The sequence below is a fragment of the Azonexus hydrophilus DSM 23864 genome (assembly GCF_000429605.1).
Lineage (GTDB): Bacteria > Pseudomonadota > Gammaproteobacteria > Burkholderiales > Rhodocyclaceae > Azonexus > Azonexus hydrophilus.
This window is the reverse complement of sequence record NZ_KE386925.1, coordinates 392190-622875: the sequence shown is the minus strand read 5'-3', so window position 1 is coordinate 622875 and position 230686 is coordinate 392190. Positions and strand designations below refer to the sequence as shown.

The window sequence follows — 230686 nt, the reverse complement described above, 5'->3', positions numbered from 1 at the left end:
GTCGTCGCCAGTTCGCCACCGGCGGGGAGGACCTGGCCGCTTACCTGCGCTGGGTCGAGCGCCATCCCGAAGAACTGGAGTTGCTGGCCCGCGACATCCTGATCTCGGTGACCGCATTCTTTCGTGACCGCGAGGCTTTTGCCGCCTTGCGGCGGGTGGTTGGCGACATCGTGGCGCGCAAGGCGCCGGGCAGCGAAATCCGGGTCTGGGTCGCCGGTTGCGCGACCGGCGAGGAGGCCTACTCGATTGCCATGCTGTTTGCCGACGCGCTCGGCGACAAGCTGGAGCAGTACCGGGTCCAGATTTTCGCCACCGACGTCGATGACGAGGCGCTCAACGTCGCCCGCCGCGGCGTTTATGCCGCCGCCTCGATGAGCGAAGTCGGGCCGGACCAGCTCGACCGCTATTTCAAGCAGATCGGCAATACCTACGAAGCCGGCAAGGTATTGCGCGACATGATCGTGTTTGCCCGTCACAACCTGGTCAGCGACCCGCCTTTCATGCGTCTCGACTTGGTCAGTTGCCGCAACGTGCTGATTTATTTCGATGCGCCGCTGCAGAGCAAGGTGCTGAAGATTTTCCACTTCGGGCTGGCCGCCGACGCTTATCTTTTCCTTGGGCGTTCGGAAAGCATTGCCCAGGCCGAACAGCATTTTTCGACCATCGATCGCCGCGAGCGCCTGTTCCGCAAGCAGGGCGATTCGATGCCGATCATCCCGACTTCCTCAAGCCTGCCGGTCAGTTCGTTGCGGACGACCGTGCAGCGGCGCGACCGGCGGCTGGAATTGCTGCTCTCCGGGCTGGTGTCGCATTTCGGCCTGACCGTGGCCATCTGTGACCGGGAAGGGAATGTCCTGCACACTGCGGGCGAAGTTGAAAAGCTCATGCACTTCCCGGTCGGCGCGTCGCGCCTGTTACTGGGCGATGTCGTGGTCCCCGATCTGCGCGGCGAGGTGTTGACGCTGCTGCGTCGCTGCCAGCAGCAGAACTCGACCCAGAAGGGCCGGCGGCGGCGTCTGGGCCGCGACTACCTGCGCATCATCGTCGAGCCGGTATCCGACGGTTCGGGCGAATTGCTGCTGGTCATCTTTGCCCCGGAAGCGGTCAAGGAAGTCGCGGTCGAGGAAGTTCAACCCAGCACCACGCAGCAGCTTGAAGACGAACTGCTGACCACGCGCGAGCATCTGCAGGCGCTGGTCGAGGAAATGGCGACCGCCAACGAGGAAATGCAGGCCCTCAACGAGGAGTCGCAGGCCGCCAACGAGGAATTGCAGGCGACCAACGAGGAACTCGAGGCCGCCAACGAGGAAATGCAGGCGACCAATGAGGAACTGGTCAGCCTGAACGAAGAACTCAACGTCAAGACCATCGAACTGTCGCGCTTGTCGGAGGATTACGCCCACCTCTACGATGCGCTGGAATATCCGGTCCTGGTCTTCGATCGTTCGTTGCAGTTGAGCCGTTTCAACGCGCCGGCGGCGCGGCGCTTCGATCTCCGGTCGACGGCGCTGCGCCAGCATCTTTCGCGCCTGCGCCTGCCGGAAGCGTTGGGCGAGATGGAAACCTGGCTGGGGCGGGCGCTGGCCCACGGCGACCGCGAGCAGATCCTGGTCCAGGTGGACAAGCGCGACCTGCGGGTACTGATTTCCCCAGGGCTCGGGAAAACCGGGAGCATCAGTTCCCTGGTGGTCAGCTTCATCGATGTGACCGACATTGTCCGCACCCAGGAAGCCCTGTCCCAGTCCGAGGAGCGGCTCAATGCGCTGATGGAGAACACCACGGTGATCTTCGCCATGCGCGATGTGTCCGGTAACTACATTTACGCCAACCGCCGTTTCATCGAATTCTTCGGCCTCGAAGATCAGGACGTACTCGGCAAGAACGATTTTTCGCTGTTCGATCACCAACTGGCAGTCAATCTGTGGGATAGCACGGTGTCCTCGCTGCGCAGCCGGATGGCGGTGACCGTCGAGTACGAGATCAACGATGTCCGCGGCGTTCGTTACCTGCGCGCCGTGCACCAGAGTCTTTACGACCCGTCGGGCAATCCCGTGGCCCTGATTTTCGAAGCCGAAGATGTTTCGGTCAGCAAGCTGGCCGAACAGCAGTTGCGGATCACCGCTCGGGTTTTCGACCAGGCGGGCGAAGCCATCGTCGTGACCGACCCGCAGGGTGTGATCCAGACGACCAACAAGGCGTTCGCGGCAATTACCGGTTATTGCATCGAGGAATCGGTGGGCAAGCAGGTCGGACGTTTATTGAAGTCGGACCGGCACAGTGCCGATTTTTATGCGGCCATGTGGGGTGCCTTGCGCGACAAGGGTTTCTGGCAGGGCGAAATCTGGAATCGCCGGAAAAGCGGCGAGGTCTTCCCCGGGTGGCTGACGATCAACCGGGTCGATGACGCCGATGGACGGGTCGAGCATTTCGTCTCGGTCTTTTCCGACATCACCGACATCAAGAATGCCCAGCGCAAGGCCGAGTATCTGGCTGCCCACGACGTGCTCACGGGGCTGCCCAACCGCACCCTGTTCCAGGACCGCCTGCGTCACGCCCTGGCCCAGGCCCGGCGGAAGCAGGAACGGCTGGCGCTGATGTTCATCGACCTCGACAACTTCAAGGACATCAACGACACCCTAGGTCACGACATCGGCGACGAACTACTGAGGCAGGCGGCAAACCGCCTGCAGCAGGTGATGCGCGATGTCGATACGGTGGCCCGGCTGGGTGGTGACGAATTCACGGCGGTGCTCTCCGATTGCGACGCCGAGGGTGCGGGCCGGATTTCGCGACGTATCGTCGATGAGCTGGCGGCGTCGTTCGATATCCAGGGGCGCCAGCTGTTTGTCTCGGCCAGCGTCGGCGTCGCCTTCTTCCCGGAGGACGGGCAGGACAGCAATGCACTGGTCAAGGCGGCCGATACCGCGATGTACCGGGCCAAGGAACTGGGGCGCAACCGGGTCGAGTTTTTTGTTCCCGACCTGCATGTGCGCCTGCTCAAGCGGGCAACGATGGAAAGCGCGATGCGCGCAGCGCTCGACATGGGCCGGTTGCGTCTGGTCTATCAACCCAAGTTTGCGTTACATGCTGGGCGCCCCTTGATCGGAGCCGAAGCCCTGTTGCGCTGGCGCGATCCCGAACTGGGTGATGTGTCACCCGCCGAGTTCATTCCAGTGTGCGAAGCCTGCGGATTGATCAAGGACGTCACTCGGACGGTCCAGAAACTCCTGCTGAGCCAGATCGCGACCTGGTTGAAGCTGGGGCTGAAGGTACCGCCGATTGCTTTCAACTGCTCACCGCGCAATGTGCGCGAGGCCGACATGGCAGAATCTCTGGTGCTTGCCTTGCAGGATAGCGGTGTTCCGGCCAGACTGGTGCAGGTCGAAATCACCGAAGGCGCTCTGCTCGAGAACAGCGAGGCCGTGATTGGCAACCTGAATCATCTGCACCAGAATGGCATCGCCATCAGTGTCGATGATTTCGGCACCGGCTATTCCTCGCTGACCTATCTCAAGCGCCTGCCGCTGGCCGAACTGAAGGTGGACAAGAGTTTCGTCGATGGCTTGGGCTGCGACACGGACGACGAGGCGATTGCCCGCGCGGTACTCGGACTGGCTCAGGCGCTGGGCCTGCGTTCGGTGGCCGAAGGGGTGGAAAACGAAAGACAGATGCAGTGGCTGAGCAGTCACGGCTGCGAGGTGGTGCAGGGCTACCATTTGTCGCGGCCACTGGAACCGGTAGCATTTGAAGACTTGTTGGCGAGGGTTGAAGGTGGATAGACGTTTCATCGACGAATGCGAAAAGGAAGAATTGCATCTTTCCGGGGCCATACAGCCGCATGGTGCCCTGTTGGTGATTGACGAGCACAACCGGATCAGTCATTTCTCGACCAACGCCAAGCAATTGCTGGCCGACGATTTCGTCGTCACGATTGACGCGGCGATGCCGGTGCCGCTGGCGGAAATGGCCGGCGAACTCGGTGAACGGGCAGGCAGCCGCCTGCAGTACGAGGCCGCCCTGAATGGCCGCGATGGCCGGCTTGACGTGGTGCTGACCCGCAACGCCCAGGGCCGGATCATCGTTGAATTGATTCCCTGTTGCGAGGACCCGGTTTTCCCGAGCATCGCGACCCAGGGTGTGGTGCCGCCGGCCAGCCACGATGAAGTCGAGGCGCAGCGTCAGGCGCTGATCGAGAAGGTCTGCATCCATACCGGCTTCCAGCGGGTCATGTACTACCGCTTCCTCGAGGACGGGGACGGCGAGGTGCTGGCCGAAGTACGCCAGGAAGGCGCGGAGGGTACTTATCTGGGTTTGCGTTTCCCGGCCAGCGACATCCCGCAGATTGCCCGCGTGCTCTACCAGCAGAATCCCTGGCGACTGATCCCGGATACGCTGGCGACACCCGTGCCCCTGCTCGGGCGCGACGATATCCCGCCCGATCTGAGTTATTCGGACCTGCGCAGCGTTTCGCCGGTACATGCCGTTTATCTGTCCAACATGGGGGTCGGTGCGTCGCTGTCGTTTCCGATTGTCGTCGGCGGGCAATTGTGGGGTTTGGTCGCCTGCCATAACGCGATGCCGTGCCAGGTCGGGCTGGGCAGACTCAGTCAGGCGTCGCAGGAAGTGCGCTCGCATACGCTGGGTCTGGCGGCCTACTTTGCCCAGCGCCGCATGCAGTTGCTCGACGGTCTGGTGCGCCGCTTTGGTGAAGCCCGGGAAATCGTTCATGAAGCCGGCGATATCGTTGCTGCCTGGCCGCGCCTCGGAACCTGGCTGGCGGCGGAGTTCGGTGCCGATGGCGTGCAACTGTGCCTGAACGAAGGGCATGTGGCCTGGGGGGAAGGATTCGAGTCCGACACCTTGTCGCATATCGACGACTGGTTCGTCGGTCAGCAGATCGATCCGGTCTGGCTGGCCGAATCCCTGTCGCGCCAGTTGCCGGATTGTCCGTTGTCGCGCGTGGCCGGTGTGCTCGCGGTCAAGGCGAAAACGGCGGACGGCCTGATGTTGCGGGTCTACCTGACGCGGCACGAGCACATCCACGATGTGGCCTGGGGCGGCAATCCCGACAAACCCGTGGAGCGCCATGACGGGGTGTACGGCATTGCGCCGCGGCGTTCCTTCGAGAAATGGGTGGAGAAGCGCCTCGGGCGCAGTCGTCCCTGGGATAACGAAGCCCGGCTGCTCGGTCTCAAACTGCGTGAACTGCTGATGCAGCTGGGCCGCCGTGACTGATCCGCTGAGCCGCCTGCGGGCGAGGACGTCGGTCCTGCACCGTCAATTGGAGCGCTGTGCCGCTTTCAGCCGCCTGACCCGGGACGATGTCTCGCCTGCCGATGTGACGAAGGCGCTGAGTATCTTCCATGCCTTTTACCACGGTCTGGAAGATGAACTCATGCGGCGTCTGGCGGCGACGCCTTTCGCCCATTTCTACCGGCCGCGACGCGCCTTGCTGGCTGTCGATCTGGCCACGTTGGGGGCGCCGCTTCCGGTCGCTGCCGAAGTCTGCTTGCCGGCGTCTGCGGCCGGGCTGCTCGGCGTGGTTTATGCCGTCGAGGGGTCGGCGCTGGGCGGCCAGGTGCTGGGTCGCCATCTGTGCCGTTGCCTGGGTGAGGACTTTGCCGGCTCGCTGGCCTATTTCAATGCTTTTGCCGGTGGGACGCACTGGCAACTGCTCCTGCGTGTGCTCACCAACAAGCTGCACGAGGAAAATGCCGTGGATGCCGTCGGCGATGGTGCCGCCCTGGTTTTTTCCTCGTTGATCAGGCTGGCCACCGAGACCGGGCCAGCCTGACCTAGACGCGCGACTTCAGGATGCTGCGCGCCAGCCGCCGCCCAGTGCCTTGAACAGATCGACGGCCGCATTCAGGCGGGCCTGACGCGTGGCGATGGCGGCCAGTTGCGCCTCGTTGGCACTGCGCTGGGCGTCGAGCACTTCCAGGTAGCCGGAATAGCCGGCGTCGTAACGCAGGCGGGCCAGGTCGAGGGCTTTGCGGGCGTTGTCGGCGCGATTCTCCTGCGCGCTTTCGGCGGTGCCCAGTTCGTTCAGGCTGGCCAGGGCGTCGCGGACTTCCTTGTACGCCGTCTCCAGTGTCTTCTGCCAGGCGATCAGCGACTGCTGGTTGAGCGCCTTGGCCTGGTCGACGCGGGCGCCGGTCTTGCCGAAATCGAAGATCGGCATCAGTAGCGACAGCCCGGCAGACCAGGTGCCGGCGCCGCTGGAGAACAGATCGGACAGTGTCTTGCTCTCGCTGCCGAGCACGCCGGTCAGCGAGAACTTCGGGTAGTAGGCGGCCTTGGCGACACCGATGTTGGCGTTGGCGGCGATCAGTTGCTGTTCGGCCTGGCGGACATCGGGGCGGGCCTCGATCAGATCGGCCGGCAGACCAGCCGGCGGTTGCGGCGGCAGCGGGATGGCCGACAAGGGGCCAGCAGCGACTTCCAGGTCGGGCTTGCCGGTCAGTAGCGCCAGCTGGTGAGCGAGCAATGCCCGGCTGCGCCGCAGTTCGGCCTGCTGGGCCTGCAGTGCGGCCAGGGCGCCGTCGGCCTGGTACTGGTCGAGCGGCGACACCAGGCCGGCATCGACCCGGGTCTTCACCAGTTTCGCGCTTTCCTCGCGGCTGCTCAGCGATTCGGCGGTGATCGCCAGCTGGGCATCGAGGGCGCGCAGGTTGAGATAGTTGGCGGCGACCAGACCGGCCACCGACAGGCGGATGCTGTCGCGACCGTACTGGCTGGCGAGCAGGCTGGCGCGGGCGGCCTCGTTGCTGCGGCGGACGCGGCCCCAGACATCGAGTTCGTAGGACAGGCTGAGCCCGGCGCTGCGCGCGCGCAGGACTTCCGGCGAATTGACCGACCAGGTGGCGGTCTTCTCGCTCAGGTGCGTATTGCTGCCGGCGGCCTGGGCGTCGACGTTGGGGAACAGGCTGGCGCCGGCCTCGCGGGCAGCGGCGTCGGCCTGCTCGACGCGGGCGACGGCGCTGCGCAGGTCGGCGTTCTGGCGTAGTGCCAGGTCAACCAGTTCGTTCAGCGTCGTATCGTTGAACAGCGTCCACCACTGCTGGACGATGGCCGGGTTGTCGGTTTTCGTCTCGGCGACGGCGGTCGGCGCTTCCTTGAAGGCTGCCGGCAGCCAGTTGGCAGGGCGCAGGTAGTCCGGGCCGACGGCACAGCCGGAGAGCAGCACGGCCAGGGCCAGCGGGGTCAGGCGAAACAGGGGGCGGCGCATCATGCTTGCTCCTCTTCGACGTCGAGATGCGTCGGGTCGATCTGCTTGCCGCGCTCCAGCCAGAGGAAGAACAGCGGCACGAAAATGGTGGCAATGAAGGTGGCGGCAATCATCCCGCCGAAGACGCCGGTACCCATCGACTGGCGGGCGGCAGCGCCAGCGCCGGTGGCCTTGACCAGCGGCACCACGCCGAGCACGAAGGCCAGCGAGGTCATGATGATCGGCCGCAGGCGCAGGCGGGCGGCAGCCAGGGCGGCATCCTTGACGCTCAGGCCTTCGGCGTATTTCTGGGCGGCGAACTCGACGATCAGGATGGCGTTCTTCGAGGCCAGGCCGATCAGCACGACCATGCCGATCTGGAAGTAGATGTCGTTGGGCATGCCGCGCAACCAGATCGCCGTCAGTGCGCCCATCAGCGCGAACGGGACGGCCATGACCACGGCCAGCGGCAGCGACCACTTCTCGTACTGGGCGGCGAGGATCAGGAAGACCATGATGATGGCGAAGGCGAAAGCCTGGATCGACGAACCGGAGGTCTGCTTTTCCTGGTAGGCCTGGCCGGTCCAGGCGATGCCGTAGCCGTCGGGCAGGGTCGCTGCGGCGACTTCCTCGACGATGCGGATGGCGTCGCCCGAGCTGATGCCGGGTTTCGAATCGCCCATCACCTTGGCGGCGACGAAGCCGTTGAAGCGCTCGACCTGTTCCGGGCCGACGACGTTCTTCACGGTGCTGATCGCCGACAGCGGAATCATCTTGCCGCTGGCTGTGCTCTTCACGTAGACCTTGCCGATGTCGTCCGGCTTCATCCGGTAATTGGCTTCGGCCTGCAACTGCACGCGATAGACGCGGCCGGCCTTGTTGAAGTCATTGACGTAGAGCGCACCCATGGTGCTCTGTAGTGTCGAGTACACATCGGCCAGCGGAATGCCCAGCGCCAGCGCCTTGGGTTCGTCGACCTCGATGAATAGTTGCGGCACGGTCGGGCGGAAGAAGGTCGAGATACGGGTGAATTCCGGGTGTTTCTGCAGGTCGGCCATGAAGTTCTGGACGACTTCGTTGAGTTTCATGGCGTCGCCGTCGACGCGGTTCTGCACATAGACCTCGAAACCACCGGCAGTACCCAGCCCCATGATCGGCGGCGGGTTGAACACCAGGCCCATGCCGTCGGCCTGCATCATGCCGATGCCCATGAACTTGCCGGCCAGGTCCTGTGCCTTGCCTTCCCGCTCTGACCAGTCCTTGAGCGGAATGAACATGGTGCCGGCGTTGGGCTTGTTGCCGCCGCCGATCAGGTCGAAGCCGGAGACGACAAAGGTGTGCTTGACCGCCTCGTCGTGGGAGATCATCTCACGCATGTTCTCGCCGGTCGCCTGGGTGCGCTTGAGCGTCGCGCCGTCGGGCAGGATCAGCGCCGAGATCAGGTAGCCCTGATCTTCCGAGGGCACGAAACTGCCGGGAATGACGCGGAAGAACAGGGTGCTGATGCCGATCACGGCGACGAAGATGAGGGCGCCGACGATGCCGTGCTTCAGGGTGAAGCCGACGGTGCGCACATAGTTGTCGGTGAGCCGGTCGAACATGCGATTGAAGCCGGCGAAGAAGCGGTTCGGGCTGTGCTGGGCCTTGAGCAGCAGGGCGCACAGGGCCGGCGTCAGGGTCAGTGCGACGACGCCGGAAAGGAAGACGGCGACCGCCACGGTGACGGCGAACTGCTTGTAGAGCTGGCCGGCGATGCCGCCGAGGAAGGCGACCGGCACGAACACCGCACACAGTACCAGGACGATGGCCACCAGCGCGCCCTGCACCTGGTGCATGGCCTTGATCGCCGCCTGTTTGGGCGGCAGTTTCTCCTCGCTCATCAGGCGCTCGACGTTCTCCAGCACGACGATCGCGTCATCGACGACGATACCGATGGCGAGCACCATGGCGAACAGCGTCAGGGTGTTGATCGAGAAACCGAACAGCCACAGCCCGGCGAAAGTGCCGATCAGCGAGATCGGCACCGCCACCATCGGGATCAAGGTCGCACGCCAGCTCTGCAGGAAGAGATAGACGACGGCGATGACCAGCAGTGCTGCTTCGATCAGCGTCCAGACGACTTCGTTGATCGATGCCGAGACGAAGCGCGTGGTGTCGAACGGGATGATGTAACCCATGCCTTCGGGGAACTTGGTCTTCAGTTCCTCCATCTTGACCCGGACGCGCTTGGCAACGTCCAGCGCGTTGGCGCCGGTCTGCAGGAAGACGCCCATGGCGATGGTCGGCTGGCCGTCGAGGGTGACCTGCTGGTCGTAGCTGTAGGCGCCGAGCTCGATGCGGGCGACGTCCTTGAGGCGCAGCAGGCCGCCGGGGCCGCTGGCGCGGATGACGATGTTGCCGAATTCCTCTTCGCTGAGCAGGCGGCCCTTGGCGGTCACCGTGTACACCAGCATCTGGTCGTCCGGCGCCGGTTCCTGGCCGATCTTGCCGGCGGCGTTCTGGGCGTTCTGGGCGCGGATGGCGCTGGCGATTTCCGCCGTCGTCACGCCGAGCTGGGCCATGCGGTCGGGCTTGAGCCAGACGCGCATCGAGTAGTCCTGGGCGCCGAAGATGGTCACGTCGCCGACGCCGGGAACCCGCTTGAGTTCGTCGACGATGTTCAGGCTGGCGTAGTTCGACAGGAACAGGGTGTTGTACTTGCCGGCTTCGGAGTCGAGCGCGATCACCTTGAGGATGTCGTTCGAGCGCTTCTGCACGATCACGCCGTTGCGCCGGACTTCCTCGGGCAGGCGGGCTTCGGCGGCCTTGACCCGGTTGTTGACGTTGACCGCCGCGGTATCGACGTCGGTGCCGACGTCGAAGGTGGCGGTGATGGCGACGCTGCCGTTGGCCGACGCCGAGGAAGTGAAGTAGGCGAGGTTCTCGACCCCGTTCAACTGTTCCTCGATCGGTGCGGCGACGGTGCGGGCCAGGGTTTCGGCCGAGGCGCCGGGATAGGTGGCGGTGATCATCACTGTCGGCGGGGCGATCTGCGGGTACTGGGCAATCGGCAGTACCTGCGCGGCGACCAGGCCGGCAATGACGATGATGATCGAGATGACCGACGCGAAGATCGGTCGGTTGATGAAGAATTTAGACATGTTTGCCCCTTACTCGGCCTTGGCCGTTGCGGCAGGTGCGGCGCCGGCCGGCTTGCCCGGGGCGGCCGGCGGATGCGGCGCGACCGGGGCGCCGGGGCGCAGTTTCATGAGGTTGTCGACGATGACCTTGTCGCCCGGCTGCAGTCCGCCGAGCACCACCCAGTCCTTGCCGTACCATTCACCGGTCTTGATCGGGCGCGGGGCGACCTTGTTCTCGGCGTCGGCGGTCATCACCAGGTTACCCTGTTCGCTCTGGATCACCGCCGTCTGCGGGACCAGGAAAACGCCGTCGCGTTCGCCGGTGAGCAGGCGTACACGGACGAACTGGCCGGGCAGCAGTTGCTGTTCCGGGTTGGCAAATTCGGCGCGCAACGCCTGGGTGCCGAGGGTCGTGTCGAGATTGGCGGCAACGAAGTTGAGTTTGCCCGGCTGACCATAAACCTGACCGTTGGCCAGGATCAGCTCGACGCCGCGCACGTCTTCGTCGCGGACCCGGCCGGCCGGCAGTTTGGCCAGATCGCTCTCGCCCAGCGAGAAGCTGACCCACATCGGGTTGGTCTGGTAGATCGAGGTCAGCAGGCTGTCGCTGCCGGTATTCACCAGATTGCCCTCGGAACGCACGGCGCGCCCGCTGGTGCCGGCGACCGGCGCGGTCACGGTGGTCCACGACAGGTTGAGTTCGGCCTGGCGCAGCGCGGCCTGGGCCATCGCATCGGCCGAGACGGCGTCGTCGTAATCCTTCTGGCTGATTGCCCGGGCTTCGGCCAGGCCTTTCAGGCGTTGTTTCTCGCGCGCCGTCTGGTCGGCGCGGGCGCGGGCTTCGGCCAGGGCGATCTCGAACGGTGCCCGGTCAATCTGGAACAGCGGCTGGCCGGCCTTGACCACCTCGCCTTCTTGATAAAGGCGGCGGATCAGGATGCCGCCGACGCGGGCGCGGACTTCGGTCTCGCGCGCGCCTTCGGTCTGTGCCATGACCTCGATCGAGGTCGGTACGGTACGCGGCTGCATTTCCAGGACGGTGACCGGCATCGGCCCCATCTGCGGGCCGGCAGCCCCTTGTTGATCGGAACAGGCGGCGAGGCCGAGGGTACAGATGGCCAAGGCAAGCAAGGTGGGCTTCAGCGTTTTCATGAGTTGGGGCTCCGGGAAATTTTTGCGTTATTATATACAGACACGAATGTATGTAAAACATTTCGTTTTATCGGGTAGGCGATTTACCATGGCGTCCGCCCGGGGAAAGCAGCAGGCAACAGGAGAAGGAAATGGTCAGGAAAACCAAGGAAGAAGCCGAGCGGACGCGTCAGGAGATCATCGATGCTGCCCGACGCGTATTTCACGCGTGTGGCGTCAGTCGTTCCTCGCTTGACCGCATCGCCCGTGAGGCCGGTGTCACCCGCGGTGCGGTTTACTGGCACTTCAAGGACAAGGCCGAGCTGTTTTTTGCAATGCGCGACGCCATGTTCGCGCCGATGATCGGCAGTACCGATGCCATCCTTTACGATCCTGCGCTACACAATCCGCTGGATGCCATCGAGGGTTCGATCCGCCAGTTTTTCCGGGTGCTGGTGGAGAATGCCGAGTTTCGCGAGGTTTTCGAGATCATGATCTCGCGCTGTGAATATGTCGATGAATTCGCCAGCATCGAACAGGAAGTCGGTCGGCCGGCGCAGGAATTCCTCGACAAGATCCTGCGCATGTACCGGCTGGCGGCCGAGAAGGGTTATCTTCGGGCCGGACTTGATCCGGATGTGGTTGCCCGCGATACCTGGGCCTTCACCAGCGGCCTGCTCCACCTGTTGCTCGGCTGCCGCCGGGGAAGTGGCATGGAATTCGAGATTGCCGGCATGGTCGCCGCACACATGGCCCTGCGTCGCAATCCGGGCTAAGCCGTTGGTGGGGTCCCTTCCGGGTTTTTGCTGGTGGCAGTTGTCTTGGTGATCTGATACCTTAGCTCCACAGCGGAGGGGTATCTTTGGACAAGGCACAGGTTTTCTCGGCAATAGCTGCGCAGATCAGCGAGCACGGTGTGGTCTTCCCGACCAGCGTCCGGCTGGCGTTGCGCATCCGCGACATGCTGGCCGATCCCGATTGTCACATCGACGCCGTCGCCAAACTGGTGCAGGCCGAGCCGGTGTTGTCGGCGCGCATCGTCGCACTGGCCAATTCGGTGGCCTACAACCCCTATGGGCGGGAAATCGACGATCTGCGCTCGGCCATTGCCAGGATCGGGCTGGCCACGGTGCGCACCCTGGCAATGGCAGTCGTCGCGCGGCAGATGGCCGGGAACTCGATACCTGCGGACGCCAGCGCACTGGCGGAGAAACTGTGGGCGCACAGTGCCCATGTGGCGGCGCTGGCGCGGGTGCTGGCCCGCCGGGTTACCCGGCTCGATCCGGAGGCGGCGATGTTCGCCGGTATCGTCCATGAAGTCGCGGGGTTTTACCTGCTTTCGCGCAGCCAGGATTACCCCGGTGTCCTCGGCGACGATTTTGCCGAATGGATCGAAAGCGGCGAGCGCACGATCGGCGAGCCGCTGCTGCGGGTGCTGAATGTTCCGGAGAACATCAGGGCGGCGGTCGACACCTATTGGGAGGGTTATCTGGGGATGCCGCCGGCGACCCTTGGCGACACGCTGCTGCTGGCCGAGGAATTGTGTCCGGTCCCGTCGCCGCTGCATGTCCGGGTCGATGGTGGTTCACCATCCCGCGGGAGTGCCGAAATCGAGTTGCTGATCGGCGAGGAATTGCTCACCGAAATTCTCGAAGAGTCCCGGCGGGAGGTTGATTCACTCTCCGATGCCTTGCGTTTTTGAGAGCTTTCCGGCAAAGCTGAAATTGTTATGAATAACCTGCTGGATATTGCGGTTTTTGTGGTTTGTAATAATTAATTTTGCTTGTACTATAAGTTCGTCGTTCTCCGGGCGGCATCAAGAACAGCCCAGCAACCCCAATAAGAGTCTGCACGCAATGAAAACAATATTCCTAGTCGATGATTCAGCCACCATCCTGCTCAGCATTTCGAACATTCTCGGCAAGGCGGGTTACGCCACCGAGAAGGCCGGAAGCGGTGAAGAGGCGTTGAAGAAATTCCAGGCCGGCGTCAAGGTCGACCTGCTGATCACCGATCTGAACATGCCCGGCATCAACGGGATCGAGTTGATCAAGGAAGTGCGCAAGCTGCCGGCTTACAAGTTCATTCCCATCCTGTTCCTGACCACCGAGTCGCAACAGTCGCGCAAGCTGGAGGCCAAGGCGGCCGGTGCGTCGGGCTGGATCGTCAAGCCCGCGACCGCGGACGAACTGCTGAATACCATCAAGCTGGTCCTGCGCTGAGGTCATTGACATGCCGATCGATAACCTGAAACGTCGGGGCTTGATCGTTGCGCTCCTGGTGGCGGCAGTTGCCTTCGTCGTGGTCTACCTGCTCAACGAATGGTTTCACGAGATCTTGCTGCCCGGCCTGGGATTCAGCAATCCGCTGGGCGATGCCGTTGGTTCTGTCTTCCTGGTGCTGGCGGCTTACCTGGCGCAACGCCTGGTCTCCCTGGCGGTGTACCGCGATGCGATGCTGGGGATGACGACGCAGCAGGAGGAAATCGTCGGCAAGATCAGCAATGTCGAGACGGTCAGCGAGGAGGTCGCCCGGGAGTTGGCCGGCGTGCGCAATTTCAACGAAGTGTTGCGCAGGCAGCTGGACGGGATTGTTGCCGCCACCGAAAAAGCCGCTTACGACATTACGGAACGCCTGCAGGCCATCGATTCGGTAGTGACCACCCTGGATAATTTTGTCGCGGAAACGGCCAGGACATCGAGCGAACTGGCGAACAGCTCGGAGGAGGATATCCAGGGCAATCGTGCGCTGATCGAAAAAATGGATTCCTACATCCGCAAGCGGATCGAGGAAGCGCAACTCGATCAGCAGCGCATCGAGCAGATCGTGCACGAGGCCCAAGGCCTGGGTACGCTGGTCCGGCTGGTCAAGGATATTTCCAGCCAGACCAATCTGCTGGCGCTCAACGCGGCCATCGAAGCCGCTCGGGCCGGCGAAGCCGGGCGGGGTTTTGCCGTGGTTGCCGACGAGGTACGCAAGCTGTCGACCGAGACCGATGTCGCGGTCAACAAGATCAACGAGGGGATCAACGGGGTTGCCAGCTCGATCCGCACCCAGTTCCAGGACAAGCTTGCGCATTCCAGCGTGGAAGGCGAGCGTGCGGCTTTGACCGAGTTTGCCGCCCAGCTCGGCAGTCTGGGCGAGGGTTACCAGACCCTGCTCGATCATGACCTCAACGTGTTGCGTACGGTCCGCGAAGCCAGCGGCGAACTGGCCCGGATGTTCATGGATGTGCTGGCCTGCGTCCAGTTCCAGGACATCACCCGCCAGCAGATCGAAATCGTCTCCAATGCCTTGCGCAAGCTCGACGAGCATGCCGACACCCTGGCCCGGCGCATTCGCGACGCCGAAGGCGAAACCTTCGAATATGTGCCGCTGGCCGAGCACCTCGACGACTTGTACGGCAAGTACGTCATGGATGCACAGCGGATCAGTCATCAGGAAGCCTTGCACCAGTCACCCAGCGTGAATGCCAAGGCATCCGGCGGGTCGGCAAAGATCGAACTGTTCTGACGGAGGTTGTATGGGGAGCAATAACCGCCTGGTCATTGTCGAGGACATGACCATCTACAACGCGCTCGACCAGAAGAACCAGCTGGTGGCTGCCTTGGATGCCGCCGACGGCCTGGAGCTGGATCTTTCCCAGGTTGCCGAAATCGATTCGGCCGGATTGCAGTTGCTGATCCTGGCCAAGCGCGAAGCGGCGCGACTGGACAAGCAGATGTCCATCGTCGCGCACAGCCCGGTGGTGCGCCAGACACTCGATTTCTGCAATCTCGCCGCTTTTTTCGGTGATCCGGTCGTCATTACCGCACATGAGCAGCATTAAGGAGCAGATTCGTGGATGAACTGACCAGCGTATTCATTCAGGAAGGTCGGGAGCAGTTGCAGGCCATGGAAAGCGGGCTGCTTGAACTGGAACAGCAACCCGACAACCAGGACAACATCAACGGCATCTTCCGGGCCGCGCATACCGTCAAGGGCGCTTCGGGGGTCATCGAGTGCCACTTCATCGAAGGCTTCATGCACAAGGTGGAGAACGTGCTCGACCGCCTGCGTAACAGCGATATCCAGGTTTCCAGCGACCTGACCGGTTTGCTGCTGCGCTGTTGCGACCATCTCGGGCGCCTGATGGATGTGCTTGAGTCAGGGGCGGCGGAACCCGAGGCCGAGATCAAGGCTGCCGGCGACGCCCTGCTCGAGGAACTGGTTGCCTACACGACACCGGCTGCACCGGTTTCCGGCGGCAGCGTGGTCGAGGCGCAGGCCGATGTCGAGGCTTCCGGCGGCGGCGTGGTCAATACCGACAGCTGGCACATTTCCGTACGCTTTGGCCCGCACATGATGCGTGGCGGTATGGACCCCCTGTCCTTCATCCGCTTCCTGGCTTCGCTGGGCGAGATCATCGCGCTCGAAACCATTCCCGATGCCATGCCCGAAGCTGCCGAGATGGACCCGGAGTCGTGCTACCTGGGCTTCGAGATCCGCTTGCAGACCCGCGCTTCCAAGGCCGAGATCGAGCAGGTCTTCGATTTCTGCCGCGATGACTGCGAATTGCGCATCCTGCCGCCGAACAGCAAGTTGTCCGAGTACCTGAAGCTGATCAAGGAACTGCCCGAAGACGACATGCGTCTGGGCGAGATGCTGCTGCGTTGCGGCGCCTTGACCCAGGCCGAACTCGATGAGGCGCTCAGTTCCCAGCAGCGCGGCCGCCTGCCCGATCCGGCGGGGGACAGCGAGGCCGAGGCACTGCCGATCGGCGAAATCCTGGTGGACCAGAAAGTGGTGCAGAAGGAAGTGGTCGAGGCGGCGGTCAGCAAGCAGACCCAGGTTTCCGAGAAAAAGGCGGTCGAAGCCCGCCTGATCCGGGTGCAGGCGGACAAGCTCGATCAGTTGATCGATCTGGTCGGCGAACTGGTGATTGCCGGTGCGTCGGCCAATTTGCTGGCGCAGCGCAGCGGCCAGAGCGAGCTGGTCGAATCGACATCGATCCTGTCGCGCCTGGTCGAGAACATTCGCGATTCGGCGCTGCAGTTGCGCATGGTCCAGATCGGCGAGACCTTCAACCGCTTCAACCGCGTCGTCCGCGACGCCTCGCGCGAACTGGGCAAGGAAATCGATCTGGTCATCACCGGCGCCGAAACCGAGCTCGACAAGTCGGTCGTCGAGAAGATCGGCGATCCGTTGATGCACCTGGTGCGCAATTCCATGGACCATGGGATCGAGAAACCGGATGTGCGCGAGGCCCGGGGCAAATCGCGCCACGGTCGTCTTGAACTCAACGCCTATCACGATTCGGGCAGCATCGTGATCGAGGTGGTCGACGACGGCGGTGGCCTGCCACGCGAAAAAATCCTGCAGAAAGCCATCGACAAGGGCCTGGTCCAACCAACCCAGCAACTGAGCGATCAGGAAATCATCAACCTGATCTGGGAGCCGGGATTCTCGACCGCCGAGCAGGTGACCAACATTTCCGGCCGCGGTGTCGGCATGGATGTGGTGCGCCGCAATATCCAGAGCCTGCGCGGCAGTTGCGAAGTGAGTTCGACCGAAGGCGTCGGGACGACCTTCACCATCCGCCTGCCGCTGACGCTGGCAATCATCGACGGCTTCCTGGTCGGCGTCGGCAAGTCCGCCTACGTCATTCCGCTGGACATGGTCATCGAGTGTATCGAACTCACGGACATGTCGGCGGATCGCGATTTCCTCAACCTGCGCGGCGAGGTTCTGCCCTTCGTCCGTCTGCGCGACATGTTCGAGATCGGCGGCGACCGGCCGGCGCGCGAGAACATCGTTGTCGTCCAGTTTGCCGGCCAGAAGGCGGGGATCGTCGTCGATCAGTTGATGGGCGAATTCCAGACCGTGATCAAGCCCTTGTCCACCATCTTCCGCCATCTGCGCGGTATTGGTGGATCCACTATCCTGGGAACTGGGGAAGTTGCCCTGATCCTCGATGTCCAGGCGCTGGTCCAGCGCAACGTGCGTCAGGAAGAGCGTGACATGAATGCCAATAATGCCTTGCCCCGCTCGACAGCGGCCAATTAACCCCTTCAGTTTTCGTCAGGTTCGATTCAGGAGTTCTTCATGTTGAACAATCTTAAAATCGGTGTCCGGCTCGGGATCGGCTTCACGGTCACCCTGGTCTTGTTGATTGCCATTGCGGTGATTGGCTACAGCCGTCTCGTTGCGCTCGAGATGCAGGTCCAGGATCTGGTTCAGGATAAATATCCGAAAACGGTTCAGGCCAACGACGTCATTGATGCTCTCAACGTGGTGGCACGGGTGGTCCGCAATGCTGCGCTGGCCGCTTCCAAGGAGGAGGCCGCCCGTGAGCTAGACCGGATTCCCGAGCAAAGCAGGATCATCACGGAGCGACTCGAACAACTGAACAAGACGGCAACCAGCGAGACGGATCGGGAAATCCTGAAGACCGTCGCTACGGTTCGTGCCGCCTATGTGGGTGAATTACAGAAACTCTCGGGCTTCCTGCGTGCAGGGCAGCGTGACGAAGGTGTCGCGGTCCTGACCAGCACCATGCGCAAGGCGCAGGCGGACTACATCGGCGCCCTGCAGGAGCTGATCAAATACCAGTCGAACATGGTCGAACAGACTGGTCGCGAGGCAACCGCACTGGCACAGAGTGGCGAAAACCTGATGCTGACGCTGGCGGTCATCGCCGCCTTGCTGACCGCGATCTTCGGTTTCGTCATCACGCGCAGCATCACCCGTCCGGTCGGCGAAGCGGTGGTGATCGCCGACAAGATCGCCGCCGGCGACCTGTCGATGAAGATCGATGCCAGCGCCAAGGATGAGGTCGGCCAGGTACTGCGTTCGCTGGACAAGGCGGTGACCGCCGTGCGCAACATGAGCGCTGAAGCCGGCCGTCTGGCCCAGGCGGCTGTCGATGGCAAGCTGGCAACGCGCGCCGACGCCAGCCAGTACCAGGGCGAGTACCAGCGAATCGTGGTCGGGGTGAACAACACGCTCGATGCGGTGATCGGCCCGCTCAACGTGGCGGCCAAGTATGTCGACGATATTTCCCGCGGTGCGATTCCGGCCAAGATCACCGACAGCTACAACGGTGACTTCAATGTCATCAAGAACAACCTGAATACCTGTATCGACGCCATCAATGCCCTGGTGGCCGATGCGGCGATGCTGTCGCAGGCCGCTGTTGAAGGCAAGCTGTCGACGCGTGCCGATGCCAGCCGGCATCAAGGTGATTTCCAGCGCGTGGTCAAGGGCGTGAACGACACCCTGGATTCGGTCATCGGGCCGCTCAACGTCGCGGCGCATTATGTGGACCGTATCTCCAAGGGCGACATCCCGGATTGCATCACCGATTCGTACAACGGTGATTTCAATACCATCAAGAACAACCTGAATACCTGTATCGAGGCGGTCAACAAGCTGGTCGCCGACGCCAACATGCTGTCGGCGGCAGCCGTCGCCGGCAAGCTGGAAACACGTGCCGACGCCAGCCAGCACGAGGGCGATTTCCGAAAGATCGTTCAGGGCGTCAACGACACGCTGGACGCCGTGGTTTCGCCGATCCAGGATGTGCAGCGCGTGATGGCAGCGATGGAGCAGGGTGACATGACGCAGACGATCACCAAGCCTTATCAGGGTGACTTCGCCACGCTGAAGGACGCGCTCAATAACACCATTGCCCGTCTGTCCGAAACCATCGGCCAGATCATCACCGCGGCCGATGCCTTGTCCAACGCCTCGGGTCAGGTCTCGGCCACCGCCCAGTCCTTGTCCCAGTCGTCGTCGGAGCAGGCTGCGTCGGTCGAGGAAACGACGGCCAGCCTGGAACAGATGACGGCTTCGGTGTCCCAGAATACCGAAAACGCCAAGGTCACCGACAACATGGCGACCAAGTCGGCCAAGGAAGCGGTCGAGGGCGGCGACGCGGTTGGCAAGACGGTCGATGCGATGAAGTCGATTGCCGACAAGATCGGCATCATCGACGACATCGCCTACCAGACCAACCTGCTGGCGCTGAACGCAGCGATCGAGGCGGCGCGTGCCGGCGAGCACGGCAAGGGCTTTGCCGTGGTGGCGGCGGAAGTGCGCAAGCTGGCCGAGCGTTCACAGGTTGCGGCACAGGAAATCGGCGAACTGGCCGGTTCCAGCGTCAAGATGGCCGAGCGGGCGGGCAGCCTGTTGCAGGAAATGGTGCCGAGCATCCAGAAGACGTCGGATCTGGTCCAGGAAATTGCCTCGGCCTCGCAGGAGCAGTCCAGCGGTGTCGCCCAGATCAACAACGCCATGGGACAACTGAACAAGGCGACCCAGCAGAATGCTTCGGCGTCTGAGGAACTGGCGGCAACCGCTGAGGAACTGGGCGGTCAGGCCGGCCAGTTGCAGCAGTTGATGGGCTTCTTTACCGTCGAACAGGGCACGGTCGGTTTCTCCCGCAAATCCGCTTACAGCGCACCGGTTGCTCGCAGCGTCAGCGCCCCGCGCAGTGCGCCGACGCGCACGGTGACGGCGGTTCTGGACGAGTCCGATTTCGAGAAATTTTGATTTAGGGGGCCATCATGGGACAAGTTGTCCAGAGCGCTGGAAAATCCGGAAAATCGGTGGCCGAACTGGCCGCCGACAGCGCACCGCAGCAGTACCTGACCTTCACGCTGGGCGGCGAGATGTTTGCCGTCGCCATCCTCAACGTCAAGGAAATCATCGAATACGGCACGGTCACCGAAATTCCGATGATGCCGGGCTTCATCCGCGGGGTGATCAACCTGCGCGGCGCGGTGGTGCCGGTCATCGATCTGTCCTGCCGGTTTGGCGGGAAATCGTCGCAGGTGGCGCGGCGGACCTGCATCGTCATCGTCGAGCTTGAACAGGACGATCAGAAACACGATATCGGCGTGATGGTCGATGCCGTTTCGGAAGTGCTGGAAATTCCGCGTTCCGATATCGAGCCGCCGCCGAGCTTCGGCGCCAAGATCCGTACCGATTTCATTTCCGGGATGGGCAAGGTCGGCGGCAAGTTCGTCATCATCCTCGACGTGGCCCGCGTGCTCTCGGTCGAGGAAATTGCCATGCTGACCCAGATCGGCGAAAGCAGCGCCAGCGAAGCGGCCTGAGTCAAAGAGGGAGGGCATCATGCTGAATAACATGAAGGTGGGCTCGCGCCTGGTCATCCTGCTGACCATCATTCTTGGTTTCCTGTTCGTGATTTCCTTTGCCGCCTTGCGTGGCCTCGAGACATCGCGGCAGGACCTGCAGGTTACCAACGAGGAAAAACTCAAGCCGACCCGGCTAGCCGGCCGTTTGCAGCGCATGGTCGCCGATACCCGAATCCAGAGTCTGCTGACCTTGCAGCACGATCCAAAGTCCGAGTTCGTCAAGCTGCACGATCATCCGACTACCATGCACATCGAAACGATAGGCAAGGCGCGGGCGCAGTTGATCGAGACCTTGGCGGAAATCAAGCAACACAACATGGGTGAGGAGGAGCGCCAACTGCTGGCGAATGTCGAGTCGGCCGCCAATGTCTACCTGACGGAAGCCCTTGATCCGACGGTCCGCCTGTTGCAGGCAGGTGACTTCTATCAGGCCAATGTGCTGCTGCTGCAGCAAATGAACCCCAAGGCAGCACAGTTTCAGGAAACCATTGCCAAGCTCAATAATTTTTACAATGACAGCGCCAGAACACTCTACGAGCAGGCTTCGGCGCAGGGGGAGCGGGCACGCTCTCTGACCTTGACCCTCAGTGCGGCAGCCATCCTGCTGGCCATTGTGCTGGGCTGGCTGATCATCCGCAGCATTACCCGGCCGCTTGGCGAGGTGGTGCAGGCTGCGCACAAGATGGCGGTTGGTGACCTCAACTTCAAGCTGGTCAGCGAGGACAGGAACGAGGTTGCCGAGGTGGTCCGTGCCGTGGCATCGGTACAGCGTGCCGTGCAGGAAATGGTGCAGGATACGCGGCGCCTGGGCGAAGCGGCGGTTGCCGGAGAACTGTCGGTGCGGGCCGATGCGGAAAAGCATCAGGGGGATTACCGGGCCATCGTCGCAGGCATCAATCACACGCTGGATGCCGTGATCGGGCCGCTGAACGTGGCCGCAAGTTACGTGGACCGTATCTCGAAGGGGGATATCCCGCCGGCAATTACGGACAGCTACAACGGCGATTTCAATGCCATCAAGAACAATCTGAATACCTGCATCGCGGCCGTCAACCGGCTGGTTGCCGATGCGCGGACGCTTTCCGTCGCCGCTGTCGAAGGGCGGCTGTCCACCCGGGCCGATGCCACCCGTCATCAGGGGGATTTCCGCAAGATCGTCGAGGGTGTCAATGACACCCTGGATGCGGTGATCGGCCCCCTGAATGTGGCCGCCAACTACGTCGACCGCATTTCCAAGGGCGATATCCCGGCCAGGATCACCGACAGCTACAACGGCGATTTCAACAACATCAAGAACAACCTGAACACCTGCATCGAGGCGGTCAACAAACTGATCGCCGATGCCAACATGCTCTCGGCGGCGGCCGTCGCCGGCAAGCTTGAGACGCGCGCCGATGCCGGTCAGCACCAGGGCGATTTCCGTCGTATCGTCGAAGGAGTCAATGCCACGCTGGACGCGGTGGTGACGCCGATTCAGGATGTCCAGCGCGTGCTGGCCGCGATGGAAAAGGGCGACATGACCCAGAGCATCAGCGCGTCCTACAACGGCGATTTCGACGTGCTCAAGCAGGCGCTCAACAACACGATTGCCCGCCTGTCGGAAACGGTGGCCCAGATCATCACTGCTGCCGACGCCCTGTCGAATGCCGCCGGCCAGGTTTCGGCAACAGCGCAGTCGCTGTCGCAATCCTCTTCCGAGCAGGCCGCTTCGGTCGAGGAAACCACGGCCTCGCTGGAGCAGATGACGGCATCGGTCGAACAGAACACCGAAAACGCCAAGGTCACCGACAACATGGCGACCAAGTCGGCTAGTGAAGCGGTCGAGGGTGGCGACGCGGTCGGCAAGACGGTCGAGGCGATGAAGTCGATTGCCGACAAGATCGGCATCATCGACGACATCGCCTACCAGACCAACCTGCTGGCGCTGAACGCAGCCATCGAGGCGGCGCGCGCCGGCGAGCATGGCAAGGGTTTTGCCGTGGTGGCGGCGGAAGTGCGCAAGCTGGCCGAACGTAGCCAGGTGGCGGCGCAGGAAATCGGTCAGTTGGCCGGTTCCAGCGTCAAGATGGCCGAGCGGGCGGGCAACCTGCTGCAGGAAATGGTGCCGAGCATCCAGAAGACGTCGGATCTGGTCCAGGAAATCGCTTCGTCCTCGCAAGAGCAGTCGGTCGGCGTCGCCCAGATCAACAACGCCATGGGGCAGCTGAACAAGGCGACGCAACAGAATGCTTCGGCGTCCGAGGAACTGGCGGCAACCGCCGAGGAGCTGGGCGGCCAGGCCGGCCAGTTGCAGGAATTGATGAGTTTCTTCTCGGTGCAGCCGGGACGTTCGCCATCGCCTGCCAGAAACCCGGCAGCGACTGTGTCCAGACGCCCTGTCGCGGCGACGGCGAGTGCGCGGCGCGCGGTCGCGGTGCTCGACGAGGCCGATTTCGAAAAGTTCTGAACCTGGGTACCGGCGACGGTACCCGAAACAAACATAAAAATAACGCGGAGAGACAACATGGCCTTTCAGATCAGCCGATTGCATTCATTGAAGACCCAGCTGTTCACGGTCTTCTGGGCATTGACCGCGGCGCTGCTGTACTACGCCATTTCGGCCATCCTCAGCGACTGGCAGCAGTTGAAGTCGCTCGACGATGTGGCCGATGCGCAGAAGATCGCCATCACCAGTGGCAGCCTGGCCCACGAACTGCAGAAGGAGCGCGGGTTGTCGGCTGGTTTCCTGTCCTCGCGCGGCGAGCGTTTCCGCGATACCTTGACCAGTCAGCGCCAGTTGAGCGATCAGGTGTTCAAGGAATTCGAGACCCTGCAGGCTGAAATCGACGTCGCCCGCCTGGGCGACAGTGTCCGCGGCAAGCTCGACGCCAGCCTGAAGGCCATGCAACAACTTGCCGAGACGCGGCGGGCGATCGACGGTCTGCAGATGCAGCCGCCGGCCTCGTTTGCCTATTACTCGAACACCATCGATCAGTTGCTCGACATGGTCACCGAGAGTGGCAAGATCAGCGACCAGGACATCACCAGCAAGGCGCTGACCGCGCTCGATCTGTTCCTGCGCGCCAAGGAAAATGCCGGTCGCGAGCGGGCCACGGTCAATGGCATCCTCACTGCCAACGCGCCGGTTGCCTTGCCCCAGTTCCGGACCCTGGCCAGCGTGGTGGCGGCGCAGGGCGCCTACGTCAAGCAATTCCTCTCGGTGGCCGACCCAGCTCGTGTCGATGAGCTTTCCGGACTGCTGGGCGGGCCAGTAAACGGCGAGGTCGAGCAGATCCGTCAGCGGGTTTTCGACAAGGTCAACGAAGGCGGTTTCGAGGTCGAGCCAGCCCACTGGTTCAAGGTGATCAGCGACAAGATCGACGCCATGAAGGTGATCGAGGACCATCTGGTTGGCGATCTGAGCGCCAAGGTCGAAGCTTTGCGCGCGGCGGCACGCTGGTCGCTGACCATGGGGATCGCGGTGGTCCTGGTCGGCGTACTGTTCAACATCCTCTTCCTCTGGGTGATGATCCGTCTGGTGCGCGGCCTGGGCTCGGCGCAAGGCAGCGTCAGCCGTCTGGCGGCCGGCGATTTCTCGCGTCAGGTCGAGGTCGACCGCAAGGACGAACTGGGTGCCGTCCAGGCTTCGCTGGCGGAAATCCAGCAGGTGCTGATCAGCATGGACCACGACGCCCAGGCCCTGGTCGCCGCCGCCCTGCAGGGCGATCTGTCGGTGCGCGCCGATGCCTCGCGGCATCCGGGTGAGTACGCCAGCATCATCGCCGGCATCAACCAGACCCTGGATGCGGTCATCGGGCCGCTCAACGTCGCCGCCAACTATGTCGACCGGATTGCCAAGGGCGATATTCCGCCGCCGATCACCGACGCCTATCACGGCGATTTCAATGTCATCAAGAACAACCTGAACACCTGCGTCGAGGCGGTCAACAAGCTGGTCGCCGATGCTGCCATGCTGAGTACGGCAGCGATCGAGGGCAAGCTGTCGACGCGCGCCGACGCCAGCCGTCATGCCGGGGATTTCAAGCGCATCGTCGACGGTGTGAACCGCACGCTCGACGCTGTGATCGGGCCGCTCAACGTCGCTGCCAGCTACGTGGACCGGATTGCCCGTGGCGACATTCCGCCGCGCATCACCGATACCTACAACGGCGATTTCAATACGCTGAAGAACAACCTGAACACTTGTATCGCTGCGGTCAACAAACTGGTCGAGGATGCCAACATGCTGTCGGCCGCTGCGGTCGCTGGCAAGCTGGCGACGCGCGCCGACGCCGACCTGCACCAGGGCGACTTCCGCAGGATTGTCGAAGGCGTCAATGCCACCCTCGATGCCGTCGTGACGCCGATCCAGGATGTCCAGCGGGTGCTGGCGGCGATGGAGCGGGGCGACATGAGCCCGCGCATCACCGAGGCCTACCAGGGCGATTTCGCTACCCTGCAGACGGCCCTGAACAACACGCTGAACAAGCTTTCCGACACCATTGCCCAGATCATCGTCGCCGCTGACGCCTTGTCCAATGCCGCCGGCCAGGTCTCGGCAACGGCCCAGTCGCTGAGCCAGGCTTCGTCCGAGCAGGCGGCTTCGGTCGAGGAAACCACGGCCTCGCTGGAGCAGATGACCGCATCGGTCACCCAGAACACTGACAATGCCAAGGTCACCGACGGCATTGCCACGCGCGCGGCGACCGAGGCTGGCGACGGTGGCGAGGCGGTCAACCGGACCGTCGAGGCGATGAAGTCGATTGCCGGCAAGATCGGCATCATCGACGACATCGCCTACCAGACCAACCTGCTGGCGCTGAATGCGGCGATTGAGGCGGCCCGCGCCGGCGAGCACGGCAAGGGCTTTGCCGTGGTCGCGGCGGAAGTGCGCAAGCTGGCCGAACGCAGCCAGGTGGCGGCGCAGGAAATTGGTCAATTGGCCGGTTCGTCGGTCAAGATGGCGGAAAGCGCCGGCCAGTTGCTCGAAGCCATGGTGCCGAACATCCAGAAGACCTCGGATCTGGTCCAGGAGATTGCCTCGGCCAGCCAGGAGCAATCGTCGGGCGTGGCCCAGATCAACCAGGCCATGGGCCAGTTGAACAAGGCGACCCAGCAGAATGCTTCGGCCTCGGAAGAACTGGCCGCCACGGCCGAGGAACTGGGCGGGCAGGCCGGGCAACTGCAGGAATTGATGGACTTCTTCACCGTCGAGCAAGGGCGCGGGCAAGGACGTCGATGACCGATTACAGCAGTCTGAGCACCCGGGATATCGAACGTCTGTCGCGCAGCATCCGGCCCGGCGAGTGGGCGGTCGAGCGCGAGCGGCCGATTTCCACGCTGCTCGGCTCCTGTGTGGCGGTCTGCCTGTTTGATCCGGTACTGCCGATTGCCGGGATGAATCACTTCATGCTGCCGCAGATGAAGCGCGGCGCGCACGCCGACGAAGATGTACTGCTGGCTGGCGACGCCTGCATGGAAGCCCTGCTCAACGGCATGCTGCAGCGCGGTGCGGCCAAGCACCGCATGCAGGCCAAGGCCTTCGGCGGCGGTGCGGTGATCGACACCACGGTTCAGGGGGCGCCGGCGGTGGGCAAGCGCAACGCCGATTTTGCCCATGAATGGCTGGACCGCGAAGGCATTCCGCTGGTGGCTTCCGACTTCCTCGGTCCGTGGTCGCGCAAGATCCTGCTGGTTCCGGCTACCGGCGACGCTTACTGCAAGCGGGTCACGTCCAGCCTGGTCAGCCAGGAATCCCTGCGTCGCGAGGAACAGGCCTACGCCGAATCCCTGCTCAACAAGCCGGCGCAGCCTGCCGGCAAGAAAATCGAGTTGTTCTGATGAGCGAATCCGCAATCACCGATCAGGAATTCGGGCTGTTCCAGCGCCTGATCTACAAGCTTGCCGGCATCAGCCTGTCCGACGCCAAGAAGGTGCTGCTCGTCGGTCGTCTGCAGAAACGCCTGCGCTACTATCAACTGGATAACTTCAGCCAGTATTACCGCATGCTCGCTACCGGCGAACATCCGGAAGAACTGCAGACCATGGTCGATCTGCTGACCACCAACGAAACCTATTTCTTCCGCGAACCCAAACATTTCGACTTCCTGCGCGAAGAAATCCTCGCCAACCGGCGCAGCCCGTCGACCTTCCGGGTTTGGAGCGCAGCCAGTTCGACCGGCGAGGAGGCCTACACCCTGGCCATGCTGCTGGCCGAGAACCTGAAGGATGCGCCCTGGGAGATCGTCGGCTCGGACATCAGCACGCAGGTGCTGGAGAAGGCTCGGCGCGGGCATTATCCGATCGAGCGTAACGAGGGCATTCCGCCGGCTCTGCTCGGCAAGTACTGCCTCAAGGGGGTGCGCAGCCAGGCCGGCACCTTCCTGATCTCGCCGACCCTGCGCAGCCGCTGCACTTTTCACCACATCAACCTGACCCAGGAAATCACCGCCGACATCGGCCGTTTCGACGTGATCTTCCTGCGCAACGTGATGATCTATTTCGACATGGAAACCAAGCGCAAGGTGGTGGGCAATCTTCTGCCGCGCCTGCAGCCGGGTGGGTATTTCATCATTGGTCATTCGGAAACGCTGAACGGCATTTCCTGCGGACTGACCCAGGTTCGTCCGACCATTTACCAAAAAGACTGACGGACATGGCAGGAAACATCAAGGTAATGATCGTCGACGACTCGGCGCTGGTGCGCCAGGTCATTTCCCAGGCACTTTCGCGGGAGCCGGGCATCGAGGTGGTTGCCACCGCGTCCGACCCGGTGTTTGCCGTGGACAAGCTGCGGGCCTGCTGGCCGGATGTGCTGATCGTCGATATCGAGATGCCGCGCATGGATGGCATCTCCTTCCTGCGCAAGATCATGACCGAGCGGCCGACGCCGGTGATCATCTGCTCGTCGCTGGCCGAAAGCGGCGCCCAGGCGACTTTCGACGCCATGGCGGCCGGCGCGGTGACCATCATCACCAAGCCCAAGGCCGGTCTCAAGGCTTTTCTCGAAGATTCATCCAACGACATCGTCCAGGCGGTGCGTACCGCCGCCAAGGCCAACCTGCGCGCGCTGCCGCGCAGCGGTACGGCGGCACCGCTGAATCGCCCGAAACTGACCGCCGACGCCGTCCTGGCTTCCGGCACGCCGACCGCCATGGCGCGCACCACCGACCAGTTGATCGCCATCGGCACCTCGACCGGCGGCACCCAGGCCCTGGAGGCCATCCTGACACGCCTGCCGGCGACCTGCCTGGGCATCGTCATCGTCCAGCACATGCCCGAGAAATTCACCGCCATGTTCGCCGAACGCCTGAACAGCATCTGCGAGATCGAAGTGCGCGAAGCGCGCGACGGCGACCGGGTCATGCCCGGTCGGGCGCTGATCGCCCCCGGCGGCCGGCACATGATGCTCAAGCGTAGCGGTGCGCAATACCTGGTCGAGGTGGTCGACGGGCCACTGGTCAATCGCCACAAGCCGTCGGTCGATGTGCTGTTCCGTTCGGTCGCCAAATTTGCCGGTGCCAACGCGCTGGGCATCATCCTGACCGGCATGGGCGACGACGGTGCCCGCGGACTCAAGGAAATGCACGATGCCGGCGCCCACACCATCGCCCAGGACGAAGCCAGTTGCGTGGTCTTCGGCATGCCCCGCGAGGCCATCAAGCTGGGCGCGGCCGATCAGGTGATGCCGCTGGACAGCGTCCCGGAAGCGATGATGGGCTACACCCGGGCCAACCGCTAGGCGCCCTGGCGTTTCTGCCACATGCTCCAGCTGAACACCAGCAGGCCTAGCCAGATCAGCGCGAAACTGAGCAGTTTTCCGGTCTGCAGCGGTTCGCCGAAAATGTAGATGGCGGTCAGGAACTGCATGGTCGGGTTGATGTACATCAGCATGCCGACGGTGGCCAGGTTCAGGCGTTGGGTGGCGGCGGCGAAGGCGATCAGCGGCAGGGCGGTGAGGATGCCGGCGCCGATCAGCCAGAGCGTGGTCGAGGGCGTATCCAGGACGAACACCGTATGCCCGCTGTTGGCCTGCCAGATCGCGTAGGCGAAACACAGCGGCAGCATGACCAGGGTTTCCAGCCACAGGCCGGGCAGGGCATCGACCGGCACCTGCTTGCGCACCAGGCCGTAAGTGCCGAAGGTGCCGGCCAGGAACAGCGATACCCAGGGCAGACCGCCGAGGGTGACGATTTCATTGACCAGACCGGCGACGGCCAGGCCGATGGCCAGCCATTCCTTGCCGTTGAGCCGTTCCTTGAGCACCAGCAGGCCGAGCAGCACGTTGACGATGGGCGTCAGGAAATAACCCAGGCTCGACTCGACCACTTGCTGGTTGCCGACCGCCCACAGGAAAACCAGCCAGTTGCTGCCGACCAGCAGTGCCGCCAGGCTGAGCATGGCGATCTGGCGCGGCTTGCCGAAAATCTGCCGGACCTTGTGCCATTGGCGGCTGAGCATCAGCAGCAGGGCGACGAAGACGCAGGCCCACAAGGCGCGGTTGGCGAGGATGTCCATCGGCGCGACATGATTGAGCTGATGGAAGTACAGCGGGAAAAATCCCCAGATACCATAGGCGAGCAGGCCGAAGCCGACGCCGGCCAGTGCGTTCTTCTGCATGGTCAGGCTTTGCCGCGCAGGACGTCGAGGGCGGCCGAGCGATAGTCGCGGCGATACAGCACGACACACACCAGCAGGGCAGCGAGCGCCAGGATCAGCGGATGGAACAGCCAGCCGGCAGCGGCCAGGCCGAAATAATAGGCCCGGATGCCGCGGTTGAAATCGTCGCCGGCCAGGTTGTTGGCACCGGCGACCTGCCGGGCGTAGGCGTCGATGGCCGGGTCGCCGGTCGCCCCGGTTGGCGCGGCGCCGACGAGGATGGACAGCAGGTTGAACTGGCGCAGCGACCAGGTGAACTTGAAGTAGGCGAAGACGAAACTGCCGAGTACCAGGATCAGCTTGATCTCCAGCAATTCGCGGCTGCCCGGCCCGGCGAAGGGCAGGTCGGCCGCCACGCCGAGCAGCGTGTCGGCGGCGCCGAGGGCGGCGAACAGGCCGGCGATGATGTAAATGGTGGTGTTGGCGTAGAACGAGACGCTGGTCATCAGGTTGCCGATCAGCGTCGAGTCGGTCACCCGGACATCGCGTTCGAGCATGCGGTAAGCCCATTCCAGCCGGTAGCGCTGGCTGGTCCGGATCAGCCCGCCGGCACCGCGCACGCTGTGTTCCGAAAACCAGGCGTAGCCGGCCCAACTGGCAAAAAACACGGTCAGTGCCAGCCAGTCGATGGCGGAGAGATGGGGAAATGCATGCATGGCGGAAGTTTGCCACAAGCTCGTCATCGGCAGGCTTAGGGATTTTCCCCGGCCATGCTTGGCGCGAGGCAATTTAGCACAACAATGTGTCAAAATTATGTCAAATAACAAAAATATTGATATTTGCATTGTTTTGATTTAATGTATTTGACGATTATGTAACTTATGAGGTGTCGCCTTGGTCATCGTCAGCCCCCGTTTCAACCCGCCGGAGTTTGTGCCGGAAGTGCTTGATTCCCTGTTGCAGGGGAGTCCGGTGGCGACATTCGTGATCGACGGGCAACATCGCGTCACCCACTGGAATCGCGCCTGCGAACTGGTGACCGGTATTCCGGCAGCTGAAATCATCGGTAGCAGCGATCACTGGCGTGGCTTTTACGCGGCGCCGCGCCCCATACTCGCTGATTACATCGTTGCCGGCGAGATCGAGCAGGCCATGCGCAACTACGAGGCCGGGCACTGCAAGGCTTCCGAGGTGGTTGTCGGGGCTTACGAAGCCGAGGGTTTCTTTCCTTCGCTCGGAGAACGGGGCTGCTGGCTGTACTTCACCGCCGCTCCCGTGCTCGGCCCGGGGGGGGAAGTCATCGGCGCCATCGAGACCCTGCAGAACATCACTGCCCGCAAGCTTGCCGAACAGGCCTTGCTCGACCAGAACAGCGCACTGGAAGCCGCCGTCGCCGAAAGAACCCGGGCGCTTGAGCAGAACAATGCCGAACTGCGCGCGCTGCTGCAGGAGCGTTGCGAACTGCAGGAGCAGGTCGGATCGGCCAGCAGCACGGCGTTTTCGGCAATGAGCAGCATGGGCGAGATGGGCGTGCTGTTGCAGGCACTGCAGCGCTTCAACAGTTGCCAGCAGGCTGGAGAACTGGCGCAACTGGTGCTCGATACGCTGGTTTCATATGAGCTCGTCGGCGCAGTGGAACTGCGCCTGCCCGGGCAGGCGGTTCGGATGTTTCCCGATTCAGGTGGCCTCGAAGCCGCCACCTTCGCCAACTTGCGCGACATGGGGCGGATCGTCGGCTTCCATAGCCGGATGATTGTCAATTACCCCTGTCTCTCTATCCTGGTCAGCAACATGCCGCGGGACGACGAACGGGCAGGGCGGATCCGGGATAATTTGGCCATCCTGGCCGAGGCGGCCGATGCCCGGGTGCGGGCACTGGATGCGGAACTGCGTCGGCAACAGGGAGAGGCGGCGATCAGTGGCAGTCTGGCGGGGATCAACAAGCTGCTCGCGGCCATCGAAGGGCGGCAGAAACAGTCGATGGCCGAAACCCGGATGGCTATCCATCGCCTGGGGGAAACGCTGGAAAAACGTTTTGTCCATCTCGGCCTGACCGAGCAACAGGAGCGTTATCTGCTGGAAACCGTGCGCGATGGACTGGATGGCCTGATCGATGCCCAGGACGGGCAACTCGACATTCAGTCAGAACTATCCGCCATCATCCATCGTCTGACCGACGCGGTCTGACCTGGGGATCAGCGGGGTTTGCCGCGCAAGGCGCGGACCTCGAAGCGGCTGCTGTCGATCAGGGTGCCGCGTGCATCGTGCAGGCTCAGGCGGTGCCTGCCCGGTTGCGGAAGCCAGCGGTCGCTGGTACCGGCGGGCAGCGGCTGGTCGTTGATCCGCCACTGGCCGCCCTTGGGCATGGGGCCGGAGAGGCGCAGCGGGATGCGTTGGCGGGCGGGCGGAATGTCCGGGTCGAGGGCGATCACCGTGCCGTCGGCCGGATAGACGATGCGGGTCAACGCCTGGCCGGCGGCGGCGCGGACGACCGGCTGTTCAGTACCCTGGATGAACCACTCGCGGCGGGGCGGTTCGAGCGCCGGTTCGAAGCGGATGGTCAGCCCGACGACGCCGGCGGGGGCTGTCGGCGGCGGGGTATGCGCAGCGCGCTGCAGGCGGTCCATGACTTCGCGCCACACCGGCGCCGCGCCGGAAATGCCGGAAACGTCGTGCATCGGACTGCCCGAGGCATTGCCGACCCAGACGCCGACGGTGTAGCGCGGCGAGAAGCCGACGCACCAGTTGTCGCGCATGTCCTTGCTGGTACCGGTCTTGACCGCCGCCCAATAGGGCGTTGCCAGCCAGGATTCGAGGCCGAAGGTGCCAGCGCGGGCGGCGCGGTCGGCGAGGATGTCGCCGACCAGAAAAGCCGCCGCCGGGGTGCCGACGGTGTGTGGCTTGCCGTCGAAAACCCCCTCGCAACCGCCCTGGCGGCAGGGCGCCGTTGCCGGCTCGCGGGCCGGCAGGGCGCGCAGCGGCGTCCATTTGCCGGCGTTGGCCAGGGTTCGGTAGGCGTTGCTCAGCATCAGCAGCGAGACGTCGGCCGAGCCGAGCGCTAGGCTGTAGCCGTACCATTCGCCGTCTTCCTTCAGACTGGCGAAACCGAGCCCGCGCAGGCGCTGATGAAAGGCGTCGGCGCCGACGCGGACCAGCGTCTGCACCGCCGGCACGTTCAGCGAACCGGCCAGCGCCGGCCGGGCCGACACCCAGCCACGGTAGCCGGGATCGTAGTTCTGCGGTGTGTACAGGCCGTTGCCGGTGTCCAGGCTCAGCGGTGCATCGTCGATCAGCGAAGCCGGCGTCAGCAGGCGGCGTTCGAAAGCCTGGGCGTAGAGAAAGGGCTTCAGCGTCGATCCGGCCTGACGCAGCGCTGTCGCGCCATCGACTTCGGCGGCGCCGGACAGGTCGCCACTGGAGCCGACCCAGGCGAGGATCTCGCCGCTGGCGTTGTCGATGACGATGACCGCGCCGTCCTCGGCGTTCTGGCGGCTGAGCGCCGACAGGTGGCGGCGCAGGCTGTCGACGGCAAAGGCCTGCAAATCGGCGTCGAGGCTGCTGCGCCGGTCGCGGCCGGGTTCGGCGAGTAGTTTGCGGGCGAGGTGCGGCGCCAGTTGCGGCGCTTCCGGGCGTAAATCGCGCAGGTTGTGGTTGAGCGCCTGGAAGGTGAAGGCTTCCAGGCCACGGCATTCGTCGGCGCGCTGCAGTTCGGTGAGCAGCGCGCAGGCGCGCCGGGCGACGGTATCCGGCGTGGCGTTGGGTGCGCGCAGCAGGACGGCGGCAATGGCCGATTCGCGGTCGTCGAGGCCGTGCGGCCATTTGCCGAACAAGGCCCGGCTCATCGCCGCGACGCCCTGTAGTTCGCCGCGAAAACTGACCAGGTTGAGGTAAGCCTCGACGATGCGGCCCTTACTCCAGCTCTGCTCCAGACGCAGGGCGGCGGCTGACTGGCCGATCTTGGCGAGAAAGCTGCGCTGGCCGCGTCTTTGCCCGTCTTCTTCGATCAGCCCGGCCAGCTGCATGGTCAATGTGCTGGCGCCACGGGTGCGGCTGCCGCGCAGGTTGCTCCAGGCGGCGCTGCCGGCGGCCAGCCAGTCGACGCCGCCGTGTTCCATGAAGCGCTTGTCTTCGGCGGCGATCACCGCGCGCAGCAGGGCCGGCGAGATGTCGGCGAGCGGCGTCCACGCCAGTCGGCGCACCTGCATGTCGACGCGCAGGCTGTGCAGCGGTCGGCCGTCGCGCGCGAGCAGCGTCGCTTCCGAGGGTCGGTAGGCGGCACGGACTTCGTCGAACGACGGTAGCGCGACTGCCGGCAGCGGCGCCAGCAGCGTGCAGATCAGCAGGAGGGTGCGGCGGATCAGCGGGTCCAGAGTTTTTTCCAGCCGTCGTGGCCGAGGCGCTGCATGGTCTCGATGTTGCGCTCGTAGATCGATTCGGCGTCGGGGAAAGCCGCCACCGCGCGGTCGATGCTGCTTTCACGGAGCAGGTGCAGTGTCGGATAGGGCGAGCGGTTGGTGAAATTGGCGATGTCGTCGGGGTCGCTGCCGGCGAATTCGTATTGCGGGTGCAGGCTGGCGATCTGGAACACGCCTTCGTAGTCGAGATTGCGCAGCAGCGCGTCGGCTTCGGCGAGGAAGAAGTGGTAGTCGAGAAAATCGCTCATCGCCAGCGGGTGGATCAGCAGCGTGGTGTCGAGCTCGGCTGCCGGCGTCGTCGCGAGCAGGGCGAATTCGTGTTCCAGTTCGGCGAGCAATTGGTCGGCATTGCTGGCTGCACTCAGCGCGTAGCGCACCTGTTTCTTGACGACCACGCTTTTGGCGAACGGACAGAGGTTGAGGCCGATGACGGCACGTTCGAGCCAGGTGCGGGTGGCGTCGAGGATCGCTTCGCCATCGCTGGCGGTATAGGGGTGCAGCAGGTCAGACATGCGGATTGGTTTCGTGAGGGTGTCGGACATTCTAGCGCCGGGGGCCAACAATGTCGCACATCCGACAGGCGCCATGCCGGCCAATGCCCGCCAGCCGGCGTTTGCCAGCGCTCATGGTGCTGGCATCGCTTTTGCGTCATCTGCTCATCTTCTGCCAGGCCATCGACCATGAACGCTATTGACCGCATTCCCTTCCAGTGCATTTCCGCCACACAGGCGGCCGAACTGCTCCGCCAGGAAGCCAGTCTGGCCCTGTTCGACGTGCGCGATCTGGTCAGTTACCGCCAGGGCCATATCGAGGGCGCTGCCCAGCTTTCGGAAGAACGTGTGCTGGCCTGGGTCAAGCGCTTGCCGAAAGAGCAGCCGGTGCTGATCTACTGCTATCACGGCAACGCCAGCCAGACTTATGCGCAGATGTTCAGCGACTTCCGTTTTCAGCGCGTATTCAGCGTCGACGGCGGTTATGAGAAGCTGGTGGCGGCGCTGGCATGAGCAAGAAGTTCTACATGACGCCCGGTTCATGTTCGACCGGCATCCACATCCTGCTTGAAGAATGCGGCCTGGTGTTCGAGGCCTGGTTCATCAATCTGCTGGCCGGCGACCAGTACAAGAAGGATTACCAGGCGATCAATCCCAAGGGCACGATTCCGGCGCTGGTGCTCGACGATGGCACGGCGCTGACCGAGTTTTCTGCAATTGCCTGGTGGCTGGCGCGCAGCTATTCGAAGCGCAAGCTGTTGCCGACCGACATTGCTGGTGAGGTGCGCGTGCTCGGCTGGCTCAACTACATCGTGCATACGCTGCACACCCAGGGTTTTGCCCGCATCTTCACCACCGAGCGCTTCGCGCCGAGTACGAGCGATCACGAATCGGTAAAGGCGCAGGGCCGGCAGATCATCGACCAGGGCTTCGCCCTGATCAACGGCGAACTCGCCGGTCGCGACTGGTTCGCCGACAATTTCGGCATCGCCGACGCAGCGCTGTTCTACGTCGAGTTCTGGGCGGTGCGCAGCGATATCCCCTTGCCCGAACATTGCGCTGCCCATTACCAGCGCATGCTGACGCGGCCAGCGGTACGCCAGGTGCTGGCCGAGGAGGGTTACGCTTCGGCGCTGCGTTGAGTGTCTGGCCTGGGCGCCCGGATTCCGCTACATTGCGCAGCGATCCATCGTTCAGGAAAAACCGTGTTTCATCTCGCCGAAAGCAGCAAGTCCTTCCAGGAAGTCGTTTTCGAACTCGAACCCGCGCTGCAGCGCCTGGGTTTGAGCGTGCTTGCCCGCCACGATCTCGGCGAAGCGCTGGCGCGCCGGGCGCGCGGCGAGGCCCGCGGTTTCGACGAGGATTACCTGCTGCTCGACATCGTCGGCTGGCGTGCGGTCGAGGAACTGCTCGCCGCCGATCTGCGCGCCGGGCTGGCCTTGCCCTGGTGCTTTGCCGTATACACCGAGGACGGGGCGACCCGCCTCGGCTTCCAGCCGCTGTCGCCGCCGAGCGGCGACGCCCGGCTGGCGCGCTGGGTGGCCGAGGTCGAGGACAAGCTGACGCAACTCATCGACGAGTTGCGCTGATCACTCGCCGACCTGCAGGCGGGCGTTCGGCAATTCGCCGAAGACATCCGGCGCGTACATCGCCTCGACCCGCGTCGGCGGCATGGCGAAGTCGCCGGCATTGTTCAGGCGCACGGTGTAGGCGATCTGCGTGCGGCCGCGCGGCAGCATTTCGTAATAGGCGCGCCAGGCGCCGAAGCTGCGTTCGATGAAGCTCGGCCAGCGGCCTTCGCGGGCGTCGCTTTCGCCGCGCGTGGCGATGGCCGAGTCGCGCCCGTCGCCGTCGCCGAGGATGCGCGCGCCGGCCGGCACCGGGTCGCTGATTGCCACCCAGCTCATGTCGTGATCGGCGTCGATGCTCAGCGTTACCCGCCACAGGTCACCGCGGCTGAACTTGCCCGGTGTCTTCTGCTGCAACGGCGTCAGTTGCCGCTGGATGCGGTAACCGGCCTGGCGCGGCGGGCCGTCGGGGATCGCTGCCAGCACCTGGACGTTGGCCCAGGGCTTGCCGCTGCCGGCGTGGCTGAGCGCCAGTGCGTCGTCCTTGCCGGGCTTGGCCGGCCAGGGTAGCGCCAGCGGCTTGTCGTCGGCGCTCTTCCAGTCGAATTCGGCACTGGCCGGGGCCAGCGTCGCCTTGGTGACGCCGCCGACTGCCTCGCGCTCGAACTTCTGCGCGAAGCTGTCGAGGGTGACCCGCGCCCAGGCGTTGGCCGTGGTCGTCAGCCAGCGGCCGCGTTGCTGGCGTTCGAGCGCGCCTTGCAGCAGGCGCGGCAGGTCGGCCTGCCAGTCAGCGTCATCGAGCATCGCCTCGATCAGGCGGAAGGCGTTGGCGTCGGCGCTGGCCATCATCCACCAGCCGTAGTCGGCGCGCTCGTTGGCGAAGACCAGCCGGCTGCCGGCGTAGCCGAGGCGGTTGCGCAGTTCCTGGCGGGCGGCGGCGTACTTCGCTTCACGCTGCGGCAGGTCGGGTAGCGCCTTGAGCACCAGCGTCCAGTCGATCAGCGCCGCCGTTGGCAGCAGCTGCGGGTCGATGTCGAGCGCCGCTGCCGCGCGCTGCGGCTTCTCGCCCTGGCGGACCAGTGCCTGTAAAGCATTGAGCCGGCGGTGCAGGCGCACGTCGCCGGCAAAGCCGGGCGCCCATTCGTCGCGCTTTAGGCGGCCGTCGACGAAGGCGTTCAGGCCCTGCAGCATGCGCCGGCGGCTGTCTTCCGGCAGCGGGAAGCCGGCCAGCGTGACCACGTCGAGCAGGTAGGCGGTCAGCGTCGGGCTGCCGGCCAGGCCGGGGAAGTAGGCAGCCAGGCCGTTGTCGTCGAGGTAGCCGGGCAGGGTGTCGGCGATCTGCTGCCAGCGCGCCGGGTCGTGCAGGCCGACGGCGACCGAGGTCTTCTGTTCCAGGCAGGCATAGGGGTAATCGGCGAAGAAGCGCAGCAGGCCGGGCGGCGGCGTCGCCAGCTTGGGCGACAGCGCGACCTCTATGCCGCCCTTGCCGGGCAGGGCGCCGGTCGGCAGGGTCACCGCCAAGCGGATGTCGCCGTCGACGCGCTGGAAGCTGGCGTGCTGGACGGTGACCGGTACCGCCGGCGCCACCTGCTGGGTGATGCGCAGCGTGTCGGCCGCCTTGCCGCCGTCTTCGCGCGCGGTGAATTCCCAGGTTTCCGCCGTAATGCCTTCGCCGGCCTGCATCGGCCAGCGCAGTTCGCCGGCGCTTTCCGGTGCCAGCGTCAGTTTCTGCGCCGCCAGCGTTTTTGCCCCGTTTTTGCCGTCGACCGTGAGATTCATCGCCCGGGCGGTGCCGTTGCGCAGCGTCAGCATTGCCGTGTAGCGGTCGCCTTCGCGGACCAGCGGCGGCAGGCCGGAGATGATCTGGAGGTCCTGCCTGCTGCGGATGCTGGCGCTGCCGGTGCCGAACAGCGCGCTGCCGGCGCTGGCGACAGCGACCAGCTTGAACTCGCTGAGTGCATCGTTGAGCGGCACGCGCAGCGTCGCCCGGCCGTTGGCGTCGAGCGCCACTTTCGGCTGCCACAGCAGCAGCGTGTCGAACAGCTCGCGGGCCGGCGCTTTGCCGCCACCGCCGCCGGGCGGCAGCGCCTTCTTGCCGAAGTGGCGCTTGCCGATGACCATGCCTTGCGCGGTTGCCGTTTCGACCGCGTAGCCGCGCGTCGGCAGCATCGCTTCGAGCAGCTGCCAGCTGTCGTTCGGGCGCAGTTCGAGCAGCGCCTGGTCGACGGCAGCGAAAGCGACCTCGCTGCCGGTCGGCAGCGGCTTGCCGTCGGGCGTGCTGACGCGAATGTTCACGGTCGCCTGCTGACGCGGCTGGTAGTCGGTCTGGTCGCTGCTGATCTCGACCTTGAGCTGGAAGGCTTCGGTACCGACGGCGATTTCGGCGAGGCCGATGCGGTACGAAGGTTTGGCCAGATCGACCATGGCTGTCGGCTGCTCCGGGTTCCACCAGGCGCGGAACCAGGCCAGCGGCTCGCGCCAGCCCCACTGGAACAGGCTATACCACTTCACCGGTTCGACCCGTCCGCGCACGACCAGCACCGAAACGAAAGCGTTCGGCCCCCATTCGCCGCGCACCGGCACTTCCACCGTCGGTTTGAAGCGCGACAGCGGCTGGACGAAAGTTTCGAGGATGCCGCCGGCTTCGACCGAGATCAGCGCGGTGGCTTCGCGGAACGGCGTGCGCACCTGGAAGCGGGCGGTTTCGCCAGCCGCCCAGGCCTTCTTCTCGGGAATCACGTCGATGCGGTCCTGATTGCCGGCAGAAAACCACAGGTCGCCACCGCCGGAAACCCAGTAGCTGGTGCCGGCGCGGGCGACGTTGTTCTTGACGTCGCGGGTCTCGGCGAGCAGGTAGATGGCACCCGGATCGGCAATCGACAGCTCGCACAGCAGCAGGCCGCGACTGTCGGTCTGGCCGGCGCAGACTTCGCCGAGGTCGCGGTATTCCTGAGTGTTTTCGTAGGCGTAGAAGCCGCCGACGATGCGTCGCCGGTGGCTGCTGTCGATGCGGCGCTTGGCGGTGACCTTGACCGTCTGGCCGGCGACCGGCTTGCCGGCGGTGTCGAGGACCACGGCCTGGAGTCGGTTGCTGCCGCCGCCGCTGGCCCAGTCGGCGATCTTGACGCCGATTTCCAGCGCCGACGGGCGCAGGTCCACGACGCCGCGGATGGTCTGGGTCTCGCCGTTCGGGTCGGCAAAACTCATCTCGGCGTAGAGTTCGGCCGGGCCGCCGGGCTTGGCCGGCAAAGGCACTTCGAGACGGCCGGCGCCGGCGGCGTCGAGTTTGAGCTGCTGCTTGTCGAGGACCAGGCTTTCTTCGTTGACGCCGGCATCGATGGCAAATGCGGCCAGCGCCTCGTCGTCGAAACCGACGTTGAAGCGGTAGTCGCCGTAGCGCGCGTGGTGCACCCAGCGCGGGCGCAGCGTGGCCGAAACTTCGACCTCGGCGTGCTTCGCCGCGCCGCCGTTGAGGAAGGACAGGCCGAGCGCCAGCGGCACCTTGCTGACCGCGATCTGGCGCGCCGGCACGCCCTGGACGCTGCCGGTGAACACCGGCAGGCGGAAGTCAGCGACGCGGAACTCGCTGCTGTAGATCTCGCCGTCGGCACCGCCCTGGAGGACGATCTGCCAGGTGCCGAGCTTGGCCGATTCCGGGACTTTCCAGGCGTTGACCGCGCTCGCCTGGGCGTCCCAGCTGAGCGGCTGGGTGAATTCGGTGCCGCTCTCGCTATGGCGCAGGACCAGCTTGTTCGGCAACTTGTCCGCGGCCGGCAGCGAGAAACCCCGGCTGTCGCGGCTGCGCGCCAGGTGCTTGACCGACAGCGTCTGGCCGGGGCGGAACAGGCTGCGGTCGAGGATGCCGTGGATGCGCAGCGGGCTGTTGTCGCCCCAGCTGTAGACGCCGAAGCGCCACGGCTCGATGCCTTCGTTCCAGTCCGAACGGACGAAGCTGAAATCGCCGCCGCTGCGGGCGCTGGCGAACAGGAAACGGTCGCCGTCGCAGTACGGATTGTCGAGCGCCTGGTCGATCTTCGCCCGGCCGAGCGCGTCGGTCTTGCCCTGCCACAACTGCTTGCCGGCGCAGGTCGACACGCGGACCTCGGCGTCGGCCACCGGCTTGCCGGTGTCGAGCGCGGTGACCCAGACCAGCGCGTTGTCCTGGCCGACCTTGAGATGCACGGCGAGGTTGGTGACCAGCGCCGCGCTGCGCACGTACATCGGCTTGGGCGTCGACAGCAGGGCGTTGCCGAGCAAGCGGCTCTCGATTTCGACGATGTGGTAGCCGGGTTTGCCGAGCGGAATGCCGATCACCTCGAACTCGGCGCTGCCGCCGGGTTTGGGTAGCTCCTGCCGGGTGACGCCGGGGCGCTGGGCGAGGAAAGAGAGTTCGCGGGCGTAGTAGGGGTCGTAGCGCTCTTCGGTCTTGCCGTCGACCACCACCTTGTATTTGTTGCTCTGTTGTTCGAACTTTGCCAGCGCGCGCATGGCGGCGATCACGTCGGCGTCCTCGGTCAGCCGCTGGTCGCTGAAACGGTGGCTGCCGGGTAGGGCCAGGCCGGCGGTCTTGAGGCTGGCTTCGACGTTGCGCAGCGTCACCGGTAACAGCCCGCCTTCCTTCAGTTCAACGATGCCGAAATCGCCGGGGAACTTGGCCAGCGGCGGCAGCGCGCCGCTACGCACGGTCAGCGGGAACTTGTCGGCGTTGGCGAGCGGTCGGCCGGCCTCGTCCTTCACGCCGGCCGGCAGTTCGAGCTTGAATTCCGTGTTTTGCGGCAAGGGGCCGGGGAAGGCGATGCTGTCGAATACCGCTTGCGGATTCTCGCGGTCCAGCGGCTGCGGGCGGCGTGGCCCCTCGGCGGAGGTCAGGCGGATTTTGTCGAAATACTTCACGTCGACCGGCGCGCTGAAGTTGAGCCGGATCGCCGACAGCGGCGAGCATGGCGCGCCGGCCTTTTCGCGTTCGCACGACAGGCTGGCGGTGAATGGCTCGCGCACTGAGTAGACGAAACTCTGTTCCTTGTCGGCCGGGGTGCCGTTGGCCGCCCTGATGCCTTTGCCCCAGACCACTTTCATCTTGCGCCCGGCCGGCAGCGTTTCGCTGCAGCTGACGACGATGGCGTGGTCCGGCATGTTGGCTTGTCCCAGTACCGCCTGGCGGATGGCGGGGGGCACCGGCCGGGCCGGGATGCGCTGGCCGACGCCATCGGCTTCGCACCACAGTCGGTCGTTGAACGAGGCCGGGTCAAGCGGGCCGCCACCGTCGATGACGAAGGCCTGGTCTTCCTCGATCAGCGCGCCGGCACTCGGCCGGATGCGCCAGGGGCGGGGTGCGGCACCGGTGAATTCGAAGCGGCGCTTGCCGCTCAGGGTTTCGCCCTGCAGGGTGCTCAAGCCGTCGCGCAGCGTGAACACACAACGCTCGCCAGCTTGCAGCGGGCGTTGCGGGCGCCAGGTCCAGGTCCGTTCGCTGCTCCAGCGGCCATCGCCGGAAATTCCGGCGCAATCGATGGCGAACGGCGCGGTGGCGGTGTCGTCACCCAGTTTGACCATGGGCTGGCTGAATTGCGCCGAGACCTGGGCAACATGGCCGACCTGGCCCTGCGGCTGGAATTGGCGAACATCGGCAGCGTGGCTGGCTGATATGAACAGGAGCAGGGCGAGTAGCGAAAGTGGGTGGCGCATGTCAGGAGAAGTGTGCGGGAATGCTCAGGGTGAATCGACTGCCCTGGCCGGGGGTGCTATCGACGGTCAGGCTACCGCCCATGGCCTCGGCCAGGCGGCGGCTGATGCTCAGGCCGAGGCCGGTGCCGCCGAACTCGCGGGTGTGCGAGCCGTCGGCCTGGGTGAAGGCTTCGAAAATCTGTTGCTGCTTGTCGGCAGCGATGCCGATGCCGGTGTCGCAGACCCGGATCCTCAATTGGCCGTCGCTGACTGCCGCATCGACGGTGATTTCGCCGGCGCGGGTGAATTTGACGGCGTTGCTCAGCAGGTTGGTGAGGATCTGGCGCAGCCGCAGCGGGTCGCCAAACAAGCCTTCCGGTAGCGGAGCATGCGGCAATACGTGCAGGTGCACACCCTTGGCTTCGGCAGCCGGGGCGAATAGTGCGCTCAAGTCGCGGATCAGGTTGTTCAGGTCAAGCGGCAGGTGTTCGAGTTGCAGGTTGTGCGCTTCGATTTTCGAGTAGTCGAGAATCTGGTTGAGGATGTCCAGTAGCGAAACTGCCGAATCCCGCACGATGCCCAGTTGGCGGCGTTGCCGTTCATCGAGCGGGGAGCGCAGCAGGACTTCGGTCATGCCGAGTACGCCGTTCATCGGGGTGCGCAGTTCGTGGCTGATCGTCGCCAGGAAGGTGGTTTTCGCCAGCGAGGCGGCTTCCGCGCGTTCCTTGGCGAGCAGTAGCTGGCTTTCGTATTCCTTGCGCTCGGTGATGTCTACGGTGACGCCGACGTAGTGCTTGAGCTGGCCATGGTCATCAAGGACGGCGTTGATATTGACGATGCCGTGGAAGAGCGTGCCATCCTTGCGCTTGTTGATGATTTCGCCATCCCAGTGACCCACGGACTGAATGCTTTCCCACATGCGCCGGTAGAACGCCTTATCGTGGCGGCCGGAAGCGAGCAGGCGCGGGTTGCGGCCCAGCACCTCGCTGGCGCGGTAACCGGTGATGCGCTCGAAAGCCGGGTTGACGGCGATGATGTCGCCCTGCGGCGTGGTCAGGAAAACGCCGTTGTTGGTCGCGGCAAAAACGCTGGCGGCCAGCTTGCGTTGGCTGGACAGTTCGCGTTCACGTTCTTCCAGGCGGCGCTGGCGCAGCCAGACCAGGAAGGCCGCACCACTCAATGCGAACAGGATGGGCAGAACCACCAGCGAGATACGCCGGGCCTCGCTGCGCCAGCGTTCGAGGATGGTGTTCTGCGACAGATGCACGGCGACCAGCGTCGGGAAGCGGCTGGAGGCCCGGTAAGCACTGAGTACCGGATTGCCGTCGGGCAAGGTTTGCCGGAGCGAACCGCTTTCCTGGCGAGCCAGCCATTCCGTCACCTGGCCGGCAGCGCCGGCATGGCCGGGCAGATCCTGCGGGTTTGATGAAAGCAGCAGCAGGCCGTCGTGACGCAGGATCTGGGCATGGCCTTCTTCGCTGGGCAGTAACTGGCTGAAATACAGGGTGAAATACTCAGGGTTCAGTGCGGCGACGATCCAGTGGCGTTGCTTGCCGTTGTCGATCCGGCGCAGGACCGGCACGAAAGCCGGGCCATTGTTGCGGAGCTTGCCGGCCAGCGGCGTTTCCGCGATGCCATCGGCAAGGTCGCGTCCCTGCCGCAGGCTGCCGATATGCATGATCAGCGAGTCGTCGCTGATCATCGGAAAGAAGCCGCGCAGGGCCACCTTGCCGCCGACATTACCGGGGCTGGTACTGGCCAGTATCTGACCTTGCTCGTTGATCAGTGACAATGAGCGCAGATGGGGCGTCTTGCGCAGCGCATCGTTCATCTGTTCGCTGAAGCGCGTGCTGACGCTGTCGGTACTCTGCCCGGGCGCCAGACCGACAGCGGCCAGTTCGATCATCTCGAAGGTCTGGGTGAGGTGTTTCTCGAAATTCCGGGCATGGGTGACGGCAGCCTCGATGCCGTTGTCGAGCGCAGCCGTGCGCAGTCGCCACAGTGTGAAGGCGTAGGCGCCCAGCCAGCCGGCGATGAGCAGGCTGAGAACGACAAACAGTGCGCTGCGGCGATGAATCGACATGCTTGCGCTCCGGCGGGTCAGCGAACGACGATGGGCTCCAGTCGGTGGCGGACGGCGTTGGTCATCAAGCGGCCGTCCATTTTCATGGCCTGCAGTTCGCGTTCGACATGACTATGGAAGGCATCGTCGCCGGGGGCCATGGCCCAGGCGTACGGGGTGGTGTGATATTTGCCCGGCGGGGTGACCAGTCTGGCCCAGTCGCTGTTGTCGAGCATCCGGCGGCTGTACGGAAAGTCGGTCATGAAGACGTCGGCGCGACCGCTCTGCACTTCGTACTCGCGGGCATGCGGGGTTTCGAGGATACGCAGTTCGGCATGCTGGAGTTTTTCCTTCATCACGCTTTCATGCAGGGTGCCCCGGGCGACGGCGACGACAATGCCGGGGCGGTCAATGTCTTCCCAGTCCTTGATACGCGGATTGGTCCGGGTGGTGATCGCGTAGATGTCGCTGAGTAGGTAGGGCTGGGTGAAGCGCAGGCGTTCCTGGCGGGCCGGTGTGATGCCGATGGCGAACATGGCAATGTCGCAGCGGTCGTTTTCGATATCGTCGATCAGCGTGGCAAAGGAGCTGTTGACGAACTGCGTGCGCACGCCGAGCCGGCGGGCCAGGTCGTTGGCATTGTCGATGTCGATGCCGCTTGGGCGACCAGTCTTGGGATTGCGGAAGGAAATGCCGTAATAATCCGGCCAGATGCAGACCCGCAGGGTGCCTTGCTCGACGATGCGTTCCAGCCGTCCCTGCGCCATGGCCTGGAGCGGCAGCAGCAGACTGATGAGCAACAGGGCGGAAAAACAGCTTCTGCGGGGCATGTGGCGAATCCGGAAAATCATGCGGTTCAGTTTAACCGCATATCGTCCTGCCGTCATGCTCCTGGCAACAAGGCCTAGCCGGTTTCAGCCAGGCGGGCGGCCTGGATCATTTCGTCCGGTGCGCCGACCCGTTCGAGCAAGTGGCTGTGGCCGATATGCAGCAGTTCCTCGATGGCCCGGAAATCGTCGGGCAGGGCGGCGTCGTTCCAGCCATTGGCCGTATGGCGCGCCAGGTCGACGGCGAGGTTCACGTTGCGCACGTTGAGGGTTTCGGCATCGGCCGGATCGAGCAGGGAGAGCAGCAGTTCGGGCAGGCCCCAGAGTTCGACCAGTTCGCGCATGATGTCGGCCAGCGGTGCGCCGAAAACCTCTTCCTGGACGGCGCGGGTGCGCAGGCTGGGGTTGGCGGTGAGGCGTTCTCGGGTGCGGATGGCCAGCGCCGGGGCGAAGCAGTGCATCAGGATTTCGACAAAGTCGTGCAGCAGCGCGGCCAGGGCGATTTCCTCGAAGCGGGTGTTCTGGCGCAGCAGCGCCCAGTCACGGGCCCACAGCGAGGCCTGGCGCGAGCGGGCGATGACCTTAAGCAGGCCGAGCATGGCCTTGGGGTGACCCTTGAGCTGGTGCTCGATGATCGGCAGTTCCTGGCAGCTATCGAAGAATTTCATCGTGCCGATCATCACCAGCGAGCGCTCGATGGTGGTGATTTCGGCGTTCTGGCTCTTCGGCCGATTTTCCTTCATGTAGCGGAACACGCGCAGCGTCATCAGCGGATCGTGCATGACGATGTTGGCCAGCGTGCGCGTGTTGATGGTTTCTGCTGCGTCGCGCAGTTCCGCCAGGCGGTTGGCCGTCAGCCGCAGGATCGGTAATTCAACTTCCTTGAAGTGTTCGACCCAGGCATTGGTGCCGGGAAAGGGGAAGTCGATCATCAGGGTCATGCTGGCGCTCCTTGGCGGTCCGGATCAGCGGTTGAGCAGCTTTTTCAGGAAGGCCTCGACATAAGCCGGTCGTACCGGCTTGACGATATAGCCGCGGGCGCCGAGACCGGCTGCCTGCTGAACGAGTTCGCGCGAGGTGTCGCCGGTGACCATGACGACCGCCGTGTTCGGGCTGATTTCGCGGATTTTCGGCAGTGCGTCCAGCCCGGACATCAACGGCATGTTGACGTCGAGGAACAAGACCTGCGGCTGGTGTGTCTGGGCAGCACGGACGGCTTCCTCGCCGTTGCCGGCCTGGGCGACGATGTTCATGCCGAGTTCGGTGAGCACGCCCTTGAGCAGCAGGCGGATCGAACTGTTGTCATCGACGATGACCGCCGTCGGCCGGCCGCCCGCCCGGCGGACACCGGGCGTTGCCGGTGCGGCGTTCGCTGCCGGCGGCGTATCGGCCCGTTCGGCCTGCTGACGCACTTCATAAACCTGGCGCAGCTCGTCGAGAATCTGTTTTTGGCCGAAAGGCTTGCGCAGAAAACCGGACGCCCCGTTGTCCGCCGCCCGTTTGTCGATGTCGGCATCTTCCGAGCCGGTCATGAAAACGACGTCGATCTCGGGAAAGTTGCTGTTGACGTCCTTGAGCAATTCCAGCCCGTCGCGTCCCGGTAACTGGTAATCCAGGCAGACGATGGTCGGCTCCAGGCGGCGGATGTCGTCCAGCAGCGTGTTGCCGTTTTCCAGTTGTCCGACGATGGTGTAACCCTGGCTCCCAAGCAAGGTGACGAGCAGGGTACGCATCGAGGCATTGTCTTCGACGATCAGGACTCTCATTTTTTCCGGTGCTGTTCTCGGTTGTCACAATGTCGCGGAAACGCCGCGCCCGCCTATGTTAACCGCGAAATCGACGGAATGGGCGTGCAGAATGCACAATGCCCCGGGGACGGGGCATTGTGCATGGGGCGGGAGCGGATCGGTCAGAGGATCATGCCTGCGCCGACCGTGTTGTTGTTGCTCTCATCGATGACGATGAACGCCCCGGTGCCGCGATTTTCAGCGTACGGATCGACGAACAGCGGTTGCGCCAGCTTGAAGGTGACTTCGGCGATGTCGTTCATCGCCAGCTTGTCGGCGGCGACCTTGTCCAGCGTGTTCACATCGAGGCGGTGGTCGATGGCGGTCAGCTTGGCCTTGGAGTCGCGCGTCGTGTGGCGGATCAGGTAGGTGCGGGCGCGGTCGAGCGGGGCTTCGGCCAGCCAGCAGACGGTGGCGCGGATTTCCTTGACGGCGGCCGGGGCTTCGGCGGTTTTCACGATCATGTCGCCGCGCGAGCAGTCGATTTCGTCGGCGAGCAGGATGGTCACTGATTGCTCGGTGAAAGCTTCGCCGATGTCGACGCCGCCGATCTGCACGGCCTTGACCGTCGATTCGAGGCCGTTGGGCAGCACGGTGACCGGGTCGCCGACCTTGATGCTGCCGGATTCGACGCGGCCCATGAAGCCGCGGTAGTCGTGCAGTTCGGGGTTGGTGGAATCCTGCGGGCGGCAGACGTACTGGACCGGGAAGCGGAAGGGTTCGTCGTGTTCGGTATGTGCGGCCGGCACGGCTTCGAGGATTTCCATCAGCGTCGGGCCGTCGTACCAGTCGAGGCGCTCGCCGCGCTCGACGATCATGTCGCCGTTCAGCGCCGACAGCGGGATGAAGCGGATGTCCTCGATCCCGACCTTGGCGGCGAATTCGAGGTAATCGGCCTTGATCTTCTCGTAGGTTTCCTGAGAGTAGTCGACCAGATCCATCTTGTTGATGGCGACGACCAGGTGCGGGATGCCGACCAGCGAGGCCAGCTTGGAGTGGCGGCGGGTCTGCGTCAGCACGCCCTTGCGCGCATCGATCAGGATGATGGCGAGGTTGGCGGTGGACGCCGCGGTAACCATGTTGCGGGTGTACTGCTCGTGGCCGGGCGCGTCGGCGATGATGTACTTGCGCGTGCCGGTGGAGAAGTAGCGGTAGGCGACGTCGATGGTGATGCCTTGCTCGCGCTCGGCTTGCAGGCCGTCAGTCAGCAGCGACAGGTCGACCGCGCCGAGGCCGCGCTTCTGCGAGGTCTTCTCGATGGCGTTCAGGGTGTCGGCGAGGATGGTCTTGGTGTCGAACAGCAGGCGCCCGATCAGGGTGCTCTTGCCGTCGTCGACGCTGCCGCAGGTGAGGAAGCGGAGGAGGCCGTGGTCTTCGATTTGGTGGGTTGTCATTGATGGTGTTCCTAAAGCGGTTGCAGACCGGGCGAAATGTTTACGTAGCAGGCGAGGACTGTCTGAGTGAGCGTAGCGAGCGAGTTCCGCAGCCAGCGGAGGAAATATTTCGCCCGGTCTCCGGGGGCATCAGAAGTAGCCTTCCTTCTTGCGTTGTTCCATGGAGGCTTCGCTGGTCTGGTCGTCCAGACGCGTGGCGCCGCGCTCGGTGATGGTGGTGGTGGCGGTTTCGACGACGATCTTCTCGACCGTGTCGGCGTCCGACTCGACCGGTGCCGTGCACGAGATATCGCCGACGGTGCGGAAGCGCACCAGCTTCTCAATGATTTCCTCACCGGCCTTCGGCAGGTTGGTCAGTTCGCCGGACACCAGCGGTACATTGACCGGCACGATGGCGCCCTGACGCAGTACCACCGGGCGGGTGTGGGCGAAGTAGATCGACGGCAGTTCGAGCTTTTCGCGCTCGATGTATTGCCAGACGTCCATTTCCGTCCAGTTCGAGATCGGGAAGGCGCGGATGTTCTCGCCTTTATGGCTGCGGGCGTTGTACAGGCTCCACAGTTCCGGGCGCTGGTTCTTCGGGTCCCACTGGCCGAATTCGTCGCGGAAGGAAAAGATGCGTTCCTTGGCCCGGGCCTTTTCCTCGTCGCGGCGGGCGCCGCCGATGCAGGCGTCGAAACCGAATTCCTCGATGGCTTCGAGCAGCGTCACCGACTGGTGCTTGTTGCGCGATTCGCCTTCGTGCTTGAGGACGACCGTGCCGCGCTTCATCGAATCTTCAACCGAGCGGACGATCAGGCGCTCGCCCAGTTCGGCGGCGCGCTTGTCGCGGAAGGCAACGACTTCCTGATAGTTGTGGCCGGTGTCGATGTGCATCAGCGGGAAGGGGAACTTGCCGGGGCGGAAGGCCTTTTCGGCGATGCGCAGCATGCAGATCGAGTCCTTGCCGCCGGAGAACAGCAGCACCGGGTTGGCGCACTGGCCGGCCACTTCGCGCATGATGTGGATGGCTTCGGCTTCGAGCCAGTCGAGATGGGAGAGTGTGTTGCGTTGGGTCATTGCTGGGTAATCCGCAGGGATTGTTGAATGGAGCGGATTGTAGCAAGCGCTTAATATTCAATTAAGAACATGAGTGCATCTTGTTATTCTATTTTTGAATAAATTGACCGTCGCGCCGCCGTCGGCGATGTCAATCGATGCAGGGAAGCACCGCTGCCGGTGAGCCGGCAGCGGCGGGGGCTCAGGCGACGCGGAAGCCGGCGACCAGGCCGGTCAGGCGTTCCGAGAGGCGATGCAGGTCGCTGGTCGACTGGCGGATGCTCTGCGTCGAGGCGTTGTTTTCCTCGACCATGTTCGAGATCCGTTCCATGCTCTGGGCAATCTCGGTCGAGGCGATCTTCTGCTCGGAGACCGAATCGGTGATTTCGGTGACGCCACTGCGCGAGCGTTCAACGACCTGGCTCGACCCCTGAAGGACGTCCTCGACTTCGCCGGCCAGCGCGTTGCTGGCCCGGATCGACGCCTCGCCGGCGGCGATCGCTGTCTGTACGGCCGACGACTGATCCATGATCGCCCGGGTCCGTTGGTCGATCTCCACCGCAGACTTGCCCGATTTTTCGGCCAGCTTGCGCACCTCGTCGGCAACCACGGCGAAACCGCGGCCGGCTTCGCCGGCGCGGGCCGCCTCGATCGCCGCATTGAGCGCGAGCAGGTTGGTCTGGTCGGCAATGTCGCGGACCTCGCGGGTCATGTCGGTGATCGCCTGGGTGCTGTGCACGAATTGGTCGACCGTGCGGGCGATCTCGTCGATGTTTTCCTGGATGTGCCGGATCTCGCCGACCAGGTGGGAGACCTTACGCGTGCCGAGCGCGGTCTGGGCGACGCTTTCCTCGGACTGGGCATTGACGTCGCGGGCGGTTTCCGAGACTGAAGTGATGGCCACCGTCAGCTCTTCAATCGCTGCGGCGCTGCCGCTGACGGCGTTGGCCTGGTGTTCGGAAACCTCGGCCAGGACGCCGGAGGTCTGCGCCAGTTGCTCGGAAGCGCTGGCAACTTCGGCGCTGGCTGCGTTGATTTCGCGGATCAGTTGCTGCAGGCGTTCCATCATGGTGTTGAAAGCCTGTGACATGCGCCCGATCTCGTCCTGATTGACGATTGCCGCGCGGCGGGTCAGGTCGCCACTGCCGGCGATGTGACTCATCGTCGATTCCAGCCCGGCCAGCGGACCGATGATCGAGCGGATGAAGAACAGTGCTAGGGTCAGCAGGACGATCAGTGCAGCAAGCGCCGAGACGCCGAGCCCGAGCTTGACCGAGGCGTAAACTTCGGTCGAGCGCTCGCGGTCGCTGGCCTGCAGTTCGAGCGAGATTTTCTGCATCTCGGCGACCAGCTCATCGATGACCTTGGTCGGTTCACGGTCGATACCGCGCACCAGTTTGTCGACGGTGGCGGCAGGGTCGGCGGCGTTGCGGTCATATTGACCGAGGGCTTCATGGTAGCGCGGCGCCAACTGGCCGAAGGTACTGGTCACCTGCTCGATCTTCAGGCGTTCGGCGACGCCGAGACCGGCCGCGGTCTGGCCGACCTTGGTCAACTGTTCGCTGACCCGGGCGGCTTCGGCGTCAAAACTCTTCAGGTGCCTGGCGTAGGCTTCCGGGTCCTTGCCGCGGAGCAGGGTATTTTTCCACTCCTGAACCATGATCTTGAAACTGACCTGAGCGCTGCGGGCACCATCGATGGCTTCGATCAATGCCGCGCTGCGGGCGATCGATGCATCCTGCTCATGGTGAAGTTTTGCCGCCTGGCTCAGTGCGAACAGGCCGACGCCAAGCAAGGCGAGTACGGCGACGGCGACGAGAATCAACAGCTTGTGCTTGATTTGGAGGTGCATCGCAGTACTCCTGGCTGGTGTCTGTTCAGAAAAAAACTGTCAATAAGCTCACTCTGCTACACGTGCCGCGTTTGGTAAATACTGACACAAACGCCAGTCGCTTGCACAAGTATCACCGACGCTCGGACGCCCGAATTTTGCGGTCACCAAATCGCGACGAAATCGGTCATTTCCTTGTGATAGATTCGGGCTATGACAACGATCAGCACCCTGTTCCTGCTGGCCGGCCTGTTGCTGTTCATCAGCGTGCTGGCCAGCACCATCTCCGCACGCCTCGGCTTGCCGCTGCTGCTGCTTTTTCTCGGTGTCGGCATGCTGGCCGGGGAAGATGGTATCGGCGGCATCGTCTTCGACGATTTCAAGACCGCCAACCTGATTGCCCAGCTGGCGCTGGCGGTGATCCTGCTCGACGGCGGCCTGCGTACCGATTCCGGCAGTTTCCGCGTCGCCCTGAAGCCGGCGGCAGTGCTGGCCACCTGGGGCGTTGTCGGGACGGTGGCGCTGCTCGGCATTTTCGCCACCTGGCTGCTCGACGTCGATTGGCGGCTGGGTGTGCTGCTCGCGGCCATCGTCGGTTCGACCGACGCGGCAGCGGTGTTCGCGCTGTTGCGCAACAGCGGGGTGCGGCTCAACGAGCGGGTCAAGAGCACGCTGGAAATCGAATCGGGTTCCAATGACCCGATGGCCATCCTGCTGGTCGTGGTGATGATCGAGGTGCTGCTGCATCCGGAGCGTTCCGGGGTGTCCAGTTTTGCCTGGATGCTGCTCAAACAGGCGGGGATCGGCCTGTTGTTCGGTGTCGTCGGCGGCAAGGTGCTGGCCTGGCTGCTGCGCCGCCTGAACCTGGCCGAGGGTTTGTACGCATTGCTGATCCTGTCTGGCGGTCTGCTGATCGTCGGCGCCGCCAACTTACTCGACGGCAGCGGCCTGCTGGCGGTGTATGTCGCCGGGGTCATCGTCGGCAACCGGAAAAGCCACGCCACCGAGCACGTACTGCGGGTCATGGACGGCCTGGCCTGGCTGGCCCAGGCCGGCATGTTCGTGGTTCTGGGGCTGCTGGTGACGCCAACTCACCTCACCGAATACACCTGGCATGCGCTGTTGCTGGCGCTGTTCCTGATGTTCGTCGCCCGTCCGCTGGCGGTGGCCATCGGCCTCTATCCCTTCCGCTATACACGCAACGAAATTGCCTTTGTCAGCTGGGTCGGCCTGCGCGGCGCGGTGCCGGTCGTGCTGGCGATCATGCCGGTGGTGATGGGCGTGCCGGATTCGCAATTGCTGTTCGACGTGGCGTTCTCGGTTGTCCTGTTGTCCCTGCTGGTTCAGGGGGCAACCATTCCGGCGGCGGCGCGGCTGCTCAAGGTCGAACTGCCGCCGGCCGACGAACCGCGTGATCGGGTCGAGGTCTGGCTGGGCGAGGAAGCGGCCCTGCCGATGTTCGAATTCCGCGCCAGCATCGGCTCGGCGGCCGAGGGGCGGCACCCGGATGAACTGGCGGCCGAATTCATCCACGATGAGGTTCGCTGCATCGCCGTGGTGCGCAAGGGACGGCTGCTCGACATCAAGGGCGATTTCCGGTTGCGGCCGGGCGATTCCGCCTGGTTCATCGCGCCGGAAGCGCTGGCCGAGCGGCTGGCGCGCATCTTCGGCGTGGCGATGCAGGACATCGGGCGCAATACCCGTTACTTCGGCGAGTTTGCCGTGGCGCCGGATTGTACGGCCGGCGACCTGGCACTGGCCTACGGCTTCGTGTTCGAGGAAGCAGAGAACCCGCGCCGTCTCGACGAGGTGTTCATTGCCCGCCTGGGGCACCCGGCAGTCGTCGGTGACCGCGTCCAGGTCGGCAATTTCGTTCTCATCGTGCGCGAGATGGGGGCCGCCGGCAAGATCGCCAGCATCGGCCTGAAGTGCCCGCTGCTAACCGGGGATACCGCCTGAGTCAGGACTGAGGCGGTTCGTTTCTGGCCATCCAGGCGAACAGCGATGAACGCATCACTTCCTCGACGCTCATGTCGATGGGCGTGACCCAGGCACGTGGCACGAACACCGTATAGCCGCCGATCATGTAGCCCATCGGCAGATAGACGGCGACGCGATCGCCCGGCATGAATCCCTGAGGCAGGCTAGCCAGGTTCTGGCGCGTGATCAGGCCGACGATTTCCAACTCCTGTCCGGGCATGCGCAGGATCACGACCTGTTGCGCGACCTGGGTGCTGTTGGGGGTAAAGTAGTCGGCGAAATTTTTCAGCGACGAGTAGATGCTCTTGACCACCGGCAGGTTGGTGAACGGCAGTTCGATGAAAGACAGCAGACGACGCACGCGCGGCTGTGAAATCAGGAAGCCGAGCAGGACGATGATGCCGATGCCGATCGCGAGGCCCAGTCCGGGCAGGTAGAAATCGCCGAGCAGCGGGCGCAGCCACCACATGGCGAACTCTTCGGTGCCGGTCAGGAACAGGTAGAGCAGGTAGAGCGTGACGCCCAGCGGCAGGGCGGCGAGCAGGCCGCGGATGAAATACTGGGAAATGAGCTTCATCGTTACAGTTGGACCAGCACGTCGCGGTCCGACTCGCGCAGTACGTTGAGGGTGGTGCTGCCGAGCAGGAAATCCTCGATCGGACCGAGGCCGTGTTTGCCGACGACGATCAGGTCGCAGTCCTGGGCTTCGGCTTCGTCGATGATCAGGCGGGCGATGTCGCCGTGCCGAGTGAGTTGCACGGTATCGGCCGGCAAGCCTTCGCGGGCGACCAGTTCGTGCAGTTTGGTCAAGCCTTCGCGTTCGGCGTCCTGGCGGTAGCGGTCAATCAGTTCGCCGGCAATGCTGGCGTGCTGCATCTTGCCTTCGAAGGGCGTTTCAACAGCGTGCAGCAGCACGATTTCGGCATCGGGCAACAGCTCGCGGGTCAGGCGCAGCGCCGCCAGGGCGGGTGGGAAAAAGTCGGTGGCGACCAGGGCACGGCGGTAATTGCCGGTCGCCGCCTGCTTGACCACCAGGACCGGGCAGGGGCTGCGGCGGATCAGCCGGGCGGCGGTGCTGCCCAGGCGCAGCGCATTGAAGAACCCCTGACCATGGGCGCCAACGACCAGTAGCCTGGCCGCCAGTTCGCGCGCCTGGTGGGCCAGCATGTCGGCCGGCTTGCCGTGCAGGACCGTGCAGTGGCTGGCCGGATCGGCGTGCGGGCTGACGCCGGCCAGCAGTTCCGCCAACTGCAGACGTATGGTGGCTTCGTGTTGCTCGCCCAGTGCCTGCGGTGCCAGGCCGAGCAAGGTCTGCAGACTTTCCAGCAGGCCGGGATGGACGACGTGGCTCAGGTGCAGCGGCCAGCCATGTGCGGCGGCCAGGGTGCCGGCGCGGGCGATGGCGGCGCTGGCGTGTTCGGAAAGATCGGTGGCGGTAAGGATGCTCGGATTCATCAGCGATTTTCTCCTGGGCGGATCAGCGCGGCGAAGTGTTCGACGGTGTAATCGACCGCGTCGCGCATCGGGTAGAGCACGGTCGGTGCGCCGGCCTGCTTCATGCGCATGCCGTGTTCGTCGTCGCGGGCGACGAAGGCGACTTCGCCACGGAAGCGGCGCTCCTTCAGTGCGTTCAGGAAGGCAACGTTGGAATCGACGTCGGGCAGCGTACTGACGATCCACTTGGCGCTTTCCAGCGGCAGTTCCTCAAGGAAACCGGATTCCTGGCCGTCGCCGTAATGGACCGGGATGCCACTGGCACGCATTTCGGCGACCCGTTCCGGGTCGAAGTCGATGCCCAGCACCCGGATTTCCTCTTCGTGCAGTAGCCGTGCCAGACGCCCGCCGTAGCGGCCGAGGCCGAAGACGATGATCTCCGGCTTGTCGTCAGCGTGGGCGTCGGTTTCCACCGCCTGCTCGCGGAAGGGGTTCCGGCGTTCGAACCAGCCGAGGAAGGGGGCGAGCTTCTGGTAGAGCTGGTGCGAGTACAGGATCATGTAGGTGGACATGGCGATGGTCACCAAGCCGACCAGGGTGGTCAGGCCGAGCGCATCGACGCCGACGTGGCCGAGCGAGATGCCCATGGCGACGAAGACGATGGAGAATTCGCTGATCTGGGCGACGGTCAGGCCGGCGAGGAAGCCGGTGCGCTTGCGGTAGCCCATGAAGCCCATGATCGCCATGACGATCAGCGGGTTGCCGATGAGCACGAACAGCGAGAGCACGACCGCCGGCATCAGTTCGCCACCGAGCGTGGAAAAGTCGAGTTTCGAGCCGAGGTCGATGAAGAAGAAGAGCAGCAGGAAATCGCGGATGCCCGACAGGCGGGCATTGATGGCGTCGCGGTAGGCGGTCGAGGCAAGCGAGAAACCGGCCAGGAAAGCGCCGGCTTCCTTGGAAAAGCCTGCCCACTCGCCAAGTGCGGCCAGCCCGGTGCCCCAGGCGATGGCGAAGATCAGCAGCAATTCCTGCGAATGCGCCATGGCCTTGACCACGCCGGGCAGGATCCAGCGCATCAGCACATACAGTGCGACGCCGGCGAGCAGGATGCGCCAGGACAGCGAGACGATGACCTCGACCAGACCGGCTTCGTCGCTGCCGCGCAGGGCGCTCATTGCCATCATCGCCAGGACCACGGCCAGATCCTGGACGATCAGGAAACCGACGGCGATGCGGCCGTGCAGCGAATCGAGTTCGCGCTTGTCCGAGAGCAGCTTGACGATGATGATGGTGCTGGAGAAGGTCAGCGCGATGGCGACGTAGAGCGCCTCCATCGGGCTCTTGCCGAGCACCAGGATGAGCGCGAAACCACCGACAATGGTGAACGCCAGCTGGCCGAGACCGGTGGCCAACGCCACCGGGCCGATGTGGCGGACGTGGTGCAGGTCAAGCTTGAGGCCGACCAGGAAAAGCAGCACGGTGATGCCGACGTGGGCGAGCAGGTCGATCTGCTCATGCGCGGCGACCAGGCCGAAGACCGCCGGGCTGGCGATGATGCCGACAACGATGTAGGCGATGATCACCGGCTGGCGCAGGCGCACCGAGATCGCCCCGGCAATCGCCGAGATGATCAGAAGCAGAGAAAATTCGCTGAAGGCACTCATGTCGTTTTCCTGGAAGGCGCCGGAACCAAGCTGGCACAAGGCAGAAGCGTGCAGGGCATGGGTGCGAGCTTACCAGAGAAAGCTTGCCGGCGATTTTTTACGACATTTTTACGCGCAACTTGCCAGAATGCGCTCCGTCCCTCCCCTGCCGCATGCCGAGGTATCCGGATGCACCGTCTCAAATCGCCTGTCGAGCGCCTGTCCCCCGGCCAGAAAATGGTCCTGAGCGCGCTCGCCTGCGTGCTGGTGGCCATCGTCGCCGCGCCCCTGCGCGAGGTGCTCGACCTGGCCAACATGGTCATGTTGTTCCTGCTCACGGTACTGGTCGTCGCCGTCAGCCTGGGCCGCAATCCGGCCATCCTGGCGTCGGTGCTCGGCGTGCTGCTGTTCGACGTGTTTTTCGTGCCGCCGCATTTTTCGCTGGCGGTCAGCAACCTGCAGTACCTGATCACCTTCGCTGTCATGCTGGCCACTGCGTTGATCACCGGGCACCTGACGGCCACGCTGAAGGAGCAGGCGGCGGAAGCCGAGCGGCGGGAGCGGCGGACGCATGCCCTGTATGAAATCGCCAGCAAGCTGGCCGGGGCGCTCAACGAAGCGCAGGTCAGGGAGATTGTCACCCCCTTCGTGACTGCTGAATTCTCGGGCCGGTGCGCCTTGTGGCTGGCCGAGCGCGATTTTTCCGGCGACGCTGCGGTCGAGGGGTTTGCGCCGGCCATTGCCGACCTGGTCATGGCCTCGGGCCTGCGCCGCGTCGACCACGATGCCGGGCATGCCCTCTATCTGCCGCTGAAAGCGCCGATGCGGGTGCGCGGGGTCTTGCTCGTGCAGACGCCCGAGCGCCTGCCGGAAGCCGATCTGGCCTTTGTCGAAGCCCTGGCGTCGCTGGTGGCGATTGCCGTCGAACGATTGCATTACGTCGAGGTGGCGCAGCGCAGCGAGGTCGACATGGCGACCGAACGTCTGCGCAGTTCCATTCTGTCGGCCCTGTCGCACGACCTGCGCACGCCGCTGACGGTCCTGATCGGGCTGGCCGATTCGATTTCCCTGGCCGCGCCGGAACTCCCAGCTGTCGCCCAGGACAAGCTCGACGAGTTGCGCGAGCAGACCCGGCGGTTGGCCGGCCTGGTCGGCAACCTGCTGGAAATGGCCCGCCTGAATGCCGGGTCGGTGACCCTGCGCCAGGAGTGGCAGTCGCTGGAAGAAGTCGTCGGCAGCAGTCTCAAGCTGGTTGGCGATGCGCTCGGGCGGCATCGGTTGCGCGTCGAACTGCCGCGCGATCTGCCTTTGCTGCGTTTCGACGCGGTGCTGATCGAGCGGGTGCTGTGCAATCTGCTGGAAAATGCCGCCAAATACTCGCCGGCCGACGGCGAAATCCGCATTTCGGCGCAAGTTGCCGGCGATTTCGTCGAACTCTCAGTCAGCGACCAGGGGCCAGGTTTTCCCGAGCCGCTGAGTGGCGACCTGTTCGACATGTTCGTGCGCGGCAACGGTGAATCGACGACGCCGGGCGCCGGGCTGGGCCTGGCCATCTGCCGGGCGATTGTCGATGCCCACGGTGGTCGCCTGCGGGTCGCCAATCATTCCACCGCCGGTGCCAGCGTTCAGGTCAGCCTGCCGCGCGGCGAACCGCCGCTGATCGAGCCGGAGGGCGCATGAGCGAGGAAAAACCGCAAGTCCTGGTCGTCGAGGACGAAGTGAATATCCGTCAGTTCGTGCGTCTGGCACTGGAAGCCGAGGGCTGCGCGGTGATCGAGGCGGGGCGCCTGGCCGATGGCCTGCGCCGCGCCGGCGAAGGCCATGTCGATCTGGTCGTGCTCGACCTGGGGCTGCCCGACGGCGACGGGATCGAGTTCATCCGCAGTTATCGCGGCTGGTCCGAGGGCGCGGTCCTGATCCTCTCGGCCCGCGTCGAGGAAAGGCAGAAGATCGACGCCCTCGATGCCGGCGCCGACGATTACCTGACCAAGCCCTTTGGCGTCGGTGAATTGCGCGCCCGGGTCCGGGCCTTGCTGCGCCGTCGTTCGCGCCAGGCCGGCGAGGCCTCGCCGGTGCTCGGTTTTGGTGAAATCAAGGTCGATCTTGCCCGCCGTCTGGTGACTCGCGGGGGTGAGGAAGTTCATCTGACGCCGATTGAGTTCCGCCTGCTGACGATGATGATCGCCCATCCCGGTCAGGTGCTGACGCAGCGCAAGCTGCTGGCCGAGATCTGGGGGCCGTCCTACGTCGAGAGCAGCCACTATCTGCGCGTCTATGTCGGTCATCTGCGCCAGAAGCTCGAGGACGACCCGGCGCAGCCGCGACATTTCCTGACCGAAACCGGCATCGGCTACCGTTTCCAGCCCGGGCCATGAACCGTTACGCTCCCGTTCTGCGGGCGCTGGGCATGATCATCATGCTCTTCGCGCTGACCCTGCTGGCGCCGCTGATCCTCTCGTATGTGGTTGATGACGGGGCGCAGGCGGTCTACGACGAAGTGTTCGCGCTGACGCTGCTGTGCGGTTGCTTCCTGTGGTATCGCTACCGCAACGTGCAGCGCGAGCTGAACGTGCGCGATGGTTTTCTGATGGTCGTCCTGGTGTGGACCGTGTTGCCGGCGTTCGCCGCCTTGCCGTTCATGCTGCAACTCGGGGTCAGCCATACCGATGCCTATTTTGAGGCCATGTCCGGCCTGACCACGACCGGGGCGACGGTGCTTGCCGGTCTCGACGACCTGCCGATGTCGATCAACCTGTGGCGTCACCTGCTGGTCTGGATCGGGGCCATGGGCCTGATCGTGCTGGCGATAGCCATCCTGCCGCTGCTCGGCATCGGCGGCCGGCAGATGTTCAAGGCCGAGACGCCGGGGCCGATGAAGGATGCCAAGCTGACGCCGCGCATCGCCAGTACGGCCAAGGGGCTGTGGATCGTCTATGTCGGCGTGACGCTGTTGTGCATCGCGGGCTACCGCTGGGCTGGCATGAGCTGGTTCGATGCGGTCTGCCATGCCTTCTCGACCATGGGGCTGGGCGGTTTCTCGACTCACGATGCCAGCTATGGCTATTTCGATTCGTCGGCTATCGAAGCAGTTGCCATCGTCTTCATGCTGATCGCCGGGATGAATTTCGGCACCCTGTTCCTGGCGGTCAGCCGGGGCTCGCTGCGTCCTTACCTGCACGATCCGGAGGCGCGCTGGTTCCTCGTCGTCTGCGTCGTTTCAGTGATCGGCATCGCCGTCTTCCTGCGCGTCAACGACATCTACCCGGGGATGGGCGAGGCCTTGCGCCATGCGGCCTTCAACGTGGTTTCGATTGCCACCACCACCGGCTACGCCAGCGTCGATTATGCGCAATGGCCGTTGTTTGCCCCGCTGTGGATGTTGTTCCTGTGCAGTTTCGCCACCAGCGCCGGGTCGACCGGCGGCGGCATCAAGATGGCGCGGGCCCTGCTGCTCTACAAGCAGGTTTACCGGGAAATCCTGCGCGCCATGCACCCGCGGGCGATACACAGCGTACGTATCGGCGGGCAGGTGGCGCCGTCGGGCATCCTGTTCGCGGTCCTGGCCTTCGGCTTCATGTACATGGTCAGTCTGGTATCGCTGACCTTGTTGCTGCTGTTTACTGGACTGGACGTGATGACGGCGTTCTCCGCCATCGTCGCCTCGGTCAACAACACCGGCCCGGGACTGGGCGAAGTTGGACCATCGACGACCTTTGCCGTGCTCAATGATTTCCAGACCTGGGTCTGCATTTTCGCGATGCTGCTCGGGCGGCTCGAAATATTCACGCTGCTGGTGGTGCTGACGCCGGCCTTCTGGCGGCGCTGACGGAGAAACAACGATGAACATCCTCATCCTGGGTGCCGGGCAGGTCGGCGCCAGTCTGGCCGAAGCCCTGGTTTCGGAAGCCAACGACATCACGCTGGTCGATCTCGACGCGGTCCCGCTGGCGCAACTGGCAGACCGTCTCGACGTGCGCACGGTGAACGGCAATGCCGCCTTCCCCTCGGTGCTGCGCGAGGCCGGCGTCGAATCGGCCGATCTGCTGGTGGCGGTGACCCAGTCGGACCAGTCGAACCTGGTCGCCTGCAAGCTGGCGCATAGCCGTTTTGCCGTGCCGACGCGGATTGCCCGGCTGCGCTCGGCCGATTTTCTCGATCCGGCCCTGTTGTCGACAGAGAATTTCGCCGTCGATTTCGCGCTCTGTCCCGAGCAGGAAATCAGCGATTACATCGCCAAGCTGGTCGAGTATCCAGAAGCGCTGCAGGTGGTCGAGTTTGCCGAGGGGCGGGTGGTCATGGTCGGCGTGCGGGCTTACGAGGGCGGTCTGCTCGTCGGCAAACCGATCCGGGCCATGCGCGATCACCTGCCGGCCGGCGTCGATGCCCGTATTGCCGCCATCTTCCGCGATACCCGGGCCATCGATGCCAATGGCGATACGCTGGTCCAGGCCGGCGACGAGGTCTTCCTGCTCGCCGCCAGCGAGCACATCCGTACCGTCCTCAAGGAACTGCGCCGGATGCAGAAGCCGGCGCGCAAGCTGATGATTGCCGGTGCCGGCAATGTCGGCGCCCGCGTTGCCCGCCGCCTCGAGGGGCAGTGCGAGGTCACGGTGATCGAAAACCGGGCAGCGCGCGCCTCGCTGGTCGCCGGCTGGCTCGACCGCGCGCGGGTGATCAACGGCGAGGCGACCGACGAGAACTTGCTGATCGGCGAAGAAATCGCCGAGACGGACATGTTCCTGGCGCTGACCAACGACGACGAGAACAACATCATGGCGGCCTCGCTGGCCAAGCGGCTGGGCTGTCGCCGGGTGCTCGCGCTGATCAACCGCGAGGCTTATGCCGACATGGTCCAGGGCGGGCCGATCGATATCGGCCTGTCGCCGGCCCAGGTGTCCATCGGCAGCCTGCTGACGCATGTCCGCCAGGCCGACGTGGCGCGGGTGCACAGCCTGCGCCGGGGCGCGGCCGAGGCGCTGGAACTGGTGGTCCGCGGCGACCGCCGCAGCTCACAGGTGGTCGGCCGTCGGATCGAGGAGCTGCCGCCCCTGCGCGGTGCCAGCATTGCCGCCGTCGTGCGCTCGGGGCAGGTGATCATTCCGCATCACGACACGCTGATCGAATCGGGCGACCACGTCATCGTCTTCTGCACACGCAAGCGGCACATCGCCGCCGTCGAGAAGCTGTTCCAGCCGGTGCGTTCGCTGTTCTCGCTGCGTTAGCGGCGCTGCAGCAGCACCCCGCACTCGAGGTGGTGGGTGTAGGGAAACTGGTCGAACACCGCCGACGCGGCGATGCGGTGGGTGGCCTGCAGCGCGGCGACGTTGTCGCGTAGCGTCTGCGGATTGCACGAGATGTAGAGGATGTTGGCGAAGCCGGCAGCGAGTTCCAGCGTTGCCGGATCGAGCCCGCTGCGCGGCGGATCGAGGAAGATGGTCGAGAACTCGTAACTGGCGAGGTCGATGTCCTGCATGCGCTGGAAGCTTTCGCGCCCGCTCAGCGCGGCGCTGATTTCCTCGCTGGCCATGCGCACGATGGCGGTGTTGTCGACGGCGTTGACCTCGAGGTTGTGCAGCGCGGCCTTGACCGAGGTCTTGCTGACCTCGGTGGCCAGCACCTTGCCGAACAGCGGGGCCAGCGCGATGGTGAAATTGCCGTTGCCGCAATAGAGTTCGAGCAGGTCGCCGCCGAGCGCCGCCGCCTGGCTGCGCGCCCAGCTCAGCATCTTCTGGTTCACGCTGCCGTTGGGCTGGCTGAAGCTGCCCTCGAATTGCCGCACGTGCAGTTGCCGGCCGTCGACGGTCAGGCATTCGTCGACCCAGTCGCGTTCCAGCACCAGCTTCTGCCCCTTGCTACGGCCGATGATGGCGATCTTCAGGGCGCCGGCCAGTTCCCGGGCGGCGCTTTCCCAGTCGGCGTCGAGCGGCCGGTGGTAAATCAGCGTGACCAGCATGTCGCCGCTCAGCGTGGCGAGAAATTCGATGCTGTACAACCGGCGACGCAGCGTTTCCTGTGCCAGGATGGCGCTGCGCAAGCGTGGCATGAGCGAGCAGATGGCGTTGTCGGTGGCCGGGAAATCCTGCATCAGCACCGGTTGGCGCGGGTTTTCCGGATCGAACATGGCGTAATCCCAGGCCTCGCCGTGCTGCCAGACGCGAAATTCGGCACGCAGCCGGTAGTGCAGCGGCGCCGACTCGAACACCGCCGGCTCGGGCAGGTCGAAGGCGGCGAAATCGTCCTTGAAGCGAGCAGTCTTGGCCGCGAGTTGCGCAGCGTAAAGGGTGGGGTCGAGGACGGGCAGGGGCATGGTGCGGACAGTGCTGTAGTGTTTTTAAAAAAGGGGCGGACTATACCGCGGGACGGCTAGGTTGGCTGTGTCTCAGGCGGCCGGGTGCTGGCGACGCAGCATGTAGACGTACAGCGATTCGACGCGCTCGCGCGCCCACGGCGTGCGGCGCAGGAATTTCAGGCTGGAGGCGATGCTCGGATCGACGTTGAAGCAGCGGATGTCGATTTGCCGGCCGAGTTCTTCCCAGCCGTAATGCTCGACCAGCTGCTCGAGGATGGTCGCCAGCGTGACGCCGTGCAGCGGGTTGTTCGGCTGCGCTTGCGTCATGGTCAGTGCTTGCGGGCTTTCGGCAGCGGCTTGCGCTGGCGTTGGCCGGGGCGGCCCTGCGGCGCTTCCGGTTTCGGTTTTGGCATCAGCAGGTTCTTGCCGGCGCCGGCGGCCGAACCCCGGTGGGCCTGCATGGCGGCGCGCAGCGCTGGCGCTTCGATGACGATGGCCGGGCTGGCTTCCTTGGGCTGGTGAGCGCCAAGCAGGCCGCGCAGTTCGAACAGGCGTTGGTCGTATTCGCCTTTGCGCGGCAGGACGCGGATCAGGCCTTCGGCGACCGGCGTGAGGCCGACGCGTTCGCCGTCGGCGACCAGCAGGCCAGCCTGGCCGAGGCGGACGAAGGCATCGACGAGCTTTTCTTCCGACGGGATGTTGCGCTGGATCAGGTCGATGGCGGCCATGATTTCCTGCAGTTCTGCAGGGCGGCGCTTGGCGGCCATGGCGGTGGCGAGAAGAAGGAGGACGTCGACGTCGTGGATTGGCTGCATGGGTGACCTGAGTGTTGCGCCATTCTGGCGGGTCGGGCAGTGTAAGCCCTGCGCGATATCCGCGCTAGAATCATTAGTGTTTAAAGGATAGGCGGGAGGGGCTGGGTCATGGCGGCGAATTATTCATTGCACTTCGGCAGAATCGCCGGCTTCGCTGCCTGGCCGGGTGTTGCACGATGACCGAGGGAAGGCGCAGTTCTCTGGCTGGACAGATCGATCTGGTGCTCGAGGCGACCGGCGTTGGTCTGTGGGAGTTTGATCACCGGCAGGGCGTGGTGATTCGCAGCCCAGGTCTGATCGGTGTTCTTCATTATGGCCAGGCGCAGGCTTCCGAAGCCTTGGAGACCTTGCTGCTGCGTCTTCATGAAGCAGACCGGCACATCCTGCGCGACGCGCTGCTGGTGCAGTTGAACAACCCGGCGGGACAGTTCGAGGTCGAGTTCAGGATTCTCGATGGCCGTGGGGAAATGCGCTGGTTCAGTTCGCGCGGCAAGGTGATCGAGCGCGATGGCAACGGTGCCCCCCTGATCTCGGCCGGGATTGCGATCGACATCAATACCCAGAAGCGCCACGAGGTTGAACTGCAGCACAGCGAAGCGCGCTTCCGTCGCCTGCTCGAAAACGTTCCCCTGCCGATGGCGCACATCAACGCGGCGCGGGAGGTCCGTTTCATCAATCGCCAGTTTGTCGAATGCTTCGGCTACACCCTGGCCGATGTGCCCGATGTCTGGGCCTGGTCCGAGCTGGCCTTTCCCGATCCTGCCTACCGGGAATCGACCGGTACCCGTTGGGAACTCAGCGTGACGGAAGCGATGAGCACGCAGTCGGCCATTCCGCCGATGACCTGTCGGGTCAATTGCCGCAACGGCCAGGTCCGCATCGTCGAGGTCTCCGGCATGCCGCTGGGCGAGGACTATCTGGTCAATTTCATCGACGTCACCGAGCAGCGCGAGCAGCGGCAATTACTCGAGTTCGGCAACGACATTCTGCACCGCATTTCCATCGGCGAGCCCCAGAACGAGGTGCTGACGCAGGTCTGCCTGGCGGTCGAGGCGCTCGATCCGCAGATACGCTGTTCGGTCATGCTGCTCAACGAGGATGGTCAGCGACTGCGCAGCGGCGCCGGACCCAGTCTGCCCGAAGCCTATCTCAAGGCCATCGACGGCGCGCGGGTCGGGCCGGCGGTCGGCTCCTGCGGGACGGCCGCGTATCGCGGCGAAGAGGTGTTCGTCGCCGACATCGCTACCGATCCCTTGTGGGCGAATTACAAATCCACTGCCCTGGTGCATGGGCTGACGGCCTGCTGGTCGTCGCCGATCATTTCGCCGGAGGGGGCGGTCCTTGGGACCTTTGCCATCTATTGGCCGCACGCCAACCCGGTGGTGCCGCGCTTGGTACGCGCCTATCTCGAGGTGGCCAAGCGGCTGGCGGCGATTGCCATCGAGAGCGCCCGACGCGAAGCGGCGATGCTGGCCATGCTCGAGGAGCAACACCGGGCCCAGGCCCAGTTGCGCAAGCTGTCGCAGGCTGTCGAGCAGAGCCCGGTGGCGGTGCTGATCACCGATCTCGAGGCACGTATCGAATACGTCAACCAGGCTTTCATCGAGGTCAGCGGTTATTCCGCCGAGGAACTGCTGGGCAATAATCCGCGCCTGCTGAAAAGCGGCCTGACGCCGACCGACCACTATGAGTCGATGTGGCAGACCCTGCTGCGCGGCGAAAGCTGGCAGGGGCAACTGACCAATCGCAACCGTCAGGGCGAGATTTTCTACGAATTCGCGGTGATTTCGCCGATCCGCGAGCCCGATGGCCGGGTCACCAACTATCTGGCGGTCAAGCAGGGCATCACTGAGCGCAAGCGCATCGGTGAGGAGCTCGACCGGCACCGGCATCACCTGGAGGAGCTGGTCAGCCAGCGGACTGCCGAACTCGAATGTGCGATGGCCGCCGCCGAAGTCGCCAACCGGGCGAAATCGGCCTTCCTGGCGAACATGAGCCACGAAATCCGGACCCCGATGAATGCCATCGTCGGCCTCACCCATCGCCTGCTCAAACAGGTTGGCGATGCCGAGCAGCAGGGGTATCTGGAAACCATCAAGGCTTCGGCCGATCACCTGCTGGCCGTGCTCAACGACATTCTCGACCTGTCGCGCATCGAGGCTGGCAAGCTCGAACTGGCGCAGACCGATTTCAACCTGCCCGAACTGCTGGAACGAACCCTGGGCCTGGTGCGCGAACGCGCCATGGAGAAGGGGCTGGCCTTGCACCTCGACGCAGCGCAGGTGCCGGAATGGGTGCATGGCGATCCGACCCGCCTGGCGCAGGCGCTGCTCAATTACCTGAGCAATGCCATCAAATTCACCGAGCAGGGCGAGGTGGCGCTGCGCGGGCGCGTGCTGGAAACGCAGGACGGGCAATTGACGCTGCATTTCGAGGTCTGCGACTCGGGGATCGGTATTTCCGCAGAGGTGCTGGCGCGCCTGTTCAACCCCTTCGAACAGGCCGACAATTCGCTGACCCGCGTGCATGGCGGCAGCGGCCTGGGCCTGGTGATCACTCGCGAACTGGCCGAATTGATGGGCGGCAGCGCCGGTTGCGAAAGCACGCCGGGCGTTGGCAGCCGTTTCTGGTTCTCGGCGGTCCTTGGCGCAGCCAGCCCGGTGGCGACCGCTCATTTGCCGGCCTTGCCCGGCGAATCGGTCGAGGTGGTGCTGGCCCGCGACTGCAGCGGCGCGCGCATCCTGCTGTGCGAGGACAATCCGGTCAATCAGGAAGTGGCGCGGACGCTGCTGTGCGATCTCGGTCTGGTCGTGCGCCTGGCGGAGAACGGCGCCCAGGGCGTCGATCTGGTGAGCAAGGAAGCGGTCGACCTGGTCCTGATGGACGTGCAGATGCCAGTCATGGACGGGCTGGAGGCGACGCGTCGCATCCGCGCGCTACCCGGCAAGGCGTCGTTGCCCATTCTGGCGATGACGGCCAACGTCTTTGCCGAGGATCGTGCCGCCTGTCTGGCTGCCGGGATGAACGACTTCGTTGCCAAACCGGTCGATCCGGCTTCGCTCTACGCGGCCCTGCTGCGCTGGTTGCCGGCGACGGTTGCGGCACCTGTGGTGAATCAGGCGCCGGTTATCGACGCCGAGTCCCGCTTGCGGGCATTGTCCGGTGTGGACGCCGATGCCTTGCTGCAGATGATGCGCGGCAAGGCGGGCAAGGCCATCCAGCTATTGCAGCTGTTTGCCGAAAGTCACCGCCAGGATGTCGTGCAGTTGCGCTCTGCTCTGGCCAGTGCTGATCAAGGCGCTGCCGAGCATGTGGTGCATGCGCTCAAGGGGGCGGCGGGAACCTTGAGCCTGGTCGAAACCCATCAACTGGCGGCGCGGGTCAACGACCGCTTGCGTCATGGGGATGCGGCGGCGGCCATGGCCGATGACATCGATCAACTGGAGCGGGCGCTGGCCAGGGTCTGCGCAGGGATTGCCGAACTGGTCTCAGGCTGATCCGGCGGTGCAGAGCCGTTCGATCTCGGCCTGCAAGACCCGGGTGTCGATCGGTTTCGAGACGTAGCCATTCATCCCCGCGTTCAGGCAGGCGTCACGGTCGCCGGCCATGGCGTTGGCCGTCATGGCGATGATCGGTAGCGGTGCACGGCCATCGGCGGCTTCCCGGGCGCGCCATTGGCGGGTGGCTTCGAGGCCATCCATGACCGGCATCTGCACGTCCATCAGCACCAGGTCGACGGTGTGCGCAGCCAGCATGTCGAGGGCTTCCTGGCCGTGGTTGGCGACCCGGACCCGATGTCCCTGCTTGTCGAGCAGGGCGCAGGCCAGCCGCTGGTTGATCGGATTGTCCTCGACCAGCAGGATGTGCAATCCAGCGCTGGCAGTGGTCTCGGCTTCCTCTTCCAGACTGTCGGCAGCGCGCCGACGGTCCGGCCGACGGGCGACCTCGCGGACCTCCTGTTCGGCAGCCAGCAGTTCTTCCGGCAGCAGGGGTTTGGGCAATTCGCGTGAGGCGAAACTGCGGGCGCCAGCCTGCGACACGACATTCATCGGCGTCAGCGCGATGACCACCGCGCCGGGGCGCAAACCGCCACGGTACATCGGCATTTCGGCAAAACTGGCGGGCAGCCATTCCTGTTCGGCAACGAGGACATCGAAGCGTTTTTCCTCCGGCTGTTCGTGCAGTTGCAGTAGCTGCTGACGCAGTTCGCTGCTGCTGGCGCAGAGTTGCACCTGGCGTCCGAGGCGGCGCAGGCCGGCCGCCAGCAGTTTGCGCAGGCGGGCGTTGCGGATCGCCAGCAGCCACAGGCCATCGGCCGCCGATGGCGGGCTGGCGGGCGGGCTGATGATTTCTGGCGAAACAGGCAACTGCAGTTCGAAATGGAAGTTGCTGCCCTTGCCCGGTTCGCTGTCGACCGCGAGTTCGCCGCCCATCAGGTGCACGATTTCGCGGCTGATCGTCAGCCCCAGGCCGGTGCCGCCGAAGCGGCGGGTGACGGTGGCGTCGGCCTGGCCGAAGGCTTCGAAGATCTCGGCCTGCTTGTCGTGCGGGATGCCGATGCCGGTGTCGATGACGGCCAGGCGCAGCTGGCAGCTGCCGTCACTGCCACCGGCTGCCCGGCTGATGCGCAGCGAGACCTCGCCGGCTTCGGTGAACTTGATGGCGTTACCGATCAGGTTGAGCAGCACCTGGCGCAGGCGCCCGGGGTCGCCGATCAGGAGGTCGGGGATTTCCGGTTCGATCTCGATCAGGATTTCCAGCCCCTTTTCGGCGGCCCGTGCGGCCAGCACGCGGGCCGTGCCCAGCGACAGTTCGCGCAGGCTGAACGGCGTTGATTCCAGGGTCATGCGCCCGGCTTCCATCTTGGAAAAGTCGAGCACGTCGTTGAGGATCAGCATCAGCGACTCGGCCGATTGCCGGACCAGTTCCAGGTACTGGCGCTGGGTGGCGTCGAGTTCGGTATCCAGCGTCAGGGCGGTCAGGCCGAGGATGCCGTTCATCGGCGTGCGGATTTCGTGGCTCATGTTGGCCACGAACAGGCTCTTTGCCTCGTTGGCGGCTTCGGCGCTGCTCATGGCCTGACGCAGGCGCTGTTCGTCTTCCTTGCGCTGGGTGATGTCGCGGAAAGCAGTCACCGAACCGACGATCCGCGGGCCGTCGTAGAGCGGCGTGCTGCTGACTTCAACCGGTACGCTGCTGCCGTCGGCTCGCGAGAAACGCTCTTCGCCGAAAAAGTGTCTGCCGCTGCGGACGGTCTGGTAGATCGGGCAGGCCGACAAAGGGCCACAACCATCGATGCCATGGCGGTGGAACAGGTAATGCCCGATCTTGCCGACCAGCGCTTCGCGGGTGAACCCGAGCAGTTCCAGTGCGGCGGCATTGACCAGGACAACCTTGCCGCTTTCGTCGAGCACATAGAGCCCGTCGCCCATGGTTTCAGTGATGGCAACCAGGTTGCGTTGTTCCCGCACCAGCCGCTCGCGGGATTTCAGTAGGCGGATCAGCAGTAGCAGGAGCACGCCCAGGGTCAGCATCATCAGGCCGAACTGGGTCCAGAATTCGGTGCGCAGCACTTCGACGAATGGTGCCGGGGTGTAGGAAAGGATATAGGCGCTGGTTACGTCGGAAACGTTGCGGATCGGCAGCAGGCTGACGATCCAGGGTTTGCCGTCGAGCGATACGGTCAGCGAGAAGGCGCGGAATTCGCTCATGCCCTGGCGTACCTTGGCGTTGGCCGCCAGCAGATGATTGATCGCGGCGACTTCGGCCGATGGCGGTTGCGGGCTGTCGGGCAGCGTGACCTGTGGATCCTCGACCAGGAAGTCGGGATGAATGGTCGATTCGCCGTAGAGCCAGCGTTCCGATTCGAAGAGGATGGGCAGGGTCTGCGACTTGGCCAGCACGAAATGGAATTCGTGGGTCGGCTGAAGCTGGCGCATGGCGTCGCGGATGGTCAGGAAACTGATGCTGGTTTCGACACTGCCGAGCAGACGGTCGCCATCGAGCAGCGGATGGACGAAGCGGAAACCGGATTTGACCCGCCCGGCCTCGAATCCCTGGATGGCTTTTTTCGTTTCCAGTACCTGGCGGATCGACGGCCGGATGTTCAGCAGGTTGTCGCCGTACTTGTGCGGCTCATGAAAGCGCAGGAAGCTGTTGCCGTCGGTGGTCTGGAAATGCAGCTGGCGGATGCCGAGGCGGACGAGGTTGCGGTAGGTTGGCGAGAGCAGCCGGAAAATCTGGGCGCGGTAGGGAATCTGGGCGTCGCCACTGACGCTTGAGGCGGCATCCATCAGCCTGAGGATTTCCGGTTGCTTGATGCGCTCGGAAAAGAGGATGTTGGTGGCTTTGTCGTAGGTCTGCAGGCTGGCGCGGTAGGTCGTGGCCAGTGCTTCGGTGTGCTGTTCCTCGTGTAGCGCCTGCTTCTGTTGCTGGCTGCTGTAGAGCAGCCAGGTGCCGATGACCGGAAGAATAAAGAAGGCCGCCAGTGCCCAGCGGCGATGGTGAAGGGATGCGGTGCCGAGCGCGGATTCGGCCATGCTCAGAAGTTGCCTTTTTCCGGGATGCTGGTCTGCCGGTGCCAGCGGCGCAGGACGTCGTAATCGCCGTCGGCCGCGTTGACCGCGCCATTGCGCAATTGTCCGCCCCATTCGCTCATCAGGGTCCGGTCGCGCTCCTTCGGGTCCAGTTCGGCCAGGGTCTGGCGCAACTGCGCCATGCGCTCGGCGGACAGGCGCCGGCTGTTGGCGACCAGGGCGAACGACGGTAGTGGTGGGGTTTCGCCGAGTATGACGATGCCCAGGTGCGCGTATTTCCTGGCGATGCTGGTCTTGGCGCCGCCGAAATCGTAGTCGCCGCGGGCCACGGCGAGGACCGCCTCATCGTGCTTGCCGAGATAGCGGTAACGTTGCTGGGCAAGGGTTTCACCCCCTTGGCGCAGGAGTATATCGACGGCCAGGTAGCCGCAGGTCGAGAGCGGTTGCGTCAGCGCAAAAGTCTTGTTGCGCAAGGGTTTCGGGAGTTTTTGTTCGGTCCCGAAAAGGGCGCAGGAATAGGTCGCCTGGCCATCCTTTTCCAGGAAGTGGACCAGCGGTTCGGCCTGGGCATAGCTGTCGCGCAGGCTGATATAAGGTAAAGGTCCGAGGTAGGCCAGGTCGATCTGACCGGTGCGGAAGCGCTCGAGGATTTCTGCGTAGGAGGTTGAGTAGCGGATTTCGATGCGCACGCCCAGGCGCTTTTCCAGGAAGTTGAGCATGGGCTTGAACTGCTTGACCACCTCTTCCGGCTGTTCCATCGGCAGCGGCGCGAAATACAGGGTTTCCGGTTGCGCCGTCGCCAGTGCCGGCCACAGGCAGAACAGTGTGGCGATGCGCAGCATCTGGCGTCTGAAGCGGGCCTGCAGTCGGTCTAACATTCGAGTTGGCAATATTCCAAAACGAACATTCTAGACCCAAACCGGCGGCTTGCCTTGATCTGGGGCAAGCGCCGGTGATTCTGCCGGGATTTCAGGCGCGGCTCTGGATTTCCTCGATGTAGCCGAGCATGCCGGTGCGGATGTTGCCGGCGTTGCCTTCGTCGGTGTCGATGTGCATGGCCAGGCGGAAAGCCGGGTTCACGCGGACGACGACGTCGCCGAAGATCAATTCGCGCTCACCCTCGACGCGGACGCGGACGACGTAGTTGTCGCGCACGCGGAAACGCAGGGCATCTTCCGGCGACATGTGGATGTGACGCTGGGCGCAGACCACGCCGCGTTCGATCTGGGTGCTGCCGTACGGGCCTTCGAGCGTCAGGCCGGGCGTGCCGGCGAGGTCGCCGGACTGGCGGATCGGCGGCTGCACGCCGAGCTTGAACTGCTCGGTCATGGCGATTTCGACCTGGGTTTCCTTGCGCGTCGGACCGAGCACGCGGACGTTGGCGATGCGGCCCTTGGGACCAACCAGGTGCACTTTTTCCTCGCAGGCGTACTGGCCGGGTTGCGACAGTTCGTGCATCGGCGTCAGTTGATGGCCGGGGCCGAACAAGGCTTCGACGTCGGCCTGGGCGAGGTGTACGTGGTGGGCCGAGATTTCCACCGGGATGGCCGGGGTCTCTTCCGCCTTGGCTTCCAGCAGCAACTGGTTGCGCTCGATGGCGCGCAGCGCTTCCCAGGCGACCAGGCGTTCGTCGTCGTTGGCGACGACGAGGATCTGCACTGGCGAATCGTCGGCCGAGATGACGGCATACGCGTCGAATTTACCGAGATTGCGGTTCTTTTCCTCGTCGAGCTTGATGCCCATGTAGCCCAGGCCCTGGCAGGCCAGGCTGCGCACCGTGGCGCTGGTTTCGCCGATATCGCCGGTGAAGGCCAGGACGTCGATGCCGCCCATGGCTGCGGCGTAGGCGCCGATGTTCTTCCTGACCTGGTAGCAGAAGGCCTTGTGCGCGAGCAGCGCGCGGTGGTGACCTTCGGCGGCGGCGGCCTCGATTTCGTGGATGTCGTTGGAAATGCCGGAAATCCCCTTGAGGCCGCTCTCGCTGTTGATCAGCGTGGACAGTTGTTCGGGCGACATCTGGTGCTGTTCCATCAGGTGGATCATCACCGCCGGGTCGATGCTGCCGGAGCGGCTGGGCATGATCAGGCCGTCGGACGGCGTCATGCCCATGGTCGTGTCGACCGAGCGGCCGTGGTCGATGGCACACAGCGAGGCACCGATGCCGAGGTGGCAGGAAACGATTTCCAGCTCGCCGAGCGGACGCTTGAGCACTTCCGCCGACTTCAGCGAAACGTAGCGGTGCGAGGTGCCGTGGAAGCCGTAGCGGCGGATGCCGTGCTGCTTGTACAGGTCGTAGGGCAGGCCGTAGAGGTAGGCGTAGGGCGCCAGCGTCTGGTGGAAGGCGGTGTCGAACACGGCGACCTGCGGTACGTTCGGGAAATGCTTGAGCGCGACGCGGATGCCAGCGACGTTGACCGGGTTGTGCAGCGGCGCGAAGACAGCCAATTCCTCGATGTCGGCGATTACCGCCGGGGTGATGACGACCGAGCTGGAGAACTTGTTACCGCCATGGACGACGCGATGGCCGATGGCAGTGACGTCTTCCGGATGGAAGGTGAAGGCCGGGCCGAGCAGGGCGGTGGCCTCGGTCATCACCTTGAACAGGTCGGACAGCTTGAACGGTGCATGCTCCATGGTCTGGCGCTGCGGCCCGACCATCACGGTGATGCGGGCGAACTGCTTGTCGGCGTTGTCGATGATGCCGTGGATGTCGGCGCCGCTTTCGCGGGTGTCGTAAATGCCGAAATGGATCTGGCTGATGCCGACATTGAGCGCGACGACCTTGCCCGGCTGGCTGGTGGTCAGCGACAGCGCGTAGGGATCATCGGATTTGGCCGTGCCATTGGTGCCTGCCGCATGGGTGTCGCTGGTCATGGCGCGGGTGCGTTCGGCAAGCAGGCGCGACAGATAGACAATGGCCTTGGGGTTGCAGAGCACGCGGCTGGTGAATACTTCCTGCGGGATCATCAGCACGAAGCAGCGGTTGCCGGCGATGACATCGGCGCTGATCCGGTCGCCGGTCAGCACCGCCATGATGCCGAACACATCGCCGGGGGCGAGCTGGGCGATGACGGTGCGGGTGCCGGTGTTGTCCGAGGTCGAGATTTCGGCGTGGCCGCTGATCATGACGCCGATGGCCTGGCCTTCGTCGCCGGTTTCGAGCATGGCCTCGTTGCCCTCGAAGGTGGCGAGCCGGGACTTGATGACGATTTCCTCGACCTGGTCGGCCGGGAAGCTGGCGAACAGGGGAACCTGTTCAAGGAAGAAACGTTTGAGATCGATTTCGCTCATGCTGTGCTCCGCGTTGTGACGCTGATTTTATGGCGCCTAGACTACCATTTTGTTGCGGCGCAGCAAAGGTGCCCGCGAATTCTTCCGGGCTTCATGGCATGCTATCTCCTGACGATTTGCAAGATATTCGGCATGCATACCCTGTTTTCGCGTATTTCCAAGCTTTCCTGGCTGCTCGTGCTCGGCTTTGTGGCCGCTTGCGATAACCCGGGCGACAAGGCCCTCGAGGCGCCGCGTAGCAGTGTTTCCTTCCTGCACTATTTCACCGACTCGCTGAGTGGCGGGGTCGATGAAATGGCCCGGACTTTCGACAGCCGTAGCCATTTGTACGCCTTGAAAGCGGTCTCGCTCGATCACGAAGCATTCAAGACCAGCATCCAGGACACGCTGAAAGCCGGCAATCCCCCCGATCTCTACTCCTACTGGGCAGGTGCGCGAACCGCGTCGCTGGTCGAACATCTGGCGCCGATCGACGACGTCTGGCAGCAGGCGCAACTCGATGAACGCTTCTCGCCGGCGCTGATCGATGCCGCGGTCGAGTATCAGGGGCACAAGTATTTCCTGCCCCTGACCCAGCATTTCATCGGTTTTTTCTACAACAAGCGCCTGTTTGCAGCGCATGGCCTGCAAGCGCCGGCCAACTGGGATGAGTTCCTGGTCGTGTGCGAAACCCTGAAGGCCGCCGGAGTGACGCCGATTGCGCTGGGGGCACGGGATAAATGGCCGGCCCAGTTCTGGTTCGACTACCTGCTGCTACGCACCGCACCCCACGAATTCCGCCAGGCCTTGATGGCCGGCCAGGCCAGTTTCGACGACCCGCGGGTCCGCGCGGTTTTTGTGCGCTGGAAAAACCTGATCGACAAAGGGTATTTCAACCGCGAACCGCACCCCAACAACCTGGCCTGGGACAGTGGGGCCAACGAGATGCTGTTCCGGGGCGAAGCCGCGATGACCCTGATGGGCACCTGGAGCATCGGCTACTTCACCAATCCGGCGCATGGCTGGGTGGCCGGCAAGGATTTCGATTTCTTCCCCTTCCCGGTCATCGACCCGACATTGCCGAAGGTGGCGATGGGGCCGATTGACGGCCTGATTCTGCCCAAGCGGGCGGCCAATCCTGCCGGGGCGCGCCAGGTGATGATCTATCTAGCTGGTGTCGAAGCGCAGCGGGCCTTCAGTCAGGGCTCGGGGGCGCTGGCGCCCAACCGGCTGGTGCCGGAAGCCGCCTACAGCGACATCCAGCGCCGGGTCCGCAATGAAATTCAGGATAGCCCGATCTTCACCTTCGCTTTCGATCTGGCGGCACCGCCGGCGGTGGCAGAAGCGGGACTGAACGCCTTCGCCGATTTTCTGGCCTTTCCCGATGAGTATCCGCAGATCGTCCGGGAACTGAGCAACGAGACCCGGCAGCGATTCGCCGGACGAGGGAAAGATCTCCCGTGAAACTCACCCGTACACCCGGCTTCCGGCAAAAGATCAATCTCAGCTTTGCCGTCCTCATCCTGCTGGTGGCGATCAATGCCATGGTCGGGGTATATACCGCGTATTTCATCGCCGGCCAGGTCAGGTTGCAGGAGGGGGTGGCTAGCCTGATGGACGACATGCTGCGCATTCGCGATGCCACCGATCAGTTTGTCCGCCAGCATTCCCGTCATGCCGAGAATGAAACCTTTGCCGCACTCGACAGCGTCCGCCAGCGGGTGGCGACGATGCCGGACAGCAGCGAGCGTTTCGCAGCCATCCTGCCGCTGATCGACGATTACCGTCTGCAGTTCCAGAAATACGTGGTCGAGCGCGATCGCCGGGCAGCGCTGGAGAGCCGGGTGCGCGAGCTGGGGCGACGGATGCAGGCGGCCCTTGCCGATTCCCGTATCCGTCAGGATGTCGCCTTCGATCGACAGGGCTTTGACGATGTTCTCCGGTTGGTGCTCAGCCTGCAGTGGTACGGGCAGCAACCCGAGCTGGCCGCGCCGACGGTCGCGGGCGGAACGCTGGCGGACATCCACCAGGCGCTGGAGCGATTGCGCTCTTCGGCCCCCGGGCGGCAAGCCGACCGTGAAGCACAGCGCCAGCTTTACCGCATGCTGCAGGACGCCAGCGACTACGTGAACAGTTTTGAAAGTTACCTCGGCTACCGCAGCCTGACGGCAGAAAGCGAACATCGCCTGGCCGAAACGGCCTCCCGGCTGCACGCCATTGCGCTGCAGGTCAGCGAGGATACGCGGGTCGAGATCCAGCGGCTGATTCCGACCTCGATCGGGCTGATGGTGCTGGTTTTCCTGGTCATGCTGGTGGCGGCGGGCGTACTGGCCACCAGTCTGCGCCGTTCCATCCTGCAGCCGATTCTCAGCCTGATCGGGACGGCGCGCTCGATCACCCACGGCAACCTGCATGAACGGGCCGCGCTGACGGTCAAGGATGAAATCGGCGAACTGGCGGCATCGTTCAACCAGATGACTGACAGCCTGCGCAGTGCGCGTGAGGAACTCGAGCAGCGGGTGGACGAGCGGACCCGGCAGCTGGCCGACACCAATGCCCGCCTGCAGGACGAAATTGCCGTACGGACCGCCTCGCAGGCGGCGCTTGGCGAGTATCAGGTGCATCTGGAACAGATGGTTGCCGAACGCACCCGCGAACTGCAGACCGCCAAGGACATGGCCGAGTCGGCCAATCGCGCCAAGAGCATCTTCCTGGCCAACATGAGCCACGAATTGCGCACGCCGATGAACGGCATCATGGGCATGATCGCGCTGGCGCAAAAACACCTGGTCGATGCCAAGCCCCTGGATCTTCTGGACAAGGCGCAACGCTCGGCACAACGGCTGCTCGGTGTGCTCAACGACATTCTCGACCTGTCCAAGATCGAGGCCGAACGTTTGTCGCTGGAATGCGCGCCGTTCCGGCTCGACGTGGTGCTCGACAACCTGTCGGCCTTGTTTGCCCACAAGGCCGAGGAAAAGGGCTTGCTGCTCCGTTTCGATGTTGCCCCGGCACTGGCCGGCCAGCGCTTCATGGGTGATCCGCTGCGTCTGGAGCAGATCCTGATCAACCTGCTCGGCAATGCCATCAAATTCACCGAACGCGGCGAGGTTACGCTGCGCATCACCGCCGGCGCGCAAACCGGCGTCGGCCGCTCACTGCGCTTTGCTGTCAGCGATACGGGAATCGGTATTTCCGCCGAAGAACGCGCCCGCATCTTCTCCGCCTTCGAACAGGCCGATGGCTCGATGACCCGCCGCTACGGCGGCACCGGTCTGGGCCTGGCGATCTGCCGCCGACTGGTCAGCCTGATGCACGGCGAGATCGGTGTCGACAGCGAACCCGGTCAGGGCAGCGTTTTCTGGTTCACCGTCTGCCTGCCCGAAGCCGCCGCGAGCGCCGACGAGGCAACGGCGGTGGAGCTTGCCGACGAGTTTTCCGAGATGGCCTTGCGCCAGCGCTTCACCGGCAGCGACATCCTGGTGGTCGAGGACGAGCCGATCAATCAGGAGGTGATCCGCGAACTGCTTGCCGGTGCCGGGCTGAACGTCGACCTGGCGACGGACGGTCTGCAGGCAGTGACGATGGCGGCGGAAAAGTCTTACGCCCTGATCCTGATGGACATGCAGATGCCCAATCTCGACGGTCCCGGGGCAACCCGGGCGATCCGCGCCGGCCAGGGGGCGAGCCGGCAGGCGCCGATCGTCGCCATGACCGCCAATGTTTTCGAGGAAGATCGCCGTCTGTGCCGTGAAGCCGGCATGGACGACCATCTTGGCAAGCCCGTCGTGCCACGGCTGCTGTTCGACAAGGTGCTGCACTGGTTGTCCGCCGGCAGCGCATAGCCGCACCCTATGAATGCAATCGGTCAATACAATTGGCCGGGGGCGACCATCTCTCCTAGTATGACTTCGTTGCTTCAACGAACCCGCGACTACACAAGGAGAGAGAGCCATGGAAAACCAACATCCGAAATCCACCGGTCAATGCCCGGTCATGCACGGCGCCGCCAGCTCGGTGTCCACCAACAACATGGCATGGTGGCCCAAGGCACTGAGCCTGGATATCCTGCACCAGCACGACAGCAAGACCAACCCGCTGGGCGCCGACTTCAATTACCGCGAGGAAGTGAAGAAGCTCGACGTCGAGGCGCTGAAGGCCGATCTCAAGGCGCTGATGACCGACAGCCAGCCTTGGTGGCCGGCCGACTGGGGCCACTACGGCGGCCTGATGATCCGCATGGCCTGGCACTCGGCCGGCACCTACCGCATCGCCGACGGCCGTGGCGGTGGCGGCACCGGCAACCAGCGTTTCGCGCCGCTCAACTCCTGGCCCGACAACGCCAACCTCGACAAGGCCCGCCGCCTGCTGTGGCCGATCAAGAAGAAGTACGGCAACAAGATCAGCTGGGCCGACCTGATGATTCTCGCCGGCAACATGGCTTACGAGTCGATGGGCCTGAAGACCTTCGGCTTCGCCTTCGGTCGCGAGGACATCTGGCATCCGGAAAAGGACATCTACTGGGGTTCGGAAAAGGAATGGCTGGCCCCGACCGGTAGTGCCAACAGCCGCTACTCTGGCGAACGCGACCTGGAAAACCCGCTCGCTGCGGTGATGATGGGCCTGATCTACGTCAATCCGGAAGGCGTGGACGGCAAACCCGACCCGCTGAAGACGGCGCAGGACATGCGCGTCACCTTCGCCCGCATGGCGATGAACGACGAGGAAACGGTGGCCCTGACTGCCGGCGGCCACACCGTCGGCAAGGCGCACGGTAACGGCAGCGCCGCCAATCTCGGCCCGGCGCCGGAAGCGGCCGACCTCGAAGAGCAGGGCATGGGCTGGAACAACCACAGCAGCCGCGGCATCGGCCGCGACACCGTGACCAGCGGCATCGAAGGCGCGTGGACGACGCACCCGACGCAATGGGATAACGGCTACTTCGAACTGCTGTTCAAGTACGACTGGTGGCTGCAGAAGTCGCCGGCCGGCGCCTACCAGTGGGAACCGATCAACATCGCCGAGGAAGATATGCCGGTCGACGTCGAAGACCCGAGCATCCGTTGCAAGCCGATGATGACCGACGCCGACATGGCGCTCAAGTTCGACCCCGAGTACCGCAAGATCGCCGAGCGCTTCCGTGCCGACCCCGCTTATTTCTCGGAAACCTTTGCCCGTGCCTGGTTCAAGCTGACCCACCGCGACATGGGGCCGAAAGCGCGCTACATCGGCCCGGACGTGCCGGCTGAAGACCTCATCTGGCAGGACCCGGTGCCGGCTGGCAACGGCGACTACGACGTCGCGGCAGTCAAGGCGAAGATCGCGGCCAGCGGCCTGTCGGTCGGCGACCTGGTGGCGACCGCCTGGGACAGCGCCCGCACCTTCCGCGGTTCGGACAAGCGTGGCGGCGCCAACGGTGCCCGCATCCGCCTGGCCCCGCAGAAAGACTGGGAAGGCAATGAGCCGGCCCGCCTGGCCAAGGTGCTGGCCGTGCTCGAAGGCATTGCTGCCCAGACCGGTGCCAGCGTCGCCGACGTGATCGTCCTCGCCGGCAACGTCGGGGTCGAGCAGGCAGCGAAAGCCGCCGGGGTCGACGTGATCGTGCCCTTCGCCCCGGGCCGTGGCGACGCGACGCCGGAAATGACCGACGTCGAATCCTTCGCCGTGCTCGAACCGGTGGCCGACGGCTTCCGCAACTGGTTGAAGAAGGATTACGTGGTCAGCGCCGAGGAAATGCTGCTCGACCGTGCCCAGTTGCTCGGCCTGACCGCCAACGAAATGACGGTCCTGGTCGGCGGCATGCGCATGCTCGGCACCAACCACGGCGGCAGCCGCCACGGTGTCTTCACCGACCGCGTCGGCGTGCTCAGCAACGACTTCTTCGTCAATTTGACCGACATGGCCTACACCTGGAAGCCGACCGGCCGCAACAGCTACGCCATCGTCGACCGCCAGAGCGGCGCGACCAAATGGACGGCCACCCGCGTCGATCTGGTGTTCGGCTCCAACTCGATCCTGCGTGCCTACGCCGAGGTGTACGCCCAGGACGACAACAAGGAAAAGTTCGTCCGTGACTTCGTCGCCGCCTGGACCAAGGTCATGAACGCCGACCGCTTCGATCTGGCCTGATCCGCCACATCCGCCCGACCAGCCACGCCGGAGACAGTTCCGGCGTGGCTTTTCCATCTCTTGCTTATCTGCCCGGCTGGGTCAGGAACTGATCGATCTTTTTGCGCAGGCTGCTGCTGTCGGGCGAGGTCAGGCTGGTGTAGGCGACGATCTGGCTGCCATCGCGGTTGATCAGGTACTTGTGGAAGTTCCATTTCGGGGTGCTGCCGGTGCGTTCGGCCAGTTGGCGGTAGAAGCCGTTGGCCTGCGGTCCCTTGACCACGGTCTTGGCGACCATCGGGAACTCGACGCCGTAGGTCATCCGGCAGAAGTCGGCGATCTGCTGGTTACTGCCCGGCTCCTGTTCGCCGAAGTCGTTGGACGGAAAACCGAGCACGACCAGGCCGCGATCCTTCAGTTCGGCGTAGAGTTTCTCCAGGCCTTCGTACTGCGAGGTGAAGGCGCACTTGCTGGCCGTGTTGACGACTAGGATGACCTTGCCGGCGTACTGGCAGAGCGGCATCGGCGAGCCATCCTGAAGATTGGCGAACTGGTGGTTGAGCAAGCCCGGACAGGCCGGTTGTGCCTGCGCCAGCGGCAGGCCGAGGAGGGCCAGGAGGCTCGATAAACCCAGTCGGCGTAACCACTTCGTTTTCATTGCAGCGTCCTTTCTCGTTGAGGTTCAGCCGCTTTGACAGCGATTACGCCTTTACGTGCAGTCCACACTCCTTGGATTCCGGTGCTTCCCACCACCATCTGCCGGCGCGGATGTCTTCGCCGAGGGAGACGGCGCGAGTGCAGGGGGCGCAGCCGATGCTGGGGTAGAACTTGTCGTGCAGGGCGTTGTAGGGCACGGCGTTCTGCTTGATGTAGGTCCAGACTTCCTTCTCGCTCCAGGCGGCGAGCGGGTTGAATTTTTCCAGGCCGTTGCCTTCGTCGTATTCCTGCGTCGCCAGCTGGCCACGGGTGGCCGCCTGTTCGGCGCGCATGCCGGTGATCCAGGCGCGCTTGCCGGCCAGGGCGCGGCGCAGCGGTTCGACCTTGCGTGCGTAGCAGCAGGCCTTCCTGAGCGTGACCGAGTCGTAGAAGGCGTTGATGCCGTGCTGCCTGACATAGCTTTCGACTTCCTCGGCCTGCGGGAAGTAGAGCTTCAATTTCAGCCCGTAGTGCCGGTCGACCGCCGCCATCAGGTCGTAGGTTTCGGCCGGCAGACGACCGGTGTCGAGGCTGAAGATCTCGATCGGCAGCTTGGCCTTGACGATCAGGTCGGTGAGGACCATGTCTTCGGCGCCGAGGCTGTTGGCGAAGGCGGCCGGTGACCACGCGCCGGCGATGTCGGCGAGCAGCGCGCGCGCGGCGTCGGCCTTGGCGGCGGTGCTGGCGGCGAGTTCGGGGGTGATGTTGAGCAGGGCTGGCGTCATGGCTGGCTGGGCTTTCAGGCGGAGCGGCGGCGGAAGTGCGGATCGGGCTGGTCGGTTGATGCCTGGTAGGTTTCGGAGAACGGGGCAAAGCCCTTGCCGATGGCGTAGATGGCGTCCTTGCCGTCCTTCAGCGCGTAGCTGTCGAAGCCGACGCGTTTCATGAAAAAGAGCTGGTCGTGCAGCACGTCGCCGACGGCGCGCAGCTCACCCTGGTAATGATAGCGCTGGCGCAACAGGGCGGCGGTCGAGTAGCCGCGACCGTCGACGAACTTCGGGAAATGTACGGCGACGACGACGAAGTATTCGAGGTCGGCGGCAATGTCCTCGACCTTGTCGTCAGGCAGCAGCAGGAGGCCGATGCGCTTGTGGCAGGAGACGATCTCGTTCCTGCGCGCGCGCCACACGGCGAGCGGGAAGATGACATCGCCGGTCGGCAGGGCGACGGTTTCCGGGGTTTCGCCTTCGGCCAGCGTCAGTGTCGTCCAGGTGTCGGCAGTGACATTGCCTTGTTTGATCAGTTGTGCCATTTATGCGGCCTCCTTCTGCTTGGCCTTGCCGTGGGCGCGGCCTTCGTAGACGCGGTTCTTGAACGGGTCGATGCCGATCCGGTCGAAGGTGTCGATGAAATGCTCGTCGGGGTGCCGGTTTTCCAGATACACCTTGATGATCTTCTCGACCACGTCGGGCATCTCGTCGGCTGAGAACGACGGGCCGATGACCTTGCCGAGCTTGGCGTCGTTGCCCTGGCGACCGCCGAGCGTGACCTGATAGAACTCGGCGTCGTTCTTGTCCACGCCGAGCACGCCGATATGGCCGACGTGGTGGTGGCCGCAGGCGTTCATGCAGCCGGAGATGTTGAGGTCGATGTCGCCGATCTCGAACAGGTAGTCGAGGTCGTCGAAGCGCTGCTGGATGGCGGTGGCGATCGGGATCGACTTGGCGTTGGCGAGGTCGCAGAAATCGCCGCCGGGGCAGCAGATCATGCTGGTCAACAGGCCGATGTTCGGTGTCGCCAGGCCGGCCGCCTTGGCCACGCGCCAGACCTCGGCCAGATCGGCGAGGCGGACGTCGGCGAGGATGATGTTCTGTTCGTGGCTGATGCGCAGTTCGCCGAAGCTGTAGCGGTCGGCGAGGTCGGCGACGACTTCCATCTGGTCGGACGTGATGTCGCCCGGCGCGACGCCGTGCGGCTTGAGCGACAGCGTCACTGCCGCGTAGCCGGGCACCTTGTGCGGTTGCGTGTTGCGCTCGACCCAGCGGGCGAAGGCTTTCTCCTCAGCGATTTTTGCCTGGTAGGCGGCATCGACGGTGGTGATCGTCTCGTAGGCCGGGGCGCCGAAATGCGCGGCGACACGGTCGTACTCGGCCTGGGTGATGGTCGCCGGGCCGTCCTTGCTGTGCGCCCATTCGGCTTCGACCAGCTTGCCGAATTCCTCGACGCCGAGCGCCTGCACCAGGATTTTGATGCGCGCCTTGTAGGCGTTGTCACGGCGGCCGAAGCGGTTATAGACGCGGAGGATTGCCTCGCAGTAGCTGAGGATGTGCTGCCAGGGCAGGAACTCGCGCACCACCTGGCCGCGGATCGGCGTGCGACCGAGGCCGCCGCCGACGATCACGGTGAAGCCGGTGACGCCGTCGACCACCTTGAGATGCAGGCCGATGTCGTGGAACCAGGTGACCGCGCGGTCTTCCTCGGTGCCGGAAATGGCGATCTTGAACTTGCGCGGCAGGAAGGCGAATTCCGGGTGGAAGGTGGTCCACTGGCGGAGGATTTCGGCCAGCGGGCGCGGGTCGATGATCTCGTCGGCGGCGACGCCGGCGAACTGGTCGGTGGTGATGTTGCGCAGGCAGTTGCCCGAGGTCTGGATGGCGTGCAGGTCGACCTCGGCCAGCTCGGCCAGGATGTCGGGCACGTCGGTCAGCTGCGGCCAGTTCAGTTGCAGGTTGTGGCGGGTGGTGAAGTGGCCGTAGCCGCGGTCGTACTTGCGGGCGACGTGGGCGAGTTTGCGCAGTTGCGCCGAATTGAGCATGCCGTAAGGCACGGCGATGCGGAACATCGGTGCGTGGCGCTGGATGTAGAGGCCGTTCTGCAGGCGCAACGGGCGGAATTCGTCGTCGGTCAGCTCGCCGGCCTGCCAGCGGCGGACCTGGTCACGGAACTGCTCGACCCGGTCAAGGATCAGCTGGCGGTCGATGGCGTCGTATTGGTACATGCGTTTCCTCTGCGGGCCGCGCGCAAGTGCGGCAATGATTCGAGGAGCGCATCGTAACCGGCGAGCATTGAATCAAAAAGAATATTGCGTTAGATTGTTATCGTATTTTGTTATTAAGCCATTCATGAAACTTCAGCAACTGCGCTACATCGTCGAGATTGAACGCCAGGGACTCAACGTCTCCGAGGCGGCCGAAGTGCTATTCACCTCGCAGCCGGGCGTGTCCAAGCAGATCAAGCTGCTTGAGGACGAGCTCGGCATCGCCATCTTCGAGCGCAGCGGCAAGCGCTTCACCGGCGTCACCGAACCGGGCAGGGTGGTCATCGACATCGCCCGCCGCATCCTGCGCGAGGCGGAAAACCTCAAGCGCGCCAGCGCCGAATTTTCCAGCGGCGATTCCGGCAAGCTGGTGCTGGCGGCAACGCACACGCAGGCGCGCTACGCGCTGCCGACCGTGGTCCGAGATTTCGTGGCCCGTCACCCCAATGTGAAGCTGGAGATGCACCAGGGCAATCCGCTACAGATCGCCGACTGGGTAGCCTCCGGCGAGGCCGATATCGGCATCGCCACCGAATCGCTTGACCAGCACCCGCAGCTCGTTTCTTTTCCGGTCCAGCAATGGACGCATTGCGTGATCGCACCGGCGGGACATCCGATCCTGAGCAGCCAGCCGCTGGCCCTGCAGGAACTGGCACGCTGGCCGCTGATCACCTATGACGCGGCCTTTACCGGCCGCTCGCGGATCAATCGCGCCTTCGAGCGCCTGGAAATCGAACCGAACATCGCTCTGACCGCACTCGATGCCGATGTGATCAAGACCTATGTCAGCCTGGGGCTGGGTTTGGGAATCATCGCCAAACTGGCTTTCGATCCTCAGCGTGATGTCGGATTGGTGGCGATCGATGCCGGCCACCTGTTCGAGTCCAATACGACGCGGCTGGCGGTGCGCCGAGGTAGTTATTTACGCCGTTTCGACTACGACTTCATCGAGCTGTTTGCGCCGCATCTCAACAAGCGTGTCATCGAGATGACCCTGCAGGGGGGCGGCGAGGCTTGGCAGCTATAAGGCTGCGGGCTGAAGGACGAATCAGGACTTCGGGTCGGGTAACTGGACTGCCTTGCGCTTGATTCGCAGGAAGGCGGTATTGTTGATCTTGTCAGTCTCGTAGGCGGCAAGGCGTTCGCCCATGGCCTTGCCGAGTTGTTGCAGACGGTCCTGCGGCGATGGGTGGGTTGAGAACAACAAATCGAAGCCGTTGCTGTTGGCGTTCTGAGCATAAAGGTTGAGTACGCGGGGCAGGCCGTAGGGGTCGTAACCGGCGCGAGTGGCGTATACGACACCGAGACGATCGGCTTCGTATTCGTCACCTTTGTCGAGACCGGAGGCGTAGAGGTTCTGGACAATGTTGGCGAGCGGTCCGGCCAGGATGTCGGCGTTCTTGACCCCGCCCTTCTGTGCTGTCGTGACGGCCACATTGGCCAGGGCGTTGGTTGTGTCCTTCTTGCGGACAGCGACGAGATAATGGCGTTTGATGACGTGGGCAATTTCATGTGCAACGACGCCGGCCAGTTCGGACTCGTCATTCAGCGTACGCAGCAGGCCCTTGGTGACGAAGACATAACCGTCCGGGGCGGCGAAGGCATTGACGTTGCTGCTGTTGATCACGCCAAACCGCCAGTTGATGTCGTTGCGTCCGGTTTGACGCGCGATCCAGCCGCCGAGCTGGTTGATGTACTGCATGGTCTCGCGGTCGGCAATCAAAGGTGCCGCACCAAGCAGGGTGGCAGCAGAGAGCTGGCCGATCTGGGCCTCTTCGGCCGGGGTGTAGTCCGGGCGGCTTAGTGTGGTGGCAACGTTGCTGATCGCCTGCACCTGGTTCTCATCGATGCCGGCACGGCGCAACTGTTCGGTACAGCCGCTGGCAAGCAGCAAGCCGGAAAGAGCAATGATCAGGGTTTTCAAGGTCTTTGCCTCCGGATGTCAGGGGTTCAGTTCCGCGATTTCGCGGGCTGTCAGTTTGCGGCTGGTGGCGAAACGGTTGATGTCGGCCGGGCGTGCCCGGAAGCCATCCAGCTTGGCGACCTCTCTCAGATTTGGTTGGGCTTTGGCCAGATCTTCCTTGGACAGTCCCTTGACGCCGGTTGTGGCAGCCCCTTGGGTCGTGCCAGTGCGAACAACGTTGCCGAGCGTGGCGAGGGCATTGCCATCGCCGCTGGCTGCAGCAATGCGAACATTCAGCAGGCGGACCCAGCCGGTCTTGCCGTCAGCGGTTCTGATCTTGGACCAGCCGCCCTTTCCTTCAAGCACGGTCAGTGGGGTGTCGGCAGTCAGATTGCCCAGATTGGCAGCATCGACGAAGGCGTCCGCCTTCAGTTCGGCCGCACGAATCAAGGTGCCGGGGGTGGCCAGGGCACTGCCCGCCAGCAGCATGCTGCCGAGGGCCAGGATCAGTTGACGGAAGGCGGGTCGAATCATGGGTGCTCCCGGGGTTCGAACAGACGGACGGGTTGGTGACGGCCTTTGACGATGTACTCGCCATGGTCGACGAAGGCAAATACATTATCACAGGCATCACGGGTTGCTTGTGAAACAAGAATGCGGGCGACACCCTTGGTCTGTCCTTCGATACGGCTGGCGAGATTGACTGTGTCGCCGATGGCTGTGTAATCGAGACGTTGTCTGGCACCGAGAAAGCCGACTACCGCAGGGCCGGTGTGCACGCCGATGCCGATGTCGAAATCCTTGCCTGCATCGCCGAGTTCCTGGCGGAACCGCTCAAGTCCTCGGGCCATGGCCAGCGCAGCACGAACCGCTTTGACCGCATGCTCTGGGTCTTCCAGTGGCGCGTTCCAGAAGGCCATGATCGCATCGCCAATGAATTTGTCGAGGGTGCCGTCGTGTTCGAAAATTGCGGCTACCTGAAGGTCGAAATACTGGTTGAGCAGACGGACGATTTCTTCCGGCGGTCGGTTTTCCGAAATTGTGGTGAAACCGCGGATATCCGAGAAAAGAACGCTGATTTCCCGGCTGGTACTGGCTTCGGCCTCGGCCAGGCGGCCTTCGTCGGTGAGCGAACGGACGATATTGGGGTCAAGGAAGCGGGAGAACATCTGAACTGCGAGGTCGCGTTGACGACGTTCCCGAAGGTAGGATGCCGTGGCGGCCAGGGCAAAGGTGAGCCAGATGGCCAGCAGTGCCGAGAATGGCGTCCATTGGATGTTCAGGGGAAGCAGCAGCCAGGCCGTGGTAACGATGATCGCTGTGGTAAGTGTGAGGGTGCCGGCTATGGCCAGCGGGTTGGGTCGTCGCGTGAAAGCCAGGCCGACACCGATCATGCCGGCCAGTCCGAAGATCAGGTTCCAGGGATGGTTGGCCGGACGCAGCCAGTCATCGTTGCGAAGGTTGGCGACGGCGGTGGCGAGGATTTCCGGGCCTGGGGTGGTGGCCCCCAGGGGGGTTGGACGAAGGTCGTGCAGGCCGGGAGCGGCTGCACCGATGATGATGATCTTGTCGGTGAGGTCCGGCGGCTTGCCATCACTGCGCTGCGCGGCGAGGAAGATTTCCCGGTACGAATAATGGGTGAATGGACGTCCATACCAGTTCAGCGTGATGGCATCGCGGGTCGGGATCGCCCAGCCGGCCTGTTCGCCGATTCGGCGCGGCAATGAGGGCAGTGTCCAGCCGCGGTGGGGGTAGTCGATCCAGTAGCGCCGTCCAATCTGATCATCGTCGGCGAGGAAGTTGATCAGACCAGTGTTCCAGGCAGCTGGGTCGATCGCTTTCGGCGCGATCAACGGAAGTGCTGCATCCGGTTCGGCATGATTGCCGGGCCTTGCCCCCAGTCCTGGCGGCAGATTGGCCAAAGGGGTTGCCAGGCCGTCGGCGGCGACAACCAAGGGCAACAGGACTCGGTGCTTGGCGATCGCCTGGGCAAGTACCGCGTCGCTACCCGGTCGAAAGAGGTCGGGTTCACTGAAAATCAGGTCGAAAGCAATGACCGCTGGCTTGCCGCCGGCGATGAAATCGACCAATTCGCCGTGGGTTGCCCGGGGCCACGGCCAGTTACCTGCCAGTTCGAGCATTTCCGGATCGTCGAGGCTGGCCTGGTCAATGTCGATGAGGACAATGTCAGGAGGCGGGGGGCGCTGGCGGGCATGCTGGCGCAAAAGGACGTCGCCCAGGCGGGCGTCGAGGTCGGCAAAAAGGGCAAAGTGGTCGCCCAGTGCGAAGACCAGCAATAGCAGGACAAACAGTGCGTGGGCTAGCCAATGCCGAGGCTTTCCCGCGACATGCGCGGCGGTACCCGAAGGCGCCCGAGTAGGACGGGTAGGCAAAGCGGAGGCTCCGTATGACAAAGGCCCGCCGGGGGGGCGGGCCTTTCCTGTGCGGGGCTTAGTTGACCTTGGCCTTGCTGCGCAGGTCGTTGATCAGTTTGTCCACCTGCATCTGGCCGGCACGCTGCTGCAGCTGCGGCTTGACCTGTTCGAACGGCGGCGGGGTCAGGGCGCGGCTGTCGTCGAGCTGGATGATGTGGAAACCAAAGTCGGTGCGCACCGGGGTCTTGGTGTACTCACCCTTCTTCAGCTTGGGCAGGGCCTCGGCGAACGGCGGCACGTAGGCGTTCGGGGCGCTCCAGTCGAGCTCGCCACCCTTGTCCTTGGAACCGGGGTCAAGCGACTGCTTGGCCAGGGCGGCAAACTTCTCGCCCTTGTCGAGCTTGGCGATGATGGCCTTGGCGTCGTCTTCCTTTTCGACCAGGATATGGCGGGCCTTGTATTCGGTATTGCCGAGTGAGGTCTTGATCAGGTCGTATTCGGCCTTCAACTGGGCGTCGCTGATCGGGTTGCTGCGCACGTAGTCGGCGAGGAAGGCGCGGATCAGCACGGCCTGGCGTGCCAGTTCGATCTGGCCCTGGATCTCGGGTTTCTTGTCGAGGCCCTTCTTCTTGGCTTCCTGGGAGAGCAGTTCGCGGCGAACCAGTTCTTCCTTGACGGCGTTCTTCAGTTCTTCGGAGTCGGGCGCGCCCTGGGCCTTCTGTTCGGCCATGAAGGCATTGAATACCGATTGCGGGATGGCCTGGCCGTTAACCGTGGCGAAAGGCTTGCCCTGGGCCAGGGCCGGGGCGGAAATGAGGCTGCCGGCCAGCATCAGCGCGGCCAGGGAGGTCAGTTTGAACATGTTGGAATTCCGTGGGGTTGAACGAAAATCATGGGGTTTCCGGTGTCCTGGCATTGATCGCCAGGGCATGGATGCGACCTTGCATCAGGTCGCCTGCGGCATCGTACACCAGGCGATGACGGGCGAGTGTATTTTTACCGGAAAAAACACTGGCCACGATCTCGACCCGGAAATGACCGCCGTCGCGGGCGCCGGCGTGGCCGGCATGGCGATGCGATTCATCTTCGATGTTCAGGGTCTCGGGCTTGAGTGCGGCCAGGCGCTCGCGCAGCAGGGCCAGGGTGTCGGCGTGCATCAGGCGGGCAGGACTTTCTTGAACGGTTTGACGGTGACTTTTTCGTACACGCCGGCGGCGATGTAGGGGTCGGCGTCGGCCCAGTCTTTGGCGGCAGCCAGCGAGGCGAATTCGGCAACGATCAGGCTGCCGGTAAAGCCGGCGCTGCCCGGGTCGGGCGAATCGATTGCCGGGCAGGGGCCGGCCAGCAGCAGGCGGCCTTCCTGCTGCAGGGCGAGCAGGCGTTCGACGTGGGCAGGGCGGGCGGCCATGCGCTGTTCGAGGGTGCCGGGGCGATCCTCGCCGATGATTGCGTAGAACATTATTTTTCTTCTTCCATGTATTTCGACAGCATCGCGCCTTGCGCCAGCACGAAGGCAAACATCAGGCCCATGCCGCCGAATAGTTTGAAATTGACCCAGGTATCGGTCGAGAAATTGAAGGCGACGACCAGGTTGAGCACGCCCATGACGAGGAAGAAGCCAATCCACGCGAGATTGAGGCGCTCCCAGACCGCGTCCGGCAACTTCATCTGCTCGCCGAGCATGGCCTTGATCGCATTCTTCTTCATGAACCAGGCGGCAATCAGCATGCTGCCGGCGAAGGCCCAGTAGAGCAGGGTCGGTTTCCACATGATGAAGGCTTCGTTCTGGAAAGCCAGGGTCATGCCGCCGAAAACGACGACCAGGCCCAGGCTGATCCACAGCATCTTGTCGACCTTGCCGTGACGGAAATGGACCCAGGCGATCTGGGCGGCGGTGGCCACGATGACAACGATGGTCGCCAGCAGGATGGGCGCTTGCGCCGGGTTGACCGCGGCACCGCCAAGCAGGCTGGCGACCCAGCCGGCAGCAGCCTCCGGGTGCGCGCCCGCATACTTGAAGCTGGCGAAAAAGAGGATGACCGGGAAGAGATCGAAGAGTAGTTTCATGGCGCCGCATTATATACTTCATGCGGTTTTGACAAGCGCGGATGGCGAATGCACAAGGTTTTGATCATTGACGACAGCGAAATCAACCTGACCTTGATCAGGGCGCTGGTACTCAAGCTTGGCGAGTGCGAACCGGTGATGTTCGATCATCCGCTGAAGGCGCTGGAATGGTGCCGGGGCAATGTGCCGGATCTGGTCATTGTCGATTACATGATGCCGGAGATGGACGGGTTGCGTTTCATCGCCGCCTTCCGCGCCTTGCACGGCCGGACCGAAATCCCGGTGCTGATGATCACCGCCAACGATCAGAAGGATGTCCGCTACGAAGCACTGCTCGGTGGCGCCAATGATTTCCTGACCAAGCCGATCGACCGCATCGAGTTCTCGGCGCGCGTGCGCAACATGCTCGCGCTGCGTACCGGCCAGAAATTCCTGGCCGACCGTGCCGCCCATCTGGCCGGCGAAGTTGCCGAACGAACCCGCGACATCCGCGAACGGGAGCGCGAACTGATTTTCCGCATTTCGCGCGCCGCCGAATTCCGCGATCCGGAAACCGGCGCGCACATCCAGCGCATGGCGCATTACTCGGAAATCATTGCCCGTGGACTCGATCTTGACGCCGCAACCTGCAACCTGATCCTGCAGGCGGCACCCCTGCACGATGTCGGCAAGATCGGCATCCGCGATCACATCCTGCTCAAGCCGGGCAAACTGACGCCGCAGGAATTCGACATCATGAAACAGCACGCGATGCTGGGCTACGACCTGCTCAAGGACAGCGGTTCGGAAATCCTTCAGGCCGGTGCCGAAATCGCCCGCTCGCATCACGAGAAATACGATGGCAGCGGTTATCCCCGCGGGCTCAAGGGCAATGCGATCCCGCTGTTCGGGCGCATCGTTGCCGTGGCCGACGTGTTCGATGCCCTGACCTCGGAGCGCCCGTACAAGAAGGCCTGGCCGCTCGACGACGCCATGCGTTTTCTGGAAGAGGGCCGCAGCACGCACTTCGACCCGCTCTGTGTCGAATCCTTCATCGCCGGCTGGGAGGAAGTGCTCGAAGTCCGGCAACGCTTCCGCGATGAGGAAGCCCCGAAAATCTGAGTCATGGCAGACGGAGACCGCGCATGAATCCCTATGTACTCGACAAGCCGGCCATCCTCGAACGACTGGGTGGCGACGAGGACATCTTCGCGATGATGGTGGACATGTTTCTCAACGAACAGGACAACAACCGCCAGGCGCTGCTGGCGGCGCTTGCCGCCGACAGCGCCGCCCTGCAGCGCGAAGCCCATACGATCAAGGGCTTGCTGGCGACTTTTTCCGACGGACTCGGCGCAGAACTGGCGCAGGCCCTGGAATATCAGGCAAAAAGCGGCCTGGTTGACGATGCGCAAGCTCGGGTTACCGAGTTACTGGCTCGCGTCGACGAGGTTGCCGGTGTGCTGCGCGGCCTGTCAGCCGGGTAGGTTCAGGTAGCCTGCCGCTGCGGCCGGCGAGCCCGCCGGGTCGTAGGGAACGACGCCGAGCAGCGGAGCATCGAGCAATTCTTTCAGCGTGGCGAGATTTTCCTCGAATCGGCTCATTGCCGGGTCGACCCGGTTGGCCACCCAGCCGGCGATGAACAATCCGCGATTGGCGATGGCTTCGGCCGTCAGTAACGCGTGATTGAGGCAGCCCAGGCGCATGCCGACCACCAGGATCACCGGCAAGCCCAGGACCATGGCCAGATCGGCACCGTTGCGGTCGATCCCGAAGGGCACGCAGAAACCGCCGGCGCCTTCGACGATGACCAGGTCGGCCTGGCGTCTGGCCGTGCTAACGGTATCGGCGATACGCGAGAAATCGATATCGACGCCGACTTCGGCCGCGGCGATGTGCGGTGCGATGGCCGGTGCGAAACAGTAGGGATTGACGATGTCGGCCGGTAGTTCGACGCTGCTGGCGGCCAGGATGCGGCGGACGTCATCGTTCTCGCCCAGCACGTCGGTGCCGGCGGCAACCGGTTTCAGCCCGGCCGCCGACAGTCCCGCCTGGCGGGCGCGGTGGAGCAGGGCGCAGGTGATATGGGTCTTGCCGACTTCGGTGTCGGTGCCGGTCAGGAAATAAGCGGAACTCATGATCTGGCGTGGATGAAAACGATATCGTAGGTCAATGGTATACCATCGTCTTGTCGTTGGCATTCATAGGCGGCTTCGAGTCGGCGCAGGGTGCCGGGACTCATCAGGCCGGTCCGGCGACCGGGGCCGACCTGGTTGGCGCCAACTGCCTTGACGGCGCGCAGCAGGCTGCGCAGGTCGGGGTAGCACAGGGTTTCCTGCCGGGTTTCCAGGCTGACGTCGGCAAAGCCGGCGAGTTCGACTTGCCGGCGAAGGTCGTCGGCACATTGGAAGCTCAGTGTGTGCTGATGGCTGTCGATGCCGCCAAAGGCCGTGCGCAATTCGTGAAAGGTCGCCGGCCCCAGCGTGCTGACTGCCAGCCGACCGCCGGGGCGCAGCACCCGCCGGGCTTCGCTGAAAACCTGCTGCGCATCGCACCATTGCATGGCCAGGCTGGACCAGTAGAGGTCGAGGCTGGCATCGGCCAGCGGCAGTCGTTCGAGGTCGCCGGCCAGGCGCCGGCAGTCGCCGGCAATGCGTCCGAGCATGGCCGTCGACAGGTCGAGGGCGAACAGCTCGGCGGCCGGGAAACTGCGCTGCAGCAAGGCATGCGCATAGCCGGTGCCGCAGCCGGCATCGAGGATGCGCTGCGCATCGATGGCCGCCGGCAGGGTGGCGGCCAGATGGTCGCAGATGCGGCGCTGGACGATGGCAGCCTGGTCGTAGGTGGCAGCAGCGCGTTCGAAGGATTGGCGGACGCGGGCCCGGGAAGGTCTAGTCATTCAGGAAGCGGCGGGCGGCGGCGAGGAAATCGCCGGGGCGCGAGAGGAAAGGCGCATGCGCGCAGGCCGGCAGCAGTTCGAGTTGGGCGCCTGGAATCAGCGTGGCCAGCATCTGTGCGGCGGCAGCGGGCATCAGTGGATCGGCGTCGCCGTGCAGCAACAGGGTTGGTGCGCGTACCTGCGCGGCGTCGGTGCGCAGGTCGACGTCGCGCAGCCAGTTCAGGCCGGCGTCGAGAACGTCGGCGGCGGGCAGCGGGTCGGCCAGGTCGAGGATCTGGCGCGTCACTTCCTTGGCCAGCGCGTCGCCCCGGTTGAAGCCGCCGACGAAGCGCGGCAGCATGCCGGCCGCGTCGGCGCGGATGGCGGCGGCAAATTCGGCCAGCGTCGCCGGCGCCATGGCATGCGGCCAGCCGTCGCGCTGGACGAAGGAGGTGGTGCCGGCGACCAGCAGCAGCTTGCCGACCTTGTCCGGATGGCGGGCGGCGACGGCCAGCGCCAGTTGTGCGCCGATCGACCAGCCGGCCAGCGTTGCACCTGCCGGCAGTCGGCTGGCGATGTCGGCAACGGCGGCGTCGAAATCGGCGATCAGCGGTGTATCGCGGTAGCCGGGCAGGTCGATGAATTGTCCGGCCAGTGCCTCGACGGCGGCATTCAGCGGGCCACGCCCGAGCGCCCAGCCGGGCAGGAAGAAGAGGGGAGCGTTCATGCAAGTTCCTTGAGGGCGGCGAGTAGTCGGTCGATGTCGTCTGCCGTGTGGGCTGCTGATAGCGAAATGCGCAGGCGGGCTGTACCACGCGGTACGGTGGGTGGGCGGATGGCCGGCACCCACAGGCCGCGCGCCCACAGGGCCTGGGCCAGGTCGAGGGCAGCCTGGTTGTCGCCGACGATCAGCGGCTGGATGGCGGTCATCGAGGCCGGCAGGGTCCAGGGTAGATCGCGCGCGCCGTCGCGCAGGCGGGCGATGTTGGCGTTCAATTGCTGGCGCAGGGCGTTGCCGTTTTCGATCCGCTGCAGGCTGGCGAGCAGTGCACAGGCGATGGCCGGCGGGGTGGCGGTGGTGAAGATGTAGCTGCGCCCCTTGTTCAGCAGGTAGTCGATGGCGCGCGTCGAACCGGCGACGAAAGCGCCGCCGACGCCGGCGGCCTTGCCCAGTGTACCCATCAGCAGGATGCGCGGGGTGGCGGGCAGGTTGAAATGCGCCAGGCTGCCGCGGCCCTTGGCGCCGAGCACGCCGAAACCGTGCGCGTCGTCGATCACCAGCCAGGCGTCGAAGCGCTCGGCCAGCGCGAACAGGCCGGGCAGCGGCGCCAGGTCGCCGTCCATGCTGAACACGGCGTCGGTGACGATGACTTTGCGCCGCGCGTTGCTGGCCGCCAGCAGGCGTTCGAGCGCCGGCAGGTCGTTGTGCGGGTAACGGTGGACGTCGGCGCCGTTGGCCTTGGCCAGTTGCATGGCGTCGATCAGCGAGGCGTGGTTGAGCTTGTCGGCGAAGACCGCATCGCCGCGACCGGCCAGGGTCGGCGTGACCGCCAGGTTGGCCAGGTAGCCGGTGGAAAAGGTCAGTGCGGCCGGAAAACCGGTGAATTCTGCAAGCGCGGCTTCGAGGTCGGCATGCGGCTGCAGATGCCCGGCGACCAGGTGCGAGGCGCCGCTGCCGGCGCCCCAGGTCACTGCGCCGTCGGCGAGGGCGCGGGCCAGTCCGGCGTCACCGGCCAAGCCGAGATAGTCGTTGCTGGCGAAGTTCAGCAGTTCACGCCCGTCGACCGTGGCGATGCGTCCGCAAGGCGAATCCAGGATCCGCCGCTGCCGGCGTAGACCGGCCGCAGCGAGTTCCTGCAATTCTGCGTCTAGGCTGCCCTCGAGCAGGGAGGATGAGGTTTCAGGCATGTGGCCGACCAGGAAAATCCGTCAGGATGTCAGGCCCGACTTGCAACCGGGCAAAGGAGACGGATTTTAACGGAAGCCGGCCCGGCCGGTGTGATCTAGGCTGGCTGCAAAGGCAGCAGGTTGCGCTGGGAAACGATGAAGCGCTTGCGGATGCCGCCGGCGATTTCGCCTTCGACTTCCCACATCGCCAGACCCTTGACGATGGCCACCTGTTCGATGGCGATGACGACTGCACCAATCTTGGTGCACAGATAACGGGTACCACGTTGAATCGTTGCCTTGACTTTCATGGGCGTCTCCTCTTGTCACGTAGTGGAGTGCCTATCCTAACCAAGCATCGCTTCGATTGCACCCTGAAAACCGGACATAACGTTTCGGTTTTTCCGAAGGCGCTGTTGCCGTGGCGGTCTCAGGGGGTCGGCTGGAAATGCGTCCAGGCGAACAGCAAAATGCCGGCCGCGATCAGCCAGCCGAGGGTGGCCAGGAGCAGCGTCGGCCACAGCGTCAGCCGGGTGCTCAGCCAGAACACCGCGAGCAGGTAGATGGCGTAGGGAATCAGCGACCACAGGCCGAACAGCGCCGTCGTGCGCAGGTCGGCCATGCCGCGTTCCTGGGCGACGATGGCGTGGGCGATCAGGGCGAAGGTCGGAAACAGCGGCACCAGGCCGGCGATGTAGAAACTCTTCGAGCGCGACAGCAGGGCGATGATCAACACCGCCAGCGCGCCGAGCAGGGATTTGAGGAATAGACCGATCATCGCAGTGCGCGCTCCAGTGCGCCGTCGATGGCGCGGCCAAGTAGGGCGATCTCGTCGTCGCCGACGATGTAGGGCGGCATCAGGTAAACCGTATTGCCGATCGGTCGCAGCAGCGCGCCATGGTCGAGCGCGGCGCGGTAGAAGCGGCGCGAGAAACTGGGGTCGTCGCTGACGACGTCGAAGGCGGCGATCATGCCGCGCTGACGCAGGTGCTTGACTTGTGCATGGCCGGCCAGCGGCGCCAGCATGGCGCCGATTTTCCGCGATCGGTCGCGATTGGCGGCGAGCACGTCGTCCTCGGCGAAGATGTCGAGCGTCGCCAGTGCCGCCCGGCAGGCGAGCGGGTTGCCGGTGTAGGAGTGCGAGTGCAGGAAGGCGCGGGCGACCGAGTCGTCGAGGAAGGCGGCGTAGAGGGTGTCGCTGCTGAGGACCACCGAGAGCGGCAGGTAGCCGCCGGAAATACCCTTGGACAGGCACATCAGGTCGGGGCGGATGTCCGCTTGCTCGTGGGCGAAGAAAGTACCGGTGCGGCCACAGCCGACGGCAATCTCGTCGCAGATCAGATGGACTTCGTACTGGTCGCACAGTTGGCGGGCTAGGCGCAGGTATTCCGGGTCGTACATCGCCATGCCGGCGGCGCCCTGGACCAGCGGTTCGACGATCAGCGCGGCGGTGCGCTCGCCGTTCTTTTCCAGCCAGTCGGCCAGGCCAGCAGCAGCGCGGCGGGCGACGTCGGCCGGCGTTTCGCCGGCTTCGGCCAGACGGAAATCGGGCGTGGGCAGCACATGCGCGGCGTGGCGCACCAGCGGCGCGTAGGCGTCCTTGAAAATGGCGACGTCGGTGACCGCCAGCGCGCCGACCGTCTCGCCGTGGTAGCTGCCGGTCAAACAGAGGAATTCCGCCTTCTCCGGACGGCCGACGTTGCGCCAGTAATGGAAGCTCATCTTCAGCGCGATTTCGGTCGCCGAAGCGCCATCGGAGGCGTAGAAGGCGTGGCCGAGCGCGCCGCCGGTCAGCGCCGACAGGCGCTCGGACAACTCGACCACGGGCTGATGCGTGAAGCCAGCCAGCATCACGTGCTCAAGGGATTCCAGTTGCTCGCGCAGTGCCGCGTTGATGCGCGGCTCGGCGTGGCCGAACAGGTTGGTCCACCACGAACTGATGCCGTCGAGGTAACGCCGGCCGTCGAAGTCGATCAGCCAGGCGCCTTCGCCACGGGCGATCGGCAGCAGCGGCAGATGCGCCGGCGACGCCGTGTCGGCATGGTGGCGCATCTGCGTGCACGGATGCCAGACGGCAGCCTGACTGCGCGCCAGCCAGTCGGCGTTACGGCTCATCAGTGCAGATGCTGCGAGGTGGCGGCCGGTTGTTCCGGCATTTCGGCGTGGACCAATTCGCCGTCGATGTTGGGGAACATCGGCGCGCCGCAGTCGTCGCAGAACTCCATCGGGAAGTGGTGATCGAGGAAGCGGACTTCCTTGACCCCGGTTTCGCGCAGCGCAGCCTCGATTTCGCCGGCGATGTCGGCGTTCTCGTCGTCTCCGCCGAGCAGCGGCCAGACGATGCCGTGATACACCGCCTCGCCGTCCTTGGGGCCGAGGCCGACGCGGTATTCCTCGAGCCGGCGGTCGTAGCAAGGGCCGATGACGGCGCGGATGGCATCGGGCATCAGGCCGAGCGTGGTCTGCAGGAAGGCGATCGAGGCCTTGGCCGAGTATGGGCGCGAGGCGCGGTCGGCGTTGCGGCAGGCGGCGTGATAGGCGTCCGGCAGCAGCGGCTGCCAGGCGCAGCCGGTGAGCAGCGGTTCCAGGCTGGGGCTGCCCTGCTTGATCCATTCCTTGAGCGAATCTTCCTTGCCGCCGTCCTTCTCGTTCCAGCGGAACAGGGCGTTGCCGCGTGGCACGGCAATGGCGCCGATCAGGTAGCGGACATCCGACAGGAAGCGGTTGGTTTCCGGCAGCTGGCTGCCGTCGACGGCAAGATGCTTGCCGGCCAGCGCGGCTTCGCCGAGTTCGCGGGTCAGCTGCCAGGTGTCGCAGAAGCTGCGCGGCAACTGGTCCGGGCTGAACAGGAAGTCGGCCAGCGCCACCTTGGCCTGGCCGCCGAAGACGTGTGCGCCGAGTTGCACGGCGAGCGCCTGCAGCGAGCTCTTCGGCAACTGGCAGGCGGCGATCGAGAAGCGCGACCAGGCCAGCACCGGCGCGGCGAACAGCATGACTTCCCAGTGCTGGCCGTCAACGTCCAGGCGATGGGTTTCGGCGCGCGATTCGACCATGTCGGCGAGTTCGTCGTGGCCACGCGGGTTGGCTTCGAACAGCCGGTCGAGCGCGATGTTGATGTCGTCTTCGCCGCCGTTTTTGAGCAGGTTGTCCACGGCTTCGGCGAGTTGCGTTTCCCAGTAGGCGTCTTCCAGCTTGCCGCCGGATTCGGAAAGGCCGCCGGCCAGGCGTTGCAGTTCTGCCGCGTCGCGCGAAAGGCGGTCGCGCGAACCGAAGCGGGTACGTTTCATCGGTGTTCCAAAAAAAGCAAAAGAGGAATTTTAACAGCCGGTAAAATCGGGCGTCGTGTTAAACCGCAAAACTGCCGACAGGTTCCCGTCATGCTGATCTTCCTTTCCCCCGCCAAATCGCTCGATTACAAGACCCCGCCGCATGTTTCGAGCTTTTCGCAGCCGGCTTTCCTGGATCGCTCGCAGACGCTGATCGACCAGTTGCGCGCGCTGTCGCCGGCCGACATCGCCAACTTGATGGACCTCTCCGATCCACTGGCGCTGCTCAATTTCAACCGCTACGCCGAGTGGTCGCAGCCGTTTACGCCGGACAATGCCAAGCAGGCCGTGCTCGCCTTCGACGGCGACGTCTACGATGGCCTGTCGGCGAAGACCCTGTCCGCCGCCGACCTCGACTTCGCCCAGCAGCAGGTGCGCATCCTTTCCGGGCTCTACGGCATCCTCAAGCCGCTCGACCTGATGCAGCCCTACCGCCTGGAAATGGGCACGAAATTCGCCAACCGCGGCGGCAAGGATCTCTACGCCTTCTGGGGCGAAACCCTGCTCGACGCGATCAACGCCGAACTCGATGCAATGCCGCGACCGGTGGTGGTCAATCTCGCGTCCGAGGAATATTTCAAGGCGGCGGTCGGGCGCAAGCTCAAGGGAACGCTGATCCAGCCGGTGTTCGAGGACTGGAAGAACGGCAAGTACAAGATCATCAGTTTCTTCGCCAAGAAGGCGCGTGGTCTGATGACGCGCTACGCCGTGGTCAACCGGCTGACCGCGCCGGAAGGCCTGAAGGATTTCGACAGCGAAGGTTACGCCTTCGCGCCGGAAGCCTCCGACGACAAGACCTGGGTGTTCCGCCGCCGGCAGGAGTGAGGCGGCCCGAAATTTTCCCTTTGCCCGGGCCGCCGAAGCAGTGACTTACAGCTTGCTGCGGACCCAGCGCACGATGTCGGCCGCGCCCATGGCGCCGGCTTGGCGGGCGATTTCGCGGCCGTCTTTGAATAGCGCCAGCGTCGGGATGCTGCGGATGCCATGACGGCTGGCGAGCATCTGTTCGGCTTCAGTATCCACCTTGGCCAGACGGAGCAGCGGTTCCAGGTCGGCGGCTGCCTGCTCGAACTGCGGCGCCATCATGCGGCAGGGCGCACACCAGGGCGCCCAGAAATCGACCAGGACCGGGATGTCGTTGCGCGCGATCATTTTCTCGAAGCTGGCATCGGTCAACGCCACCGGGTGCCCGGTGAACAAGGCTTGCCCGCATTTGCCGCACACTGGGCTTTCCCGTAGTCGCGCCTGCGGTACGCGATTCACGGCGGTGCAATGCGGGCAGACGATGTGCAGGTTTTCTTCCATGACCGTTTTCTCTTGATCGAATCGATGCCAACTAGATGGCGACGTTCCGAGAAAAATCAATGGGCGGTCTTCAGGCCGCCTTGGGCGTCAGCGCCTGCATTCGTCCTTCGAACTCCTTGCGCAGTTCGCGGCGCACCTGGGCTGCCTGGTAGCGGCGGACTTCTTCGGGTGTGCTCGGTGTCAGCGGCGGGATCGAGGTCGGCTTGCCGTCGGCGTCGACGGCGACCATGGTGAAGAAGCAGGAATTGGCGTGGCGGATGACCTTGGCTCGGATGTCTTCGGTCAGTACCTTGATGCCGATTTCCATCGAGGTGTTGCCGGTGTAATTGACCGAGGCCAGGAAGGTCACCAGTTCACCGACATGGATGGCCTGGCGGAACATGACCTGGTCGACCGACAGTGTCACCACGTATTCGCTGGCGTAGCGGGCGGCGCAGGCGTAGGCAACCTGATCGAGCAGCTTGAGGATGGTGCCGCCGTGGACGTTGCCGGAGAAGTTGGCCATGTCCGGCGTCATCAGGACGGTCATCGCGAGTTGGTGCTGGGGAAGGTGCATGGCAGGGTATCGAGATCAGAAAAAGAAAAGGGCAGGATCGCAATCCTGCCCCGTGTGCGTTGCCAGGCTGGCGCCTCAGTCTTCGAGCAGGCTGCGCAGCATCCAGGCGGTCTTTTCATGGACTTCCAGGCGCTGGGTGAGCAGGTCGGCGGTCGGCTGGTCGTCCGCTGCGGCGACCACCGGGAAGAGCTTGCGCGCGGTGCGGGCGGTGGCTTCCTGAGCAGCAACCAGGTGGCGGATCATGTCGTCGGCGCTCGGTACGCCCTCGACTTCCTTGATCGAGGCGAGCTTGACGAATTCCTTGTAGGTGCCCGGAGCCGGGAAGCCCAGCGCACGGATGCGCTCGGCGATCATGTCGAGGGCGTTCCACTGCTCGGTATATTGACCCATGAACATGTTGTGCAGGCTGTTGAACTGCGGGCCTTTGACGTTCCAGTGGAAGTTGTGGGTCATCAGGTACAGCGTGTAGCTGTCGGCCAGCAGGGCAGACAGGCCGGCGACGATCTTCTTGCGGTCGGCTTCGGCGATGCCGATATCGATGTTCGGGGTCTTGGTTTTCTTGGCGCTCATGACGGTTCTCCTGAATTAAGTCAGCGGGTTGACTATGGCCGGCGGCGGCACTGGCAAAACTCGGCGGGCCGTTTCCGGATGAATCCTGTGGTGGCAAGGGTTTTACGTCTTTGCCTAATATAGCGCATATCCCGCCGGCCTAGCCAATGGAAGTGCGCTATTGGGGAGATTGTCCCTGCGTATCGATCAACTGTGACGCCTCTTTCGGCTTGACGATGCGAAACGCCAGCTTGGTACGCCCGCGCAATTTGAGCAGCGCTTTGTCCTTGCTGACCAGCAGGTCGGCGCCGCTGCGTTCGGCCAGTTCGAGGAACTTCTGGTCGTCGCGGTCCTTGCAGCGGGGCAGGGGGGCGGCTTCGCCGGCGGGAACGACGGTGATCAGGGCGCGGTAGCGGGCGTAGCGCTCGGCGATCATGTCCGGCGTCAGCTTCAGTTGCGGGTAGGTCAGGACGCGCTGCAGTTCGTCGAGCGTGCGCTCGTCGACCAGGCATTCGATGCGCCCGGCTTCCAGCGCGGCCATGATCGGGACGGCATCCACGTTGGCCCAGTGGAAGAGGTCGAGGACGACATTGGTGTCGAGGACGATGCGTAACATGGGGCGGGATTATAATGCGCGCCTTTTCAAGCATTTGCCGAAAGTTTCCCGATGTCCCGAATTCTCCTCGCCCCGCTGGAGGGCCTCGCCGATCCGCTGTTGCGGAACGTGCTGACGGCAGTCGGCGGTTACGACTGGGGGATTTGCGAATTCGTCCGGGTGTCGAACAACGTGCTGCCGGCAAAGACTTTCCTGCGTACCTGTCCGGAATTGCTCAATGGCAGCCGGACCGAGTCGGGGACGCCGATGCGCGTGCAGTTGCTCGGTTCCGATCCGGAATTGATGGCGGCCAACGCGCGTCGACTGGTGACCCTGGACCCGGCAGGTGTCGACATCAACTTCGGCTGTCCGGCGCCGACCGTGTTCCGTCATCGCGGCGGTTCGGCGCTGCTCGGCGAGCCGGAACTGCTGCAGCGCATCGTCGCCGCGGTACGTGCCGAGGTGCCGGTGCATATTCCATTCACCGCCAAGATGCGCCTGGGCATCGACGATACGAATCTGGCCGTGGCTTGCGCGCAGGCGCTGCAGGCGGGCGGCATCGACGAACTGATCGTGCATGCGCGCACCCGGGTCGATGGCTACCGGCCGCCGGCGCGCTGGGAATGGATCGCGCGTATCCGCGAGTGTATCGACATCCCGATCATCGCCAACGGCGAGGTGTGGACGGTCGACGACTACCACGCCTGCCGGGCGGCAACAGCCTGTGCCGACATCATGCTCGGCCGCGGTGCGGTGGCCGATCCGCTGCTGGCGCAACGCATCCGCGGCCACGAGCTGGGCGGCTGGCCGGCGGTGGTGCCGTGCATTGCTGCCTACTGGCAGGGGGTGCGGCGCAAGGTCCTGCCGGAACACGCGGGCGGCCGGCTCAAGCAATGGCTGGCGCTGGTCCGCCGCAACTACCCGGAAGCCTGCCTGCTCCACGACCGGTTGCGGCCGCTCAAGGCGGCCGAGGAAATCGACGCGCTGCTGCTCGCCGAGGGCATCCTGCGCGCAAGGCCGCTGGTCGCATGAGCGGGAACTCGCGCTTCATCAGCAGCGCCCAGGACGGGCCGCACCCGGATCTGCCCGATCTGCTGCGTCGGCACCTGGCGCATCCTTTCCGCAAGCCGCTGGCCGACTACAACCGCGAGGCTTTTGCCGTGGCGCTGGCGGCGCGCGATGCCTGGAATCCGCCGGCGCCGCTGATTGTCGATGCCGGTTGCGGGGTCGGCTGGAGCACCTTGCGCATTGCCGCCGATTTTCCCGACCATTTCGTTTTCGGCGTCGATCAGTCGATCGACCGCATCAGCCGGGGCAGGCCTTTGCCGCTGCCGGCCAATGCGGTGCTGGTGCGTGCCGATCTGGTCGATTTCTGGCGTCTGCTGGCGACCGAGGGCATCCGGCTGGCGCGGCACTACAACCTCTATCCCAACCCGTGGCCGAAGATCGGCCACCTGGCGCGACGCTGGCACGGACACGCGGTTTTTCCGGTGTGGCGCGAACTGGGCGGCGTGGTCGAATGCCGCAGCAACTGGGTCATCTACATCGAGGAAATGGCCCAGGCGCTGAGTCTGTTGAGCGGCCAGACGGTCGTCGCCGAGCCTTATGCGACTGACGACCCGATGACGCCGTTCGAGAAGAAATACCTCGCTTCCGGGCATGGTTTGTGGCGTTGCCGGGTGGATCTGGGATGAGCAGCATCTGTCAGTCCTGCGGTGCCTGCTGCGCCAGTTTCCGTGTCGATTTTCACCCGGCCGAACTGGCCGGCGGCGCCTTCGCCTGGGGGCAGGGCGTGCCGGCGGCGATGACGGTGCCGGTGACGCCGGCCATCGTGCGCATGTGCGGCACCGATGACGCCGCGCCGCGCTGCGTGGCGCTGGTCGGGGAAATCGGTGAGGCGGTCAGGTGCACGATTTACGACGAAAGACCGTCGCCGTGCCGGGAATTCGACGTCGAGCACGATGCTTGTCTGCAGGCTCGCAGACGGCATGGATTGGTACTTTGATGGCAGTCTATTACTTTCGTTATATTTATCGAAACGCAACAAGCAGCTAATCTCCACAGCAATCCCCGGAGATGCGCTAAATGAAATCCGTCCCAGAAGAACAACAACTGCAGTCCATGCTCAGCGGCGTGGACATTCCGCCTTGCCCGTCGGTCCTGGTTGAACTTGACCGGGAATTGAAGAAGGATGAGCCGGATCATCGCGAACTGGTGCGCCTGATGTCCAGCGACGTCGCCCTCTCGGGGCACGTCATGCAGATTGCCAATTCACCGGCATTCTCGACCGGCCACAAGTTGTCGTCGATCAACCAGGCGATCAACGTTCTGGGAACGCGGCAGGTATTCAACCTGGTGGTATCGCAACTGCTCAAGGTCGCCTTGGCGGGCAAGGATTCCGCCAGTCTCGAACGTTTCTGGGAAAGCTCGGCGCTGACCGCGCGCTTGTCCGGCGAGATTGCCCGCCGCCTGCGCTGCCTCCGGCCGGATGTGGCCTACACCTTCGGCTTGTTCCACGATTGCGGCATTCCGCTGCTGATGCGGCGTTTCCCCGAGACGCGTTCGGTACTCGGCGAGGCCAACAACGCCGAGGACATGATGTTTACCGAGGTCGAGGACAAGCACCTGGGAACCAATCATGCGGTGGTCGGTTACTTCCTGGCGCGCCGCTGGCGTCTGCCCGACGAAGTGGCCGAAGCCATCCTGCGTCACCACGACTACAGTGTTTTTCAGCGGCCAGGTGATTATTCATCGGCCGTGCTGGCCCAGATCGCCATCAATGTGCTCGCCGAACACATCATCCGCCTGCAGGCAGACGGTGATGTCGAGCATGAGTGGGCGAAAGCTGCGCCGCTGGTCTGCGATTTCTTCGGTTTGTCGCTCGGCGGTGTCGACGACCTGATCGAGGATTTGCGCGACTGGCTCGGTTGAGCCAGCCGCACTGACGATCAGCGGACCAGGTCGAGCAGTTTGGCGAAGGCTTCGTCGAACTGTTTGAGGCCGGCCGTCTGCAGTTCTTCGCCGATCACGTCGAGATCGTGACCCAGTGCGGCGATTGCCGCCAGTTGATGGGCCGTGCCCTCGCGGTCGTCAGCCAGCGTGGTGAGCGCTTCGCCATGGTCGCGGAAGGCCGTCAGCGTGGCATCGGGAACGGTATTCACGGTGCCGGCGCCGATCAGTTGCTCCACGTAAAGCACGTCGCGGTAATTGGGGTTCTTGCTCGAGGTTGAGGCCCACAGCAGCATCTGCTGGCGGGCCTGGCCGGGCAGGGCCGGCAGGTCCTGCCAGTCGGCGTAAGCCTGGCGGGCCATGGCAATCGCTGTCCGGCCTTGCAGTTCGGCCGGCAGTTTCGGATCGATCAGGCTGTCCAGTCGGCTGATGAAAACGCTGGCGACCGAGGCGATGCGGTCCACCGGCAGACCGGCGGCGAAACGCTGCTCGATGCCGGCGCGATAGGCCTGCTGCACGTCGGCGAGTTGCCCCGGCGAAAAGATCAGCGTGACATTGACGTTGATGCCGTCGGCGATGGCGGCGGTGATCGCGCCCAGGCCGGCCGGCGTTGCCGGGATCTTGATCATCGCGTTCGGGCGGCCGATCTCCGCCCACAGGCGCCGGGCGGCAGCCAGGGTGCCGGCGGTGTCGGCGGCCAGGGTTGGCGACACCTCGAAGCTGACGAAACCGGCATTACCGCCGCTTTGCTCGTACAGGGGCAGGAACAGGTCGCAGGCGCCCTGGACGTCGGGGAGCGCCAGGGCTTCGAAGCGCAGTTCGGCCTCCAGTGGGCTGTTCTTGAGCTTGCTCACGGCTTCGGCGTAAGCCGCATCGGTGCGGATCGCGTTGTAGAAGATGGCCGGGTTCGAGGTGACGCCGGCAATCGCATCGTCGGCGATCCAGCGGGCGAGTTCGCCGGATTCGAGCAGTTGGCGGGACAGGTTGTCGAGCCAGACTTGCTGGCCGAGGTGGGAGATGGCGGCAATGCGGGACATGTCGTTGGGTCGCTGGGCAAAAGGGGCAAGTCTATCAGTCTGTGTGCATAAGGGACATTTATCCCCGTTTGGGTCGGACAAGCCTGTGGATAAGCTCTGGATGCATGCTGCAATCCATTGAGCGGCAAGGGCTTTGTGGTTGGTGCCTGAAAAATGGGCAATCGCCATCCGGTTCAAGCGTCGAAGATATGGCGCACAGGTGAACTAACATATAAAATAAAACCTATGCCAGTTTCATATCGCGCATATCCTGCGGGGCTTCACGTGGTAACTTTTTGATTATTGGTAGGGCCAAAAAAGAAAGCCGCACTAATAGTAGGTTTTGAAAAGTTTGTGCCTTTCTCAAGATTGCTATCACTCTATAATTTACTCCAGCGCAGCACGCCAGTTCTTAACCAGTAGTTCCATTTCATCTATCGTGGCATCGTATTTCAGTCGGTTGGCTCTCCACGATATGACCCACACGTTCCCTTTGACATAACCTTTGGTGCTGTCTATTCGGTCAAGCGATACGCTGTTGTCGGATCGATCTGATGTCGACGCCCACGGACGTAGTTCGATACCAAGAAGAGGACACCGTTCTGGAACAACAATGTCCTCGATTGACAAATCAAACTCAATGCCTCGTTCCTTAGCACTTCGTTTGATACTGGATAGCCAACGTGACATTGGATTAGCTTTACGCCACTCCGCACACTTAGCTAACCTCTGCTTCTTGTTCTGTTCGTATCGTGCCTTTGCTTTGGCCTTCAAAACTTCTTTGTTGTCTTCGTAGTACGACATATCAATCTCCCAAAGAAAAACCCACACGGCCGCCAAGCACTTGTGTGGGTTCTTCAAACAAAAATTAGTTGTAGTTATTTATCGCTTGGCGGCTGACCTTTTATTTATAAATCCAACATGGCAACGGCTCGCTTACTTGCCTCACTTGGACTCAGGCTTGCGTAGTAACTTGCCGTGGTAGTTACATTCGAGTGACCAAGGATTGCACTCACGTCACTGATTGCCAAACCGTTACGGACTAGCTTCGATGCCAAGGTCTTCCGGAGTGTGTGGAATGATCCTTCAATCCCTGCACGCTTCATTGCTCCTTGCAGGCCTGCGATGTTGTAGCCTCTGTGGCCTCCGTTCTTGTTTGTGAAGACCCATTGCTCGCTGCGTTTGTTCTCGCTACGGTTCTGCATGATCAGGTAGAGGCGCTTCGTCATTTGCAGTGTCGATTCATTCTTCGTCTTGCCACGGATCAATCGAATCTGTTTATTGACTAGATCGACCTGGCTCCATTCGAGTGTTGCAATCTCTTCGTGGCGAGCACCAGTGTCGAGGAGAGTCACAACGAAGTCGTAGTTGTCTCGACGAATGCGAATCTGTTCATCGGTACGGTCTTCGTATGCACCAAGGCCCTGAATGTCTTTCAGTGGATCGAGTTCATCCAGCAGTTTGTTTTCTTGCTCTTCGGTCAGGTAGTGGATCGTTCCCTTCTCCTGCTTGACCTTGTGTTCCTTTTTGAAAGCCTTGATGTCGATGTCAGGTACTTGGTAACCCAACTGCTTCGCTGTCGTCATGAGGGCATTGATGAACAGAAGCTCATGCAGGAACGTACCCATGCTGACACCTTCGCTGCGGCGGGCCATCATGAGGCGAACGAGATGCTTGCTGGTCAGTTCATGGAAGGGCATTGAAGCCTCGAACCCATACACTTCGATAGGCTCCTTCGTCATGTTGTTCAGTTTGTAGCCAAGCAACTTACGGGAGACAGTTTCGAGTTGTGCGAAACATTTCTTTGCACGCTCGGTCATCTCGGTTGGCTTCTTCAGTTCCAAATGCTCGTCAATGATTTCCTTGAGGGTGCATGTTTCATTCTTCTCGAAATGAATCTCCTCAATGGCCTTGCGACGAAGTTCATTCTCGACCTTCTGTGCTAGTGCTTTGTTGTTTGTCTTTGTGCTCTTCAGGTATGGCTTTCCGTTGATCATAAAGGATGCATACCAGTAAGGACTGTTGGCGTGACGTACTAGACTCATGATTGTTTCTCCTGTAGTTAAGCATCGTTGTCAGTGATGCGAAAAATATTTATTACTCCAGTGAGAAAACATTCCTATTTTTTACAGGTGAATGACAACGGGAGTCAAAACATAAATAGAATTGCCGTACTTGTCATACGGTACAACTCGTTCATGGTTGTAAGTTTGTCTCCTCCACTGGGAAACAAAAAGGCCCACAGTGCAATGCTGTGGGCCTTCCCAGTCTTCTTTCCCTAATGTTTCTTTTTTCTTTAGGGTTACTTTTTCTTGAACGAATCGAACATGTCCTTCAAGCTCTGTTCGTAATCATCTACAGCATTCTCGTTCAGGTCTTGTTTGTGTGCTTCACGATACAGTTCAACACATCCCTTGTAGTAGTTGAGGTAGAACTCTTTTGATGTATCCATTTGCTTTTGTCTCCAGTAGTAGTAGGTTGTTATTGTTACTGCGAGGATGATTGTTACAACGGTGCAGAGTAGGTATGCGGTTCCCATTTTGGTCACTCCTTAAACTGTTACATGCGACCACGTATCGCCAGTCAGGATAGAACGCAATGTGGTCAGGTTGATGTTGAACATTCTTGCAACCGCACGTTGGGATAGCTGCTCGAAGATTGATCCTTCCTTGATGATCCGAACATCTCTCTCTGTTAGCTTTGCATTCTTTTTGTCTGTACCTCTTACCCATCGTCCTGCTTCAACACTCATTCGGATATTCTCTTTGTGGGTGCAGGCGACAAGATGGTTCGGGTTACAACATTTTGGGGTGTGGCAGGTATGTGCTACCTCCATACCTTCAGGCACAGGGCCCCAGAAGAGTTCATAAGAGAGTCGGTGTGCGTTGTTCCAGATGTACTTGCCATGCTCGTCTCTGCCTACCCATACCAGACCGTAGCCATTTGTCTTGTTGCAGTATCGATTCCATTCCCAGCATCCAGTCTCTTCATTCACTGTGACGTTGCGTTCGATTCTTGCGAGTAGTTTCTTTGTTTGTTCTGTCATGATTGTCTCCATAGCGTTCATGTCCGGACGGTCTGTATGATCGCCCTTGAGAATATTTAGTGGAGAGGTTCAAAAGTTCTAAGGAAATGGCTACACCCCGCATCAATAGTGGGGTTCAGGTTCTCTATTTTTCTTCACGTCGGAGGGGGTGAAGCATAAATATGAATGTGAAGGTGTCGGCTTTATAAATAAGTTCAAGGACCGACCAAGCCCTACAATAAAAAGTTTACGTGAAACCCCAGACATCCTTTGGCTTGGTCGCCTGTCTGGGGTTTCTTTTTATCTGGAGACCAAGCCAAATGAAACAAACAAACCGTGACCGCCAGCGTGCAAGAGCCGAGCGAGTGAAGAGAGAACGAGCAGAGTGGGAAGCAAAGAACCAACACATCATTCAACAAGTCGAGGATGATCTTGATCAACTTGTTGGGACACGCCGCACAAGACTGAGTGCACGTCGTCGCTATGCAGAGAAGCAAGCCAAGCCTAAATGGTTCGAGGCAGACAAAGTAAAGATGATGTATGAAAAACGAGATGAACTTAACGAACGTCTCGGGTTAAAATTAGAAGTCGATCACATCATCCCTATTCAATCCAGTACCGTATGTGGTCTTCACTGTTGGGCTAACCTTCAGTTGCTTGATGCAGACCTTAATGGCGTCAAGACTAATGACTATCAACAAGACTGGTAAGGTTGCATCATGAACATATCAATCTACGGAACCACTTACCGGGACAACGAAAAGGGTAAGTGCAAGAAGGCAGGAGTAGCCTTCCGTGTCCTAGCAAAGCATGAAGGTCAGCTATTGCAAAAGGACTACGAGACAATCAGCACGACGAGAACCTATGGCGATCTCTGGCTATCCGAACTACTGTCACTGCTCAATCTGTACAGTGTGGTAGATGGTATCGAGCACATTACCTTGATCACTAACCAGATCGAGGCAGGCAAGATGGCAGGAAAGATCGAACGCATCCTTGTTGAAGCACTGGAGAAGCAGAAGGTGTCGAAGGAGGATGTCGAGCATCTGGTATTCAAGGACGGAAGACATACGCCACGTCCGAACAACCATCTCTATGCCCAAGTTGTGTTGAAGCTACTGGAGATGCATAGAGATGGTATTCGGTTCAAGCAGGATCATCTGCCGTCGAAGCACACCATGGATTTGGTCAAGGGACTGCACCTGAAGATTGCACCACACAAGGTACTGATTGATAAGAACAAACCAAAGAAAACCCCCCCTGTAATAATAAAGAAAGAATAGTATATAAAATATTACAGGGGGGGCCTGCGAACCCCCCTCTGTAATAGGAACCTTCGGTTCCGTACATGGTGAAGACCTGAGTTCCATTTCCCGATCTGGTTCCATGTAACAAATCGAATCCCATATGTCGGCATAGGTAAGGCAAAACAAATCGCGTATAGGTCGATTACGTCGCATTAACGAACGGGATTAACGACATCTCTACGACGCCATAACGAATCCATTTGACGAACTCAGGCCCGATATGAGGAAGGCGATAAGGGAAACGATATGGGAACGATTGATGTACCCGATCCCACACACGACATTCATCCAGCTCCCCAATTCCTCGACGCCACAGTTAAGGTACATGAGGTGATACGAAAAAATAATTTACACCACTGACCGAAATGGGAACACAGAAGCGAGAGGCCAAAAGAAAAGGGACGGTCTAGCTTCTACCGTCCCTCATTCACTTCGTACTCTCAAGGCTGTTACTCTGGTTGTTCGTATGCCTTGGTCCTTGCTTCTGATGCTTGGATTCTTTTACGTGCATTGTCGAACATGGCCTTCTCTTCGGCACTCATCTTCTTGCTACTGCTACTGCTACGTCCTTCCAGTGCAGCAATACGGTTCTCCAATGCAGTAATGTAACGATCAGTGATGGCTTGGTTCATCTTCAGCATCTTGACCTCGCGCTGCAACTCATACACACCAGAGTCATATTGAGCTACAGCAGCAGACGAACACAGCAGCAACAGGATAGCGATAGTCTTTTTCATTTTGTCTCTCCTCAAGTAAGCCAAGTTGTCATTCGTGGCTACTAATATGTATCCGAGACTCCAACATTTTCAGAAAAAAGACAACACCCTACAGGCTTTGAACCCAACGCAGCATCACTTCTTCGTTGCGGTTTCAGGAGGAGCAGCAGGGCCATCATCTTTCGAAACTTCAGGCTTCGCTACCTTGGCAACCAGCTTCAACACTTCCTTAACCGACACACCCAGTTCAGTAGCAACATTATCAACCTTCACTGCCAGAGCCAAGATCGATTTGTGGTCAGCAGTAACGGAAGCCTTTGCCTTCAGTGCTGCAATCTTGGCTTCGTAATCTGCAATCATCTGAGCAGTGGTCCGACGAACACCCTTAGCCATTTGAATCCCCTTCATGTGAAGTTATAAATAGATGGAGCTTTACATTACAGGGAGTCATCATGACACAACAAAAAGAAATTAGCTACGCCGCCAAACGAGAACGCCGCATCAGAGAAACGGCAGAGGGTAGGGCTGCATTGAATTCAAAACAGCGTCAGTATCGAATCGACAATCCAGAGCGCTACATGTTGTCTTGTGCAAAGGAAAGAGCCAAGCGACTTGGGCTAGAGTTCAACCTTGATCTGTCTGACATTGTTATACCGACGCACTGTCCTGTGCTTGGCATTGAATTGAATCCAGCTAATCGAGACATGTATTCAACACCATCATTGGACCGTATCGATAGCAGAAAAGGATACACCAAGGGAAATGTGATAGTCGTATCGACCAGAGCAAACCTACTGAAGAAGGATGCAACTCCAGACGAACTGAGAATGCTGGCCGACTTCTACGAACAATACAAATAAAAAAGGAGGCCTAAGCCTCCTCGTTCTGTTCCTGCTTTCGAACTAAGAACCTCATTAGCTCAAACGCCCAATCTGTCTCGCTGATCTCCCGAACCACCACGTCATGAACCAGATACTTGATTTCATGTTGAGTGGTTGGGAGGTCATCTAATTCAGAACCAGACATCAAGCGACCTTGTTCTTGGTCATGATGATCTGGATGTAAGTACGAGCACCAGCCAGAGTCAAACCAAGCTCCTTCTGAAATGCTTCAACGTACTCCTTACGAGCCTTGCCTTGATTCTCCTTCCAGTACTGGACAGCTAATTCCATCTTGGTAGGTCCATCATTCTTCGTCGGCTTGGTCAGCTTCCGGAGTTCCTTCTTCAGATCGGACAACCGTTCGGTGAGCTTCACGATCTCCGATTCGAGATCGACAATCTTGTTCTCTTTGTCGATGTCAGCCTGAGTGGTTTCTTCGGACTGAACTAATTCAGAACCAGACTCGACCACTTCAACGACAGGTTCAGTAACTTCAACTTGTTCAACAGTTTGGTTTTGATCAACCACTTCTTCGGATTGAACTTGTTGAGCCTTCTTGGATTGACGAGCAGCCATGATGATTCTCCTAATTGAAAAGTAATTACAACGACTTGATCAGAACGATCTGAATGGACTTGTTACCAATGATGGAACTAACCAACTTCTTCAGTTCAGATTCAGCTTCATTGATGTTGGTAGCTTCGACAACATCTTTAAAGACTTTCATCAAACCTTGAACCGTATAAGTGATTTCGTATTTCATTTTTGAACTCCGTTTGTTTGTTCCATGACCACACTATCAATCATGAAAAAAACTAGACAACGAAAATGTTTGAATCGTTGATATGGAGTTCGATAGTCGTTCTGAATCTTTACTTCTTTATATTAGGGGAGGTCGATTCTGTATGGTTTGTTAGCAGTGGCTCTCATTACATTGACCATTTTGGTCACTTCTTTGTATCCATATAACCATCAACTTGGGTATGTTTTCATGGAACTTTTGGCCCACTATATATTTATCTAGTAGTCTATCTTATTAATAGTAAGTTACTCCGGATAGCTATTCCCGCGTCAATAGTGGGGTTGAGAGTGATAGCTATGTTGAGTGATACGAATACTGTTGTCGGATTGATCAAGATGGTTGAGGGGTTCAACTTTTTTGATGTGGTTGGTTTTGAGAACAGTTTTCGAATATTCGAAAATCCGAAGGGCGTTTTTTGTGGTATGTCCGAATTTTTAGGACTAGCAATACTCTATTACGTGAAAAAAATCTGCCGCCAATTTTAGGATCGCCTCTTGAAGTTCCGGCCGGCAAAGGTTCTCCACAATAAATAAACAATGACAAACGTGGAGACAAACAATGCCAAAACCAAGATTGACAGAAGAAGAAAAGAAGCAGCGCCGTCGTGATTGTTCTTACCGATACTTTGAACAGAAGAGAGCGCGCGGAGGAAAAAGATTAGGCCGCATTGGTGAAGAGGTGCCAGATGAAAGAACGCCGCCACCAAAGTATGAAACCGTTTACGTGGCTTGGGTTATTCCTCTTCATGGCGATCCGATACAGATTGGACCGTATAAGAGTAAGCACGTAACTCTCAAGGCACGGTTCAAGACTGTTCGGAAGTTGATCGAAGAAAACAATGCAAGAGATTTTGATATTCGTCTTTTGGGGATGCATGAGGAAAGCCAACTAGAAGAGGACGACTGACATAAATACCGCACAACCAAATCAAGGAGAACGATATGTGCGGTGGTGGTCAGTCGATCAATTACGGCGAGCAAGAAGCAAAGGCACGCGAACGGGCAGCAGAAGAAGCGGCACGAGTACAAGCAGAGACAGCAGCAAAAGAAGCTGAAGCAAATGCAAAGATGCTTTCTGATAAACAGTCAGAAGCAACAGCCCAATCAGTTCAGGAAGCGCGTCAGCGTTCTTTGTTGGCTGCTGGAACTGATGAAGAGGAAGAGAAGAAGGGCGCTAAGAAAAATACGCTGCTGGGTGGTTAATCATGTGCAGCGGTGCATTCGGTCAATTCCAGAACTTCCGACATAACGCACAGATGGGCTTTGGCTTGGTTCCAGAAAATAGCCTCACTGCGAAGCGTGTCAAGTTCGAGGCTGATCTTGAAAACTACGTCGCCCCAGGAATGGAACATGGCGACGACCGTCTTCTAAAAGAACGAAAACAAAAAGAAGAAGCAAAGGCTGCGGCAAGTGAAGCAGCAGCAATCTCAGAAGCAGAACAACAAAAAGCAAAAGCGGCAAAGGCATCTGCGGACCTCGATGCGGCATTTAAGGATGGCGTTTCCTCGAATGGTGCATATGAAGAGGCCCGTGCGAAGTCTTTACTTGCTTCAGCTTCCGAAGATCAAAAAACAAAACTCACAGAAACAAAAACAACAAAAGCTACTTTATTGGGAGGCTAACTATGTGTGGCGGTGGCGGTAAATCAAGAGGCCCATCAGAGGCAGAAATTCAAGCTCGTGAAAAGGCAGCAGCGGATCGAGCAAAGGCAGCATTCGAAGCAGAGCAGGCAGAGTTGCAACGAAAGAAAAACGAAGAACTGATCGCAGGAAAGAAGTCGGCAGCAGAGGCAGAAGCGGCAGCACTTCTACAACAACAAACACTCCTTGGCTCCATTGACGACGAGGAGAAGAAGAAAGTGACTGCATCTTCAGGCAAGTCTACTTTGCTGGGGGGCTAATCAAATGGCTCATGCAGACGGAAAACAAATACAAAAAACATTCGAGCGTTTAGTGAATGACCGTCTGCTTCTTGAACAATACTGGACCGAAGCATTTGAATACAGCTACCCGGTTCGTGGTGAATCCTTTTCAAACAAGAATGGTGATCCAAGTTCAGTTGCTTTAACGGCGAAAAAGAAGCAGTCAAAGATATACGATTCAACGGCTACGGATTCGGTTCGTCTGTTGGCATCGTCTTTGTTGTCGGGCCTCACACCAAGCCATAGCCAGTGGTTCAGCTTGGACATCCCGAATGTTCCAGACAACATGATTCCTCGTGATGCAAAGCAGTGGCTACAGTTTGCTGCTGAAACATTGTTCTCGACGATTCATGGATCGAATTACAACAGCGAAGCATTTGAACTGTTCATTGATTTAACGATTGGTGGCATGTGCGGCATCTTCGTTGATTTCGATGAGGATGGATTCAAGTTCGAGCATTGGCCGCTGCATTCGCTTTATTGTCAGGACCTATTGGGACATAACCGCATCGACACGATCTACCGCAAGGTTGTCATGACGACACGTGAGGCAATCGAGAAGTTTGGTGAGGCGAATGTTCCTGAAGAAGTGATCGAGGCATTCCGACAAGACCCATGGTGCTCGAAGAAGCATGCATTCATTCACACGATCCGCCCACGCTTGAACAATGGCAAGCAGTCACGAGGCAAGCTGAAACAGAACATGCCTTGGGAGTCTGTCTATGTTTGTGCGAAGACTGGGGAGATTGTCGAGGAGAGTGGCTTCCAAGAAATGCCGGTTGTCGTTCCTCGTTGGTTCGGCATTCCTGGAACTGACTATGCACTTGGCCCACTGAACGAAGCCTTGCCGGATGTGAAGACCCTGAACCGTGTTGTCGAGATGATCCTGACAAACGGGGAGATGGCAATCGCAGGCACCTTCGTTGCAAAGGATGATGGTGTCTTCAATCCGAATACCGTTCGCATTGGCCCACGCCGAGTGATCATGGTAGCGGAGCCGGACAACATCAAACCATTGGCGTCCGGTGGCAACTTCAACATTGCACAAGCCGAGATTACCCGCCTGCAATCGCAGATCAAGCGCGTGATGATGTCGGACCAACTCGCCCCAACAGAGCGAGGAAACATGACTGCAACGGAAGTAACAACCCGCACGCAGATCATTCGCCAGATTCTTTCACCGGCCCTTGCACGTCTCCAGTCCGAATTCTTGGAGCCATTGCTGAATCGTTGCTTTGGTTTGGCTATGCGTGCAGGCATCTTGGGGCAACCTCCTGAGTCTATGGCCGGCTTGGTGTTCATTCCGACCTACCACAGCCCGATTGCGAAGGCTCAGAAGATGGAAATGGTTCAGGCGATGGATCAGCTCGAAATGTCCCTCACTGCAATGAAGCAGCTTGATCCTGAGATTGTCGATCTATACGACCTCGAAGCATCCCTGAAGAAGCGTGCAGACCTCCTTGGTGTGCCGATTGAATGTCTGAAGGATGAACGCGCAGTGCAAATGATTCGTCAGGCCCGCGCACAAGCTCAAGACCAACGCAATGCACAGGCACAAATCCCACAACTCGCTAGCGCAATGAAGAACGTTGGGCAGTCAGGCGATGTAGGGCAAGACGCTTTGATGGCAATGATGGGGGCCGTAAGTGGATAAGCAACGTATAGCCAAGAAGATCAACAAGGCTATCAACGGGCACCTTGAGAGGGTTTATCTCTCTCAAGGCAATCTCCGTTATTGGCCGCAAGAGTTCATAACCCCTGAGATGCTGGCCGACGAAGAACTATTCCAAGATTTTCAAATTATTGCCGACATGCTCATAAATACAGAAGAACAAGAGGAGCAGACAAATGGTGATCGACATAAAGAAACTGATGTGGGAAGTGTTTCAAAACAATCCCGCCGGTCAAAAGGTTCTCGAACATCTGAGTAGTCGTTTCTATGATTCACCGATTTACACAAGAGGTGATGCATACGATACAACTTACAAGATTGGTCAGAGAGATGTTATTGCATACATTATAAATAGTTTGGCAACAGCACAATTAAACACGACAGAGGAGACAGAAAATGAGTGAAGTAGCTGAGAACAACACAGAAGTAGTTAGCGAGAATGTTGAATCAGTAGATCAAGCAACGGAAGTTCAAGCCACCGAAGATGATTACAGTTGGGTTCCTAAAAAGTTTCTGAAGGATGGCAAGCCTGATCTTCAAGGTCTGGCAAAAAGCTATTCAAACCTAGAGAAGCGTTTAGGTTCTCGCAGCTTGGCATCTGAAGCTATTGAAGATTATGCATTCGAATCAAAGCATGGTTTTCAATATGATCCAGAAGTTTCAACGGCATTCAAATCAGAAGCACAGAAGATGGGCGTTTCTCCAGAACAATATGCTTGGATGATGGAGAAGTATGAAGAAGCTGTATCAACAAATACAGTTACACCAGAAGTCGCAGAGAAGACGTTGCGTGAATCGTGGGGCAAGAACTTCGATAGTAACCTCAACTATGCACGTGCCGCTTGGGATGCATTTGCTCCATCCGATATGGACATCAACGAAGTGGGGAACAATCCTGCTGTGTTGAAGATTCTGGCTCGTGTGGGTGCAGAGCTTGGCGAGGATAAGCCAACAGCAAGACAGGCTTCTCGACCAACAGCAATGACGGAAGATCAGATCAACGAAATCATTAGATCAAAAGACTACACGACAAATCTGAAGAAGCAGGAGCAGGTTCGTAAATGGTACGAACAACATTACAGCGAATAAGCGTGATGTAGAAACAGATAGGGCCGCCAAGTGCGGCCCTTTTTATTTGGTCTGTAACTGACCACTTTGCGTAGAACCATAAATAGTTGCATCTGAAGTTTAGTACGGACAAGCCACGGCCCCGGAACCACGTAAGTAACGCCCCGAGTTCGGCTCGGATAAGCAGAAAAGAACAACAAAAAATTAACTTATTCGAGGAAATCTCAACATGGCTACATCTACCAATGCTGCATTTATTGCGCAATATTCAAATGAAGTAAAGCAACTATGGGCACAGAACGACACTCGTCTGATGGACACACTCCGTGTTCACAAGAACGTTGTTGGTTCTACTTACAACTTCCACCGTATGGCTGCTGTTGTTGCTAACACCAAGTCCCGTGACGCAGCTATCACTGCTCTGGACCCAACAGCAACTCAAGTTACCGCAACACTGGCTGACTACTACGCTGGTATCTACATCGACAAGCTCGACGAACTGAAGACCAATGCCAACCTGCGTGCTGAGTACGCCAAGGCTGCTGTCGGTGCTATCAATCGTAAGGTCGATGATGTCATCATCACTGAACTGGCTAACGCTGCTAACACGACTGCAACCGTCGCTGGTGGCCTGACACTCGCCAAGATTCTGGAATGTGTGACCTACCTGAACACCAACGAAGTCGATCCAGAGAAGCGCGTGCTGGTTATCGGTGCAAAGCAAATCTCTGAAGCTCTGGCTATCCAACAATTGACATCGAGCGACTACGTTCAAGTGCAAGCAATTCTGCAAGCTGGCGTTGGTTCTGCTCTTGGCATGAAGTGGATCATGTCGAACCGTCTGCCGAAGGTTTCTGCTAACCGTACTTGCTTCGCTTTCAATGGCGATTCTATCGGTCTGGCTGTCGGCCAAGATGTGACGACTGAAGTCAATTACATCCCAGAACGTGTTGCTTACCTGACCAACTCTTACGTTTCCCTTGGCGCGAAGATCATCGACGACCTGGGCATCACGAAGATGACTTGCGTTGAGTAATAACACTCAGCAGTAACAAAAGAAGGCGACTCAAAAGGTCGCCTTTTTCTTTTTGCCGTCTCCATAAATACGACCACAACAACAAAAACAAGGAGACGACTGTGGCTAATAGCGTCGTAGGAATTTGCAATATCGCTCTAACAAGTCTTGGAGCAAACCCAATCACCAGCCTTACCGATGGATCAACAGAAGCAGTTCTGTGTGACTCAATGTGGGACAACGCTCGTCGTGCAGTTCTCCGAGCACATCCATGGAACTTTGCACTGAAGCGTATCGAACTAGCAGCAGAACTAGCGCCGCCTGCATTCGATTACAAGCATTCATATCCATTGCCAGCAGATTGTTTGCGTGTGATTCAAGTATTCGGGGATTCGGATTATCGGATCGAGAATAAAAAGATCATCACGAACTCGGATAAGTGCTTCGTTAAGTACGTATTCGATAACCAAGACATCGGTTCTTGGGATTCATCCTTCTGTGACTTGGTGGCAGCACGCCTCCGATTTGATCTTGCATACGCGATCACAAGAAGCAACTCGTCACTTAATGCATCGTCAGCGATCTATCAGGAGAAGCTACGCACCGCGAAGGGCATTGATGCATCGGAAGACACAACAGAACTGTTCGGGTTGTTCGACAACTCACTGGTTGGAGTGCGCTTCTAATGGCAAAGATTGTTCACTTCCAATCGGATTTCACAGCAGGTGAAATTTCTCCGAAGCTGCTTGCACGTACAGACCTGAAGGCTTACGACAATGCACTGAAGACAATGGTCAATGCTTACTCCATGACGCACGGAGGTGCAAAGCGCCGACCGGGAACAATGTTTATCGGTGAGGTAAAGAACAGCAACCAGACTGTTCGATTGATCCCATTCGTTTATAGCAAGACGCTTTCATTCATGTTGGTGCTGAATGGTGGCGTGATCCAGTTTGTGAAGAACGGATCGTTTGTTATGGATGGCGCAACTCGCTATGAAATCCCGATTCCTTACATGGAGTCCGAGCTGGCTGACATTACCTTTGCACAGGCAGGTAACACACTTTACTTGGCGCACACGAACCACGCGCCTCGAATCCTGCAACGTGCAACAGATACGAGCTGGACACTGACGCCAATCCTTTTCACGTACAAGGCATTGTCGGATCAGTGGTATCAGAACGACTACATCAAGTTTAAGATTCTGGCTGGCACTACGCAATTCGCTGTTGGTGATGTCTTTACCATCGTCACGAACGCAAGCGGAGCCGTTACAAGCACAACAGGCCCAACACCAGCAGGGACCAACAAAGGGGTTCTCTACGGTGCAGCAGTAACGAACACGAAGGTTGCACAGACATGGACGATTACATGTCAGGTATCCACGGCATCCCGGCAAGAATGGATCGTCTCAGGCTCTGTTTCTGGCACGCCAACACTGACATGGAACACCGGCAAGTTCCCATCAACGGTCGGTTTCTTCGAGCAACGCCTGTATTTCGGCGGCACTTCAGCAGAGCCACAGACGATATGGGGTAGCGTCACTGGCGACTTTACGAACTTCACCATTGGGCCGAATGATGGTGACGCAGTGCAGTTCACATTTGCATCGAACCGTTATGACCAGATCGTGCATTTGGAGAGCGCTCGCCAGTTAATCGCCATGTCATCCGGAGGCGAGTTCTCATTGACTGGGGGCACTGCTGGGATCACCCCTTCGAGTGTTCGTATTCGCGCCAACACCTTCCATGGTGCAGCGCCAGCCAAGCCAATCCGCATCTCACAAGAAGTGGTTTTCCTACAGCGCGACCGTCGAAAGGTCCGGGCTATCAGCTATTCCGTGGCAGAGGATACGAACCTGGCTACCGACCTGACGCTATTCGCAGAGCACATCACCGGCACCGGCGTGAAGGACATGACCTTTACGCAAGACCCTGACTACTTGCTGTGGGCAACTCGGGACGATGGCGTACTACTGTCCATGACCCACCTACGCGACCAGCAGATTACTGGATGGGCACGCCACATCACTGACGGCTATTTCGAGAACTGCGCATCTGTTCCAGAGGAAACGGCTGACCAAACCTATCTGGCTGTCCGTCGAGTCGTTAATGGCACGTCGAAGCGCTACATCGAGCTACTGGACTACACGACAGGGGCAATGACCGACAGTGCAACCTTTGGCTACAACGCGACGAAGACGGCTGTTTGGTCAGGCATTGACCACCTCGAAGGCAAGACTGTTGCGGTTGTTGCTGATGGTGTTCCGCATGGACACAGAGAAGTTATCGGGGGCACTGTCACTCTCGACTATCCAGTGAATAACGTGGAGATCGGACTGCCATATACGACAACGCTTGAGATGCTTCACCCAGCAGAGCAGCTTGCAGATGGTAGTTCTCAGGCTCGTGCTGTGTCGATTCCGAAGATCACTGTTCGTTTCTCGCAGACTTCAAGCTGCAAGGTGAATGGCAACAACGTTCCGTTCCGTACCAACCAAGTTCCTTTAGGTCAGCCAACGCCTCTATTCACAGGTGACAAGCAAGTTGCATTGCTTGGATGGCGCAGCCCACACACGATCAAGATTGAACAGGACTTGCCTTCACCAATGACCGTTCTTGGTGTTGCGCTTCAGATGGCTATTCCTGACCTGAATGATTAATGGCCCCTCCATAAATAGTCACAACAAATGGAGGAGGCAACCATGATCAGAGACGCAGAAGAAAAAGATTTAGACCGGCTGGTAGAACTCGGAAAGAAGATGCATGCGGAGTCGAAATATTCAATCTACGACTTCAATGATGAAAAGTTACGCAAGTATCTCGACACCTGTATCTGGCACGACGACGGAATGCTTTTCGTATGTGAAAAGGATGGCGAAGTCATCGGCGCTTTCGTTGGCTGGATACACGAACAATACTTTGGCAGTGATCGTGTAGCGGTCGATCTCGCTTTGTTTGTTGAGCCAGACAAGCGGGGGGCAATGGCTGGGGCGATGCTGATTAAACGATTCGTTGAGTATTCGAAATCGAAAGGTGCAGCCCAAATTGTCATTTCAAATAGTACCGGCGTTGATAAGGATCGCGTCGGGAAGCTCTATGAAAAGATGGGCATGGAGCACGTTGGATTCGTGTACAGCCTCAATAACAAGGAAGAATAAAGATGGCCGTCGCAACAGCAGTCACAATAGCTTCACTCGCAGTTGGAGCATATAGCGCATCACAACAACAAGCAGCAGCAAAGAAACAAGCAAAGGCCCAAGAGCATGCAGCATTAGCCTCTGCAACGGAGAGCTATACGAATGCAGCACTGGCGAAGATCGATGCTGAACGTATCGAGAAGTCAGCAGGGATTGAAGCAGACAAGATTCGTGAAGCAGCAATCCAGATGCGCAGTCAGCAAGAAGCTGTGCAAGGGACATCCGGCGCGATGGTCGGCACTGGAAGCAATCTTGTCATGACCGAAGACATAACGAAGCGAGCAGAAGCAGACGCTATTGCTACGGTTATCGAAGGCATCTACGGGACCGTCAATAAAGAATCGACAGCACGCTATCAACAAATGGCAGGACAAAGCACGTTGCTATCTGGCGGCTTGGCTGCAAACGCAATGCTATCGGCTGGCCGCACTGGTGCAGTAACGACACTGGCGAATAGTGCTATCGGCGCTTATTCGAACTACAAGCAGTGGAACACAAAGACACCTGCTGCAACTACAACAACCACAACAGTATCGACAGAATAAGGATCACGCATGTCTAACATAAACATGAATGCCCAAGAAGGGGGCCGCATAGTTCAGGCATCTGAAGTGCCAACGGCGAATAACTTTGGTAATCGCGTAGCTCGTCCAGTCGAAACAGCAAAGGTTGTTCGCGGGACGTTTGGTGATGCAAGCGGTGAAGCAATGGCGGCTGACATGGAAATGAAAGCTGCACAACAAGTCGCAGCAGTTGCACAAGATGCGATCAAGACGATGACTAATCTTCAGATTGCTGAAGAGGAAACGCAGAAGCAAAACCACTTGATCGAACTTCAAACAGCAGAACGCAATGCACGTTCCGCATCTCGTCAGGCTGCTATCGATAAGGGATTGAACACTGACGAAGAGTATGAAGAGTATCAACGCCAGCGCGGGGCAAGCATCGATGAAATCAATGCGAAGTACAACTACCTAACCAAAGTCGGCAACGACGTAGATGCTCGTGTTCAGATATTCAAGGAGCAAGCTGATTCGGTTTATCAGAACGAGATTGTTATCCCTCGTCGTGTTGATAACGTAAAGACACGCCACGTGCAGACATTGGAAATGTTGGGCAAGCAACTAGCCGATGTGATGGCTGGCGAAAACAATCCAGAAACTGTTGGCCGGTTGCTGTCGGATCACAAAAAGAACCTCTACGAAATGATGCACTCGCCACAGTTCATTGCTGTGTGGGGGGCTGCATCTGCCGAAGAACAATACCAGAAGCGCCTCACACAAGACGTAGTTGATGCCGTTGCATCGGTCACGAATACAGACCCACATGCAGCAGTCGAGATGTTGCGTAACCAAACTGGCGACATTGCTACCGACCCATTGTTTGAACTCGATCCTTCTACTCGTCGTGCGTTGCTTTATCAGGCAGAGCACGAGCGTTCAAGCCGTGATGCAGAGACGCGGGCCAAGCTGAAGGAAGAACAGGATGCCAACGAGTTCGCTCTGTTCATGGACATCACGCAAGGGAAGCTGTCTGGCAATTCTGGAGTTGCCACTGTCTATAAGGCTCACATGGAAAACAGAATCGACCAAGGCCACGCAGAACGGTTGATAAGCAAGCTGGAGATGGATGCTGATCGTCGGGAGCGCAGAGCACAGGCCGCAGAAGAACGGGCAGCACGAGCAGCAGAGAAGCGCGACCTACTACTGTCGCCAGTTCGTGACGCATTGGAATTGGGGCTTCCACTCGATCCGAAGAACCCAAGCCACGTGAAGTCGGTTGAAGCCTATGCCCAAGAACTGATCAAGAAGAGCGGAAACGCCAATGCGGTTGAAGTAATGACCGAGCTAACGACGAAGACGGGTGTGGCTCCGCGCATGCTGACCTCTGCAATCCATGGGCTTGTTAGCTCGAAAGACCCAAAGCAATCGATTCAAGGCACTCAGATTCTTGCGCAGATCGCAGAGAAGGCACCGAACATCATCCACCAACTGAATGACGAGACGGTATCGAAGGCCAATCAAATCAACCTGGGGGTGCATCCAGAGCAAGCGCAACTGTTGATTGAACGTGCTCGAACTCTGACGAAGGAGCAAAAGGAGGAGTACAAGAAAATTGGCACGAAGGCTCTACCGAAGCTCGAAACAGAGTTGAAGAATACGTTCGGCGTCAGCAAGAAGGACGTTACGCCTGAAGCATATGGACACGCACGCGATGTGTTCCAAGATCAATTGATTCTATCTGGCGGCAATGTTGATGCTGCATTGGAATCAACCAAGGCGCTTGTTCGTAAGAGTTATGGCGTCTCGTATCTGACTGGCACACCAACATTGATGTTCAATGCTCCTGAAGGTGCAGCAGGCAAGACGGACTGGATGACTCAGCAGTTTGCTACCGACCTGAAAGGACTTGGCCTAAAGCCTGAACAAGTTCGACTGAAAGCCAATGTCGATGGTTCTTATGACCTATTCGCAGTTCGCAATGGTGTTGTTACTGGGCACGTAGTTGATCCAAATACCGGAAAGAAACTGACATGGGAACCAGATCAAGCGGCAGCAGCAAAGCAAGTTCGTGATGCACAGTTGGCAGAAGCACAGAAGAAGCGTGAAGAATATTTGAGCGCGAAACCGAATCCATTCACGACAGGCGCTGCATTCAACAACACCGAAATGAATAACTTTGTTCCTCGTGGGGCGAAACCGTCTCCTCAACTAAATACTTCTGAGCAACCACAATTTGGAAAGTTCAAGAAGAGTGAGACAAAGTAATGCCTATCAAAGAGAAAAACGAATATGGTCTGTCAGTTGGCATTCCGGCCAACCAACGCGACAACCTTACACCGCAAGAGGAAAAACCTACATCTTCCGCACCGTCAGTTTTAGAAGTAGCTGACGCTGCATTTCGTCAAGGGAACTGGCTGACGCAAGTTGTTCATGGTGAAAGCAATCCATATTCAGGCCAGCCAGCTAACAAGAACTTTGATCCACTATCCAAGATTGAAGGATATGAGGACTATGCCGATTGGTTTTCAAAAGCCAATAGCGATGCAGAAGTTGAATGGTTGAAGCGGAAGGCTGACCGTGACCGTGGCGAAAAGGATGTATTGGCTCGCGCTGGAGGCTGGGGAACGACGGCAGAGATCGTTGCAAGCCTTTTCACGCCTGACATCTTCGTAGGCGGTGGCGCAGTAAGCAAAGCAATCAAAGGCGGCAAGTACGTCAAGGCTGCTGCTGAAGGTGCGGCTGTCGGCGCTTTGTCTGGTGGCTTGTATGGCATGGGACAGAACATCCGCGACGAATCACGAGAAGAAATCGACATCGTTAAAGACGCTGCATTGTTCTCCGTGGCAGGGTCGTTGTTGAATCCTGCTTTCCATGGGGCAGGGCAATTGATTCGTGGCAAGTCGAGCACAGTAACTCCACCAGCAGCGTCAGCGAATGAACCAACGGCAGCAGCATTTCAGCAATCAGCACAGCAACTGAAGACGTATGTCAGCCATGTTAATGGGACGGCAGCACCAGACACGGCGATTGCAAAAGACCTGGCTGATGATGGTTCAGCAATTCACTACCAAAGCGCAGCATCGAATGCAGGTGTAGCGGCTGCTCCAACTCCACCGACACCGAGCACATATACCCCACCAACAGTCGCAGATACGAACCTTGTTGGTAGCTTCGGCGCGAACAAAATCAACCTCAACCAGTCGGCGGTAACGCTGGCTAACAGTTCGTTCCAAGAGTTTCGAGCTGCTGGGCAAAAGTTGTTCCGTGACCTTCGCCAGCGTGTAGGCAACTTGGATGGCAGCTACACCACTCTGCAATCTGCTGAGTCGGAATTTGAGCGCCTTGGGAATGGTGTGCTTGGCCGTGGCCTCGATGACTTCAACAAAGCATATGACGGATACATCAATAAGGGTGGATGGGAAACCCCTCAGACGCTTCAGTACGTCCAGCAGAAGTACGGCAAGAACAAGCTAACCCGCAAGGAGTTCGATGAAGAAATTGGTATCGCCATGAGCAATGCCGACCGCCATGCCATTCGTGAGATTGAACGTGTGGCACAACAAGGCCGTGTCCTTGTCGATGAACTGGCGAATGAAGCTGTACGCCTCGGCCGTCTCGATACATCCGGCAATTTGAAGGGCACAGCGTTGAGCTACTTCGGTCGTAGCTTCAATCGGGAAAAGATCATCAACGAGCAGTTTGCATTCCGTCAGATGCTGGTCAATGAGTTCCAGCGAACGAACCAAACATGGACGCAAGCGCAACTGGAGCAAGCTGCACAGGATGTCTATGAGCGAATCATTCATGGTGACAATCGCAGACTGATCAACATAAGCACGATCACACAGGACGCGAACGGCAACATCATTCCGCTGGGTCGAAACTCGAAGGCATCCGTTGCCATGGAGCGAAAGCTAGAGATCGATGACAATGTTCTCGAACCATATCTGAACAAGTCGTATCGGGACTTTATGACTCGATACAGCAACACAGTCGGCACCGATCTCGCATTGACGAAGATGATTGGTGACACGACCGGCGAAAGCATGATCAATCGTGCCCTTGCAGAGAAGCAGGCCCGACAAGCTGAGATTGCTGCAATGGCGATTTCCGATGCTGAGAAGTCAAAGCTGGTCACTGAGCTGGAGCGTGAATTCGACCGAGGCGTGAAGGCGATCCGCAATGGCATCTCGATCATGGACGGCAGCTACAAGGTCGCTCCTGATAATCCTCGCTCCTGGGCAACTGCTGCACATGGTCTGGCTACGTTCAACTACATCACGAAGATGGGTGGTGCAGCCGTTTCCTCTCTGTCCGACTTCACGAAGAACCTGCTCGTGTTCGGTATGGGATCGACGTTGAAGCATGCGGTGCCAGCAATGCGCCAGACCTTCGGGGATCTGTTCCGTTTGCCGTCAATCAAAGATCCAGCCTATGACGCAATCGTTCAGGCGAACAAGCGCCTTGGCGTTGCAATGGAAACCGTGCTGCGTATTCGTCACATGCAGATCAATGACCTCGTTGATCAATACGCCTCGAAGAACCCTGTCATTCGTGGGTTGGACTGGGCGGCTGACAAGATGGGCATCCTGAACGGCCTTGCGCACCTGACCGATATTCAGAAGCAGATGACTGGTGTTATTGCGAACGATGAAATCCTTCGTTCGGTTATCGCTGAGACGGCAGGCAATGCAACGGAGCGCGAGCTTCGTAACCTACGTGTATGGGGCATCGATACGGACATGGCTCGTCGGATCGCCAACGAATTCAATTCAGGCATCACGGCTGGGCACAACATGATTAACAACGGCCTCTATGTCACTGACACAGTGCGATGGGCTGACCGTGAAGCTGCGGAGACTCTGGAGCGTGCATTGACGACGCTAGCGCATACCGTTGTGTATAACCCAAGCGCAGGCGCGAAAGTGGTTACAGGACTGAGCAAGCCAATGGAAACGTTGCTCACGCAGTTCATGTCATTCAACTTCGGCTCGCACATCCAGCACTTTGTTCCGATGATGCAGCAGATCAACCAACGCGATGCCAGCGTTATGGGCTACATCGTTTCCGCAATGGTCATGGGGGCGGCTGTGTGGGAACTGAAAGACATCATCCGTCGTTCAGGCTTTGACGGTGATCGAGGCGAAGAGCGAGAACGTAACTGGCAGGAAGTTGCATACGACGCTGTTAGTGAATCTGGCCTTGCAACGATTCCGTTCTTCATCAACAACGTCTCTTCGGGCATGGGCTTCGGGGATATGCGCCGTGCAATCTCTGACGATGATCGCCCAACGATGGCAGCACAGAACTTCAACGCAGGCGTATTGCTTGGCCCAACAGGTCAGCTTGGCAAGGAAGTTCACAACATCGTATCCGACATCAAGAACGATACCGAGGATGCAGGAACTATCAGCAGCGCACGTAAGCTGGTTCCATTCAACAACTTGTTCTACCTACGCTGGTTGATTAACAACGGCGAAGAATGGGCACAGGACTTTATGGGCTTGCCTGATAAAGCAACAACAACTCTAACCATTAAAAATAACTAAAGGAGAGACAAATGGGAGCAGCATTACCAAACGTGATTGAAATCGTTGAAGAGCCAGAAACGGAAGCAATGAAGCCAAACGAACGTCGTGAGATGTTACGGCTGCGTCAGGAGGCCGAACGAGAAAAGCGTCGTCTCGAATTGAAGGCACGCGAGAATGAAAAGCAAGCTAAGAACATCATGCAACGTTGGCATCCTGAATTGAAGAAGGGCACAAACGTTCAAAAGATTGACGTGATCATTAATCGATTCGTTGGGCAGTTGATCGAAGAGAACCGAGGCAAGGGGCTACTCGAAGTTGAATATACGAACAAAGAAATGGTGCAGCGTCGTAAGGATCAAATGAGTGTCATCAAAGAACACATCAACCTGATCAAGCAGTTGAAGGATGTTCGCGGCATGTTGGCTGATGGTGATGAAGAAAGCGACAAGCAGAATCTTCAATCGGCTGAGAACATTGAACTGATCGATGAAGCAAAAGAACTGCTCGCACAACGTGGAGTGAAGCTAGATATTTAACGCCTCGATGTTTTTTCAAAACCATAAATACCTCCAAAACATCGGAGGTATTTTTTCATGGAACAAGAGTTAACAGCAAAAGAAAAACAACAGGCAAGAATGAAAGCGTGGCGGGAGAAGAATCCTGACTACAGCAAAAAATACCACGAAAAGAATAAAGAGCGGGATCACCTGCGGTGGCGGAAGAATGCAGCAGAGAACTACGAAAAGTACATGCTCGACAACGTGCGGCGTCGTTCGAAAGCTAAGGGATGGGAGTTCAATCTAACAATCGAAGATATTGTTATCCCTGAGTTCTGTCCGGTCCTTGGCGTTAAGCTAGATGTATCAATTGCTGTAATCGGAACACGAAATCAGTTTGCACCTTCTCTTGATCGAGTGGATAACAGCAAGGGTTATGTTAAAGGAAATGTCCGTGTTATTAGCTGGAAAGCAAACCAGCTAAAGTCAGATGCATCACTTGATGATCTAAAAGCAATTGTTGCTTACATCGAGGCACACAATGAATAAAGTGCCTCTCGATATTTTCTTTGCTGTGCAGGCAAAGGTGAATGGTTGGGACCATATACCTGAATTCCACATTCGCATTCTTGACTTTCTCGCAGACAGTGACAACTGGAACAACAATGTAGCTGTACTGCAAAGTTTTAGAAATTCGAGTAAATCTTCTATTGCTGCAATCTACGCAGTCTGGTTACTTGTTAATGACCCAACTCTACTGATCCTTGTTCAATCGGCTGACGACAATACAGCCATGAAAATGGTTGAGGACTGCAAACGTGTCATCAATACCAACCCACTAGCCAAACATTTACGTGGTCGTGATAGCACATGGACGGCTAGAAAAATAGTAGTCCAAGGAAGCAACTCAGGACGTAACAGTTCTATTGAAGCACGTGGGATATTCAGCAACGTAACTGGTGCACGTGCTGATTTCATTTTCATGGATGACGTTGAGGTTCCACGCAATGCAGGTAGCGAAGACCTGCGCGAGCGGTTGCGTGCTCGTATCGCTGAATCCCATCACCTACTGAACCCCGGCGGCAAGAAGCTGTTCATTGGAACACCTCATGCCTATGACTCCGTATATCCAGAGATCGTAGGGAAGGGTGCATCCAGTCTCGTCATCCCATTGCTGAACAACCTGAAGGGGGAATTCCCGAACATCACAGGTGACGTTACTTGGCATGAGCGTTGGGACCATAACGAGATCATCAACAAGCAGCTTGCATGTAAGAGCCGTGCAGAGTTCTTTTCCCAATACCAACTGATCCCGATGGCGGTAGAGGATTCAGTTCTCGATCCAACAAACCTACAGACCTATGACGGTGAGCCAGAGTTGATTACGGCTAACCGTTCGTCGCTCCTTCGTATTGGTGATGTCCGTATCAAGTCTGTTTGTGCATGGTGGGACGTGGCTGTTAATACAAAGAAGGGCGATAGCTCGGTCCTGGCTATTGTTTATTTGAGCTATGAAGGCCAGTTGTATATCCACCGCATCATTGAACTGAAGGGCGAGATTGAACAGCAATGCAAGCAAGTTCGAGATGCAGCACTTGAATTTAAGCTGCCAAAGATTTGCATTGAAACAAACGGCGTCGGTGCATTCGCGCCACCAATGCTATTGAAAGAAGTTCGTGGATTGGGCATTGCCGTTCAAGGGATTCACTCTACGCAAAAGAAGAGTGAAAAAATTATCGAAGCGTTCGAAATCCCTCTAAGTGCTCATTTTCTTCACGTGCATCAAAGCGTCATGTCGACAAAGTTCATGACGCAGTTGCGTGACTTCAATCCATCAAGAATGGATAAGCATGATGACTTTATTGATGCTCCAGCTTCAGCAATCAAACAACTACCAATTGCAATCGGCGCAGGGATACAGAACAAGATTGATGGCTACAAATCTTGGCGACCACATGGCGAAAGTATCGAGATAGAACGCGAGATGGCTTGACATAAATACAGGCAAATTCTTTAGGAGAAGACATGCCTGTACTTCAACAAACGCCAGTTATTAGCTATACCGCTAACGGCTCAGTAACATCATTCAGCTTTCCATTTCAAGTTCTCGATCTTGATGACTTGAATGTGTATATCGATTCAGCGCCAACAACAAACTATTCAGTCGATGGGATTGGAGAAGCAAGTGGCGGGGTAGTCAATTTTGAACTTCCGCCTGCGAATGGCTCTGTGGTTCGTATAGCTCGAATCGTCATACCGAAACGAACAACCGACTATGTAGAAGGCGGTTACGTTCAAGCAGAAACGCTCGATGCTGACTTCGATCGTTTGGTGATGATGGTTCAGTACCTCGATGCCGTCTCATTGAAAGAAAACAGTGGTGGCGCTCTCGATATTGAGTCACGCCGTCTGGTAAATGTTTCTGATCCTATTGGCCCACAAGACGCTGTAACAAAAATCTGGACAGAGACATCGGCTGCGAGTTCAGTAGCTCAAGCAATCACCCAAGCGAATGCGGCAGCAGCAAGTGCAATCGAAGCGGCGAATAGCGCAATCGAGGCAGCAGCTAGCGCACAAGCAGCAGAGAACAGCGCAAACGGTGTTTCTGGTTTCATCAAGATTACCTCGAACGACGACACAGCAAACAACCTCGATACAAAATTGGTTGTAACTGGATCACTAACGAAGACGGTTCTTGATTCTGGAAATGACGAAAAGCTGCAACTGTCGTTTGTTGAATCAAATAACTTGAAGGTTTCAGAAACAGATACGACAGCAGATAAGCTGAATAACAAGCTGGTTGTATCTGGAAGCCTAACAAAGACAACTTTGAATGCTGGTGCTAATGAACAGATTCAGTTGTCCTACACAGAGACAGTTGAAGTTCCTGTCGGCATTGTTTCTTACTTTGCGACAAGCACAGCACCAGCAGGTTATTTGAAAGCGAACGGGGCTTTGGTTTCACGCACCACATATGCAGCGTTGTTTGCTGTTATCGGAACAACATACGGTGCAGGGGATGGATCAACGACTTTCAAGCTCCCTGACCTGCGGGGCGAGTTCATTCGAGGTTGGGATGATGCACGTGGAGTGGATACAGGGCGAGCAATTGGCTCTGCACAAACTGACCAGAACAAGAGCCACACTCACACAGGATCGGCAGCTAGTGCAGGGGCGCACACCCACACAATACCGAAAAGCGGAGGCGGTGAGAGTAGCGGCGCATCGACCTGGGGGTATGCAGAAAACACTTATGGTGCTCAACCTTATACCGGAAGTTCTGGAGCGCACACCCACACACTGAGCATTAACGCTGATGGTGGAACCGAAGCACGACCACGAAACGTTGCCTTGCTAGCTTGCATCAAATACTAAGGAAGCAAAATGAATAAGATCGTATCGCAATTAAACGACATTGGTTATTACGTTGGGCCGGTAGTGGCAGATGAATCTCCACTAGAACCGGGAGTGTTTCTGATACCTGGGGGCGCTGTTGATGTTGAGCCTCCTATGATCCCGGAAGGTAAAGTAGCACGATGGGAGAATGGTTGGATATTTGAAACAGTTACAGAGAGTGCCGAACAGGAAGAGACAGTAGAACTAACACCAGAAGAAGTGTTGATGAACTGGCGAGATACTGTTGAAGTCTCTCGCTTCCAAGCACGCGCAGCATTATTTCAAGCTGGGTTGCTGGAGGATATTGAAACATTCATCGCTTCTAGTGAGGATCGTTTCATTAAGATTGCTTGGGAAGATGCGGCAGTATTCAAACGTAACAGCCCAACGGTTCTTTCTCTTCAGTCCGTTTTGAATCTTACGGATGAACAACTGGATGACTTGTTTAGATTTGCACTAACCATCTCGGCTTAACAAATACCTAAACATAAATACAGGCAAATTCTTTAGGAGAAGACATGCCTGTACTTCAACAAACCCCAGTTATTACTTACGTCGCAAATGGTTCTGTAAAGACATTTGCTTATCCTTTTCAGATTCTGGACTCTAGCGATCTTCAGGTTTACGTCAATGGATTATTTGTCGCTTATGGTTACTCGGTCACGGGGGTGGGAAACGTCGAAGGTGGTTCTGTAGTATTCGTGACAGCTCCATCAAACGGATCATCTGTTCGATTAGTTCGTGAAACGTCCATGACGCGAATTACGGATTATGTTGAGGGCGGATCGATTACCGCTGATGTTCTCGATAGAGATTTTGATCGTGTAGTGATGATGCTACAGGAGCAAGCAGCGCTTACGTTTCATGAGAACAATGGTGGGAACTTGGATGCAACCAATCGCAATATTGTAAATGTGGCATCCCCGATTAATCCACACGATGCAGTTAATAAAGAATATACAGATGGTGTATTACCTGCACTTGAATTGAGTTCATCTAATAGTGCGGCGGCGGCGAACAACTCTGCTATTGCTGCGGCAGCATCTGCGGATAGTGCTTCTGATAGTGCTATTGCTGCCAGCAGTTCAGCAATGGCAGCAGCAGCGTCAGCGGCGTCAATAGCTTTACCGATTCCCATCGCCTCGGGAGGAACTGGTGCCGTAACAACCGCAGCCGCTCGACTAAATCTTGGGTTGACCACGGCGGCGACTACACCTCTCGGCACAGCAGCTAACAACATCATTCAGCTAGACGAAAATGCGATGCTCCCGGCGGTCGATGGGAGACACCTAACCAATGTCGGCATTGTGCATCAATCGGTTTTTGATGCAGCGGGTTCGTATGTGTGGCAAGTCCCAAGTGGATTGCCAAGCTCGGCAGTTGTTGTTGTAGAAATGTGGGGTGCTGGAGGAGGAGGAGGTAATCGTCTCACTACGGGCAATGCTGCTGGTGGGGGCGGGGGCGCATATGTTCGCTTCGACATACTGGCATCTAAATTTCCAAGCGGTGAAGGAACTTTCATCATTGGTGCGGGTGGCACCCGTGGAACATCGGGAGCAAATGCAAACGGAGGCGCGGGTGGCGCAACACAGCTTCTCGTTTGGCACATTCCATCAACCCAAGTTATTACGATCTCAGCAAACGGGGGCGCGGGTGGCGCCCAGGCTGCCGTATCTGCGGAGGCGGCTGGTGGTGCGGGTGGAGTAGTTACAGCAGGATTCTTCTCCATTGCTGGTGCGGCTGGAGGTTCTGTTTCGGCTGGTAATGTTCCGGCAGCAGCAGGTTCAGGCTGGGCTTCTACCGGAGGGATGTCGCGAAGCGGTTCAGGAACAGGTCTTGGGGGTTGGTGTTTGTCGCTAAACAACAATCGCGATACCAATCTTGGAAATGCGTGCGGAGGTGCCGGTGGGCTAAACAACAGCGCACAATCGGGCGGCGATGGATACGCCGTAGTTACTGTGTATGCGTAATAGACGTTGGCCCTTTTTCATAAATAGAAGAACAATTGAAAAGGGCCAACCATGAATCAAACAGAAGAATTAATCCGACTGGTCGCACGTGTGGAAGAACTCGATAAAGATGTTCAACAGTTGCGTAACGAGTTCGAAGATCACATTCGATTGGAAGACAAGAAGTATAACGACATCAAAACTTCCATCGAGCTTGTGCAACTGAAAGTCGATCAAGTCCTGATCGAAATAAAAGAACCTCTCGAATCGTACAAGACAGCGAAGTACGGTATGGGCTTCCTGAAGTACATCGTCGAAACAGCAAAGTGGCTCGCCCCTCTCGTCGTCGGCCTAATGATTGGTTATGGCTTCGTTAAAGATAAGCCAGCAGAACAACAAAAAGAACCAACGTACCAAATGGAGAAGGTCAAATGAAGATGAGTGAGATGAGCAACAACAAAGAGGATACCGGCATCCTCGAACAACTGAAGGCATTAAGTGTGCAACTGAACGCCATCATCGAACAGCTTGGTGGTGGCGATGAAGAAGCAGAGCGAGGTTTCGGACACGATGCTTTCGACCAAGAAGAACATCCTGTGGCAGTAATCAAGAAGTCATTGCTGGCACGCGTAGGGAGATAACCATGTGGGCAAAAATAGTTAAGTCGAAAACAATCATCTTCGGTTTCGTGATCATGTTGCTGGGCGCAATTCAAACGTATCTGCCGAACCTGCAAGCTGCACTTGATCCGGTCACTTACGGTATCGCTACAGCAGTCGTTGGTGTGCTGATCATCGTCCTTCGATTCTTCACGACCATTCCTGTGAGTGAGAAGTAATGAAGCCATTTCAAATCGGCATCGACGCAAACGGGAATCCATCGTTTGCAATTCCGTTCTCGGATCACATAGACGTACAAGCACTTGATGCACGCGTAGCCAAGACGGTAACGATTCCTGCCGATGCTCGGTTTGTAATCTTTTCTTCGACCGGCGACTTCTACTGTCGCGTGGATGGTGAAGCAAGCCTACCAATGGCAGATGTTGTTGATGGTACTGGCTCAGAACTTAACCCAACGATACGGTACATCATCGGCGTGGCGACTGTCAGTTTGATCTCCCCAGTGAAGTGCATCGTAACGATGACCTATTACAAGTAAGGAGCATCCATGTCCCTCTACAACACTTCGAACAACGAGCAGGCAACCGACACCAACATTCAGTCTTTGCTGGATTCGTTGGCTGCTCTCAATGACACCATGCTCTATACCCTGACGGCCATTCTCGAAAAGATGCCGCGACTGGATAGAACGGATCGCATGACCATTGATATTGATGGTTACGCAATTGGTGGTAACACAACAGCAACATTGAGCACCAATGCTGTATCGAATCCCACAACTGGCTCAACGTTCTATCGAATCAATGAGCCTACCAACTTTTCTGATATGGGGTCTTCGAGACTCTACCAACAAATTATCGTGAGCTAATAATGACAACAACAATCAACTTGCGAAAGCTACTACACAGAAAGGCATGGGAGTTCTGCACACCCTCGCCGAGCAATACCGCAGCGGGTTCATTCTTCCTTGGTGACAAGAGCGGGTTGCTACCTGCCGATGATGCAAACTATTTGATCAACGGCACATCGAGCATCTGGAACTACAACGCCGAACAGGATGCATGGATTCAAGTTCCAAGCTCAGGCATTGCAGGATCATTCGGCTCAGGATCATGCGGTGAGTTCAGAGCGCTCGGTGCTCCCGGTGGCACTATTCAAAACACAGCAACGGGCGGATCGACGACAACGATCATCACAAACCGAACCATCGTGCGCGACATTCGAGGATGCAAGATTCGAATCGTTGGTGGCAGTGGAGCAGGTTACGAAGGGAAGATCGAATCGAACACCATTGGCGCCAATGCCGTCATTACCGTAACGCCAGCAGCTTCCGTGGCCTTTGATGCAACGACTGTATATCAAATCTGGTCGGGTTCGGTTTGGTTCTTCAACGCTGGCAGTGGTGCAGTTGGCTTTGCTGTTTATGATCGAGCAACAAACGCATGGACTCAGAAGAGCGTTACAGGTCTTCCGACATCATGGGGAACGACTGGGCAATTAGTAAGCACAGGAAGCGCAGAGGGTGCATTCGAGACAGGCACAAGCACTGGCAGCAATACATCAACGACATTGATCAACAGTGCGAAGAGCTGGCCGACCAATGCTTATGCCAACGCCCAGGTTCGTATCGTCTCAGGCACAGGCGCGGGACAGGTCAGAACAGTAGCGAGCAACACGGCAACGACCCTCACTGTATCGGCTGCATGGACTGTCACGCCAGACGCAACCAGTGTCTATTCAATCGAAGGCAATGATGACTACATGTACTTGCTTGGCAACAACTCAGCCAACATGTACCGCTACACAATCAGCACGAATACTTGGGTAACGATCACACCAGTTGCTGCTCGTGGGGCTAGCCTCGCAGGTGGCGGAAATGCTGACTGGATCAATAGCGTAGCTGATCCTGACTGGCAAGGAGCACAAGGCAAGCCGTTGATGCAAACAGGCACATTGGTTAAACAGAATGGCCGCTACATCTATTCATTCCGAGGTGCTGGTAGCTCTGCACTTGACGTGTATGACATCTCTGCAAACACATGGATCGCAAACACATACGGCGGCCAGATGGAAACCTTCAACACTGGTTCTTGCTCGGTGGATTGGAACGGGAACATATATATCCAGAAGGAAGGCACAGGCCGCATCTTCCGTTTCAACGTAGCAAAGAACTACCTAGAAGCATTTGCGACCAATGCCTACCCACAGAGCACGACAGTGGATGGAGATAAGTTGGTTGTACTTCCTTACATCGATGGGGCAACTACTGTTCCGTTCCTGTACGTTATCCAGCATTCAAGAACTGAACTGCTGCGAATGATCGTCATCGGATAAGGAGACAACTAGATGGCAAAGCGAATGTATGACTACGTGTGCGCAGACTGCAATGCAACCAAAGAGGCTTATGTGGCATCGGACGACACTTCATGTTTAGTGTGCCTTGAGTGTGGGGGCGAAATGCATAGAGCGATTTCTGTTCCAAAGGTACTCATGGCAGGGGGAACGGAAGGGCAAGCATTGAAAGCCATTCACGAGATACAAAGAAACGATCACAGCCGACCACTTTACTTTAACGCTTGATCGATTCACGTATAGCCAAAGGAAGATAAGAGGGCCATCAACGGCCCTTTTTCTTTTGGAGGTTATATGTCATTCACGCTAGGTCGAGTAGTGGTAACAAGGAACTGTCTTAACTATGCAACTGAGCACAACGTAGATTTAACCGATCTTTTGTTTCGTCATGGAGCAAGAGACTGGGGCGATCTGTGCAAGGCTGACAAGATGTTGAATGATCAAGCAGCCGAAGAAGATGGAAGAGTCTTATCTGCGTATGTGGTGAATGGTCAGAAGTTCTATATCTGCACGGAATGGGATAGAAGCTACACAACAATTATGCTCGCCCAAGACTATTAAAGGTCAATTATTACTCAGTCATCCATAAATAAAAGCAGAGCCTAAACACTCTGCTTTTTCTTTTGGAGATGACAATGAGAACAACACTTGAACGATTTAATGAGAAGTGGGTAGAAGACGAATCAATAACACCCCCATATGTCGATACTCCTTGTTGGAGATGGACAGCGCATATCGATAGACAGGGATACGGTAGGTTCGGCTGGGGATATAAATCCATCAAGGCATCACAAGCCTCCTACAAACTACATAAGGGAGAGCTGCGACCGGGTGATTGCGTATGCCACAAATGTGATAACCCATCATGTGTAAATCCTGATCATCTGTTTGTAGGTACGCAAACAGATAACCTATCCGACATGACGATAAAGGGGCGCAGGAGTTTTGCTTCCCATCCCGGCAAGCTGAACGGACGTGCGGTGCTGTCTGAAGAGCAAGCTATCAAGATCAAACTGTCTTGCAATGTTGGTGCTGCTCGTGTGCTCGGTGAGAGCTTTGGTATTACTAAGGCAGCGGCCGATTCAATCTTCTATGGGCGCACATGGAAACATTTGAATGATCTGAAGGGTGCCGACAATGAATGATAGAAGCACATACCAGAAGTTAAAGAAGAACGACAAGCAGGCAATGGATATGCTCGATGTTGATACACTGGACTACCTTCTAAAGAAAGGTGCGTTCGAAAGTTACATCAACATGTACGACACGCTATGCAATATGTGCAAGGATGGAATGATCATGCATGAGGATTACATGGAGTGTTTGATCCATCCTTATCGCAAGTGGGGTTCTCGTGCAGGCCATATTCTGTTCGAGATGCGTAAGGGAATGTGGGACAAGATTCGAGAACGACGGAACGGGTCATGATAAATAGAAGCGAGTCGTTCAATGATTCAATCCATAGTGTCGGCTTGCGCTCAATAGGTGAGAAGCAACCAAGATAAAGCCTCCGGTGGTCGGGGGCTTTTTCTTTTTCCGTTGTGATAAAATGCCGCAATCATTTTCTTGGGGTAGTCCATGGCTGGGCTTGAAAAGAACAACGGCGGTGGAGTGCTAACGATTGGGAAGGCTACTCCGTACATCATCATTGAAGAGTTTGAATTCGAATCGCTTGCACCTACAGAACGAGCCATCTACCTTCACACAGAACCGAACCAACCTCAAACAGAAGAGCAAGCATTGTTGAATCTGGTTCAGTTGATACTGAAGTTTGAAGTTGCTGGGACTATTACTTTCGAAGGCGAAGAACCAAACAGGGCTGACAAGTATCGTGACCTTGTTGTTAATACTTTCATCGACATTGCTAGTGTGCTCGGCTCGCCGTACTGGTCAATTGAGTTGGAGTCGAAAGAAGCAATCAGTGTAGTTGCTGAGAAGCTAACACAAGAGCAGTTCGAGGACCGTTGCAGAATCTTTGATCAACAGATGGGGGAGTAACATGAAGAAGGAAGGTGCGTGATGTCTATTGCTGAGTGGCAACACATCAATCGTTTTCAAGGCAGGGCACTATTTGAACTGAGCCTGTCTTATGATGAACAAGGCGACGCGGTAGAACAAATCAACTTCATGTTGGCTGGAGATAAGTATTACGACCACATGATCTTCAAACAGATCAACCAAAATTATATTGATCGTCGCATCCATGTCTTTGTGTTCGTTGCTGGCGAAGACGCGGTGAGTGTTGCTTCCATCTTCGGCAAAGCAAAATGCCTGAAGGTCGAGTCTTGCAAACAGTATCCGGGAGTGATCAGTGAGTCATTTGATACTGAGGAAGAGATGACAAAAGCATTCAACAATCTGTTCGGAGCGGTACTTGAGTCCCACTCTTGACGAGATGTGCGAAACCCTCAAGCGGCTAATGAGGACCATGCAAGACGAAGCCGATGCAAAAGTAATCGAAGCTGTATGGGTCAGGCTGTCACTGGAGAAGAGACGCCGACAGAAACAGAACGAGAAGCGGAAGACAAAGAGAGAGGATAAGGAATGAGTAAGATTGAATATGCAGGTGCTGTGTTCTATTGGCAGGCAGGGTTCAAGGAACCTTTACCTATTGTCATCACTGCCCACTGTGATGAGTATGAGAACCTAGACAAAGAAGGGTTGATGAACATGCAAGGCTATGCCGATGATGCAGATGCTTTGTGGAGTTTGATTCAGGAGGTGCGTGAGACTGATCACGACTTTGCCGAAGGTGACATCACTCGTGAAGAAATGGGATTGCAGTATGAGCAATCCAACCTCTTTGTAACTCTAATCACTGGATCAAAGTTCTGGCTCATCGATGCCAAGTACAGTGCAGACAATAAGCCAATTGAGTATGAGCTAGCTACATACGATACCGAAGAAGAGTTCCGTCAGGTGTTGAGTGATCGTGGTGAACCAATCACTTGGATGTAGCAGAGTCTCTATCACTCAAGCGTTTTGCACTCTATAAATTTTCATATCACTATCACTCGGCATCCCTCAATCCCGCATGAAAAGGGGTGTTGCGAGTCCTCTATATAATATAAAATATATAAGACCTGCGGGTGCCGGCCAGGGGCGTTGTCATGCGAACTATCCAGCCGCCGCCGTTGTCGTAAAATATTCGTTTCCCCTAGAGCAACCCTTTACGAAAGGAAGTCGCCGTGCTTGAAGCCTATCGCGCCCACGTAGCAGAGCGTGCAGCCCTCGGTATCCCGCCGCTGCCCCTGTCCAAGCAACAGACCACCGAACTGGTGGCCCTGCTGAAGAACCCGCCGGCCGGCGAAGAAGCCGCCCTGGTCGAACTGATCACCTACCGCGTGCCGGCTGGCGTCGATGATGCCGCCAAGGTCAAGGCTGAGTTCCTGGCCAAGGTCGCCAAGGGCGAAGAAGCCTGTGCGCTGATTTCCCGCGAGAAGGCTGCCGAACTGCTCGGCACGATGCTCGGCGGCTACAACGTCAAGCCGCTGATCGACCTGCTCGCCTGCCCGACCTGCGGCGCCGTCGCCGCCGAAGGCCTGAAGAAGACCCTGCTGGTGTTCGACTTCTTCCACGATGTCGCCGAACTGGCCAAGGCCGGCAACGCCAACGCCAAGGCCGTCATGCAATCCTGGGCCGATGGCGAGTGGTTCACCTCGCGCCCGGCTGTGCCGGCTTCGCAGAAGCTGACCGTGTTCAAGGTCACCGGCGAAACCAATACCGACGACCTGTCGCCGGCGCCGGATGCCTGGTCGCGTCCTGACATCCCGCTGCATGCGCTGGCCATGCTGAAGAACCCGCGTCCGGGTATCGAAGCCGACGAGCCGGGCTCGCGCGGCCCGATCAAGCAACTCGAAGCTTTGGCCAAGAAGGGCAACCTGATCGCCTACGTTGGTGACGTGGTCGGTACCGGTTCTTCCCGCAAGTCCGCTACCAACTCCGTGCTGTGGTTTACCGGCGAAGACATCCCGTTCGTCCCGAACAAGCGTTTCGGCGGCGTCTGCCTGGGTTCCAAGATCGCCCCGATCTTCTTCAACACGATGGAAGATGCCGGCGCCCTGCCGATCGAAATCGACGCCGGCCAGATGGACATGGGCGACGAGATCGAACTGAAGGTCGACCAGGCCACCGGCAAGGTCACCGCCACCAAGAATGGTGCCGTGATTGCCGAATCCCAGCTCAAGACCCTCGTCATCCTCGACGAAGTCCGCGCTGGCGGCCGCATTCCGCTGATCATCGGTCGTGGCCTGACCACCAAGGCCCGTGAATTCCTCGGCCTGCCGCAATCGACGCTGTTCCGCCTGCCGCAGAACCCGGCCGACAACGGCAAGGGCTACTCGCTGGCCCAGAAGATGGTCGGCAAGGCTTGCGGCGTGACCGGTATCCTGCCGGGCACCTACTGCGAGCCGAAGATGACCACCGTCGGTTCGCAAGACACCACCGGCCCGATGACCCGTGACGAACTGAAGGACCTGGCCTGCCTCGGCTTCTCCGCCGACCTCGTCATGCAGTCCTTCTGCCACACCGCCGCCTATCCGAAGCTGGTCGACGTCAAGATGCACCGCGAACTGCCGTCCTTCATCAGCACCCGTGGCGGCGTCTCGTTGCGTCCGGGCGACGGCGTCATCCACTCCTGGCTGAACCGCCTGCTGCTGCCGGATACCGTCGGTACCGGCGGTGACTCGCACACCCGCTTCCCGATCGGCATTTCCTTCCCGGCCGGTTCCGGTCTGGTCGCCTTTGCCGCCGCCACCGGCGTCATGCCGCTGGACATGCCGGAATCGGTGCTGGTCCGCTTCAAGGGCAAGATGCAGGACGGCATCACCCTGCGCGACCTGGTCAATGCCATCCCGTACTACGCGATCAAGGCTGGCCTGCTGACCGTCGAGAAGAAAGGCAAGAAGAACGTCTTCTCCGGTCGCATCCTGGAAATTGAAGGACTGCCGGACCTCAAGGTCGAGCAAGCCTTCGAACTCTCCGACGCCGCCGCCGAGCGTTCCGCCGCTGCTTGCGCGATCGCCCTGAACAAGGAACCGATCGTCGAGTACATGCGTTCGAACATCACGCTGATGAAGTGGATGATCGCCGAAGGCTACCAGGACGCCCGCACCCTGAAGCGCCGCATCGCCGCGATGGAAGAGTGGATCGCCAACGGCACGCTGCTCCAGGCTGACGCCAACGCGCAGTACGCCGCAGTCATCGAAATCGACCTGGCCGAAGTCACCGAGCCGATCCTGGCCTGCCCGAACGACCCGGACGACGTCAAGCTGCTGTCCGAAGTCGCCGGCGACAAGATCGACGAAGTCTTCATCGGCTCGTGCATGACCAACATCGGCCACTTCCGCGCCGCCGGCAAGGTCCTCGAAGGCAAGTCGGACATCCCGACCCGCCTGTGGATCGCCCCGCCGACCAAGATGGACGCGCTGATCCTGACCGAAGAAGGCTACTACGGCGTCCTCGGCAAGTCTGGCGCCCGCATGGAAATGCCGGGCTGCTCGCTGTGCATGGGCAACCAGGCACAGATCCGCAAGGGTTCGACGGCGATCTCCACCTCTACCCGCAACTTCCCGAACCGCCTGGGCATCGACACCCGCGTCTACCTCGGCTCCGCCGAACTGGCCGCGATGTGCGCCCTGGCCGGCCGCATCGTGACGGTGCCGGAGTACATGGAGCAGATCAAGCTGGTGAACGCCAAGGCCGGTGAGGTCTATCGCTACATGAACTTCGATCAGATTCCGGAGTTTGTGGAGCAGGCGGCTACGGTCGAGATGTAAGTTCGTGTGCCGGATTGGTTCCGGCATTCGGGCTGATTGAAATTCAGGCCCCGTCCAGCCGTATCAACGGTGAGGCGGGGTTTGTTTTTTAAAGGGAAACTTCTGTTCCGGCTGGAAGATTTTCCGAAATGGTGTAAAGTAAAGGTGCAATCCTCTATCAGGAGAAGATCATGGAAATCGCATCTGTAGGCGCATCCGGTGCGTATGCCAACAACAGCGTTCAGTCCGCACGTCCCCAGCCAGCCCAGGAGCAGCAACAGGTCGAGCGGCGCGAGCAGCAGGCGCGTCCGGAACAGCAGGTTCAGCAAACTGAAGAAACGGTTCGTCCGGTGATCAATGCCCAAGGGCAGGAGACGGGGCGTCTGGTCAATACGACCGCCTGAGCATTTCCCGCCTGGTGCGGGTGATTTGTTAGTGAGGTAATTGCGATGATTCCGGGTGCGCAAGGCGCAGGTTCGGCGGCGTGGGGGCAGTTGCAGACGCAGCAGGCCCAGCGTAATGCCGAGCAGGCCGAACAGCGTGCGCGGGCCTTGCAGTCACAGGCGAGAAGTGCGCAACAGGACGCCGATCGGGCGCAGGAGAATGCGCGCCAATTGCAGACCAGTTCGGTGCAGGCGCGTGGAGATGCAGACAGTGCGCGGCGCAATGTGTCCTCGCTGGAATCGCTGGGCCAGGTGAATAATCAGCTCGGTGACTTGCGCAAGCAGATTTCAGAGGTTCTTGCGCCGAGCGAGCCAGCCGTCGTTGCCCCTGCATATACCAATGCCGAAGGTCAGACGACCGGTACCTTGATCAATACGGTAGCCTGAGTTCGTTCACTCAGGGGCTGTCAGGGCGCTTCGGCGCTTTTTTTTCGGGTTTTTCAGGAGTTTCAGGTGCAGGAAAATCACTGGTGTGCCTCGGTCGATGCGACGATACAGTTGCGTACCGGCTGCAATCCGCTTGAAAAGCACGGCCCGCAGGCGGTTGTGGTTCATGCCGACGCCTGGGCGCCGATGGATGCCATCGCCGACCCGCATGACATCCGTCAGGTGGTCGATTACGAGGTGATCTTCCTGGCGATTCGCCGCCTGGAGCAGAATGCGCACTGCGAATGCCTGGAGTCGAGCATCCTTGAAGTGATGGACGCCATTTTCTCCATTCCGCCGGTCAGTTCGGCCTTTGTTTCCATGCACAAGCCGCATGTCTATAACGGGCAGGCGACGCCGGCCATTTCCCTGTCGATGACACGGATGCAATGGCAGAAGATGCGCAAGTGATCGCCGCCATCGGTGCGGTTGCCGCCAACGGCGTGCTCGGACTGGATAACTGGTTGCCCTGGGATATTCCCGAGGAACTGGCCTGGTTCGAGAAGCAGGTCGCCGGCGCGGCCCTGGTCATCGGCCGGCTGACTTACGAGTCGATGGATGTCGTGCCGCCGGATTCATTCATCGTTTCGCGCCAGGCCGATCTTGCCTTGCGTCCGGGTTGTCATCGGGTGTCTTCGGTGGAGGAGGGCTTGCGGCGGGCACTGGCCACCGGCAAACCGGTCTTCGTGATCGGCGGCGCATCGATCTATGCGGCAGCCTGGCCCTATTGCCGCTATTTTTACCTGACCCGTATCGAGCGCGATTTCGCCGGCGATACGCGCTTTCCCGAAGAAATTCCCCTGGCTAGCTGGCAGTTGCGCAGCGAGCGCGTCGAGCATTACCGGGAGCGGAAAACCGGAACCGTTGTGGCTTGCCGTTTTCTCCAGTATGAGCAGGCCAGTCCGCGCTTACCGGATGCAGGCTGATTGATGTTTGCGCATTGTCTGAGCACAATGACGGCAAATTCAAAAAAAGGATGATGCATTCATGATCTGGCGCTGGCTTGTCGATCGCCTCACGCTCCCGGCAAAGCTGGCGGGCGAGTTGCAGCGCAGTCGTCAACAACTGCAGGAAATCCAGCGCCTGGCTGGAATCGGCAGTTGGGAACTCGATCTGGAGAGAAACGAGCTCTCTTGGTCGGACGAGCTTTACCAGATTTTCGAGATCGATCCGGTGCAGGGGCCGGTGGATTACGAACATTTCCTGCAAATGGTCCACGAGGAAGACCGGGGGCGCGTCGATCAAGCCTACCAGGCCGCGCTGGCCACCCGTCAGCCCTACGAGGTCGAGCACCGGATGGTGATGCCCGATGGCCGGATCAAGCAGATCAGGGAGCGCGGCGAAACTTTCTACGATGAGGCCGGCAAGCCGTTGCGGTCCATCGGTACGGCACAGGACATCACCGACATCCGCTTGCTTGAGTCCCAGATGCAATTGCTGGGCAGCGCTTTTCACCACAGCGGTGAAGCGATCATGATCACCGACCACAACAACCGGATCCTGACGGTGAATGCCGCGTTCACCATGCTCACCGGTTATGCTCAGGACGAGGTTGTCGGGCAAGACCCGCGCATCCTGTCCGCCGGCCGGACCAGCCGGGAGGATTACAAGCGGATGTGGGCCGCGATCAAGGAAAAGAGCTTCTGGCAGGGTGAAATCTGGGATCGCCGCAAGGATGGCGGGGTGTATCCGAAATGGCTGTCGGTCTCGGTGATACGCGATGACCAGGGCGATATCCGCTACCACGTCGCGCATTTCACCGATGTGTCGACCGAGCGGGCGACCGAAGCCAAGATCCACTACATGGCGCATCACGACATGTTGACCGGGCTGAACAACCGTTTCAGCCTCAAGGACCGGCTGGAGCACGCGCTGGCCGTGGCGCGCCGGGAATCGGCGCGGGTGGCGCTGCTGTTCATCGATCTCGACCGCTTCAAGGTCATCAACGATACCTTGGGCCATCACGTCGGCGACGAGCTGCTCATCCATGTCAGCCGGCGCTTGCGTCAGTGCGTGCGCGAAAGCGATCTGGTGGCGCGCCTGGGTGGCGACGAGTTCGTCGTGATGCTGAGCGGCATCGAGCATTCCTCATCGGTGGCAATGGTCGCCGAGAAACTGGTGATGCGGGTTGCCGAGCCTTACCCGGTCGGCGCCCACACCTTGTACACCACGCCCAGCATCGGCATCGCTATCTACCCGATGGACGGCGAGGACGGCGAGACGCTGATGCGCAATGCCGACGCGGCGATGTACCACGCCAAATCGGCCGGGCGGAACAACTTCCAGTTCTTCGATGCCAAGATGAACGAGGCGGCGGTCGAGCGTCTGGGCATCGAGCATGCGCTACGTCTGGCCCTGGGCCGGGATGAGTTCCGGCTGCATTTCCAGCCGATCATCAACCTGCGTACCGGCAGGGTTTCCAGCGTCGAGGCGCTGATCCGCTGGCAGCATCCCGAGCGTGGTTTGCTGGCGCCGGGCATGTTCATCGGCGTCGCCGAGGAAACCGGCTTGATCCAGCCGATCGGTGACTGGGTCATCTGGGCGGCGTGTCGCCAGTTGGCAGCCTTCCGCGAAGCCGGCCTGACCGGAGTCAAGATGGCGATCAACATTTCGGCGATCCAGATGCGCAACAGCGACCTGTCGGTACTGGCGCGCGGGGTGATCGAGGCCTATTCGCTGCCGCCGGGCGATCTGGTTTTCGAGATCACCGAGTCGGTGGCGATGGAGCATCCCGACGAAACGGTGCGCGTCCTCGACCTGCTGCGCGACATGGGCGTCAGCCTGGCACTGGACGATTTCGGTACCGGGTATTCGTCCCTGAGTTACCTGCGCATGTTCGCCCTCGACAAGCTCAAACTCGACCGCTCCTTCGTCGAGGAAATCGGCCAGGATGTCGATGGACAGGTGATTTGCGACGCGACTATCGGCCTCGCGCACAATCTCGGCCTGACGCTGGTCGCCGAAGGCGTTGAGACCGAGGCGCAGCTCGACTACCTGCGTGATCGTGGCTGTGATCTGGTTCAGGGCTATCTGTTCAGCAAGCCTTTGCCGGCCGAGCAGGTCATGGATTTCATCCGCCAGCGCAACGCCTGATTTCTTACCCGAGTTTTTCAGTCAACAAAGTGCTTGCCAATTGCCACGGCTTTTTTTATGATTCAAACGAACGTATGAATTGTGGAGTCCTAGATGGCAGAAGTGCGCAACACCGATACCCGCGAACGCATCCTTGATGTCGCCGAGCGCCTGTTCATGGCGCATGGCTACGACGGCACCTCAATGCGCCAGATTACCGGCGAGGCCGGCGTCAATCTGGCTGCGGTCAATTACCACTTCGGCTCCAAGGAATCGCTGATCCAGGAAGTCTTCCGCCGTCGTCTCGACTGGTTGAACGAGGAGCGCATGCGCGTCCTCGATCGCCTGGAAGCGGAAGCGGGTGGTCAGCCGGTCAAGCCGTCGTTGATCGTCGATGCCTTTTTCGGCACGCTGCTGCGTATGGCCGAGGACGATGCACGTGGCGGCATGACCTTCCTGCGCCTGCTCGGGCGGACGCTGACCGAGCCGTCGGAATTCATCCGTGCCTTCCTCGCCCATGAGTACAAGGTGGTCATGGACCGCTTCAAGGAAGCGCTGTTCCGGGCGCTACCCGATGTGCCCAAGGCCGAGATCGTCTGGCGCTTCCATTTCATGCTTGGCGCCACCTCATACGCCATCGCCGGGACCGACGCGCTGCGCCTGGTCACTGACTGGCAGATCGAGGAAGAAGACTCGGTCGACCGTCTCGACCGCCTGGTGCCACGTCTGATGTCCTTCCTCATCGGCGGCCTGCGCGCCCCCCTGCCGCAATTCGATCAATCCGGCCGCTAAGCCCGGACCCAAATTAAAAAAATACCAAGGAGACATGCATGTTCGACAACACCATCCCTCTGCTCGGGGTACTTGCCCTGGTGGCTTTGGCCGGGCTGGTCACGGTGCGGCCGCTGCGCCGCGCGCTGATCACCCGGTCCATTTTTTCCGCCTACCGCAAGGTCCTGCCGCAGATGTCCGACACCGAGCGCGACGCGCTTGAAGCCGGTACCGTCTGGTGGGAGGGCGAGCTGTTCCGTGGTCAGCCCGACTGGCAGAAGCTGCACGCCTACCCGGTACCCAAGCTGACCGCCGAGGAGCAATCCTTCCTCGACAAGGAATGCGCGGAAGCCTGCCGCCTGGTCGACGATTGGAAGGTGACGCACGAACTCTACGACCTGCCCAACGAAGCCTGGCGTTACATCAAGGATAAAGGCTTCCTCGGCATGATCATCCCGAAGAAGTACGGCGGCCTGGAGTTCTCGGCCTATGCCCACTCGCAGGTGGTGACCAAGCTGTCGACGCGCTCCTCCGCGCTGTCGGTGTCGGTGATGGTGCCGAACTCGCTCGGCCCGGCCGAATTGCTGCTGCACTACGGTACCGAGGAACAGAAGAACCACTACCTGCCGCGCCTGGCCAAGGGCATCGAGGTGCCGGCCTTCGCGCTGACCAGCCCGTGGGCCGGTTCAGATGCGGCATCGATCCCGGATTCCGGCGTTGTCTGCAAGGGCATGTATCAGGGCAAGGAAGTGCTCGGCATGCGCGTCTCCTGGGACAAGCGCTACATCACGCTGGCGCCGGTGTGCACGGTGTTTGGCCTGGCCTTCCACCTCTATGATCCGGACGGTCTGCTCGGCGACAAGAAGCATATCGGCATCACCTGCGCGCTGGTCCCTTACGATCATCCGGGTGTCGATACCGGTCGCCGCCACTTCCCGCTCAATGCCATGTTCATGAACGGGCCGACGCGCGGCAAGGAAGTCTTCATGCCGCTCGACTTCATCATCGGCGGCCCGGCGATGGCCGGGCAGGGCTGGCGCATGCTGATGGAGTGCCTGGCGGCCGGGCGCTCGATCTCGCTGCCGTCGTCGAACACCGGCATGGCGCAGATGACGGCGCGTGCCGTCGGCGGTTACGCCCGTGTCCGCTCGCAGTTCAAGATGGCGGTCGGCAAGTTCGAAGGCGTCGAGGAAGCGCTGACGCGCATCGGCGCCTACACCTACATGATGGACGCGGTACGCAAGATGACCGCCGGCGCGGTCGATCTCGGAGAGAAGCCGTCGGTGGTTTCGGCCATCGCCAAGTACCACGTCACCGAACGTGCCCGCGTCGTCGTCAACGACGGCATGGACGTGATCGGCGGCAAGGGCATCTGCCTCGGTCCGTCGAATTTCCTCGGTCGTGCCTACCAGCAGATTCCGGTGGCGATCACTGTCGAAGGCGCCAACATCCTGACCCGTTCGCTGATCATCTTCGGTCAGGGCGCGATTCGCTGCCACCCCTACCTGCTGCCGGAAATGCGCGCCGCGCAGAATCCGGACGTCCGCCAGGGGCTGGTTGATTTCGACCGTGCGTTGTTCGGCCACATCGGCTTCACCGTGAAGAACGGCTGGCGCGCTTTCCGCCAGGGCCTGACCGGTTCGCACTTCGTCACGGTCAACACCGACGTGGCGCCGGAAATGAAGCGCTACTACCAGCAACTGACGCGCTTCTCGGCCGCTTTTGCCTTCCTCTCCGATGTCTCGCTGCTGGTCCTCGGCGGCAGCGTCAAGCGCCGCGAAAAGCTGTCGGCGCGCCTCGGTGACATCCTCGCGCAGATGTACCTGATCTCCTGCACGCTCAAGCGTTACGAGGCCGAAGGCCGCAAGAAGGAAGACGCGCCGCTCGCCCACTGGGCGATCTGGGACGCGATGTACAAGGCGCAGCAAGCCTTCGACGGCGTCATCGCCAACTTCCCGGTGCGCTTCATCGCCGCCCTGGTCAATCGCATCGTCTTCCCCTGGGGCCATCCGTATGTCGTGCCGTCCGACGAGGTCGGCCACCAGGTGGCGAAGGCGCTGATCGCGCCGTCGGCCACGCGTGATCGACTGACCGCCGAATGCTACCTGCCGCTGCAGGAGAACGAACCGGTTGGCGCCATCGAACTGGCCCTCAAGGCAACGCTGGAAGCCGAGCAGATCGAGGCCAAGATCCGCGCCGCCGAGAAGGACGGCCGCTTCGACGGCAATCCGCAGGCCAACGTCCGCGACATCGCCATCGTCGCCTTCGAGGCCGGCGTCATCAACGCCGCCGAATACGAAGTGATGAAGCGGCGCAACCACCTGCGTGACATCGTCGTCCGTGTCGATGACTTCCCCTTCGACTACGGCGTGGCTACGGCCAACAAGCCGGCCGACAACCGGATGGCCGCCTGATGAGGACGATCTACGTGGTCGACGGCGCCCGCACGCCGTTCCTGAAAGCGCAGAAAGGGCCGGGGCCATTCGCCGCTTCCGACCTGGCGACCCAGGCCGGTCGGGCGCTGCTGTTGCGCCAGCCTTTCCTGCCGTCCGATCTCGACGAGGTCATCCTCGGCTGCGCCGCACCGTCGCCGGACGAGACCAACATCGGCCGCATGGTCGCGCTGCGCCTCGGTTGCGGCAAGAAGGTGCCGGGCTGGACGGTGATGCGCAATTGCGCCAGCGGCATGCAGGCCATCGATTCGGCCATCGCCAACATCCAGTGCGGCCGTTCGGAGCTGGTGCTGGCCGGTGGCGTCGATGCGCTGTCGCGGGCGCCGCTGCTGTATTCGGACACGATGGTGCGCTGGTTTGCCGGCATGATGGGCATGCGCACGATGGGCCAGAAACTCGGCCATTTCCTGAAGCTGCGGCCGGCCGCGCTGCTGACGCCGGTGATCGGCCTGATGAAGGGGCTGACCGACCCGGTCGTCGGCCTGCTGATGGGTCAGACGGCGGAAAACCTGGCCTGGAAGTTCGGCATCAGTCGCCAGCAGATGGACGAATTCGCCGTGCGCAGCCACCAGCGCGCCATCGCCGCCCGCGCGGCCGGCCATCTCGGTGAGATCGTGCCGCTGGTCGATGGCAACGGCAAGGTTTACGCCGAGGACGATGGTGTGCGCGCCGATGCGACGCTGGCCGGGATGGCCAAGCCGAGCCCGTTCTTCGACAAGAAATACGGCAACATCACCGCCGCCAACAGCTCGCAGATCACCGACGGCGCTGCCTGGGTGCTGCTGGCCTCGGAAGAGGCGGTGGACAAATGGGGGCTGCAGCCCATCGGCAAGATCGTGGACAGCCAGTGGGCCGGGCTGGAACCGGAGCAGATGGGCCTCGGCCCGGTGCATGCCTCGACGCCGATCCTGCAGCGCCACGGTCTGCAGCTTTCCGACATCGATTACTGGGAACTCAACGAAGCCTTCGCCGCGCAGGTGCTCGGCTGTCAGGCGGCGTGGAACAACGAGGCCTACTGCCGCGAGCAACTCGGTCTGGATGCTGCGCTCGGCGAAGTTGCCGAGGACCGGCTCAACGTTGACGGCGGTGCGGTGGCCATCGGCCACCCGGTCGGTGCTTCCGGCGCGCGCATTGTCCTGCACTTGCTACATGTGCTGCGGCGTAATCAGGCAAAACGCGGTGTCGCGACCATCTGCATCGGCGGTGGTCTCGGCGGTGCCATGCTGGTGGAGGCCTGCTGATCATGAAACATTGGCAACTCAACAAGGAAGAATCCGGCATCGCCGTCGCCGTGCTCGATCGCGCCGGAGAAAGCACCAACGCGCTGTCGGCCGAAGTGATGGCCGAATTCGCGCAGATCCTCGACCAGCTCGACCTCTATCCGCCCAAGGGGCTGATCGTCCGTTCGGGCAAGGCGGCCGGTTTCATCGCCGGCGCCGACATCGGCGAGTTCTCGCAATTGAACACGCCGGAAAAGGGCAGGGCGCTGGTCGCGCGCGGCTGGGAGCTGTTCAACCGGCTGGCGGCGGTGAAATATCCGACGCTGGCGCTGGTTCGCGGCCATTGCCTGGGCGGTGGTCTCGAACTGGCGCTGGCTTGCCGCTACATCCTGGCGGTCGACGAGCCGGGCACCAAGCTGGCGCTGCCGGAAGTCATGCTCGGCATCTTCCCCGGCTGGGGCGGCATGCTGCGTCTACCGCAGCGGGTCGGTCCGGCGGCGGCGCTCGACCTGATGCTCACCGGCAAGTCGCTCGACGCCAAGCGGGCACGCAACCTCGGGCTGGCCGACGAATGTGTGCCGCCGCGCGTGATGGAAATGGCCGCACACAAGCTGCTGTTGTCGAACCGTCCGCGCCGCCCGCTACCCTTCGTCCAGAAGCTGCTGGCCGGTCCGCTGAAAGCGGTGGTCGCCAACGGCGCGCGCAAGCAGGTAGCGAAGAAGGCGCGTCCGGAGCACTATCCGGCGCCCTACGCGATCATCGACCTGTGGCAGAAGCACGACGGCAACGCGCTGGCGGCGCCGGCCGTCGTCGACCGCATCATCCAGTCGCCGACGGCGAAGAACCTGCTGCGCGTCTTCCATTTGCAGGAGCGTCTGAAGGGCTTCGGCAAGGACGGCGATTTCGTGGCGAAACACGTGCATGTCGTCGGTGCCGGCGTCATGGGCGGCGACATCGCCGCCTGGTGCGCACTCCGCGGCCTGACGGTGACGCTGCAGGACCAGTCGGTCGAGCGCATTGCTCCGGCGATAAAGCGGGCGCACGCGCTGTTCAAGAAGAAGCTGCGCGATCCGCTACGCGCCCGCGCCGCCTTCGACCGCCTGATTCCCGATCCGGCCGGCGCCGGTGCCGCTCGCGCCGACGTCGTCATCGAAGCGATTTTCGAAAACGTCGAGGCCAAGCACGCGCTGTTCCGCAGCCTCGAGCCGCGGATGAAGCCGGACGCGGTGCTTGCCACCAACACCTCCAGCCTGCGCCTGGAAGACCTGCGCTCGGCGCTGGTCCGGCCGGAGCGCCTGGTCGGCATCCACTTCTTCAATCCGGTGGCGATGATGCCGCTGGTCGAGGTGGTCGAGGCCGACGGCGCCGATCCGGTGATGGTTCGCGCCGCCTGTGCCTTCGTCAAGCAGATCGATAAGCTGCCGCTGCCGGTGAAGAGCGCGCCCGGTTTCCTGGTCAATGCGGTGCTCGCGCCCTACATGCTGGCGGCGATGCGTGCGGTCGACGACGGTATTTCGCCGGAAACGGTCGATGCGGCGATGCTCGCCTTCGGCATGCCGATGGGACCGATCGAACTGATCGACACGGTCGGCCTCGATATCGCCATGGCGGCCGGCCAGCAGCTGGCGGGCGGCGCCGAGGCGCCACGCTGCCTGCTTGCTCGGGTCGAACGTCAGCAGCTGGGCAAGAAATCTGGTCAGGGTTTCTACGCGTGGAAGGATGGCAAGCCGGCCAAGGCCGTTGCCGCCACGGTGCCGCCGGGGCTGGCCGAGAAACTGGTCAAGCCTTTGGTTGAGCGCACGCAGGCACTGGTTCGCGACGGTGTCATCGTCGATGCCGATCTGGCGGATGCGGGCGTAATATTTGGAACCGGGTTTGCACCTTTTACCGGTGGGCCGATCAAATTTTTGCTGGATTCGGGCATCTCATCGCGAAAGGAGTCCGTGTAATCAGCAGTAGGTAGCAAGCAGGGTGGTTTTAGCAATGCGATACCGGCACAAGATCGGTACGCACGATTCCGGAAGTCTGGAAATAGGTAGTCAAAACTCGTAGTAGACGTGATCGGCCCCCCCGATCTGATAAACAGGAGGAGATTTGGATGAGACAAAAAACAGGCAATTCCCGCTATCCGGGGTTTCGTCGCAGCACCCTGGGTGCTGCGGTGGCGATCGCCCTGGCCGGCGGTTCAACGTCGGTCATGGCTTTCGAGTTCCAGCATGGCGAACTGAGCGGCAGCTTCGATACCACGGTTTCGCTGGGCGCCTTGTGGCGCATGGAGAAACCGGAAAGTTCGCTGATCAGCATCGCCAACGGCGGAACATCGCGCGATCCCAATTCCGACGACGGCAACCTGCGCTACAAGCGGGGCGAACTGGTGTCGACCGTGCTCAAGGCGACGCATGATCTTGAGCTGAAATACCATAACTTCGGCGCCTTCGTCCGTGGTTCGTATTTCTACGACCCAACGATTCGTGCCAAAGATAGTCTCACCCGCGATGCGCGGGACATTCTCGGCTCCGATGCAGAGATTCTCGATGCCTATGTGCGCGGAAATTTCAAGGTCGGCGATCGCAATCTCAATCTGCGCCTGGGCAAACAGGTGGTCAGCTGGGGGGAAAGCACCTTCATCCAGAACGGTATCAATGTCCTCAACCCGGTCAACGTCAGCCGCCTGCGTGCTCCCGGTTCGGAACTGAAGGAAGGCTTCATCCCCACGACGATGGCCTACGCCTCGCAGGAATTGACTGACAATCTTTCGGTCGAGGTGGCGCTACTGACCGAGTGGAAGAAAACCAAGATCGATCCGGCGGGTTCGTTCTTCAGCACGAATGATTTCGTTTCCGAAGGGGGTAATATCGCTTATACCGGGTTCGGTCGTCGCAACGATATAAATGGTAATGCTGGCGTTTTTCCGAGTAACGCAAATGCGGCACTGTGGGCGCCTCGTTCGAAAGATAGAGATGCTAGCAATGACGGTCAGTATGGGATTGCTTTTCGCTATTTCTCCCCTGAGTTGAATAATACCGAATTCGGTTTCTTTCATGCCAATTACCATAGTCGTACCCCGTTTGTGTCGGGATATCGGGGTGGCATAAGCGCAGCAGGAACAATTTCCAATAATATCGGAGCTTTTGAACAAGGGGTCCTTACGGCTGCGGGTGTTCCGCTAGCTGCCACCGGTAATCCAGCTTGTACGGCTCTGAATATTCCGACATTTGGCGCATTGCATACGGCGGGCAATATTGGCGCCTTGATGGGGCAAGGACTAACCCTTGACCAAGCCACCAACCTGTCGGCGCTGAATGCAACCAATGCTGCTTGTGCAGCAGCAGCTGGTCGGGCTGGAACCTATTTTGTTGAATACCCGGAAGATATCAAGCTGTTTGGCTTTAGTTTCAATACGGCTCTGCCAAACGGCATCGCTCTCCAGGGAGAGTATTCCTACCGCCCCAACCAGCCATTGCAACTTCCCTCGGCTGAGTTGCTGGGAGCAGCGCTGGGTATCGGCAATCAGCTAACCAGTACTGATCCAGTGCAAGCCGCAAGTGTTGCTTATGGTACGGAGATCAAGGGTTATCGTCGCGTCAGGATGCATCAGGTTCAAGTTACCGGTACCAAGGCCTTCGGTCCGACATTTGGTGCCGAACAATTGGTTGTCGTCGGTGAGGTTGGCTACACCCGCTTGGAATTGCCCTCCAACATCAAATTTGCCGCATCAGGATGCCATCTTCCGCAGGTCGGTTCGTCGGCGAGCAGCGCTTTTAATTCGACTTCCAGCGGTTGTTTTGCTACTGAGAATTCGTGGGGGTATCGCCTGGTTGGTCGTCTAGACTATCCGAACGCCATCGGCGCGGTCACGGTCTCCCCGCGGGTGGCTTTTTCGCATGATGTGGATGGTCGTAGCCCGACTTTCAACGAAGGTGCCAAGGCGCTGACGTTAGGTTTTGGCTTCAATTATCGCCAGAATTGGCAAGCGGATATTGCCTATACTGCGTTTTTTGGTGGCAAGAAAATTTCCGGGACCGATACACCAAATGCGGCATCCGGAGCCTTGCCGGCCGGCCAGTCCGCCAGCTACGCCAGCCACACCAACCCCATGGTTGACCGCGATTTCCTGTCGATCAGCCTGAGCTATTCGTTCTGATCTGCACCAACGACAAGACACCAGGAGACATAGAACATGAAAAGAACCCTATCCATGCTGAGCACTGCGGTTGTTCTGGCTTTTGCCGGGACGGCCGTGCACGCCCAGGTGTCGGCAGCCGATGCTGCCAAGCTGGGCAAGAGCCTGACGCCGATGGGCGCCGAGGCAGCGGCTAATGCGGCGGGCACGATCCCGGCCTGGACCGGCGGCCTGACCAAGCCGGTCGCCGGTCATGTGCCGGGCGGCCACTATCCCGATCCGTTCGCTGCCGACAAGCCCTTGTTCACCATCGATGCCAGCAACGCCGACAAGTACAAGGCACAGCTGACGCCGGGTCAGATCGCGATGCTCAAGAAATATCCGACCTGGAAGATGAACGTCTACCCGACGCAGCGCAGCGCGACCTTCCCGAAGGCCAATCTGGACGACACGATGGCCAACGCCACCCGCGCCAAACTGGTCAGCGGCGGTGCCGGCGTGACCGGGACCACCGGCGGTGTTCCCTTCCCGATTCCCAAGGATGGCCTGGAAGCGATCTGGAACACGGTCATGCGCTACAAGGGCGATACCTATGCGATGAACTGGAGCCAGGCGGCAGTGACGCGCGACGGCGCCTATACGCCGGTGCGCTTCGAGTACGAGTATGACTTTTCCTATGGCAACCTGACCAAGCCGGAGAAGGACCGCGAGCCGAACAAGCTGGTGAACTTCCTGCAGACGGTGACGGCACCGGCCCGCCTGGCCGGCCAGATCCTGCTGGTGCACGAAACGGTGGACCAGTTGAAGGAGCCGCGTACCGCGTGGACCTACAATCCGGGCCAGCGTCGTGTCCGTCTGGCGCCGAACGTCGCCTACGACAATCCGGGCACGGCCGCCGACGGTCTGCGCACCAACGACGATTTCGGCATGTTCAACGGCGCCACCGACCGCTACAACTGGAAGCTGGTCGGCAAGCAGGAGCTGTTCGTTCCGTACAACTCCTACAAGCTGTCCGGCAACCAGGTGAAGATGGCCGACGTCCTGCGTCCGGGCCACATCAACCCGGATCATGCACGTTATGAGCTGCACCGCGTCTGGGTGGTCGAGGCGACCTTGAAGGAAGGCACCAGCCACATCTACAAGAAGCGCACCTTCTATATCGATGAAGACAGCTGGATGATCATGGTCTCCGACAAGTACGACGCACGCGGCGAGTTGTGGCGTGTTTCGGAACAGCATGCGATCAACTTCTACGACGTGCCGATGTTCTACGGCACCATCGAAGTGCACCATGACCTGCAGTCCGGTCGTTACCTGGCGATGGGCTTGCGCAACGACGAACCCAAGGTCTGGGAAAAGACCAAGCGCAGCGCGGCGGACTTCACGCCGGCCGGCCTGCGTGGCATCGGAACGCGCTAAGCGCTGACCGGCCTGGGCTTCCTGCGGGGCGATAGCGGCCCCGCAGGACAGCCTGCATGCCAACTTCCGGGAATCTTCATGAACAAAAGCATAGGTTTGATCTTTGCCGTTTTCGTTGCGTTGTCCGTCAGCTATGCCTTCTCGGCACGCAAGGGGCCGCCGATGCCGGCCACCGAAATCACCCTGAACAACGCCTTGCTGCTTGATACGCAGCGCGCCGGCCAGCGCCTGGTTGCGGTCGGCGAGCGCGGTTACATCTTCATTTCCGACGACGAGGGCGGCGCCTGGCGCCGGGTGCCCAGCGGCGTCGAAACGACCCTGAATGCCGTCGCCTTTGCCGACCTGCTCGGCGTTGCCGTCGGTCACGATGCCGCGATCGTGCGCAGCGACGATGGCGGCCAGACCTGGAAAGCGGTTTTCAGTGCGCCGGAACAGCTGCGTCCCTTGCTCGACGTCGCTTTCGTCAGTCCGCAGCACGTGCTGGCCATCGGCGCCTACGGTGCCGTCTTCGAAAGCACCGACGGCGGTTTGAACTGGAACGAACGCCAGATCGTCGACGGCGACCGTCACTTCAACGCCCTGGCCCGTCTGGCCGACGGCACCCTGATGATCGCCGGCGAGGCCGGCACCTTGCTGCGCTCGAACGATGGCGGTGCCAACTGGGAAATTCTGCCGCCGGCCTACGCCGGCTCGTATTTCGGCATCCAGCCGCTGGCCCAGGGTGGCGTGCTGGTCTATGGCATGCGCGGCACGGTGCTGCGCAGCGACGACCGTGGCGACAGCTGGCAAACGCTGACCAGCGAGGGCGCCGGTTCGCTGTTCGGCAGCACCATGACGACCGACGGCAGCATCGTGCTGGTCGGCCAGAACGGCACCGTACTCGGCAGCCGTGACGGCGGTACGTCGTTCAAGCGGTTGCCGGTGCAGGGCAGCCGCCTGTGGACGGCGGCGGTACCGGCGCCGGTCGCCGGCGAGGCAATGATTTTCGGCGAAGGCGCTGTTGCCCGTGTCGATGCGGCAAGCGGAGAAAAACAATGAAAACGAATTCCGTCGTAACCGCCATCGGCCAGGTCCTGTTCGGCTGGCGACGCAGCTTCCTGGCGCTGTTCGTGCTGATCACCCTGGCGCTCAGCTGGTCGGCGACCCAGTTGCGGGTCGATGCGGGTTTCCAGAAGATGATCCCGCTCAAGCATGAATACATGCAGACCTTCACCGAGTACCAGAAGACCTTCGGCGGTGCCAACCGCGTGCTGCTGGCGCTGCGTATCGACGAAGGCGACATCTACACGCCCGAGTTCTTCGCCACGCTCAAGGCAGTCACCGACGAGGTCTTCTTCCTGCCCGGTGTCGAACGCGCTTCGGTGACGTCGCTGTTCACGCCCAACGTCCGCTTCATCGAAGTCGTCGAGGATGGCTTTGCCGGCGGCAACGTGATTCCCGCCGATTTCGCCGGCACCCCGGAAGACCTTGAAGAGGTTCGCGCCAACGTGCTCAAGTCGGGACGCGTCGGTCGCCTGGTGTCGAACGATTTCAAGGGCGCGCTGGTCAGCGCCGAACTGCTCGAAGTCGATCCGTCGACCGGTGCCCGCCTCGATTACGCGGCGGTCGCCGGCAAGCTCGAGGAAATCCGCAGCCGCCATCAGAAGGACGGCGTCACCGTGCACATCATCGGGTTCGCCAAGGCGGTCGGCGACATCACCGAGGGCGCGCGTGCGGTCCTGCTTTTCTTCCTGGTCGCCTTCGTGATCACGGCGGTGCTGCTCTATCTGTATTCCGGTTCGGCGAAGCTGACGGCGGTCGCGCTGATCTGCGCGATGATCCCGGTGATCTGGCTGCTCGGCCTGCTGCCGCTGCTCGGCTACGGCATCGACCCGATGTCGATCCTGGTGCCTTTCCTGATCTTCTCGATCGGCGTCAGCCACGCGGTGCAGATGACCAACGCCTGGCAGCTCGAAGTGATCGGCGGCGCCGACGGCCTGACCGCCGCGCACAAGTCCTTCCTCAAGCTGTTCATGCCCGGGGCGATGGCCCTGCTGGCCAATGCGCTCGGTTTCATGGTCATCCTCTACATCGAGATCGACATGGTCCGTGAACTGGCGATCACCGCCAGCCTGGGCGTCGCGCTGATGATCGTGACCAACAAGATGCTGCTGACCATCCTGCTGTCGTGGATGGACCTGTCGCCCAGCGAGCGGCAACGCTCGGCCGGCCGCAAGAACAGCGGTGACTGGTTGTGGGTGTGGTTGAAGCGTGCCGCCGCGCCGCGGCCGGCGCTGCTCATCCTGGTCGCCGCCGCCGTGCTGCTGGCCGTCGGCACCTGGCAATCGCGCGACCTGCGCACCGGCGACCTCGGCAAGGGCATACCCGAACTGCACGACGACTCGCGCTACAACCGCGATACGGCGGCCATCGTCGACAGCTTCTCGATTGGCGTCGATGTGCTGTCGGTGATCGCCCAGTCGCGCAATGTCGACGGCGCCTGCACCGATTTCACGATCATGGACACGCTCGACCGCTTCGAGTCGACGATGCGCAACGTTCATGGCGTGCAGGGCGTGCTCTCGCTGCCGGGCATGGCCAAGACCGTCAACGCCGGCTGGAACGAAGGCAATCCGCGCTGGCGCGTGCTGTCGCGCGATCCGAGCATCCTTGCCCAGTCGGTGACGCCGATCGACACCAGCACCGGTCTGCTCGATACCGACTGCAACGCCATGCAGATCATGATCTTCACCCGCGACCATGAAGGCAGCACGATTGCCCATGTGGTGAACGAAGTGAAGAAGTTCATCGCCGCCAATCCGTCCGAGAACCTCGAACTGAAGCTGGCTTCGGGCAATGTCGGCGTGATGGTGGCGACCAACGAAGCCGTCGATGCTGCCGAAGTGACCATGCTGCTGCTGCTGTTCGGGTCGATCAGCCTGCTGTGCCTGATCGAGTTCCGCTCGTGGCGGGCGACGCTGTGCATCATCCTGCCGCTGGCCATCGTTGCCGTGCTGTGCAACGCCTTGATGGCGCTGCTCGGCATCGGCCTCAAGGTGTCCACGCTGCCGGTGATCGCGCTTGGCGTCGGCGTCGGCGTCGATTACGGCATCTACCTCTACGAGCGCATGGAGCACGAGCTGCACAAGGGCGTCAGCCTGCCTGCCGCCTTCCTCGAGGCGCTGCGCCAGCGCGGCACGGCAATCGGCTTCACGGCCGCGACGATGTCCATCGGTGTCGGTACCTGGGCCTTCTCGGCGCTCAAGTTCCAGGCCGATATGGGCATCCTGCTGGCCTTCATGTTCATCGTGAACATGGCCGGTGCCATCCTGCTCCTGCCGGCATTGGCCGCCTTCCTGGTGAAACTTCCCGGCCAGGCGGGAGCAAAAACCGCCAGTCACTGAACGGGCAAGGAAAAATGCCTTGACCGGAAGTGCGCACTGTCTATAATTCAAACGTTCGTTTTATTTTTGACGAAACCAGACCAGACCAACAAAAGGAGACAAGCTTGAACAAGCTGATCGTTAAGAAAGCCGCGGTACTCGGTGCCGGCGTGATGGGCGCGCAGATTGCCGCCCACCTCGCCAATGCCAATGTGCCGGTGCTGCTGTTCGACCTGCCGGCCAAGGAAGGCGACAAGAACGGCATCGTCAACAAGGCCCTCGACGGCCTCAAGAAGCTCGACCCGGCACCGCTCGCCAGCAAGGGCAAGCTCAAGTTCATCGACGCCGCCAATTACGACGAGCACCTGCCGCTGCTCGCCGACTGCGACCTGATCATCGAGGCCATCGCCGAGCGCATGGACTGGAAGAACGACCTCTACGCGAAGATCGCGCCGCATATCGGCGCCAAGGCGATTGTCGCTTCCAATACTTCCGGCCTGTCGATGAACGCGCTGGCCCAGGGCCTGCCGGAAGCCATCCGGCCGCGTTTCTGCGGCATCCATTTCTTCAACCCGCCGCGCTACATGCACCTGGTTGAAATCATCGCCACGCAGAGCACCGATGCCGGCACGCTCGATGCGCTGGAAACCTGGCTGACCTCGCGCCTCGGCAAAGGCGTCATCCGTGCGCTCGATACCCCGAATTTCGTCGCCAACCGTATCGGTGTCTTCTCCATCCTCGCCGTCATGCACCACACCCAGGCCTTTGGCCTCGGTTTCGACGAAGTCGATGCGCTGACCGGCCCGAAGATCGGCCGTCCGAAGAGCGCCACCTATCGCACCGCCGACGTCGTTGGCCTCGACACCCTGGCGCACGTCGTCAAGACCATGCAGGACACCTTGCCGAATGACCCGTGGCACCGCTACTTCACGACCCCGGCGTGGCTGCAGGCGTTGATCGGGCAGGGCGCGCTGGGCCAGAAAACCCGTTGCGGCATCTTCAGGAAGCAGGGCAGGGAAATCCAGGTGCTCGACCTGGCCGCGCAGGATTACCGCAAGTCGGCCGGCGAAATCGCCGCCGAAGTCGATGCCATCCTCAAGATGCGCAATCCGGCCGAGAAGTTTGCTGCACTCCGTGCCGCGACGCATCCGCAGGCGCAGTTCCTGTGGGCCATCTTCCGCGACATCTTCCACTACGCGGCGGTGCAGCTCGAACACGTCGCCGACAATGCCCGCGATCTCGATCTGGCGATGCGTTGGGGCTTCGGCTGGGCGCAGGGGCCGTTCGAAACCTGGCAGGCCGCCGGCTGGCGCGAGATCGCCCAGGCCGTCGCCGCCGACATCGCAGCCGGCCGCAGCATGAGCAATGTACCGCTGCCGGCGTGGTCGCTGGAAGCGGGGCGTACCGGCGTGCATACCGCCGAAGGTTCGTATTCCGCCAGCAAGAATGCTTACGTGCCGCGCTCGACGCTGCCGGTTTACCAGCGCCAGCTCTTCCCCGAGCGTGTGCTCGGTGAAGCCGGTGCTGTGCCGGAAAAGTCGGGCGAAACGCTCTACGAAAACGACGGCGTTCGCCTGTGGCGTCTGCCGGCGATCGATGGCGGGATCGGCATCATTTCCTTCAAGTCCAAGATGCACACCATCGGCGACGAGGTGCTGGACGGCCTGATCGCCGCCGTGCGCCACGCCGAAACGACGCTCGACGGCGTGGTGGTCTGGCACGAAGCACCGTTTGCCGTTGGTGCCAACCTGCAGCAGGTCGGCGAAGCCTGTGCCGCCGGCCAGTTCGACATGCTGGAAAAGACTGTAGAGAAGTTCCAGCGCGCTTCGCAGACGCTGAAATACGCGCAGGTTCCAACCGTCGCTGCGGTGCAGGGCATGGCGCTGGGCGGTGGCTGCGAATTCGTCATGCACGCCGGCAAGCGCGTCATGGCGCTGGAAAGCTATGTCGGCCTGGTCGAAGCCGGGGTCGGCCTGATTCCGGCCGGCGGCGGCTGCAAGGAGTTTGCCGTACGCGCTGCCGACTGGGCCGCGCAATCGGCAACGCCGGGGGAAGTGTTCAACTTCCTGCAGCCGGTGTTCCAGACCATCGCCATGGCCAAGGTTGCCAAGAGCGCGGTCGAAGTCATCGACATGGGCTTTGCCAAGCCTTCCGACACCATCCTGTTCAACGCCCACGAACTGCTCTTCGTCGCCATCAAGGAAGCGCGTGCCATGGCCGATGCCGGTTACGCCCCGCCGCCGATGGCCCGCGCCATCCCGGTCGCCGGCAAGAACGGCATCGCGACGCTGGAAATGATGCTGGTGAACATGAAGGAGGGCGGCATGATTTCCGCGCACGACTACAAGGTCGCCAAGTCGGCCGCCATCGCGCTGTGCGGCGGCGAAGTCGAAACCGGCAGCCTGGTCGACGAGGAATGGTTGATCACCGTCGAGCGGCGCCTCTTCGTCGAATTGCTGAAAACCCCCGAAACCCAGGCCCGGATCAAGCACATGCTGGAAACCGGAAAACCTTTGCGTAATTAATCGGGTCAGGAGACAAACAAAAATGAGCAAACAGATTCAAGACGCCTACATCGTCGCCGCCACCCGACTGCCTGTGGCCAAGCGCAACGGCATGTTCAGGAACGTGCGCCCGGACGACATGCTGGCCGCGGTCATCAAGGCCGTGGTCGCCCAGGTGCCGGGCATCGACCCGGCGCGCATCGGCGACGTGATCGTTGGTTGTGCCATGCCGGAAGCCGAGCAGGGCATGAACGTCGCCCGCATCGGCGCACTGCTGGCCGGCCTGCCGATCACCGTGCCGGGCATCACCATCAACCGCTTCTGCTCGTCCGGCGTGCAGGCGGTCAGTGACGCCGCCAACCAGATCCGCCTCGGCCTGGCCGACGTGATGATCGCCGCCGGTACCGAGTCGATGTCGGTGATGCCGCAGATCATGGGCAACAAGATGTCGATGAACCCGGCGATCTTCGCCAAGGAAGAAAACCTGGGCATCGCCTTCGGCATGGGCCTGACCGCAGAAAAGGTCGCCAACCAGTGGAAGATTTCCCGCGACGCCCAGGACGCCTTCGCCCTGGCCTCGAACCAGAAGGCCTGCGCGGCGATCGCCGCCGGCCACTTCAAGGCCGAAACGACGCCGTACGCGATCAGCGAAAGCCTGCCCGACCTGGCGTCCGGCAACATCAGGTTGCGCGAGCGTGTCGTCGATACCGACGAAGGTCCGCGTGCCGATGCCTCGCTGGAGCGCCTCGGCAAACTGAAGCCGGTTTTCCATGCCCGCGGCTCGGTCACTGCCGGCAATTCCTCGCAGATGTCGGACGGTGCCGGTGCGGTCATGCTGGTGTCGGAGAAGGTGCTCAAGGAACACAACCTGACGCCGCTCGCCCGTTTCGCCGGCTATGCCGTCGGCGGCGTGGCGCCGGAAATCATGGGCATCGGACCGATTGCCGCCATTCCGAAAGTGCTGGCGCAGGTCGGTATCCGCCAGGACGACCTCGACTGGATCGAACTCAACGAAGCCTTCGCCGCGCAGTCGCTGGCGGTGATGCAGGAACTGGGGATCAATCCGGACAAGGTCAATCCGCTTGGCGGCGCCATCGCGCTTGGCCATCCGCTCGGCGCTACTGGCGCCATCCGTATTGCCACGCTGGTGCACGGTTTGCAGCGCACCGGCGGTCGTTACGGCATGGTCAGCATGTGTATCGGCACCGGCATGGGTGCGGCCGGCATCATCGAACGGATCTGATGAAACCCGCCTGGCTCGCCAAACTCTCGCCGGCCTGGCGCGCCCGCATGGTGCGCCTGGGCTTCAACCTGCATCCGGCGTTTCGCGGGACAGGCGGGCGAGTCGTGCATGTGGCGCGCGATCTGCGCCACATCCGCATCTGCCTGCCGCTGAACTGGAAGACCAAGAACATCGTCGGCTCGATCTACGGCGGCTCGCTGTTCGCGATCACCGACGGCGCGCATCCGATGATGCTGATGGCGGCGCTGGGCGATGCCTACATCGTCTGGGACAAGGCGGCCAGCATCCGCTACCGCAAGCCGGGTTACACCACGCTGTACGCCGATTTCCTGTTACCGGAGGAAGAAATTTCAGCAATTCGCGGCGCCCTGGTGGAATATCCGGAGCTTGAGCGGACTTATACGGTCGAATTGAAGGACAGGCACGGCACGGTACATACCGTGGTCGAACGCACGGTCTACATTGCCGAGAAAAATCACTACCGGCGCAAAGGCGGAGGAGACAAAAATGGAAAAAATCTGGCGCAATAGTTACCCCGCAGGGGTACCGCACGAAATCGACATCGACCACATTCCGTCACTGGTGGTCCTGTTCGAGGATGCCTGTGCGAAGTTCGGCGATCAGGTCGCCTACATCAGCATGGGCAAGGAAATGACCTACCGGCAGCTCGATGAGGAATCGAAGCACTTCGCCGGCTGGCTGCAATCGCTGGGCCTTAAAAAGGGCGAGCGGGTGGCGTTGATGATGCCCAACCTGCTGCAGTACCCGGTGGCCTTGTTCGGCACGCTGCGCGCCGGTTGCGTGGTGGTCAATTGCAATCCCCTGTACACCCCGCGCGAACTGGAACACCAGTTGAAGGATTCCGGGGCGACGGCCATCGTCATCGTCGAGAATTTCGCCCATACCCTGGAGCAGGTGATCGCCCGCACGCCGATCCGCCATGTCGTGGTCACCCCGATGGGCGAAATGCTCGGACTCAAGGGCCACCTCGTCAATTTCGTCGTGCGTCGCGTGAAGAAGCTGGTGCCGGCCTGGAAGCTGCCCGGGGCCATCAGCTTCAACAGCGCGCTGGCAAGCGGTCGCCGGCATGGCTGGCAGCCGGTGGCGCTGGACCACGACGACATCGCCTTCCTGCAATACACCGGCGGTACCACTGGCGTTTCCAAGGGGGCGATGCTGACCCACGCGAACATCGCGTCCAACGTCACCCAGGCCTACAACTGGATCATGCCGGCGGTACGCGAAGGCCAGGAATTCATCATCACCGCCTTGCCGCTGTATCACATCTTCGCGCTGACGGCGAACTGCCTGACCTTCCTGATGATCGGCGCGAAGAACCTGCTGATCGCCAATCCGCGCGACATTCCGGGCTTCGTCAAGGAATGGTCGAAGTATCCGGTGACCGTGGTGACCGGCGTGAACACCTTGTTCAATGCGCTGCTCAACAATCCGGAGTTCGCCAAGCTCGACTTCTCGACGATGAACGTCACGCTGGGTGGCGGCATGGCGGTGCAGGCGCCGGTGGCCGAGCGCTGGCTGAAGACGGTCGGGGTGCCGCTAATGCAGGCCTACGGCCTGACCGAAACCAGCCCGGCGGCGACGATCAACCCGCTCGACCTGCACGATTTCAACGGTTCCATCGGCCTGCCGATTTCGTCGACGGAAGTTTCGGTGCGCGACGACAGCGGCGCCGAAGTGCCGGTCAACCAGGTCGGCGAAATCTGCATTCGCGGGCCGCAGGTGATGAAGGGCTACTGGAACCGCCCGGACGAGACCGCCAATGTCTTCTACCCGGACGGCTACCTGCGTACCGGCGACGTCGGCTACGTCGATCAGAAAGGTTTCGTCTACCTGGTCGACCGCAAGAAGGACATGATCCTGGTGTCTGGCTTCAACGTCTATCCCAATGAAGTCGAGGAAGCCGTCGCCATGCTGCCGGGGATCATCGACGTCGCCGCCATCGGCGTGGCCGACGAGCACTCCGGCGAAGCGGTGAAGATTTTCGTGGTGCGCAAGGATCCGCGCATCACCGAAAAGGACGTGATCGAGCACTGCCGCACCGTGCTCACCGGTTACAAGATTCCCAAACACATCGAATTCCGCGACGACCTGCCGCGGACCAACGTCGGCAAGATCCTGCGCCGCGCCCTCAAGGAAGGAGCCTGAGTTGTCCATTCCCGTTTCACTCAACCGTAACCTGACGCTGCCGGTCATCTGCGCGCCGATGTTCATCATCTCCAACCCGGACCTGGTCATCGCCCAGTGCAAGAGCGGCGTCATCGGCTCGTTCCCGGCGCTCAACGCCCGCCCCAAGGAAATGCTCGACGACTGGCTGTTGCGCATCAAGCGCGAACTGGCCGCCGATCCGCAGGCGGCGCCGTTCGCGGTCAACCAGATCATCCATCCGTCGAACGATCGCCTGGAGCACGACATGGCGCTGTGCGTGAAGCACGAGGTGCCGCTGATCATCACCAGCCTGTCGGCGCCGACGCAGATCGTGCCGCACGTACATGCCTACGGCGGCAAGGTCTTCCACGACGTGATCAGCGTGCGCCACGCCGAGAAGGCGCTGGAAGCCGGTGTCGACGGCCTGATTCTGGTCTGCGCCGGGGCCGGCGGCCATGCCGGCACGCTCAGCCCGTTCGCGCTGGTCGGCGAGATCCGCAAGTTCTACGACGGCCCGATTGCCTTGTCGGGAGCGATCACCAACGGCAGCGCCATCCTCTCCGCGCAGGCCATGGGCGCCGATTTCGCCTACATCGGCACGCGCTTCATCGCCACGCCGGAAGCCAATGCGGTCGAGGGCTACAAGCAGGCGATCCTCGATTCCGCCGCCAAGGATGTCGTCTATACGCCGTATTTTACCGGCGTCCATGGCAACTACCTGAAGAAGAGCATCGTCGCCGCTGGCCTCGATCCGGACGACCTGCCGGTCAAGGACAAAAGCGCCATGAGCTTCGGCGGCGCCCGCGACGCCAAGGCCTGGAAGGACATCTGGGGTGCCGGGCAGGGTGTCGGCACCATCGACGAGGTCATGCCGACGGCCGAACTGGTCGCCCGCCTGCGCCAGGAATACCGCAGCGCCAAGGCGGCGCTGTGCAGCAATCCCTTCTGAAAACAACAATCGGAGACAAGCAATGAGTGAATACCGCGCCCCCATCAAGGACATGCGCTTCGTCATGGACGAACTGGCCGGCTTCAAGGAATTGAGTAGCCTGCCCGGTTTCGAGGAAGCCACGGCCGACATGGCCGACGCCATCCTGGAAGAATCCGCCCGCTTTGCCGGCGAAGTCCTGGCCCCGCTCAACCGTACCGGCGACAAGGAAGGCTGCAAGCTGACCGCCAGCGGCGTGACCACGCCGAGCGGCTGGAAGGAAGCCTACGCCCAGTACCGCGACGCCGGCTGGAACGGCATGACCTCGCCGGCCGAATTCGGCGGCCAGGGCCTGCCCGATACGCTCGGCATCGCGGTCAAGGAAATGCTCTGTTCGGCCAACATGGCGTTCAGCCTCGGCCCCTTGCTCACCACCGGCGCTGTCGAGGCACTGCTGACCTGCGCCAGCGACGAACTCAAGGCTATCTACCTGGAAAAGATGATTTCCGGCGAATGGACCGGCACCATGAACCTGACCGAGCCGCAGGCCGGTTCCGACCTGGCGCTGATCCGCTCACGCGCCGAGCCGCAGGCCGATGGCAGCTACAAGGTGTTCGGCCAGAAGATCTTCATCACCTACGGCGACCACGACATGACCGAGAACATCGTCCATCTCGTGCTCGCCCGCCTGCCGGACGCACCGGCCGGGGTGAAGGGCATCTCGATGTTCCTGGTGCCCAAGTTCCTGGTCAATGGCGACGGCTCGCTCGGGGCGCGCAACGACGCCTACTGCGTGTCGATCGAACACAAGCTCGGCATCCACGCCAGCCCGACCTGCGTCATGGCCTACGGCGACAACGGCGGTGCGGTCGGCTATCTGCTCGGCGAGCCCAACCGCGGCCTCGAATACATGTTCATCATGATGAACGAAGCCCGCCTCGGCGTCGGCCTGCAGGGTATCGCGCTCGGCGAGCGCGCCTACCAGCAGGCGCTCGGCTACGCCCGCGAACGCAAGCAGGGCCGCGATGCCGTCACCGGCGAAGCGCTGGTCACCATCGACAAGCACCCGGACATCCGGCGCATGCTGATGCTGATGAAGTCGCGCGTCGAAGCCTGTCGCGCCATGGCTTATTACACTTCCGGCCTGCTCGACCGTGCACATGCGCTGAGCGACGCCGAGGAACGCAAGAAGGCGCTCTACCTGGCCGAATTCATGATCCCCATCGTCAAGGGCGGCGGCACCGAAATGGGCATCGAAGTGACCTCGCTCGGCGTCCAGATCTACGGCGGCATGGGCTTCATCGAGGAAACCGGCGCCGCGCAGCACTGGCGCGATTCGCGCATCACCACCATCTACGAAGGCACCACCGGCATCCAGGCCAACGACCTGCTGTTCCGCAAGCTGATGCGCGACCAGGGCGCCACCGCCAAGATCGTCTTCGGCGAGGTTTACGCCACTGCCAAGGCGCTCGGTGCCTCCGGCAAGCCGGAACTGCAGGCCATCGGCCAGCGCCTGGGCGTTGCCCTGAAAGCCTGGACCGAAGCCACCGAATGGCTGGCGGCCAACGCCAAAACCGGCCTCGGCGGTGTGCTGACCGCTGCCGTGCCGTATCTGCACCTGGCGGTCACCGTCTGCGGTGGCTGGTTCATGGGCAAGGCCGCGCTGGCCGCGGCCGGCTACCTCGACCAGGGCGTGGGCGACCTGGTGTTCTACCGCAACAAGCTCGCCAGCGCCCGCTTCTACGCCGACCAGATGCTGCCCCAGGCCAACGCCTACGCTGCCACCGTGATGGCCGGCGACGCGGCGATTGCAGGGCTCGGCAGCGAATTGTTCGACGCCTGATTTTTTGACCATCCTTTCTCCAGCCTTGCGTTTCACCCCCGCCCGTCGGGGGTGTTTTTTTGGAGCCCGCCATGAATTTTCCTGAACTGACGGTGATCGAGCCGACGCTGGCCGACGGCGTCCTTGAACTGCGCCTGAACCGCCCCGACAAATCCAACGCCCTCGACGACGCGCTGTGGCAGGAACTGCGCACCGCCTTCGACTGGGCCGACGCCACGCCGGCCGTGCGCGTCGTCGTGCTGTCCGGTGCCGGCCGGCATTTTTGCGCCGGCATCGACCTCGCCATGCTCGGCGGCATCATGGCGCGCATCGCCAATCCCGACCAGGCGCGCAGCCGCGAAGCTTTACGCCGGCTGATCCTCGACCTGCAGGACTGCCTTGGCGCCGTCGAACGCTGCCGTAAGCCGGTAATCGCCGCTATTCATGGCGCCTGCTTGGGCGGAGGGCTCGATCTCGCCTGCTGTTGCGACATGCGTTACGCCAGCAGCGACGCACAGTTTTCGGTGCGCGAAATCGACATCGGCATGGTCGCCGACGTCGGCTCGCTGCAACGCTTGCCCGGCCTGATCGCGCCGGGGCTGGCGCGCGAACTGGCCTACACCGGCCGCGACCTCGGCGCCGACGAAGCCTTGCGTAGCGGCCTGGTCAATCAGGTCTGGGCCGATGCCGAAGCGCTGCACGCCGGCGTACTCGCCATCGCCCGCCGCATCGCCGGCAAGTCGCCGCTGGCCGTGCGCGGCAGCAAGGAAATCCTCAACTACAGCCGCGACCACTGCGTTGCCGACGGTCTTTCCTACGTTGCCACCTGGAACGCCGCCATGCTGCTGTCGGCCGACCTGAACGAAGCGATGCAGGCCGCCCGCGAGCGCCGTCCGCCGCAGTTTGCCGACTGAACCGGGGCGCGTTCAGGAAAATCCGGGCCCGGGCTTCCGGAAAATGGCAGTCAAATCCGGACCGGGCTTGCTATGCTTGGTCAGGACGAAACACGCAAAGGAGTTGCCCGATGGCCATCGGATGGATGACGATACTCTCCAATGTTCCCTGGAGCGAAGTGATCAAGAACGCGCCGGTGGTCGCCGACGGCGCCCGCAAACTGTGGAACAAGGTCGGTGGCAAGGGCGCGGCCAGCGAGCCCGCTGCCCCGGTGCCGGCGGCTTCGCCGGAAGACCGGCTGGCCGAGCTGCAGGCGCGCGTCGACGCCCTGCATGCCCAGATGCTGACGGCCAGCGAAGTGATCGCCTCGCTGGCTGAACAGAACGCCCAACTGGTGGCGCGCATCGAAAGCAATCGCCGGCGTACGCTGGCGCTGCTGATCATCAATATCGGCGTGGCCGGTCTGGCGCTGACCGCCTGGCTGAACTGAGCGGCGGCCGATCAGCCGCCGAGCAGGACCATCAATTCGCCCTGGGCGTTGTGCGGTTTGCTGCGGCTGGAGCGGCGACGCTGGTAGGCACCATGGCTGTTCATGTCCCAACCCTGCTGGTTGTCGGCCAGGTAGAACTTCAGGCCTTCGGTGATGACGCGGCGTTTCAGTTTCGGGTCGAGAATGGGGAAGCCCAGTTCGATACGCTTGAAGAAGTTGCGGTCCATCCAGTCGGCTGACGAGAGATAGATGTTTTCCTTGCCGCCGGCGTGGAAATACATGATCCGGTGGTGTTCGAGGAAGCGGCCGATGATCGAGCGCACGCGGATGTTCTCCGACAAGCCCGGAACGCCGGGGCGCAACATGCAGATGCCGCGCACGATCAGGTTGATCTCGACGCCGGCTTTAGACGCTTCGTAAAGCGCGTTGATGACTTCCGGCTCGACCAGCGAGTTCATCTTGGCGACGATGCGCGCCTTCTGGCCGGCACGAGCGGCTTCCGCCTCGGCCTCGATGGCGGCGACGACGTTCTGCTGCAGCGTGAACGGCGCTTGCCACAGGTGCTTCAGCGTCCGTGCCTTGCCCAGGCCGGTCAGTTGCTTGAAGACCTCGGAAACGTCGTGGGTGATTTCTTCGTTGGCGGTGAGTAGACCAAAGTCGGAGTAGAGACGGGCAGTACGCGGGTGGTAGTTGCCGGTGCCGAGGTGAGCGTAGCGCTTGAGGCCGCCTTCTTCGCGGCGGACGATGAGCAGCGCCTTGGCGTGAACCTTGTAGCCGACCACGCCATAGACCACGTGGGCGCCGACTTCCTCGAGCTTGGTCGCCCAGCCGATGTTGGCTTCCTCGTCGAAACGGGCCATCAGCTCGACGACCACGGTGACTTCCTTGCCACTCTGCGCGGCGCGCAGCAGCGACTGCATCAGTACCGAATCGGTGCCGGTGCGATAGACCGTCATCTTGATCGCGACCACGCTCGGGTCCTTGGCCGCCTGGTTGAGCAGTTCGATGACCGGGGCGAAGGACTGGTAGGGGTGGTGCAGCAGGATGTCGTTGCGGCGGATGGCGTCGAAGATGCTGCCGCCCTTGGGCAGGCCCTTGGGGGTGCCGGGAACGAAGGGGCGGAATTTCATGTCCGGGCGGTCGACCCAGTCGGGCACCTGCATCAGTCGCACCAGGTTGACCGGGCCATGCACGCGGTAGAGATCGACCTGCTGCAGGCCGAATTGCGAGAGCAGGAATTCGGTGATCGCCGGCGAACAGTTGTCTGCCACTTCCAGGCGCACCGCGTTGCCGAAATGGCGTTGCGGCAATTCACCCTGCAGCTTGGTGCGCAGGTTGGTGACTTCTTCCTCGTCGACGAACAGGTCGGAATTGCGCGTGGCGCGGAACTGGTAGCAGCCGAGCACGGTCATGCCGGTGAACAGCTCACTGACGAACTCGTGCAGGATCGACGACAGGAAGACGAAACCATAGGCACAGCCGGCCAGTTCCTCGGGAACCTGGATGACGCGGGGCAGGACGCGCGGCGCCTGGACGATGGCGATGTTCGAGCTGCGACCGAAGGCGTCCTTGCCTTCGAGTTCGACGGCGAAATTCAGGCTCTTGTTGAGGACGCGCGGGAAGGGGTGCGACGGGTCGAGCCCGATCGGCGTCAGCACCGGCACCATCTCACGCTGGAAATAATCGCGGATCCATTCGCGTTGCGCTTCGTTCCAGGTCGAGCGCCGCAGGAAGCGGATGCCTTCGGCGGCCAGCGCCGGCAGGATGACGTCGTTCAGGTGCTGGTACTGCTCGGTGACGATGGCGTGCGCTTCGGCCGACACCAGGCGGAAGGTTTCCTGCGCCGTCTTGCCGTCGATGGTGACCACCGGCGTATGCGCCCGGATCTGTTCCTTGAGGCCGGAGACGCGGATTTCGAAGAACTCGTCCATGTTGCTCGAGACGATGCACAGGAAGCGCAGGCGCTCGAGCAGGGGCATCCGTTCATCCTGCGCCTGGGCCAGTACCCGGCGGTTGAAGGCGAGCAGGCCGAGTTCACGGTTCAGGTAGTTTTCTGCCGGAAATCTGGGGGTAAGCGGAGTATTGATCATGGCGCGCAATCCAAAAGCAGTTTCTCAAGTATAGGCCTCAAGCTGCTCATTTTGTTGCGTTTGTGTTACGGCAAGATGACGCGCCCGGAGATTGTTCGATTCAGCGCATGTCCTTGGCCATGCGCAGTGCGTCGGCTTCCAGCACCAGGGTGTCGGTGCCGGCGCAACCGGTCATGTCGATTTCCTCGATATCGGGCAGGGCCACCGGTTCCAGTTCCTCTTGTACGGTCAGGCCGGCACGCTGGGCTTTCCAGCAGGCAATCATGACTTCGTTCTCGGTCAGGCCGCATTCCATGCCCTCGGGCAGGGTGGCGCCGAGTTCGAGCAGGGTGCGCACGACCTCGGTCCGCTTGCCGCGGATGGCCATGCTCAGCGGCGAGGTTGGCAGGCGGTTGTCCGCTAGATTCACGTGGGCGCCGCGTTGCGCCAGTTCGCGGACGATCTCGGCGTGACCCATGAAGCAGGCAATGCCCATGGCTAGGCCGGGTTCGCCGTTGCCGTCGTCGAGTTCGACCGGTTCGCCAGCATCCAGCGCCGCCTTGACGTCGGTCAGCTTGCCGGCACGGATGGCTTTGATCAGCATGATTTGTGAGGACATTTTTATCTTTCAGTAAGTTTTGCTGAATCTTACTGTTAGATATGGAGGCTGATTGCTAAGGAGTGTAATTTTTCGGGAAGCATGGCAAGTCAGAAGGTATTTCTGAATGCCAGTCGAGATTGTAATGCCCATAAGCAAATAGGCCCCGATACGATCGGGGCCTATTGTGATGTCCTGGCGGAGAGGGAGGGATTCGAACCCTCGGTAGGGGATTACCCTACACACGCTTTCCAGGCGTGCGACTTAAACCGCTCATCCACCTCTCCGGAAGCCGCGCATTGTAGCAGAAGCGCGGAGTGGGTCAATCAAATGTCTGTGAATTTTGTATTCAGTGAGCTTTCTGGCCGGCGCGAAAATTGATTAAATCGCGTCAGCGCCTAAGATGAATCACGGGCATTGGTTTTCAACAGGGTTTTGATGAACGTTTCAGGTGTCAGTGCGGGAGGTAGCGCCTATGCATCGGTCGCCAGTCGATCGGGGCAGGGTGGTGCTGCGTCCGGTGCGGCGAAAACCCTGACGCCGGAGGAGCAGCAACAGGTCGCCGAGTTGAAGAAGATCGATCGTCAGGTTCGCCAGCACGAAATGGCGCACATGGCGGCCGGTGCCGGGATGGTGACTTCGGGGGCCAGCTACAGTTACCGCAAGGGGCCGGACGGGGTGAATTACGCCGTGGCCGGTGAGGTGCGGATCGATACCTCGCCGGGGCGTACGCCGGAAGAAACGGTGTCGCGGGCACAGCGTATCCGCGGGGCGGCGCTAGCCCCATCTGATCCTTCTCCGCAGGACAGGGCGGTGGCCGCTGCCGCTACCCAGATGGAAGTTTCGGCACGTATGGAAATGGCTCAGCAACGCTCGGCGGAAATGCGCGGCGAGACGGATGACGGACGAGGCCGTCTGGCGGCCTACGATTCACGGCCCAGGTCGGCCGCAGGGACTACGGTCAATACCTGGGCCTGAAGCGGGTTCAGCCGCGGATCGATTCCGGCAGCTTGTCCTCGATCAGCTTGAGAAGCGGGGCGAAGACCTTGGGTGTGCCGGCGATCAGGTTGCCGGTTTCCAGATAGTTGGCTTCGCCGCGCAGATCGCTGACCAGGCCGCCCGCTTCCGAGATCAGCAGGGCGCCGGCAGCCATGTCCCACGGGGCCAGACCGAACTCCCAGAAGCCGTCGTAACGGCCGCAGGCGACATAGGCCAGATCGAGCGAGGCGGCACCGGGACGGCGCTGGCCGGCGGTCTTTTCCGCCAGTTCCTTGAAGATGGCCAGGTAGAGGTCGATCTTGTCGAATTCGCGATAAGGGAAGCCGGTACCGATCAGGGCTTCGCCCAGGCGGGTGCGCCGGGAGACGCGGATGCGGCGCTCGTTGAGGAAGGCGCCGGCACCCTTGGAGGCGGTGAATAGCTCATTGCGGTTGGGGTCGAAGACGACCGCGTGTTCGAGGACGTTGCCACGGGCCAGGGCGATCGACACGGCGTATTGCGGCATGCCGTGGATGAAGTTGGTGGTTCCGTCGAGCGGATCGATGATCCACTGGTACTCGGCGTCGCGGCCGCCCTTGGCCGGGGTGACACCGGACTCCTCTGCTAGAATGCCGTAATTCGGATAAGCCTCGGTCAGCACTTCGATGATCGCCGCTTCGGCTGCCTTGTCGACCTCGGTGACGAAGTCGTTCGGCTGCTTCGACGAAACCTTGAGCATGTCGAGGTCGTTGGAAGCACGGTTGATGATCTGGCCTGCGCGACGCGCGGCCTTGACGGCGATATTGATGACTGGATGCATGGCTTATGAAAGAGCGATCGGTGGGCCGTGACCCGCCGATTCATATTTGGGAAAGCGCGAATTTTACACCATGAAACCAGAAGTCCTGTTGTCCCGCATCAGGGTGGTCCTGTGCCGCCCCAGCCACCCGGGAAATATCGGTGCGGCGGCGCGGGCGATGAAGACCATGGGGCTGTCCGACCTGCGTCTGGTCAGCCCGAAACAGTTTCCCGATCCGGAAGCCGATACCCGGGCGACCGGCGCCGTTGACCTGCTGGCCAACGCCAGGGTCAGCGACTCGCTGGCCGAGGCCCTGCACGGTTGCGTCTTCGCCGTTGCCCTGTCGGCGCGGCAGCGTGATCTGGGGCCGGCTATCGGCACGCCGCGCGACACCATGGCGCGCTTGCTCGAACGGGCGAGCCTGGGCGAGGTGGCGCTGGTGTTCGGTAACGAAACCATGGGCCTTTCCAACGAGGAAGTCCTGCAATGCCAGGCGGCGGTGACCATTCCGACCAGCCCGGATTTCAGTTCGTTGAACCTCGGCGCCGCCGTCCAGGTGCTCTGCTACGAATGCCGGATGGCGGCGTTTTCCGGTGCCGCGCCGCTGCGCGAGCAACTGACCACCCCGTTCACTGCGCCGCCGGCTACACATGACGAGATCGAGGGCCTGTACGGCCATCTCGAGGCGGTGATGACCGACACCGGCTTTCTCAATCCGGCCCAGCCCGGCCGGCTGCTGCCGAAGTTGCGTCGGCTGTTTGGCCGGGCCGATCTGGAGCGGGACGAGGTCAACATCCTGCGCGGCATCCTGGCGGCGACGCAGCAGCGCACTGGCCACGGTCGCAAGGGCTAGCCGGGAATTTTCGCCAGGAAGCGGTCGAGCTGGTTGGCGAAGGCCTGTCGGTCGGCCTGGCTGAAAGCCGCCGGGCCGCCGGTCTCGATGCCGGCGGCGCGCAGGCCTTCCATGAAATCGCGCATGTTCAGGCGCTCGCGGATGGTTGCCGTGGTGTACAACTCGCCGCGCGGGTTGATCGCGTACGCGCCGCGTTCGATGACCTGTGCAGCGAGCGGGATGTCGGCGGTGACGACGAGGTCGCCGGCGCTCAGTTGATCGACGATGTGCGCGTCGGCAACGTCGAAGCCGCTGGCCACCTGGATGGCGCGGATGAACTTCGATGGCGGCGTGCGCAGCATCTGGTTGGCCACCAGCGTGGTTTTGATCTGCTTGCGCTCGGCGGCGCGGTAGATGATTTCCTTGATGACGCCGGGGCAGGCGTCGGCATCGACCCAGATCTGCATCTCAGTCGTGGAAGGCCAGCCAGGCGGCGAGGCCGAAGAAGACAATCATCAGGTAGCCGGCGATGCCGCCGATCAGCATCTGCTTGTCGCCTTGACGGCCGAGCGGCAGCATCTCGGTGACCTGGACGCGGCGACCGTAGCGCGCTTCGCCGGCCTGGCCGATGCGGATCGAAACCAGCGAGGCGGCGATGCCAAGGGTGATCAGCAGCGGCACCGGGGTGTACGCCCAGGCGATCCACAACATCGGCAGGAAAATGGCCAGGGCGCTGACGCAGCGCATCAGCAGGATGGCGCGCTTGTCGTTCATGCGCCCTCCCGTGCGATCTTCTGCCCCATGGCCTCGCCCATGCGGATGGCGCGGGCCGGTGCCCAGTCAGGATTGAAGCTCAGGGTGTTCTTCGGGAACAACATGACGACGGTCGAGCCGAGCAGGAAGCGGCCCATTTCCTCGCCCTTCTTCAGCCTGACCACGGTCTCGCCGTCGTAGCGCCATTCGCGGACGACGCCCGGGCGCGGCGGATTGACCACGCCGTGCCAGACGGTGGCCATGCTGCCAACGATGGTGGCGCCGACCAGCACCAGCACGAAGGGACCGCTGGCGGTGTCGAATACGCAGGCGACGCGCTCGTTACGCGCGAACAGTCCGGGCACGCCGCGCGCCGTGGTCGGGTTGACCGAAAACAGCGCGCCGGGAACGTGGATCATCCGCGTCAGCTGGCCGTCGCAGGGCATGTGGATGCGGTGGTAGTCGCGCGGGCTGAGATAAAGCGTGGCGAAACTGCCATTCTCGAACTGCGCGCCGAGTTCGCGGTCGCCGCCGACCAGCGCGGTGGTCGAATAGCTGTGGCCCTTGGCCTGGAATACCTGGTCGCGCTCGATCGCGCCGAACTGGCTGATCGCGCCGTCGACCGGGCAGAGGAAATCCGCTGCCGCCGGCAGCCGGGCGTCATCCTTGAGCGGCCGGGTGAAGAATTCGTTGAAGCTCTTGTAGCTGGCAATGTCCGGATTGGCTGCCTCGGCCATGTTCACCCCGTAACGGCCGACAAACCAGCGGATCACCGCGGTGGTCAGCGCGCCGGCTTCAGCGGAAGCCAGTCGCCCGGCGAGGCGGGTCAGCGCCTGTTTCGGTAGCAGGTATTGGGGCAGGACGGCAAGGCGATCGGACACAGGCAGGATTCCAGTACGAAAACCAGGGATTATAAGGGCTCGCTTGCCGCCGGTATGTCATCGCCTGTGACAGGCGTGCCAAATGCCGGGCTCGACGCCCAGCGCTCGCGCCGCCACTTCTCCCGGTCACCGTTGGCACAGAAGGTCCAGGCAATCAGCCGGCTCTGCTTCTGGCCCTGCGCCATCGGGATGATGCGCGATTCGACGACCTTGGCTTTCTTCAGCGCCGCTTCGATGTGTGGCAGGTTGTCGCCTTGCGACAGCAGGCTGGTGAACCACAGCACGCGTTTCGGGATGTTGCAGCTCTGCTCGATCATCGCTTTGACGAAGGCGCGTTCGCCGCCGTTGCACCACAACTCGGTGCCGCCACCGCCGAAATTGAGGCGCGGCTGGGTGCTGCCCTTTTTGGCGCCGGGTTTGCCGAGGTTGTTCCACTTGCGCTGGCTGACCGCCAGCACCTCGTCGGGCGAGTTGTGGAAGGGCGGGTTGCAGATCGACAGGTCGAAATTTTCACCGCTACGCAGCAGGCCAGTGAAGATGTTGTCCCAGACCGGCTGGTGGCGCAGTTCGATGCTGCCAGCAAGTTCCGGGTTCTTGGCGAGGATTTTCTGCGCGTTGGCCAGCGCCGCTTCGTCGATATCGACGCCGAGGAAGGACCAACCGTATTCGGCGTGGCCGATCAGCGGGTAAACCAGATTGGCGCCGGTGCCGATGTCGAGCACGCGCACGCCGGTGCCGCCGGGGATGTTCTTCTTGTTGCAGCTGGCGAGCAGGTCGGCGACGCTGTGCAGGTAGTCGGCCCGGCCGGGGATTGGCGGACACAGGTAGCCTTCCGGAATCTCCCAGCCCTTGACCTGGTAGTGGTGCATGAGCAGCGCGCGGTTGAGTGCCTTGACCGCCGCCGGGTTGGCAAAATCGATGCTGGCGGTGCCGGCTGGCGTGGTCTTGATGTGCTTCGCCAGTGCCGCCGAAGTGGCGGTCAGGGCGGCGAGGTCGTAGCCGTTGGCGTTCTTGTTGCGCGGGTGCATGGCGGTCCTTCCTTCTGCGGGGTCGGGATTGTCCCACGAAAGCCTGTCGCAAGCACGACAATGGCGGCTTGCGCCAATTGTCTGATTTTTAATGCTTTGGCCGCGTCGGTCGCAAGGCACGAAACTGGCTAGTTGTTGCTCAGTTCACTTGCCAGGGAGGCAGCCGATGAAGCTGCAGATCGACCGAGCGCACATCGAAACGATGCTGCAGCGTTTTCCACGTCTTGAATTCGTCCGCGAGCAGTTGCGTTTCGGCAACCGCGTCGAACTCGGCTTCCAGCAACTCGAAGCGGCCGAGCTCGATTTGCTGCAATCCCTGTACGCGACCGGCGACGCCGAACTGCGCGCGCGTGCAGCGCAGATCGCCACCTTGCGCAGCGCGTTTGCCGAGGGCGGCAAGCGCTTCGCAGCCGAAGAACTGGAAATGGCGGTGCCGGCGATAGCCCGTTATCTCGCCGAAGACGCCACGCGCGGCTGGGTGTTTTCGGCGGCGATTACCGGCAAGCCGCTGGCCTGGGTGGTGACGCGGCTCGATTACACACCGCCGTCGGAAGAGGAAAGCGGCAAAATATTTGTCGAGCTCAAAGCCAATTCGCGCGCCCGGATGGCCATGGTCACCGTGCGCATCACCGGACCGGACATTGCTGGCCGGACGATTCCGGAAATCCTGGCCGGCAAGGGTTACGTCAAGGAAACGCCGGGCCTGCTGGCGAGCTACGACGAAGCGGCCACCCTGTATTTCGACTGGCGGGCGCAGTACGGCGCGCAGTTCTCCGGTACCGGCACCGGCTGGTTCGCCGAGAACCCGACGGCGACGCACCGTGACACTGACTATTCGCGCAAGGACCAGATCATCCTGTCGTCGACCGGCTCGCCGGCGCGCCTGGTCAACGACGAGAGCATCCTCGGCGAGCGCGTGCTGGCGCTCGATGCCAGCGGCGACATCCTGGCCAAGTTCGTGCGCCGTGTGCAGCGCAACTCGCGGCTGTCGGGCAAGGATGAAAGCGAGGTCGAGGAAACCCGTGACTGCATCGCCAAGGGTTTGTTCACCGAACTGCCGGTGCATTTCTACATCCTGATGTTCCACCTCGACCTGCACCATTACGTCTGGGTGCATGTGGACGACATGGCGCCCTATGCCTACCAGCCGGAACTCAAGGACAAGCTGGTGCTGCCGCCGGAACAGACCGACCTGATCGACATCCTGACGGCAGAGATGGACGTGCTGATGGACGACATCGTTGCCGGCAAATCGGGCGGCACCACGGTGCTCTGCGCCGGGCCGCCGGGCGTCGGCAAGACGCTGACCGCCGAGGTGTATTCGGAGATCATTCGCCGGCCGCTCTACCGCGTGCACTCCGGCCAACTCGGGCTGAACGTCGCCGAGATGGAAAAGACGCTCAAGGAAGTCCTGACCCGCGCCCAGCGCTGGGGTGCGGTCATGCTGATCGACGAGGCCGACGTCTACATCAAGCGGCGCGACGACAACATCACGATGAATGCCGTGGTCGGCGTCTTCCTGCGCGTGCTGGAGTATTTCAACGGCCTGCTGTTCCTGACCACCAACCGGGTAGACGATATCGACGAGGCCATCGTCTCACGCTGCATCGCGCTGATCCGCTTCCATCCGCCCAGCCGCGACGACCGCCGGAAAATCTGGGGCGTCATGGCGGCGCAGTTCGGGCTGGCCGTCGACGGGGCGCTGCTCGACCGTCTGCCGGATATCTTCCCGCAGGCTTCCGGGCGCGACATCAAGGGGCTGGCCAAGTTGGTGGCGAAATATTGCAGCCAGAAACAGGTGGCTGCGAGCGAGGACGTGTTCCGCCGCTGTTCGATGTTCCGGGCGTTGGAGCAGACGGAGGGGTGAGCCGCTATCAGTAGTGCGGCGGGATCTCGTCGCGCAGACTGCGGAATTCGGTCGGCTGGAGGCCGTTGACCTGATCGCGCAGCGTGCGCACTTCATTGACCAGGAACTCGATCTGCTGTTGCTGGCGGTAAACGATCTTGTTCAGTTCTTCGAGCTGGTCTTCAGTGAAGCTGATCTTGATTTCCAGTTCGGTCAGGCGTGATTCCATGGTGTTCTTCCGTAGGGCTGGCCGGTGGCCGTTGGCGTTCCCTGTGCTGAGTCTGGCGTCGTTCGTGAAGCAGGGGCAGGGTGGCGCCGATCAGGGTCAATGCGCACAATCCGAATATCAGCCAGCCGGTGTTCATGTGTCGATAGGATCGTCTCGGGAAGCGTCCATGTTACTTCGGATCAAAAAAATTTCGTATGAAATGTTGACAAATCCCTTGGGGCGTCTATAATGCGCGCTTCTTCAGGCGGTTAGCTCAGTTGGTTAGAGCGCCACGTTGACATCGTGGAGGTCGTTGGTTCGATTCCAATACCGCCTACCAAATTCCTGACGGAGTCGTTTTGATCACTTTCCGAACTTGCACTGCAGTTCAGAAACTCTAATCGAGTCGGCTTTCGTTCATTCAAAAAAAGTGCGGCTCAGCCCGCACTTTTTTTTCGTCCAGAGAATCCTGTCATGCCCGATATCAAACTTCCCGATGGTTCCATCCGTTCCTTCGAGCAGCCGGTCACCATCGCCGAGGTGGCAGCCAGCATCGGCGCCGGCCTGGCGCGTGCGGCGCTGGCCGGCAAGGTCAATGGCAAGCTGGTCGATACCTCGTACCTGATTGAAGAAAATATCGATCTGGCCATCGTTACCGATCGTGACGCCGATGGTCTGGAACTGATCCGCCACTCGACGGCGCACCTTCTGGCCTACGCGGTCAAGGAATTGTTCCCGGAGGCCCAGGTGACCATTGGCCCGGTCGTCGAAAACGGCTTCTATTACGACTTCGCCTACAAGCGTCCGTTCACCCCGGAAGATCTGGTTGCGATCGAAAAGCGCATGGCCGAACTGGCCAAGAAGGATATTCCGGTGACGCGCGAAGTCTGGAATCGTGACGACGCGGTCAATTTCTTCCTCGGTCAGGGTGAAAAGTACAAGGCCGAACTGATTGCCGCGATTCCCGCCGATCAGCAAGTCTCGCTGTACCGCGAGGGCGATTTCATCGATCTCTGCCGCGGTCCACACGTGCCGTCGACCGGCAAGCTCAAGGTGTTCAAGTTGATGAAGGTGGCCGGTGCCTACTGGCGTGGCGATCATCGCAACGAACAACTGCAGCGTATCTACGGTACCGCCTGGGCGAAGAAGGAAGATCTCGATGCCTACCTGCACATGCTGGAAGAGGCGGAAAAGCGCGATCACCGTCGTCTGGGCAAGCAGTTCGACCTGTTCCACATGCAGGACGAGGCTCCCGGTCTGGTCTTCTGGCACCCCAAGGGCTGGTCGGTGTGGCAGGAGGTCGAGCAGTACATGCGCAAGGTTTACCGCGACAACGGCTATCAGGAAGTCCGCTGTCCGCAGATTCTCGACCGTTCGCTGTGGGAGAAGTCGGGGCACTGGGATCACTACAAGGACAACATGTTCACGACCTCGTCGGAAAACCGCGATTACGCGGTCAAGCCGATGAACTGTCCGGGGCATGTTCAGGTGTTCAATTCCGACCTGCGTTCCTACCGCGAGCTGCCGCTGCGTTACGGCGAATTCGGCTCCTGCCACCGCAACGAACCGACCGGCGCGCTGCACGGTCTGATGCGCGTGCGCGGTTTTGTTCAGGACGACGGTCACATCTTCTGTACCGAAGACCAGATCGAGTCCGAAGTGACGGCGTTCAACGCGCTGGTCAAGCAGGTCTATGCCGATTTCGGCTTCAACGACGTTGCCGTCAAGCTGGCGCTGCGCCCGGAAGGGCGGGTCGGTTCCGATGAAGTCTGGGACAAGGCCGAGGATGCGCTGCGTCAGGGCTTGCGTGCTTCCGGTCTGGAATGGACCGAATTGCCGGGCGAGGGCGCCTTCTACGGGCCGAAGATCGAATTCCACATCAAGGACGCGATCGGTCGCTCCTGGCAGTGCGGCACCATGCAGGTCGATTTCTCGATGCCGGGCCGGCTCGGTGCCGAGTACGTGGCCGGCAACGACGAGCGCAAGGTGCCGGTCATGCTGCACCGGGCCATCCTCGGTTCGCTGGAGCGCTTCATCGGCATCCTGATCGAGAACTTCGCCGGTGCGCTGCCGCTGTGGCTGGCGCCGGTGCAGGCCGTGGTGCTGAATATTTCGGAAAAGCAGGCGGATTACGCCGCCGATGTTGCGCAAAAGCTGCACCGGGCAGGCTTCCGGGCCGAAGCGGATTTGCGCAACGAGAAAATTACCTATAAAATTCGGGAACATAGCTTGAACCGGCTGCCTTATCAGCTTGTTGTAGGCGATAAGGAAAAGGCGGACGGACTGGTGGCCGTGCGTACACGCGGCGGTCAGGATCTCGGACAGATGACTGTCGAGGCACTGATCGAGCGACTTCAAGGGGAAGTCGCGGCGCGTAGTGGCACGGCTTAATTATTGATATTTCGGGGGTTTTACCATCGCTCAGAACAAGGCCCATCGTTTAAACGATGAGATTACGGTGCCGGAGATTCGTCTCCAGGGTTTGGAAGGTGAACAGCTAGGGATCGTCAGCATCCGTTCCGCGCTGCAGATGGCCGAAGAGGCCGGTGTCGATCTCGTCGAGATCGCGCCGACGGCGAAACCGCCGGTCTGTCGCATCATGGATTACGGCAAGTTCAAGTACCAGGAACAGAAGCGCGCCCACGAAGCCAAGCTGAAGCAGAAACAGGTGCAGGTCAAGGAAATCAAACTGCGCCCGGGTACCGACGAAAACGATTACCAGATCAAGCTCAGGAACATGACGCGTTTCCTGGAAGAAGGCGACAAGGTCAAGGTGACCCTGCGCTTCCGGGGCCGCGAAATGGCGCACCAGGAATTCGGCATGCGCCAGCTGGAACGGATCAAGGCAGATCTCGACGCGATTGGTGCAGTCGAGCAGATGCCGAAGATGGAAGGTCGTCAGATGATCATGATCATCGGGCCGGCCAAGAAGAAGCAAGCGTAGTAAAGAAGTAGTTATTAGTGCTTTCGGGTAGTACAAGCGTTCCCGCCGGGAACCACCTGACGGCATGACATTAAGGAGCATCAAAATGCCCAAGATGAAGACCAAGAGCAGCGCCAAGAAGCGCTTTTCGGTCCGCGCTGGTGGTTCCATCAAGCGTGGTCAGGCCTTCAAGCGTCACATCCTGACGAAGAAGACCACCAAAGTTAAGCGTCACCTCCGTGGTGCCGCAGCGGTGAACGAGCGTGACGTCGCATCCGTTCGCGCCATGATGCCCTACGCGTAAGGAGATAGCACATGTCCCGAGTTAAACGTGGTGTAACGGCTCGCGCCCGTCACAAGAAGGTTCTCGCACTGGCCAAGGGTTACCGCGGTCGTCGCAAGAATGTATACCGTATCGCCAAGCAGGCGGTGATGAAGGCTGGTCAATACCAGTACCGTGACCGTCGTCAGCGCAAGCGCCAGTTCCGTTCCCTGTGGATCGCCCGTATCAATGCCGCCGCTCGTGAGCTGGGCATGAAGTACAGCACCTTCATGAACGGTCTGAAGAAGGCCAACATCGAAGTCGACCGCAAGGTCCTGGCCGACCTGGCCGTCTTCGATCAGCCGGCTTTTGCCGCCCTGGCCGCACAAGCCAAGGCCAAGCTCGACGCCTGAGCAGAAGCTTGAAGAAAAAAAGGAGGCGCAAGCCTCCTTTTTTGTTTGAATATCGTGCAGTCACGTTGGTAGAAGTCCATGGACAATCTTGATCAGATCGTTAACGAAGCCAAAGCGGCTTTTATTGCCACCTCGGATCCGGATGTGCTGGAGCAGGTCAAGGCCCGTTATCTGGGAAAAACGGGGCAGATTACCGAGCTTCTGAAGGGCTTGGGCAAACTTCCGCCCGAAGAGAAGAAGACCGCCGGTGCGGCGATCAACCTGGCCAAGAATGCGATCGAGGAAGCGCTGAACGATCGGCGTGAAGCCTTGCGCAAGGCCGCGCTCAATGCGCGCCTGGCCGAAGAAGCCCTGGATGTCACCTTGCCCGGTCGCGCCGAAGCGCGCGGTGGCCTGCATCCGGTGACGCGCACGCTGGAGCGCATCGAATCCCTGTTTGCTTCCATCGGCTTCGAAGTCGCCGACGGCCCGGAAATCGAAGAGGATTTCCACAATTTCACTGCGCTGAACACGCCTGAGGATCACCCGGCGCGTTCGATGCACGACACTTTCTATCTGCAGAACCCGGACGGCTCGCTGGCCGACAAGGTGCTGCTGCGGACCCACACCAGCCCGATCCAGGCGCGCTACATGCAGGCGCATGTGACCAAGTATGGTCAACTGGAAACCATGCCCGAGATTCGCATCATTGCGCCGGGCCGGGTTTATCGCGTCGATTCCGACGCGACGCACTCGCCGATGTTCCATCAGGTCGAAGGCCTGTGGGTTGGCGAGAACGTCTCCTTTGCCGACCTCAAGGGCGTGATCGCCGATTTTCTCAAGAGCTTCTTCGAGACCGACGATCTGACCGTGCGTTTCCGTCCGTCCTTCTTCCCGTTCACCGAACCGTCGGCCGAGATCGACGTGGCTTTCATGAGCGGCGCGCTGAAGGGCCGCTGGCTGGAGATCGCCGGCTGCGGCATGGTTCATCCGAACGTGCTGAAGATCGCCGGCATCGACCCGGAAAAGTACACCGGCTTCGCTTTCGGTTTCGGTCCTGACCGCCTGACCATGCTGCGTTACGGCGTCAATGACCTGCGCTTGTTCTTCGAAGGTGATCTGCGCTTCCTGCGTCAGTTCGCCTGATTCATCTTTCGGGACATCCCCATGAAATTCTCCGAATCCTGGTTGCGTACCCTCGTCGATCCCAAGCTGTCGAGCGAGGAACTCTCCCATCTGCTGACCATGGCCGGGCTTGAAGTCGAGGAACTCGAGCCGGTCGCGCCCGTCTTCACCAGCGTCGTCGTCGCCCAGGTGCTCGAGGTCGTCAAGCATCCTGACGCCGACCGACTGAACGTCTGCCAGGTCGATATCGGTAGCGGTACGCCACAGCAGATCGTCTGCGGTGCCCCCAATGTCGCCGCCGGCCTGAAAGTGCCGTGCGCGCTGCCCGGCGCCGAACTGCCCGGCGATTTCAAGATCAAGATCGCCAAGGTGCGTGGCGTCGAGTCTTCCGGCATGCTGTGTTCGGCCAAGGAACTCGGCATTGCCGAGGATGCCTCGGGCCTGTTGATCCTGCCGGCCGATGCGCCGGTCGGCCAGTCGATTCGCCAGTATCTCGATCTCGACGACCATCAATTCGAACTCAAGCTGACGCCGAACCGCGCCGACTGCCTGTCGTTGCTCGGCATCGCCCGTGAGGTCGGTGCCATCACCGGTGCCGCGACCTGCCTGCCGGTTGTTGCGGAAGTGCCGGCGACCATCGCCGATACGCGCGCCGTCGTGCTCGACGCGCCGCAGGCCTGTCCGCTGTACTGCGGGCGCGTCATCAAGGGCGTCGATGCCAAGGCGCCGACGCCGGAATGGATGAAGCGCCGCCTGGAACGCAGCGGCATCCGCGCCATTTCGGCGCTGGTCGATATCACCAATTACGTGATGCTCGAACTCGGTCAGCCCTTGCACGCCTTCGACAACACCAAACTGGAAGGCGCGGTGCATGCCCGCCTGGCCACGCCGGAAGAGAAGTTGCTGCTGCTCAACGAGCAGACCATTGCGGTCGACGCCGATGTGCTGATGATTGCCGACGACGTCAAGCCGCTGGCCATGGCCGGCATCATGGGCGGCGAGGAGAGCGGCATCACGCTGGAAACCGGCGAGTTGTTCCTGGAGTCGGCTTTCTTCGCGCCGAAGGCCATCGCCGGTCGCGCCCGTCGCTACGGTTTTGGTTCGGACGCTTCGCATCGCTTCGAGCGCGGCGTCGATTTCGGCGGCACGCGCCGCGCCATCGAACGCGCCACGCAACTGATCCTGGAAATCTGTGGCGGCCAGGCCGGTCCGGTGGTTGAAGCCAAGGCCGCATTGCCGGTCCGTCAACCGGTGCGCCTGCGTACCGCGCGTGCCGAAAAGGTGCTCGGCCTGCCGCTCGGCGCCGAGCGCATCGCCGGCCTGTTCAAGGGCTTGGCCTTGTCCTTCGAGCAGCAGGGTGATGATTTCCTGGTGACGCCGCCGTCGTGGCGTTTCGATATGGAGATCGAGGAAGACCTGATCGAGGAAATCGCCCGTCTCTACGGCTACGACAACATCCCGTCGCCTGCACCGCGTGGTCGCCTGAAGATGCAGGTGCAGCGCGAAGCGCAGCGGCCGGCATTGCGCATCCGCCAGATGCTGGCCGACCGCGGCTACCAGGAAGTGGTCAATTTCGCCTTCGTCGAAACCGAATGGGAAGCCGATTTTGCCGGCAAAACCGCCGAAACTGACCTGATCCGCCTGGCCAATCCGATCGCCAGCCAGATGGCGGTCATGCGCTCGAATCTGTTCGGCGGCCTGATCGCCAACCTGGTGACCAATCTCAAGCGCAAGCAGACCCGCGTCCGCTTGTTCGAAGTCGGCCGCACTTTCCATCGCGATGCCGCTGCTGTGCCGGTGGCCGGTTATCGCCAGCCCTGGCGTCTCGGCGGTCTGGCTTTTGGTGGTGCCTTGCCCGACGGTTGGGCGAGCGATGGCCGCAAGGTCGATTTCTTCGACGTCAAGGGCGATATCGAGGCCTTGCTGGCCCCGGCCGTCCTGCGGTTCGAGAAGCTCGCCCATCCGGCGCTGCATCCCGGTCGCGCCGCGCGCATCCTGCTTGATGGGGTCGATATCGGCTGTATCGGCGAACTGCATCCGGAATGGGTGCAGAAATACGAACTGACTGCCGCGCCGGTGCTTTTCGAACTCGAATTCGATGCGCTGAAGGCGGTCGTCGTGCCGGCTTATGCCGAGGTTTCCAAGTTCCCGGCAGTGATTCGCGACCTAGCTGTGGTCGTTGATCGCGATCTTGCCCTGCAGGCCATGTTCGACGGTCTGAAAGTCACGCTTCCGGCCCTCGTCACCGACCTTCAGTTGTTCGATGTGTACGCCGGAAAGGGCGTTCCTGAAAACAAGAAAAGTCTTGCGTTACGGGTAGTTATGCAAGATACTCAACGCACTTTGCAAGATTCGGAAGTTGATGCGGCGATGCAGCAACTGATCGCCTGTCTGGAAAAGACCTTCGGCGCCCAACTGCGAGCCTGAGGAAAGATACGATAACGATGACGCTCACCAAAGCCGAACTCGCCGACCTGCTTTTCGAGAAAGTCGGTCTCAATAAACGCGAGGCCAAAGACATGGTCGAGGCCTTCTTCGAAGAAATCCGCAATGCCCTGGAAACCGGCGACGGCGTCAAGCTGTCCGGCTTCGGCAACTTCCAGTTGCGCGACAAGCCACAGCGTCCGGGGCGTAATCCCAAGACCGGCGAAGAAATTCCGATCACCGCGCGGCGCGTGGTGACCTTCCACGCCAGCCAGAAACTGAAGTCCGATGTCGAGCTTGCCTTTGATGGAATCGCGGCCTAAGTCCCCCGGCAGCGAAGATCTGCCGCCCATTCCCGCCAAGCGCTACTTCACCATCGGTGAAGTCAGCGAGCTGTGTGGCGTCAAGCCGCACGTGCTGCGTTACTGGGAGCAGGAATTCAACCAGTTGAAGCCGGTCAAGCGGCGGGGTAATCGCCGTTACTATCAGCATCACGAAGTGCTGCTGGTACGTCGTATTCGCGAGCTTCTTTATAATCAGGGGTTTACCATCAGCGGGGCGCGCAATCGTCTCGACGAAGGCGGTGCCGTTGAGCGCCCTGTGGCGGGCGTGGAACTGGCGCAGAAAAAATCTGCCGGTCTGCGTGATGAATTGAAGTCAATTATCGAGATGTTGTCGGTTTGAATTTTCCGGATTTGCGCTATAATGCTCGGCTTGTCGGGGCGTAGCGCAGCCTGGTAGCGCACTTGCATGGGGTGCAAGGGGTCGCGAGTTCGAATCCCGCCGCCCCGACCAAAGATAAGAAAACCGGCTCAGGCCGGTTTTTTTATTTCCTGTTTCAATTTTTATATTGAAAAATATATCCGGCTAAATTAAATTAGATCGCTGATTTAATATTAACCAGGAGATTATTATGGATTTGTCCGCACTTTCCCTTGCTGAACTGCGTGATCTGCAACAACAGATTCCCGCCGAATTGAGGCGTCGTGAAGCTTCCGAAAAAGCAAATGTCCTGAATGAAGTCCGTGCTTTTGCCAAAGCCCGTGGTTTTGCCATCGAGGATTTGCTGGGCAAGGAAGTCAAGGTCAAGGCTTCCTCCGGTGGCAAGGTCAAGGTCAAATACCGTCATCCGCAAAATGCCGAGCTCGAATGGACCGGCCGCGGGCGCAAGCCGAAATGGGTCGAAGCCTGGTTGGCCCAGGGCGGCAATCTGGACGCACTGCTGGTTTGATTCATGCGCATTCTGCTCAGTAACGACGACGGATATTTCGCCCCCGGCCTGGCGGCCTTGCATGAGGCGCTCAGCGGGCTCGGCGAGATCGTCGTCGTTGCGCCGGAGCAGAATCGGAGCGGTGCCAGCAATTCGCTGACACTGGATCGGCCGTTGATGTTGAAACAGGCCGCCAGCGGGTTTTACTTCGTCAATGGGACACCGACTGATTGTGTCCATCTGGCGGTAACCGGCATGCTGGATTCTTTGCCGGATATTATTGTTTCCGGAATCAATTCGGGCGCCAATATGGGCGACGATACGATTTATTCCGGGACAGTCGCGGCGGCGACCGAAGGATATTTACTCGGTATTCCATCGATTGCCGTTTCGATGACCAGTTTCGACGGTTTGAATTTCGCTACGGCCGGGCGGGTTGCCCGCGAACTGGTCGAGCGTTATATCCGGAATCCCGTTTCCGGGCCGGTATTGCTCAACGTCAATGTGCCGGATATTCCCTACGAGGCATTGACCGGGACCGAAGTGACGCGTCTGGGGCGCCGCCACAAGGCCGAACCGGTGGTGCGCATGACTTCCCCGCGCAAGGAAACGGTGTACTGGATCGGCGCCGCCGGCGCTGCCGCCGATGCCGGACCGGGAACCGATTTCCATGCGATCGAACAGAACCGGGTGTCGATCACGCCGCTGCAGATCGATCTGACCCATACGGGACAGTTGCCGGCAATCCGGCAATGGATGGCCTGAGCATGCACGGTTTGCAAGGTATCGGCATGACCTCGCAGCGCACGCGTGTGCGCATGGTTGAGCGCCTGCGCGAGAAGGGCATCCGCAACGAGCAGGTGCTGGCGGCAATGGCTGCCGTGCCCCGCCACGTTTTTGTCGAGGAAGCCCTGGCCTCGCGGGCTTACGAGGATACGGCGCTGCCACTGGGCATGGGGCAGACAATTTCCCAACCCTATATCGTTGCCCGCATGATCGAGTTGTTGCTCAACGCTCGTCCCGGGCTCGGCAAGACGCTTGAAGTCGGTGCCGGTTGCGGTTACCAGGCAGCGGTGCTCGGGCAGTTGAGCAAGGAAGTCTATGCCGTCGAGCGGATTGCGCCCCTGCTCGAGAAAGCCAAAGCCAACATGCGTACGCTGCAGCAGTTCAATGTCCGTCTGAAGCACGCCGACGGGCATTGGGGTCTGCCTGAAGCGGCGCCATTCGATAGCATCATCGTCGCTGCTGCCGGCGCCTCCATTCCGCCCGAGTTGCTCAAGCAACTGGCGCCGGGTGGGCGCATGGTCTTGCCTGTCGGGGGGCAGGCGCAGTATCTTTGCCTTGTCGAACACACACCGACCGGCTTCACGGAAACGCGGCTGGACCCTGTCCGCTTCGTTCCCCTGCTACCAGGAACCCAATGACCCGATTCCTCGCCCCCCTTGCTGTCGTATTTTTTCTTGCCGCCTGTACGCAGGCGCCTGCGCCAACCGTCGATCGCACTCCGACCGCCCAGGCCAGAGTTGCTGGTGCGGGTGAGTATGCCGTCAAACGTGGCGACACCCTGTACCGGATTGCCCGTGAAAACGGCATGGATCACAACGAACTGGCGGCGATCAACAACATTTCCGATCCGACGACCCTGCGCGAGGGCCAGATTCTTCGCCTGACCCGTCCTGCCGGCCAGACGGCGGAAGTCGCGCCGGTGGCCAGCCCGATCGGTATCGGTAGCGGGGTCGAAGCCCGCCCCCTCGATGCGCCTGCGCCGGTGACGCAGAGCGGCGTCCTGCGTGAGCCGCGCGGTGGCAAGGAAGCCTATTCCGACGAGGCGCATGCCCGCCTGAATTCGACTCCGGCAAGTGCGCCGGCGACGCCGCCTGCAGCGCCCGCCGCGCCGACGCCGCCTGTGGCCACGGAGCCTGCGCCGACACCGGCTGCGGCGGCCCAGACGGCTCAGGTGGACGGGATTACCTGGGCGTGGCCGAGTTCGGCGAAGATCCAGGCGCCTTACAACGGCACCACCAACAAGGGCATCGATTTCGCCGGTCGCGTGGGCGATCCCGTGCTGGCTGCCGCCGACGGGCAGGTGCTGTATGTCGGCGAGGCCCTTGCCGGTTACGGCAAGCTGGTCATCGTCAAGCATGGCGCCAACCACCTTTCGGTGTATGCCCATAACAATCGCATCCTGGTCAAGGAAGGCCAGTCGGTGAAGCTGGGGCAGAAAATCGCCGAAATGGGCAGTACCGGTACCTCCGGTGTCAAACTGCATTTCGAGATCCGCAAACAGGGCAAGCCGGTCGATCCGGGTCCCTTCCTGCCGGGTCGATGAGTCTGGACGAAGCGGGCGAGGAGCAGAACGGCGACGAGCTACCGCTCGCCGCCGACGGTGAGACGCTGTTCCCGCTGGCCGCCGAAACGGCTTTGGCCGAAGCCAGTCTGCTGGAGGACGTCACCCAGATCTACCTCAACGAGATCGGTGCCCGCCCGCTGCTGACACCGGAGGAGGAACTGGCAACCGCGCGGCTGGTGCGGGCCGGTGACTTCGCCGCCCGGCAGAAAATGATCGAGCACAACCTGCGGCTGGTGGTGAATATCGCCAAGCACTATCTCAATCGCGGGATACCCTTGCTCGATCTGATCGAGGAAGGGAACCTCGGCCTGATCCATGCGCTGGAAAAATTCGATCCGGAACGCGGTTTCCGTTTTTCGACCTACGCGACCTGGTGGGTACGTCAGGGCATCGAGCGCAGCATCATGAATCACTCGCGGACCATCCGGCTGCCGGTGCATGTGGTCAAGGAAATCAACCTCGTCCTGCGTGCCATGCGCCACCTGGAATCGGCCGATAGCCGCGAGTCGACGGTGGAGAAGGTGGCCTTGCTGCTCGACCGGCCGGCCGAGGAAGTGCGCCGCATCCTGTCGCTGAACGAGCATATCGCCTCGCTCGACGCGCCGCTCGACATCGATCCCAATCACACCATGGCCGAGTTCATCCCGGATGATTCCGGCGACGATCCGGAAAGCCTGCTGCAGTCCAGCGAAGTCGGTTCACTGCTGGCTTCATGGCTGGACGAACTGAGCGAACGCCAGCGCCAGATCATCGAGCGCCGCTATGGTCTGAACGGCTGCGAGATTGCCACGCTCGATGCCATCGCCGGCGATCTCGGGCTGACCCGGGAGCGGGTGCGCCAGATTCAGCTCGAAGGGCTGGACCGGCTGCGCAAGATCATCCGGCGCGGCAACATCACCCGCGATTCGCTGCTTTAGCGCATGGCCTCGCGGATGGGCGGCGGCATCGCCCGACGGATTTCCTCGGCCAGCTGGAACACCGACATGGCGTAGAAACTCGAGCGGTTGTAGCGGGTGATCACGTAGAAATTCTCGAAACCCAGCCAGTATTCCGTGGCTTGTCCGGGGCTGACCAGATCGACCAGCGTCACCGTCGATTCGGGGGCTGCCGTGGCCACGATGCCGCGCTCGAACAGGTCGGCGACGCGCAGGCTGGGGCGGATGCCGGCTTCGAGCAGCGACTGATCCGGCGTGCCCGGTAGTCGGGCCGGCACGGCAACCGGTTGTCCGGCTTGCCAGCCGTGCTGTTCCAGGAAGCGGGCGACGCTGCCGATGGCGTCGGCGACGCTGTTGCTCAGGTCGACGCGCTGGTCGCCATCGAAATCGACGGCATAGCGGCGCTGGCTGCCCGGCATGAATTGCGGAATGCCGATGGCGCCGGCGAAGGAGCCCTTGACGGCAAGCGGGTCGAGGCCGTTCTCGCGGGTCATCAGCAGGAATTGTTCGAGTTCGCTGCGGAAGAACTCGGCCCGGCGCGGGTATTGAAAGGCCAGCGTGGCGAGTGCCTCAAGCACACCGAAACCGCCGGTATTGCTGCCATAGACCGTTTCGACGCCGATGATGGCAACGATCACTTCTTCCGGCACGCCGTAGAGGGCGCGGGCGCGCGCCAGCGTCAGCGCATTCTCCTGCCAGAAGCGCACGCCGCCAGCGATGCGCTGGGCGTTGACGAAGCGCGGGCGGTAGCGTTCCCAGGAGCGCTGGGTCGGCGAACTCGGCGGGGCAATCAGTTGCAGGACGCGTTCGTTGGTCCGGATGGCGGAAAACTGTTCAAGCAGCCTGCTGGCATCGAAGCCTTGGCGCTGGGCGAGATCGTTGGCGAAAGCCGCCGCTTCGGGGAGGTCGGCGATGCTGCCGGGCGCGGCGACGGCAAACTGCGTGGTCAGGGTAAAAGCCAGGGCGGCCAGGGTCTTGCTCAAGCGATTCTCCGTCTGGGAAGTCGTTTCACGGCGGCGGCGAGGGCGGCCAGCGAGTTAGGGTTGTCCGGGGCGTAGCGGGCCAGCATGAAATGCCGGACCACCGGGTCGAAACGTGCTGCCAGCGCCGGGTCTGCGGCACGCAGGCGGGCGGCGAAGGCCAGGGGCGTTTCACCCGGCGCGCAGTGTATACCGATTCGTCGCTGGGCACGATGCCAGAGGCGTATTTCCGGCGCCGGGCGTATCCGTTGGCGCAGGCTCCAGGCAGTCACCAGGGCCAGAATGAGGGCACAGGCCAGTCCCAGGGCGATGACCAGTTGACGCCAGTCGACCGCAAAGCCGAGACGCGACAGCAGGTCGCGTTGGCGTTGCGTGTCATAACCCAGGATATGCTGGTTCCAGGCGTTGTTCAGCGCTTCCCAGCGATGGCGCAGGTCGTGCAGCCAGTCGCCGTGACGCAGCAGGAAGGCGGGCAGGGGTTCGCCGGCCGGCAGGGCATCGACGATGCCGCGCTCGATACGTTCCGGGGCCACCGCGGCGGTCGGGTCGACGCGTATCCAGCCGCGTTGTTCCAGCCAGACTTCGGCCCAGGCATGGGCTTCCGACTGGCGGACGACTAGATAGCCGTCGCGCGGGTTCAGCTCGCCGCCCTGGTAGCCGGTGACCACCCGGGCCGGGATGCCGGCGTTACGCATCAGGACGACGAAGGCGGCGGCGTAGTGTTCGCAAAAGCCGCGCCGGGTGCGGAACAGGAAGTCGTCGATGCCATCGCGTCCGAGCAGGGGCGGCTGCAGGGTGTAATGGAAGGGTTCTTCGCGGAAATGGCGGAGTGCCAGCGCGATCACTTCGGCCGGATCATTCGCTTGCGCCTGCCAGTTGCGGGCGAGTTCCCGGGTTTGCGGATTGTTGTTGGCGGGCAGGCGCAGGTTGTCGCTCAGGCTGAGCGGCGATTCCGCAGTGTTGAGACGATAGGCCGGGCTTGAGCTCAGGCGCAGGCGCTGGCGCTTCTCCACCGGGCGGGGAGCCAGTGCGGACAGGCGTCCGTCGAGGTTGGCGCCAGCGGGTAGGGTGACCGGGGCGTCGAGAGCGAGCAGCCAGCGCTGGCCGTGCGCTTCCAGCGTCATTTCGTAGGCGATGCGCGGGCCGAGTTCCTCGATACGCTCGGGATTGGCCGGCCGGGTCGACTGGCGCCAGGTGCGCCCATCGAAACTCTCCAGTACCGGACCTCGCCAGTAAAGTTGCTGGCGTGCCGGTAGAGCCTCGTCGAAGCGGACGCGGAAAGCGATTTCGCCGCTGCGCACGAGATTGGCAATGTTGCCTGGGGCCATGCTGTCTGAAAGACCCGTCTGGCCGGTAAAGGCATCGGCGGGCAGGCCCCAGAGCGGACCGTTGATCCGCGGGAACAGCAGGTAGAGCACGAGCATGAATGGCAGAGCCTGAGCCAGCAGGCTGCCGGCCTGGAACAGGTTTTCCCTGGGCGGCATGGTCGCTGCCTGCAGTCGCACCAGCGCAGCGGTGACTACCCAGAGCGCGAACAGTAGCCACAGTCCGGTGGGGATGTCCTGGCTATGGAAGTAGTGCGTCAGCAGCAGGAAGTAGCCGAGCATGACGATCACTGTGGCGTCTCGTCGGCTGCGCAATTCGAGCAGTTTCATCGCCATGAACAGGACCAGCGTGGCGACGCCGGCTTCGCGTCCGAGCAGGGTGCGGAAATCGGCAAGGATGGCGGCGATGCCGGCGACGACCAGGGCCAGCAGGATCCAGCGACCGGGTAAGCGACGATCCTCTCGCCACAACAGAAAGGCCCAGGCGAACAGCAGGCCGCCCAGGGCACTCAGCCACCAGGGTTGCTGCAGCGTGTGCGGCAAGGTGGTGACCAGCGCTGCGGCGAACAGCCAGGGCGTCTGCTCGCGGCTCAGCGGATCGGGCTGGCTGCGTTTCATGTCCGGAACAGGGCCAGGGCTTCCAGGCAGCGCTGGCGGTGGGCCGCGCCGTTGCCGGCCGGAATGCTGACCCCGGGCAGGCTCAGGCTGAAAGGGATGCGTCCCTGGTCGGCGGCGAGCACCCAGCCGGTGAGCACGGACAAGCGCGTTTCATCGTCGACGGTCGGGTCGGTGGCCGACCAGGCGAGCTCGAGCTGGCTATCGCTGCCGCCGGCGAATTGCTTGACCAGCAAAGGTCGCGAACCGTCGTCACGGGCACTGGCCTTCCAGGCTACATGACGCAGCGAATCGGTGGTCTGTCGTTCGCGAAAGCCGGCGAAGTCTTCCTGCCCGCCGCTGCCGTTGCCGCTACCCTGCGCAGCCCACAGACCATCGGGCAGGGCTTGCGGCAGCGGCTTGGGGTAGACCAGGCAGCGCATGCCTGGCTGCAGATAACTCCAGGCGGTGAACAGGCCAAGCGGATAACGGGTACTCAGGCGCGTGCGCGGCAGGGGTAGCCAGCCGCGTCGATGGGCATGGACCGGGACGCCGACGCTGGCCTGATTGCCGCCACCGACACTGCTGCTGGCGCTCAGTCCTTTTTCGGCTTCAAGCATCAGGCCGTAGCGCGATCCCGGGCGATCGTTGTCGAGCAGTAGCTTGAATTCGGCCGTTTCGCCAGCGAAAACCGGGGCGCAGCGGCCGGGCGTGATGCGCAGGCCATGAAGGTTGCGAAAGGTGTGCACCATGCCGACCAGACCGAGTCCAGCCAGCAGGAAGACCAGGGCGTGACCGAGTGCCAGGTTGTAGTTGATCGCCGCGAGCAGCATGACGAGCAGGGTCAGGGCAAACAGCAGGCCGGCGCGCGACGGCAGGATGAAGATGCGGCGCCGGTCGAGTGTGACCGGCGTCAGCCCGTCATCCGGGTTGCCGAACAGGCGTTGCTGCAGTTCCCTGAGGTTCAGCCGCACGAGGGTCAGGGAATGGCAACGGTGGCCAGCAGGGCATCGATTTCTGCCCGGCTGGCGAGTGTGCCGCCTTGGGCACCGTGCAGGCGGTGGCGGGCGACCGGGGCAAAGACGGCCTGAACGTCGTCGGGCAGGACCATGTCGCGGCCGGCCAGCCAGGCCCAGGCGCGGGCGGCCGAGAGCAGTGCCAGACCAGCGCGGGGCGACAGTCCATGGCGGAAGCCGGCGTGGTTGCGAGTGGCTTCGATCAGCGCCTGGACATAATCGATCAGCGCCGGTGAGACGTGCAGGGCCGCGACTTCGGCCTGAAGTTGTGGCAACTGTTCCGGAGTCAGCAGGCTGGCCAGCTGGTCACTGGCCTGGCGGCGACTGCCGGCGGCGAGCAGGGCGCGTTCGGCATCGCGGCCCGGGTAACCCAGTTCGATGCGCATCAGGAAGCGGTCGAGCTGGGATTCGGGGAGCGGGAAAGTGCCGATCTGGTCAGCCGGATTTTGCGTGGCGATGACGAAGAAAGGGCTGGGCAGCGCCCGTGTTTCGCCCTCGATGCTGACCTGGCCTTCTTCCATGGCTTCGAGCAGGGCGCTCTGAGTCTTCGGCGTGGCGCGGTTGATCTCGTCGGCGAGCAGCAGTTGGGAGAACACCGGCCCGGGAATGAAGCGGAAGCTGCCGTGTTCGCGATCGAAGATCGAGACGCCGGTGATGTCGGCGGGCAGCAGGTCGGCGGTGAACTGGACGCGGGCGAATTGCAGGCCGAGCAGGCGGGCCAGGGTGTGGGCCAGGGTGGTTTTGCCCAGGCCGGGCAGGTCTTCGATCAACAGGTGACCACCGGCCAGCAAACAGGCCGCGGCCAGGCGGACTTCGGCTGGTTTGCCGAGGATGACCTGGTTGGCGGCGTCGAGTATCGGGGTGAAGGCGTGGGGCCGTCCGCCGAGTATGGGTGTATTTTTGCTGCTCATGCAGGATTTCCGTGGGGGGCTGCGGGACACTCCATTCTAATGCTTGAAGCGCCCGCGCAAATAAGACGATAATGACCCTTCGACGAGCGCCATTCGCGGCGCCGCATCGCAGAGAGAGAACAAGTGACGACCACTGCCTTCATCACCCATCGCGACTGCCAGTTGCATGACATGGGGACGCATCACCCGGAATGCCCGCAACGCCTCACTGCCATCAACGATCACCTGATCGCCCAGGGCATCGATGCCTATTTCGTTTATTACGACGCGCCGCTGGCGACTTTCGAGCAATTGTTGCGCGTCCATCCGGCCTCGCATCTGGAACGGATCAAGCGCGCTTCGCCGGAAATGGGGATCGTGCACCTCGATCCCGATACCGCGATGAATCCGCATACCTGGCAGGCGGCCTTGCGCGCGGCCGGTGCCGGTTGCATGGGGGTCGATCTGGTGATGAGCGGCGAATGCGAGAACGCTTTCTGCGCCGTTCGCCCGCCCGGTCACCACGCTGAAAAAGCGACGCCGATGGGCTTCTGCTTCTTCAACAACATCGGCGTTGCCGCCATGCATGCGATCAAGGTGCATGGACTGGAGCGCGTCGCCATCATCGACTTCGACGTGCATCACGGCAACGGTACCGAGGATTGCTTCGCCGGTAACGATAAAGTGCTGATGTGCAGCATTTTCCAGCATCCCTTCTATCCCTATTCGGGGGCCGACAAACCAGCTGCCAACATGTGCAACGTGCCGCTGGCTTCCGGTTGCGGTGGCGAGGAGTTCCGCGATGCGGTGCTGCAGGTGTGGACGCCACGGCTCAAGGAATTCAAGCCGCAGATGATCTTCATCTCGGCGGGGTTCGATGGTCACTACGAGGACGACATGGGCGGCCTCAAGCTGCTCGAGCGGGATTTCGCCTGGTGCACCGAGCACCTGAAGAAACTTGCTGCCGAAATGTGCGACAAGCGCATCGTCTCGATGCTCGAAGGCGGTTATGTGATGACCTCGCTGGCCCGGAGTGTCGGCGCGCATCTGCGTGTTCTGGCCGATCTCTGACGGCGTCTTCCTTTTGTAAAAAGGCGGGCTGGGGTAAAATCCGGCCCTCTTTTTTCATGTTTCCAACGTTTTTACGGATGAATCCATGGCGTTGATTGTTCAGAAATACGGCGGCACTTCGGTCGCCAACCCGGAGCGCATCAAGAATGTCGCCCGGCGTGTTGCCCGTTTCCGTGCGGAAGGCCACCAGGTCGTGGTCGTCGTCTCGGCGATGAGTGGTGAAACCAACAAGCTGATTGCGCTGGCCAAGGAAATGCAGGCCACGCCGGATCCGCGCGAACTCGACGCCGTGGTCTGTACCGGCGAGCAGGTCACCACCGGCCTGCTGGCCATGGGCCTGAAAGCCATCGGGGTCGATGCCAAGAGCTACACGGGTGCCCAGGTCAAGGTTCTGACCGACAGCACCTTCACCAAAGCGCGAATTCTGTCGATTGACGAAGCCAACATCCGCCGCGATCTCGACGCTGGCAAGGTGGTCATCGTCGCCGGCTTCCAGGGCGTCGATGCCGACGGCAACATCACCACGCTCGGCCGTGGCGGTTCGGATACCTCGGGCGTGGCCCTGGCGGCGGCCCTGAAGGCCGACGAGTGCCAGATCTACACCGACGTCGATGGCGTCTACACGACCGATCCGCGTGTCGTGCCGGAAGCGAAGAAGCTCGATACCATCACCTTCGAGGAAATGCTGGAAATGGCCAGCCTCGGCTCCAAGGTGCTGCAGATCCGCTCGGTCGAATTCGCCGGCAAGTACAAGGTCAAACTGCGCGTGCTGTCCAGCTTCCAGGATGAAGGCGAGGGCACGCTGATTACTGTTGAGGAAGACAAGAACATGGAACAACCGATCATTTCCGGTATCGCCTTCAATCGCGACGAAGCCAAGCTGACCATGCTCGGCGTTCCCGATACCCCGGGTATTGCCTACCAGATCCTCGGCTCGATCGCCGACGCCAACATCGACGTCGACATGATCATCCAGAACGTCGGTCACGACGGCACCACCGACTTCTCGTTCACGGTCAACCGCGGCGACTATGCCAAGGCCCAGGGCATCCTGGAAACCGTCAAGCAGAAGCTGGGCGCCCGTGAAGTGACCGGCGACAACAAGATCTGCAAGGTCTCCGCTGTTGGCGTCGGCATGCGTTCGCACCCGGGCGTTGCTTCGAAGATGTTCAAGGCCCTGGCCGACGAAGGCATCAACATCCAGATGATTTCCACCTCCGAAATCAAGATTTCCGTCGTCATCGACGAGAAGTATCTGGAACTGGCCGTGCGCGTCCTGCATCGCACCTTCGGTCTGGATCAGTAAACGTTTGACCAAAGGGCGCGGAGACTATATCATCCGCGCCTCGTTGCAAGACGGTTAGGAGACGTGGCCGAGTGGTCGAAGGCACACCCCTGCTAAGGGTGCATCCGGGCAAAACCTGGATCGAGGGTTCGAATCCCTCCGTCTCCGCCAAGCAACAAGAGAACCCCTGAAATTCAGGGGTTTTTCTTTTTTTGTGTCCCCGATTCGGCGGCTACTGCTGCGACGAAAATGCAATAATCCAATCTCCCTGTTACTCATCGGGTAAATCCCGGGATCGTTGCATGTTGTTCTCCTCTCACCCCGTAACGCGTTCGGGGTTTTCGCATCCTGTTTCCAGGTTCCAGGCATGGCTGGTCGTCAGCGTCTTGCTGCTCAATGCGGTGATGGCGACGATTGGTTTTCAGAGTCTTCAGGCGAGTCGTGAGCGCGTCTTCAGCGAGGTCCAGACGAATACAGCGAATTTGGCAGCCTTGCTGGAGTTGGGGGCGGCGGATTCGATCCGGCGTATTGATCTTGGCTTGCTGAGTATCGTCGATGTGCTCGAATCGCAGGCTTCGCTCGGTGGATTGTCGGATGAGGCAATCGAACACCTCCTGCAGTTGCATCTGGCACGACACCCGGCTGTTGATGCATTTCGCGTGAGTCAACGCGATGGGGTGTTGAACTGGGGAAAAGGGGTTGATCCTGCATCGCCGGTTTCCGTCGTTGATCGGCCTTTTTTTTCCGAGCACCGGGCTGCGCCAGGTGCCGCTCTGATTGTTGCAGAACCGGTAATGGGGCGGGTGTCAAAAATCTGGGTGGTGGCGTTTACGCGTTCCTATCGTGATGCACAAGGGGAATTTGCGGGCGTAGTGACTGCTGCTGTGACGCTCGATCATTTCACCCGTTTGCTGTCACCTTTGAGTTTGGGCAAGAACGGGGTGGCAGAGATTCGTCATCGCAGTGAAGCATTGCTGACACGTTATCCTCCGATTGACGGGCGTCATGGAGAGCCTGGTTCGGTTGGTGTTTCTCCTGGCCTGCAGGCCTTGCTTGATGCCAAGGTGGAAGCCGGATTTTTCAGAGGTGCTGGCGAAGACGGTGTGCAGCGCATTCACGCTTTCCGGACAATTCGCGATACGCCGTTCATGTTGACTGTCGCGATGGCGCCTGTTGATTTTCTGACTGATTGGCAGCGGGAGGTTCGTCATACCGTGGCCTTGTTGCTGATGTTCTTTCTGGCAACGCTATGTGCTGCATGGATGTTACGCCGGTATTGGGGGCAGATTCGCAATCAGGGCTTGTTCATGCAGACACTCGTCGAGAGTTTGCCGGTTCCTTTTTTCTACAAGGATGCAGAAGGTCGCTATCTGGGATGTAATCAGGCATTCGAACGTCTGTTGGGAAAGACGCGCGAGGAAATCATCGGCAAATCGGTATTCGATATGGCGCCGGTCGAAATCGCCCAGCGCTACCATGAGATGGATGCAGCCTTGTTCGAACATCCGGGAACTCAGACTTACGATTGGGTGATTCAACAGCCCGAAGGGCTGCGGCATGTGATTTTTCACAAAGCGACTTTTCTTCATGCCAATGGCAGCATCGCCGGCTTGATCGGGGGTATCACGGATGTTACGGAGTTGAAGCAGGTGCAACAGGAGTTGCAGTTGCATCGTGACAATCTGGAAGCGCTTGTGGCTGAGCGGACGGAGCAGTTGAAGGATGCCAAGGAAGCTGCCGAGGCAGCAAGTCGGGCAAAGAGTGCCTTCCTGGCAAACATGAGCCATGAATTGCGGACGCCGATGAACGGGATCATGGGGATGATCGATCTGGTCTGGCGACGGACCGGCGATTCCAAAGCACGTTCGCAATTGCTCAAGGCCAAGCAGTCTTCCCAGCATTTGCTCGCCTTGATCAACGATATTCTCGATATCTCGAAGATCGAAGCGCAGCGGATGACCTTGGAGTTGTCGCCATTTCGTTTGCAGGATGTGATTGACAACATGGATGGTGTACTTGCGCACCGGGCTGAGGAAAAGAACTTGCGCCTATTGGTGGCGCCTTTGCCGCACACCATTCCGGATTATCTTTTGGGAGATCCGCTCCGTCTCGGTCAGGTGCTGATCAATCTGGTCGGCAACGCAGTCAAGTTCACGAATTTCGGGTCGGTGTCGGTGCGCTTTGATGTTACTGATGAATCTACCGCAGACATTTTGTTGCGTTGCGAAGTTATCGATACCGGGGTTGGCGTAAGGCCTGAGGACGTCGATCGTCTGTTCCAATCCTTCGAGCAGGCCGATAGTTCAACGACTCGCCGTTACGGTGGGACCGGGCTTGGTCTGGCGATCAGTCGTCGTCTGGTGGAGTTGATGGAGGGCAGGATGGGCGTGGAGAGCCAGTTTGGGTCTGGTAGCACGTTCTGGTTTGAAGTACGTCTGCAAAAGTATCAGGTGTTGTCCGGGGTGGCGGCGGGCAGTACGCTGAATGAACTGCCGGAACTTCAGTTGCGCAGGGAATTTACGGGGACGAGGGTGTTGCTGGTTGAGGATGAGCCGATCAACAGCGAGGTTTCATGTTGTCTGCTGGAAGAGGTGGGTTTGGTCGTCGATCTGGCCGTGGACGGTTTGCAGGCAGTGGAGATGGCGCGCCAAAACTGTTATTCGGCGATATTGATGGATATGCAGATGCCGAACCTCAACGGTGTCGATGCGACTCGGGCAATCCGGGCTGATTCGCTCAACCAGCGTACGCCGATCCTGGCGATGACGGCGAATGCCTACGAAGAGGATCGTCAGGCCTGCTTTGCCGCAGGTATGAACGAGCACCTGTCCAAGCCGATTCACCCCGAGCAGCTTTTCGCGGGCTTGCTGAAGTGGCTTGGCAAAACTGTCTGAGGAAGGCTTGTCGGCTTCCCCGGTCTCTTCCATGTTGTAAGTGTGCTGAAAAAAATATACCAAAAATATTATCAGTGTTCGATATTCATCTGTTTGTGTGAGTCCATCTCGTAAAACGCTGTTTTTTGGTGGTTTTGCGGTGCACCATCATGTGGACTCGTCTATGTCGCCGGGTTATCATTATGTCGGTGCGCCATGTTTATGACATGGCCGGGTGGATAACAAGTGGAGGTGTATCTTGCACACGATGGAAACGCGTTCTGCAATCGGACTCATTCTCGCGCTGGGAATGTTGGGTAATGTCATGGCGGCTGACGCAGCATCTGGCTCTGCAGCGCCAGCGGAAGCCGAAGTGCCGTCGCTGAATGTGCCAACAGTCCGGACGCCGGTTATCGGGGGAGATGCCTCGGTCGGTGCTGGTCAGCGCTCGGCCAGTGCCGGTTATGAACTCTCGGGTTCGGGTATCGGCAGTGCCAGCACGCCGGAGCAAGGTGCCATTCTGACCAATGCGGGCAAGGGGCGTCCGATCCGTTTCCAGAACGGGATTTTTGTCTATCCAGCAGCAAGCCTGGCGATCGGTCACAACGACAATGTCGGCGGTACTGCGACCAATGAAAAATCATCGAGCGTCGTTATTCTTAGGCCGGAAGTGGTCGCCGAGATGAAGCGTAGCGGCGACCGCTATACCTTCAGTTACGCCGGTAACTATGGACACTACGCCGCTTCGTCGGATGATGATTTCCAACATCATGATATCTGGCTTGCTGGCGACAATTACTTCACGACCCGTGCTCGTCTTGGCTGGGGAGTGGGTTACCAGTGGCGTTCCGATGCGCGTGGTTCGACGGATCGCGTCAGCAGCAGTTCTCCCGATGAATGGCATGCGCCGGTGGCTCGTTTGGTCGGTATTTATGGCGCGCCAGGGGCAGTCGGGCGCCTAGAACTGGAGTCTTCGTGGATGCAGAAACGCTACACGAATAATCGCGCTTTTACGCAGGATTCCGACGTCGATATGCTGATGCTTTCCGGGCGTTTCTTCTATCGCGTGATGCCCAAGACTTCGCTGGTTTTCGAAGCGCGTAATACCCGCAGTGATTACGTTTCAGCCACCTCGACCAGTGACAATGATTATCTCAAGTTGCTGATCGGCGCGACCTGGGATATGACGGCGAAAACGACCGGGATGATCAAGCTCGGGCGTGCCTACAAGAATTACGACGATGCATCACGTCGTGATCCTTCCGCGGCAACGTGGGAGGCCGGTGTGACCTGGGCGCCGCTGACCTATTCCGAATTCAGTCTGCAATCGGCGCAGGATATTGCCGATTCGAGCAGCGGCGCCGGTAACTACTACATCAACAATCGTAGCCATTCCCTGAGTTGGAACCACAAATGGGCGAGCTACATATCCTCCAGTGTCAATGCTGGTGTGGTTCGTTCGAACTACAATGGAATTGCCCGCGACGATACGACCAAGAATTTCGGCATCGGTTTCTATCGTGAGCTTGGTTACAACTTCCGCGCTGGCCTTAACTGGAATCGCACCAAACGTGACTCCACTGTGAACGTCAATGATTTCCAGCGTGACGTGTTCATGTTGACGCTCGAAGCTGTCCTGTAACCAAGGGGGAATGTGCCGGTGATGTTGTTTCGTTGGTTGATAGCACTCGTTTTTTCCTTTGGCGTGGCTCATGCCTATGCCCAGACCAACCCGGAGAGCGAATCGGTTCCGTCCTTGACATCCGAGGCGCCGTTGGCTGTTCAGGCGGCGATTACTGGCCTGTCAAACTATCGTTTGTCATCTGGCGATGTGCTGACTGTCCGGGTGCTGGGTGAAGAAGATCTGAGCAAGGAAAAGGTTCGCTTGACCGATGCTGGTACCGTTTCGTTGCCGGCTATCGGCGAAGTGCGGGCCTTTGGCCTGACTATCGGAGAGCTGGAACGCACTGTCGAGGATGCCTTGCGCGGCCGTTATCTGGTGAATCCCAAGGTCTCTGTCAGTATTGACGAATACCGCCCTTTCTACATCAACGGCATGGTCGAGAAGCCTGGTGGTTATCCTTATCAGCCGGGTTTGACGATACGCAAGGCAGCCTCGCTGGCTGGCGGATTTCGCGAACGGGCTTCCCTGACCAAAATCTACATCATCCGTGAACGCGACGTTACCCAGCGTTCGCAGCGCGTCGACCTGAATACCCTTGTTTTCCCTGGCGACATTGTCACGGTTGACGAGAGCTTTTTCTGATCTTCTGACTTTCCATATTAGTTTTGACGCAAGTGAGCGCCATGTCTCAATCTCCAGTAGCAGATTCCGAAAACCACAAGCCCCTTTTCCTCCACGACCCAGAGGATAGGGAAGAAAAACTGGAGTTGCTCGAATATTGGCGCAGCATTCTCAAGCGCAAGAAGCAGATCATTGGCTTTGGGCTGGTTGTTGCCTTGCTTGCCGTCGTGATCGTTCTGGTCATGACGCCGGTTTACCGTTCTACGGCAACTGTTCTGATTGAAGCAAACAAGTCCAAGCTGTTGTCGATCGAGGATGTCTATTCCGGTATTTCGCAGAACCGCGAGCATTTCCAGACCCAGGTGGAGATCATCAAGTCGCGTGAAGTGGCGATCAGGACAATCGAGAAACTCAAATTGTGGGAACACGAGGAATTCGATCCTCGCGCGAAAGAGGGGTCCCTACTGGCCAGTATTGGCTTCAGTGACGAGCCTAAGGAGTGGACCGACAAATTGCTTGCCGAGGCAGTTTACGAGAGTTTCTCCAGCAAGCTGACAGTAGAACCGATCCGGCTCAGTCAGTTGGCCAAGGTTAGTTTCGACTCCAGCGATGCGGCCTTGGCCGCACGGGTGGCCAATGTGACGGCCGAGGTGTACATCGAGACCGATCTGGAGGCTCGTTTCAAGTTGACGCGCCAGGCCAGTGGCTGGTTGCAGGATCAGTTGAGCGATCTGCGCAAGAAACTCAACGATTCTGAAAAGGCTTTGCAGGAATTCCGCGAGCGCGAGGGTATTGTCGATCTCAAGAGCGTTACCCAGAGCGGCGCCGGGCGGCAGATCGAGGAAGTCATGGGGCGTCTGGTTGAAGCCCGCATGAAGCGCGCCGAGGCCGAGGGAGCCTACCAGCAGATCCGTTCGGCGCCCAAAGGTAGTGATTTGAGCAGCTTGCCGGCGGTATTGCGCAATCCTATCGTGGCCGATGCCAAGCGGGCCGAGGGTATTGCTGAACGCAAACTGTCGGAAGTCAGTCAGCGTTACGGCAAGGAGCATCCCCGTTACGTTCAGGCTGAAAGCGAACTGGAGTCGGCTCGGGATAACCTGCGTCGTCAGGTCGATTCGATTGTCGCCAGCGTGATTCGCGAGTACGAGGTGGCGCGCGGTACGGAAAGTACCCTGGAGGGGGTACTGAATTCGGCCAAGGGTTCTGTTCAGGTGCTGAATCGCAAGGAAGGTGAGTTGAGCATTTACGAGCGTGAGGTCGAGGCCAATCGTCAGATGTACGACATGTTCATCAAGCGGACCAAGGAAACCAACGTCACCGGTGACTTGCAGACGCCGATTGCCCGCGTGGTCGATCCGGCGGTTATCGCTGACAAGCCGATCAAGCCGAAGAAAACCCAGATTGTCGTGATTGCCTTTGTGCTGGGTTTGTTCCTGGGCGTGCTTGCTGCACTCTTGCGTGACCGTCTCGACAATACCCTGAAGACAACGGAAGACGTCGAGGCGCGTTTGAAGCAGCCGATTCTTACCACGCTGCCCCTGCTTAGCAAGGAAGAGGTGCAGCGAACCAAGACGGCACGAATTTTCCTCGATCAGCCAAAATCCATCTATGCCGAAGCCATCCGGACAGCTCGCACCGGCGTGCTGCTGTCGGGCATTGATTTGCCGCGGCGCACGCTCCTGGTGACTTCCAGCGTGCCGGGTGAAGGCAAGACGACCTTCTCGATCAACCTGGCGATGGCGCATGCCCACACCAAGAAGACCCTGCTGATCGACGCCGACATGCGCCGTCCGGCGGTTTCCAAGGGGCTGGAGATTCCGGTCGGGGCCAAGGGTTTGTCGAATTTCGTGGCCGGTTCGGCGACCTTGCAGGAATGCCTGCAATCCGTCGAAGGCTCGAGCCTGATGTTGATGCCGTCCGGCAGCATTCCGCCCAATCCGCTCGAATTACTGTTGTCGCAGCGCTTCAAGGAAACACTTGAGCATCTGGGCAAGCATTTCGAGGTGATCATCATCGATTCGCCGCCGGTGGAACTGGTTTCCGACGCGCTGGTGATTGCTGCGCTGACCAATGGAACGATCTACGTCAGCAAGGCCGAGTCGACGCCCTATCAGGTTGCGCGCAAGGGTATCCAGCGGATTCGCCGTGCAGATGGCCAGATCCTCGGCGTGGTACTCAACCAGTTCGACATGGCCAAAGCCGGCAAATACTATGGTGACTACAGTGGTTACGGTTACCAGGGGTATCAGGGAGGTTACGGCGTGACCTATGGCGAAGAAAGCGGCAAGGCCTGATGCATCCTGCTTTCGGGCAGTTCCCGGCATGATCGATCTGCATTCGCACTTGCTCCCCGGCGTGGATGACGGTGCGCAAACGCTGGAGGAGGGCCTGGCGCTGGCACGACTGGCGGTCGATGATGGCATCAAGGTCTCGGTGGTGACGCCACATGTTCATCCTGGTCGCTATGAAAATTTCCGGACCGCGTTGTTGCCGCGCCTGACTGCTTTCCAGGAAGCACTGGTGGCAGCCGGAATTCCCTTGCAATTGCGTTTGGGCGGGGAGGTTCGCCTCGGTGTCGAGTCGCTCGAGTTGCTACTGGACGGTGAAATTCCCTTCCTGGGCGAAATTGATGGTTATCGCGTGATGCTGCTCGAGTTTCCCCATCAGTCGATTCCCGTCGGTAGCCAGCAGTTCATCGAGAAACTCGGGCAACTGAAGGTTCGCCCATTGCTGGCGCATCCGGAACGGAACAAGGCCATCATGGCCCAGCCTGATCGTCTGCTCGGTCTGCTTGAAGCCGGATGCTGGCTGCAACTGACTGCGGGATCGATTGCCGGGCGTTTTGGTGAAGCATCGCAGCAAGTGGCCAGGCGCATTCTTGAAAATGGCTGGGCGCACGTGATCGCCACGGATGCACATAATCTTCAACATCGCCCGCCGCGCTTGCGCGAGGGGTTTCTGGCGGCAGCTGATATCGTTGGCGAATCTGCCGCCTGGAAAATGGTTAGTCAGCGACCGGCGGAAATTCTGGGATTGCCATGCAATTGACGGCAAGGCGCGGCCATTTTCTGGCTTTTCTTGCGCTGTTGCTGATATTCGGCAGCGTTTCCGCGTATACCGCACTAAGACACGCAGCCGGTGACCTGGCCAGCCTCAAGGCGCGTTCGCAAATCGAACGCTGGCAGCGGGACGCTCGTCTGAAGCCGCAGATCCGGGATATCGGGCAGGCGCGCAATGCCTTGGTCAAGGCCATCGAGCGTACGCCGGACGATCCTGGGCTCCATGAGAATCTGGCTTATCTATACGGTTTGCGTGCGCTCATGGCGAGGAGTCTGCCCGAGCTAGAACATGCCATGCTCGACGAAGTATTGACGCATTCCCGTATGGCCGGCGCGCGCCGACCGATGGCGCCGTATGCGTGGGCCAACATTGCCATGGCATTGCACAGGAAGAGCGAAGATCCCGTAGCCATGTGGGCGGCACTTGACCGGGCATTGGCCTACGGTCGCCGTGAAGGCGGCGTTCAAATCCGGGTTGCCGGCATCATTCTGGCCCGATGGGATGAGGCGGGGATCGAGCGCCAGACCGATCTGCGCAACATGCTGCTCAACAGCCGCGGACGCGCTGCCAAACAGTTGCGCCAGATGCTTGATTCGGCAGGTCGTCAGGATTTGTTGCCGCAAGGCTGAGCGGCGATTCACATCGCCTTTTCTTTGGCCAGTTTCTCCAGTAATTCGCGCCACAGGCGGACATTCGATGCGCCGCCCTTGCGCGAGTTGCCCGACGCCAGCCACAGATCGTCGTCATTGAAGCTATACACAGGCTCGAGATCCGGGCGTTGCGACGCGGGGCGAAGCTCGGGCACAAGGTTATCCATGATCAGAGGTTCGGCATCTGGGGTTGGATAATAGGCCAGCACCATGTGCGCTTCATCCAGTGTCTTGGCGCGGACGTAAGTAATGCGCAAACGCTCGATGGGGATGCCAAGTTCCTTCAGCGACAGGTACTTGGCAATCGAGTAATCCTCGCAATCGCCGCCGTAGGATGAGAGCATTTCGACTGGCGTGGCCCAGTAATCATCCTGTCGCCAGTGCTGCATGTCCCGGTAATAGGGGACCTGGTTGAAAAAACTGTTGATCTTGCGCAGGGTCAGCGATTCCGCTCGGGTATCGTGCTGGATCGCACCGGGGGCATCGGTATGGCGCATATCGTTGACCAGTCGCTGCCAGATCATCAGGCGTTTTGGGGCATCCGGTGAAAAACGCTGGGCGACGTGGCGTAACAGGCCTTCGGAGAATGCAACAAGACTCGCGGTCACCGGTAGGGCGATGGCGATCAGTAAAGCGGCGGTAGCGATGTATTTGCGTCTGGCGCTTGCTGTCGGCATCTACGCATATGGTCTTGGGACAGCTGCATTGTACAGGTAGAGCAAGCCTGAAGCGTGCTATGACCTTGGTTGTATTTGTTAATTTTTCATTCAGGGGTAAAGTCAGCAGGTTTTCCTTATGACGGCTTCAACTTGAATTTTCTCGCCCGGACCACTCTTCTGCTACTGGCCTCACTCGTACTTTCCGGGTGTGCATCGGTATTTGATGCGCCCTACGTGGAGGTCGAGCAAACGCCTGTGGCACTCAGCGTGCCCGATGTGGAGATTGAGCCGGAAGCGCCAGCTGCCGAGGTGACGGCAGAGGCCAGGACATACCCGGACATCTGGGCGCGTATCCGCGAAGGTTTCAGGCTCGAAGGCATCGATGGCGATGCCGAGGTTCAGGCGGTTGCCAAGCGTTTTGGCGCCAACGGCATCGTTCAGCGCATTGCGGAACGGGCCGGGGGATTGTTGTATCACGTGGTCGACGCGGTCGATGCCCGTGGCCTGCCGATGGAACTGGTGCTGGTTCCGTTTGTCGAGTCCGGCTATTCGCTGCATGCGGCATCGCATGCCGAGGCACACGGGGCCTGGCAATTCATCGAGAGCACGGCAAAAAACTACGAAATCGGTATCGATCGTTTCCGCGATGATCGTCGCAACCTTGTGGTTTCGACGCGTGCTGCGCTGGATTACCTGCAGGCCTTGCATGCTATGTTCGACGACTGGCAGCTGGCGATGGCCGCCTATAATTGCGGTGAACGCAGGGTGCAGAACGAGATTGAGCGGGCCAGGCGTCGCGGTGTCGCGAAACCGGGGTTCAAGGACATCGCCGCCGCCTTGCCGCAGGAAACCCGTGAGTACGTACCGCGCATCCTGGCGGTGCGGCGCCTGTTGCTCGATCCAGTCGAATATGGCGTCAAACTGCCGGCAATCCCGAATGCCCCGCAATACAGCGTGGTGGAAATTCACCGCGACATCGATGTGCTCCTGCTGGCCAGGCTGGCCGGCCTTACTCAGGACGAATTGCTGCGCCTCAATCCTTCGCTGAAGGCACCGGTGATCATCGGGCGGCATAACGTCAACCTGCTGTTGCCTCCTCAGGCGGCGCTACGACTGGTCGACAACATGGCGACTCATGTCGGCCCATGGGTGACTTGGCGGATGCTACGGATCACGCGGCCAGCCACGCCACAGGAAATTGCCGAACGGAACAGGTTGTCGCTGAGTACGGTCCTGCAGGCAAATCCGCTACCAGAAGGGCATTACTACGAAGTGGGGTCCACCCTGCTCTTGCCGGCCGGGCGCCAAGGCGGAATTGATCCCGCGCAGGCTCAGCGGGCCGTGTTACTGACCCGGGCTTCTTCGGAATGCATGGTTCTGCAAACCTGTGCTGGCGATGCGGCAAAGGTGGTCCCGCCAGCAACCGTCAATGGCTTGCCGCGCCGCTGATGAGCATCCAGAGTAATTCCAGCTTGCTCTCCCAGGCTCGCGTTCTGGTGGTCGGGAGTGATCCTGGGGTGTGTTCCGACCTGATTCGCATACTGACGCCACAGATTGCGGAGCTGATTCAAGCGACCGATGGAGAAACCGGGCTCGAACGTTGGAGTAAGTTCAGTCCAGATGTCGTGATTGCCACTCAGGTGTTGCCAGATTTTGATCCGTTTGGGATGAGTGAGAAAATCCGGGCGCTGGATCCTGATGCCTTGATCATGATCGTTTCTGCTGCCGCGAGTAATGACTTCCTGCATCGGGTGATTGAACTTGGTATCGATGCCCATCTTCTCCTGCCGCTCGATTGTTCGCAGCTACTTGATATGCTCGCGCGCTGCCTGCGGGATCGTCAGCGGGTGCTTGACCTTAAAATGGCGAGCATGGTTTTCGAGGTGGTCAATGAGGGCATCCTGATCACCGATGATCAAGCCAGGATACTCGCGGTGAACCCGGCATTTTCCCTGCTGACAGGGTATCGTCCGGATGAAGTGGTCGGACAGCGCACGTCATTGCTGTCCTCGGGTTTGCATCCCCCTGAGTTCTATCGGACGATGTGGGAAACCTTGTTGACCCATGGGCGCTGGTCGGGAGAGATTACCAATCGGCGCAAGGATGGCGTTCTTTACGATCAGTGGTTGTCGATTGCCGCAGTCGATGGCGAAATTGGCGTGCCGCAGCGTTTTGTCGGGTTGGTTTCCGATATCACCGAGCGCAAGCGCGAGGAAGAGCGCATGCGGCGTCTTGCGCATTTCGATAGCTTGACCGGTTTACCCAACCGGGTTCTGTTCCTTGATCGTCTGCAGCGCTCGATTGCTCGGGCTCGTCGCTATCGCCACAAGCTGGCCGTGCTCTACCTGGATCTTGATCATTTCAAGCTCATCAACGACAACTGGGGTCATGCTGCCGGCGATGAAGTGCTTAGGGTATCGTCGTCACGCATGCTTCAGGCCTTGCGCATGAGCGACACTGTCAGTCGGCGCGGGGGGGACGAATTTGTCCTGATCCTTGAACAAGGTGATGCACCAGAGCGCATGGACATCATCTGTCAGAAGCTTCTTGACGAGATTTCGAAGGAAATTCCCTACGGCAACACAACCCTGAAGATTGACGCGAGTATCGGCGTTGCCATCTACCCTGATGATGCCGAGGATACGGATGAGCTTCTTGTTGCTGCCGATCTTGCCTTGTATGAAGCCAAGGCCGCGGGCAAGGGGTGTTTCCGTTTTTTTCATCCGTGGGAAACGCTGCGTTCCCATGGTCGTCGCGACATGGAGCGAGCCTTACGCGAAGGGCTTACGGATTGGCGCTATACCCTGCGTTACCTGCCTGAAGTCTCCCTGAAAACGGGCCGAGCCGAGTACGTTGAAGCGTTGCTGCGTTTTCAGCATCCGGAGTTCGGCTTGCTTGATGCCGGTCGATTTCTCGAGATTGCCGAGGAAATCGGCATCATGCCGGAGCTCGGCCGCAAGGCCCTGGCGCAGGCCGCCGGGGAATTGAACAATATGAACGGTGATCTGGGCTTGGTCATTGACCTCTCGGCCAAGCAACTTTCGGCGCCTGATGCAGTGGGGCACCTGTTGGCGACTTTGGCGGCGGCGGGGGTGCCAACCCGGAGGATTACTTTCGAGTGCTCTGAAGCCGCATTGACCGGTAACGAACGTGCAGTCAAAACGCTGCTTGGACTGGCAGATTCCGGATGCAAGTTCTCGCTCGATGATTTTGGTGCTGGCTACTGTTCCTTCAGCTTGCTCAGCCAGTTGCCGATGAGTTCGATCAAGATCGATCGCTCTTTTACCTGCGAGATTACAGTCAATCCACAAATGCGGGAATTGGTGGCGGCGCTGGTGGCATTTGCCCAACGTCTCGGGGTCAGGGCGGTGGCTGAAGGGGTGGAGACGCCTGAGCAATTGGAAATGCTGCGTCAGATAGGCTGTGATGCCGTGCAGGGGTATGTCTTTGGCAGACCACTCAGTTTCGATGAGTGGCGGGTCTGTGCGCTCGCCATCGACGGTGATTTCGGCATTGTCTCCGGATAGCAGGAGGGCTTTTGTGGGCTGTATTTCACATGTTGAAAAGTGTTGTATTGAAAAGATTTTTCGCTCATGTTTATGCGAAATTGAAGTTGACGAACGGGTAAGTCGGGTGCTAATCTGATGCCATATCAAACCTTGTCGGGGGATCGAATGAAGACCTTTAAGAAGATTGCACTGGCAGCCGGTATTACGCTGTCGAGTTTCGCGGCTGTAGCTGCGTTTTCACCGAACATGACGCTGGCTCAGGTCGATGCTGAAGTTCAGCAGAACCTGGCCGCTGGTCAATCGCTCTCCGCGATTGCTGCTGCAGCCAAGAAGGCTGGTGTTTCTGAAGCTTCGCTGATCAGCGCGCTGCTGAGCCAGGGCGCTGATCTGCAATCGGCGATCGGTGCGATGGTTGCTGCCGGCTACCAGCCTGCTGCCGTGGTTTCTGCCGCGATTGCTGCTGGTGCTTCTCCGGCTGCGGTGACCCAGGCAGCGCTTGCCGCCGGTGTGGATCCGCAGATCGTGACGGCTTCCACGGCTGCCGGTGGTCCCCAGGGCGGTGACACGGTTGGCGGCCCGAGTGGTTCGGGTAATTTCGGTAGCTCGCCGGGCTCCAATTTCAGCGGTGGCGGCGGCGGTAGCGGTGGCGGTAGCGTCAGCCGCTCCTGAGTTTGTTGTTTTGTTGAAAATGGCAGCCTTGGGCTGCCATTTTTTTTGAGGGTGTGTTCATGACCTTGAGACGGCAGCTTTTTCTCGGGATTTCGGTCATCTTTCTCGGCGTATTCGTGGGGCTGGCGATACTGGGAGTTTCCGGAACGCGTACTTACCTTGAGGAACAACTGGGCTCGCATGCCCAGGATGCCGCGTCGTCGCTGGTTCATCCGCTCTCCCAGTCGCTGGCCGACGGCGACATGATCCTGGCAGAAACCCAGGTGGCAACCCTGTTCGACCGGGGGTATTTCCAGCGTATTGCGATTCTCGGCCTGGATGGTTCGGTCATCGTCGAGCGCGAACTGGCGGCCAAGGTCGAAGGCGTGCCCATGTGGTTCACATCGCTGGTGACCTTGCAGGCGCCGGCTGGCGAGTCTTTCCTGACGGCGCGTTGGCGTCAGTTGGGCAAGGTCGTCGTGCTCTCCCAACCGACGCATGCCTATCAGTATCTGTGGAAGTCAGCACTGGAAATCTCGGGCTGGATGTTGCTTGCCTATTTCCTGGCGCTGGCGCTGGTGCGCATGGTGTTGCGCTGGATCCTGAATCCCCTGTCCGAAATTGAACGTTCGGCCGTCGATATCCAGCAAAAACATTTTGGCCAGATTGCCGTCAAGCCTCGAGCCCTGGAATTGGCCAGGGTGGTTGGTGCGATGAATGACATGTCGCGGAAAATTTCCGAGTTTCTTGATGCAGAATCGAGAAAGGCCGAGAAATTCCGCCGTGAAGCCTATCAGGACGATGTGACCGGCCTGGATAACCGGCGCAGCTTTGATTTGCGTCTGGCGCAGGCGCTGAGCGGAGAAATTGCATTTTCCGACGCTGCATTGCTCGGCATCGAAGTGAACAATCTCAAGGATTTCAACACCGAGGCCAGTTATCGCAAGGGTGACCAGTTCCTGGCCTCGGTGGCTGCCGCTGCCCGAGAAACGCTGGGTGACAAGGCTTCGATTCTCTGCCGTATTGGCGGTAGCTCTTTCGGCTTCGTGCTGTTTGATCAGAATACGGTGACCTTGGCCGATATCGGTCGTCAGTTGCGTGACCGTCTGCAGCAGATTTTTGATGCTCTGGAAGGTGGCAATGATTTTTCCTTCAGTATCGGCATGGTCCATTTCCGCCACGGCGAGGAGCGGGCACGGGTGTTGTCCCGGCTTGATCTGGCCATCGAGAGTGCGCGCCAGTCGGGGCGGAATGGCTTGCAGTATGTGGTCGATGTGGGCTCCTCGGAGTCTTCGATCGGTTCGCTGGCTTGGCGTGAGTTGATCCGTAACGCCCTGGCCGAGAATCGGTGGACGCTGCTCGGTCAGCCGGTGGTTTCCTTGTCCAGCGGTGAAGTGATGCAGCAGGAAATCATGACGCGTCTGGTCGGGAATGACGGCAATTTGGTGCCGGCGTCGGTGTTTCTACCGATGGCGATGCGCCACAAATTGATGCCGGATATCGATCAGGCCCTGTTGTCGCTGGTCTTTCGCCGCCTGGAGGAGCGGGGTGGCAATGAGTGCGTCAATCTGGCGGTCAATCTCTCCAACCAGAGCCTGGATAACCGCGAGTTCCTGACCTGGATTGGTGGGCGCCTGTCGCGCCTGAATCAGCGGGGAGTCCGTCTGTCCTTTGAATTGACCGAATACGGTTGCTCGCTCGACATGGAAGCGGCGCGTCAGTTTGCTGACATGCTGCGTACGCACCAGGTGCGCTTCGGGATCGATCATTTCGGTCTGATGCCAAGTTCGCTGCAGTTGCTGCGCGATTTGCCGCCGGATTATGTGAAGCTTAACGCCGGACTGGTCGCCGAAGCGCCGGAGAACGAGGCTGCACGGGCGCTACTGCGCTCGATCGTGTCGCTGGCGTCGTCGCTTGAGGTCGAAGTGATTGCCCAAGGCGTCGAGAACGCCGAGCAGGTGGAGATGTTGCTCAAGGACTCGGTGAAGGCCGGGCAGGGCTACCATTTCGGTGCGCCGTCGGCCGACCGGATCTAGTCGAAAAGCAGCGCCGCAGCGACTTTGCGGCCTTCGCCGGCGAGAATGTTGTAGGTCCGGCAGGCAGCTTGCAGGTCCATGATTTCCAGGCCGATGCCGGCTACTGCAAATGGGCGCATCCATTCGACCGCGGGGAAACGCAGGCGTTTGCCGGTGCCGAGCAGGATGATGCCGATGCCCAGTTCGAGCAGTTTCTGGCGGTCGGCCTCGGTCAGTGCATCGACGCGGGCCGTCGACCAGTCGGCGATGATGCTTTCAGGGCACACGATCAGGTTGTTCTCGTGCTTTTGATGATTGACCGCAACGTAGTCGTCACCGTAGGCGGTGAACAGATTGAGGCCGTCAGTGCTGGATGTATGGAGTTTCACTTTGCGGTGCAGCATTCGTAATAGTAGGATTATACCTTTGGCCCAAACCTCGCCAATCCGGACAATTTCATGAAGCACGTCAAGAAATCCGCCAAACTTGCCAACGTCTGCTACGACATCCGCGGCCCTGTGTTGCAGATGGCCAAGCAGATGGAAGAAGAAGGCCACAAGATCATCAAGCTGAACATCGGCAACCTGGCCTCGTTCGGTTTCGATTCGCCCGAAGAAATCCAGCAGGACATGATCCGCAACCTGCCCAACGCGGCCGGCTACACGGATTCGAAGGGCATCTTCGCGGCGCGCAAGGCGATCATGCATTACACCCAGCAGAAGCACATCAAGGGGGTGACGCTGGAGGACATCTACGTCGGCAACGGCGTATCCGAACTGATCGTGATGGCGATGAATGCCTTGCTCGACGCCGGCGACGAAGTGCTCGTGCCGGCCCCCGACTATCCGTTGTGGACGGCGGCGGTCAGCCTGTCCGGCGGCAAGCCCGTGCATTACCTGTGCGACGAGGAAAAGGGCTGGCTGCCCGACCTCGACGATATCCGCAGCAAGATCAACAAGAACACGCGGGCGATCGTCATCATCAACCCGAACAACCCGACCGGCGCGCTGTATCCGGATGACCTGCTGCACGAGATCATCGAGATCGCCCGCCAGCACCACCTGATCATCTACGCCGACGAGGTGTACGACAAGGTACTGTACGACGGCGTCACCCATACCTCGATCGCGGCCCTGTCGGAAGACGTGCTGACCATCACCTTCAACGGCCTGTCGAAAAACTACCGTTCCTGCGGCTACCGTGCTGGCTGGATGGTCGTTTCCGGCGACAAGCGTCATGCCAAGGACTATATCGAGGGCCTCGACATGCTGGCCTCGATGCGCCTGTGCGCCAACGCGCCCGGCCAGCACGGCATCCAGACCGCACTGGGCGGTTATCAGAGCATCGACGATCTGGTGCGCGACGGCGGTCGCCTGCGTCGCCAGCGCGATCTCGCACACGAACTGATCACCGCGATTCCCGGTGTCTCCTGCGTCAAGCCCAAGGCGGCGCTGTACATGTTCCCCAGGCTTGATCCCAAGATCTATCCGATCAAGAACGACCAGCAATTCATCGCCGAACTGCTGCAGGAAGAAAAGGTCCTGCTGGTCCAGGGGACCGGCTTCAACTGGCCGCAGCCCGACCACTTCCGGCTGGTCTTCCTGCCGCACGAGGACGATCTGCGCGAGGCCGTCGGCCGCGTTGCCCGCTTCCTCGAAAACTATCGCAAACGTCACAACACCAACCATCTCATCAACAAAGACTGAGCTATGAAACCCATCAATGTAGGCCTAATCGGCATCGGCACCGTCGGCGGTGGCACCTGGACCGTTCTCAACCGTAACGCGGAAGAAATTACCCGCCGCGCCGGCCGCCCGATTTGCATTACCGCCGTGGCCGACAGGAATGTGGAACTCGCCCAGCAGATCACCGGCGGCAGCGCCCGCGTCACGGCCGACGCCTTTGCCCTGGTCAATGACCCGGAAATCGACATCATCGTCGAACTGATCGGCGGCTACGGTGTCGCCAAGGATCTGGTGATGCAGGCGATCGCCAACGGCAAGCACGTCGTTACCGCCAACAAGGCGCTGCTCGCCGTGCATGGCACCGAGATCTTCACCGCCGCCCAGCAGAAAGGCGTCATGGTCGCCTTCGAAGCGGCCGTCGCCGGCGGCATCCCGATCATCAAGGCGCTGCGCGAAGGCCTGACCGCCAACCGCATCGAATGGGCGGCCGGCATCATCAACGGTACCACCAACTTCATCCTCTCCGAGATGCGCGACAAGGGCCTGCCCTTTGCCGACGTGCTCGCCGAGGCGCAGCGCCTGGGTTATGCCGAGGCCGATCCGACCTTCGATATCGAAGGTGTCGACGCCGCCCACAAGGCGACGCTGATCGCCTCGATCGCCTACGGCATCCCGGTCCAGTTCGACAAGGCTTACGTCGAAGGCATCACCAAGCTCGAAGCCTCCGACATCAAGTACGCCGAACAGCTCGGCTACCGCATCAAGCTGCTCGGCATCGCCAAGCGCCGTGAAAACGGTGTCGAGTTGCGCGTGCATCCGACGCTGATCCCGGCCAAGCGCCTGATCGCCAACGTCGAGGGCGCGATGAACGCTGTCGTCGTCAAGGGCGACGCCGTCGGCACCACGCTCTACTACGGCAAGGGCGCCGGCGCCGAGCCGACCGCCTCGGCAGTGATCGCCGACCTGGTCGACGTCACCCGTCTGGCCACCGCCGACCCGGAACACCGCGTGCCGCACCTGGCCTTCCAGCCCAACGCGATGTCCAATCTGCCGATCCTGCCGATGAGCGAGATCGAGACCGGCAACTACCTGCGCCTGCGCGTCGAGGACAAGGCTGGTGTGCTCGCCGACGTCACCCGCATCCTCGCCGACCAGGGCATCTCGATTGACGCCATGCTGCAGCGCGAGCCGGAAGAGGGCGAGGGTGAGACCGACATCATCATCCTCACCCACGTCTGCAGCGAAAGCGCCGCACTCGCCGCGATCGCCAAGGTCGAGGGACTGGCTGCGGTCAAGGGCCAGGTCAAGCGTATCCGTCTGGAAGAACTGCAGTAAATCTGCCGGTCTGTGCATGGAGAAAGGGGGCTGCGGCCCCCTTTGTTGTTCAGGGCGATGCAGATCAAGGAAACGACCGGCCGGGGTCGGCAGAATCAGGGCTCTTGCTGCTTGCGGCAGCTTCTTACAAGGAAATCCCCATGACTCACGCCATCCATGCCTGCGACCGTCCCACCGCCGAGGCGCTTTATCCCTTCGACGCCCGTGGTGTTGCCAAGCGTTTTCGTCATGCCGCCATCTTCGGCGCGCTCGAGTCGCTGATGCCGGGCGAAACCATGCGTTTCTGCAACGACCACGACCCCTTGCCGCTGCTTGCCCAGATGCAGCAGCGCTATGGTAACCAGGTGTCGATCGAGTACGTGCAGCGCGAACCGGGCGCCATCGTCATCGACTTCAAGGTGATCGGCGGCTGATTTGCTGATAACCGCTGCCCTGACGCTACTGGCCGTGCTCACAGCCGCTTCGCTGGCGGCGGTCGGGGTCGGCACGCCGGCAGCGGTGGCGCATCTGGTGTTTGCCGTCGGCATCGTGCCGCTGATTTTTGCGGCAATGACGCACTTCGTGCCCGTGCTCACGCGAACCGGCGATGCGCCGGCAATCATCCGGTGTTTGCCGGTGTTTGCCCAGTTGGCTGGGGTCCTGCTGGTGCTTGCATTGCAGGGCATATTCCCCTACGAGCTGCTGCAACTGGCAGCCGCCATCGATCTGGCACTGGCCGGCGGCTTGCTCTACTGGATCGTGCGTCGGGCACGTGCCGCGTTGGGGCGGCCGCATCCGGGCTGGCGATGGTATGCGGCAGCACTTGCTGTACTGATGCTGGCGCTAGTGGCCATCCTCGCGATGGCGCTGTGGCCGGCGCATTGGCAAATCTGGCGCCTGCTGCATCTGCACCTGAATACGCTGGGCCTGGTCGGCCTGGCCGCATTCGGTACGCTGCCGGTTCTTCTGCCGACCGTGCTTGGCCGAGGTGACCCGGGGGCAGCACAATGGCTGCAGCGTTACCTATGGCCCATGCTGCTGGCCGTGCTGACGCTGGTTCTGGGCATTGCCGTTCATTGGTCGCTGGCGGCCGTCGGGGCGTCGGTGCTGCTGGTCTTGGCCGGCCTGCTGCTGGTGCGCTGGTTGCAATGCTTCGGATGGCCGCGACTTCCTGGCGATGGTGCGGCGGTATCGCTCATTGCCGCCGTGCTCGGCTGGATGTTGGGTTTGCTCGCCGGTGTGTTGCATGGCGGCGGGGCGATGCCGGCCATGCCCGGGCTGTGGGCCTGGGTGGCAGCGTTCCTGCTGCCGCTGGTGACCGGTGCCTTGAGCCAGTTGCTGCCGGTGTGGCGCTGGCCGGGGCGGCAATCCCCGGAGCGCGACGCGATGCGCAGCCGCCTGGTCGCCCGTGGGGCGCTGCGGGCAGGCTTTTTCCTGCTGGCTGGTGCTGCGTTTCTGGGCGGTTTTGTATTGCCCGGCATGATCTTGGCCATGCTCGGCTTGCTGCTGTTTATTGTTTCCGTGCTGCAGACCGTGCGAATCCGGCAGTCGACGCGTTAAAATCATCGTTTTTCCGCTTTCCAGGGTTTCACCATGCGCTACATCTCGACTCGCGGGCAGTCCGCCCCTCAGGCCTTCTGCGACATCCTTCTCGGTGGTCTGGCGCCGGACGGTGGCCTGTATCTGCCGGAATCCTACCCGCAAGTCAGCCGCGCCGACCTCGATGTCTGGCGCCAGCTTTCCTACGCCGATCTGGCTTACGAAATCCTGTCGAAGTTCATCACCGATATTCCGGCTGACGACCTCAAGGCCATCGTCGCCAAAACCTATACCGCCGATGTCTATCGCTTCACCCGTAACGGTGGCGACGCTAGCCAGATCACCCCGCTGACCAAGCTGGAAGATGGGCTATACACGCAGGAGCTGTCGAACGGTCCGACGCTGGCCTTCAAGGACATGGCGATGCAGTTGCTCGGCAATCTGTTCGAGTATGTACTGGACAAGCGCGGCGAGTCGATCAACATCCTTGGCGCCACTTCCGGCGACACCGGTTCGGCCGCCGAATACGCGATGCGTGGCAAGCACAACGTCAAGGTCTTCATGCTGTCGCCGGACGGCAAGATGAGTGCTTTCCAGCGCGCCCAGATGTATTCGCTGACCGATGCCAACATCTTCAACATCGCCGTGCGCGGCATGTTCGACGACGCCCAGGACATCGTCAAGGCGGTTTCCAACGACGCAGCGTTCAAGAAGCAGTACAAGATCGGCGCCGTCAATTCGATCAACTGGGCACGCGTCGCGGCGCAGATCGTCTATTACTTCCAGGGCTATTTCCTGGCGACCCAAACGAACGATGAGCAGGTCTCGTTCTGCGTGCCGTCGGGCAACTTCGGCAACATCTGCGCCGGTCACATCGCCCGCATGATGGGCTTGCCGATCAAGCAACTGGTGCTGGCGACCAACGAAAACGATGTGCTCGACGAGTTTTTCCGCACCGGCATCTACCGCCCGCGGACCTCGGCGGAAACCAGCGTGACGTCCAGCCCGTCGATGGATATCTCCAAGGCCTCGAACTTCGAGCGTTTCGTGTTCGATCTGGTCGGCCGCGACCCGGTGGTGATCCGCGACCTGTGGTCCAGGGTCGATCAGGGCAAGGCCTTCGATCTGAGCACTACGGTTTATTGGAAGGATCTGCCGAAATTCGGTTTTGTTTCCGGGCGCAGCTCGCACACCGATCGCATCAACACCATCCGTTTTGCCCAGGGCCGTTATCAGGTCATGCTCGACACGCATACCGCCGACGGACTCAAGGTCGCGCTGGAAAAACGTCAGCCGGGCGTGCCGATGATCGTGCTGGAAACCGCGCAGCCGGCGAAGTTCGAGGAAACCATCCGTGAAGCGCTGGGCGCCGAACCGGTTCGCCCAGCCGAACTGGCCGGTATCGAAAATCTCGAACAACACGTTGTGGTCATGGATCCGGACGTCGAGGCGATCAAGCGCTTCGTGGTCGAGCGCGTGTGAGTTCCGGACACGAAACCTTCTGGTCGGCACGCTATCGCGATGTTGGCGACGAGTATCTGTTCGGTACGGCGCCGAATTCTTTCCTGGCCGGGCAGGCCGAACGTTTCAGCGCCGGGATGAGAGTGCTTTCGGTGGCCGATGGTGAAGGACGCAATGCGGTCTGGCTGACAGAGCAGGGGTGTGAGGTCACGGCCACTGAGATTTCGCCTGTTGCGCTGGAAAAGGCGAGAAAGCTGGCTCGTGCCAAACAGGTCGTCGTCGAATTTGTCCAGGCGGACATCCTGGACTGGGCCTGGCCGCAGGAGGCTTACGATGCCGTGGTTGGCATCTTCATCCAGTTCGTTGGGCCGGACGATAGGGCGCGCCTGTTTGCCGGTATGCAGGGGGCGGTCAGACCTGGCGGTCGCTTGTTCTTGCACGGCTACACCCCGAAACAACTCGAATACCGTACGGGTGGTCCTTCCGCGCTGGAGAATCTATATACCCGGTCCATGCTGGAAGCGGTATTTTCCGGCTGGGAAATCGAGACATTGCGTGAGCACGAAGATGTGATCGCCGAAGGGTGTGGACACGCAGGTAAATCTGCGCTGATTGATCTCGTGGCGCGTAAACCGGTGGCATGATAAGGGCGGGTTGGTGGTAGGCAAGGTGCGAGTTGCTGTCACCGATATCGGACGCCTGGTCAGATAACGCTTTAGTGCATGGGAGCCCCTTTCTTCAAGATATTGGGAGGGGGGGTTAATTTGTTCTATGCCATTGCTCGCAAATATTAACGATCCATTATTTTCCCCGCTTTTGTTCCGGTTAGTCGCCGAGTCGGCTAAAATCCGAAGGTTTGTACATTTCTGCAAAGATTTGGCGGCAAGGGCGGTGCGGTGTGCAGTCTGCGGAGGCTGGGTAGCGCGGAATACGGCCTTGCGTTGTGTTAACCTCACTTCGGGCTAAGCGAATGATCAGAATTAAACGCGGTCTGGACTTGCCCATCACCGGGGCGCCTGAACAGCGTATCGAGGCCGCAAGGCCGGTACGCAGCGTGGCGGTCATCGGCTTCGATTACCATGGTATGAAGCCGACGATGTCCGTTCAGGTTGGTGATCGGGTCAAGTTGGGCCAGGTACTGTTTTCCGACAAGAAAACGCCTGGCGTTCATTTCACTGCACCGGGTGCTGGCGTGGTCAGTGCCATTCATCGGGGCGAGCAGCGGGTGCTGCAATCGGTGGTGATCGATCTGGATGGCGACGAAGCCGTCGAGTTCGCCAGCTACTCCGATGCCCAGCTCGAAACCCTGAGTGCCGGACAGGTTCGCGAAAACCTCCAGCAGTCGGGCTTGTGGACCGCCCTGCGGACCCGCCCGTTCAGCAAGGTGCCGGCCGTGGATTCGACGCCGGCCTCGATTTTCGTGACGGCCATCGACACGCATCCGCTGGCCGCCGATCCGGCAGTGGTCATCGCCGAATCGGCCGAGGATTTTGCCCGCGGCCTGCGCGTGCTGGCCCGTCTGGCCAAAGTCTTCGTTTGCACTGCCGCCGATGCGAAGATTTCCGCCGCCGGCATCGCCAATGTCCAGGTCGAACAGTTCGCCGGTCCGCATCCGGCCGGTCTGGCCGGGACGCATATCCATTTCCTCGACCCGGTCGATGCGCACAAGACAGTGTGGACGATCGGTTACCAGGACGTCATCGCCGTCGGCAAGCTGTTTGTCAGCGGCCGTCTGTCGGTCGAACGCGTCATCGCCCTGGGCGGTCCGATGGTCGACAAGCCGCGCCTGCTGCGCAGCCGTCTCGGCGCCAGCCTGGATGAGCTGACCGCTGGCGAACTGAAGACCGGCAAGAAGGTGCGCGTCATCTCCGGTTCGGTGTTCGGCGGTCGCACTTCGCGCGGCGCCTGCGCCTGGCTGGGACGTTACCACCAGCAGGTGTCCTGCCTGGAAGAGGGGACCGAGCGCGAGTTCCTGCATTACCTGCGCCCCGGCGTGGAGAAGCATTCGGTGCTCAACCTCTACGTCTCCAAGCTGATGTCCGGCAAGCTGTTCGATTTCACCACCAGTACCAACGGCAGCCCGCGGGCGATGGTGCCGGTCGGCAATTACGAAGAAGTGATGCCGCTCGACATCCTGCCGACGCAGTTGCTGCGCTACCTGATCGTCGGCGATACCGAGATGGCCCAGAAGCTGGGTTGCCTGGAGCTCGACGAGGAAGACCTGGCGCTGTGCAGCTATGTCTGTGCCGGCAAGTACGAGTACGGTCCCATCCTGCGTGACAATCTCACGCGCATCGAGAAGGAGGGTTGAGCATGGGCCTGCGCTCCTGGCTCGACAGCATCGAGCATCATTTCCACAAGGGCGGCAAGTACGAGAAGTGGTACGCCCTGTACGAGGCCGTTGATACCGGCCTGTTCAAACCCAACAGCGTGACCAAGACGACGGCTCACGTGCGCGACGGCCTCGACCTCAAGCGCATGATGATCACCGTCTGGTTGTGCACCTTCCCGGTGATGTTTGCCGGCATGTGGAACGTCGGCTTCCAGGCCAACTCCGTCTTTGCCGCCAGCCCGGATCTGCTGGCTGCGCAGGACAACTGGCGTCTGAGCCTGATTGCGCTGTTTGCCGGCTTCGATCCGACCTGCCATTGGGACAACCTGGTTCATGGGGCAGCGTATTTCCTGCCGATCTACGCCGTGACCTTCGTTGTCGGTGGTTTCTGGGAAGTCTTGTTCGCGTCGATCCGCAAGCACGAGGTCAACGAAGGTTTCTTCGTCACTTCGGTGCTGTTCGCGCTGACGCTGCCGCCGTCGATTCCGCTGTGGCAGGTGGCGCTGGGCATCAGCTTCGGCGTCGTCATCGGCAAGGAAGTCTTTGGCGGTACCGGCAAGAACTTCCTGAACCCGGCGCTGACCGGCCGTGCCTTCCTGTTCTTTGCCTATCCGGCGCAGATTTCGGGCGACGCGGTGTGGACGGCCGTCGATGGTTATACCAGCGCGACCATCCTGGGTACCGCGGCAGCTGGCGGCATCGAACTGGTGACGGCCGGCGGCATTACCTGGTGGGATGCCTTCCTCGGCAACATCCAGGGCTCGATCGGTGAAACCAGCACGCTGGCCATCTTCATCGGTGGTGCGGTCCTGCTGATTGCCCGGATCGCTGCCTGGCGCATCGTCACCGGCGTGATGCTGGGCATGATCGCGATGAGCCTGCTGCTCAACATGATCGGCTCGTCGACCAACCCGATGTTCGCGATGCCCTGGTACTGGCACATGGTCGTCGGCGGCTTCGCCTTCGGCATGATCTTCATGGCCACCGACCCGGTGTCGGCGTCGATGACCAATACCGGCAAGTGGATCTTTGGCGCGCTGATCGGCGTCATGGTCGTGCTGATCCGTGTCGTCAATCCGGCATTCCCCGAGGGCATGATGCTGGCGATCCTGCTCGCCAACCTCTGTGCCCCCTTGATCGACCACTTCGTGGTCGCGGCCAACATCAAGCGGAGGGCTGCACGCCATGTCCAATAAAGAATCCACCAGCCGCACGCTGTTCGTCGCCCTGGCGGTCAGTCTGGTCGCTTCGGTCTTCGTCGCCGGCTCGGCCGTCGCGCTGAAGCCGGTGCAGATCGAGAACCGCCTGCTCGACAAGCAGCGCAGCATCCTCGCCATCGCCGGCATCGGCGGCGACAAGCTGTCGTCGCGCGAAGTCAAGGACCTGTTCAACAGCCGCATCAAGGCCCGTGTCGTCGACCTCAATACCGGCGAATACAACGACAGCCTCGATCCGGTCACCTTCGACCCGCTCAAGGCCGCCAAGGACCCGAAAACCTCCGCCGCTCTCAAGGGCAGCGAGGATCTGGCCTTGATCAAGCGCCGCGAGCAATTCACGACGGTGTACATGGTCGAGCAGAACGGTCAGCTCGAATCGCTGATCCTGCCGATCCGTGGCTACGGCCTGTGGTCCACGCTGCACGGCTTCCTCGCCGTCAAGCCGGACCTCAATACCGTGGTCGGTCTCGGCTTCTATCAGCATGCCGAAACCCCGGGTCTCGGCGGCGAAGTCGACAATCCGAAGTGGAAGGGCATGTGGCCGGGCAAGACGCTGTTTGACGACAGCGGCAAGCCGATCATCCGCATCGTCAAGGGCGGTGTCGATCCGGCCAGCCCGGATGCCGGCCACCAGGTCGATGCGCTGGCCGGTGCCACGCTGACCAGCAACGGTGTCGACCGTCTGATGCAATTCTGGCTCGGCGAACAGGGCTTCGGTCCCTATCTCGCCAAGCTGCGCCAGCAGGGAGCTTGATCATGTCCAAGCATACAGCCAAGGAAGTACTGCTTAACCCCGTCTTCGCCAACAACCCGATCGGTCTGCAGATCCTCGGTATCTGTTCGGCGCTGGCGGTGACCTCCAACCTCAAGACGGCATTGGTGATGTCGATCGCGCTGACGCTGGTGACCGGGTTCTCCAACCTGTTCATCGCGTCGATCCGGGCGCAGATTCCGGGTTCGATCCGGATGATCGTGCAGATGGTCATCATCGCCTCGCTGGTCATCGTCGTCGATCAGGTGCTCAAGGCCTTCGCCTACAGCCTGGCCAAGCAACTGTCGGTGTTCGTCGGCCTGATCATCACCAACTGTATCGTCATGGGCCGTGCCGAAGCCTTCGCCATGCAGAATCCGCCGTGGATTTCCTTCCTCGACGGCATCGGCAACGGCCTCGGCTACAGTGCCGTGCTGATTTCCCTCGGCATCGTGCGCGAGCTGTTCGGCGCCGGCAAGCTGATGGGCATCGAAGTCCTGCCGCTGGTCAAGGATGGTGGCTGGTATGTGCCGAACGGCATGCTGTTGCTGCCGCCCTCGGCATTCTTCCTGATCGGCCTGCTGATCTGGGGCCTGCGCATGTGGCGCCGCGAGCAGATCGAGAAGCCGGCGTTCCGCATGGCGCATCAGGTCGTCGACAAGGAGGCCTATTAATATGGAACATTATCTCAGCCTGTTCGTCCGCGCCGTGTTCATCGAGAACATGGCACTGGCCTTCTTCCTCGGCATGTGTACCTTCATCGCCATCTCGAAGAAGGTTGAAACCGCCATCGGTCTCGGTGTCGCCGTGGTTGTCGTGCAGACCATCACCATTCCGGCCAACTACCTGATCTACGCCTATTTGCTGCGTGACGGTGCGCTGGCCTGGGCCGGCATGCCCGATGTCGACCTGTCCTTCCTCGGCCTGCTGTCGTATATCGGGGTCATCGCCGCGATCGTGCAGATCCTGGAAATGCTGCTCGACAAGTATGTGCCCAGTCTGTACAACGCGCTCGGCGTGTTCCTGCCGCTGATCACGGTGAACTGCGCGATCATGGCCGGTTCGCTGTTCATGGTCGAGCGTGACTACAACTTCGGCGAAAGCGTCGTCTATGGCCTCGGCTCCGGGTTCTCCTGGGCGCTGGCGATTGCGCTGCTGGCCGGTATCCGCGAGAAACTGAAGTACAGCGACGTGCCCGAAGGTCTGCAAGGCCTGGGCATCACCTTCATCACCATCGGGTTGATGTCGCTGGGCTTCATGTCCTTCTCCGGCGTTCAACTGTAAGGAGGGGCAGGGATGAATATTCAGGAAATCCTGCTCGCGATCGGCATGTTCACCGTCATCGTGCTGGCACTGGCGATGTTCATCATCGCCGCCCGCGCCAAGCTGGTGTCGAGTGGCGACGTGACCATCGAAATCAATCACGAGCGCACCATCACCGTACCAGCGGGCGGCAAGCTGCTGCAGACGCTGGCCAACAACAACATCTTCCTGTCTTCCGCCTGCGGCGGCGGCGGCACCTGTGCGCAGTGCAAGTGCCAGGTCCACGAAGGCGGCGGCGAGATGCTGCCGACCGAGGAATCGCACTTCACCAAGCGCGATGCCAAGGCCGGCTGGCGCCTGTCCTGCCAGACGCCGGTCAAGCAGAACATGAAGATCGAAGTGCCGGAAGAAGTGTTCGGCGTCAAGAAGTGGGAATGCACGGTCGAGTCCAACCCGAACGTCGCTACCTTCATCAAGGAACTGACGCTGCGCTTGCCGGAAGGCGAGAACGTCGACTTCCGGGCCGGCGGTTACGTCCAGCTCGAATGCCCGCCGCACGTTGCCAACTACAAGGACTTCGACATCCAGCCCGAATATCGCGGTGACTGGGACAAGTTCAACATGTGGCGCTTCGTTTCCAAGGTCGACGAGCCGGTCATCCGCGCCTACTCGATGGCCAACTATCCGGAAGAGAAGGGCGTCGTCAAGTTCAACATCCGTGTCGCTTCGCCACCGCCCAACCGTGACGATATCCCGCCGGGCAAGATGTCCTCGTTCGTCTTCAACCTGAAGCCGGGCGACAAGGTCACCGTCTATGGTCCGTTCGGCGAGTTCTTCGCCCGCGAAACCGACAACGAGATGGTCTTCATCGGCGGCGGTGCCGGCATGGCGCCGATGCGCTCGCACATCTTCGACCAGATGAAGCGCCTGAAGTCCAAGCGCAAGATCAGCTTCTGGTACGGTGCGCGCTCGATGCGCGAAGCCTTCTACGTCGAGGAATTCGACAAGCTGGCCGAGGAAAATCCGAACTTCAAGTGGCATCTGGCACTGTCCGATCCCTTGCCGGAAGACAACTGGACCGGCTACACCGGCTTCATCCACAACGTGTTGTACGAGCACTACCTCAAGGACCATCCGGCGCCCGAGGATTGCGAGTTCTACATGTGCGGACCACCGATGATGAACGCCGCCGTGATCAAGATGCTGCTGGATCTCGGCGTCGAGCGCGAAAACATCATGCTCGACGATTTTGGTGGTTAAGGACGGAACAAGGGAAGGAGGATCGGCATGGAAATGTTCCTGATCACTTTCGGAGTCATCGTCCTGCTGGTCCTGTTGATGGCAGTCGGCGTGCTCTTCGGACGCAAGCCGATTGCCGGCAGTTGTGGCGGCTACAAGGCGATCGACGTCGAGTGTGCTGCCGGCTGCAAGAATCCCTGCGACAAGCGTCTGGCCCGCATGAAAGCGCAAGCCGAGGCGCAGGAAAACGCGCAGGAAAGTGCCCAAACAAAGGAATAGGCATGCTCAAATCGTTGCTCGTCAAGGATTACATGACCGCAGATCCGCTGGCTTTCAAGCCGGAAATGGATGTGCTCACCGCCGTACACCAGTTGCTCGAACATCGTCTGACCGGCGCGCCGGTGGTCGATGCTGAAGGCAAGCTGGTCGGTTTCTTCTCCGAAAAAGATGGCCTGAAGGTCGCACTCAACGCTTCCTACTACGAACAGCCGGGCGGCCCGGTTGGCCAGCACATGACCGTTCAGGTCAAGACCCTGTCCGACACGTCGTCGATGGCCGATGCGGTCGAACTGTTCGTCGCCCATCACTATCACTGCTATCCGGTGGTTGCCGATGGTCGGCTGGTCGGTCAGTTGTCGCGCACCGATGCGCTGAAGGCGCTGGAAAAGCTCTGGTAAGCCCATCGGGTCGGCTTTCATCCCATGAACGCTGATCGGCACCAAGGTCCGGGCGGCATCCGCATCATCGGTGCCGCCAGCGGACTGGGTGCCCAGGATCGGGCCTGTGCCGATGGGCCCGTTGCATTTCACCACTCCCAGGCCTGGCACGAACTGGCCAGGCATCCGCAACTCGACTGGGGGCGGACGCTGTATGCACCGCCTCCGGCCGGCGGGCAGGCTCCGGTGCAGCGGATCGCGGCACTTTGCCGGCAGCTCGCCGACGAGGTTGCCCAGACCCTGAAGGCGGGGAATTTCCCGCTGGTCATCGGCGGCGATCATTCGGTCGCCATCGGCACCTGGAGCGGCGTCGCTGCGGCACTCGGCGCACCGCTCGGCCTGCTCTGGATCGATGCCCACCTCGACAGTCATACCCCGGAAAGCACTTATTCGGGCGCAATTCACGGCATGCCGCTGGCCTGCCTGCTCGGTCAGGGAGACAAGCGTCTGCTTGGCCTTGGCCTCAAGGGCGCGCAGCTCAGTCCGGCGCATACCGTCGTGCTCGGCGCCCGCAGTTACGAACCCGAAGAATTCGATTTCCTGGCACGCGCCGGGGTGCGCGTGATCATGGCCGAAGCAATCGAATCGCGCGGCTTCGCCGCCTGTCTCGACGAGGCCGTGGCGCTCGTCAGGGGCGCGCCGGCGGGCTTTGGCGTGACCCTTGACCTCGATGCCATCGATCCGCGACTGGCGCCCGGTGTCGGTAGCCCCGAACCCGATGGGCTGATGGCCAGCGATGTCCAGACTGCCTTGCACTGGATTGCCACCCAGCCTGGTTTGCGGGCGATGGAAATCGTCGAGTACAACCCGGACCGTGACCGCCATGGAAGTACCGCCCGGCTGATCTCGAACCTGATCGGTGCCTTGCTCGGCCGCTGAAGGCTTGCCCGCTGCCCGGGCGTGCGGGATACTGCAGTCGAGACTGCGGGAGGACAACAAGATGACCCATGAACAGATCCGCCAGGCCATCCGATCGGGCTGGCCGTTTTTCGGCGTCACCCGGCAAGGCCAGGTGATGGCACGCTACGTGCCCTACGGCCCGGTATTTCGCTGGAAACGCAACCAGATGATCCCGACCCCGCTGCAAGGAGAAGATTTGCTGTGGTGGTTGCAGGCCAACGACGAAGGCGAGGAGCCTTGAGCCGGCTTCAGCCGCGCGGCTGAGCGACGAAACGGTAGCGCGCGGCCAGTTCGGCCGCAGCAATGCGTGTGAGTGGCAGGTCGCGCCAGCGTACCGGCGGAGCAGCATCACGCAGGAAAGCGAGCAGGCTGGTTTCGTCGTCAGGTGAGCATTCGGCCAGACAGGCGGCCAGGTCGCGGTCGTCAAGCAGACCGATACCGAGTTCGGCTTCGATCAGGAAGCTGCCTTCGTCGTCGAGCAGCACAGCGCGAACTTCGCCGGCCGACGCCCCGGTGTGGCTGACGAAACCTTCACCGTCGCGGCGAAAAACCCACGGTGTGCAGGCAAGATCGACATAGACCCGCTGCGGGCCGTTCTGGACGAACCAGCGGCCGGCCTCGTCCGAACCATACTGCCGGTTCATGAACTCGACCAGGCCGTGGTGCGTCACCCGTTCTCCCTGCAATCGCCAGTCCCCGCGCCGGTCGAGCGAAAGCCACTCGAAACAGTCGGGGACGTTGGGCCATCTGGCGATTGCCGAGAAATCGACCATCAGTCCTCGTAGGCCGAAAGCGGCGGACAGGCACAGTTCAGGTTGCGGTCGCCATACACATCGTCGATGCGGTTGACGCTCGGCCAGAACTTGTTGGCGGCCACCCAGGGCAGCGGGAAGACGGCTTGCTGGCGGCTGTACGGATGCAGCCAGTCGGCGTCGATGACGTCGGCCTGGGAGTGCGGGGCGTTCTTCAACGGATTGTTGTCGGCCGTCCACACGCCGTTCTCGATCTGGCGGATTTCTTCGCGGATGCTGACCATGGCTTCGATGAAGCGGTCCAGTTCAGCCTTCGATTCCGATTCCGTCGGCTCGACCATGATCGTGCCGGCGACCGGGAAGGACACCGTCGGTGCGTGGAAACCGTAGTCCATCAGGCGCTTGGCGATGTCGATCTCGGCGATGCCGGTGGCGGCCTTGATCGGGCGGATGTCGAGGATGCACTCGTGCGCGACGCGGCCGTTCTTGCCGACGTAGAGCACCGGGTAGTGGTCCTTGAGCTTGGTGGCGATGTAGTTGGCGTTGAGGATGGCGACCTGGGTCGCCTTCTTGACGCCGGCGCCGCCGAGCATCGCCAGGTACATCCAAGAAATGGTCAGGATCGACGCCGAACCGAAGGGCGCCGCCGAGACCGCGCCCTGGCCGCCGTGCGGACCGTCGATGGCGGCGACCGCGTGGTTGGCCATGAACGGTGCGAGGTGGGCCTTCAGGCCGATCGGGCCCATGCCCGGTCCGCCGCCGCCGTGCGGGATGGCGAAGGTCTTGTGCAGGTTCATGTGGCTGACGTCGGCGCCGATGAAGCCGGGCGAGGTCAGGCCGACCTGGGCGTTGAGGTTGGCGCCGTCCATGTATACCTGGCCGCCGTTGGCATGGACGATGGCGCAGATCTCGCGAACCGCTTCCTCGAACACGCCGTGCGTCGATGGGTAGGTGATCATCAGGCAGGCCAGGTCGTCCTTGTGTTCCTCAGCCTTGGCCTTGAGGTCGGCGACATCGACGTTGCCGTTGTCGTCGCAATCGACGACGACGACCTGCATGTTGCACATCTGGGCGGTGGCCGGGTTGGTGCCGTGCGCCGATTTCGGGATCAGGCAGACCTTGCGGTGCGCTTCGCCACGGCTGGCGTGGTAGCGGGCAATCGCCACCAGGCCGGCGTATTCGCCCTGGGCGCCGGAGTTCGGCTGCATGCAGATGGCGTCGAAGCCGGTCACCGTCTTCAGCCATTCGGTCAGGCCGGCGATCATCTCGTGGTAGCCGGCGACTTGCTCGCGCGGGGCGAACGGGTGGATGCCGCCGAATTCCGGCCAGGTGACCGGGATCATTTCGCTGGTCGCGTTCAGCTTCATCGTGCACGAGCCGAGCGAGATCATCGAATGGTCGAGCGCCAGGTCCTTGTTCTGCAGCGACTTCAGGTAGCGCAGCATCTCGTGCTCGGTGTGGTGCGTGTTGAACACCGGGTGCGCGAGGATCGCGTCATCGCGCAGCAGGGCGGCCGGCAGCGCCGGGTCGGCGGCGGCGAGCTGAGCGTCGAAGGTTTCCATGTCGAGCGTGACCTGGGTGATCAGCTTGAACAGTTCGGCAACATCGTTGCGCGTCGTCGTTTCGTCGAAGGAGACGCCGAGGACGCCGGCCGAGACGCGGCGCAGGTTGTAGCCGGCGGCGACAGCCGCCTGATGGATGCTCTCGGCGCGGGCGCCGAGGTCGATATGGACGGTGTCGAAGAACTGCCCGGTGAGCAGCTTGACGCCGGCGCGCTTGAGGCCTTCGGCGAGGATCGCGGTCAGCCGGTGGATGCGCGTGGCGATCGTCTTCAGGCCTTGCGGGCCGTGGTAAACGGCGTACATGCCGGCCATGTTGGCGAGCAGTACCTGCGAGGTGCAGATGTTGGAATTGGCCTTCTCGCGGCGGATGTGCTGTTCGCGCGTCTGCAGCGTCATGCGGTAGGCAGTCTTGCCGCGTGCGTCCTTGGAAACGCCGATGATGCGGCCCGGCATCGAGCGGACGAAGGCTTCGCGGGTGGCGAAGAAGGCGGCGTGCGGGCCACCGAAGCCCATCGGGATACCGAAGCGCTGGCTCGAACCGAGGGCGATGTCGGCGCCCATGGCGCCCGGCGACTTGAGCAGCACCAGCGCCATCAGGTCGGCGGCGACGGCGACCGTGGTGCCGCGTGCCTTGAGGCCGGCGATGATCGCGCTGAGGTCGCGCACTTCACCGTTGTCGTTCGGGTACTGGAGCAGGGCGCCGAAGAATTCTTCGTCTTTTACCGTGTCGACCGCAGCGATCACCAGTTCGAAGCCGAAGTAGGCGGCGCGCGTCTTGACCACGTCGATGGTCTGCGGGAAGCAGGCGGCGTCGACCAGGAAGCGGTTCGACTTCGACTTGGAAACGCGGCGGGCCATCGTCATGGCTTCGGCGGCGGCGGTGGCTTCGTCGAGCAGCGAGGCGTTGGCGATTTCCAGCCCGGTCAGGTCGACGACCATCTGCTGGAAGTTCATCAGCGCTTCCAGGCGGCCCTGGGCGATTTCGGCCTGGTAGGGCGTGTAGGCGGTGTACCAGCCGGGGTTTTCCATGACGTTGCGCAGGATCACCTTGGGCGTCAGCGTGTCGTAGTAGCCCATGCCGATGCACGACTTCTGGATCACGTTCTTGCTGGCGATCGCCTTCAGGTCGGCGAGTGCCTCGTGTTCGCGGCGCGGGGCCGGCAGCGGCAGGTCAGCCGGCAGGCGGATGGCGGCCGGGACGGTCTGGTCGATCAGCTGGTCGAGGCTGGCGGCACCGATGGTGGCCAGCATCTCGGTCATTTCAGTGGTGCAGGGGCCGATGTGACGGTCGATGAACTCGTCGTGCTGCTCCAGGGCGCTCAAGGGCAGGGTCTTCATGGGGGTGGGTTCTCGCGGGGGCTATGCAGCGGAACAGCCCGGCCGGTTACGGTCGACCGGGCTGGTGGAGGAAAAACGGCGGGCCGGAATCAGGCGGCGTCGGCGACAGCCTGGTAGGCGGCGGCGTCGAGCAGGGCGTCGACATCGGCGAGGTTGTCCGGGGTCATCTTGAACAGCCAGGCAGCGTAGGCGTCGGCATTGACCGACTCCGGCGCATCGACGGCGGCCTGGTTGACTTCGGTGACGGTGCCGGCGATCGGCGCGTACACGTCGGCGGCGGCCTTGACAGACTCGACCACGGCGATTTCCTTCTCGGCATCGTAATGGGCGCCGACTTCCGGCAGCTCGACGAAGACCAGATCACCCAGGGCTTCCTGCGCGTGGTCGGAAATGCCGACGGTGACGGTGCCATCGGCGTTCTTCAGGACCCACTCGTGGGAGGCGGCGTACTTGAGGTTGGACGGGACGTTGGACATGGTTTTCTCCTGAGTGGGGTGAATTAGATGACAGCTTTGCCGTTGCGGGCGAATACGGGTTTGGTGACCTTGGCCTTGAGCAGTTTGCCGCGAATGTCGACCTCGACTTGATCGCCGATGGCGACGCCGAGTGGCAGGCGGGCGAGGGCGATGGATTGCTGCAGCGTCGGCGAGAAGCTGCCGGAGGTGATCTCGCCGTCGCCGTGGGCGGTGACGACTTTCTGATGGCCGCGCAGCACGCCCTTGTCGAGCAGGATCAGGCCAAGGAACTGTTTCTGCTGGCCGTTGGCGGCCAGTGCGGCACGGCCGACGAAATCGCGCTCGTCCTTCATGGCGACGGTCCAGGCCAAGCCGGCGTCGAGCGGGGAAACCGTCTCGTCCATATCCTGGCCGTAGAGATTCATGCCGGCTTCCAGGCGCAGCGTGTCGCGGGCGCCCAGGCCGCAAGGCGCGACGCCGGCTACCTTGAGCGCGTTCCACACGGCTTCGGCTTCGCTGGCCGGGAGCATGATCTCGTAGCCGTCTTCGCCGGTGTAACCGGTGCTGGCGATGAAATACTGATCGACTTCGGCGGCGAAGAAGGGTTTCAGGCCTTCGCTCGCGGCCTTCACTTGCGGCAGCACCTGCCACACCTTGGCGCGGGCGTTCGGGCCCTGGACGGCGATGATGCCGAGATTGTCGGCGCCGTCGCGGCGCTGGGTGATGCTGACGTCCATCTTCCATTCGGCGGCCTTGGCCTGCATCCAGGCCAGATCCTTGTCGGCGGTGCCGGCATT

At 60.9% G+C, this 230686-nt stretch carries 212 protein-coding genes and 4 tRNA genes (2 of these 216 only partly in view); 141 read left to right on the top strand and 75 right to left on the bottom strand.

Annotated elements, in window-relative coordinates; translation table 11 throughout:
- The 3 genes in view from G471_RS17865 to G471_RS18470 are tightly spaced (each overlapping or abutting the next) and all read left to right on the top strand, a layout consistent with a single transcriptional unit that may run on beyond the window.
- Positions 1-3779, top strand: the 3' portion of a protein-coding gene (locus G471_RS17865) for an EAL domain-containing protein (protein WP_051295507.1). 688 nt of this gene lie to the left of the window's left edge; the window shows 3779 of its 4467 coding nt (coding positions 689-4467); its start codon lies off the left edge, out of view; it ends in the stop codon at positions 3777-3779.
- Positions 3772-5235, top strand: coding sequence for a GAF domain-containing protein (locus G471_RS0114285; protein WP_169720505.1), 1464 nt, complete (start codon positions 3772-3774; stop codon positions 5233-5235). Before G471_RS17865 ends, G471_RS0114285 begins: the two co-directional genes overlap by 8 nt.
- The gene (locus G471_RS18470; RefSeq protein WP_028995931.1) at positions 5228-5794 is read left to right on the top strand and encodes a biliverdin-producing heme oxygenase; all 567 of its coding nucleotides are present in this window, start codon (positions 5228-5230) and stop codon (positions 5792-5794) included. The genes G471_RS0114285 and G471_RS18470 overlap by 8 nt, the downstream gene beginning before the upstream one ends.
- 15 nt (positions 5795-5809) lie before the next feature.
- Here G471_RS18470 and G471_RS0114275 read toward each other — a convergent pair whose 3' ends face one another.
- From G471_RS0114275 to G471_RS0114265, 3 genes are read right to left on the bottom strand one after another with little or no spacing between them, the layout of a single operon-like run.
- Positions 5810-7231 (bottom strand): efflux transporter outer membrane subunit, encoded by a 1422-nt coding sequence (locus tag G471_RS0114275; RefSeq protein ID WP_028995930.1) that lies wholly within the window; start codon positions 7229-7231, stop codon positions 5810-5812.
- Positions 7228-10347, bottom strand: coding sequence for an efflux RND transporter permease subunit (locus G471_RS0114270; protein WP_028995929.1), 3120 nt, complete (start codon positions 10345-10347; stop codon positions 7228-7230). Before G471_RS0114270 ends, G471_RS0114275 begins: the two co-directional genes overlap by 4 nt.
- Before the next feature lie 9 nt (positions 10348-10356).
- Positions 10357-11478 (bottom strand): efflux RND transporter periplasmic adaptor subunit, encoded by a 1122-nt coding sequence (locus G471_RS0114265; protein ID WP_028995928.1) that lies wholly within the window; start codon positions 11476-11478, stop codon positions 10357-10359.
- A gap of 131 nt (positions 11479-11609) precedes the next feature.
- On the opposite strand from G471_RS0114265, the gene G471_RS0114260 reads away from it, so the two are divergent.
- From G471_RS0114260 to G471_RS0114200, 13 genes are all read left to right on the top strand, one after another.
- Entirely contained in the window at positions 11610-12233 is a 624-nt protein-coding gene (locus tag G471_RS0114260; RefSeq protein WP_028995927.1) for a TetR family transcriptional regulator, read from the top strand.
- A gap of 86 nt (positions 12234-12319) precedes the next feature.
- Complete coding sequence (locus G471_RS0114255) at positions 12320-13159, top strand: HDOD domain-containing protein (protein ID WP_028995926.1); 840 nt, start codon at positions 12320-12322, stop codon at positions 13157-13159.
- Positions 13160-13313: 154 nt separating this feature from the next.
- Positions 13314-13679 (top strand): response regulator, encoded by a 366-nt coding sequence (locus tag G471_RS0114250; RefSeq protein WP_028995925.1) that lies wholly within the window; start codon positions 13314-13316, stop codon positions 13677-13679.
- A 10-nt stretch (positions 13680-13689) separates the two neighbouring features.
- Positions 13690-14970 carry a methyl-accepting chemotaxis protein gene (locus G471_RS0114245; RefSeq protein WP_028995924.1) on the top strand — a complete coding sequence of 427 codons (1281 nt, stop codon included), beginning with the start codon at positions 13690-13692 and terminating at the stop codon, positions 14968-14970.
- A gap of 10 nt (positions 14971-14980) precedes the next feature.
- Positions 14981-15286 (top strand): STAS domain-containing protein, encoded by a 306-nt coding sequence (locus G471_RS0114240; protein ID WP_028995923.1) that lies wholly within the window; start codon positions 14981-14983, stop codon positions 15284-15286.
- Between the two features lie 11 nt (positions 15287-15297).
- Positions 15298-17502, top strand: coding sequence for a chemotaxis protein CheA (locus G471_RS0114235; protein WP_028995922.1), 2205 nt, complete (start codon positions 15298-15300; stop codon positions 17500-17502).
- A gap of 39 nt (positions 17503-17541) precedes the next feature.
- Positions 17542-19989, top strand: a complete 2448-nt coding sequence (locus G471_RS0114230; RefSeq protein WP_081700285.1) for a methyl-accepting chemotaxis protein — start codon at positions 17542-17544, stop codon at positions 19987-19989.
- A gap of 14 nt (positions 19990-20003) precedes the next feature.
- Positions 20004-20555: a chemotaxis protein CheW gene (locus tag G471_RS0114225; RefSeq protein WP_028995920.1), complete on the top strand. Its 552-nt coding sequence runs from the start codon at positions 20004-20006 to the stop codon at positions 20553-20555.
- Between the two features lie 19 nt (positions 20556-20574).
- A complete protein-coding gene (locus tag G471_RS0114220; protein WP_081700284.1) occupies positions 20575-23043 on the top strand; it encodes a HAMP domain-containing methyl-accepting chemotaxis protein in 2469 nt (822 codons plus the stop codon).
- A gap of 57 nt (positions 23044-23100) precedes the next feature.
- Positions 23101-25818, top strand: a complete 2718-nt coding sequence (locus tag G471_RS17855; protein WP_043421662.1) for a methyl-accepting chemotaxis protein — start codon at positions 23101-23103, stop codon at positions 25816-25818.
- Complete coding sequence (locus tag G471_RS0114210) at positions 25815-26417, top strand: chemotaxis protein CheD (RefSeq protein WP_028995918.1); 603 nt, start codon at positions 25815-25817, stop codon at positions 26415-26417. Before G471_RS17855 ends, G471_RS0114210 begins: the two co-directional genes overlap by 4 nt.
- Complete coding sequence (locus tag G471_RS0114205; RefSeq protein ID WP_028995917.1) at positions 26417-27226, top strand: CheR family methyltransferase; 810 nt, start codon at positions 26417-26419, stop codon at positions 27224-27226. Before G471_RS0114210 ends, G471_RS0114205 begins: the two co-directional genes overlap by 1 nt.
- A 5-nt stretch (positions 27227-27231) precedes the next feature.
- The gene (locus tag G471_RS0114200; RefSeq protein WP_028995916.1) at positions 27232-28317 is read left to right on the top strand and encodes a protein-glutamate methylesterase/protein-glutamine glutaminase; all 1086 of its coding nucleotides are present in this window, start codon (positions 27232-27234) and stop codon (positions 28315-28317) included.
- Here the strand turns inward: G471_RS0114200 and rarD are convergent.
- Both rarD and G471_RS0114190 read right to left on the bottom strand, forming a co-directional pair.
- Positions 28314-29195 carry an EamA family transporter RarD gene (rarD, locus tag G471_RS0114195; RefSeq protein WP_028995915.1) on the bottom strand — a complete coding sequence of 294 codons (882 nt, stop codon included), beginning with the start codon at positions 29193-29195 and terminating at the stop codon, positions 28314-28316. The two genes, G471_RS0114200 and rarD, sit on opposite strands and share 4 nt — an antisense overlap.
- Before the next feature lie 2 nt (positions 29196-29197).
- Entirely contained in the window at positions 29198-29890 is a 693-nt protein-coding gene (locus G471_RS0114190; protein ID WP_028995914.1) for a DUF599 domain-containing protein, read from the bottom strand.
- Between the two features lie 178 nt (positions 29891-30068).
- On the opposite strand from G471_RS0114190, the gene G471_RS18465 reads away from it, so the two are divergent.
- A complete protein-coding gene (locus G471_RS18465; protein WP_051295506.1) occupies positions 30069-31361 on the top strand; it encodes a PAS domain-containing protein in 1293 nt (430 codons plus the stop codon).
- Positions 31362-31369: 8 nt separating this feature from the next.
- Here G471_RS18465 and pbpC read toward each other — a convergent pair whose 3' ends face one another.
- Complete coding sequence (gene pbpC / locus G471_RS0114180; RefSeq protein WP_425387164.1) at positions 31370-33514, bottom strand: penicillin-binding protein 1C; 2145 nt, start codon at positions 33512-33514, stop codon at positions 31370-31372.
- A 17-nt stretch (positions 33515-33531) separates the two neighbouring features.
- Positions 33532-34101 carry a DUF1415 domain-containing protein gene (locus tag G471_RS0114175; protein WP_051295505.1) on the bottom strand — a complete coding sequence of 190 codons (570 nt, stop codon included), beginning with the start codon at positions 34099-34101 and terminating at the stop codon, positions 33532-33534.
- Positions 34102-34269: 168 nt separating this feature from the next.
- On the opposite strand from G471_RS0114175, the gene G471_RS17845 reads away from it, so the two are divergent.
- From G471_RS17845 to G471_RS0114155, 3 genes are all read left to right on the top strand, one after another.
- Positions 34270-34593 (top strand): thiosulfate sulfurtransferase GlpE, encoded by a 324-nt coding sequence (locus G471_RS17845; protein WP_043421825.1) that lies wholly within the window; start codon positions 34270-34272, stop codon positions 34591-34593.
- The gene (locus G471_RS0114160) at positions 34590-35222 is read left to right on the top strand and encodes a glutathione S-transferase family protein (protein ID WP_028995911.1); all 633 of its coding nucleotides are present in this window, start codon (positions 34590-34592) and stop codon (positions 35220-35222) included. The genes G471_RS17845 and G471_RS0114160 overlap by 4 nt, the downstream gene beginning before the upstream one ends.
- 63 nt (positions 35223-35285) lie before the next feature.
- Complete coding sequence (locus G471_RS0114155; RefSeq protein ID WP_028995910.1) at positions 35286-35669, top strand: DUF302 domain-containing protein; 384 nt, start codon at positions 35286-35288, stop codon at positions 35667-35669.
- Here G471_RS0114155 and G471_RS17840 read toward each other — a convergent pair whose 3' ends face one another.
- From G471_RS17840 to G471_RS0114115, 8 genes are all read right to left on the bottom strand, one after another.
- Positions 35670-41333: an alpha-2-macroglobulin family protein gene (locus G471_RS17840; RefSeq protein ID WP_043421657.1), complete on the bottom strand. Its 5664-nt coding sequence runs from the start codon at positions 41331-41333 to the stop codon at positions 35670-35672.
- Position 41334: 1 nt separating this feature from the next.
- Positions 41335-43395 (bottom strand): ATP-binding protein, encoded by a 2061-nt coding sequence (locus G471_RS18460; RefSeq protein ID WP_051295504.1) that lies wholly within the window; start codon positions 43393-43395, stop codon positions 41335-41337.
- A gap of 17 nt (positions 43396-43412) precedes the next feature.
- The gene (locus G471_RS0114140) at positions 43413-44204 is read right to left on the bottom strand and encodes an ABC transporter substrate-binding protein (RefSeq protein WP_028995909.1); all 792 of its coding nucleotides are present in this window, start codon (positions 44202-44204) and stop codon (positions 43413-43415) included.
- Between the two features lie 74 nt (positions 44205-44278).
- The gene (locus tag G471_RS0114135; RefSeq protein WP_028995908.1) at positions 44279-45142 is read right to left on the bottom strand and encodes an HDOD domain-containing protein; all 864 of its coding nucleotides are present in this window, start codon (positions 45140-45142) and stop codon (positions 44279-44281) included.
- 24 nt (positions 45143-45166) lie between these two features.
- Positions 45167-45967 (bottom strand): response regulator, encoded by an 801-nt coding sequence (locus G471_RS18455; RefSeq protein ID WP_028995907.1) that lies wholly within the window; start codon positions 45965-45967, stop codon positions 45167-45169.
- A gap of 143 nt (positions 45968-46110) precedes the next feature.
- Entirely contained in the window at positions 46111-47433 is a 1323-nt protein-coding gene (gene cysN, locus G471_RS0114125; protein WP_281170408.1) for a sulfate adenylyltransferase subunit CysN, read from the bottom strand.
- A 78-nt stretch (positions 47434-47511) separates the two neighbouring features.
- Complete coding sequence (gene cysD, locus G471_RS0114120; RefSeq protein WP_028995905.1) at positions 47512-48441, bottom strand: sulfate adenylyltransferase subunit CysD; 930 nt, start codon at positions 48439-48441, stop codon at positions 47512-47514.
- Between the two features lie 181 nt (positions 48442-48622).
- Positions 48623-50272 (bottom strand): methyl-accepting chemotaxis protein, encoded by a 1650-nt coding sequence (locus tag G471_RS0114115; RefSeq protein ID WP_028995904.1) that lies wholly within the window; start codon positions 50270-50272, stop codon positions 48623-48625.
- Positions 50273-50464: 192 nt separating this feature from the next.
- Between G471_RS0114115 and G471_RS0114110 the strand changes: the two genes are divergently transcribed.
- Complete coding sequence (locus tag G471_RS0114110) at positions 50465-52210, top strand: potassium/proton antiporter (RefSeq protein ID WP_028995903.1); 1746 nt, start codon at positions 50465-50467, stop codon at positions 52208-52210.
- A 1-nt stretch (position 52211) separates the two neighbouring features.
- On the opposite strand, the gene G471_RS0114105 is transcribed toward G471_RS0114110, so the two are convergent.
- The 3 genes from G471_RS0114105 to G471_RS0114095 are packed head-to-tail and all read right to left on the bottom strand — an operon-like array spanning position 52212 to position 55332.
- Entirely contained in the window at positions 52212-52808 is a 597-nt protein-coding gene (locus G471_RS0114105; protein WP_028995902.1) for a DUF502 domain-containing protein, read from the bottom strand.
- Positions 52809-52810: 2 nt separating this feature from the next.
- Complete coding sequence (locus G471_RS0114100; RefSeq protein ID WP_028995901.1) at positions 52811-53686, bottom strand: universal stress protein; 876 nt, start codon at positions 53684-53686, stop codon at positions 52811-52813.
- Positions 53686-55332 (bottom strand): cation:proton antiporter, encoded by a 1647-nt coding sequence (locus G471_RS0114095; RefSeq protein WP_028995900.1) that lies wholly within the window; start codon positions 55330-55332, stop codon positions 53686-53688. The genes G471_RS0114100 and G471_RS0114095 overlap by 1 nt, the downstream gene beginning before the upstream one ends.
- Before the next feature lie 168 nt (positions 55333-55500).
- On the opposite strand from G471_RS0114095, the gene G471_RS17825 reads away from it, so the two are divergent.
- From G471_RS17825 to trkA, 4 genes are read left to right on the top strand one after another with little or no spacing between them, the layout of a single operon-like run.
- Positions 55501-56991, top strand: coding sequence for a DUF4118 domain-containing protein (locus G471_RS17825; protein ID WP_043421654.1), 1491 nt, complete (start codon positions 55501-55503; stop codon positions 56989-56991).
- On the top strand, positions 56988-57686 hold the full coding sequence (kdpE, locus tag G471_RS0114085) for a two-component system response regulator KdpE (RefSeq protein WP_028995899.1): 699 nt from the start codon (positions 56988-56990) through the stop codon (positions 57684-57686). Before G471_RS17825 ends, kdpE begins: the two co-directional genes overlap by 4 nt.
- Positions 57683-59137 carry a TrkH family potassium uptake protein gene (locus G471_RS0114080; protein ID WP_028995898.1) on the top strand — a complete coding sequence of 485 codons (1455 nt, stop codon included), beginning with the start codon at positions 57683-57685 and terminating at the stop codon, positions 59135-59137. The genes kdpE and G471_RS0114080 overlap by 4 nt, the downstream gene beginning before the upstream one ends.
- 13 nt (positions 59138-59150) lie before the next feature.
- Positions 59151-60533 (top strand): Trk system potassium transporter TrkA, encoded by a 1383-nt coding sequence (trkA, locus tag G471_RS0114075; protein ID WP_028995897.1) that lies wholly within the window; start codon positions 59151-59153, stop codon positions 60531-60533.
- On the opposite strand, the gene trmA is transcribed toward trkA, so the two are convergent.
- The 3 genes from trmA to G471_RS0114060 all read right to left on the bottom strand — a co-directional run bounded on the left by trmA (position 60530) and on the right by G471_RS0114060 (position 62415).
- Complete coding sequence (gene trmA / locus G471_RS0114070; RefSeq protein ID WP_028995896.1) at positions 60530-61618, bottom strand: tRNA (uridine(54)-C5)-methyltransferase TrmA; 1089 nt, start codon at positions 61616-61618, stop codon at positions 60530-60532. The two genes, trkA and trmA, sit on opposite strands and share 4 nt — an antisense overlap.
- A gap of 72 nt (positions 61619-61690) precedes the next feature.
- Positions 61691-61927, bottom strand: coding sequence for a VF530 family protein (locus G471_RS0114065; RefSeq protein ID WP_028995895.1), 237 nt, complete (start codon positions 61925-61927; stop codon positions 61691-61693).
- Between the two features lie 2 nt (positions 61928-61929).
- The gene (locus G471_RS0114060) at positions 61930-62415 is read right to left on the bottom strand and encodes a hypothetical protein (RefSeq protein ID WP_028995894.1); all 486 of its coding nucleotides are present in this window, start codon (positions 62413-62415) and stop codon (positions 61930-61932) included.
- A gap of 176 nt (positions 62416-62591) precedes the next feature.
- Here G471_RS0114060 and G471_RS18450 point away from each other — a divergent pair, with 176 nt between their 5' ends.
- On the top strand, positions 62592-65912 hold the full coding sequence (locus G471_RS18450) for a PAS domain S-box protein (protein ID WP_081700281.1): 3321 nt from the start codon (positions 62592-62594) through the stop codon (positions 65910-65912).
- Here the strand turns inward: G471_RS18450 and G471_RS18445 are convergent.
- The 3 genes from G471_RS18445 to G471_RS0114040 all read right to left on the bottom strand — a co-directional run bounded on the left by G471_RS18445 (position 65904) and on the right by G471_RS0114040 (position 72242).
- Complete coding sequence (locus tag G471_RS18445) at positions 65904-68954, bottom strand: ATP-binding protein (protein WP_051295502.1); 3051 nt, start codon at positions 68952-68954, stop codon at positions 65904-65906. The two genes, G471_RS18450 and G471_RS18445, sit on opposite strands and share 9 nt — an antisense overlap.
- 2 nt (positions 68955-68956) lie before the next feature.
- Positions 68957-69829, bottom strand: a complete 873-nt coding sequence (locus tag G471_RS17805; protein ID WP_043421649.1) for a PhnD/SsuA/transferrin family substrate-binding protein — start codon at positions 69827-69829, stop codon at positions 68957-68959.
- A 91-nt stretch (positions 69830-69920) separates the two neighbouring features.
- Positions 69921-72242 carry an acetate/propionate family kinase gene (locus G471_RS0114040; protein ID WP_028995893.1) on the bottom strand — a complete coding sequence of 774 codons (2322 nt, stop codon included), beginning with the start codon at positions 72240-72242 and terminating at the stop codon, positions 69921-69923.
- A 132-nt stretch (positions 72243-72374) separates the two neighbouring features.
- Here G471_RS0114040 and G471_RS17800 point away from each other — a divergent pair, with 132 nt between their 5' ends.
- The 3 genes from G471_RS17800 (at position 72375) to katG (ending at position 78350) form a co-directional block, all read left to right on the top strand.
- On the top strand, positions 72375-73685 hold the full coding sequence (locus G471_RS17800; RefSeq protein WP_157272548.1) for an ABC transporter substrate-binding protein: 1311 nt from the start codon (positions 72375-72377) through the stop codon (positions 73683-73685).
- Positions 73682-76066, top strand: coding sequence for an ATP-binding protein (locus tag G471_RS18440; RefSeq protein WP_051295500.1), 2385 nt, complete (start codon positions 73682-73684; stop codon positions 76064-76066). Before G471_RS17800 ends, G471_RS18440 begins: the two co-directional genes overlap by 4 nt.
- Positions 76067-76175: 109 nt before the next feature.
- Positions 76176-78350 carry a catalase/peroxidase HPI gene (katG, locus tag G471_RS0114025; protein WP_028995892.1) on the top strand — a complete coding sequence of 725 codons (2175 nt, stop codon included), beginning with the start codon at positions 76176-76178 and terminating at the stop codon, positions 78348-78350.
- Between the two features lie 64 nt (positions 78351-78414).
- On the opposite strand, the gene G471_RS0114020 is transcribed toward katG, so the two are convergent.
- The 4 genes from G471_RS0114020 to G471_RS0114005 are packed head-to-tail and all read right to left on the bottom strand — an operon-like array spanning position 78415 to position 81963.
- Positions 78415-78987, bottom strand: a complete 573-nt coding sequence (locus G471_RS0114020; RefSeq protein ID WP_028995891.1) for a glutathione peroxidase — start codon at positions 78985-78987, stop codon at positions 78415-78417.
- Positions 78988-79030: 43 nt separating this feature from the next.
- Entirely contained in the window at positions 79031-79750 is a 720-nt protein-coding gene (locus G471_RS0114015; RefSeq protein ID WP_028995890.1) for a phosphoadenylyl-sulfate reductase, read from the bottom strand.
- 14 nt (positions 79751-79764) lie between these two features.
- The gene (locus tag G471_RS0114010; protein WP_028995889.1) at positions 79765-80277 is read right to left on the bottom strand and encodes a DUF934 domain-containing protein; all 513 of its coding nucleotides are present in this window, start codon (positions 80275-80277) and stop codon (positions 79765-79767) included.
- Positions 80278-81963 (bottom strand): nitrite/sulfite reductase, encoded by a 1686-nt coding sequence (locus G471_RS0114005; protein WP_028995888.1) that lies wholly within the window; start codon positions 81961-81963, stop codon positions 80278-80280.
- Between the two features lie 124 nt (positions 81964-82087).
- On the opposite strand from G471_RS0114005, the gene G471_RS0114000 reads away from it, so the two are divergent.
- Entirely contained in the window at positions 82088-83029 is a 942-nt protein-coding gene (locus tag G471_RS0114000) for a CysB family HTH-type transcriptional regulator (protein WP_028995887.1), read from the top strand.
- A gap of 21 nt (positions 83030-83050) precedes the next feature.
- Here the strand turns inward: G471_RS0114000 and G471_RS17790 are convergent, their stop codons facing one another.
- The 7 genes from G471_RS17790 to G471_RS0113965 form a co-directional block, all read right to left on the bottom strand.
- Complete coding sequence (locus G471_RS17790) at positions 83051-83926, bottom strand: M48 family metalloprotease (protein ID WP_051295499.1); 876 nt, start codon at positions 83924-83926, stop codon at positions 83051-83053.
- A gap of 18 nt (positions 83927-83944) precedes the next feature.
- The gene (locus tag G471_RS0113990) at positions 83945-84439 is read right to left on the bottom strand and encodes an SH3 domain-containing protein (protein WP_028995886.1); all 495 of its coding nucleotides are present in this window, start codon (positions 84437-84439) and stop codon (positions 83945-83947) included.
- Positions 84436-86202 carry an adenylate/guanylate cyclase domain-containing protein gene (locus G471_RS0113985; protein WP_051295498.1) on the bottom strand — a complete coding sequence of 589 codons (1767 nt, stop codon included), beginning with the start codon at positions 86200-86202 and terminating at the stop codon, positions 84436-84438. The genes G471_RS0113990 and G471_RS0113985 overlap by 4 nt, the downstream gene beginning before the upstream one ends.
- A gap of 154 nt (positions 86203-86356) precedes the next feature.
- Positions 86357-87142 (bottom strand): peptidylprolyl isomerase, encoded by a 786-nt coding sequence (locus tag G471_RS0113980; protein ID WP_028995884.1) that lies wholly within the window; start codon positions 87140-87142, stop codon positions 86357-86359.
- A 28-nt stretch (positions 87143-87170) separates the two neighbouring features.
- Positions 87171-87437, bottom strand: coding sequence for a BolA family protein (locus G471_RS0113975; protein WP_028995883.1), 267 nt, complete (start codon positions 87435-87437; stop codon positions 87171-87173).
- Positions 87437-87739, bottom strand: coding sequence for a YciI family protein (locus G471_RS0113970; protein ID WP_028995882.1), 303 nt, complete (start codon positions 87737-87739; stop codon positions 87437-87439). The genes G471_RS0113975 and G471_RS0113970 overlap by 1 nt, the downstream gene beginning before the upstream one ends.
- Positions 87739-88347: a septation protein A gene (locus G471_RS0113965; protein WP_028995881.1), complete on the bottom strand. Its 609-nt coding sequence runs from the start codon at positions 88345-88347 to the stop codon at positions 87739-87741. The genes G471_RS0113970 and G471_RS0113965 overlap by 1 nt, the downstream gene beginning before the upstream one ends.
- A gap of 48 nt (positions 88348-88395) precedes the next feature.
- Here G471_RS0113965 and G471_RS0113960 point away from each other — a divergent pair, with 48 nt between their 5' ends.
- A complete protein-coding gene (locus tag G471_RS0113960; protein ID WP_028995880.1) occupies positions 88396-89448 on the top strand; it encodes an HD domain-containing phosphohydrolase in 1053 nt (350 codons plus the stop codon).
- 23 nt (positions 89449-89471) lie between these two features.
- The gene (locus tag G471_RS0113955; protein WP_028995879.1) at positions 89472-89813 is read left to right on the top strand and encodes an Hpt domain-containing protein; all 342 of its coding nucleotides are present in this window, start codon (positions 89472-89474) and stop codon (positions 89811-89813) included.
- On the opposite strand, the gene bioD is transcribed toward G471_RS0113955, so the two are convergent.
- The 8 genes from bioD to G471_RS0113915 all read right to left on the bottom strand — a co-directional run bounded on the left by bioD (position 89802) and on the right by G471_RS0113915 (position 96378).
- Entirely contained in the window at positions 89802-90464 is a 663-nt protein-coding gene (gene bioD / locus G471_RS0113950; RefSeq protein ID WP_028995878.1) for a dethiobiotin synthase, read from the bottom strand. The two genes, G471_RS0113955 and bioD, sit on opposite strands and share 12 nt — an antisense overlap.
- On the bottom strand, positions 90461-91225 hold the full coding sequence (bioC, locus tag G471_RS0113945; protein ID WP_028995877.1) for a malonyl-ACP O-methyltransferase BioC: 765 nt from the start codon (positions 91223-91225) through the stop codon (positions 90461-90463). Before bioC ends, bioD begins: the two co-directional genes overlap by 4 nt.
- On the bottom strand, positions 91218-91931 hold the full coding sequence (locus tag G471_RS17785; RefSeq protein ID WP_051295497.1) for an alpha/beta fold hydrolase: 714 nt from the start codon (positions 91929-91931) through the stop codon (positions 91218-91220). Before G471_RS17785 ends, bioC begins: the two co-directional genes overlap by 8 nt.
- Positions 91928-93112, bottom strand: coding sequence for an 8-amino-7-oxononanoate synthase (gene bioF / locus G471_RS0113935; RefSeq protein WP_043421646.1), 1185 nt, complete (start codon positions 93110-93112; stop codon positions 91928-91930). The genes G471_RS17785 and bioF overlap by 4 nt, the downstream gene beginning before the upstream one ends.
- A gap of 95 nt (positions 93113-93207) precedes the next feature.
- Positions 93208-93402 (bottom strand): hypothetical protein, encoded by a 195-nt coding sequence (locus tag G471_RS0113930; RefSeq protein WP_028995875.1) that lies wholly within the window; start codon positions 93400-93402, stop codon positions 93208-93210.
- Positions 93403-93521: 119 nt separating this feature from the next.
- Positions 93522-93869: a GlpM family protein gene (locus G471_RS0113925; protein WP_028995874.1), complete on the bottom strand. Its 348-nt coding sequence runs from the start codon at positions 93867-93869 to the stop codon at positions 93522-93524.
- Positions 93866-95206 carry an adenosylmethionine--8-amino-7-oxononanoate transaminase gene (gene bioA, locus G471_RS0113920; RefSeq protein ID WP_028995873.1) on the bottom strand — a complete coding sequence of 447 codons (1341 nt, stop codon included), beginning with the start codon at positions 95204-95206 and terminating at the stop codon, positions 93866-93868. Before bioA ends, G471_RS0113925 begins: the two co-directional genes overlap by 4 nt.
- Positions 95206-96378, bottom strand: a complete 1173-nt coding sequence (locus tag G471_RS0113915; protein ID WP_028995872.1) for a DUF2863 family protein — start codon at positions 96376-96378, stop codon at positions 95206-95208. The genes bioA and G471_RS0113915 overlap by 1 nt, the downstream gene beginning before the upstream one ends.
- Before the next feature lie 90 nt (positions 96379-96468).
- On the opposite strand from G471_RS0113915, the gene yaaA reads away from it, so the two are divergent.
- Entirely contained in the window at positions 96469-97242 is a 774-nt protein-coding gene (gene yaaA / locus G471_RS0113910; RefSeq protein ID WP_028995871.1) for a peroxide stress protein YaaA, read from the top strand.
- A gap of 45 nt (positions 97243-97287) precedes the next feature.
- Here yaaA and trxC read toward each other — a convergent pair whose 3' ends face one another.
- From trxC to G471_RS17780, 4 genes are all read right to left on the bottom strand, one after another.
- Positions 97288-97722, bottom strand: coding sequence for a thioredoxin TrxC (gene trxC, locus G471_RS0113905; RefSeq protein WP_028995870.1), 435 nt, complete (start codon positions 97720-97722; stop codon positions 97288-97290).
- 70 nt (positions 97723-97792) lie between these two features.
- Complete coding sequence (locus G471_RS0113900; RefSeq protein ID WP_028995869.1) at positions 97793-98278, bottom strand: acyl-CoA thioesterase; 486 nt, start codon at positions 98276-98278, stop codon at positions 97793-97795.
- Positions 98279-98353: 75 nt separating this feature from the next.
- The gene (locus tag G471_RS0113895; RefSeq protein WP_028995868.1) at positions 98354-98848 is read right to left on the bottom strand and encodes a Dps family protein; all 495 of its coding nucleotides are present in this window, start codon (positions 98846-98848) and stop codon (positions 98354-98356) included.
- Between the two features lie 157 nt (positions 98849-99005).
- Positions 99006-99443 carry a putative toxin-antitoxin system toxin component, PIN family gene (locus tag G471_RS17780; RefSeq protein WP_043421644.1) on the bottom strand — a complete coding sequence of 146 codons (438 nt, stop codon included), beginning with the start codon at positions 99441-99443 and terminating at the stop codon, positions 99006-99008.
- A 51-nt stretch (positions 99444-99494) separates the two neighbouring features.
- Here G471_RS17780 and G471_RS0113885 point away from each other — a divergent pair, with 51 nt between their 5' ends.
- From G471_RS0113885 to G471_RS0113870, 4 genes are all read left to right on the top strand, one after another.
- Positions 99495-100454, top strand: coding sequence for a tRNA dihydrouridine synthase (locus G471_RS0113885; RefSeq protein ID WP_028995867.1), 960 nt, complete (start codon positions 99495-99497; stop codon positions 100452-100454).
- On the top strand, positions 100451-101116 hold the full coding sequence (gene trmB, locus G471_RS0113880) for a tRNA (guanine(46)-N(7))-methyltransferase TrmB (protein ID WP_028995866.1): 666 nt from the start codon (positions 100451-100453) through the stop codon (positions 101114-101116). The genes G471_RS0113885 and trmB overlap by 4 nt, the downstream gene beginning before the upstream one ends.
- Entirely contained in the window at positions 101113-101427 is a 315-nt protein-coding gene (locus tag G471_RS0113875; protein ID WP_028995865.1) for a YkgJ family cysteine cluster protein, read from the top strand. Before trmB ends, G471_RS0113875 begins: the two co-directional genes overlap by 4 nt.
- Positions 101428-101507: 80 nt before the next feature.
- Positions 101508-102353 (top strand): HDOD domain-containing protein, encoded by an 846-nt coding sequence (locus tag G471_RS0113870; RefSeq protein ID WP_028995864.1) that lies wholly within the window; start codon positions 101508-101510, stop codon positions 102351-102353.
- Positions 102354-102370: 17 nt separating this feature from the next.
- Here the strand turns inward: G471_RS0113870 and tal are convergent, their stop codons facing one another.
- The 5 genes from tal to G471_RS18915 all read right to left on the bottom strand — a co-directional run bounded on the left by tal (position 102371) and on the right by G471_RS18915 (position 106433).
- Positions 102371-103408, bottom strand: coding sequence for a transaldolase (tal, locus tag G471_RS0113865; RefSeq protein ID WP_028995863.1), 1038 nt, complete (start codon positions 103406-103408; stop codon positions 102371-102373).
- A 366-nt stretch (positions 103409-103774) separates the two neighbouring features.
- Entirely contained in the window at positions 103775-104191 is a 417-nt protein-coding gene (locus G471_RS19260) for a hypothetical protein (protein WP_157272547.1), read from the bottom strand.
- Positions 104192-104295: 104 nt separating this feature from the next.
- The gene (locus tag G471_RS0113855) at positions 104296-105432 is read right to left on the bottom strand and encodes a tyrosine-type recombinase/integrase (RefSeq protein WP_081700279.1); all 1137 of its coding nucleotides are present in this window, start codon (positions 105430-105432) and stop codon (positions 104296-104298) included.
- Positions 105433-105689: 257 nt separating this feature from the next.
- Complete coding sequence (locus tag G471_RS0113850) at positions 105690-105926, bottom strand: hypothetical protein (protein ID WP_028995861.1); 237 nt, start codon at positions 105924-105926, stop codon at positions 105690-105692.
- Positions 105927-105938: 12 nt separating this feature from the next.
- Complete coding sequence (locus tag G471_RS18915) at positions 105939-106433, bottom strand: HNH endonuclease signature motif containing protein (protein WP_157272546.1); 495 nt, start codon at positions 106431-106433, stop codon at positions 105939-105941.
- A gap of 299 nt (positions 106434-106732) precedes the next feature.
- Between G471_RS18915 and G471_RS19255 the strand changes: the two genes are divergently transcribed.
- Both G471_RS19255 and G471_RS0113840 read left to right on the top strand, forming a co-directional pair.
- Positions 106733-107122, top strand: a complete 390-nt coding sequence (locus G471_RS19255; protein WP_043421641.1) for a hypothetical protein — start codon at positions 106733-106735, stop codon at positions 107120-107122.
- A 9-nt stretch (positions 107123-107131) separates the two neighbouring features.
- The gene (locus tag G471_RS0113840; RefSeq protein ID WP_028995860.1) at positions 107132-107695 is read left to right on the top strand and encodes a hypothetical protein; all 564 of its coding nucleotides are present in this window, start codon (positions 107132-107134) and stop codon (positions 107693-107695) included.
- Positions 107696-108168: 473 nt separating this feature from the next.
- Here the strand turns inward: G471_RS0113840 and G471_RS0113830 are convergent, their stop codons facing one another.
- The gene (locus G471_RS0113830) at positions 108169-108456 is read right to left on the bottom strand and encodes a hypothetical protein (protein ID WP_157272545.1); all 288 of its coding nucleotides are present in this window, start codon (positions 108454-108456) and stop codon (positions 108169-108171) included.
- Positions 108457-108570: 114 nt separating this feature from the next.
- The gene (locus G471_RS0113825; protein ID WP_157272544.1) at positions 108571-108828 is read right to left on the bottom strand and encodes a hypothetical protein; all 258 of its coding nucleotides are present in this window, start codon (positions 108826-108828) and stop codon (positions 108571-108573) included.
- A 59-nt stretch (positions 108829-108887) separates the two neighbouring features.
- On the opposite strand from G471_RS0113825, the gene G471_RS19250 reads away from it, so the two are divergent.
- A complete protein-coding gene (locus G471_RS19250) occupies positions 108888-109295 on the top strand; it encodes a hypothetical protein (RefSeq protein WP_157272543.1) in 408 nt (135 codons plus the stop codon).
- A 165-nt stretch (positions 109296-109460) separates the two neighbouring features.
- Here the strand turns inward: G471_RS19250 and G471_RS0113815 are convergent, their stop codons facing one another.
- Both G471_RS0113815 and G471_RS19245 read right to left on the bottom strand, forming a co-directional pair.
- A complete protein-coding gene (locus G471_RS0113815) occupies positions 109461-109892 on the bottom strand; it encodes a hypothetical protein (protein ID WP_028995857.1) in 432 nt (143 codons plus the stop codon).
- A gap of 25 nt (positions 109893-109917) precedes the next feature.
- Positions 109918-110079 carry a hypothetical protein gene (locus tag G471_RS19245; RefSeq protein WP_157272542.1) on the bottom strand — a complete coding sequence of 54 codons (162 nt, stop codon included), beginning with the start codon at positions 110077-110079 and terminating at the stop codon, positions 109918-109920.
- A 597-nt stretch (positions 110080-110676) separates the two neighbouring features.
- On the opposite strand from G471_RS19245, the gene G471_RS19240 reads away from it, so the two are divergent.
- The 54 genes from G471_RS19240 (at position 110677) to G471_RS0113555 (ending at position 166932) form a co-directional block, all read left to right on the top strand.
- Complete coding sequence (locus G471_RS19240) at positions 110677-111024, top strand: hypothetical protein (RefSeq protein WP_157272541.1); 348 nt, start codon at positions 110677-110679, stop codon at positions 111022-111024.
- 35 nt (positions 111025-111059) lie between these two features.
- On the top strand, positions 111060-111320 hold the full coding sequence (locus G471_RS19235; protein WP_157272540.1) for a hypothetical protein: 261 nt from the start codon (positions 111060-111062) through the stop codon (positions 111318-111320).
- 2 nt (positions 111321-111322) lie between these two features.
- Positions 111323-111739, top strand: a complete 417-nt coding sequence (locus G471_RS19230; RefSeq protein WP_157272539.1) for a hypothetical protein — start codon at positions 111323-111325, stop codon at positions 111737-111739.
- Positions 111740-111741: 2 nt separating this feature from the next.
- Entirely contained in the window at positions 111742-112017 is a 276-nt protein-coding gene (locus G471_RS19225; RefSeq protein ID WP_157272538.1) for a hypothetical protein, read from the top strand.
- A 4-nt stretch (positions 112018-112021) separates the two neighbouring features.
- The gene (locus G471_RS17765) at positions 112022-113692 is read left to right on the top strand and encodes a portal protein (RefSeq protein WP_081700277.1); all 1671 of its coding nucleotides are present in this window, start codon (positions 112022-112024) and stop codon (positions 113690-113692) included.
- Complete coding sequence (locus G471_RS19220; RefSeq protein WP_157272537.1) at positions 113685-113969, top strand: hypothetical protein; 285 nt, start codon at positions 113685-113687, stop codon at positions 113967-113969. Before G471_RS17765 ends, G471_RS19220 begins: the two co-directional genes overlap by 8 nt.
- Positions 113887-114114 (top strand): Bbp19 family protein, encoded by a 228-nt coding sequence (locus G471_RS19645; protein ID WP_483771125.1) that lies wholly within the window; start codon positions 113887-113889, stop codon positions 114112-114114. The genes G471_RS19220 and G471_RS19645 overlap by 83 nt, the downstream gene beginning before the upstream one ends.
- A complete protein-coding gene (locus G471_RS19215; RefSeq protein ID WP_157272536.1) occupies positions 114107-114799 on the top strand; it encodes a hypothetical protein in 693 nt (230 codons plus the stop codon). The genes G471_RS19645 and G471_RS19215 overlap by 8 nt, the downstream gene beginning before the upstream one ends.
- 208 nt (positions 114800-115007) lie before the next feature.
- Entirely contained in the window at positions 115008-115814 is an 807-nt protein-coding gene (locus G471_RS0113780; RefSeq protein WP_157272535.1) for a phage capsid protein, read from the top strand.
- Positions 115815-115915: 101 nt separating this feature from the next.
- Positions 115916-116479, top strand: a complete 564-nt coding sequence (locus G471_RS18910) for a phage connector family protein (protein ID WP_157272534.1) — start codon at positions 115916-115918, stop codon at positions 116477-116479.
- Positions 116479-118455, top strand: coding sequence for a phage tail protein (locus tag G471_RS0113770; RefSeq protein ID WP_028995852.1), 1977 nt, complete (start codon positions 116479-116481; stop codon positions 118453-118455). Before G471_RS18910 ends, G471_RS0113770 begins: the two co-directional genes overlap by 1 nt.
- 42 nt (positions 118456-118497) lie before the next feature.
- Positions 118498-118953, top strand: a complete 456-nt coding sequence (locus G471_RS0113765) for a GNAT family N-acetyltransferase (RefSeq protein ID WP_157272533.1) — start codon at positions 118498-118500, stop codon at positions 118951-118953.
- Positions 118954-118955: 2 nt separating this feature from the next.
- Entirely contained in the window at positions 118956-119537 is a 582-nt protein-coding gene (locus G471_RS19210) for a hypothetical protein (protein WP_157272532.1), read from the top strand.
- A 9-nt stretch (positions 119538-119546) separates the two neighbouring features.
- The gene (locus G471_RS0113760; RefSeq protein ID WP_169720503.1) at positions 119547-121760 is read left to right on the top strand and encodes a hypothetical protein; all 2214 of its coding nucleotides are present in this window, start codon (positions 119547-119549) and stop codon (positions 121758-121760) included.
- On the top strand, positions 121760-125044 hold the full coding sequence (locus G471_RS0113750) for a hypothetical protein (RefSeq protein ID WP_157272530.1): 3285 nt from the start codon (positions 121760-121762) through the stop codon (positions 125042-125044). The genes G471_RS0113760 and G471_RS0113750 overlap by 1 nt, the downstream gene beginning before the upstream one ends.
- Before the next feature lie 11 nt (positions 125045-125055).
- Entirely contained in the window at positions 125056-125562 is a 507-nt protein-coding gene (locus G471_RS0113745) for a hypothetical protein (protein ID WP_157272529.1), read from the top strand.
- Between the two features lie 57 nt (positions 125563-125619).
- The gene (locus G471_RS19205; protein WP_157272528.1) at positions 125620-126072 is read left to right on the top strand and encodes a hypothetical protein; all 453 of its coding nucleotides are present in this window, start codon (positions 125620-125622) and stop codon (positions 126070-126072) included.
- A complete protein-coding gene (gene terL / locus G471_RS0113735; RefSeq protein ID WP_157272527.1) occupies positions 126065-127516 on the top strand; it encodes a phage terminase large subunit in 1452 nt (483 codons plus the stop codon). Before G471_RS19205 ends, terL begins: the two co-directional genes overlap by 8 nt.
- A gap of 32 nt (positions 127517-127548) precedes the next feature.
- Positions 127549-128898: a tail fiber protein gene (locus G471_RS18905; protein ID WP_088177978.1), complete on the top strand. Its 1350-nt coding sequence runs from the start codon at positions 127549-127551 to the stop codon at positions 128896-128898.
- 9 nt (positions 128899-128907) lie between these two features.
- Entirely contained in the window at positions 128908-129393 is a 486-nt protein-coding gene (locus G471_RS19415; RefSeq protein ID WP_211226433.1) for a hypothetical protein, read from the top strand.
- A gap of 44 nt (positions 129394-129437) precedes the next feature.
- Positions 129438-130889, top strand: coding sequence for a glycine-rich domain-containing protein (locus G471_RS18955; protein WP_088177977.1), 1452 nt, complete (start codon positions 129438-129440; stop codon positions 130887-130889).
- 51 nt (positions 130890-130940) lie between these two features.
- On the top strand, positions 130941-131303 hold the full coding sequence (locus tag G471_RS0113720) for a hypothetical protein (RefSeq protein ID WP_028995845.1): 363 nt from the start codon (positions 130941-130943) through the stop codon (positions 131301-131303).
- Positions 131300-131509: a hypothetical protein gene (locus tag G471_RS19200; RefSeq protein WP_157272526.1), complete on the top strand. Its 210-nt coding sequence runs from the start codon at positions 131300-131302 to the stop codon at positions 131507-131509. The genes G471_RS0113720 and G471_RS19200 overlap by 4 nt, the downstream gene beginning before the upstream one ends.
- Before the next feature lie 2 nt (positions 131510-131511).
- Positions 131512-131706, top strand: a complete 195-nt coding sequence (locus G471_RS0113710) for a hypothetical protein (RefSeq protein WP_028995844.1) — start codon at positions 131512-131514, stop codon at positions 131704-131706.
- Positions 131706-132026: a hypothetical protein gene (locus G471_RS0113705; RefSeq protein WP_028995843.1), complete on the top strand. Its 321-nt coding sequence runs from the start codon at positions 131706-131708 to the stop codon at positions 132024-132026. The genes G471_RS0113710 and G471_RS0113705 overlap by 1 nt, the downstream gene beginning before the upstream one ends.
- 9 nt (positions 132027-132035) lie before the next feature.
- Positions 132036-132356: a hypothetical protein gene (locus G471_RS0113700; protein ID WP_028995842.1), complete on the top strand. Its 321-nt coding sequence runs from the start codon at positions 132036-132038 to the stop codon at positions 132354-132356.
- Between the two features lie 2 nt (positions 132357-132358).
- Complete coding sequence (locus G471_RS19195) at positions 132359-133822, top strand: hypothetical protein (protein WP_157272525.1); 1464 nt, start codon at positions 132359-132361, stop codon at positions 133820-133822.
- 12 nt (positions 133823-133834) lie between these two features.
- Positions 133835-134068 (top strand): zinc ribbon domain-containing protein, encoded by a 234-nt coding sequence (locus G471_RS19635; protein WP_157272524.1) that lies wholly within the window; start codon positions 133835-133837, stop codon positions 134066-134068.
- A 407-nt stretch (positions 134069-134475) separates the two neighbouring features.
- Positions 134476-134985: an HNH endonuclease gene (locus tag G471_RS18890; protein WP_157272523.1), complete on the top strand. Its 510-nt coding sequence runs from the start codon at positions 134476-134478 to the stop codon at positions 134983-134985.
- A gap of 433 nt (positions 134986-135418) precedes the next feature.
- Entirely contained in the window at positions 135419-135838 is a 420-nt protein-coding gene (locus G471_RS0113680) for a hypothetical protein (protein WP_028995839.1), read from the top strand.
- A gap of 21 nt (positions 135839-135859) precedes the next feature.
- Entirely contained in the window at positions 135860-136231 is a 372-nt protein-coding gene (locus tag G471_RS0113675) for a hypothetical protein (protein WP_028995838.1), read from the top strand.
- Between the two features lie 153 nt (positions 136232-136384).
- The gene (locus tag G471_RS0113665; RefSeq protein ID WP_028995837.1) at positions 136385-136798 is read left to right on the top strand and encodes a hypothetical protein; all 414 of its coding nucleotides are present in this window, start codon (positions 136385-136387) and stop codon (positions 136796-136798) included.
- A 230-nt stretch (positions 136799-137028) separates the two neighbouring features.
- Positions 137029-139617 (top strand): bifunctional aconitate hydratase 2/2-methylisocitrate dehydratase, encoded by a 2589-nt coding sequence (acnB, locus tag G471_RS0113660; RefSeq protein WP_028995836.1) that lies wholly within the window; start codon positions 137029-137031, stop codon positions 139615-139617.
- Positions 139618-139787: 170 nt separating this feature from the next.
- Positions 139788-140000: a hypothetical protein gene (locus tag G471_RS0113655; protein ID WP_028995835.1), complete on the top strand. Its 213-nt coding sequence runs from the start codon at positions 139788-139790 to the stop codon at positions 139998-140000.
- A gap of 45 nt (positions 140001-140045) precedes the next feature.
- The gene (locus G471_RS0113650; protein WP_028995834.1) at positions 140046-140426 is read left to right on the top strand and encodes an RND family efflux transporter; all 381 of its coding nucleotides are present in this window, start codon (positions 140046-140048) and stop codon (positions 140424-140426) included.
- Positions 140427-140492: 66 nt separating this feature from the next.
- Positions 140493-140876: a dihydroneopterin aldolase gene (locus tag G471_RS0113645; RefSeq protein ID WP_028995833.1), complete on the top strand. Its 384-nt coding sequence runs from the start codon at positions 140493-140495 to the stop codon at positions 140874-140876.
- Positions 140873-141391 (top strand): dihydrofolate reductase, encoded by a 519-nt coding sequence (locus tag G471_RS0113640; RefSeq protein ID WP_028995832.1) that lies wholly within the window; start codon positions 140873-140875, stop codon positions 141389-141391. Before G471_RS0113645 ends, G471_RS0113640 begins: the two co-directional genes overlap by 4 nt.
- Positions 141392-141452: 61 nt before the next feature.
- Complete coding sequence (locus G471_RS17740) at positions 141453-143558, top strand: putative bifunctional diguanylate cyclase/phosphodiesterase (protein WP_157272522.1); 2106 nt, start codon at positions 141453-141455, stop codon at positions 143556-143558.
- A gap of 93 nt (positions 143559-143651) precedes the next feature.
- Positions 143652-144329 (top strand): TetR/AcrR family transcriptional regulator, encoded by a 678-nt coding sequence (locus tag G471_RS0113630; protein WP_028995831.1) that lies wholly within the window; start codon positions 143652-143654, stop codon positions 144327-144329.
- Positions 144330-144367: 38 nt separating this feature from the next.
- Positions 144368-146722, top strand: a complete 2355-nt coding sequence (locus G471_RS0113625) for an acyl-CoA dehydrogenase (protein ID WP_028995830.1) — start codon at positions 144368-144370, stop codon at positions 146720-146722.
- Positions 146722-148002: an acetyl-CoA C-acetyltransferase gene (locus tag G471_RS0113620; RefSeq protein ID WP_043421633.1), complete on the top strand. Its 1281-nt coding sequence runs from the start codon at positions 146722-146724 to the stop codon at positions 148000-148002. Before G471_RS0113625 ends, G471_RS0113620 begins: the two co-directional genes overlap by 1 nt.
- Before the next feature lie 2 nt (positions 148003-148004).
- Complete coding sequence (locus G471_RS17735) at positions 148005-149930, top strand: 3-hydroxyacyl-CoA dehydrogenase NAD-binding domain-containing protein (RefSeq protein ID WP_043421631.1); 1926 nt, start codon at positions 148005-148007, stop codon at positions 149928-149930.
- A gap of 149 nt (positions 149931-150079) precedes the next feature.
- Positions 150080-152125: a DUF1302 domain-containing protein gene (locus G471_RS17730; protein WP_051295495.1), complete on the top strand. Its 2046-nt coding sequence runs from the start codon at positions 150080-150082 to the stop codon at positions 152123-152125.
- A 36-nt stretch (positions 152126-152161) separates the two neighbouring features.
- A complete protein-coding gene (locus tag G471_RS0113605) occupies positions 152162-153523 on the top strand; it encodes a DUF1329 domain-containing protein (protein ID WP_028995828.1) in 1362 nt (453 codons plus the stop codon).
- 78 nt (positions 153524-153601) lie between these two features.
- Entirely contained in the window at positions 153602-154561 is a 960-nt protein-coding gene (locus G471_RS0113600; protein ID WP_028995827.1) for a WD40/YVTN/BNR-like repeat-containing protein, read from the top strand.
- Positions 154558-156906 (top strand): efflux RND transporter permease subunit, encoded by a 2349-nt coding sequence (locus tag G471_RS0113595; RefSeq protein WP_028995826.1) that lies wholly within the window; start codon positions 154558-154560, stop codon positions 156904-156906. The genes G471_RS0113600 and G471_RS0113595 overlap by 4 nt, the downstream gene beginning before the upstream one ends.
- A 104-nt stretch (positions 156907-157010) precedes the next feature.
- Complete coding sequence (locus tag G471_RS0113590) at positions 157011-159410, top strand: 3-hydroxyacyl-CoA dehydrogenase/enoyl-CoA hydratase family protein (RefSeq protein WP_028995825.1); 2400 nt, start codon at positions 157011-157013, stop codon at positions 159408-159410.
- Positions 159411-159432: 22 nt separating this feature from the next.
- Entirely contained in the window at positions 159433-160632 is a 1200-nt protein-coding gene (locus tag G471_RS0113585; RefSeq protein WP_028995824.1) for an acetyl-CoA C-acyltransferase, read from the top strand.
- Positions 160632-161162: a DUF4442 domain-containing protein gene (locus tag G471_RS0113580; protein ID WP_028995823.1), complete on the top strand. Its 531-nt coding sequence runs from the start codon at positions 160632-160634 to the stop codon at positions 161160-161162. The genes G471_RS0113585 and G471_RS0113580 overlap by 1 nt, the downstream gene beginning before the upstream one ends.
- Positions 161140-162798 carry a long-chain-fatty-acid--CoA ligase gene (locus tag G471_RS0113575; protein WP_028995822.1) on the top strand — a complete coding sequence of 553 codons (1659 nt, stop codon included), beginning with the start codon at positions 161140-161142 and terminating at the stop codon, positions 162796-162798. Before G471_RS0113580 ends, G471_RS0113575 begins: the two co-directional genes overlap by 23 nt.
- Position 162799: 1 nt before the next feature.
- Positions 162800-163747, top strand: coding sequence for an NAD(P)H-dependent flavin oxidoreductase (locus tag G471_RS0113570; protein WP_028995821.1), 948 nt, complete (start codon positions 162800-162802; stop codon positions 163745-163747).
- A gap of 22 nt (positions 163748-163769) precedes the next feature.
- The gene (locus tag G471_RS0113565; protein WP_028995820.1) at positions 163770-165569 is read left to right on the top strand and encodes an acyl-CoA dehydrogenase C-terminal domain-containing protein; all 1800 of its coding nucleotides are present in this window, start codon (positions 163770-163772) and stop codon (positions 165567-165569) included.
- Between the two features lie 71 nt (positions 165570-165640).
- A complete protein-coding gene (locus G471_RS0113560) occupies positions 165641-166462 on the top strand; it encodes a crotonase/enoyl-CoA hydratase family protein (RefSeq protein ID WP_043421629.1) in 822 nt (273 codons plus the stop codon).
- 110 nt (positions 166463-166572) lie between these two features.
- Positions 166573-166932, top strand: coding sequence for a hypothetical protein (locus tag G471_RS0113555; protein WP_028995818.1), 360 nt, complete (start codon positions 166573-166575; stop codon positions 166930-166932).
- Positions 166933-166943: 11 nt separating this feature from the next.
- On the opposite strand, the gene ppk1 is transcribed toward G471_RS0113555, so the two are convergent.
- The 3 genes from ppk1 to G471_RS0113540 form a co-directional block, all read right to left on the bottom strand.
- The gene (ppk1, locus tag G471_RS0113550) at positions 166944-169022 is read right to left on the bottom strand and encodes a polyphosphate kinase 1 (protein WP_028995817.1); all 2079 of its coding nucleotides are present in this window, start codon (positions 169020-169022) and stop codon (positions 166944-166946) included.
- Positions 169023-169122: 100 nt separating this feature from the next.
- Positions 169123-169620: an ankyrin repeat domain-containing protein gene (locus G471_RS18435; RefSeq protein ID WP_051295494.1), complete on the bottom strand. Its 498-nt coding sequence runs from the start codon at positions 169618-169620 to the stop codon at positions 169123-169125.
- A 175-nt stretch (positions 169621-169795) separates the two neighbouring features.
- Positions 169796-169886, bottom strand: a tRNA-Ser gene (locus G471_RS0113540).
- A gap of 151 nt (positions 169887-170037) precedes the next feature.
- Here G471_RS0113540 and G471_RS0113535 point away from each other — a divergent pair.
- Complete coding sequence (locus tag G471_RS0113535; RefSeq protein WP_028995816.1) at positions 170038-170577, top strand: putative metalloprotease CJM1_0395 family protein; 540 nt, start codon at positions 170038-170040, stop codon at positions 170575-170577.
- Positions 170578-170584: 7 nt separating this feature from the next.
- Here G471_RS0113535 and G471_RS0113530 read toward each other — a convergent pair whose 3' ends face one another.
- On the bottom strand, positions 170585-171397 hold the full coding sequence (locus tag G471_RS0113530) for an inositol monophosphatase family protein (protein ID WP_028995815.1): 813 nt from the start codon (positions 171395-171397) through the stop codon (positions 170585-170587).
- A 70-nt stretch (positions 171398-171467) separates the two neighbouring features.
- Here G471_RS0113530 and G471_RS0113525 point away from each other — a divergent pair, with 70 nt between their 5' ends.
- The gene (locus G471_RS0113525) at positions 171468-172229 is read left to right on the top strand and encodes an RNA methyltransferase (protein ID WP_028995814.1); all 762 of its coding nucleotides are present in this window, start codon (positions 171468-171470) and stop codon (positions 172227-172229) included.
- On the opposite strand, the gene G471_RS0113520 is transcribed toward G471_RS0113525, so the two are convergent.
- Genes G471_RS0113520 through rlmF form a run of 4 tightly spaced genes read right to left on the bottom strand, consistent with a single transcriptional unit; the run spans position 172226 to position 174870 of the window.
- Positions 172226-172675: a YaiI/YqxD family protein gene (locus tag G471_RS0113520; protein ID WP_028995813.1), complete on the bottom strand. Its 450-nt coding sequence runs from the start codon at positions 172673-172675 to the stop codon at positions 172226-172228. The two genes, G471_RS0113525 and G471_RS0113520, sit on opposite strands and share 4 nt — an antisense overlap.
- Before the next feature lies 1 nt (position 172676).
- Positions 172677-172982: a hypothetical protein gene (locus G471_RS0113515; protein ID WP_028995812.1), complete on the bottom strand. Its 306-nt coding sequence runs from the start codon at positions 172980-172982 to the stop codon at positions 172677-172679.
- A complete protein-coding gene (asd, locus tag G471_RS0113510) occupies positions 172979-173842 on the bottom strand; it encodes an archaetidylserine decarboxylase (RefSeq protein WP_028995811.1) in 864 nt (287 codons plus the stop codon). Before asd ends, G471_RS0113515 begins: the two co-directional genes overlap by 4 nt.
- Before the next feature lie 29 nt (positions 173843-173871).
- The gene (rlmF, locus tag G471_RS0113505; RefSeq protein ID WP_028995810.1) at positions 173872-174870 is read right to left on the bottom strand and encodes a 23S rRNA (adenine(1618)-N(6))-methyltransferase RlmF; all 999 of its coding nucleotides are present in this window, start codon (positions 174868-174870) and stop codon (positions 173872-173874) included.
- A gap of 166 nt (positions 174871-175036) precedes the next feature.
- On the opposite strand from rlmF, the gene G471_RS0113500 reads away from it, so the two are divergent.
- Positions 175037-176737, top strand: coding sequence for an ATP-binding protein (locus G471_RS0113500; RefSeq protein WP_028995809.1), 1701 nt, complete (start codon positions 175037-175039; stop codon positions 176735-176737).
- A 7-nt stretch (positions 176738-176744) separates the two neighbouring features.
- On the opposite strand, the gene G471_RS0113495 is transcribed toward G471_RS0113500, so the two are convergent.
- Positions 176745-176945 carry a SlyX family protein gene (locus tag G471_RS0113495; RefSeq protein WP_028995808.1) on the bottom strand — a complete coding sequence of 67 codons (201 nt, stop codon included), beginning with the start codon at positions 176943-176945 and terminating at the stop codon, positions 176745-176747.
- 242 nt (positions 176946-177187) lie between these two features.
- Between G471_RS0113495 and G471_RS0113485 the strand changes: the two genes are divergently transcribed.
- The 15 genes from G471_RS0113485 (at position 177188) to rpoS (ending at position 188527) form a co-directional block, all read left to right on the top strand.
- A tRNA-Val gene (locus G471_RS0113485) sits at positions 177188-177264 on the top strand.
- A gap of 134 nt (positions 177265-177398) precedes the next feature.
- Positions 177399-179315 carry a threonine--tRNA ligase gene (thrS, locus tag G471_RS0113480; RefSeq protein ID WP_028995806.1) on the top strand — a complete coding sequence of 639 codons (1917 nt, stop codon included), beginning with the start codon at positions 177399-177401 and terminating at the stop codon, positions 179313-179315.
- Between the two features lie 25 nt (positions 179316-179340).
- Entirely contained in the window at positions 179341-179868 is a 528-nt protein-coding gene (gene infC / locus G471_RS17720; protein WP_028995805.1) for a translation initiation factor IF-3, read from the top strand.
- An 85-nt stretch (positions 179869-179953) separates the two neighbouring features.
- Entirely contained in the window at positions 179954-180151 is a 198-nt protein-coding gene (gene rpmI / locus G471_RS0113470) for a 50S ribosomal protein L35 (protein WP_028995804.1), read from the top strand.
- Positions 180152-180162: 11 nt separating this feature from the next.
- Entirely contained in the window at positions 180163-180522 is a 360-nt protein-coding gene (gene rplT, locus G471_RS0113465) for a 50S ribosomal protein L20 (RefSeq protein WP_028995803.1), read from the top strand.
- A gap of 78 nt (positions 180523-180600) precedes the next feature.
- A complete protein-coding gene (gene pheS, locus G471_RS0113460) occupies positions 180601-181647 on the top strand; it encodes a phenylalanine--tRNA ligase subunit alpha (RefSeq protein WP_028995802.1) in 1047 nt (348 codons plus the stop codon).
- A gap of 21 nt (positions 181648-181668) precedes the next feature.
- Positions 181669-184053 (top strand): phenylalanine--tRNA ligase subunit beta, encoded by a 2385-nt coding sequence (gene pheT, locus G471_RS0113455; protein ID WP_028995801.1) that lies wholly within the window; start codon positions 181669-181671, stop codon positions 184051-184053.
- A gap of 11 nt (positions 184054-184064) precedes the next feature.
- Positions 184065-184373: an integration host factor subunit alpha gene (locus G471_RS0113450; protein WP_205750560.1), complete on the top strand. Its 309-nt coding sequence runs from the start codon at positions 184065-184067 to the stop codon at positions 184371-184373.
- Positions 184357-184734, top strand: a complete 378-nt coding sequence (locus G471_RS0113445; RefSeq protein ID WP_028995799.1) for a MerR family transcriptional regulator — start codon at positions 184357-184359, stop codon at positions 184732-184734. The genes G471_RS0113450 and G471_RS0113445 overlap by 17 nt, the downstream gene beginning before the upstream one ends.
- Positions 184735-184768: 34 nt before the next feature.
- Positions 184769-184845: transfer RNA gene (locus tag G471_RS0113440), tRNA-Pro, on the top strand.
- Between the two features lie 118 nt (positions 184846-184963).
- Positions 184964-185281 (top strand): H-NS histone family protein, encoded by a 318-nt coding sequence (locus tag G471_RS0113435; protein WP_028995798.1) that lies wholly within the window; start codon positions 184964-184966, stop codon positions 185279-185281.
- Between the two features lie 3 nt (positions 185282-185284).
- Complete coding sequence (surE, locus tag G471_RS0113430; RefSeq protein ID WP_028995797.1) at positions 185285-186025, top strand: 5'/3'-nucleotidase SurE; 741 nt, start codon at positions 185285-185287, stop codon at positions 186023-186025.
- A 2-nt stretch (positions 186026-186027) separates the two neighbouring features.
- Positions 186028-186684, top strand: a complete 657-nt coding sequence (locus G471_RS0113425) for a protein-L-isoaspartate(D-aspartate) O-methyltransferase (protein ID WP_088177983.1) — start codon at positions 186028-186030, stop codon at positions 186682-186684.
- Positions 186681-187589 (top strand): peptidoglycan DD-metalloendopeptidase family protein, encoded by a 909-nt coding sequence (locus tag G471_RS0113420; protein WP_028995795.1) that lies wholly within the window; start codon positions 186681-186683, stop codon positions 187587-187589. Before G471_RS0113425 ends, G471_RS0113420 begins: the two co-directional genes overlap by 4 nt.
- Complete coding sequence (gene rpoS / locus G471_RS0113415; RefSeq protein WP_028995794.1) at positions 187586-188527, top strand: RNA polymerase sigma factor RpoS; 942 nt, start codon at positions 187586-187588, stop codon at positions 188525-188527. Before G471_RS0113420 ends, rpoS begins: the two co-directional genes overlap by 4 nt.
- On the opposite strand, the gene mltB is transcribed toward rpoS, so the two are convergent.
- The 4 genes from mltB to G471_RS0113395 are packed head-to-tail and all read right to left on the bottom strand — an operon-like array spanning position 188524 to position 193371.
- Positions 188524-189528 carry a lytic murein transglycosylase B gene (gene mltB, locus G471_RS17715; RefSeq protein WP_081700274.1) on the bottom strand — a complete coding sequence of 335 codons (1005 nt, stop codon included), beginning with the start codon at positions 189526-189528 and terminating at the stop codon, positions 188524-188526. The two genes, rpoS and mltB, sit on opposite strands and share 4 nt — an antisense overlap.
- Entirely contained in the window at positions 189525-191468 is a 1944-nt protein-coding gene (locus G471_RS0113405; protein ID WP_028995793.1) for a transglutaminase TgpA family protein, read from the bottom strand. Before G471_RS0113405 ends, mltB begins: the two co-directional genes overlap by 4 nt.
- Positions 191465-192418, bottom strand: a complete 954-nt coding sequence (locus G471_RS0113400) for a DUF58 domain-containing protein (RefSeq protein WP_028995792.1) — start codon at positions 192416-192418, stop codon at positions 191465-191467. The genes G471_RS0113405 and G471_RS0113400 overlap by 4 nt, the downstream gene beginning before the upstream one ends.
- 5 nt (positions 192419-192423) lie before the next feature.
- Positions 192424-193371, bottom strand: coding sequence for an AAA family ATPase (locus G471_RS0113395; protein ID WP_051295492.1), 948 nt, complete (start codon positions 193369-193371; stop codon positions 192424-192426).
- 123 nt (positions 193372-193494) lie between these two features.
- On the opposite strand from G471_RS0113395, the gene G471_RS0113390 reads away from it, so the two are divergent.
- The 9 genes from G471_RS0113390 (at position 193495) to G471_RS0113350 (ending at position 204513) form a co-directional block, all read left to right on the top strand.
- Positions 193495-194421 carry a histone deacetylase family protein gene (locus G471_RS0113390; protein WP_028995790.1) on the top strand — a complete coding sequence of 309 codons (927 nt, stop codon included), beginning with the start codon at positions 193495-193497 and terminating at the stop codon, positions 194419-194421.
- 85 nt (positions 194422-194506) lie between these two features.
- Positions 194507-195727 (top strand): aspartate kinase, encoded by a 1221-nt coding sequence (locus G471_RS0113385; protein WP_028995789.1) that lies wholly within the window; start codon positions 194507-194509, stop codon positions 195725-195727.
- A 57-nt stretch (positions 195728-195784) separates the two neighbouring features.
- Positions 195785-195877, top strand: a tRNA-Ser gene (locus tag G471_RS0113380).
- A gap of 131 nt (positions 195878-196008) precedes the next feature.
- Positions 196009-198600 (top strand): hybrid sensor histidine kinase/response regulator, encoded by a 2592-nt coding sequence (locus tag G471_RS18430; RefSeq protein WP_051295491.1) that lies wholly within the window; start codon positions 196009-196011, stop codon positions 198598-198600.
- Between the two features lie 247 nt (positions 198601-198847).
- A complete protein-coding gene (locus G471_RS0113370; RefSeq protein ID WP_081700273.1) occupies positions 198848-200221 on the top strand; it encodes an outer membrane beta-barrel protein in 1374 nt (457 codons plus the stop codon).
- A 21-nt stretch (positions 200222-200242) separates the two neighbouring features.
- Positions 200243-200845, top strand: coding sequence for a polysaccharide biosynthesis/export family protein (locus G471_RS18885; protein WP_081700272.1), 603 nt, complete (start codon positions 200243-200245; stop codon positions 200843-200845).
- Positions 200846-200970: 125 nt separating this feature from the next.
- Positions 200971-203118, top strand: coding sequence for a GumC family protein (locus tag G471_RS17700; RefSeq protein ID WP_051295490.1), 2148 nt, complete (start codon positions 200971-200973; stop codon positions 203116-203118).
- A 28-nt stretch (positions 203119-203146) separates the two neighbouring features.
- Positions 203147-203872: a tyrosine-protein phosphatase gene (locus G471_RS0113355; RefSeq protein ID WP_028995786.1), complete on the top strand. Its 726-nt coding sequence runs from the start codon at positions 203147-203149 to the stop codon at positions 203870-203872.
- Entirely contained in the window at positions 203863-204513 is a 651-nt protein-coding gene (locus G471_RS0113350; protein WP_028995785.1) for a hypothetical protein, read from the top strand. The genes G471_RS0113355 and G471_RS0113350 overlap by 10 nt, the downstream gene beginning before the upstream one ends.
- An 8-nt stretch (positions 204514-204521) precedes the next feature.
- Here the strand turns inward: G471_RS0113350 and G471_RS0113345 are convergent, their stop codons facing one another.
- Positions 204522-205211 (bottom strand): transglutaminase-like cysteine peptidase, encoded by a 690-nt coding sequence (locus G471_RS0113345; RefSeq protein WP_028995784.1) that lies wholly within the window; start codon positions 205209-205211, stop codon positions 204522-204524.
- 132 nt (positions 205212-205343) lie between these two features.
- Here G471_RS0113345 and G471_RS17695 point away from each other — a divergent pair, with 132 nt between their 5' ends.
- The 4 genes from G471_RS17695 (at position 205344) to G471_RS0113325 (ending at position 211386) form a co-directional block, all read left to right on the top strand.
- On the top strand, positions 205344-206642 hold the full coding sequence (locus G471_RS17695; protein WP_157272521.1) for a lytic transglycosylase domain-containing protein: 1299 nt from the start codon (positions 205344-205346) through the stop codon (positions 206640-206642).
- Complete coding sequence (locus tag G471_RS17690; RefSeq protein ID WP_051295487.1) at positions 206642-208720, top strand: putative bifunctional diguanylate cyclase/phosphodiesterase; 2079 nt, start codon at positions 206642-206644, stop codon at positions 208718-208720. Before G471_RS17695 ends, G471_RS17690 begins: the two co-directional genes overlap by 1 nt.
- Before the next feature lie 147 nt (positions 208721-208867).
- Positions 208868-209371 (top strand): hypothetical protein, encoded by a 504-nt coding sequence (locus G471_RS18425; protein WP_028995783.1) that lies wholly within the window; start codon positions 208868-208870, stop codon positions 209369-209371.
- Between the two features lie 59 nt (positions 209372-209430).
- Entirely contained in the window at positions 209431-211386 is a 1956-nt protein-coding gene (locus G471_RS0113325; protein WP_028995782.1) for a bifunctional diguanylate cyclase/phosphodiesterase, read from the top strand.
- Here G471_RS0113325 and G471_RS0113320 read toward each other — a convergent pair.
- Complete coding sequence (locus G471_RS0113320) at positions 211383-211754, bottom strand: Mth938-like domain-containing protein (protein ID WP_028995781.1); 372 nt, start codon at positions 211752-211754, stop codon at positions 211383-211385. The two genes, G471_RS0113325 and G471_RS0113320, sit on opposite strands and share 4 nt — an antisense overlap.
- A 69-nt stretch (positions 211755-211823) precedes the next feature.
- Between G471_RS0113320 and G471_RS0113315 the strand changes: the two genes are divergently transcribed.
- From G471_RS0113315 to G471_RS0113240, 16 genes are all read left to right on the top strand, one after another.
- Positions 211824-213071 (top strand): pyridoxal phosphate-dependent aminotransferase, encoded by a 1248-nt coding sequence (locus G471_RS0113315; protein ID WP_028995780.1) that lies wholly within the window; start codon positions 211824-211826, stop codon positions 213069-213071.
- 3 nt (positions 213072-213074) lie between these two features.
- A complete protein-coding gene (locus G471_RS0113310; RefSeq protein WP_028995779.1) occupies positions 213075-214385 on the top strand; it encodes a homoserine dehydrogenase in 1311 nt (436 codons plus the stop codon).
- Between the two features lie 140 nt (positions 214386-214525).
- Positions 214526-214798: a DUF2249 domain-containing protein gene (locus G471_RS0113305; protein ID WP_051295485.1), complete on the top strand. Its 273-nt coding sequence runs from the start codon at positions 214526-214528 to the stop codon at positions 214796-214798.
- Between the two features lies 1 nt (position 214799).
- Entirely contained in the window at positions 214800-215924 is a 1125-nt protein-coding gene (locus G471_RS0113300) for a hypothetical protein (protein ID WP_051295484.1), read from the top strand.
- 33 nt (positions 215925-215957) lie between these two features.
- A complete protein-coding gene (gene thrC, locus G471_RS0113295) occupies positions 215958-217385 on the top strand; it encodes a threonine synthase (RefSeq protein ID WP_028995776.1) in 1428 nt (475 codons plus the stop codon).
- Positions 217382-218008, top strand: coding sequence for an SAM-dependent methyltransferase (locus G471_RS0113290; RefSeq protein WP_028995775.1), 627 nt, complete (start codon positions 217382-217384; stop codon positions 218006-218008). Before thrC ends, G471_RS0113290 begins: the two co-directional genes overlap by 4 nt.
- Before the next feature lie 326 nt (positions 218009-218334).
- Complete coding sequence (locus tag G471_RS0113285; protein ID WP_028995774.1) at positions 218335-219675, top strand: Na(+)-translocating NADH-quinone reductase subunit A; 1341 nt, start codon at positions 218335-218337, stop codon at positions 219673-219675.
- A 2-nt stretch (positions 219676-219677) separates the two neighbouring features.
- Positions 219678-220892 (top strand): NADH:ubiquinone reductase (Na(+)-transporting) subunit B, encoded by a 1215-nt coding sequence (locus G471_RS0113280; RefSeq protein WP_028995773.1) that lies wholly within the window; start codon positions 219678-219680, stop codon positions 220890-220892.
- On the top strand, positions 220882-221667 hold the full coding sequence (locus G471_RS0113275; protein ID WP_028995772.1) for a Na(+)-translocating NADH-quinone reductase subunit C: 786 nt from the start codon (positions 220882-220884) through the stop codon (positions 221665-221667). The genes G471_RS0113280 and G471_RS0113275 overlap by 11 nt, the downstream gene beginning before the upstream one ends.
- Before the next feature lie 2 nt (positions 221668-221669).
- The gene (locus G471_RS0113270; protein WP_028995771.1) at positions 221670-222338 is read left to right on the top strand and encodes an NADH:ubiquinone reductase (Na(+)-transporting) subunit D; all 669 of its coding nucleotides are present in this window, start codon (positions 221670-221672) and stop codon (positions 222336-222338) included.
- A 1-nt stretch (position 222339) separates the two neighbouring features.
- The gene (gene nqrE, locus G471_RS0113265; protein ID WP_028995770.1) at positions 222340-222948 is read left to right on the top strand and encodes an NADH:ubiquinone reductase (Na(+)-transporting) subunit E; all 609 of its coding nucleotides are present in this window, start codon (positions 222340-222342) and stop codon (positions 222946-222948) included.
- Positions 222949-222960: 12 nt separating this feature from the next.
- Positions 222961-224187 carry an NADH:ubiquinone reductase (Na(+)-transporting) subunit F gene (nqrF, locus tag G471_RS0113260; RefSeq protein ID WP_028995769.1) on the top strand — a complete coding sequence of 409 codons (1227 nt, stop codon included), beginning with the start codon at positions 222961-222963 and terminating at the stop codon, positions 224185-224187.
- Between the two features lie 27 nt (positions 224188-224214).
- Positions 224215-224445, top strand: a complete 231-nt coding sequence (gene nqrM / locus G471_RS0113255; protein ID WP_028995768.1) for a (Na+)-NQR maturation NqrM — start codon at positions 224215-224217, stop codon at positions 224443-224445.
- Positions 224446-224447: 2 nt separating this feature from the next.
- On the top strand, positions 224448-224843 hold the full coding sequence (locus tag G471_RS0113250) for a CBS domain-containing protein (RefSeq protein ID WP_028995767.1): 396 nt from the start codon (positions 224448-224450) through the stop codon (positions 224841-224843).
- Positions 224844-224867: 24 nt separating this feature from the next.
- On the top strand, positions 224868-225761 hold the full coding sequence (locus G471_RS0113245) for an arginase (RefSeq protein ID WP_028995766.1): 894 nt from the start codon (positions 224868-224870) through the stop codon (positions 225759-225761).
- Positions 225762-225822: 61 nt separating this feature from the next.
- Positions 225823-226023 carry a hypothetical protein gene (locus tag G471_RS0113240; protein WP_028995765.1) on the top strand — a complete coding sequence of 67 codons (201 nt, stop codon included), beginning with the start codon at positions 225823-225825 and terminating at the stop codon, positions 226021-226023.
- 7 nt (positions 226024-226030) lie between these two features.
- Here G471_RS0113240 and G471_RS0113235 read toward each other — a convergent pair whose 3' ends face one another.
- From G471_RS0113235 to gcvT, 4 genes are all read right to left on the bottom strand, one after another.
- Positions 226031-226555 (bottom strand): DUF2946 family protein, encoded by a 525-nt coding sequence (locus tag G471_RS0113235; protein ID WP_043421625.1) that lies wholly within the window; start codon positions 226553-226555, stop codon positions 226031-226033.
- Positions 226555-229434, bottom strand: coding sequence for an aminomethyl-transferring glycine dehydrogenase (gene gcvP / locus G471_RS0113230; protein WP_028995763.1), 2880 nt, complete (start codon positions 229432-229434; stop codon positions 226555-226557). The genes G471_RS0113235 and gcvP overlap by 1 nt, the downstream gene beginning before the upstream one ends.
- 89 nt (positions 229435-229523) lie before the next feature.
- A complete protein-coding gene (gene gcvH / locus G471_RS0113225; RefSeq protein WP_028995762.1) occupies positions 229524-229910 on the bottom strand; it encodes a glycine cleavage system protein GcvH in 387 nt (128 codons plus the stop codon).
- 23 nt (positions 229911-229933) lie between these two features.
- Positions 229934-230686: the 3' portion of a glycine cleavage system aminomethyltransferase GcvT gene (gcvT, locus tag G471_RS0113220; RefSeq protein WP_028995761.1), read on the bottom strand. The gene runs 339 nt beyond the window's last position; only the last 753 of its 1092 coding nucleotides appear in the window; its start codon lies off the right edge, out of view; its stop codon occupies positions 229934-229936.

Bases quoted from the DNA above. Each gene is read 5' to 3' on its own strand.
- G471_RS0113990 (WP_028995886.1), bottom strand. From the start codon at position 84,439: ATGATTCGACCCGCCTTCCGTCAACTGATCCTGGCCCTCGGCAGCATG.
- G471_RS17765 (WP_081700277.1), top strand. From the start codon at position 112,022: ATGGCTCATGCAGACGGAAAACAAATACAAAAAACATTCGAGCGTTTA.
- rlmF (WP_028995810.1), bottom strand. From the start codon at position 174,870: ATGCACCCGCGCAACAAGAACGCCAACGGCTACGACCTCGCCGCCCTG.
- G471_RS0113515 (WP_028995812.1), bottom strand. From the start codon at position 172,982: ATGAACGACAAGCGCGCCATCCTGCTGATGCGCTGCGTCAGCGCCCTG.
- G471_RS19215 (WP_157272536.1), top strand. From the start codon at position 114,107: ATGAGTGAAGTAGCTGAGAACAACACAGAAGTAGTTAGCGAGAATGTT.
- G471_RS19255 (WP_043421641.1), top strand. From the start codon at position 106,733: ATGAAACAAACAAACCGTGACCGCCAGCGTGCAAGAGCCGAGCGAGTG.
- G471_RS0113900 (WP_028995869.1), bottom strand. From the start codon at position 98,278: ATGCACCTTCCCCAGCACCAACTCGCGATGACCGTCCTGATGACGCCG.
- G471_RS0114095 (WP_028995900.1), bottom strand. From the start codon at position 55,332: ATGAGTGCCTTCAGCGAATTTTCTCTGCTTCTGATCATCTCGGCGATT.
- G471_RS0113325 (WP_028995782.1), top strand. From the start codon at position 209,431: ATGACCTTGAGACGGCAGCTTTTTCTCGGGATTTCGGTCATCTTTCTC.
- G471_RS0113530 (WP_028995815.1), bottom strand. From the start codon at position 171,397: ATGCATCCAGTCATCAATATCGCCGTCAAGGCCGCGCGTCGCGCAGGC.
- G471_RS0113825 (WP_157272544.1), bottom strand. From the start codon at position 108,828: ATGGCTAAGGGTGTTCGTCGGACCACTGCTCAGATGATTGCAGATTAC.
- G471_RS0114270 (WP_028995929.1), bottom strand. From the start codon at position 10,347: ATGTCTAAATTCTTCATCAACCGACCGATCTTCGCGTCGGTCATCTCG.
- G471_RS0114245 (WP_028995924.1), top strand. From the start codon at position 13,690: ATGCCGATCGATAACCTGAAACGTCGGGGCTTGATCGTTGCGCTCCTG.
- G471_RS0113975 (WP_028995883.1), bottom strand. From the start codon at position 87,437: ATGCACGCCGACACCCTGGCCCTGCTGCGCGAGCGCCTGGCCGCACTC.
- G471_RS0113665 (WP_028995837.1), top strand. From the start codon at position 136,385: ATGAGTAAGATTGAATATGCAGGTGCTGTGTTCTATTGGCAGGCAGGG.
- G471_RS17805 (WP_043421649.1), bottom strand. From the start codon at position 69,829: ATGTTAGACCGACTGCAGGCCCGCTTCAGACGCCAGATGCTGCGCATC.
- G471_RS0113345 (WP_028995784.1), bottom strand. From the start codon at position 205,211: ATGCCGACAGCAAGCGCCAGACGCAAATACATCGCTACCGCCGCTTTA.
- G471_RS18445 (WP_051295502.1), bottom strand. From the start codon at position 68,954: ATGGCCGAATCCGCGCTCGGCACCGCATCCCTTCACCATCGCCGCTGG.
- G471_RS0114265 (WP_028995928.1), bottom strand. From the start codon at position 11,478: ATGAAAACGCTGAAGCCCACCTTGCTTGCCTTGGCCATCTGTACCCTC.
- G471_RS18435 (WP_051295494.1), bottom strand. From the start codon at position 169,620: ATGTCCTCACAAATCATGCTGATCAAAGCCATCCGTGCCGGCAAGCTG.
- G471_RS0114205 (WP_028995917.1), top strand. From the start codon at position 26,417: ATGAGCGAATCCGCAATCACCGATCAGGAATTCGGGCTGTTCCAGCGC.
- G471_RS0113285 (WP_028995774.1), top strand. From the start codon at position 218,335: ATGATCAGAATTAAACGCGGTCTGGACTTGCCCATCACCGGGGCGCCT.
- G471_RS0113630 (WP_028995831.1), top strand. From the start codon at position 143,652: ATGGCAGAAGTGCGCAACACCGATACCCGCGAACGCATCCTTGATGTC.
- G471_RS18450 (WP_081700281.1), top strand. From the start codon at position 62,592: ATGACCGAGGGAAGGCGCAGTTCTCTGGCTGGACAGATCGATCTGGTG.
- G471_RS0114010 (WP_028995889.1), bottom strand. From the start codon at position 80,277: ATGGCACAACTGATCAAACAAGGCAATGTCACTGCCGACACCTGGACG.
- G471_RS18890 (WP_157272523.1), top strand. From the start codon at position 134,476: ATGAGAACAACACTTGAACGATTTAATGAGAAGTGGGTAGAAGACGAA.
- ppk1 (WP_028995817.1), bottom strand. From the start codon at position 169,022: ATGATCAATACTCCGCTTACCCCCAGATTTCCGGCAGAAAACTACCTG.
- G471_RS19645 (WP_483771125.1), top strand. From the start codon at position 113,887: ATGGTGATCGACATAAAGAAACTGATGTGGGAAGTGTTTCAAAACAAT.
- G471_RS0114015 (WP_028995890.1), bottom strand. From the start codon at position 79,750: ATGACGCCAGCCCTGCTCAACATCACCCCCGAACTCGCCGCCAGCACC.
- G471_RS18915 (WP_157272546.1), bottom strand. From the start codon at position 106,433: ATGACAGAACAAACAAAGAAACTACTCGCAAGAATCGAACGCAACGTC.
- nqrM (WP_028995768.1), top strand. From the start codon at position 224,215: ATGGAAATGTTCCTGATCACTTTCGGAGTCATCGTCCTGCTGGTCCTG.
- G471_RS0113420 (WP_028995795.1), top strand. From the start codon at position 186,681: ATGACCCGATTCCTCGCCCCCCTTGCTGTCGTATTTTTTCTTGCCGCC.
- G471_RS19225 (WP_157272538.1), top strand. From the start codon at position 111,742: ATGTGTGGCGGTGGCGGTAAATCAAGAGGCCCATCAGAGGCAGAAATT.
- G471_RS17730 (WP_051295495.1), top strand. From the start codon at position 150,080: ATGAGACAAAAAACAGGCAATTCCCGCTATCCGGGGTTTCGTCGCAGC.
- rpmI (WP_028995804.1), top strand. From the start codon at position 179,954: ATGCCCAAGATGAAGACCAAGAGCAGCGCCAAGAAGCGCTTTTCGGTC.
- G471_RS0113765 (WP_157272533.1), top strand. From the start codon at position 118,498: ATGATCAGAGACGCAGAAGAAAAAGATTTAGACCGGCTGGTAGAACTC.
- G471_RS0114275 (WP_028995930.1), bottom strand. From the start codon at position 7,231: ATGATGCGCCGCCCCCTGTTTCGCCTGACCCCGCTGGCCCTGGCCGTG.
- G471_RS0113675 (WP_028995838.1), top strand. From the start codon at position 135,860: ATGTCTATTGCTGAGTGGCAACACATCAATCGTTTTCAAGGCAGGGCA.
- G471_RS17855 (WP_043421662.1), top strand. From the start codon at position 23,101: ATGGCCTTTCAGATCAGCCGATTGCATTCATTGAAGACCCAGCTGTTC.
- tal (WP_028995863.1), bottom strand. From the start codon at position 103,408: ATGTCCCGCATTGCCGCCATCTCCCACCTCGGCCAGCAAGTCTGGCTC.
- G471_RS0113310 (WP_028995779.1), top strand. From the start codon at position 213,075: ATGAAACCCATCAATGTAGGCCTAATCGGCATCGGCACCGTCGGCGGT.
- G471_RS18430 (WP_051295491.1), top strand. From the start codon at position 196,009: ATGTTGTTCTCCTCTCACCCCGTAACGCGTTCGGGGTTTTCGCATCCT.
- G471_RS0113955 (WP_028995879.1), top strand. From the start codon at position 89,472: ATGAATCCCTATGTACTCGACAAGCCGGCCATCCTCGAACGACTGGGT.
- G471_RS0113305 (WP_051295485.1), top strand. From the start codon at position 214,526: ATGACTCACGCCATCCATGCCTGCGACCGTCCCACCGCCGAGGCGCTT.
- G471_RS0113625 (WP_028995830.1), top strand. From the start codon at position 144,368: ATGTTCGACAACACCATCCCTCTGCTCGGGGTACTTGCCCTGGTGGCT.
- G471_RS0113965 (WP_028995881.1), bottom strand. From the start codon at position 88,347: ATGAAACTACTCTTCGATCTCTTCCCGGTCATCCTCTTTTTCGCCAGC.
- G471_RS0113350 (WP_028995785.1), top strand. From the start codon at position 203,863: ATGCAATTGACGGCAAGGCGCGGCCATTTTCTGGCTTTTCTTGCGCTG.
- trmB (WP_028995866.1), top strand. From the start codon at position 100,451: ATGAGCGGGAACTCGCGCTTCATCAGCAGCGCCCAGGACGGGCCGCAC.
- G471_RS0114240 (WP_028995923.1), top strand. From the start codon at position 14,981: ATGGGGAGCAATAACCGCCTGGTCATTGTCGAGGACATGACCATCTAC.
- G471_RS0114040 (WP_028995893.1), bottom strand. From the start codon at position 72,242: ATGAGCGAAATCGATCTCAAACGTTTCTTCCTTGAACAGGTTCCCCTG.
- thrS (WP_028995806.1), top strand. From the start codon at position 177,399: ATGCCCGATATCAAACTTCCCGATGGTTCCATCCGTTCCTTCGAGCAG.
- G471_RS0113710 (WP_028995844.1), top strand. From the start codon at position 131,512: ATGTGGGCAAAAATAGTTAAGTCGAAAACAATCATCTTCGGTTTCGTG.
- G471_RS19260 (WP_157272547.1), bottom strand. From the start codon at position 104,191: ATGTCGTACTACGAAGACAACAAAGAAGTTTTGAAGGCCAAAGCAAAG.
- G471_RS0114225 (WP_028995920.1), top strand. From the start codon at position 20,004: ATGGGACAAGTTGTCCAGAGCGCTGGAAAATCCGGAAAATCGGTGGCC.
- G471_RS0113870 (WP_028995864.1), top strand. From the start codon at position 101,508: ATGAAATCCGTCCCAGAAGAACAACAACTGCAGTCCATGCTCAGCGGC.
- pheS (WP_028995802.1), top strand. From the start codon at position 180,601: ATGGACAATCTTGATCAGATCGTTAACGAAGCCAAAGCGGCTTTTATT.
- yaaA (WP_028995871.1), top strand. From the start codon at position 96,469: ATGCTGATCTTCCTTTCCCCCGCCAAATCGCTCGATTACAAGACCCCG.
- G471_RS0113565 (WP_028995820.1), top strand. From the start codon at position 163,770: ATGAGTGAATACCGCGCCCCCATCAAGGACATGCGCTTCGTCATGGAC.
- G471_RS0113815 (WP_028995857.1), bottom strand. From the start codon at position 109,892: ATGGCTGCTCGTCAATCCAAGAAGGCTCAACAAGTTCAATCCGAAGAA.
- trxC (WP_028995870.1), bottom strand. From the start codon at position 97,722: ATGGAAGAAAACCTGCACATCGTCTGCCCGCATTGCACCGCCGTGAAT.
- G471_RS0113605 (WP_028995828.1), top strand. From the start codon at position 152,162: ATGAAAAGAACCCTATCCATGCTGAGCACTGCGGTTGTTCTGGCTTTT.
- G471_RS0114230 (WP_081700285.1), top strand. From the start codon at position 17,542: ATGTTGAACAATCTTAAAATCGGTGTCCGGCTCGGGATCGGCTTCACG.
- G471_RS0114210 (WP_028995918.1), top strand. From the start codon at position 25,815: ATGACCGATTACAGCAGTCTGAGCACCCGGGATATCGAACGTCTGTCG.
- G471_RS17800 (WP_157272548.1), top strand. From the start codon at position 72,375: ATGCATACCCTGTTTTCGCGTATTTCCAAGCTTTCCTGGCTGCTCGTG.
- G471_RS0113915 (WP_028995872.1), bottom strand. From the start codon at position 96,378: ATGAAACGTACCCGCTTCGGTTCGCGCGACCGCCTTTCGCGCGACGCG.
- surE (WP_028995797.1), top strand. From the start codon at position 185,285: ATGCGCATTCTGCTCAGTAACGACGACGGATATTTCGCCCCCGGCCTG.
- G471_RS0113895 (WP_028995868.1), bottom strand. From the start codon at position 98,848: ATGAGCGCCAAGAAAACCAAGACCCCGAACATCGATATCGGCATCGCC.
- G471_RS19195 (WP_157272525.1), top strand. From the start codon at position 132,359: ATGACAACAACAATCAACTTGCGAAAGCTACTACACAGAAAGGCATGG.
- nqrF (WP_028995769.1), top strand. From the start codon at position 222,961: ATGAATATTCAGGAAATCCTGCTCGCGATCGGCATGTTCACCGTCATC.
- G471_RS19635 (WP_157272524.1), top strand. From the start codon at position 133,835: ATGGCAAAGCGAATGTATGACTACGTGTGCGCAGACTGCAATGCAACC.
- G471_RS0113700 (WP_028995842.1), top strand. From the start codon at position 132,036: ATGTCCCTCTACAACACTTCGAACAACGAGCAGGCAACCGACACCAAC.
- G471_RS0113970 (WP_028995882.1), bottom strand. From the start codon at position 87,739: ATGTTCTACGCAATCATCGGCGAGGATCGCCCCGGCACCCTCGAACAG.
- G471_RS0113680 (WP_028995839.1), top strand. From the start codon at position 135,419: ATGGCTGGGCTTGAAAAGAACAACGGCGGTGGAGTGCTAACGATTGGG.
- G471_RS0113705 (WP_028995843.1), top strand. From the start codon at position 131,706: ATGAAGCCATTTCAAATCGGCATCGACGCAAACGGGAATCCATCGTTT.
- G471_RS0113930 (WP_028995875.1), bottom strand. From the start codon at position 93,402: ATGAAAGTCAAGGCAACGATTCAACGTGGTACCCGTTATCTGTGCACC.
- G471_RS0113385 (WP_028995789.1), top strand. From the start codon at position 194,507: ATGGCGTTGATTGTTCAGAAATACGGCGGCACTTCGGTCGCCAACCCG.
- terL (WP_157272527.1), top strand. From the start codon at position 126,065: ATGAATAAAGTGCCTCTCGATATTTTCTTTGCTGTGCAGGCAAAGGTG.
- G471_RS0113780 (WP_157272535.1), top strand. From the start codon at position 115,008: ATGGCTACATCTACCAATGCTGCATTTATTGCGCAATATTCAAATGAA.
- G471_RS17825 (WP_043421654.1), top strand. From the start codon at position 55,501: ATGCACCGTCTCAAATCGCCTGTCGAGCGCCTGTCCCCCGGCCAGAAA.
- G471_RS18955 (WP_088177977.1), top strand. From the start codon at position 129,438: ATGCCTGTACTTCAACAAACCCCAGTTATTACTTACGTCGCAAATGGT.
- G471_RS0113580 (WP_028995823.1), top strand. From the start codon at position 160,632: ATGAAACCCGCCTGGCTCGCCAAACTCTCGCCGGCCTGGCGCGCCCGC.
- G471_RS0114190 (WP_028995914.1), bottom strand. From the start codon at position 29,890: ATGCATGCATTTCCCCATCTCTCCGCCATCGACTGGCTGGCACTGACC.
- G471_RS0114065 (WP_028995895.1), bottom strand. From the start codon at position 61,927: ATGACGCAAGCGCAGCCGAACAACCCGCTGCACGGCGTCACGCTGGCG.
- G471_RS0113500 (WP_028995809.1), top strand. From the start codon at position 175,037: ATGAAGCTGCAGATCGACCGAGCGCACATCGAAACGATGCTGCAGCGT.
- G471_RS19230 (WP_157272539.1), top strand. From the start codon at position 111,323: ATGTGCAGCGGTGCATTCGGTCAATTCCAGAACTTCCGACATAACGCA.
- rplT (WP_028995803.1), top strand. From the start codon at position 180,163: ATGTCCCGAGTTAAACGTGGTGTAACGGCTCGCGCCCGTCACAAGAAG.
- G471_RS17780 (WP_043421644.1), bottom strand. From the start codon at position 99,443: ATGTTACGCATCGTCCTCGACACCAATGTCGTCCTCGACCTCTTCCAC.
- G471_RS0113960 (WP_028995880.1), top strand. From the start codon at position 88,396: ATGCACAAGGTTTTGATCATTGACGACAGCGAAATCAACCTGACCTTG.
- bioC (WP_028995877.1), bottom strand. From the start codon at position 91,225: ATGACTAGACCTTCCCGGGCCCGCGTCCGCCAATCCTTCGAACGCGCT.
- G471_RS0113760 (WP_169720503.1), top strand. From the start codon at position 119,547: ATGTCTAACATAAACATGAATGCCCAAGAAGGGGGCCGCATAGTTCAG.
- bioA (WP_028995873.1), bottom strand. From the start codon at position 95,206: ATGAGCCGTAACGCCGACTGGCTGGCGCGCAGTCAGGCTGCCGTCTGG.
- G471_RS0113750 (WP_157272530.1), top strand. From the start codon at position 121,760: ATGCCTATCAAAGAGAAAAACGAATATGGTCTGTCAGTTGGCATTCCG.
- G471_RS0113395 (WP_051295492.1), bottom strand. From the start codon at position 193,371: ATGAGCAGCAAAAATACACCCATACTCGGCGGACGGCCCCACGCCTTC.
- G471_RS0113240 (WP_028995765.1), top strand. From the start codon at position 225,823: ATGACCCATGAACAGATCCGCCAGGCCATCCGATCGGGCTGGCCGTTT.
- G471_RS0113245 (WP_028995766.1), top strand. From the start codon at position 224,868: ATGAACGCTGATCGGCACCAAGGTCCGGGCGGCATCCGCATCATCGGT.
- G471_RS0113980 (WP_028995884.1), bottom strand. From the start codon at position 87,142: ATGTTCAAACTGACCTCCCTGGCCGCGCTGATGCTGGCCGGCAGCCTC.
- G471_RS0113405 (WP_028995793.1), bottom strand. From the start codon at position 191,468: ATGAAACGCAGCCAGCCCGATCCGCTGAGCCGCGAGCAGACGCCCTGG.
- G471_RS0113885 (WP_028995867.1), top strand. From the start codon at position 99,495: ATGTCCCGAATTCTCCTCGCCCCGCTGGAGGGCCTCGCCGATCCGCTG.
- G471_RS0113655 (WP_028995835.1), top strand. From the start codon at position 139,788: ATGGAAATCGCATCTGTAGGCGCATCCGGTGCGTATGCCAACAACAGC.
- G471_RS0114115 (WP_028995904.1), bottom strand. From the start codon at position 50,272: ATGCACCTCCAAATCAAGCACAAGCTGTTGATTCTCGTCGCCGTCGCC.
- G471_RS0113650 (WP_028995834.1), top strand. From the start codon at position 140,046: ATGATTCCGGGTGCGCAAGGCGCAGGTTCGGCGGCGTGGGGGCAGTTG.
- G471_RS0113495 (WP_028995808.1), bottom strand. From the start codon at position 176,945: ATGGAATCACGCCTGACCGAACTGGAAATCAAGATCAGCTTCACTGAA.
- G471_RS0113840 (WP_028995860.1), top strand. From the start codon at position 107,132: ATGAACATATCAATCTACGGAACCACTTACCGGGACAACGAAAAGGGT.
- G471_RS19210 (WP_157272532.1), top strand. From the start codon at position 118,956: ATGGCCGTCGCAACAGCAGTCACAATAGCTTCACTCGCAGTTGGAGCA.
- G471_RS17735 (WP_043421631.1), top strand. From the start codon at position 148,005: ATGAAACATTGGCAACTCAACAAGGAAGAATCCGGCATCGCCGTCGCC.
- G471_RS0113435 (WP_028995798.1), top strand. From the start codon at position 184,964: ATGGATTTGTCCGCACTTTCCCTTGCTGAACTGCGTGATCTGCAACAA.
- G471_RS0114105 (WP_028995902.1), bottom strand. From the start codon at position 52,808: ATGAAGCTCATTTCCCAGTATTTCATCCGCGGCCTGCTCGCCGCCCTG.
- G471_RS0113830 (WP_157272545.1), bottom strand. From the start codon at position 108,456: ATGAAAAAGACTATCGCTATCCTGTTGCTGCTGTGTTCGTCTGCTGCT.
- G471_RS17845 (WP_043421825.1), top strand. From the start codon at position 34,270: ATGAACGCTATTGACCGCATTCCCTTCCAGTGCATTTCCGCCACACAG.
- G471_RS19245 (WP_157272542.1), bottom strand. From the start codon at position 110,079: ATGAAATACGAAATCACTTATACGGTTCAAGGTTTGATGAAAGTCTTT.
- G471_RS0113575 (WP_028995822.1), top strand. From the start codon at position 161,140: ATGGAAAAAATCTGGCGCAATAGTTACCCCGCAGGGGTACCGCACGAA.
- G471_RS0114020 (WP_028995891.1), bottom strand. From the start codon at position 78,987: ATGAAAACGAAGTGGTTACGCCGACTGGGTTTATCGAGCCTCCTGGCC.
- bioD (WP_028995878.1), bottom strand. From the start codon at position 90,464: ATGAGTTCCGCTTATTTCCTGACCGGCACCGACACCGAAGTCGGCAAG.
- G471_RS0114100 (WP_028995901.1), bottom strand. From the start codon at position 53,686: ATGAATCCGAGCATCCTTACCGCCACCGATCTTTCCGAACACGCCAGC.
- G471_RS0113315 (WP_028995780.1), top strand. From the start codon at position 211,824: ATGAAGCACGTCAAGAAATCCGCCAAACTTGCCAACGTCTGCTACGAC.
- G471_RS0114220 (WP_081700284.1), top strand. From the start codon at position 20,575: ATGCTGAATAACATGAAGGTGGGCTCGCGCCTGGTCATCCTGCTGACC.
- G471_RS0113235 (WP_043421625.1), bottom strand. From the start codon at position 226,555: ATGGTCGATTTCTCGGCAATCGCCAGATGGCCCAACGTCCCCGACTGT.
- rarD (WP_028995915.1), bottom strand. From the start codon at position 29,195: ATGCAGAAGAACGCACTGGCCGGCGTCGGCTTCGGCCTGCTCGCCTAT.
- G471_RS0113280 (WP_028995773.1), top strand. From the start codon at position 219,678: ATGGGCCTGCGCTCCTGGCTCGACAGCATCGAGCATCATTTCCACAAG.
- G471_RS0113275 (WP_028995772.1), top strand. From the start codon at position 220,882: ATGTCCAATAAAGAATCCACCAGCCGCACGCTGTTCGTCGCCCTGGCG.
- G471_RS18460 (WP_051295504.1), bottom strand. From the start codon at position 43,395: ATGTCGATTCATCGCCGCAGCGCACTGTTTGTCGTTCTCAGCCTGCTC.
- G471_RS0113270 (WP_028995771.1), top strand. From the start codon at position 221,670: ATGTCCAAGCATACAGCCAAGGAAGTACTGCTTAACCCCGTCTTCGCC.
- G471_RS19235 (WP_157272540.1), top strand. From the start codon at position 111,060: ATGTGCGGTGGTGGTCAGTCGATCAATTACGGCGAGCAAGAAGCAAAG.
- G471_RS0113720 (WP_028995845.1), top strand. From the start codon at position 130,941: ATGAATCAAACAGAAGAATTAATCCGACTGGTCGCACGTGTGGAAGAA.
- bioF (WP_043421646.1), bottom strand. From the start codon at position 93,112: ATGCCTGAAACCTCATCCTCCCTGCTCGAGGGCAGCCTAGACGCAGAA.
- G471_RS0113600 (WP_028995827.1), top strand. From the start codon at position 153,602: ATGAACAAAAGCATAGGTTTGATCTTTGCCGTTTTCGTTGCGTTGTCC.
- G471_RS0114200 (WP_028995916.1), top strand. From the start codon at position 27,232: ATGGCAGGAAACATCAAGGTAATGATCGTCGACGACTCGGCGCTGGTG.
- kdpE (WP_028995899.1), top strand. From the start codon at position 56,988: ATGAGCGAGGAAAAACCGCAAGTCCTGGTCGTCGAGGACGAAGTGAAT.
- G471_RS0113560 (WP_043421629.1), top strand. From the start codon at position 165,641: ATGAATTTTCCTGAACTGACGGTGATCGAGCCGACGCTGGCCGACGGC.
- nqrE (WP_028995770.1), top strand. From the start codon at position 222,340: ATGGAACATTATCTCAGCCTGTTCGTCCGCGCCGTGTTCATCGAGAAC.
- G471_RS19205 (WP_157272528.1), top strand. From the start codon at position 125,620: ATGGAACAAGAGTTAACAGCAAAAGAAAAACAACAGGCAAGAATGAAA.
- G471_RS19415 (WP_211226433.1), top strand. From the start codon at position 128,908: ATGAATAAGATCGTATCGCAATTAAACGACATTGGTTATTACGTTGGG.
- G471_RS0114005 (WP_028995888.1), bottom strand. From the start codon at position 81,963: ATGTACCAATACGACGCCATCGACCGCCAGCTGATCCTTGACCGGGTC.
- G471_RS0113925 (WP_028995874.1), bottom strand. From the start codon at position 93,869: ATGATCGGTCTATTCCTCAAATCCCTGCTCGGCGCGCTGGCGGTGTTG.
- G471_RS0113855 (WP_081700279.1), bottom strand. From the start codon at position 105,432: ATGAGTCTAGTACGTCACGCCAACAGTCCTTACTGGTATGCATCCTTT.
- G471_RS0113370 (WP_081700273.1), top strand. From the start codon at position 198,848: ATGGAAACGCGTTCTGCAATCGGACTCATTCTCGCGCTGGGAATGTTG.
- cysD (WP_028995905.1), bottom strand. From the start codon at position 48,441: ATGACCCAACGCAACACACTCTCCCATCTCGACTGGCTCGAAGCCGAA.
- G471_RS18455 (WP_028995907.1), bottom strand. From the start codon at position 45,967: ATGAGAGTCCTGATCGTCGAAGACAATGCCTCGATGCGTACCCTGCTC.
- G471_RS17785 (WP_051295497.1), bottom strand. From the start codon at position 91,931: ATGAACGCTCCCCTCTTCTTCCTGCCCGGCTGGGCGCTCGGGCGTGGC.
- G471_RS0113250 (WP_028995767.1), top strand. From the start codon at position 224,448: ATGCTCAAATCGTTGCTCGTCAAGGATTACATGACCGCAGATCCGCTG.
- G471_RS0113585 (WP_028995824.1), top strand. From the start codon at position 159,433: ATGAGCAAACAGATTCAAGACGCCTACATCGTCGCCGCCACCCGACTG.
- G471_RS17740 (WP_157272522.1), top strand. From the start codon at position 141,453: ATGATCTGGCGCTGGCTTGTCGATCGCCTCACGCTCCCGGCAAAGCTG.
- G471_RS0113520 (WP_028995813.1), bottom strand. From the start codon at position 172,675: ATGCAGATCTGGGTCGATGCCGACGCCTGCCCCGGCGTCATCAAGGAA.
- G471_RS0114140 (WP_028995909.1), bottom strand. From the start codon at position 44,204: ATGCCCCGCAGAAGCTGTTTTTCCGCCCTGTTGCTCATCAGTCTGCTG.
- G471_RS0113745 (WP_157272529.1), top strand. From the start codon at position 125,056: ATGGGAGCAGCATTACCAAACGTGATTGAAATCGTTGAAGAGCCAGAA.
- G471_RS0113525 (WP_028995814.1), top strand. From the start codon at position 171,468: ATGAAACCAGAAGTCCTGTTGTCCCGCATCAGGGTGGTCCTGTGCCGC.
- G471_RS0114080 (WP_028995898.1), top strand. From the start codon at position 57,683: ATGAACCGTTACGCTCCCGTTCTGCGGGCGCTGGGCATGATCATCATG.
- G471_RS0113355 (WP_028995786.1), top strand. From the start codon at position 203,147: ATGATCGATCTGCATTCGCACTTGCTCCCCGGCGTGGATGACGGTGCG.
- G471_RS18425 (WP_028995783.1), top strand. From the start codon at position 208,868: ATGAAGACCTTTAAGAAGATTGCACTGGCAGCCGGTATTACGCTGTCG.
- G471_RS0113850 (WP_028995861.1), bottom strand. From the start codon at position 105,926: ATGGGAACCGCATACCTACTCTGCACCGTTGTAACAATCATCCTCGCA.
- G471_RS19200 (WP_157272526.1), top strand. From the start codon at position 131,300: ATGAAGATGAGTGAGATGAGCAACAACAAAGAGGATACCGGCATCCTC.
- katG (WP_028995892.1), top strand. From the start codon at position 76,176: ATGGAAAACCAACATCCGAAATCCACCGGTCAATGCCCGGTCATGCAC.
- G471_RS0113445 (WP_028995799.1), top strand. From the start codon at position 184,357: ATGGAATCGCGGCCTAAGTCCCCCGGCAGCGAAGATCTGCCGCCCATT.
- G471_RS18905 (WP_088177978.1), top strand. From the start codon at position 127,549: ATGCCTGTACTTCAACAAACGCCAGTTATTAGCTATACCGCTAACGGC.
- G471_RS0114110 (WP_028995903.1), top strand. From the start codon at position 50,465: ATGACAACGATCAGCACCCTGTTCCTGCTGGCCGGCCTGTTGCTGTTC.
- G471_RS0114250 (WP_028995925.1), top strand. From the start codon at position 13,314: ATGAAAACAATATTCCTAGTCGATGATTCAGCCACCATCCTGCTCAGC.
- G471_RS0113535 (WP_028995816.1), top strand. From the start codon at position 170,038: ATGAACGTTTCAGGTGTCAGTGCGGGAGGTAGCGCCTATGCATCGGTC.
- G471_RS17840 (WP_043421657.1), bottom strand. From the start codon at position 41,333: ATGCGCCACCCACTTTCGCTACTCGCCCTGCTCCTGTTCATATCAGCC.
- pheT (WP_028995801.1), top strand. From the start codon at position 181,669: ATGAAATTCTCCGAATCCTGGTTGCGTACCCTCGTCGATCCCAAGCTG.
- gcvH (WP_028995762.1), bottom strand. From the start codon at position 229,910: ATGTCCAACGTCCCGTCCAACCTCAAGTACGCCGCCTCCCACGAGTGG.
- G471_RS0114175 (WP_051295505.1), bottom strand. From the start codon at position 34,101: ATGTCTGACCTGCTGCACCCCTATACCGCCAGCGATGGCGAAGCGATC.
- G471_RS0113555 (WP_028995818.1), top strand. From the start codon at position 166,573: ATGGCCATCGGATGGATGACGATACTCTCCAATGTTCCCTGGAGCGAA.
- G471_RS0113620 (WP_043421633.1), top strand. From the start codon at position 146,722: ATGAGGACGATCTACGTGGTCGACGGCGCCCGCACGCCGTTCCTGAAA.
- rpoS (WP_028995794.1), top strand. From the start codon at position 187,586: ATGAGTCTGGACGAAGCGGGCGAGGAGCAGAACGGCGACGAGCTACCG.
- G471_RS0114260 (WP_028995927.1), top strand. From the start codon at position 11,610: ATGGTCAGGAAAACCAAGGAAGAAGCCGAGCGGACGCGTCAGGAGATC.
- G471_RS18885 (WP_081700272.1), top strand. From the start codon at position 200,243: ATGTTGTTTCGTTGGTTGATAGCACTCGTTTTTTCCTTTGGCGTGGCT.
- G471_RS0114160 (WP_028995911.1), top strand. From the start codon at position 34,590: ATGAGCAAGAAGTTCTACATGACGCCCGGTTCATGTTCGACCGGCATC.
- trkA (WP_028995897.1), top strand. From the start codon at position 59,151: ATGAACATCCTCATCCTGGGTGCCGGGCAGGTCGGCGCCAGTCTGGCC.
- G471_RS17690 (WP_051295487.1), top strand. From the start codon at position 206,642: ATGAGCATCCAGAGTAATTCCAGCTTGCTCTCCCAGGCTCGCGTTCTG.
- G471_RS19240 (WP_157272541.1), top strand. From the start codon at position 110,677: ATGCCAAAACCAAGATTGACAGAAGAAGAAAAGAAGCAGCGCCGTCGT.
- G471_RS0113875 (WP_028995865.1), top strand. From the start codon at position 101,113: ATGAGCAGCATCTGTCAGTCCTGCGGTGCCTGCTGCGCCAGTTTCCGT.
- G471_RS0114135 (WP_028995908.1), bottom strand. From the start codon at position 45,142: ATGACCCTGATGATCGACTTCCCCTTTCCCGGCACCAATGCCTGGGTC.
- G471_RS0113770 (WP_028995852.1), top strand. From the start codon at position 116,479: ATGGCAAAGATTGTTCACTTCCAATCGGATTTCACAGCAGGTGAAATT.
- G471_RS0113425 (WP_088177983.1), top strand. From the start codon at position 186,028: ATGCACGGTTTGCAAGGTATCGGCATGACCTCGCAGCGCACGCGTGTG.
- thrC (WP_028995776.1), top strand. From the start codon at position 215,958: ATGCGCTACATCTCGACTCGCGGGCAGTCCGCCCCTCAGGCCTTCTGC.
- trmA (WP_028995896.1), bottom strand. From the start codon at position 61,618: ATGCCCCTGCCCGTCCTCGACCCCACCCTTTACGCTGCGCAACTCGCG.
- G471_RS0114060 (WP_028995894.1), bottom strand. From the start codon at position 62,415: ATGCAGCCAATCCACGACGTCGACGTCCTCCTTCTTCTCGCCACCGCC.
- G471_RS0113595 (WP_028995826.1), top strand. From the start codon at position 154,558: ATGAAAACGAATTCCGTCGTAACCGCCATCGGCCAGGTCCTGTTCGGC.
- G471_RS0114000 (WP_028995887.1), top strand. From the start codon at position 82,088: ATGAAACTTCAGCAACTGCGCTACATCGTCGAGATTGAACGCCAGGGA.
- G471_RS19250 (WP_157272543.1), top strand. From the start codon at position 108,888: ATGACACAACAAAAAGAAATTAGCTACGCCGCCAAACGAGAACGCCGC.
- gcvP (WP_028995763.1), bottom strand. From the start codon at position 229,434: ATGAAGACCCTGCCCTTGAGCGCCCTGGAGCAGCACGACGAGTTCATC.